200 protein-coding genes, 11 tRNA genes and 3 pseudogenes (2 of these 214 only partly in view) are annotated in these 227,912 nt (G+C 66.7%); 84 read left to right on the top strand and 130 right to left on the bottom strand.

Annotated elements, in window-relative coordinates; genetic code table 11:
- Together ACT2FV_RS26350 and ACT2FV_RS26355 are read right to left on the bottom strand one after the other, a co-directional pair.
- On the bottom strand, positions 1 to 545 hold the 5' end (the start) of the coding sequence (locus ACT2FV_RS26350; RefSeq protein WP_444505113.1) for a 3-hydroxyacyl-CoA dehydrogenase NAD-binding domain-containing protein. The gene continues 1,540 nt to the left of window position 1, outside the view; the window shows 545 of its 2,085 coding nt (coding positions 1-545); the start codon lies at positions 543 to 545; its stop codon lies beyond the left edge, outside the window.
- Positions 546 to 726: 181 nt separating this feature from the next.
- Positions 727 to 2,370: a 3-(methylthio)propionyl-CoA ligase gene (locus ACT2FV_RS26355; RefSeq protein WP_444505114.1), complete on the bottom strand. Its 1,644-nt coding sequence runs from the start codon at positions 2,368 to 2,370 to the stop codon at positions 727 to 729.
- A 153-nt stretch (positions 2,371 to 2,523) separates the two neighbouring features.
- On the opposite strand from ACT2FV_RS26355, the gene ACT2FV_RS26360 reads away from it, so the two are divergent.
- The 5 genes from ACT2FV_RS26360 to ACT2FV_RS26380 all read left to right on the top strand — a co-directional run bounded on the left by ACT2FV_RS26360 (position 2,524) and on the right by ACT2FV_RS26380 (position 6,319).
- The gene (locus ACT2FV_RS26360) at positions 2,524 to 4,092 is read left to right on the top strand and encodes a protein adenylyltransferase SelO (RefSeq protein WP_444505115.1); all 1,569 of its coding nucleotides are present in this window, start codon (positions 2,524 to 2,526) and stop codon (positions 4,090 to 4,092) included.
- Positions 4,093 to 4,121: 29 nt separating this feature from the next.
- On the top strand, positions 4,122 to 4,553 hold the full coding sequence (msrB, locus tag ACT2FV_RS26365; RefSeq protein ID WP_151049559.1) for a peptide-methionine (R)-S-oxide reductase MsrB: 432 nt from the start codon (positions 4,122 to 4,124) through the stop codon (positions 4,551 to 4,553).
- A 124-nt stretch (positions 4,554 to 4,677) separates the two neighbouring features.
- Complete coding sequence (locus ACT2FV_RS26370; protein WP_059604168.1) at positions 4,678 to 5,208, top strand: septation protein A; 531 nt, start codon at positions 4,678 to 4,680, stop codon at positions 5,206 to 5,208.
- Between the two features lies 1 nt (position 5,209).
- Positions 5,210 to 5,518 carry a BolA family protein gene (locus ACT2FV_RS26375; RefSeq protein ID WP_059604165.1) on the top strand — a complete coding sequence of 103 codons (309 nt, stop codon included), beginning with the start codon at positions 5,210 to 5,212 and terminating at the stop codon, positions 5,516 to 5,518.
- Positions 5,519 to 5,536: 18 nt separating this feature from the next.
- Positions 5,537 to 6,319, top strand: coding sequence for a peptidylprolyl isomerase (locus ACT2FV_RS26380; RefSeq protein ID WP_059529712.1), 783 nt, complete (start codon positions 5,537 to 5,539; stop codon positions 6,317 to 6,319).
- A gap of 165 nt (positions 6,320 to 6,484) precedes the next feature.
- Here ACT2FV_RS26380 and ACT2FV_RS26385 read toward each other — a convergent pair whose 3' ends face one another.
- Positions 6,485 to 7,027 (bottom strand): GNAT family N-acetyltransferase, encoded by a 543-nt coding sequence (locus tag ACT2FV_RS26385; RefSeq protein WP_124902372.1) that lies wholly within the window; start codon positions 7,025 to 7,027, stop codon positions 6,485 to 6,487.
- Positions 7,027 to 11,091, bottom strand: coding sequence for a phosphoribosylformylglycinamidine synthase (purL, locus tag ACT2FV_RS26390; protein ID WP_151049561.1), 4,065 nt, complete (start codon positions 11,089 to 11,091; stop codon positions 7,027 to 7,029). The genes ACT2FV_RS26385 and purL overlap by 1 nt, the downstream gene beginning before the upstream one ends.
- Positions 11,092 to 11,421: 330 nt before the next feature.
- Here purL and ACT2FV_RS26395 point away from each other — a divergent pair, with 330 nt between their 5' ends.
- From ACT2FV_RS26395 to pgi, 3 genes are all read left to right on the top strand, one after another.
- A complete protein-coding gene (locus ACT2FV_RS26395; RefSeq protein ID WP_059604153.1) occupies positions 11,422 to 12,723 on the top strand; it encodes an FAD-dependent oxidoreductase in 1,302 nt (433 codons plus the stop codon).
- 51 nt (positions 12,724 to 12,774) lie between these two features.
- On the top strand, positions 12,775 to 14,319 hold the full coding sequence (locus ACT2FV_RS26400) for an NAD(P)H-hydrate dehydratase (protein WP_444505116.1): 1,545 nt from the start codon (positions 12,775 to 12,777) through the stop codon (positions 14,317 to 14,319).
- Positions 14,320 to 14,430: 111 nt separating this feature from the next.
- Positions 14,431 to 16,053 (top strand): glucose-6-phosphate isomerase, encoded by a 1,623-nt coding sequence (gene pgi / locus ACT2FV_RS26405; protein WP_226115982.1) that lies wholly within the window; start codon positions 14,431 to 14,433, stop codon positions 16,051 to 16,053.
- Between the two features lie 75 nt (positions 16,054 to 16,128).
- On the opposite strand, the gene ACT2FV_RS26410 is transcribed toward pgi, so the two are convergent.
- Positions 16,129 to 16,830, bottom strand: a complete 702-nt coding sequence (locus ACT2FV_RS26410; RefSeq protein WP_059449953.1) for an ABC transporter ATP-binding protein — start codon at positions 16,828 to 16,830, stop codon at positions 16,129 to 16,131.
- On the opposite strand from ACT2FV_RS26410, the gene ACT2FV_RS26415 reads away from it, so the two are divergent.
- Positions 16,829 to 17,503, top strand: a complete 675-nt coding sequence (locus ACT2FV_RS26415; RefSeq protein ID WP_444505117.1) for an arylesterase — start codon at positions 16,829 to 16,831, stop codon at positions 17,501 to 17,503. The two genes, ACT2FV_RS26410 and ACT2FV_RS26415, sit on opposite strands and share 2 nt — an antisense overlap.
- Positions 17,504 to 17,615: 112 nt before the next feature.
- On the opposite strand, the gene ACT2FV_RS26420 is transcribed toward ACT2FV_RS26415, so the two are convergent.
- The 7 genes from ACT2FV_RS26420 to tig all read right to left on the bottom strand — a co-directional run bounded on the left by ACT2FV_RS26420 (position 17,616) and on the right by tig (position 26,270).
- Positions 17,616 to 19,550: a SurA N-terminal domain-containing protein gene (locus ACT2FV_RS26420; protein WP_444505118.1), complete on the bottom strand. Its 1,935-nt coding sequence runs from the start codon at positions 19,548 to 19,550 to the stop codon at positions 17,616 to 17,618.
- Between the two features lie 137 nt (positions 19,551 to 19,687).
- Positions 19,688 to 19,764, bottom strand: a tRNA-Asp gene (locus ACT2FV_RS26425).
- A gap of 23 nt (positions 19,765 to 19,787) precedes the next feature.
- Positions 19,788 to 19,863: transfer RNA gene (locus ACT2FV_RS26430), tRNA-Val, on the bottom strand.
- 209 nt (positions 19,864 to 20,072) lie between these two features.
- Entirely contained in the window at positions 20,073 to 22,496 is a 2,424-nt protein-coding gene (gene lon / locus ACT2FV_RS26435; RefSeq protein WP_059604136.1) for an endopeptidase La, read from the bottom strand.
- A 197-nt stretch (positions 22,497 to 22,693) separates the two neighbouring features.
- Positions 22,694 to 23,965: an ATP-dependent Clp protease ATP-binding subunit ClpX gene (gene clpX, locus ACT2FV_RS26440; RefSeq protein ID WP_006754177.1), complete on the bottom strand. Its 1,272-nt coding sequence runs from the start codon at positions 23,963 to 23,965 to the stop codon at positions 22,694 to 22,696.
- Positions 23,966 to 24,129: 164 nt separating this feature from the next.
- The gene (gene clpP, locus ACT2FV_RS26445; RefSeq protein ID WP_006496351.1) at positions 24,130 to 24,783 is read right to left on the bottom strand and encodes an ATP-dependent Clp endopeptidase proteolytic subunit ClpP; all 654 of its coding nucleotides are present in this window, start codon (positions 24,781 to 24,783) and stop codon (positions 24,130 to 24,132) included.
- 140 nt (positions 24,784 to 24,923) lie between these two features.
- On the bottom strand, positions 24,924 to 26,270 hold the full coding sequence (gene tig, locus ACT2FV_RS26450; RefSeq protein WP_124622543.1) for a trigger factor: 1,347 nt from the start codon (positions 26,268 to 26,270) through the stop codon (positions 24,924 to 24,926).
- A gap of 387 nt (positions 26,271 to 26,657) precedes the next feature.
- Between tig and ACT2FV_RS26455 the strand changes: the two genes are divergently transcribed.
- Entirely contained in the window at positions 26,658 to 27,803 is a 1,146-nt protein-coding gene (locus tag ACT2FV_RS26455; protein WP_444505119.1) for a glycerate kinase, read from the top strand.
- A 62-nt stretch (positions 27,804 to 27,865) separates the two neighbouring features.
- Complete coding sequence (locus ACT2FV_RS26460) at positions 27,866 to 28,315, top strand: MarR family winged helix-turn-helix transcriptional regulator (protein WP_124622539.1); 450 nt, start codon at positions 27,866 to 27,868, stop codon at positions 28,313 to 28,315.
- Between the two features lie 256 nt (positions 28,316 to 28,571).
- Here the strand turns inward: ACT2FV_RS26460 and ACT2FV_RS26465 are convergent, their stop codons facing one another.
- Entirely contained in the window at positions 28,572 to 29,570 is a 999-nt protein-coding gene (locus tag ACT2FV_RS26465) for a 2-dehydropantoate 2-reductase (RefSeq protein WP_151048946.1), read from the bottom strand.
- A 101-nt stretch (positions 29,571 to 29,671) separates the two neighbouring features.
- Positions 29,672 to 30,817, bottom strand: a complete 1,146-nt coding sequence (locus tag ACT2FV_RS26470; protein ID WP_151048945.1) for a helix-turn-helix transcriptional regulator — start codon at positions 30,815 to 30,817, stop codon at positions 29,672 to 29,674.
- A 302-nt stretch (positions 30,818 to 31,119) separates the two neighbouring features.
- Between ACT2FV_RS26470 and ACT2FV_RS26475 the strand changes: the two genes are divergently transcribed.
- The 4 genes from ACT2FV_RS26475 (at position 31,120) to ACT2FV_RS26490 (ending at position 34,857) form a co-directional block, all read left to right on the top strand.
- Positions 31,120 to 32,163 (top strand): porin, encoded by a 1,044-nt coding sequence (locus ACT2FV_RS26475; protein ID WP_444505120.1) that lies wholly within the window; start codon positions 31,120 to 31,122, stop codon positions 32,161 to 32,163.
- 22 nt (positions 32,164 to 32,185) lie between these two features.
- The gene (locus ACT2FV_RS26480) at positions 32,186 to 33,403 is read left to right on the top strand and encodes an MFS transporter (protein WP_444505121.1); all 1,218 of its coding nucleotides are present in this window, start codon (positions 32,186 to 32,188) and stop codon (positions 33,401 to 33,403) included.
- A 16-nt stretch (positions 33,404 to 33,419) separates the two neighbouring features.
- A complete protein-coding gene (locus tag ACT2FV_RS26485) occupies positions 33,420 to 34,529 on the top strand; it encodes a class II histone deacetylase (protein WP_444505122.1) in 1,110 nt (369 codons plus the stop codon).
- A 97-nt stretch (positions 34,530 to 34,626) separates the two neighbouring features.
- On the top strand, positions 34,627 to 34,857 hold the full coding sequence (locus tag ACT2FV_RS26490; protein ID WP_124622527.1) for a hypothetical protein: 231 nt from the start codon (positions 34,627 to 34,629) through the stop codon (positions 34,855 to 34,857).
- Between the two features lie 114 nt (positions 34,858 to 34,971).
- Here ACT2FV_RS26490 and ACT2FV_RS26495 read toward each other — a convergent pair whose 3' ends face one another.
- Positions 34,972 to 35,310: a hypothetical protein gene (locus ACT2FV_RS26495; RefSeq protein WP_444505123.1), complete on the bottom strand. Its 339-nt coding sequence runs from the start codon at positions 35,308 to 35,310 to the stop codon at positions 34,972 to 34,974.
- A gap of 137 nt (positions 35,311 to 35,447) precedes the next feature.
- Positions 35,448 to 35,534: transfer RNA gene (locus ACT2FV_RS26500), tRNA-Leu, on the bottom strand.
- A 245-nt stretch (positions 35,535 to 35,779) separates the two neighbouring features.
- On the opposite strand from ACT2FV_RS26500, the gene hpnD reads away from it, so the two are divergent.
- Positions 35,780 to 36,613, top strand: a complete 834-nt coding sequence (gene hpnD, locus ACT2FV_RS26505) for a presqualene diphosphate synthase HpnD (RefSeq protein ID WP_444505124.1) — start codon at positions 35,780 to 35,782, stop codon at positions 36,611 to 36,613.
- 24 nt (positions 36,614 to 36,637) lie between these two features.
- Here the strand turns inward: hpnD and ACT2FV_RS26510 are convergent, their stop codons facing one another.
- The 3 genes from ACT2FV_RS26510 to ACT2FV_RS26520 all read right to left on the bottom strand — a co-directional run bounded on the left by ACT2FV_RS26510 (position 36,638) and on the right by ACT2FV_RS26520 (position 39,812).
- A complete protein-coding gene (locus ACT2FV_RS26510) occupies positions 36,638 to 37,861 on the bottom strand; it encodes a DUF1501 domain-containing protein (RefSeq protein WP_124622521.1) in 1,224 nt (407 codons plus the stop codon).
- 67 nt (positions 37,862 to 37,928) lie between these two features.
- Positions 37,929 to 39,413, bottom strand: a complete 1,485-nt coding sequence (locus ACT2FV_RS26515; protein ID WP_444505125.1) for a DUF1800 domain-containing protein — start codon at positions 39,411 to 39,413, stop codon at positions 37,929 to 37,931.
- A gap of 120 nt (positions 39,414 to 39,533) precedes the next feature.
- Positions 39,534 to 39,812 carry a hypothetical protein gene (locus ACT2FV_RS26520; RefSeq protein ID WP_059599972.1) on the bottom strand — a complete coding sequence of 93 codons (279 nt, stop codon included), beginning with the start codon at positions 39,810 to 39,812 and terminating at the stop codon, positions 39,534 to 39,536.
- Between the two features lie 258 nt (positions 39,813 to 40,070).
- On the opposite strand from ACT2FV_RS26520, the gene ompR reads away from it, so the two are divergent.
- From ompR to ACT2FV_RS26540, 4 genes are all read left to right on the top strand, one after another.
- Complete coding sequence (ompR, locus tag ACT2FV_RS26525) at positions 40,071 to 40,805, top strand: osmolarity response regulator transcription factor OmpR (RefSeq protein ID WP_004192636.1); 735 nt, start codon at positions 40,071 to 40,073, stop codon at positions 40,803 to 40,805.
- 40 nt (positions 40,806 to 40,845) lie between these two features.
- Positions 40,846 to 42,207 (top strand): ATP-binding protein, encoded by a 1,362-nt coding sequence (locus tag ACT2FV_RS26530; protein WP_124622512.1) that lies wholly within the window; start codon positions 40,846 to 40,848, stop codon positions 42,205 to 42,207.
- A 189-nt stretch (positions 42,208 to 42,396) separates the two neighbouring features.
- Complete coding sequence (locus ACT2FV_RS26535; protein WP_059599970.1) at positions 42,397 to 42,945, top strand: peroxiredoxin; 549 nt, start codon at positions 42,397 to 42,399, stop codon at positions 42,943 to 42,945.
- A 76-nt stretch (positions 42,946 to 43,021) separates the two neighbouring features.
- Positions 43,022 to 43,549: a carboxymuconolactone decarboxylase family protein gene (locus tag ACT2FV_RS26540; RefSeq protein ID WP_044843722.1), complete on the top strand. Its 528-nt coding sequence runs from the start codon at positions 43,022 to 43,024 to the stop codon at positions 43,547 to 43,549.
- 143 nt (positions 43,550 to 43,692) lie between these two features.
- On the opposite strand, the gene ispF is transcribed toward ACT2FV_RS26540, so the two are convergent.
- Both ispF and ispD read right to left on the bottom strand, forming a co-directional pair.
- Positions 43,693 to 44,178, bottom strand: a complete 486-nt coding sequence (gene ispF, locus ACT2FV_RS26545) for a 2-C-methyl-D-erythritol 2,4-cyclodiphosphate synthase (RefSeq protein WP_057925367.1) — start codon at positions 44,176 to 44,178, stop codon at positions 43,693 to 43,695.
- Between the two features lie 28 nt (positions 44,179 to 44,206).
- Complete coding sequence (gene ispD / locus ACT2FV_RS26550) at positions 44,207 to 44,917, bottom strand: 2-C-methyl-D-erythritol 4-phosphate cytidylyltransferase (protein WP_444505126.1); 711 nt, start codon at positions 44,915 to 44,917, stop codon at positions 44,207 to 44,209.
- Between the two features lie 108 nt (positions 44,918 to 45,025).
- On the opposite strand from ispD, the gene mfd reads away from it, so the two are divergent.
- From mfd to ACT2FV_RS26570, 4 genes are all read left to right on the top strand, one after another.
- Entirely contained in the window at positions 45,026 to 48,496 is a 3,471-nt protein-coding gene (gene mfd / locus ACT2FV_RS26555; RefSeq protein WP_124902354.1) for a transcription-repair coupling factor, read from the top strand.
- 96 nt (positions 48,497 to 48,592) lie between these two features.
- Positions 48,593 to 49,813 carry an acetylornithine deacetylase gene (gene argE, locus ACT2FV_RS26560; protein ID WP_444505127.1) on the top strand — a complete coding sequence of 407 codons (1,221 nt, stop codon included), beginning with the start codon at positions 48,593 to 48,595 and terminating at the stop codon, positions 49,811 to 49,813.
- 59 nt (positions 49,814 to 49,872) lie between these two features.
- On the top strand, positions 49,873 to 50,892 hold the full coding sequence (locus ACT2FV_RS26565) for a threonine/serine dehydratase (protein WP_124622506.1): 1,020 nt from the start codon (positions 49,873 to 49,875) through the stop codon (positions 50,890 to 50,892).
- A gap of 133 nt (positions 50,893 to 51,025) precedes the next feature.
- A complete protein-coding gene (locus ACT2FV_RS26570) occupies positions 51,026 to 51,496 on the top strand; it encodes a DUF3574 domain-containing protein (RefSeq protein WP_444505128.1) in 471 nt (156 codons plus the stop codon).
- An 88-nt stretch (positions 51,497 to 51,584) separates the two neighbouring features.
- Here ACT2FV_RS26570 and ACT2FV_RS26575 read toward each other — a convergent pair whose 3' ends face one another.
- Complete coding sequence (locus tag ACT2FV_RS26575) at positions 51,585 to 54,104, bottom strand: penicillin-binding protein 1A (protein WP_444505129.1); 2,520 nt, start codon at positions 54,102 to 54,104, stop codon at positions 51,585 to 51,587.
- Between the two features lie 437 nt (positions 54,105 to 54,541).
- Here ACT2FV_RS26575 and ACT2FV_RS26580 point away from each other — a divergent pair, with 437 nt between their 5' ends.
- The 4 genes from ACT2FV_RS26580 to ACT2FV_RS26595 all read left to right on the top strand — a co-directional run bounded on the left by ACT2FV_RS26580 (position 54,542) and on the right by ACT2FV_RS26595 (position 57,920).
- Positions 54,542 to 55,222: a PspA/IM30 family protein gene (locus ACT2FV_RS26580; RefSeq protein WP_044843730.1), complete on the top strand. Its 681-nt coding sequence runs from the start codon at positions 54,542 to 54,544 to the stop codon at positions 55,220 to 55,222.
- A gap of 78 nt (positions 55,223 to 55,300) precedes the next feature.
- On the top strand, positions 55,301 to 56,461 hold the full coding sequence (locus ACT2FV_RS26585) for a tetratricopeptide repeat protein (protein WP_444505130.1): 1,161 nt from the start codon (positions 55,301 to 55,303) through the stop codon (positions 56,459 to 56,461).
- Positions 56,462 to 56,710: 249 nt separating this feature from the next.
- Positions 56,711 to 57,142 (top strand): large conductance mechanosensitive channel protein MscL, encoded by a 432-nt coding sequence (mscL, locus tag ACT2FV_RS26590; RefSeq protein WP_059599962.1) that lies wholly within the window; start codon positions 56,711 to 56,713, stop codon positions 57,140 to 57,142.
- Positions 57,143 to 57,473: 331 nt separating this feature from the next.
- A complete protein-coding gene (locus ACT2FV_RS26595; protein WP_027784713.1) occupies positions 57,474 to 57,920 on the top strand; it encodes a hypothetical protein in 447 nt (148 codons plus the stop codon).
- Between the two features lie 77 nt (positions 57,921 to 57,997).
- Here ACT2FV_RS26595 and ACT2FV_RS26600 read toward each other — a convergent pair whose 3' ends face one another.
- The gene (locus ACT2FV_RS26600; RefSeq protein ID WP_124902350.1) at positions 57,998 to 58,891 is read right to left on the bottom strand and encodes an NAD(P)-dependent oxidoreductase; all 894 of its coding nucleotides are present in this window, start codon (positions 58,889 to 58,891) and stop codon (positions 57,998 to 58,000) included.
- Between the two features lie 134 nt (positions 58,892 to 59,025).
- On the opposite strand from ACT2FV_RS26600, the gene ACT2FV_RS26605 reads away from it, so the two are divergent.
- A complete protein-coding gene (locus ACT2FV_RS26605) occupies positions 59,026 to 59,235 on the top strand; it encodes a dodecin (protein WP_006755984.1) in 210 nt (69 codons plus the stop codon).
- A 221-nt stretch (positions 59,236 to 59,456) separates the two neighbouring features.
- Positions 59,457 to 60,386, top strand: a complete 930-nt coding sequence (locus tag ACT2FV_RS26610; protein WP_059599960.1) for a LysR substrate-binding domain-containing protein — start codon at positions 59,457 to 59,459, stop codon at positions 60,384 to 60,386.
- A 118-nt stretch (positions 60,387 to 60,504) separates the two neighbouring features.
- Here the strand turns inward: ACT2FV_RS26610 and ACT2FV_RS26615 are convergent, their stop codons facing one another.
- On the bottom strand, positions 60,505 to 61,917 hold the full coding sequence (locus tag ACT2FV_RS26615; RefSeq protein ID WP_174908731.1) for an 8-oxoguanine deaminase: 1,413 nt from the start codon (positions 61,915 to 61,917) through the stop codon (positions 60,505 to 60,507).
- A gap of 511 nt (positions 61,918 to 62,428) precedes the next feature.
- On the opposite strand from ACT2FV_RS26615, the gene uraH reads away from it, so the two are divergent.
- On the top strand, positions 62,429 to 62,782 hold the full coding sequence (gene uraH / locus ACT2FV_RS26620) for a hydroxyisourate hydrolase (protein ID WP_011657188.1): 354 nt from the start codon (positions 62,429 to 62,431) through the stop codon (positions 62,780 to 62,782).
- 82 nt (positions 62,783 to 62,864) lie between these two features.
- Positions 62,865 to 64,058 (top strand): urate hydroxylase PuuD, encoded by a 1,194-nt coding sequence (locus tag ACT2FV_RS26625; protein WP_059599958.1) that lies wholly within the window; start codon positions 62,865 to 62,867, stop codon positions 64,056 to 64,058.
- Between the two features lie 97 nt (positions 64,059 to 64,155).
- Here the strand turns inward: ACT2FV_RS26625 and ACT2FV_RS26630 are convergent, their stop codons facing one another.
- From ACT2FV_RS26630 to ACT2FV_RS26690, 13 genes are all read right to left on the bottom strand, one after another.
- Positions 64,156 to 64,566, bottom strand: a complete 411-nt coding sequence (locus ACT2FV_RS26630; protein WP_444505131.1) for an ACT domain-containing protein — start codon at positions 64,564 to 64,566, stop codon at positions 64,156 to 64,158.
- 175 nt (positions 64,567 to 64,741) lie between these two features.
- Positions 64,742 to 65,254, bottom strand: a complete 513-nt coding sequence (locus tag ACT2FV_RS26635; RefSeq protein ID WP_444505132.1) for an ureidoglycolate lyase — start codon at positions 65,252 to 65,254, stop codon at positions 64,742 to 64,744.
- The gene (gene alc, locus ACT2FV_RS26640) at positions 65,251 to 66,264 is read right to left on the bottom strand and encodes an allantoicase (protein WP_444505133.1); all 1,014 of its coding nucleotides are present in this window, start codon (positions 66,262 to 66,264) and stop codon (positions 65,251 to 65,253) included. Before alc ends, ACT2FV_RS26635 begins: the two co-directional genes overlap by 4 nt.
- Positions 66,265 to 66,325: 61 nt before the next feature.
- A complete protein-coding gene (uraD, locus tag ACT2FV_RS26645; RefSeq protein ID WP_059599954.1) occupies positions 66,326 to 66,847 on the bottom strand; it encodes a 2-oxo-4-hydroxy-4-carboxy-5-ureidoimidazoline decarboxylase in 522 nt (173 codons plus the stop codon).
- Complete coding sequence (puuE, locus tag ACT2FV_RS26650) at positions 66,844 to 67,797, bottom strand: allantoinase PuuE (RefSeq protein WP_059599953.1); 954 nt, start codon at positions 67,795 to 67,797, stop codon at positions 66,844 to 66,846. The genes uraD and puuE overlap by 4 nt, the downstream gene beginning before the upstream one ends.
- A 150-nt stretch (positions 67,798 to 67,947) precedes the next feature.
- Positions 67,948 to 68,784, bottom strand: a complete 837-nt coding sequence (locus tag ACT2FV_RS26655; protein ID WP_444505134.1) for an aspartate/glutamate racemase family protein — start codon at positions 68,782 to 68,784, stop codon at positions 67,948 to 67,950.
- A gap of 10 nt (positions 68,785 to 68,794) precedes the next feature.
- Positions 68,795 to 70,279 carry an NCS1 family nucleobase:cation symporter-1 gene (locus tag ACT2FV_RS26660; protein ID WP_059599951.1) on the bottom strand — a complete coding sequence of 495 codons (1,485 nt, stop codon included), beginning with the start codon at positions 70,277 to 70,279 and terminating at the stop codon, positions 68,795 to 68,797.
- 149 nt (positions 70,280 to 70,428) lie between these two features.
- Positions 70,429 to 71,133, bottom strand: a complete 705-nt coding sequence (locus tag ACT2FV_RS26665; RefSeq protein ID WP_444505135.1) for a GntR family transcriptional regulator — start codon at positions 71,131 to 71,133, stop codon at positions 70,429 to 70,431.
- A gap of 307 nt (positions 71,134 to 71,440) precedes the next feature.
- Positions 71,441 to 72,379: a muramoyltetrapeptide carboxypeptidase gene (gene ldcA / locus ACT2FV_RS26670; protein ID WP_444505136.1), complete on the bottom strand. Its 939-nt coding sequence runs from the start codon at positions 72,377 to 72,379 to the stop codon at positions 71,441 to 71,443.
- Positions 72,380 to 72,510: 131 nt separating this feature from the next.
- Complete coding sequence (gene tadA, locus ACT2FV_RS26675; RefSeq protein WP_059599948.1) at positions 72,511 to 73,092, bottom strand: tRNA adenosine(34) deaminase TadA; 582 nt, start codon at positions 73,090 to 73,092, stop codon at positions 72,511 to 72,513.
- Positions 73,089 to 73,490 (bottom strand): DnaJ family domain-containing protein, encoded by a 402-nt coding sequence (locus ACT2FV_RS26680; protein ID WP_044843744.1) that lies wholly within the window; start codon positions 73,488 to 73,490, stop codon positions 73,089 to 73,091. The genes tadA and ACT2FV_RS26680 overlap by 4 nt, the downstream gene beginning before the upstream one ends.
- Before the next feature lie 285 nt (positions 73,491 to 73,775).
- Positions 73,776 to 74,993 (bottom strand): MFS transporter, encoded by a 1,218-nt coding sequence (locus ACT2FV_RS26685; protein ID WP_444505137.1) that lies wholly within the window; start codon positions 74,991 to 74,993, stop codon positions 73,776 to 73,778.
- A gap of 32 nt (positions 74,994 to 75,025) precedes the next feature.
- Entirely contained in the window at positions 75,026 to 75,286 is a 261-nt protein-coding gene (locus tag ACT2FV_RS26690; protein ID WP_444505138.1) for a hypothetical protein, read from the bottom strand.
- A gap of 13 nt (positions 75,287 to 75,299) precedes the next feature.
- On the opposite strand from ACT2FV_RS26690, the gene ACT2FV_RS26695 reads away from it, so the two are divergent.
- The 6 genes and pseudogenes from ACT2FV_RS26695 to ACT2FV_RS26720 all read left to right on the top strand — a co-directional run bounded on the left by ACT2FV_RS26695 (position 75,300) and on the right by ACT2FV_RS26720 (position 79,625).
- A complete protein-coding gene (locus tag ACT2FV_RS26695) occupies positions 75,300 to 76,070 on the top strand; it encodes a GntR family transcriptional regulator (protein ID WP_059599946.1) in 771 nt (256 codons plus the stop codon).
- Entirely contained in the window at positions 76,067 to 77,806 is a 1,740-nt protein-coding gene (locus tag ACT2FV_RS26700; RefSeq protein WP_444505139.1) for a fumarate reductase/succinate dehydrogenase flavoprotein subunit, read from the top strand. Before ACT2FV_RS26695 ends, ACT2FV_RS26700 begins: the two co-directional genes overlap by 4 nt.
- A gap of 17 nt (positions 77,807 to 77,823) precedes the next feature.
- Positions 77,824 to 78,069, top strand: a complete 246-nt coding sequence (locus ACT2FV_RS26705; protein ID WP_006755644.1) for a 4Fe-4S dicluster domain-containing protein — start codon at positions 77,824 to 77,826, stop codon at positions 78,067 to 78,069.
- A 10-nt stretch (positions 78,070 to 78,079) separates the two neighbouring features.
- Positions 78,080 to 78,235 (top strand): annotated as a pseudogene (locus tag ACT2FV_RS26710) (ABC transporter ATP-binding protein); the annotation flags it as partial.
- Between the two features lie 38 nt (positions 78,236 to 78,273).
- Positions 78,274 to 79,269 (top strand): HEAT repeat domain-containing protein, encoded by a 996-nt coding sequence (locus tag ACT2FV_RS26715; protein ID WP_444505140.1) that lies wholly within the window; start codon positions 78,274 to 78,276, stop codon positions 79,267 to 79,269.
- Complete coding sequence (locus tag ACT2FV_RS26720) at positions 79,266 to 79,625, top strand: gamma-butyrobetaine hydroxylase-like domain-containing protein (protein ID WP_151052139.1); 360 nt, start codon at positions 79,266 to 79,268, stop codon at positions 79,623 to 79,625. The genes ACT2FV_RS26715 and ACT2FV_RS26720 overlap by 4 nt, the downstream gene beginning before the upstream one ends.
- Positions 79,626 to 79,817: 192 nt before the next feature.
- On the opposite strand, the gene guaA is transcribed toward ACT2FV_RS26720, so the two are convergent.
- The 5 genes from guaA to ACT2FV_RS26745 form a co-directional block, all read right to left on the bottom strand.
- The gene (gene guaA, locus ACT2FV_RS26725; protein ID WP_059599944.1) at positions 79,818 to 81,437 is read right to left on the bottom strand and encodes a glutamine-hydrolyzing GMP synthase; all 1,620 of its coding nucleotides are present in this window, start codon (positions 81,435 to 81,437) and stop codon (positions 79,818 to 79,820) included.
- 107 nt (positions 81,438 to 81,544) lie between these two features.
- Entirely contained in the window at positions 81,545 to 82,144 is a 600-nt protein-coding gene (locus ACT2FV_RS26730) for a hypothetical protein (RefSeq protein WP_124622475.1), read from the bottom strand.
- 6 nt (positions 82,145 to 82,150) lie between these two features.
- Complete coding sequence (gene guaB / locus ACT2FV_RS26735; protein WP_011885118.1) at positions 82,151 to 83,611, bottom strand: IMP dehydrogenase; 1,461 nt, start codon at positions 83,609 to 83,611, stop codon at positions 82,151 to 82,153.
- A gap of 276 nt (positions 83,612 to 83,887) precedes the next feature.
- Positions 83,888 to 84,715 carry a copper chaperone gene (locus tag ACT2FV_RS26740; protein ID WP_444505141.1) on the bottom strand — a complete coding sequence of 276 codons (828 nt, stop codon included), beginning with the start codon at positions 84,713 to 84,715 and terminating at the stop codon, positions 83,888 to 83,890.
- 30 nt (positions 84,716 to 84,745) lie between these two features.
- Positions 84,746 to 85,510 (bottom strand): DUF899 domain-containing protein, encoded by a 765-nt coding sequence (locus ACT2FV_RS26745; protein WP_444505142.1) that lies wholly within the window; start codon positions 85,508 to 85,510, stop codon positions 84,746 to 84,748.
- Positions 85,511 to 85,623: 113 nt separating this feature from the next.
- Here ACT2FV_RS26745 and ACT2FV_RS26750 point away from each other — a divergent pair, with 113 nt between their 5' ends.
- From ACT2FV_RS26750 to ACT2FV_RS26760, 3 genes are all read left to right on the top strand, one after another.
- Positions 85,624 to 86,844, top strand: a complete 1,221-nt coding sequence (locus ACT2FV_RS26750; RefSeq protein ID WP_174920245.1) for a helix-turn-helix domain-containing protein — start codon at positions 85,624 to 85,626, stop codon at positions 86,842 to 86,844.
- Positions 86,845 to 86,874: 30 nt separating this feature from the next.
- Positions 86,875 to 87,558, top strand: a complete 684-nt coding sequence (locus ACT2FV_RS26755; protein ID WP_151049425.1) for a Vgb family protein — start codon at positions 86,875 to 86,877, stop codon at positions 87,556 to 87,558.
- Between the two features lie 181 nt (positions 87,559 to 87,739).
- Positions 87,740 to 88,723 (top strand): DMT family transporter, encoded by a 984-nt coding sequence (locus ACT2FV_RS26760; protein ID WP_151049423.1) that lies wholly within the window; start codon positions 87,740 to 87,742, stop codon positions 88,721 to 88,723.
- A 64-nt stretch (positions 88,724 to 88,787) separates the two neighbouring features.
- On the opposite strand, the gene ACT2FV_RS26765 is transcribed toward ACT2FV_RS26760, so the two are convergent.
- Complete coding sequence (locus tag ACT2FV_RS26765) at positions 88,788 to 89,111, bottom strand: RnfH family protein (RefSeq protein WP_151049421.1); 324 nt, start codon at positions 89,109 to 89,111, stop codon at positions 88,788 to 88,790.
- A gap of 4 nt (positions 89,112 to 89,115) precedes the next feature.
- Complete coding sequence (locus ACT2FV_RS26770) at positions 89,116 to 89,553, bottom strand: type II toxin-antitoxin system RatA family toxin (RefSeq protein WP_059529356.1); 438 nt, start codon at positions 89,551 to 89,553, stop codon at positions 89,116 to 89,118.
- Between the two features lie 97 nt (positions 89,554 to 89,650).
- Here ACT2FV_RS26770 and smpB point away from each other — a divergent pair, with 97 nt between their 5' ends.
- Positions 89,651 to 90,097 carry an SsrA-binding protein SmpB gene (smpB, locus tag ACT2FV_RS26775; protein WP_059464267.1) on the top strand — a complete coding sequence of 149 codons (447 nt, stop codon included), beginning with the start codon at positions 89,651 to 89,653 and terminating at the stop codon, positions 90,095 to 90,097.
- A gap of 225 nt (positions 90,098 to 90,322) precedes the next feature.
- On the opposite strand, the gene ACT2FV_RS26780 is transcribed toward smpB, so the two are convergent.
- The 3 genes from ACT2FV_RS26780 to ppsA all read right to left on the bottom strand — a co-directional run bounded on the left by ACT2FV_RS26780 (position 90,323) and on the right by ppsA (position 94,332).
- Complete coding sequence (locus ACT2FV_RS26780) at positions 90,323 to 91,258, bottom strand: SPFH domain-containing protein (protein WP_059599936.1); 936 nt, start codon at positions 91,256 to 91,258, stop codon at positions 90,323 to 90,325.
- 33 nt (positions 91,259 to 91,291) lie between these two features.
- Positions 91,292 to 91,726, bottom strand: a complete 435-nt coding sequence (locus ACT2FV_RS26785; protein ID WP_124622465.1) for an NfeD family protein — start codon at positions 91,724 to 91,726, stop codon at positions 91,292 to 91,294.
- Between the two features lie 206 nt (positions 91,727 to 91,932).
- Complete coding sequence (ppsA, locus tag ACT2FV_RS26790; RefSeq protein WP_444505143.1) at positions 91,933 to 94,332, bottom strand: phosphoenolpyruvate synthase; 2,400 nt, start codon at positions 94,330 to 94,332, stop codon at positions 91,933 to 91,935.
- Positions 94,333 to 94,708: 376 nt separating this feature from the next.
- Between ppsA and ppsR the strand changes: the two genes are divergently transcribed.
- Positions 94,709 to 95,524, top strand: coding sequence for a posphoenolpyruvate synthetase regulatory kinase/phosphorylase PpsR (gene ppsR, locus ACT2FV_RS26795; protein WP_059450011.1), 816 nt, complete (start codon positions 94,709 to 94,711; stop codon positions 95,522 to 95,524).
- Positions 95,525 to 95,655: 131 nt separating this feature from the next.
- Positions 95,656 to 96,878 (top strand): IS3 family transposase gene (locus tag ACT2FV_RS26800; RefSeq protein ID WP_108064697.1). Its coding sequence is split into 2 segments (ribosomal slippage): positions 95,656 to 96,021 and positions 96,024 to 96,878, totalling 1,221 coding nucleotides; the frame shifts between segments, so codons are not numbered across the junction.
- 58 nt (positions 96,879 to 96,936) lie between these two features.
- Here the strand turns inward: ACT2FV_RS26800 and ACT2FV_RS26805 are convergent.
- The 16 genes from ACT2FV_RS26805 to rpsB all read right to left on the bottom strand — a co-directional run bounded on the left by ACT2FV_RS26805 (position 96,937) and on the right by rpsB (position 112,564).
- Entirely contained in the window at positions 96,937 to 97,719 is a 783-nt protein-coding gene (locus tag ACT2FV_RS26805; RefSeq protein WP_151049415.1) for a TrmH family RNA methyltransferase, read from the bottom strand.
- Positions 97,716 to 98,360, bottom strand: a complete 645-nt coding sequence (gene rnhB, locus ACT2FV_RS26810; protein ID WP_059599932.1) for a ribonuclease HII — start codon at positions 98,358 to 98,360, stop codon at positions 97,716 to 97,718. Before rnhB ends, ACT2FV_RS26805 begins: the two co-directional genes overlap by 4 nt.
- Positions 98,357 to 99,526 (bottom strand): lipid-A-disaccharide synthase, encoded by a 1,170-nt coding sequence (gene lpxB, locus ACT2FV_RS26815; protein WP_444505144.1) that lies wholly within the window; start codon positions 99,524 to 99,526, stop codon positions 98,357 to 98,359. The genes rnhB and lpxB overlap by 4 nt, the downstream gene beginning before the upstream one ends.
- Before the next feature lie 3 nt (positions 99,527 to 99,529).
- Positions 99,530 to 100,318, bottom strand: a complete 789-nt coding sequence (gene lpxA / locus ACT2FV_RS26820) for an acyl-ACP--UDP-N-acetylglucosamine O-acyltransferase (RefSeq protein ID WP_124622457.1) — start codon at positions 100,316 to 100,318, stop codon at positions 99,530 to 99,532.
- Between the two features lie 58 nt (positions 100,319 to 100,376).
- On the bottom strand, positions 100,377 to 100,844 hold the full coding sequence (gene fabZ / locus ACT2FV_RS26825; protein ID WP_006495559.1) for a 3-hydroxyacyl-ACP dehydratase FabZ: 468 nt from the start codon (positions 100,842 to 100,844) through the stop codon (positions 100,377 to 100,379).
- A gap of 130 nt (positions 100,845 to 100,974) precedes the next feature.
- On the bottom strand, positions 100,975 to 102,054 hold the full coding sequence (gene lpxD, locus ACT2FV_RS26830; RefSeq protein WP_059679984.1) for a UDP-3-O-(3-hydroxymyristoyl)glucosamine N-acyltransferase: 1,080 nt from the start codon (positions 102,052 to 102,054) through the stop codon (positions 100,975 to 100,977).
- 16 nt (positions 102,055 to 102,070) lie between these two features.
- The gene (locus ACT2FV_RS26835; protein ID WP_040144479.1) at positions 102,071 to 102,568 is read right to left on the bottom strand and encodes an OmpH family outer membrane protein; all 498 of its coding nucleotides are present in this window, start codon (positions 102,566 to 102,568) and stop codon (positions 102,071 to 102,073) included.
- Between the two features lie 64 nt (positions 102,569 to 102,632).
- Entirely contained in the window at positions 102,633 to 104,939 is a 2,307-nt protein-coding gene (gene bamA, locus ACT2FV_RS26840) for an outer membrane protein assembly factor BamA (RefSeq protein WP_059599928.1), read from the bottom strand.
- A 64-nt stretch (positions 104,940 to 105,003) separates the two neighbouring features.
- Entirely contained in the window at positions 105,004 to 106,377 is a 1,374-nt protein-coding gene (rseP, locus tag ACT2FV_RS26845; protein WP_444505145.1) for an RIP metalloprotease RseP, read from the bottom strand.
- Positions 106,378 to 106,388: 11 nt separating this feature from the next.
- A complete protein-coding gene (locus ACT2FV_RS26850; RefSeq protein WP_059599926.1) occupies positions 106,389 to 107,585 on the bottom strand; it encodes a 1-deoxy-D-xylulose-5-phosphate reductoisomerase in 1,197 nt (398 codons plus the stop codon).
- Between the two features lie 15 nt (positions 107,586 to 107,600).
- Complete coding sequence (locus ACT2FV_RS26855) at positions 107,601 to 108,422, bottom strand: phosphatidate cytidylyltransferase (RefSeq protein ID WP_444505146.1); 822 nt, start codon at positions 108,420 to 108,422, stop codon at positions 107,601 to 107,603.
- A complete protein-coding gene (gene uppS / locus ACT2FV_RS26860) occupies positions 108,416 to 109,198 on the bottom strand; it encodes a polyprenyl diphosphate synthase (RefSeq protein ID WP_006758563.1) in 783 nt (260 codons plus the stop codon). The genes ACT2FV_RS26855 and uppS overlap by 7 nt, the downstream gene beginning before the upstream one ends.
- 48 nt (positions 109,199 to 109,246) lie before the next feature.
- The gene (gene frr, locus ACT2FV_RS26865) at positions 109,247 to 109,807 is read right to left on the bottom strand and encodes a ribosome recycling factor (protein WP_006752152.1); all 561 of its coding nucleotides are present in this window, start codon (positions 109,805 to 109,807) and stop codon (positions 109,247 to 109,249) included.
- 102 nt (positions 109,808 to 109,909) lie between these two features.
- On the bottom strand, positions 109,910 to 110,623 hold the full coding sequence (gene pyrH, locus ACT2FV_RS26870) for a UMP kinase (protein ID WP_011885142.1): 714 nt from the start codon (positions 110,621 to 110,623) through the stop codon (positions 109,910 to 109,912).
- Between the two features lie 156 nt (positions 110,624 to 110,779).
- A complete protein-coding gene (gene tsf, locus ACT2FV_RS26875) occupies positions 110,780 to 111,661 on the bottom strand; it encodes a translation elongation factor Ts (RefSeq protein WP_034188848.1) in 882 nt (293 codons plus the stop codon).
- A gap of 162 nt (positions 111,662 to 111,823) precedes the next feature.
- Positions 111,824 to 112,564 (bottom strand): 30S ribosomal protein S2, encoded by a 741-nt coding sequence (rpsB, locus tag ACT2FV_RS26880; RefSeq protein WP_006483818.1) that lies wholly within the window; start codon positions 112,562 to 112,564, stop codon positions 111,824 to 111,826.
- 390 nt (positions 112,565 to 112,954) lie between these two features.
- On the opposite strand from rpsB, the gene map reads away from it, so the two are divergent.
- From map to ACT2FV_RS26895, 3 genes are read left to right on the top strand one after another with little or no spacing between them, the layout of a single operon-like run.
- Complete coding sequence (gene map, locus ACT2FV_RS26885; protein ID WP_124622445.1) at positions 112,955 to 113,770, top strand: type I methionyl aminopeptidase; 816 nt, start codon at positions 112,955 to 112,957, stop codon at positions 113,768 to 113,770.
- Between the two features lie 59 nt (positions 113,771 to 113,829).
- The gene (locus ACT2FV_RS26890) at positions 113,830 to 116,406 is read left to right on the top strand and encodes a [protein-PII] uridylyltransferase (protein ID WP_059599923.1); all 2,577 of its coding nucleotides are present in this window, start codon (positions 113,830 to 113,832) and stop codon (positions 116,404 to 116,406) included.
- 16 nt (positions 116,407 to 116,422) lie between these two features.
- Positions 116,423 to 118,438 (top strand): pseudouridine synthase, encoded by a 2,016-nt coding sequence (locus tag ACT2FV_RS26895; protein WP_444505147.1) that lies wholly within the window; start codon positions 116,423 to 116,425, stop codon positions 118,436 to 118,438.
- A gap of 95 nt (positions 118,439 to 118,533) precedes the next feature.
- On the opposite strand, the gene def is transcribed toward ACT2FV_RS26895, so the two are convergent.
- The 5 genes from def to ACT2FV_RS26920 form a co-directional block, all read right to left on the bottom strand.
- A complete protein-coding gene (gene def, locus ACT2FV_RS26900; RefSeq protein ID WP_444505148.1) occupies positions 118,534 to 119,067 on the bottom strand; it encodes a peptide deformylase in 534 nt (177 codons plus the stop codon).
- Positions 119,064 to 121,139 (bottom strand): NAD-dependent DNA ligase LigA, encoded by a 2,076-nt coding sequence (ligA, locus tag ACT2FV_RS26905; RefSeq protein WP_444505149.1) that lies wholly within the window; start codon positions 121,137 to 121,139, stop codon positions 119,064 to 119,066. Before ligA ends, def begins: the two co-directional genes overlap by 4 nt.
- Positions 121,140 to 121,310: 171 nt before the next feature.
- Positions 121,311 to 122,606, bottom strand: a complete 1,296-nt coding sequence (locus tag ACT2FV_RS26910) for a cell division protein ZipA C-terminal FtsZ-binding domain-containing protein (RefSeq protein WP_444505150.1) — start codon at positions 122,604 to 122,606, stop codon at positions 121,311 to 121,313.
- Positions 122,607 to 122,691: 85 nt separating this feature from the next.
- On the bottom strand, positions 122,692 to 126,204 hold the full coding sequence (smc, locus tag ACT2FV_RS26915) for a chromosome segregation protein SMC (protein ID WP_174909812.1): 3,513 nt from the start codon (positions 126,202 to 126,204) through the stop codon (positions 122,692 to 122,694).
- Between the two features lie 139 nt (positions 126,205 to 126,343).
- Positions 126,344 to 127,285 (bottom strand): DMT family transporter, encoded by a 942-nt coding sequence (locus ACT2FV_RS26920; protein ID WP_174909814.1) that lies wholly within the window; start codon positions 127,283 to 127,285, stop codon positions 126,344 to 126,346.
- Positions 127,286 to 127,442: 157 nt separating this feature from the next.
- Between ACT2FV_RS26920 and dapC the strand changes: the two genes are divergently transcribed.
- From dapC to cls, 6 genes are all read left to right on the top strand, one after another.
- A complete protein-coding gene (gene dapC / locus ACT2FV_RS26925) occupies positions 127,443 to 128,675 on the top strand; it encodes a succinyldiaminopimelate transaminase (RefSeq protein WP_124902304.1) in 1,233 nt (410 codons plus the stop codon).
- Positions 128,676 to 128,719: 44 nt separating this feature from the next.
- A complete protein-coding gene (gene dapD / locus ACT2FV_RS26930) occupies positions 128,720 to 129,547 on the top strand; it encodes a 2,3,4,5-tetrahydropyridine-2,6-dicarboxylate N-succinyltransferase (RefSeq protein WP_006478479.1) in 828 nt (275 codons plus the stop codon).
- On the top strand, positions 129,547 to 129,915 hold the full coding sequence (locus tag ACT2FV_RS26935) for an ArsC family reductase (protein WP_044847939.1): 369 nt from the start codon (positions 129,547 to 129,549) through the stop codon (positions 129,913 to 129,915). The genes dapD and ACT2FV_RS26935 overlap by 1 nt, the downstream gene beginning before the upstream one ends.
- Positions 129,916 to 130,003: 88 nt before the next feature.
- Positions 130,004 to 131,143 carry a succinyl-diaminopimelate desuccinylase gene (gene dapE, locus ACT2FV_RS26940; protein ID WP_059529300.1) on the top strand — a complete coding sequence of 380 codons (1,140 nt, stop codon included), beginning with the start codon at positions 130,004 to 130,006 and terminating at the stop codon, positions 131,141 to 131,143.
- Between the two features lie 11 nt (positions 131,144 to 131,154).
- A complete protein-coding gene (prmB, locus tag ACT2FV_RS26945; RefSeq protein WP_444505151.1) occupies positions 131,155 to 132,063 on the top strand; it encodes a 50S ribosomal protein L3 N(5)-glutamine methyltransferase in 909 nt (302 codons plus the stop codon).
- A gap of 113 nt (positions 132,064 to 132,176) precedes the next feature.
- Complete coding sequence (gene cls, locus ACT2FV_RS26950) at positions 132,177 to 133,616, top strand: cardiolipin synthase (RefSeq protein WP_444505152.1); 1,440 nt, start codon at positions 132,177 to 132,179, stop codon at positions 133,614 to 133,616.
- Positions 133,617 to 133,736: 120 nt separating this feature from the next.
- Here cls and ACT2FV_RS26955 read toward each other — a convergent pair whose 3' ends face one another.
- Entirely contained in the window at positions 133,737 to 134,216 is a 480-nt protein-coding gene (locus ACT2FV_RS26955; RefSeq protein WP_124902301.1) for a glutathione peroxidase, read from the bottom strand.
- A gap of 136 nt (positions 134,217 to 134,352) precedes the next feature.
- On the opposite strand from ACT2FV_RS26955, the gene ACT2FV_RS26960 reads away from it, so the two are divergent.
- On the top strand, positions 134,353 to 136,284 hold the full coding sequence (locus tag ACT2FV_RS26960; RefSeq protein WP_444505153.1) for an ATP-binding cassette domain-containing protein: 1,932 nt from the start codon (positions 134,353 to 134,355) through the stop codon (positions 136,282 to 136,284).
- A 191-nt stretch (positions 136,285 to 136,475) separates the two neighbouring features.
- Here the strand turns inward: ACT2FV_RS26960 and ACT2FV_RS26965 are convergent, their stop codons facing one another.
- From ACT2FV_RS26965 to alr, 3 genes are all read right to left on the bottom strand, one after another.
- The gene (locus ACT2FV_RS26965) at positions 136,476 to 136,742 is read right to left on the bottom strand and encodes a DUF2866 domain-containing protein (RefSeq protein WP_059599911.1); all 267 of its coding nucleotides are present in this window, start codon (positions 136,740 to 136,742) and stop codon (positions 136,476 to 136,478) included.
- A 149-nt stretch (positions 136,743 to 136,891) separates the two neighbouring features.
- Complete coding sequence (gene radA, locus ACT2FV_RS26970) at positions 136,892 to 138,268, bottom strand: DNA repair protein RadA (RefSeq protein ID WP_044847946.1); 1,377 nt, start codon at positions 138,266 to 138,268, stop codon at positions 136,892 to 136,894.
- 11 nt (positions 138,269 to 138,279) lie between these two features.
- Complete coding sequence (alr, locus tag ACT2FV_RS26975; protein WP_444505154.1) at positions 138,280 to 139,350, bottom strand: alanine racemase; 1,071 nt, start codon at positions 139,348 to 139,350, stop codon at positions 138,280 to 138,282.
- Between the two features lie 218 nt (positions 139,351 to 139,568).
- On the opposite strand from alr, the gene lplT reads away from it, so the two are divergent.
- Together lplT and thiD are read left to right on the top strand one after the other, a co-directional pair.
- On the top strand, positions 139,569 to 140,876 hold the full coding sequence (gene lplT / locus ACT2FV_RS26980; RefSeq protein ID WP_444505155.1) for a lysophospholipid transporter LplT: 1,308 nt from the start codon (positions 139,569 to 139,571) through the stop codon (positions 140,874 to 140,876).
- Between the two features lie 58 nt (positions 140,877 to 140,934).
- The gene (gene thiD, locus ACT2FV_RS26985; RefSeq protein ID WP_059599908.1) at positions 140,935 to 141,744 is read left to right on the top strand and encodes a bifunctional hydroxymethylpyrimidine kinase/phosphomethylpyrimidine kinase; all 810 of its coding nucleotides are present in this window, start codon (positions 140,935 to 140,937) and stop codon (positions 141,742 to 141,744) included.
- An 18-nt stretch (positions 141,745 to 141,762) separates the two neighbouring features.
- Here the strand turns inward: thiD and ACT2FV_RS26990 are convergent, their stop codons facing one another.
- The 4 genes from ACT2FV_RS26990 to tsaB are packed head-to-tail and all read right to left on the bottom strand — an operon-like array spanning position 141,763 to position 145,016.
- Complete coding sequence (locus ACT2FV_RS26990; protein WP_444505156.1) at positions 141,763 to 142,722, bottom strand: DUF1853 family protein; 960 nt, start codon at positions 142,720 to 142,722, stop codon at positions 141,763 to 141,765.
- On the bottom strand, positions 142,719 to 143,765 hold the full coding sequence (locus ACT2FV_RS26995) for a uracil-DNA glycosylase (RefSeq protein WP_151052350.1): 1,047 nt from the start codon (positions 143,763 to 143,765) through the stop codon (positions 142,719 to 142,721). Before ACT2FV_RS26995 ends, ACT2FV_RS26990 begins: the two co-directional genes overlap by 4 nt.
- Positions 143,752 to 144,252 (bottom strand): ribosomal protein S18-alanine N-acetyltransferase, encoded by a 501-nt coding sequence (gene rimI / locus ACT2FV_RS27000; RefSeq protein WP_151052352.1) that lies wholly within the window; start codon positions 144,250 to 144,252, stop codon positions 143,752 to 143,754. Before rimI ends, ACT2FV_RS26995 begins: the two co-directional genes overlap by 14 nt.
- Positions 144,249 to 145,016, bottom strand: coding sequence for a tRNA (adenosine(37)-N6)-threonylcarbamoyltransferase complex dimerization subunit type 1 TsaB (gene tsaB / locus ACT2FV_RS27005; protein ID WP_444505157.1), 768 nt, complete (start codon positions 145,014 to 145,016; stop codon positions 144,249 to 144,251). Before tsaB ends, rimI begins: the two co-directional genes overlap by 4 nt.
- Before the next feature lie 147 nt (positions 145,017 to 145,163).
- Here tsaB and ACT2FV_RS27010 point away from each other — a divergent pair, with 147 nt between their 5' ends.
- The 3 genes from ACT2FV_RS27010 (at position 145,164) to aceA (ending at position 149,021) form a co-directional block, all read left to right on the top strand.
- Positions 145,164 to 145,433: an acyl-CoA-binding protein gene (locus ACT2FV_RS27010; RefSeq protein ID WP_059529263.1), complete on the top strand. Its 270-nt coding sequence runs from the start codon at positions 145,164 to 145,166 to the stop codon at positions 145,431 to 145,433.
- A gap of 359 nt (positions 145,434 to 145,792) precedes the next feature.
- Positions 145,793 to 147,334, top strand: coding sequence for a DEAD/DEAH box helicase (locus ACT2FV_RS27015; protein ID WP_059599903.1), 1,542 nt, complete (start codon positions 145,793 to 145,795; stop codon positions 147,332 to 147,334).
- 379 nt (positions 147,335 to 147,713) lie between these two features.
- Positions 147,714 to 149,021: an isocitrate lyase gene (aceA, locus tag ACT2FV_RS27020; RefSeq protein ID WP_059599902.1), complete on the top strand. Its 1,308-nt coding sequence runs from the start codon at positions 147,714 to 147,716 to the stop codon at positions 149,019 to 149,021.
- Between the two features lie 222 nt (positions 149,022 to 149,243).
- On the opposite strand, the gene ACT2FV_RS27025 is transcribed toward aceA, so the two are convergent.
- Together ACT2FV_RS27025 and ACT2FV_RS27030 are read right to left on the bottom strand one after the other, a co-directional pair.
- Positions 149,244 to 149,678, bottom strand: a complete 435-nt coding sequence (locus tag ACT2FV_RS27025) for a universal stress protein (protein WP_057929788.1) — start codon at positions 149,676 to 149,678, stop codon at positions 149,244 to 149,246.
- Between the two features lie 159 nt (positions 149,679 to 149,837).
- Positions 149,838 to 150,743: a LysR family transcriptional regulator gene (locus ACT2FV_RS27030; RefSeq protein WP_059599901.1), complete on the bottom strand. Its 906-nt coding sequence runs from the start codon at positions 150,741 to 150,743 to the stop codon at positions 149,838 to 149,840.
- A 153-nt stretch (positions 150,744 to 150,896) separates the two neighbouring features.
- On the opposite strand from ACT2FV_RS27030, the gene ACT2FV_RS27035 reads away from it, so the two are divergent.
- Both ACT2FV_RS27035 and aceB read left to right on the top strand, forming a co-directional pair.
- Positions 150,897 to 151,658 carry a haloacid dehalogenase type II gene (locus tag ACT2FV_RS27035; RefSeq protein WP_059599900.1) on the top strand — a complete coding sequence of 254 codons (762 nt, stop codon included), beginning with the start codon at positions 150,897 to 150,899 and terminating at the stop codon, positions 151,656 to 151,658.
- Positions 151,659 to 151,725: 67 nt separating this feature from the next.
- Positions 151,726 to 153,318 carry a malate synthase A gene (gene aceB / locus ACT2FV_RS27040; RefSeq protein ID WP_124902294.1) on the top strand — a complete coding sequence of 531 codons (1,593 nt, stop codon included), beginning with the start codon at positions 151,726 to 151,728 and terminating at the stop codon, positions 153,316 to 153,318.
- 130 nt (positions 153,319 to 153,448) lie between these two features.
- Here aceB and ACT2FV_RS27045 read toward each other — a convergent pair whose 3' ends face one another.
- Positions 153,449 to 153,862, bottom strand: coding sequence for a gamma-glutamylcyclotransferase family protein (locus ACT2FV_RS27045; RefSeq protein ID WP_151052180.1), 414 nt, complete (start codon positions 153,860 to 153,862; stop codon positions 153,449 to 153,451).
- A 308-nt stretch (positions 153,863 to 154,170) separates the two neighbouring features.
- Here ACT2FV_RS27045 and ACT2FV_RS27050 point away from each other — a divergent pair, with 308 nt between their 5' ends.
- On the top strand, positions 154,171 to 155,049 hold the full coding sequence (locus ACT2FV_RS27050; protein WP_124622398.1) for an AraC family transcriptional regulator: 879 nt from the start codon (positions 154,171 to 154,173) through the stop codon (positions 155,047 to 155,049).
- 39 nt (positions 155,050 to 155,088) lie between these two features.
- Here ACT2FV_RS27050 and ACT2FV_RS27055 read toward each other — a convergent pair whose 3' ends face one another.
- The 9 genes from ACT2FV_RS27055 to gltX all read right to left on the bottom strand — a co-directional run bounded on the left by ACT2FV_RS27055 (position 155,089) and on the right by gltX (position 158,449).
- Complete coding sequence (locus ACT2FV_RS27055; RefSeq protein ID WP_444505454.1) at positions 155,089 to 155,553, bottom strand: GNAT family N-acetyltransferase; 465 nt, start codon at positions 155,551 to 155,553, stop codon at positions 155,089 to 155,091.
- Between the two features lie 316 nt (positions 155,554 to 155,869).
- A tRNA-Asp gene (locus ACT2FV_RS27060) sits at positions 155,870 to 155,946 on the bottom strand.
- Between the two features lie 73 nt (positions 155,947 to 156,019).
- Positions 156,020 to 156,095: transfer RNA gene (locus ACT2FV_RS27065), tRNA-Glu, on the bottom strand.
- A gap of 65 nt (positions 156,096 to 156,160) precedes the next feature.
- Positions 156,161 to 156,237: transfer RNA gene (locus ACT2FV_RS27070), tRNA-Asp, on the bottom strand.
- Positions 156,238 to 156,319: 82 nt separating this feature from the next.
- Positions 156,320 to 156,395, bottom strand: a tRNA-Glu gene (locus tag ACT2FV_RS27075).
- 63 nt (positions 156,396 to 156,458) lie between these two features.
- Positions 156,459 to 156,535, bottom strand: a tRNA-Asp gene (locus ACT2FV_RS27080).
- A gap of 82 nt (positions 156,536 to 156,617) precedes the next feature.
- Positions 156,618 to 156,693: transfer RNA gene (locus ACT2FV_RS27085), tRNA-Glu, on the bottom strand.
- 143 nt (positions 156,694 to 156,836) lie between these two features.
- Positions 156,837 to 156,912: transfer RNA gene (locus ACT2FV_RS27090), tRNA-Ala, on the bottom strand.
- A 127-nt stretch (positions 156,913 to 157,039) separates the two neighbouring features.
- Positions 157,040 to 158,449 (bottom strand): glutamate--tRNA ligase, encoded by a 1,410-nt coding sequence (gltX, locus tag ACT2FV_RS27095; protein WP_151050173.1) that lies wholly within the window; start codon positions 158,447 to 158,449, stop codon positions 157,040 to 157,042.
- A gap of 280 nt (positions 158,450 to 158,729) precedes the next feature.
- Here gltX and ACT2FV_RS27100 point away from each other — a divergent pair, with 280 nt between their 5' ends.
- On the top strand, positions 158,730 to 159,656 hold the full coding sequence (locus ACT2FV_RS27100; RefSeq protein ID WP_124903427.1) for a patatin-like phospholipase family protein: 927 nt from the start codon (positions 158,730 to 158,732) through the stop codon (positions 159,654 to 159,656).
- Between the two features lie 143 nt (positions 159,657 to 159,799).
- Here ACT2FV_RS27100 and ACT2FV_RS27105 read toward each other — a convergent pair whose 3' ends face one another.
- The 6 genes from ACT2FV_RS27105 to ACT2FV_RS27130 form a co-directional block, all read right to left on the bottom strand.
- Positions 159,800 to 160,474, bottom strand: a complete 675-nt coding sequence (locus tag ACT2FV_RS27105; protein WP_444505158.1) for a C40 family peptidase — start codon at positions 160,472 to 160,474, stop codon at positions 159,800 to 159,802.
- A gap of 128 nt (positions 160,475 to 160,602) precedes the next feature.
- A complete protein-coding gene (locus tag ACT2FV_RS27110) occupies positions 160,603 to 162,225 on the bottom strand; it encodes an ABC transporter ATP-binding protein (RefSeq protein WP_444505159.1) in 1,623 nt (540 codons plus the stop codon).
- Positions 162,222 to 163,319, bottom strand: coding sequence for an ABC transporter permease (locus ACT2FV_RS27115; RefSeq protein ID WP_059599480.1), 1,098 nt, complete (start codon positions 163,317 to 163,319; stop codon positions 162,222 to 162,224). Before ACT2FV_RS27115 ends, ACT2FV_RS27110 begins: the two co-directional genes overlap by 4 nt.
- A gap of 75 nt (positions 163,320 to 163,394) precedes the next feature.
- A complete protein-coding gene (locus ACT2FV_RS27120) occupies positions 163,395 to 164,438 on the bottom strand; it encodes a microcin C ABC transporter permease YejB (protein WP_124622392.1) in 1,044 nt (347 codons plus the stop codon).
- 52 nt (positions 164,439 to 164,490) lie between these two features.
- Positions 164,491 to 166,374, bottom strand: coding sequence for an extracellular solute-binding protein (locus ACT2FV_RS27125; RefSeq protein ID WP_151050170.1), 1,884 nt, complete (start codon positions 166,372 to 166,374; stop codon positions 164,491 to 164,493).
- A 181-nt stretch (positions 166,375 to 166,555) separates the two neighbouring features.
- Positions 166,556 to 166,918 (bottom strand): hypothetical protein, encoded by a 363-nt coding sequence (locus tag ACT2FV_RS27130; RefSeq protein ID WP_059599493.1) that lies wholly within the window; start codon positions 166,916 to 166,918, stop codon positions 166,556 to 166,558.
- Between the two features lie 250 nt (positions 166,919 to 167,168).
- Between ACT2FV_RS27130 and ACT2FV_RS27135 the strand changes: the two are divergent.
- Positions 167,169 to 167,297: pseudogene (locus ACT2FV_RS27135) on the top strand (efflux RND transporter permease subunit); the annotation flags it as partial.
- 198 nt (positions 167,298 to 167,495) lie between these two features.
- Positions 167,496 to 168,718, top strand: a protein-coding gene (locus ACT2FV_RS27140; protein ID WP_108064697.1) for an IS3 family transposase whose coding sequence is annotated in 2 segments (ribosomal slippage) — positions 167,496 to 167,861 and positions 167,864 to 168,718 — 1,221 coding nt in all. Because the reading frame shifts where the segments join, the coding sequence is not laid out codon by codon here.
- Between the two features lie 74 nt (positions 168,719 to 168,792).
- Here ACT2FV_RS27140 and cyoD read toward each other — a convergent pair.
- The 8 genes from cyoD to ACT2FV_RS27180 form a co-directional block, all read right to left on the bottom strand.
- Positions 168,793 to 169,125, bottom strand: coding sequence for a cytochrome o ubiquinol oxidase subunit IV (gene cyoD, locus ACT2FV_RS27145; protein ID WP_006759069.1), 333 nt, complete (start codon positions 169,123 to 169,125; stop codon positions 168,793 to 168,795).
- The gene (gene cyoC / locus ACT2FV_RS27150) at positions 169,126 to 169,734 is read right to left on the bottom strand and encodes a cytochrome o ubiquinol oxidase subunit III (protein WP_059599484.1); all 609 of its coding nucleotides are present in this window, start codon (positions 169,732 to 169,734) and stop codon (positions 169,126 to 169,128) included.
- Positions 169,734 to 171,740, bottom strand: coding sequence for a cytochrome o ubiquinol oxidase subunit I (gene cyoB, locus ACT2FV_RS27155; RefSeq protein ID WP_174909849.1), 2,007 nt, complete (start codon positions 171,738 to 171,740; stop codon positions 169,734 to 169,736). The genes cyoC and cyoB overlap by 1 nt, the downstream gene beginning before the upstream one ends.
- Before the next feature lie 3 nt (positions 171,741 to 171,743).
- Positions 171,744 to 172,631 carry a ubiquinol oxidase subunit II gene (gene cyoA, locus ACT2FV_RS27160; RefSeq protein WP_226115747.1) on the bottom strand — a complete coding sequence of 296 codons (888 nt, stop codon included), beginning with the start codon at positions 172,629 to 172,631 and terminating at the stop codon, positions 171,744 to 171,746.
- A 251-nt stretch (positions 172,632 to 172,882) separates the two neighbouring features.
- Entirely contained in the window at positions 172,883 to 174,409 is a 1,527-nt protein-coding gene (locus ACT2FV_RS27165; protein ID WP_124622381.1) for an NADH-quinone oxidoreductase subunit M, read from the bottom strand.
- Between the two features lie 449 nt (positions 174,410 to 174,858).
- Positions 174,859 to 176,232, bottom strand: coding sequence for a hypothetical protein (locus tag ACT2FV_RS27170; RefSeq protein ID WP_444505160.1), 1,374 nt, complete (start codon positions 176,230 to 176,232; stop codon positions 174,859 to 174,861).
- A gap of 185 nt (positions 176,233 to 176,417) precedes the next feature.
- Positions 176,418 to 176,511 (bottom strand) — tRNA-Ser (locus ACT2FV_RS27175).
- Between the two features lie 110 nt (positions 176,512 to 176,621).
- A complete protein-coding gene (locus ACT2FV_RS27180; RefSeq protein ID WP_040144529.1) occupies positions 176,622 to 177,875 on the bottom strand; it encodes an aspartate kinase in 1,254 nt (417 codons plus the stop codon).
- Here ACT2FV_RS27180 and ACT2FV_RS27185 point away from each other — a divergent pair.
- Positions 177,858 to 178,095, top strand: a pseudogene (locus ACT2FV_RS27185) (hypothetical protein); the annotation flags it as partial. The gene ACT2FV_RS27180 and the pseudogene ACT2FV_RS27185 sit on opposite strands and share 18 nt — an antisense overlap.
- Positions 178,096 to 178,217: 122 nt before the next feature.
- Here the strand turns inward: ACT2FV_RS27185 and tilS are convergent.
- The 4 genes from tilS to cysS form a co-directional block, all read right to left on the bottom strand.
- Positions 178,218 to 179,624 (bottom strand): tRNA lysidine(34) synthetase TilS, encoded by a 1,407-nt coding sequence (tilS, locus tag ACT2FV_RS27190; RefSeq protein WP_444505161.1) that lies wholly within the window; start codon positions 179,622 to 179,624, stop codon positions 178,218 to 178,220.
- Between the two features lie 43 nt (positions 179,625 to 179,667).
- Complete coding sequence (locus ACT2FV_RS27195; RefSeq protein ID WP_059607910.1) at positions 179,668 to 180,639, bottom strand: acetyl-CoA carboxylase carboxyltransferase subunit alpha; 972 nt, start codon at positions 180,637 to 180,639, stop codon at positions 179,668 to 179,670.
- A 99-nt stretch (positions 180,640 to 180,738) separates the two neighbouring features.
- A complete protein-coding gene (locus ACT2FV_RS27200; RefSeq protein ID WP_059607911.1) occupies positions 180,739 to 181,608 on the bottom strand; it encodes a DNA-3-methyladenine glycosylase family protein in 870 nt (289 codons plus the stop codon).
- A gap of 43 nt (positions 181,609 to 181,651) precedes the next feature.
- A complete protein-coding gene (cysS, locus tag ACT2FV_RS27205; protein WP_226115719.1) occupies positions 181,652 to 183,049 on the bottom strand; it encodes a cysteine--tRNA ligase in 1,398 nt (465 codons plus the stop codon).
- A gap of 234 nt (positions 183,050 to 183,283) precedes the next feature.
- On the opposite strand from cysS, the gene ACT2FV_RS27210 reads away from it, so the two are divergent.
- From ACT2FV_RS27210 to ACT2FV_RS27225, 4 genes are all read left to right on the top strand, one after another.
- The gene (locus ACT2FV_RS27210) at positions 183,284 to 184,006 is read left to right on the top strand and encodes a tetratricopeptide repeat protein (protein WP_170296462.1); all 723 of its coding nucleotides are present in this window, start codon (positions 183,284 to 183,286) and stop codon (positions 184,004 to 184,006) included.
- Between the two features lie 39 nt (positions 184,007 to 184,045).
- Positions 184,046 to 184,621, top strand: coding sequence for a peptidylprolyl isomerase (locus tag ACT2FV_RS27215; protein ID WP_012364186.1), 576 nt, complete (start codon positions 184,046 to 184,048; stop codon positions 184,619 to 184,621).
- 89 nt (positions 184,622 to 184,710) lie between these two features.
- Positions 184,711 to 185,202 (top strand): peptidylprolyl isomerase, encoded by a 492-nt coding sequence (locus tag ACT2FV_RS27220; RefSeq protein WP_006483987.1) that lies wholly within the window; start codon positions 184,711 to 184,713, stop codon positions 185,200 to 185,202.
- Between the two features lie 27 nt (positions 185,203 to 185,229).
- Positions 185,230 to 186,030: a UDP-2,3-diacylglucosamine diphosphatase gene (locus tag ACT2FV_RS27225; protein ID WP_059607914.1), complete on the top strand. Its 801-nt coding sequence runs from the start codon at positions 185,230 to 185,232 to the stop codon at positions 186,028 to 186,030.
- A gap of 39 nt (positions 186,031 to 186,069) precedes the next feature.
- Here ACT2FV_RS27225 and cysE read toward each other — a convergent pair whose 3' ends face one another.
- The gene (gene cysE, locus ACT2FV_RS27230) at positions 186,070 to 186,843 is read right to left on the bottom strand and encodes a serine O-acetyltransferase (protein ID WP_444505162.1); all 774 of its coding nucleotides are present in this window, start codon (positions 186,841 to 186,843) and stop codon (positions 186,070 to 186,072) included.
- 311 nt (positions 186,844 to 187,154) lie between these two features.
- Entirely contained in the window at positions 187,155 to 187,979 is an 825-nt protein-coding gene (locus tag ACT2FV_RS27235) for an RNA methyltransferase (protein ID WP_444505163.1), read from the bottom strand.
- 279 nt (positions 187,980 to 188,258) lie between these two features.
- On the opposite strand from ACT2FV_RS27235, the gene ACT2FV_RS27240 reads away from it, so the two are divergent.
- The 3 genes from ACT2FV_RS27240 (at position 188,259) to ACT2FV_RS27250 (ending at position 191,938) form a co-directional block, all read left to right on the top strand.
- Positions 188,259 to 189,062, top strand: coding sequence for an inositol monophosphatase family protein (locus ACT2FV_RS27240; RefSeq protein ID WP_059607917.1), 804 nt, complete (start codon positions 188,259 to 188,261; stop codon positions 189,060 to 189,062).
- Positions 189,063 to 189,172: 110 nt separating this feature from the next.
- Positions 189,173 to 190,795 (top strand): NAD(P)/FAD-dependent oxidoreductase, encoded by a 1,623-nt coding sequence (locus tag ACT2FV_RS27245; RefSeq protein ID WP_124622366.1) that lies wholly within the window; start codon positions 189,173 to 189,175, stop codon positions 190,793 to 190,795.
- Positions 190,796 to 191,032: 237 nt separating this feature from the next.
- A complete protein-coding gene (locus tag ACT2FV_RS27250) occupies positions 191,033 to 191,938 on the top strand; it encodes a helix-turn-helix transcriptional regulator (protein WP_151050926.1) in 906 nt (301 codons plus the stop codon).
- Between the two features lie 116 nt (positions 191,939 to 192,054).
- Here the strand turns inward: ACT2FV_RS27250 and ACT2FV_RS27255 are convergent, their stop codons facing one another.
- Positions 192,055 to 192,945: an amino acid ABC transporter substrate-binding protein gene (locus ACT2FV_RS27255; protein ID WP_444505164.1), complete on the bottom strand. Its 891-nt coding sequence runs from the start codon at positions 192,943 to 192,945 to the stop codon at positions 192,055 to 192,057.
- Between the two features lie 602 nt (positions 192,946 to 193,547).
- Positions 193,548 to 194,312 carry an SDR family NAD(P)-dependent oxidoreductase gene (locus ACT2FV_RS27260; protein WP_124622357.1) on the bottom strand — a complete coding sequence of 255 codons (765 nt, stop codon included), beginning with the start codon at positions 194,310 to 194,312 and terminating at the stop codon, positions 193,548 to 193,550.
- Positions 194,313 to 194,453: 141 nt separating this feature from the next.
- On the opposite strand from ACT2FV_RS27260, the gene ACT2FV_RS27265 reads away from it, so the two are divergent.
- The 3 genes from ACT2FV_RS27265 (at position 194,454) to ACT2FV_RS27275 (ending at position 199,517) form a co-directional block, all read left to right on the top strand.
- On the top strand, positions 194,454 to 195,371 hold the full coding sequence (locus ACT2FV_RS27265; protein ID WP_151050930.1) for a LysR family transcriptional regulator: 918 nt from the start codon (positions 194,454 to 194,456) through the stop codon (positions 195,369 to 195,371).
- 236 nt (positions 195,372 to 195,607) lie between these two features.
- Positions 195,608 to 198,265, top strand: a complete 2,658-nt coding sequence (mutS, locus tag ACT2FV_RS27270; protein ID WP_444505165.1) for a DNA mismatch repair protein MutS — start codon at positions 195,608 to 195,610, stop codon at positions 198,263 to 198,265.
- On the top strand, positions 198,246 to 199,517 hold the full coding sequence (locus ACT2FV_RS27275) for a hypothetical protein (protein ID WP_174920032.1): 1,272 nt from the start codon (positions 198,246 to 198,248) through the stop codon (positions 199,515 to 199,517). Before mutS ends, ACT2FV_RS27275 begins: the two co-directional genes overlap by 20 nt.
- On the opposite strand, the gene ACT2FV_RS27280 is transcribed toward ACT2FV_RS27275, so the two are convergent.
- A complete protein-coding gene (locus ACT2FV_RS27280) occupies positions 199,497 to 200,045 on the bottom strand; it encodes an FKBP-type peptidyl-prolyl cis-trans isomerase (protein WP_124903469.1) in 549 nt (182 codons plus the stop codon). The two genes, ACT2FV_RS27275 and ACT2FV_RS27280, sit on opposite strands and share 21 nt — an antisense overlap.
- 32 nt (positions 200,046 to 200,077) lie before the next feature.
- Here ACT2FV_RS27280 and ACT2FV_RS27285 point away from each other — a divergent pair, with 32 nt between their 5' ends.
- Positions 200,078 to 201,298 carry a cupin domain-containing protein gene (locus tag ACT2FV_RS27285; protein ID WP_151051600.1) on the top strand — a complete coding sequence of 407 codons (1,221 nt, stop codon included), beginning with the start codon at positions 200,078 to 200,080 and terminating at the stop codon, positions 201,296 to 201,298.
- Between the two features lie 54 nt (positions 201,299 to 201,352).
- Positions 201,353 to 201,598, top strand: a complete 246-nt coding sequence (locus ACT2FV_RS27290) for a hypothetical protein (RefSeq protein ID WP_011657350.1) — start codon at positions 201,353 to 201,355, stop codon at positions 201,596 to 201,598.
- 319 nt (positions 201,599 to 201,917) lie between these two features.
- Here ACT2FV_RS27290 and ACT2FV_RS27295 read toward each other — a convergent pair whose 3' ends face one another.
- The 10 genes from ACT2FV_RS27295 to ACT2FV_RS27340 all read right to left on the bottom strand — a co-directional run bounded on the left by ACT2FV_RS27295 (position 201,918) and on the right by ACT2FV_RS27340 (position 210,999).
- A complete protein-coding gene (locus ACT2FV_RS27295; protein ID WP_059608383.1) occupies positions 201,918 to 202,694 on the bottom strand; it encodes an MBL fold metallo-hydrolase in 777 nt (258 codons plus the stop codon).
- A gap of 4 nt (positions 202,695 to 202,698) precedes the next feature.
- Positions 202,699 to 203,844, bottom strand: a complete 1,146-nt coding sequence (gene bamC, locus ACT2FV_RS27300) for an outer membrane protein assembly factor BamC (RefSeq protein ID WP_151051602.1) — start codon at positions 203,842 to 203,844, stop codon at positions 202,699 to 202,701.
- A gap of 111 nt (positions 203,845 to 203,955) precedes the next feature.
- Positions 203,956 to 204,858, bottom strand: a complete 903-nt coding sequence (gene dapA, locus ACT2FV_RS27305) for a 4-hydroxy-tetrahydrodipicolinate synthase (protein ID WP_151051603.1) — start codon at positions 204,856 to 204,858, stop codon at positions 203,956 to 203,958.
- A 47-nt stretch (positions 204,859 to 204,905) separates the two neighbouring features.
- Complete coding sequence (locus ACT2FV_RS27310; protein WP_059608386.1) at positions 204,906 to 205,508, bottom strand: class I SAM-dependent methyltransferase; 603 nt, start codon at positions 205,506 to 205,508, stop codon at positions 204,906 to 204,908.
- A gap of 9 nt (positions 205,509 to 205,517) precedes the next feature.
- A complete protein-coding gene (locus tag ACT2FV_RS27315; RefSeq protein WP_059450434.1) occupies positions 205,518 to 206,720 on the bottom strand; it encodes a tryptophan--tRNA ligase in 1,203 nt (400 codons plus the stop codon).
- An 8-nt stretch (positions 206,721 to 206,728) separates the two neighbouring features.
- On the bottom strand, positions 206,729 to 207,391 hold the full coding sequence (locus tag ACT2FV_RS27320) for a site-2 protease family protein (RefSeq protein ID WP_059608387.1): 663 nt from the start codon (positions 207,389 to 207,391) through the stop codon (positions 206,729 to 206,731).
- A gap of 45 nt (positions 207,392 to 207,436) precedes the next feature.
- Entirely contained in the window at positions 207,437 to 208,069 is a 633-nt protein-coding gene (locus ACT2FV_RS27325; protein WP_059535812.1) for an L-threonylcarbamoyladenylate synthase, read from the bottom strand.
- 72 nt (positions 208,070 to 208,141) lie between these two features.
- Positions 208,142 to 208,972 carry a 3',5'-nucleoside bisphosphate phosphatase gene (locus ACT2FV_RS27330; protein WP_059608389.1) on the bottom strand — a complete coding sequence of 277 codons (831 nt, stop codon included), beginning with the start codon at positions 208,970 to 208,972 and terminating at the stop codon, positions 208,142 to 208,144.
- Positions 208,973 to 209,051: 79 nt separating this feature from the next.
- On the bottom strand, positions 209,052 to 209,942 hold the full coding sequence (locus ACT2FV_RS27335; RefSeq protein WP_174920030.1) for an alpha/beta fold hydrolase: 891 nt from the start codon (positions 209,940 to 209,942) through the stop codon (positions 209,052 to 209,054).
- Positions 209,943 to 210,141: 199 nt separating this feature from the next.
- Entirely contained in the window at positions 210,142 to 210,999 is an 858-nt protein-coding gene (locus ACT2FV_RS27340) for a ferritin-like domain-containing protein (RefSeq protein WP_151051048.1), read from the bottom strand.
- Positions 211,000 to 211,129: 130 nt separating this feature from the next.
- Between ACT2FV_RS27340 and ACT2FV_RS27345 the strand changes: the two genes are divergently transcribed.
- The 3 genes from ACT2FV_RS27345 to ACT2FV_RS27355 all read left to right on the top strand — a co-directional run bounded on the left by ACT2FV_RS27345 (position 211,130) and on the right by ACT2FV_RS27355 (position 213,129).
- Entirely contained in the window at positions 211,130 to 211,654 is a 525-nt protein-coding gene (locus tag ACT2FV_RS27345) for a gamma carbonic anhydrase family protein (protein ID WP_059608392.1), read from the top strand.
- A gap of 25 nt (positions 211,655 to 211,679) precedes the next feature.
- Positions 211,680 to 212,630 (top strand): Hsp33 family molecular chaperone HslO, encoded by a 951-nt coding sequence (gene hslO / locus ACT2FV_RS27350; protein ID WP_059535822.1) that lies wholly within the window; start codon positions 211,680 to 211,682, stop codon positions 212,628 to 212,630.
- Positions 212,631 to 212,769: 139 nt separating this feature from the next.
- Positions 212,770 to 213,129, top strand: a complete 360-nt coding sequence (locus tag ACT2FV_RS27355) for a hypothetical protein (RefSeq protein WP_151051050.1) — start codon at positions 212,770 to 212,772, stop codon at positions 213,127 to 213,129.
- 95 nt (positions 213,130 to 213,224) lie between these two features.
- On the opposite strand, the gene ftsB is transcribed toward ACT2FV_RS27355, so the two are convergent.
- The 9 genes from ftsB to ACT2FV_RS27400 all read right to left on the bottom strand — a co-directional run bounded on the left by ftsB (position 213,225) and on the right by ACT2FV_RS27400 (position 224,142).
- A complete protein-coding gene (gene ftsB / locus ACT2FV_RS27360; protein ID WP_059608395.1) occupies positions 213,225 to 213,650 on the bottom strand; it encodes a cell division protein FtsB in 426 nt (141 codons plus the stop codon).
- 82 nt (positions 213,651 to 213,732) lie between these two features.
- On the bottom strand, positions 213,733 to 215,016 hold the full coding sequence (eno, locus tag ACT2FV_RS27365; RefSeq protein WP_011885396.1) for a phosphopyruvate hydratase: 1,284 nt from the start codon (positions 215,014 to 215,016) through the stop codon (positions 213,733 to 213,735).
- A gap of 106 nt (positions 215,017 to 215,122) precedes the next feature.
- Positions 215,123 to 215,977: a 3-deoxy-8-phosphooctulonate synthase gene (gene kdsA, locus ACT2FV_RS27370; RefSeq protein WP_044848177.1), complete on the bottom strand. Its 855-nt coding sequence runs from the start codon at positions 215,975 to 215,977 to the stop codon at positions 215,123 to 215,125.
- Entirely contained in the window at positions 215,974 to 217,632 is a 1,659-nt protein-coding gene (locus ACT2FV_RS27375) for a CTP synthase (RefSeq protein ID WP_059464180.1), read from the bottom strand. The genes kdsA and ACT2FV_RS27375 overlap by 4 nt, the downstream gene beginning before the upstream one ends.
- Before the next feature lie 174 nt (positions 217,633 to 217,806).
- Positions 217,807 to 218,652, bottom strand: coding sequence for an alpha/beta fold hydrolase (locus ACT2FV_RS27380; RefSeq protein ID WP_124622334.1), 846 nt, complete (start codon positions 218,650 to 218,652; stop codon positions 217,807 to 217,809).
- 85 nt (positions 218,653 to 218,737) lie between these two features.
- Positions 218,738 to 221,230, bottom strand: a complete 2,493-nt coding sequence (locus ACT2FV_RS27385) for a DNA internalization-related competence protein ComEC/Rec2 (RefSeq protein ID WP_444505166.1) — start codon at positions 221,228 to 221,230, stop codon at positions 218,738 to 218,740.
- Positions 221,231 to 221,284: 54 nt separating this feature from the next.
- Positions 221,285 to 222,073 carry a TatD family hydrolase gene (locus tag ACT2FV_RS27390; RefSeq protein ID WP_059608398.1) on the bottom strand — a complete coding sequence of 263 codons (789 nt, stop codon included), beginning with the start codon at positions 222,071 to 222,073 and terminating at the stop codon, positions 221,285 to 221,287.
- Positions 222,074 to 222,137: 64 nt separating this feature from the next.
- Entirely contained in the window at positions 222,138 to 222,833 is a 696-nt protein-coding gene (gene lolD / locus ACT2FV_RS27395) for a lipoprotein-releasing ABC transporter ATP-binding protein LolD (protein WP_059608399.1), read from the bottom strand.
- Positions 222,834 to 222,888: 55 nt separating this feature from the next.
- On the bottom strand, positions 222,889 to 224,142 hold the full coding sequence (locus ACT2FV_RS27400) for a lipoprotein-releasing ABC transporter permease subunit (RefSeq protein WP_059608400.1): 1,254 nt from the start codon (positions 224,140 to 224,142) through the stop codon (positions 222,889 to 222,891).
- 152 nt (positions 224,143 to 224,294) lie between these two features.
- On the opposite strand from ACT2FV_RS27400, the gene ACT2FV_RS27405 reads away from it, so the two are divergent.
- The 3 genes from ACT2FV_RS27405 to prfB all read left to right on the top strand — a co-directional run.
- On the top strand, positions 224,295 to 225,371 hold the full coding sequence (locus ACT2FV_RS27405; protein WP_174920027.1) for a regulator: 1,077 nt from the start codon (positions 224,295 to 224,297) through the stop codon (positions 225,369 to 225,371).
- A gap of 10 nt (positions 225,372 to 225,381) precedes the next feature.
- The gene (recJ, locus tag ACT2FV_RS27410; protein WP_059608402.1) at positions 225,382 to 227,079 is read left to right on the top strand and encodes a single-stranded-DNA-specific exonuclease RecJ; all 1,698 of its coding nucleotides are present in this window, start codon (positions 225,382 to 225,384) and stop codon (positions 227,077 to 227,079) included.
- 163 nt (positions 227,080 to 227,242) lie between these two features.
- A protein-coding gene (prfB, locus tag ACT2FV_RS27415) for a peptide chain release factor 2 (protein WP_105787638.1) occupies positions 227,243 to 227,912 on the top strand; the annotation gives its coding sequence in 2 pieces (ribosomal slippage) (positions 227,243 to 227,323 and positions 227,325 to 227,912; 1,104 coding nt in all) (it continues 435 nt past the right edge of the window).

Consider the following 227,912-nt stretch of genomic DNA (forward strand, 5'->3'; position numbering starts at 1 on the left):
GCCGCGTCGAGCAGGTCGCCGTCGGCCATCTCGTCGAACAGCCCGCTCTTCGCAAGCTGCTCCGACGGTACCGGCGCGCCCGACACGATCATGTTCAGCGCGGTTTCGAGCCCCACCGCGCGCGGCAGGCGCTGCGTGCCGCCCGCGCCCGGCAGCAGGCCGAGCTTCACTTCGGGCAGCGCGACCTGCGCGCCGGGCGCCGCGACGCGATAGTGCGCGCCGAGCGCGAGCTCCAGGCCGCCGCCCATCACGACGCTGTGCAGCGCGGCGACGACCGGCTTCGCGCTCGCCTCCACCGCGCGGATCACGGTGTGCAGCGTCGGCTCCTGCAGGGCCTTCGGGGTATTGAATTCGGTGATGTCGGCGCCGCCCGAGAACGCGCGGCCCGCGCCGGTCAGCACGATCGCCGTGACCGACGGATCCTGCGCGGCGCGATCGAGCGCGTCCATGACGCCCTCGCGTGTCGACAGGCCGAGCCCGTTGACGGGCGGATTGTTGAGCGTGATGACGGCCACGCCGTCGCGAGTCGAGTAATCCACTGCCATCTGCCTGCCTCCATGCATCGCGCGCCGGGGTGGCTGCGCTTCATTGTGCGCGGTCGAACGGCCGCATGTCCGGATCGAACGGAGGCAGCATACAACGAAAAAGCACGGTCGTTCAATTTGAATTTTTCCCGATCCGGGGCCGGATCGGGAGACCGCGCGGCGGGCCGTCGCCGGCCGCGGCTTACGGCTCGCCGACCGCCGTCGGCAGCACGTAGTCGCGGAACGCCTCGCGCAGCTTCAGCTTCTGCAGCTTGCCGGTCGCGGTGTGCGGCAGCGATTCGACGAACACGACGTCGTCGGGCACCCACCACTTCGCGACCTTGCCCTCGTAAAACGCGAGCAGCGCGTCACGCGTCAGGATCGCCCCTTCGCGCGGTACCACGACCAGCAGTGGACGCTCGGTCCATTTCGGGTGCGCGCACGCGATGCACGCGGCTTCGACCACGCCCGGGTGCGCGATCGCGACGTTCTCGATGTCGATCGAGCTGATCCACTCGCCGCCGGACTTGATCACGTCCTTGCTGCGGTCGGTGATCTGCAGGAAGCCGTCGGGGTCGATCGTCGCGACGTCGCCGGTCGGAAACCAGCCGCCCGACAGCGGCGACGTATCGCTCCTGAAGTAGCGATCGATCACCCAGGGCCCGCGCACCTGCAGTTCGCCGAACGCGACGCCGTCCCACGGCAATTCATGGCCGTCGTCGCCGACGATCCGCATGTCGACACCGCAGATCACGCGCCCCTGCTTCTCCAGCAACCGGCGCTGCGCGTCGAGCGGCCGCTGCGACTGCGCCCAGTTCAGCGTCGCGAGCGTGCCGAGCGGCGACAGCTCAGTCATCCCCCACGCGTGGATCACGCGCACGCCGTATTCGTCCTCGAACGTGCGCAGCATCGCGGGCGGGCACGCGGAGCCGCCGATCACCGTGCGGTTCAGCGTCGAGAAACGCACGCCGGCCTCGCGCATGTAGTTCAGCAGCCCGAGCCACACGGTCGGCACGCCCGCGGAAAACGTCACGCGTTCGGCCTCCATCAGTTCGTACAGCGACCTGCCGTCGAGATCCTTGCCGGGCAGCACGAGCTTGCCGCCCGTGAGCGGCACCGCATACGGCAGGCCCCACGCGTTCACATGAAACATCGGCACGACGGGCAGCACGGCGTCGAGCGCCGACAGGTTCATCGCGTCGGGCAGCGCTGCGCCGTACGCGTGCAGCACCGTCGAGCGATGCGAATACAGCACGCCCTTCGGGTTGCCGGTCGTGCCCGACGTGTAGCACAGGCCGGACGCCTGCAGCTCGTCGAGACGCGGCCAGTCGTAGCGGCCGTCCTCGGCGTCGACGAGCGTTTCGTAGCACAGGAACGGCGTCGCGCCGGACGGCAGGTGCGCGGCGTCGGTCATCGCGATCCAGCCTTTCACGTGCGGACACTGAGGCGCGATCGCGTCGACCAGCGGCGCGAAATTGATGTCGAAGCAGACGTAGCGGTCTTCCGCGTGATTGACGATGTAGGCGATCTGCTCGGGAAAGAGGCGCGGGTTGATCGTGTGGCACACGGCGCCCATCCCGCCGATCCCGTAGTACGCCTCCAGATGCCGGTAGCCGTTCCAGGCCAGCGTGCCGACGCGGTCGCCCGATTCGACGCCGAGCCGCGCGAGCGCCTGCGCGAGCCGCTTCGCGCGCTGCTCGCAGTCGCGGTACGTGTAGCGATGCAGGTCGCCTTCCACGCGCCTCGACACGATCTCCGTGTCACCCGCGTAACGCGCGGCGTGCGCGATCAGCGACGACACCAGCAACGGCATGTCCATCATCTGGCCCAGCAACGGCTTACCCATCGTCTTGTTCTCCCGGAAGGACGCGAATCGGTGACCAGCCTCGAAGCGGTGCGCCGGCTTGCGGCCCGGACAGGCCTGGCGCAAGGCGCGCGGGCCGCCATGCGGGCGGCGCGGCGCCGACTTACAATATCGGCTTACCCAGAGGCGCTCAACATGTCGTTTTCCCGAAGCGCAGCCGATACGGCTGACACTCTTCCCGACCTCGCCGCGACGCTCGGTGCGCCGGCCGCCGGCGCGTTCGTCACGCTCGGCGATGCGTTTCATACGCGGCTGCCGGCCGCACCGCTGCCCGCGCCGTACGTCGTCGGCTTTTCCGACGAAGTCGCGCACCTGCTCGGCCTGCCGGTGTCGATTGGCCAGCAGCCCGGGTTCGCCGAGCTCTTCGCCGGCAACCCGACGCGCGACTGGCCCGCGAGCGCGATGCCGTATGCGTCGGTGTATTCCGGCCACCAGTTCGGCGTGTGGGCCGGCCAGCTCGGCGACGGCCGCGCGCTGACGATCGGCGAACTCCCCGGCACGAACGGCCAGCGCTACGAACTGCAGATCAAGGGCGGCGGCCGCACGCCGTATTCGCGGATGGGCGACGGCCGCGCGGTGCTGCGCTCGTCGATCCGCGAATTCCTGTGTTCGGAAGCCATGCATCACCTCGGCATCCCGACCACCCGCGCGCTCACGGTGATCGGCTCCGACCAGCCGGTGGTGCGCGAGGAGATCGAGACGTCAGCGGTCGTCACGCGCGTATCGGAGAGCTTCGTGCGCTTCGGCCACTTCGAGCATTTCTTCTCGAACGATCGTCCGGACCTGCTGCGCCAGCTCGCCGATCACGTGATCGATCGCTTCTATCCGGCATGCCGCGACGCCGACGATCCGTACCTCGCGCTGCTCGAAGCCGCGACGCTGCGCACGGCCGACCTCGTCGCGCAGTGGCAAGCGGTCGGCTTCTGCCACGGCGTGATGAACACCGACAACATGTCGATCCTCGGCATGACGATCGACTACGGCCCATTCGGCTTCGTCGACGCGTTCGACGCGAACCACATCTGCAATCACTCCGACACGAGCGGCCGCTACGCGTACCGGATGCAGCCGCGCATCGCGCACTGGAACTGCTACTGCCTCGCGCAGGCGCTGCTGCCGCTGATCGGGCTGCAGCACGGGATCGCCGACGACGATGCGCGCGCCGAGCGCGCGGTCGACGACGCGCAGGCCGTGCTCGCGAAATTTCCCGAACGCTTCGGCCCCGCGCTCGAACGCGCGATGCGCGCGAAGCTCGGCCTCGAACTCGAGCGCGAGAACGACGCCGAGCTCGCGAACAAGCTGCTCGAAACGATGCACGCGAGCCATGCGGACTTCACGCTGACGTTCCGCCGGCTCGCGCAGCTGTCGAAGCACGACGCGAGCCGCGACGCGCCGGTGCGCGACCTGTTCATCGATCGCGACGCATTCGACGCGTGGGCGAACCTCTATCGCGCCCGGCTGTCCGAGGAAACGCGCGACGACGCGGCCCGCGCGGCCGCGATGAATCGCGTGAATCCGAAATACGTGCTGCGCAATCATTTGGCCGAAGTCGCGATCCGGCGCGCGAAGGAAAAGGATTTTTCCGAACTCGAGCGACTCGCGCAGGTGCTGCGCCGGCCATTCGACGAACAACCGGAACACGAAGCGTATGCGGCATTGCCGCCAGACTGGGCCGGGTCGCTCGAAGTGAGCTGCTCGTCGTGACCCGACCGACCGATCAGGAGAACACCCACATGTCACACGATTCCGACGACAAGACCTTCCCGTACCAGAAGGACGACGCCGAATTGCGCCGCCGGCTCACGCCGATGCAGTACGAGGTCACGCAGCATGCGGCGACCGAGCGGGCCTTCACCGGCGAATACACCGACACCGAGGACGCCGGCATCTACAAATGCGTCGTCTGCAGCACGCCGCTGTTCGAATCCGGCGCCAAATTCCATTCGGGCTGCGGCTGGCCCAGCTACTTCAAGCCGCTCAACGGCGAGGTGATCGACGAGAAGATCGACCGCTCGCACGGCATGGTGCGCGTCGAGGTTCGCTGCAACCATTGCGGCGCGCATCTCGGCCACGTGTTCGAGGACGGCCCGCGCGACCAGACCGGTTTGCGGTACTGCATCAATTCGGCTGCGTTAAACTTCGAGTCCCGACCCGAAAACGAATGAGCGGCACCGGACGAATCGGTCGGACAGCCTTCCCGGCTGCCCCGATCCCGGACGGTGGCGCCTGGCGGGTCCCCACAACGGTGAAAGGCCGCGCGATGCGGCCTTTCACGCAGCTGCGAGCGCCATGAAATTCCTGTTCGATCTGTTTCCGATCATCCTGTTTTTCGCCGCCTTCAAGGTCTGGGGCATCTTCACCGCCACCGCCGTCGCGATCGTCGCGACACTGGCCCAGGTCGCGTGGGTAGCCTTCCGGCACCGGAAGGTCGACACGATGCTGTGGGTCAGTCTCGGCGTGATCGTCGTCTTCGGTGGCGCCACCCTCGTCCTGCATGACGAGAAATTCATCCAATGGAAACCGACTGTGCTGTACTGGCTGTTTGCGATCGGGCTGCTCGCCGCACGCTATGCGTTCGGCAACAACCTGATCGAGAAGATGATGGGCAAGCAGCTCACGCTGCCGCACCCCGTGTGGGACAAGCTGAACGTCGCGTGGGCGCTGTTCTTCGCGGTGCTCGGCGTCGCGAACCTGTACGTGGTGCACAACTACACCGAATCGCAGTGGGTGAACTTCAAGCTGTTCGGCACGACGGGCGCGATGGTCGTGTTCATCATCCTGCAGAGCCTGTGGCTCACGAAGTACATGAAGGACGAATGACATGAACGACGCCTTTCTCCAAGCATCGCCCGACGAACGCATCGCGCTGATCGAAGCGCGCCTGACCGCATCGCTCGCGCCGCTGTCGCTCGCGGTGCGCGACGACAGCGCGCAGCATGCGGGCCACGCCGGCGCGGCCGCCGGCGGCCATTACACCGTGACGATCGTGTCGGCCGCCTTCGCGGGCAAGCCGCGCGTCGCGCGGCACCGGCTGGTGTATGATGCGCTCGCTGATGCGATGCAGCGCGGCATTCATGCGCTCGCGATCGTGGCTTATACGCCCGAAGAATTCAACGAATCTTCAATCTAGTCTCAACAGGAATTCCCGATGATCCTGAAATCCCCCCGCCTGTGGGTCGCGGCGGCTGCATTTGCAGCGGCACCGGCATTCGCCCAGAACATCGCCGTCGTCAACGGCACGCCGATTCCGAAGTCGCGCGCCGACGCGATGGTCGCGCAACTCGTCCAGCAAGGCCAGACCGACAGCCCGCAGCTGCAGCAAGCCGTGCGCCAGGAACTCGTGAACCGCGAAATCCTGATGCAGGAAGCGATCCGCGAAGGCATCCCGAACCGTCCGGACGTGAAGGCGCAGGTCGCCGTCGCGCAGCAGACGGTGGTGCTGCGCTCGATGATCGAGAGCTTCCTGAAGAAGAACCAGCCGACCGACGCGGAAGTGAAGGCGCGCTATGACGATCTCGTGAAGGGCGCCGGCGGCAACCGCGAGTATCACCTGCACCACATCCTCGTCGACAGCGAGCAACAGGCGAAGGACCTGATCGCGAAGATCAAGGCCGGCGCGAAGTTCGAGGATCTGGCCAAGCAGTACTCGAAGGACCCGGGCTCGGGCAAGAACGGCGGCGACCTCGACTGGTCCGATCCGAAGGCGTACGTGCCGGAATTCGCGGCCGCCGCGCAGAAGCTCCAGAAAGGCCAGATGACCGACGCGCCGGTGAAGACGCAGTTCGGCTGGCACATCATCCGTGTCGACGACGTACGCGACATCGCCCCGCCGCCGTTCGACCAGGTGAAGGCTCAGATCGCGCAGCAGCTCGTGCAGCAGAAGCTGCAGGCGTTCGAGGAAGGCCTGCGCCAGCAGGCGAAGATCCAGTAACGTCGGCGACGATCGCCCACGCAAAGGCCGCTCCCCGGAGCGGCCTTTTTCTTTTTCACGCATGCTTGTGGTGGGCCGGCCCACGCGGCGGCCGGACAAGGAAAAAGCCGCTTCGAGGCGGCTTTTCAGGACTGCGGAATCGCGGACGGGCAGCGCGGTGAACCGCTATGCCGGATAGAACACATCGTGGTAGCGGACCTCGCCCGACGGCCGCGGCGCGGCTTCGTCGAACGACAGCGCGAGAAAATACTCGGGCGGCGCATCCGGGAACACCAGATCGCCGGACCGCACAAAGTCGAAACGCGCGTAATACGCGGGATCGCCGAGCACGACGCAGCCGCGCGCACCGAGCCGGCGCAACGCGTCGAGCCCCGTGCGCACGAGCCCCGCGCCGATGCTCTGCCGCTGGCATTCGGGCAGCACCGCGAGCGGCGCGAGCCCGTACCACTGCTGGCTGCCGGCCGGCTCGCCGCCGATCGACACCGGCGAAAACGCGACGTGACCGATCACGCGCTCGTCGCGCTCCGCAACGAGCGACACGCTGAGCACACCCTCCGCGCGCAGCGCATCGACGATCTGCCGTTCGAATCGACCCTGCTGCGGCTCGTCCGCGAACGCGGCCACGATCACGCGACCGATCGCATCGACATCGCTCGCGCGTTCGTCGCGCAGCGTGACGATCTCGACCGGTGCGTGCGGATCGAACATCAGCCGATCCAGCGGCGTGCGTTACGGAACACGCGCATCCAGGGGCTCGCTTCGCCCCAGCCTTCCGGATGCCAGCTCATCGTGACCGTGCGGTGCACGCGCTCCATGTGCGGCATCAGCACCGAGAAGCGGCCGTCGGCCGTCGTGACCGACGTGATGCCGGCCGGCGAGCCGTTCGGGTTGAACGGATAACGTTCGGTCGCCTCGCCACGGTGGTCGACGTAGCGCATCGCGACCGCGACGCGATCGATGTCGCCCTGCTGCGAGAAGTCCGCATAGCCTTCGCCGTGCGCGACCGCCACCGGAATCCGCGAGCCTTCCATCCCCGCGAAGAAGATCGACGGCGACTTCTCCACTTCCACGAACGAGAAGCGCGCCTCGAACTGCTCGGACTTGTTGCGCGTGAACTTCGGCCATGCCTCCGCGCCCGGAATCATCGACGCAAGGCTCGACAGCATCTGGCAACCGTTGCAGATGCCGAGCGCGAACGTGTCGGGACGCGCGAAGAAGGCCGAGAACATGTCGGCGAGCTGCGCGTTGAAGCGGATCGTCTTCGCCCAGCCCTCGCCCGCACCCAGCACGTCGCCGTACGAGAAGCCGCCGCATGCCACCGCGCCCGCGAAATCGGCGAGCGTCGCGCGGCCGGCCAGCAGGTCGCTCATGTGCACGTCGTGCGCGTCGAAGCCCGCGCGGTCGAACGCATATGCCGTTTCCAGATGCGAGTTCACGCCCTGCTCGCGCAGGATCGCGACACGCGGGCGCGCGCCCGTCGCGATGAACGGCGCAGCGATGTCGTCGGCCGGATCGAAGCTCAGCACCGGCGAGATGCCCGGATCGGCCGCGTCGAGCAGCGCGTCGTATTCGGCATCCGCGCAGGCGGGGTTGTCGCGCAGGCGCGCGATGCGCCAGCTCACTTCGCTCCATGCTCGATGGAGTTCAGCGCGCGGCGCGTCGAACACCTTCTTCGCGTCGCGGTACACCTCGATCACGTCGCGATCGTTGACCGTGCCGATCACGTGCGAGCAGGCCGACAGGCCGAAGTCGCGCAGCGCGCCGAGCACCGCGTCGCGATCGGCCGCGCGCACCTGCACGACGGCGCCGAGTTCCTCCGAGAACAGCGCGCGCAGCGTGCGATCCTCGCGACGGCCGCTCGTCTGCTTCGCCCAGTCCTTCGCGTCGCCATAGTCGGATTCGTGATTCGGGTCGAGCGTCAGCATATCGACGTTCAGCGACACACCCGCGTGGCCCGCGAACGCCATTTCGCACACCGTCGCCCACAGGCCGCCGTCCGAGCGGTCGTGATACGCGAGCAGCTTGTCTTGTGCATTGAGCGACTGGATCGCGTTGAAGAAGCGCTTGAGGTCTTCCGGATCGTCGACGTCCGGCGTCGTGTCGCCGACCTGCTGCGTGACCTGCGCGAAGATGCTGCCACCCATCCGGTTCTTGCCGCGGCCAAGATCGATCGCGATCAGCACGCTGTCGCCCGCATCGGCGACGCGGCGCAGTTGCGGCGTCAGATGGCGGCGCACATCCTCGACCGGTGCGAACGCGGAGATGATCAGCGACACCGGCGACACCACTTCCTTCGCGACGCCCTGCTCATCCCACTTGGTTTTCATCGACAGCGAATCCTTGCCGACCGGGATGCCGATCCCGAGCGCCGGGCACAGCTCCATGCCGATCGCCTTGACCGTGTCGAACAGCGCGGCATCCTCGCCGGCCGTGCCGCACGCGGCCATCCAGTTCGCCGACAGCTTCAGCTTGTCGAGCGACGCGATCGGCGCGCTCGCGATGTTCGTGATCGCCTCGCCGACGGCCATGCGGCCCGATGCCGGCGCGTCGATCACCGCGAGCGGCGTGCGCTCGGCCATCGTCATCGCCTCGCCCTTGAAGCCCGCGTAGTCGAGCGCGGTCACCGCACAGTCGGCCACCGGCACCTGCCACGGGCCGACCATCTGGTCGCGCACCGACGTGCCGCCGACCGAACGGTCGCCGATCGTGATCAGGAACGACTTGCTGCCGACCGTCGGGTGCTTCAGCACGTCGACGGCGACTTCCGACAGCGCGATGCCCGTCACGTCGACCGGCGCGCGCTCCGTCGTCACACGCGTGACGTCGCGATGCATGCGCGGCGGCTTGCCGAGCAGCACTTCCATCGGCATGTCGACCGGGAATTCCTCGACGCCCGTCGCTTCGTCGTCGACGAGCTTCAGCTGGCGTTCGTCGGTCGCGACGCCGACCACCGCGAACGGGCAGCGCTCGCGTGCGCAGATCGCCTCGAAGCGCGGCAGGTCGGCCGGCGCGATCGCGAGCACGTAGCGCTCCTGCGCCTCGTTCGACCAGATTTCACGCGGCGACAGGCCCGATTCCTCGAGCGCGACCTTGCGCAGTTCGAAGCGCGCGCCCTTGCCCGCGCCGTCGACGATTTCGGGGAATGCGTTCGACAGGCCGCCCGCGCCGACGTCGTGGATGCTCAGGATCGGGTTTTCCGCGCCGAGCTGCCAGCAGCCGTTGATCACTTCCTGCGCGCGCCGCTCGATTTCCGGGTTGCCGCGCTGCACCGAGTCGAAGTCGAGTTCGGCCGTGTTCGCGCCGGTCGCCATCGAGCTCGCGGCGCCGCCGCCCATGCCGATCCGCATGCCCGGGCCGCCGATCTGGATCAGCAGGGAACCTGCCGGCACGTCGTGCTTGTGCGTGTGTTGATCCGCGATGTTGCCGAGGCCGCCCGCGATCATGATCGGCTTGTGATAGCCGCGCACCTGGCCACCGACGTTCTGCTCGTACACGCGGAAGTAGCCGCCGAGGTTCGGACGGCCGAATTCGTTGTTGAACGCGGCGCCGCCGAGCGGGCCGTCGATCATGATCTGCAGCGGCGACGCGATGCGGTCCGGGCGGCCGTACGGGCCGTGCGCATCGTTCGGGTTGCGCTCGCCGACCGGCTGGGCCGCGTCGCGTGCGTTTTCCCACGACTGGCGTGCGTCCGGCAGATCGAGGTTCGACACGGTGAAGCCCGTGAGGCCGGCCTTCGGACGCGCACCGCGGCCCGTCGCGCCTTCGTCGCGGATTTCGCCGCCCGCGCCGGTCGCCGCGCCCGGGAACGGCGAGATCGCCGTCGGGTGATTGTGCGTCTCGACCTTCATCAGCGTGTGGGTGAGCTCGGTATGACGACCGTAGCGTTCGCCCGGCTCGCCGGCCGCGCCCGCGTTGCGCGGGAACCAGCGCTCGGCTTCGGCGCCGACCATGATCGACGAGTTGTCCGAATACGCGACGATCGTGCCTTGCGGGCTCAGCTTCTCGGTGTTGCGGATCATCGCGAACAGCGACATGTCCTGCGCTTCACCGTCGATCGTCCACTGCGCGTTGAAGATCTTGTGGCGGCAATGCTCGCTGTTCGCCTGCGCGAACATCATCAGTTCGACGTCGGTCGGGTTTCGTTCGAGCTTGCGGAACGCGTCGACCAGGTAGTCGATCTCGTCGTCGGCGAGCGCGAGGCCCAGCTCGACGTTCGCGCGCTCGAGCGCGCCACGGCCGACGCCCAGCACGTCGACGATCTCGAGCGGCTTGGCCGGCAGTTCGTCGAACAGGTGCTTCGCGTCGTCGCGCGTGGCGACCACGCTTTCGGTCATCCGGTCATGCAGCGCGGCCGCGACGGCTGCGCGCGCGTCGTCGGACAACGCCTTCTTGCCGCCGAGCAGGCCCGACTTCAGCGTGACCGTGAATTCGACGCCCCGCTCGATGCGGCGCACTTGCGTGAGGCCGCAGTGCTGCGCGATGTCGGTCGCCTTGCTCGCCCACGGCGAAACCGTGCCGAAGCGCGGCAGCACGACGAAGGTCTCGGCCGTGCCCTTCTCGGCCGCCGGCTCGAACGGCGCGCCGTAGTGCATCAGCGCGTCGATGCGTGCGCTGTCGTCGGCCGACAGCGGCTCGGCCGCATTGACGAAGTGCAGGAACTGGCCGCGCACCGCGACGATGTTGGCGTCGATTTGCCTGAGCGTGTCGAGCAGACGGGTTTGACGGAAATCAGAGAGGGCCGAAGCGCCGGGAAAACACGAGAAGTGAGCCATGGGCTGGACTGACGTCGATGAGTCGCGCGAGGTGGCGACGTGGGGCGAAAGGAAGGCCGTAATTATACCCGGAAGTCGGCCATCCCAGACCGGCTGATCGGCACCCGTCACGCACCGCGACGGTGCGCCGGCATCCGCCGCACGCAGCGGCCCGCCAGGCCGGCGCGCGCGGCCGCGGTAGCCGGCAACCACCCGGCGGCGGAATCGGACGAGGTCGCGCGAGCCCGGTTCGCGCGATTTTGGCGCTATCATTCCTGGTTCACCGGGCCGGGAGCCCGTCAGCAAATCCTCACCGGGCGGCATGCACGCCGCCCGTCATCGAAGCAATTCATGGATGTCATTGTCATCGGCGGCGGAATCAGCGGCGTCGCCACCGCCTACCAGCTGCGCGCGGCCGGCCATCGCGTATGCATGGTCGAACGCCACGCGACCGTCGCGCAGGGCGCGACCTACGGCGACGGCGGCACGCTGCTGCCGAGCCCGCTCGACGTCTGGTTCGGCCCGACCTTCATGCGCCAGCGCCAGCCGCGCGACACCGGCATCGTCTACAAGCCGGGCTTCAACGGCGGCGTGCGCCGCTTCGTCAAGCAACTCGCCGCGCTGCGCGAGCCCGACGCATTCGCCGCGCAGTACGCGCGGCTGCGCCCGCTGATCGACGCGTCGCGCGAGTCGCTCGCCGACATCGAGGCGCGCTTCCAGCTCGAATTCGAGCAGAAACCCGGGATCCTGCACGTCGTGCGCGACCCGCGCGACTGGGAAGCGCTGCAACCGGCACTCGACCTGTTGCGTGCGCTCGACCAGCCGTACCGGGTGCTCACGGCCGACGAATGCGCGGCGCTCGAGCCTTCGGTGCCGGCCGAGCCCGGCTTTGCCGGCGGCGTGCTGCTCGAGACCGAACGCACCGGAAACTGTCCGCTGTTCGCAAAACTGGTCAAGCAGACGCTCGACGAGCACGGCGTACAGTTCCGCTTCGGCGCGGACGTCGCCGCGATCCGCGTCGACTCCGGCCGGGCCGCGGTCGAGCTCGCGCCGGCCGGCGGCCGGCACGCGACGAAGGCGCACGAGGTCGACGTGATGTCGGCCGACGCGATCGTGGTCGCCGCGGGCGCCGGCAGCCTGCCGCTGCTGGAGCGGCTCGGCTGGCGGCTGCCGCTGCATCCGGTGCGCGCGCATACGCTGACCGCCCCCGTCGCGTACGAAGAACATGCGCCGCACCTGAGCGTCGTCGATTCGATCAAGCGGATCTCCATCACGCGTACCCACCAGCGGCTGCGCATCGGCGGCGGCGCCGTGCTGCAGAGCCTCGCCGACACCGCGAAGCCGCTCCCCGAGCCGCTGTCCGAGGCCGCGCTCGCGCTGCTCGGCCAGGCCGTCCACGACTGGGTGCCGGGCGCCGCGAAGATTTCCGCCGCCCTGTCGTGGCAGGGCACGCAACTGCTGTCGCCGGACGGCCTGCCAGTCGTCGGTCCGACCCCGCATCCGCGCGTGTTCGTCAATTTTGGGCACGGCCCGGCCGGTTGGGGCCTCGCGTGCGGGTCTGCTAAAGTGGTGACCGACTGTCTGAGCGGCGACACGCAGCAGTGGCCCGCCGACACGCTCGCCGCGCTGAGCGCCACGCGCTTCGCGACCTGACCGCCACGGGCCCGTCCCGGGGCGGCGTCCTCCTGCCGCCATGACCCCGCGATGACGAATCCCCGCCCGCTTCCCGACCCCGCCCCGCTCGCGCTGCTGCGCGTCGCCGACCTGCGCGCGGCCGAGGCCGCCGCGACCGCCGAACTGCCGCCGCACACGCTGATGGGCCGCGCGGGCGCCGCCGCCGCGCGCTGGCTGTCCGAACGGGTGGCCGGCGACGACCGCCCGGTCTGGTTCGCGGTCGGCCCCGGCAACAACGGCGGCGACGCGCTGGTGGCCGCCGCGCAGTTGCAGCAGCTCGGCGTCGCGACGCAGGCCTGGATGCCCGTGCCGGTCAAGCCGGACGATGCGCAATGGGCGCTCGGCCTCGCGCGCGCGGCGGGCGTGCCGCTGTCGGCCGAGCCGCCCGCCTCGCTCGACGACTACGCGTGGGTCGTCGACGGCTTGTTCGGCATCGGCCTCGCTCGCGCACTCGACGGACCGTTCGCTGCCCAGGCCACGCGTATCGCCGCACATGCCCGAAGCGGCGGCCGCGTGCTCGCGCTCGACGTACCGAGCGGGCTCGACAGCGACACGGGCCGGATCGTCGGCGCCGGCGTTGCCGTCACCGCGACGCATACGCTCACCTTCATCGGCGCGAAGCCCGGCCTGTATACCGGCGACGGCCGCGACCTCGCCGGCGAGATCGACATCGCGTCGCTCGACGTCGCACCGCCCGCCGCGCCAGCCGTCGTGCTGAACGCACCGGCACGGTTCGCCGCCGCACTGCCCGCCCGCGCGTTCGCTTCGCACAAGGGCACGTTCGGCAGCCTGGCGGTGCTCGGCGGCGACACCGGCATGTGCGGCGCGCCGATCCTCGCCGCGCGTGCCGCGCTGTTCGCGGGCGCCGGCAAGGTGCATGTGGGCTTTCTCGGCGCCGGCGCACCGCCGTACGACCCGCCGTTTCCCGAACTGATGCTGCATCCCGCGGACAACCTCGACCTCGATGCGATGTCCGCGATCGCTGCAGGCTGCGGCCTCGGCGCGCGCGAAGCCGCGGCCACCCTCGTGCGCGACGTACTCGCGCACGACGCCGCGACGCTGCTCGACGCCGACGCGCTGAACCTCATCGCGACGCACGCCGACCTCGCGGCCGCCGTTGTTGCCCGCGGCACCCGGGGCAACGCGTGCGTGCTGACACCGCATCCGCTCGAGGCAGCGCGGCTGCTCGGCAGCGACACCGCGACGGTGCAGCACGACCGGTTGGCCGCGGCCCAGGCGCTGGCCGCGCGCTACGCGAGCATCGTCGTGCTGAAGGGTTCGGGCACGGTGATTGCGGCGCCCGACGGCCGCCTGACGATCAATCCGACCGGCAATGCAGCGCTCGCCACCGGCGGCACCGGCGACGTGCTCGGCGGCCTGATCGGCGCGTTGCTCGCGCAGCGCGTCGCGCCGTACGAAGCCGCGCTTGCGGGCGTATACCTGCACGGCCTCGCGGCCGACACACTGACCGCGAACGGCACGGGTCCGGCCGGCCTCACCGCGGGCGAACTCGCGCCGATGGTGCGCACGCTGATCAATCGCCTTTTTTACCCGTCGGCGCGCGCCGACATATAACGCCGCTATACTGGGTGCCCCGCCGCACGGCGGGCCCGCTCGTCCGCCGGCATTCCGATCCCGATGCGCCGGCGCGGCATTCCTCCCGATTCACGCTTCACTCGAACCGCCATGACGCTGAATTCGCTCCCCGCCTGGACTGCCCTTCAATCCCACTTCGAACAGATCCGCCACGCGCGGCTGCGCGACTGGTTCGCGCCGGAAAACGACCGCGCGCCGACCCGTGCCGAACGCTTCACGATCCCCGGCGGCGGCCTTGCGGCCGACTTCTCGAAGAACCGCATCAACGACGACACGTTGCGCCTGCTCGTGCAGCTGGCCCGCGAAGCGGGCGTCGAGGCGCGCCGCGACGCGATGTTCGCCGGCGAGATCGTCAACCCGACCGAAGGCCGCGCCGCGCTGCACACGGCATTGCGCGCGACCGACCCGCACGCGCCGTTCCATGCGCAGGTCAGCGCCGAGCGCGCGAAGATGGCGACCTTCGCACGCGCCGTGCGCAGCGGCGCGTGGACCGGCTACACCGGCAAGCGCATCCGCCACGTGATCAACATCGGCATCGGCGGCTCGGATCTCGGACCGAAGATGGTCACGCACGCGCTGCACCATGTCGCGACGCCCGACATTTCGACCCACTTCGTGTCGAACGTCGACGGCGCCGATCTCGCGCGCGTGCTCGAACAGGTCGACCCTGAGGAAACGCTCGCGATCATCGTGTCGAAGACCTTCACGACACTCGAGACGATGACGAACGCACGCTCGCTGCGCGACTGGTTCGTCGCGCGCGGCTGCCCGGAAGACGCGCTCGCGAAGCACTTCGTCGGCGTGTCGGCGAACCCGGCCGAAGTCGTGAAGTTCGGCATCTCCGCCGACAACGTGTTCGAAATGTGGGACTGGGTCGGCGGCCGCTATTCGCTGTGGTCGGCGGTCGGCCTGTCGATCATGATCGCGATCGGGCCCGAGCAGTTCGACGAACTGCTCGCCGGCGCGAACGACATGGACCGCCATTTCCGCGAAGCGCCGCTCGAGCGCAACCTGCCGGTGTTGCTCGGCCTGATCGGCATCTGGTACCGCAACTTCTTCGGCTCGCAGAGCTATCTCGTCGCGCCGTATTCGGAAGCGCTGCACTACCTGCCGTCGTACCTGCAGCAGCTCGAAATGGAAAGCAACGGCAAGTCCGCGCGCCTGGACGGCACGTTCGTCGACTACCCGACGTCGGCCGTCACGTGGGGCGAGCCGGGCACCAACGGCCAGCACGCGTTTTTCCAGATGCTGCACCAGGGCCCGACGATCGTGCCGATCGACTTCATCGCCGTGCTGACGCCCGAGCATCCGCTCGCGAGCCATCACCCGAAGCTGCTCGCGAACTGCTTCGCGCAGAGTGAAGCGCTGATGCTCGGTCGCACGCTCGACGAAGCGCGCGAGGTCGCCGGCCCCGGCAAGGAAGCGCTCGCGCCGCACCTGACGTTCCCCGGCAACCGCCCGACGACGACGCTGCTGGTGGATGCGCTGACGCCGCGCACGCTCGGCGCGCTGATCGCGCTCTACGAGCACAAGGTGCTGGTGCAGGCAACGGTGTGGGACATCAATCCGTTCGACCAGTGGGGCGTCGAGCTCGGCAAGATTCTCGGCAAGGTCGTCGAAGCCGACCTGTCGGCCGAATCGGTCGATCCCGCGAAGCACGATTCGTCGACGACCGCGCTGATCGAGCGCGCGCGTGCGGCACTCAAGCGCTGACGCGACAACGTCGAACGCATGCCGGCCGCACCGGGCGATCCAGCCGGTGCGGCCAACAAGCAATTCGGTCTCGCGCTATGCGGCGTGCGGCGCGACGATGCGGCCGGCGTCGATGGTGACCGTCGTCGCGCAGCGCCGCGCGAGCTCGGCATCGTGCGTCACGAGCACGAGCGTCGCGCCGTGCGTGCGGTTCAGTTCGAACATCAGGTCGATGACGGCGTGGCCCGTGGCTGCATCGAGACTGCCGGTCGGTTCGTCGGCGAACAGGATTGCGGGATGCGTGACGAACGCGCGCGCAAGCGCGACGCGTTGTTGCTCGCCACCGGACAGCAGCTTCGGATAATGCGCGGTGCGCTCGCCGAGACCGACCTGCACGAGCAACGCGCGCGCCCGATCGGCCGCGTCGCGCGCGTTGATGCCGCCCTGCAGTTCGAGCGGAAGCATCACGTTCTCGAGTGCCGTCAGGTGCGGCATCAACTGAAACGACTGGAACACGAACCCGACCGCGCCGTTGCGCAGCGCGGCGCGCTCGTCCTCGTCGAGCTGGTCGAGCGCGCGACCGAGCAGGCGAACCGTCCCGCTCGTCGCGCTGTCCAACCCCGCAAGCAGGCCGAGCAGCGTCGACTTGCCCGACCCAGATGCGCCGACGATCGCGAGGCTGCTGCCGGGCCGCACGGCGAACGTGATGCCGTCGAGGATCGTCAGCTCGCCCGTTGCGTCAGCAACCCGCTTGCACACGTCATGGACTTCGATGATCGGATCGGTAATCTTGAACATGGACACGACATTCCGCTTGAAAAGACGCGCGGCGCTCGCCGCGCTGCTGGGTACCCTGCTCGCAGCAAACGTGCCCGCACTCGCTGCGACGACGGCGGCCCCGACATCGGGCCACCCCGCGCTCGTCGTGCTCGGCGACAGCCTGTCGGCCGAATACGGGTTGCCGCGCGACACCGGCTGGGTTGCGTTGCTGCGGCAACGGCTCGCAACCGAGCGGATCGATTATAGCGTCGCGAACGCAAGCGTCAGCGGCGACACCACGAGCGGTGGCCGTGCGCGACTCCCTGCGGTGCTGCAACGGCTGAAGCCGTCGATCGTCGTCGTCGAGCTCGGCTCGAACGACGCGCTGCGCGGCGTGCCGCTCGCGACGACCGAACAGAACCTGCGCGACATCATCACCGATGCGCGGCAAGCGCGCGCGAAGGTCGTGCTGGTCGGCATGTACGTGCCGCCCAACTACGGGCCCGACTACACGCAGAAATTCCATGCGGTCTACACGCGCCTGTCGAAGGAACTCGGCGTACCGCTCGTGCCGTTCCTGCTGGCCGGCATCGAGAACAAGCCGGAAATGTTCCAGTCGGACCAGATGCATCCCGCGCAACAGGCGCAGGGGATCCTGCTCGACAACGTCTGGCCGGCGCTGAAGCCGCTGCTCGGCAAGCCGCGCGGTTGACCTCGCGGCGCGCCACCGCCGCAAAGCAAAAAGCCCCGTTTCGAACGGGGCTTTTTGTTGCTGCACGCGAAACCGTGAACGGCGCTTCGCTGGGTTGTCGCTTGATCGCGGCTTAGCTGCCGCCGTCCTGCGACTGGCTCTGCGTGGTGCCGTAGAGCTTCACCTTCGAGCGGTCGCGCAGTGCGGCGAGATACGCCTCGCCTTCGCTTTGCGCTTCGACCTGCGCCATCTGCTGCTGCGCGGCCGCGAGTTGCTGCGGATCGACGGCCGTGCCCGGAATCACCGCATTCACGCGATAGATCGCGTAGCCGTCCGCGCCAAGATCGACACCGACGTATGCCGGCAGCGTCTTCGCATCGATCTTGTAGACGGCGCTCAGCGCCGCCGGCGTCAGGCCCTGCGACTGCGAGCGCGACACCTTCTGCCCGGCCGTGAAGCCATCGGCCGACTTCGACTTCTGCAGTTCGGCCAGCTTCGCCGCGCCGTCCTTCTTCGCAAGTTCCGCGGCCTGCTCGGCGATGACCTTCTGACGCACCGCATCCTTGATCGCGTCGAGCGCCGGCACGGCAGCCGGCTTGTAGTCGGTCACGCGCGCCGAGATCAGCGTGTTGTTGCCCACATCGATCGCCTGCGTGTTGTTCTGGTTCTTCACCGAGTCGTTCGCGAACACAGCGGCGAGGAACTTCGGGTTGTTCAGCGGGCTCGTCGCCGGCAGTTGCGGATTCGGCGTCGGCGTGACGGTGGCCGTCTGGATCGTCAGCTTGTACTTGTCGGCGGCCGGCTGCAGCGTCTTCGCCTTTTCATAGACGGTCGACGTGAAACCTTCCGCGTTGTCCGAAAACGCCTTCGCCGCGTATTGCTGCTTCAGGTCGACCGCGATCTGGTCCTTCACGTCCGCGAACGGCTTGACCACCGACGGCTTCACTTCCGTCGCCTTCAGGATGTGAAAACCGAGGTCCGATTGCACGATACCGCTCACGTCGCCCTGCTTGAGCGCGAACGCGGCATCGTCGAACGCCTTGCCGCCCGCCGTCGAGCCGCGCGTGATGAAGCCCAGATCGCCGCCCTTCGCCGCCGACGGCGCGTCCTGCGAGCTCTTCTGCGCGATCTGCGCGAACTGGTCCGGATGCGCCTTCACGTCGGCCAGCAGCTGCTCGGCCTTCGCCTTCGCGGCCGCCTTGTCGGCCGCGCTTGCGTCGCTCGCCGCGGCGATGAAGATATGGCTCACGCGCACCTGCGCTTCCGAGCGGAAGTGCGTCGGGTTGTCGTCATAGAACTTCTTGATGTCGGCATCGGTCGGCTGCGCGCTCGCGGCGGCCGCTGCCGGCGAATAGACGAGATACTGGATCGTCGCGGTTTCCGGCGTCGCGAAGCCTTGCTTGTGCGCGTCGTAGTACGCCGTGAGCTGCGCGTCGGTCGGCTGCACCTTCGCCGCGTAGTCGCTCGTCTTGAGCACGAGCGCCTGCACTTCGCGCTGCTGCGCCGCCAGTTCCGACAGCCGTTGCGCCGGCCCCTTCGGCGTGAATGCGCTCGCCACGATGCTCGCCGGAATCTGCTGCAGCGCGAGGCTGTAACGCACGCGTTCCTGATACTGCTCGGGCGTCATCCCCTGGAACGACAACAGTTGCGCGTAGCGCTGGACGTCGATCGTACCGTCGGGTTTCTTCAGCGACGCGATCATCGGGTCGCTCATCAGTGCGTCGCGCACGGCGTTGTCGGATGCGGTCAGGTGCAGGCGCTGCGTCTCGTCGGCCAGCACGCGTTGCTGGATCAGGCCGTCGAGCACTTGCTTGCGATGTTCGGGCGTGTCGAACGCCTTGATGTCGAACTGCCCGCCGAGCGCCTGGCGCGCCTGGTCGATCTGCTGGCGGAACGCGCCGTCGAATTCGACCCGCGTGATCTTGTGCCCGTTGACCGCCGCGACGTTCGCGCTGTCGTCGAAGAAGCCGCGGAAACCTTGGATCCCGACGAAACCCAGCCCCGGCAACACGATCAGGAGCAGGAGCGCCATCATCAGGCGCTGGTGATTACGGAAGAAATCGAGCATGCGTGACGGGAAAATTGGACAAAACGTCCGATATTACAACATACGCGGTGGCACGGGAAAAAAGCAGGTGCGCAACGAACGGGCGCAACCGACGACGCAAATGAAAAAGCCCGCACGAGGCGGGCTTTTTCATTTTCTGGCGGAGCGGACGGGACTCGAACCCGCGACCCCCGGCGTGACAGGCCGGTATTCTAACCGACTGAACTACCGCTCCTTGGTCTGGCTGAATCAGGAAACTGGTGGGTGCTGAGGGGTTCGAACCCCCGACCTACGCCTTGTAAGGGCGCCGCTCTACCAGCTGAGCTAAGCACCCGTTTCCGATTCGTTCTGGCTGAGATCTGCGTTTCGGCATCAACAACCAGCGAGCCTGCAAGTTTAATTCATCCCAGATCATTTTGCCAAGCCCGTGCGCAAAAAATTTTAACGCCCCCTGCTCAACACACACGATGCCGACACACATAAAAAAACCCGCGGACACGCCGCGGGTTTCGTGAACAACCGTCAGGGACGGCGCTCAGGTTTTCAGTGCTTGACGACTTCCGTCGAGCCGGCATCCGTCGCCGCCTCGCCGACCGGTGCCGCAGCCTTCGCCTCTTCTTCCGGCGGCAGCGGGGTCGGCGTACGCTCGAGCGCGAGTTCGAGCACCTTGTCGATCCAGCGGACCGGCACGATCTCGATCGCGTTCTTCACGTTGTCCGGAATGTCCGCGAGATCCTTCACGTTCTCTTCCGGGATCAGCACGAGCTTGATGCCGCCGCGATGCGCAGCCAGCAGCTTTTCCTTCAGCCCGCCGATCGGCAGCACTTCGCCACGCAGCGTGATCTCGCCCGTCATCGCGACATCGGCACGCACGGGGATCCCCGTCAGCACCGACACCAGCGCGGTCGTCATCGCACCGCCGGCGGACGGACCGTCCTTCGGCGTCGCGCCTTCCGGCACGTGGATGTGGATGTCCTGCTTCTCGAACGCTTCGTCCTTGATGCCCAGACGGCGCGAACGCGAGCGCACGACCGACCGTGCAGCCTCGACCGACTCCTTCATCACGTCGCCGAGCGAACCCGTGCGGATCACGTTGCCCTTGCCCGGCATCACCGCGGCTTCGATCGTCAGCAGGTCGCCGCCAACTTCCGTCCACGCGAGGCCCGTCACCTGACCGACCTGGTTCTCCTTCGCCGCGAGGCCGAAGTCGTACTTGCGCACGCCGAGGAACGTATCGAGGTTCTCGCCATCGACCTTGATCGCGCCCGATGCCTTCTTCAGCAACAGCATCTTCACGACCTTGCGGCAGATCTTCGACACTTCCCGCTCGAGCGAACGCACACCGGCTTCGCGCGTGTAGTAGCGGATGATGTCGCGGATCGCCTGCTCGGCGACTTCGATCTCGCCTTCCTTCAGGCCGTTGTTCTTCTTCTGCTTCGGCAGCAGGTAACGCTGCGCGATGCTGACCTTCTCGTCTTCCGTGTAACCCGACAGACGAATCACTTCCATCCGGTCGAGCAGCGGCGGCGGGATGTTCAGCGAGTTCGACGTCGCGACGAACATCACGTCCGACAGGTCGAAGTCGACTTCGATGTAGTGATCGGCGAACGTGTGGTTCTGTTCCGGATCGAGCACTTCGAGCAGCGCCGACGACGGATCGCCGCGGAAATCCATGCCCATCTTGTCGACTTCGTCGAGCAGGAAGAGCGGATTGCGCACGCCGACTTTCGCCAGGCTCTGCAGGATCTTGCCCGGCATCGAGCCGATGTACGTGCGGCGGTGGCCGCGAATCTCGGCTTCGTCACGCACGCCGCCGAGCGCCATCCGGACGAACTTGCGGTTCGTCGCGCGAGCGATCGACTGGCCGAGCGAGGTCTTGCCGACGCCCGGAGGCCCGACGAGGCACAGGATCGGCGCCTTCACCTTGTCGACGCGCTGCTGCACCGCGAGATACTCGAGGATGCGTTCCTTCACCTTCTCGAGGCCGAAGTGATCCTCGTCGAGCACCTGCTCGGCGTTCGACAGGTCGTTGTTGACCTTGCTCTTCTTGCGCCACGGCAGGCCGATCAGCGTGTCGATGTAGTTGCGCACGACGGTCGCTTCCGCCGACATCGGCGACATCAGCTTCAGCTTCTTGAGCTCGGCATCGGCCTTCTTCTTCGCTTCCTTCGGCATGCGCGCGGCGTTGATGCGCTTCTCGAGTTCCTCGAGGTCCGCACCCTCTTCGCCTTCGCCCAGTTCCTTCTGGATCGCCTTGACCTGTTCGTTCAGGTAGTACTCGCGCTGGCTCTTTTCCATCTGGCGCTTCACGCGCCCGCGGATGCGCTTTTCGACCTGCAGGATGTCGATCTCGGCTTCGAGCTGCGCGAGCAGGTGCTCGAGGCGCTCGATGACCGGGAACATCTCGAGGATGTGCTGCTTCTGGTCGAGCTTCAGCGGCAGACGCTCGGCGATCATGTCCGCGAGGCGGCCTGCTTCATCGATGCCCGACAGCGACGTGAGAATTTCCGGCGGGATCTTCTTGTTCAGCTTCACGTACTGGTCGAACTGCGACACGATCGCGCGACGCAGCGCTTCCGTTTCCGCGCTGTCGGCGTGATCGGGCTCGAGCGGCATGACTTCACAGGAGAACTGCGTCTCCTGCTCTTCGATCGACAACGCCTTCGCACGCTGCAGGCCCTCGACGAGCACCTTCACGGTGCCGTCCGGCAGCTTCAGCATCTGCAGGATGTTGGCGATACAACCGACCTCGTACATGTCCTTTTCGGTCGGTTCGTCCTTGGCCGCGGTCTTCTGGGCGACGAGCATGATGTGCTTGCCGCCTTCCATCGCTGCTTCGAGGGCCTTGATCGATTTCGGCCGGCCCACGAAGAGCGGAATCACCATGTGCGGGAAAACGACGACATCCCGCAGCGGCAGCAGCGGGAGCGTAATGCGTTCCGGCGGGAGAAGTTGGGTGCCTGACATTTCATTTCCCCATGAGTGGAATCAATTGTTCGGTAATTGAGGCCGCCACAACGAATTGCAAGCCTTCAAGTGCGGGAAATATTCGGTAAGAAAGTAACCACCGCGTGTCGAGTCAGAGTTACCCACAAGATAAACGAAAAAAAGCCGCCCACGGTCTCATGAACGGCCTTTTTCGCAGAACATCGTCGGCAAGCCGGTCAGTTCGAACCCGCCACCTTCGGCGTGTCCTCATAGATCAGCAGGGGCTTGCCGTCGCCATCGATGACGTTCTCGTCGATGATGACCTTGCTGACCCCTTTCATCGCCGGCAGTTCATACATCACGTCGAGCAATGCCTGTTCGATGATCGAACGCAAACCGCGCGCGCCCGTCTTGCGGCGGATCGCCTTGCGTGCGACTGCCTGCAGCGCGCCCGGCCGGATTTCCAGCTCGACGCGCTCCATCGCGAACAGCTTGTGATACTGCTTGACGAGCGCATTCTTCGGCTCGACGAGGATCTTCATCAGCGCGGCTTCGTCGAGCTTGCCGAGCGTCGCGACCACCGGCAGACGGCCGATCAGTTCGGGGATCAGACCGAATTTGATCAGGTCTTCCGGTTCCGTTTCGCGCAGCACTTCGCCCGCGTCGCGTTCCTGCTTGCTCTTGACCGTCGCGCCGAAGCCGATGCCGGTTTTCTCGGTGCGATCGGTGATCACCTTCTCGAGCCCGTCGAACGCGCCGCCGCAAATGAACAGGATGTTGGTCGTGTCGACCTGGATGAAATCCTGGTTCGGGTGCTTGCGGCCGCCCTGCGGCGGCACCGACGCCATCGTGCCCTCGACGAGCTTCAGCAGTGCCTGCTGGACGCCCTCGCCCGACACGTCGCGCGTGATCGACGGGTTGTCCGACTTGCGGCTGATCTTGTCGATTTCGTCGATGTAGACGATCCCGCGCTGGGCCTTGTCGACCTCGTAGTTGCAGTTCTGCAACAGCTTCTGGATGATGTTCTCGACGTCCTCGCCGACGTAGCCGGCTTCGGTCAGCGTCGTCGCATCGGCGATCACGAACGGCACGTTCAGCAACCGCGCGAGCGTCTGCGCGAGCAGCGTCTTGCCGGAGCCCGTCGGGCCGATCAGCAGGATGTTGCTCTTCGACAGCTCGACATCGTCCTTCTTGTCGAGGTGCTTCAGGCGCTTGTAGTGGTTGTAGACGGCCACCGCGAGGATCTTCTTCGCGCGCTCCTGGCCGATCACGTACTGATCGAGGATGTCGCGAATTTCCTGCGGGCTCGGCAGATCCGACCGGGACAGGCTGGCCTCGACGCCGGCGGCAGCCGCCTCGTCGCGAATGATCTCGTTGCAGAGGTCGATGCATTCATCGCAGATGAATACCGACGGGCCCGCGATGAGTTTCTTCACCTCATGCTGGCTCTTGCCGCAAAACGAACAATACAACAGCTTCTCGCTGTTCGAACCTTTTTTGTCCGCCATGAATGTAGAGCCTCCGGACAGGTAAATGACATGATACGCCGAATGCTCCGGACGCCGCGCCTAGGGCGCGACCGGAGCCGGCTGGATGCGCTTGCCGCAGATGCTCAGGGCACTCGGGACATTGCGGGGGCACCGACCGAATCGGGGCGGCACCCTACTTAAGCTCACGGGCGCTTCAGCAGCACCTGATCGATCAGCCCGTACGCCTTCGCATCTTCGCTCGACATGAAGTTATCACGGTCGGTGTCGCGGGCGATGCGCTCGACGTCCTGGCCCGTATGCTGCGCGAGCAGGTTATTCAGCCGCTCCTTCAGGTAGAGGATTTCGCGTGCCTGGATCTCGATGTCGGACGCCTGGCCTCGCGCGCCGCCGAGCGGCTGGTGAATCATCACGCGCGAGTTCGGCAGCGCGAAACGCTTGCCCTTCGCGCCCGACGCGAGCAGGAACGCGCCCATGCTGGCCGCGAGGCCCATGCAGAGGGTCGACACATCCGGCTTGATGAACTGCATCGTGTCGTAGATCGCCATGCCGGCCGATACCGAGCCGCCCGGGCTGTTGATGTAGAGGCTGATGTCCTTGTCGGGATTCTCGCTCTCGAGGAACAACAATTGCGCGACCACGAGGTTGGCGGTCTGGTCGTTCACTTCGCCGACCATGAACACCAGGCGCTCCTTCAGGAGACGCGAATAGATATCGTACGAACGCTCGCCGCGGCCGCTCGTTTCGACGACGATCGGCACCAGCCCCAGCGCTTGCGCCTCGAAACCCTGCGGCGCGTTCGACGCAAGCATGTCCAGCAATTCAGCGCGAGTGATCATTCAATAAGCCTTGTTCGAATGGAAAATTGAACGGAGGGAAGCCGCCCGCTCAATCGCCATATTAATGGCAACCGTGCGCTTGACGTAGAAACGGCGTGCGGGCCGTCGCTCCGACAGCCGGCACGCCGCTAGAGCGACACTTACGCTTGCGCCGATGCGCTCGCGAGTGCCTCGAAGCTCACTTCCTTGTCCGTCACCTTTGCCTTGCCCAGCACGAAGTCGACGACGTTGCTTTCAACGACGAACGCTTCCATCTCGGCGAGGCGCTGCTGGTTCGAATAATACCAGCGGACCACTTCCTTCGGGTCTTCGTAGCTCTTCGCGAACTCGTCGACTTCCGCGCGGATCTGCTCCGGCTTCGCTTCGAGGCCGTTCGACTTCACGAGCTCGGCCAGCACGAGGCCCAGCTTCACGCGACGCTCTGCCTGCTCGGCGAACATCTCGGCCGGGATCGGTGCGTCCTTCGCGTTCGGCACGCCGCGCTGCGCCAGATCCTGGCGAGCCATTTCGACGAGGCGTTGCTGGTCCTGCTCGATAAGCGCCTTCGGCACGTCGAGTTCGGAAATCTTCAGCAGCGCGTCCATCACCTGGTTCTTGACGATGGCTTGCGTGCGACGCTTCGCTTCGCGCTCGAGGTTTTCCTTGATTTCGGCGCGCATCTTCGTCAGGTCGCCGTCTTCGATGCCGAGCGACTTCGCGAATTCGCCGTCGATTTCCGGCATGTGCGGCCACTCGATCTTCTTCATCGTGACCGTGAATTGCGCCGTCTTGCCCGCCACGTCCTTGCCGTGGTAGTCGTCCGGGAACTTCAGATCGAACGTACGCTGTTCGCCGACCTTCAGGCCCAGCGCCGCCGTTTCGAATTCCGGCAGCATGCGGCCTTCGCCGAGCACGAACGGGAAGTCTTCGGCCGTGCCGCCCTGGAACGCGACGTCGTCGATCTTGCCGACGAAGTCGACCGTCACGCGGTCGCCGTTCTTCGCTGCGGTGTCCGCACCGCCGTCACCGTGCTCGCCGGCTTCGCCGCGAGCGTGGAAGTGCACGCGCTGCTTGCGCAGGATATCCAGCGTGCGGTCGATTTCGGCGTCGCCGATCGACGTCGTCGAGCGTTCGACTTCAGCCGTCGCCAGATCGCCGATCTTCACTTCCGGGTAAACCTCGAACGTCGCGTCGAACGCGTATGCATCCTCAGCCTGCTCCTGCTTCGGCTCGAAGCTCGGCTGGCCGGCCACGCGCAGGTTTTCCGCACGGCTGATCGTGAAGAATTCCTGGCCGATCTTGTCGCTCAGCACTTCCGCCTCGACCTGGCCCGAGTACTGCTGTGCGACCATCTTGAGCGGCACCTTGCCCGGGCGGAAACCCGGCATGCGAACGTTCTTCGCGAGTTTCTGGATACGGGCGTCGATTTCCTTCTGCACGGTGTCCTTCGGCAGGGAAATCGTCACGCGGCGTTCAAGCTTGCCGAGGTTCTCAACAACGTTAGCCATGGCTTCAATCGTCCTAAAATTATTCGAGCGAATCGGGTTTTCCTTGCCGTGCCTGCCTGCGGCGTGAGGTGCATCGCATGCACACGCCGCGCCGGAGCGCCACGCCATCCCTGCACGCGCCGGATGGCTAGCGCAAGCGGCTCGGAGCACGGCTTTGGCCGGAAGAATCGACTATTCTAGCAAACAATTTTCCTCGTACCGCCAGAACGGCACGACAACGATGCAGACCGGTCGCGCCGTCCGCTTCCGTCGACGGCAATGCGCGCGGATCGCCGCTATGCCGAACGGCGTATCCACCGCCGGGCCGCCATCCTGTAAGCTCCGATTGAGCATGCGCCGCGGTCGCGGCCGCCATTCTTCACATCAAACATGCCTTCCGGAGACACCATGCCGCAACACCCGTCCGCGCCTGTCGTCGTCATCGCGCCCGATTCGTTCAAAGGCTCGCTTTCCGCCGAGCAGGTCGCGGACGCGATCGCCACCGGCATCCGCCGTGCCCGTCCCGACGCGATCGTGCGCTGCTGCCCGATGGCCGACGGCGGCGAAGGCACGCTCGACGCGATGCTGGCGGGCGGCGGCACGCGGCGCGCGCTGCGGGTGGCCGGCGCGTCGCTCGCGGCACGCGACGCGGCCGTCGGCGTGATCGACGCGCACACCGCGATCGTCGAGACGGCCGAGGTCGTCGGGATCACCGACGCGGTCGGCATGAGCGTGCCCGTTGACGCGCGCAGCACGCGCGGCATGGGCGAAGCGATCCGCATGCTGCTCGACGAGGGCGTGCGCCGCTTCTTCGTCGCGCTCGGCGGCAGCAGCACCAACGACGCGGGCGCGGGATTGCTCGCGGGCCTCGGCCTGCAATGCTTCGATGCGGCGGGCCAGCCGGTCGAACCGGTCCCGGCGCGGCTCGCCGATATCGCGCGGATCGACGCGTCGGGGCTCGACCCACGCCTGAAGGAAGCAGAGTTCATCGGCATGTCCGACGTCGACAACCCGCTGACGGGCGCGCACGGCGCGACCGCGGTGTTCGGTCCGCAAAAGGGCGTGACGTCCGAGCAGGTTGCGACCCTCGACACCGCGCTCGGCCATTTCGCCGACCTGCTCGAGACCGCGCTCGACCGGCGCGCCCGCGACCTGCCAGGCGCCGGCGCGGCGGGCGGCCTCGGATTCGCGCTGCACATGCTGGGCGCACGGTTCGAAGCCGGCGCGGAAGTGGTCGCACGGCAAATTGGGCTCGATGCCGCGCTCGCCGGCGCCGACTGGCTGATTACCGGCGAAGGCCGCTCCGACGTGCAGACGCTGCACGGCAAGGCACCGTTCATCGCCTGCCGTCATGCGCGGGCCGCGGGCGTGCCCGCGTCGCTCCTGTCGGGCGCGGTCGACCCGGCCGCGCTGCCGCGCCTGTCCGAGCACTTTTCCGGCTGCTTCTCGCCCGCGCCCGGCCCGATCACGCTCGACGTCGCGATCCGCGACGCGGCGAACCTGCTCGCGAACGAAGCCGAACAGTTGACACGGCTGAAGTACGGCGCACACTGACCGTTGACCCGAGCGCGCGATACAGGAACAATCGGGCCCGCCCTTTTTCTTCAGGATTCGACATGAAAGGCCGCCAAGCCGGGCTCGATCAGTTTCTGACCTATCGCCTCCATGCGCTCACGAAGCGATCCGACCGCGGGATCGCCGAGGTCTACCGGCACAAGCTGGACATCTCGCTTCCCGAGGCGCGGGTGATCGCCGCCGTCGGCGCCTTTGGTCCGTTTTCGATCATGGATCTCGCCCGCCATACCAATCTCGACAAAAGCCAGGCGAGCCGCGCGGCGGAAGCGCTGCTGCGCCAGGGGCTGCTCCAGCGCAGCGCGAGCAAGGAAGACGGCCGGATCGTGCTGATCGCGCTGACCGCCGACGGCCGTGCGCTGCATCGCAAGATCATGCCGATCGTGCGCAAGTGGAATGACGGCTTGCTCGCGTGCCTGTCCGATAGCGAGCGCCAGACGTTCGAGCGACTGCTCGACAAGGTCGTCGCGAACGCGGTCGAACGCGACGACTGAGTCGCAATACGGGGGCAATCGGTACCGCACTCGCGTGGCGAAGGTGCGACATGCACCGGGATCGCCTAAGCGGCCCCGCACGCGCCTCAAGCGGACCCCAGCGCCCGCCGCGTTATTTCAGATGAATCCTGCGGGCCTTCCAGTCGCGCAGGCGCACGGGCGGCGTGCCCGGCTTCCCCTGCCGCGGCTACCGGACGCCTACCCGGCGCCTCGCAGCCTTCTCCGCGTACCGGGCAGGCGCCGCGATCCCCCTCCGCTATAGCCCACTGTTCGCCGCACGCTGACGCAGCAATCCCAGCACCGCGTCGCAATACGGCGTTGGCACGTCGAGCTTGCGTCCCAGTTCCGGAAACACGCCGAGGATCGGTCCGATCTCCAGTGCTCGCCCGGCCTCGAAATCCTGCAGCATCGACGTCTTGAACGCGCCGAGCTTGCGCGTGACGGCAATCCGCTCCGGCCCGCTCATTCTCGTATCGAGACCAAGCTTCGCGCCGATCGCGGCCGCCTCCTCCATCATCCGCAACGCGAGTTCCTGCGTGAACGGATCGTCGAGCAGTTGCGAGGCGGTCGAACCCGTCAGCGCGCTCAACGGGTTCATGTTCATGTTGCCCCACAGTTTTGCCCAGATCTCGGTGCGGATCGCCGGGGTCGACTCGACGTCGAAACCGCCCGCGGCGAGCGCCGCCGCGAATCGCGCGGTCGCCGCATCGAGCCGCGGATCGGGCGAGCCGACGATCAGACGGTTGCCACGGCCGCGGCGCACGATACCCGGCGCGTCGGTGCTGGACGACAGATGCACGACGCAGCCGATCGCCTGCGAGGGCGGCAGCGCTGCCGAGACCGCCCCGGCCGGGTCGACCGCATCGAGCGGCACGCCGTCGAGCGGGCCCGCTAACCCGTGCGTGAACCACCACGGCAACCCGTTCATCGCGGCGACAATCACCGTGCCGGGCCCGACCAGCGGCGCAACGCGCGCGGCCAGCGCCGGCAACGCCTGCGCTTTCAGCGCGATCACCACGTAGTCCTGCACGCCGAGCGCGGACGCGTCGTCGCTCGCGCACACCGGGACCGACGACTCGGTCCCCGCCTCGTCGATCACGCGCACGCCGTGCGTGTTCAGTGCATCGAGCGTCGCGCCGCGCGCGAATGCGCTCACCGTCATGCCGGCCCGCGACAGTGCTGCCGCGAGCAACCCGCCGATCGCGCCGACCCCGACCACCGCAGCGCGCACCGACCCTGAATTCGTGTCGTTCATGATGAAAATCCGTCTACCCGGAGCGGACGAGCATAGCGCCCAATGGTTGCGGATACAACTATTTACGCAAGCATCCGCGCGGCCCTGTTCGCATGAGCGGTTCAGCGCGGTGCGATGACCGCCTCCACAGGCTCATCGTCGGTCGTGCCGCCCGTCGCGCCGAGCACGCCGGCGATCTGGCTCTTGTCGTGCATGCCGAGCTTGCGGTACGCGCAGCGCAGATAGTGACGCACCGTCGTCGGCGAAATCGCCATCTGCTGCGCGACCTCCTTGTGCGAACGGCCGGCGCCGTAATAGCGAATCGCCGCGAGCTCGCGCGGGCTCAGCCTGTCGAGCAGCGAGCGCGGCCGCGCCTCGATCTGGAACAGTCCCGCGATGGGCACGCACTGGATGCGCAGCGCGTCGCCGATGTACGGCTGGCCCGATTGGCGGCGCACATGCGCGACCAGCGGCTCCGGCACGCGCGGGCCCGTCCACGCCGGCCATTCAGTCCGCAGCACGTCGTCGAAGCCGTGATCAGCGTGATGCAGCACGCCGAAGTTGTCGCACAGCGCGCGCGCCGCCGGCGCCACCGCATCGGCACGCTCGCGCGTGAGCTGCGCCGCGCGATTGATCGTCAGCGCGGCCGCCAGATGCGGAATCACTTCCTCGAAGCGACTCGCTTCGTCGTCGCTGAACGGACGATTCAGGCCCTGGCGATAGATCGACATGAACGTCGTCAGCCCGAAGCGGCGATCGAGCGTACACACGCACATCAGTTGCGCCAGCCCGTACTTCACGCACCAGTCGCGAAACCGCGCGTCGAACCCGGGCTCGACGACCGACAGACGCACCGCGCGACCGTGCGCGCCGAGCAGCGTGCGTTGCGCGAGCGGATCGCAATCGCGCACGCGTTTCCAGTCGCTGAAGAACGCGTGCGGAAGACGGTACAGGAAACTGTTGTGCATCACGGGGCCGGTCGGCGTGTGCGTCGCGACGCCGGTCCACGCGGCGTCGAACGGGATGAGCCCCTGCAGCAGCGAAAAGAAGCGGCACTCGAATTCGCCGATGCTCGACTGCGCGGCGACCGCATACAGGTCGAGCAGCATCAGGCCGAGTTCGCGTCGCGCCGCGTCGCCGCGCGTCACGCCGTCGAAATCGGCGCGGCGGGACGGCAGCGGCGGCCATGCGGATTCGTCGAGCACGATCGCGGCCGGCACGTCGCGCAGCGCATCGCGATCCTGTCCGATATCCGTGGTGATCCTCACCTTCCGCTCCCCTGCCCGATCGGGCCGCTGATGCACGCAACGCAGACCGGCCGATTATAGCGACCGGCATTTTTGACGGGCTCCGTCGCCGGAACATGCCGCAACCCCATCCATTTGAACGGTGCGCCGCCCGTTGCTGCTGCGCAGCACGCCGCGTCGCGGTGTCGCGGCACGTCCACCCCGTGCACCGCGGGTTTTCCACACCGTTCATCTGCACGACTGTTCAGCGGTTTTCCCGCTGCCGACACTGCGTCGCGACAACGCCAACAACAAACGATGCAGGAAGGTATGGAGAACCCCACGTGATGACATCCCGCTTCATCCGCACGGCGACCGCCGCGGCGCTCGCCGCGTGCAGCCTTGCCGCGCACGCGCAATCGACCCTCACGCTGTATGGCGCGCTCGACGCCGGCGTGCAGTACCTGACGCATGCCGACGGACGGCACGCGGCCGTGCAGTTGCAGAACTACGGCATCCTGCCGTCGCAGGTCGGGCTGAAGGGCACCGAGGATCTCGGCGGCGGCTGGCGCGCCCTGTTCAAGCTCGAACAGGGCCTCAACATCAACGACGGCACCTCGACCGTGCCGGGCTACGCGTTCTTCCGCGGCGCGTACGTCGGCATCGCGGGGCCCGTCGGCACCGTGACGCTCGGCCGGCAGTTCAGCGTGCTGTTCGACAAGACGCTGTTCTACGACCCGCTGTGGTACGCGTCGTACAGCGGCCAGGGCGTGCTCGTGCCGATGACGGCGAACTTCATCGACCACTCGATCAAGTACCAGTCTCCGACGTTCGCCGGCTTCGATGTCGAGGCCCTCGTCGCCACCGCCGGCGTCGCGGGCAATACGCGCGCAGGACGCGTGCTCGAGCTCGGCGGTCAGTACGCCAGCAACGGGCTGTCGATCAGCGCGGTGCTGCATCAGGCGCACGGCGACGCGTCGGCCGCGGACGACGCCTCCGCGCGCCGCCGCGAACTCGGCACGCTCGCCGCGCGTTACGCGTTCGCGACGCTGCCGCTCACGCTCTACGCGGGCATCGAACGCCTGACTGGCGACCTCGATGCGGCGCGCACGATCGTCTGGGGCGGCGCCCGTTATCTGACGTCGGGTGGAATCGGGCTGAACGCGGGCGTCTATCACACCGATTCGCACACGCCGGCGATCGGCCACCCGACGCTGTTCATCGCGAGCACCACCTACGCGCTGTCGAAACGCACCGTCGCCTACGTGAACCTCGGTTATGCGCGCAACAGCGGCCAGAGTTCGCAGACCGTCTACGAATACGACCCGACACCGCTCGCCGGCGCATCGCAGTTCGGCGCGATGGTCGGCATGTATCACCTGTTCTGATTCCGTCCAGCGAGATCCCGCCATGAAAACCCTTTGCTCCGATGCCGCGCTGCCGTCCGACGGCCGCGCGTCCCCTTTCGCGCGCTCGACGCTCGTCGCACTCGTCGTGTTCGCGGCCATCACGCCGCTGCTGCTGCTCGTCGCGCCGGCCGTCGCCGGTCAGCTCGCGACGCAGCTCGGGCTGTCCGCGTCGCAGATCGGCACCTACTTTTTCGTCGAACTCGGCACGTTCAGCCTCGCGACCCTGCCGTCGTACCTGTGGCTCGGCCGCGTCGATGCGCGCCGCGTCGCTGCGTGCGCGATCGCGCTGTTCGGCGCGGGCAATCTCCTGACCGCGTTGTGGATGCCCGGCTTCGTCGCGCTGCTCGCGCTGCGAGCCGTCACCGCGCTCGGCGGCGGCTCGCTGATGGTGCTTTGCATGACCAGCGCGGCCACGAGCGAGAACAGCGATCGCGTGTACGGGCTGTGGGTCGTCGGCCAGTTGATCGCCGGCGCGATCGGCCTGTTCGTGCTGCCACACGTGTTCGCCGCGTTCGGGCTGCGCGCGCTGTACGTCGCGCTGGCCGCGCTCGCGCTGCTTGCCGCACCGCTGTCGCGCGGCTTTCCGGCGACGCTCGGTGCGCGGACCGCGTCGGGCCGGGCCGCGCGCGGCGCGTCGACGGATGCGTCACGGCGCTTCGTCGTGCTCGCGATCGGTGCGGTACTGAGCTTCTATCTCGCGATCGGCAGCGTGTGGACGTTCGCGAGCCGCGCGGCGGCGGAGGCCGGACTCGACCCGCGGTCGATCGGCAACGTGCTCGCGATCGCGAGCGTGATGGGGATTGCCGGCGCGGCGCTCGCATCGTGCGCGGGCGGCCGGCTTGCGCGGCGCACGATGCTCGCCGCCGGTTACGCGCTGCTCGCGGCGTCGCTCATCGCACTCGCCGCGCTGCCGCATGCGGGCGGCTACAGCGCCGCGATCTTCGCGTTCAAGTTTGCGTGGACATTCGTACTGCCGTTCATTCTCGCGACTGTCGCGCAGATCGATACGTCCGGGCGGCTCGTCGCGACGCTCAATTTTGTGATCGGCGCAGGCCTCGCGGCCGGCCCGCTCCTCGCCGGCCTTCTGCTCGACGCGGGCGGCACGATGCACGTGCTGTTCGCGGCCGCGACGGCCGTCGCGATCGCGTCGTTTGCCGCGCTGCGCCATATCGATCGGCGCGCGCGGACTTCCGTGACTTCCGCTTCCTCCCAACCGTGACAGGTCAAAACCATCCATGAATCGCACTGCCTTCTTCACCGACGAACGCACCTTCTGGCACACCGGCGGCACGCACGCGCTGTTCTTCCCGGTCGGCGGCTGGGTCCAGCCGCCGTCGAGCGCCGGCTACGCGGAATCGCCCGATTCGAAGCGACGCCTCCTGTCGCTCGTGCAGGCTTCGGGCCTGGCCGACCACCTCGACATGCGCGGTGCCGCGCCGGCCACCACCGGCGATCTGTTGCGCATCCATCCGGCAAGCTATCTCGACGCGTTCCGCGCGCTCAGCGATGCGAACGGCGGCGACCTCGGCGATCTCGCGCCGTTCGGCAAGGGTAGCTACGAGATCGCCGCACTGTCGGCGGGTCTCGCGATCGCGGCGGTCGACACCGTCGTCGCCGAGCGTGCGGCCAACGCGTTCTCGCTGTCGCGGCCGCCCGGCCATCACTGCCTGCGCGACCGTCCGATGGGCTTCTGCCTGCTCGCGAACATCCCGATCGCGATCGAGGCCGCACGCGCGAAGCATGGCATCGACCGCGTCGCGGTGATCGACTGGGACGTGCATCACGGCAACGGCACGCAGTCGATCTACTATGACGATCCGGACACGCTGACGATCTCGCTGCATCAGGACCGCTGCTTTCCGCCCGGCTACAGCGGCGGCGACGAGCGCGGCGCAGGCGCGGGCGTCGGCGCGAACCTGAACGTGCCGTTGCTCGCGGGTAGCGGCGACGACGCGTATCGCCATGCGTTCGAGCGGATCGTGCTGCCGGCGCTGGAGCGGTTCCGGCCGGAGCTGATCGTCGTCGCGAGCGGCCTCGATGCGAACGCGGTCGATCCGCTCGCGCGCATGCAATTGCATACAGAAAGTTACCGGTACATGACGCGCTCGGTGAAGGAGGCGGCGCAGCGCCACTGCGGCGGACGGCTCGTGATCGTCCACGAGGGCGGCTATTCGGAGGCGTACGTGCCGTTCTGCGGACTCGCGATCGTCGAGGAGCTGGCCGGCATCCGCACCGATGTCGCCGATCCGATGCTCGATCTCGCGATCGCGCAGCAGCCGGGCGAGCGGTTCGTCATGTTCCAGCGCGAACTGCTCGACGAACTTGCCGTGTCGTTCGGGTTGTAACGCGCGCTCACCAACGATGCGGGGCCGGGCCTTGCGCGATCGGTACGGATAGGGTTTCCTGTGTCTTTACACCTGCCAGGTCCGGCCCCCTCTTCAGATGAATTCGTCTTCGCGCGATCCCGACACCAACGACAAACCGCGCCGCCAGCCGTCGAAGCTCGCACTGAATATCGCCGCCGTGCTGGTCGGCCTCATCACGTTCGCGATCGGCGCGGCGTGGTTGATCTATAGCTGGATCGTCGATCGCGAAGCGCAGTATTTCGCGATTCCGCTGGTGTTCTCGGTGCCGGTGATCGTGGCGGTCGCGGTGCGGAGTTTCTGGGACTAGGCACGCTCGAAACGACAAAGCGCCGCGGTCGGTGGACGCGCGGCGCTTTCTTTCATCAGGTGCAGGCGGGTATCTGCGACGGGCAGCAAGCCTCTCCGTTCGGCCTGGAACCGTTCACAGGCCCGCGTGCGCGCACGGATTCGCGATCGGCCCCTGATAGCCGTGGATGGCGCTCAGCGCGGAACCCACCAGCACCGTGCCGACCGATTTCAGGACGGCTTCCGTCGTCGTCGGCTCACCGCTCGAGATGGGCCGCCCCGAGTAGGCCATGCACTCCGGGGACGGCGCGATCGCCTGCACGGGCCGTGCGCTCCATGCGACGTTGTCGGCAGGCGTGGCAGCAAACGCCGGTATTGCCAGCGTCAGGGGAAGAACGGAAATCAGCATGCGTGCTGCGTTGGGCATCGATGGTCCCCGGTTGGACAACCCACGTGAATGAATGGCGTTGCTCATGATATGCGCAGCCGGTTTTCCGTGCCTGCGAAAGCGTATGCGCTCCATGCGGCGCCGCACCAACAAAAAAGCGCTGCCGGTCAGCCGACCGGCAGCGCTTTCTCGGAACGGCCCTTAGCGGGGCACGTTCGACTTCGTGGTGCGTGAGGCCGGACTCGAACCGGCACACCCTTGCGGGCGTCAGGACCTAAACCTGGTGCGTCTACCAATTTCGCCACTCACGCGAATATCCGCCGCCTCAGCGCATGGCACGCAAGATGCGTTCTCCACGCGCCCGGGACTTGCCGGGGCTTCGTATCGGCACGAAAACCGGCACGCCCGATCAGGCGAGCGCGAGATTCTACCCGATCTGTGCAGCATTGTCTCGCCCTACCGGCGCCCGTCGAAGAGCGGTGCTAGAATGCCGCGCTCGAGTGCCGGCCATGCGCCGGCGCGCGTCCCCGAATCCGCCTCCGCCACGATCCCACCCGTGAACTTCGACGACTACTGTCAGCAAAAGGCCGCCCCCGCGGGCTCCAGCGTCTACTACGCGCTGCGCCAGGCGTCGCTCGCCGCCGAACCGCGCCTGACGGCCCTGTTCGCGCTGCGCCGCGAACTCGAGGAAACCGTCAAGGAAACCAGCGATCCGACCGTCGGACACACGAAGCTCGCATGGTGGCACAAGGAACTCGCGGCGCTCGCCGCCGGCGAACCGTCGCATCCGGTCACGAAGGCGCTCGCGCAACACCACCCGGCGATCGGGGCCGAATCCGATGCGCTGCGCACGCTCGTCAACGGTTACGGGATGGATCTCGAACAGGCGCGCTATCTGGATTTCGCGAACCTGGAGCGCTACATCGCGCAGGTCGGCGGCACCTTCGCGTCGCTGGTCGCCCGCGCAAGCGCCGCGAATCAGGCCGCCCCGCAACCGTGGGCCGCGGATGCCGGCCGCGCGCTGATGCTCGCGCAATTCGTGCAGGAACTCGGCAACGATGCGCGCCACGGCCGCATCTATCTGCCAATCGACGAACTGCAGCGCTACAACGTGACCGCTGCCGACCTGCTGAACCGCCGCTACAGTCCGGCCTTCACCGAGCTGCTGCAGTTTCAGACGGGCCGCGCGCGCGAAGCGCTGGCCGCCGCCGACGCAGCGCTCCCCGCATCCGAACGCCGCGCGCAACGCACGCTGCGCGCGCAGATCGCACTGGCCGGTGCACTGCTCGACGAAATCGAGCGCGACGGCTACCAGGTGCTGCACCAGCGCATCGCGCTGACACCGATCCGCAAGCTGTGGATCGCGTGGCGCGCTGCGCGCCGCCGCTGAACCGCGCCGTCCCCCTCCCAAGCGTCACACCTTCAGCAGCGGCAGCGTATCGAAGCGTTGCTGCAGTACGTGCGTTGCATCGAGCCCCCACCACGGCCCGAGCACGGTCGCATACAACTGGCGGAAATCGACCGCGACCGGCAGGTTGCCGTTGCCGTCGAGATGCCCGAGTGCCGGCGCCGCGCCGTACAGCCCGCCGGCCACGCGGCCGCCCATCACGAAATGCGGCGCGGCGGTACCGTGATCGGTGCCGTTGCTCTGGTTCTCGCGCACGCGCCGTCCGAATTCCGCATACGTCATCACGAGCGTCTGGTTCCAGCGCCCGAGTTCGATCAACGCGCCGCGCATCGCACTCATCCCTTCCGCGAACTGCTTGAGCAGCGCTGCCTGCTGCCCCGGCTGGTTCTGGTGCGTATCGAAACCGTTGAGCGTGAGCCGCAGCACCGCGACGCCATCCTGCGCGCCGGGCCCCGACGCCTCGCATGCGGCGAGCACCTGCATCGCGGTCTTCACCGACGTACCGAACGTGCCGGCCGGAAAAGCCGTCTTGAACTCGCGCATCCCGCCGCGCGGGCGCAGCCGGTCGGCCGCCTTCACGATATCGTTCTCGACGTCGATGATGTGCGCGAGCGCCGGGTTCCGCTCGCGCAGCGACGACGGTTCGGCCAACCTCGCCGCGCGGACGAACTGCGCAGGATTGACGAGCGCGATCGCGCGCGCGCCGTTCGCGAGCGGCCCCATCTCCGCGCTGCCGAGCACGACGCCGTCGGCAGCGAAGCCGGGCGGCACCGGCGCCTGCGCGAACGTGCGCGTGAGCCAGCCTTCGTGCAGGTACTGGTCCGAGCGCGACGCGGTATCCCAGATCTCGATCGAGCGGAAATGCGACAGGTTCGGCTGCGGGTAGCCGACGCCCTGCACGACAGCGACCTGCCCGTCGCGCCACAGCGGCATCAACGGCGCGAGCGACGGGTGCAGCCCCGTATGCGCATCGAGCTGCAGCACGTGGTCGCGCGCGATGCCGATGCTGCGGCGGAACTGGTAGTAGAGCGGATCGGCATACGGCACCACCGTGTTGAGGCCGTCGTTGCCGCCCTTCAGCTCGACGAGGATCAGCACGTTCGCGTAGCCGGCCGCCGGCTGCCGCCCCGCCGCGGCCATCGATGTCGCCGCCTGCGCGGGCGACTGCCACAGTGACACGCCCGCCGCGGCCGCGGCGCCCGTCAGCGTCAGAAAATCACGTCGGTTCATCGTGCATCCTTCCGTTCGCCGCGCGGCGCGGCCATCGCGGCAGCGCGCCGGTTCATCGTCGTTTCGGTCATTTCAGTTGGTAAGCCGGATCCATCAGCAGCGCCTCGAGATACGCGCTGCCGGTCGAGCCCGTATCGATTGCCGCGACCGGCGACAGCGGCAGCACCGCGTGCTGCAGTTGAAGCTCGGTCGACAATCCGGCAATCGCCTGCGGCCGCGCACGATACTGCGCAAGCCAGCGTTCGAGGTCGAATCGCAGGCCGCCGCGCGCGGGCCTCGCCGGCGCGGCGCGCATGTCGGCAACCGGTATCGTTTGCGCACGCGCATTCGGCGACGGTGTCGCCATCGCACGCGCGGGCGCCCGCATGCCGACGGTCTCGGTTGCGCGGAACAACTGCTCGACGAACTGCTTGCGCGCGAGCAGCGTCGTGCTGTTGATCCACATCGCACCACCCGGCCAACCCTTCACGTTCGGCGGATAGAACAGGTTCTGCCCGAGCGTGCGCACGGTGTTCGCGAGCATTTGCGGATCGCCATACGCGACGTCGAACAACCGCATCGATCCGACGACGAACTCGGCCGGCGACTTCACGAGCACGCCGCGATTGCGCGGATCCCAGAATTCGTCGGTCGACCAGAGCGCTGCGAGCGCCGCGCGTATGTCGTAGCCGTTCGCGCGAAATCGTTCGGCGACGACATCGAGCGCGCCGGCATCGGGCGCATCGGACACGAACTCGCGCCACAGCTTGCCGGCGATGAAGCGAGCGGTGTCGGGCCGCTTCAACAGGATGTCGAGAAAGCCGTCGCCGTCGAACGCACCGGTCTCGCCGAGTATCGTCTTGTCGCCGGCGTCGTGCCACTCGGGCCGCGCCGCGAAGCGCAACGTATCGGGATCGACGCTCCAGCCGGTCATCGCGCGCGCGGCTTCGGTCACGTCATGCTGGGTGTAGCGCCCTTCGCCGAGCGTGAACAGCTCCATCACCTCGCGCGCGAAATTCTCGTTTGGGCGTCCCTTGCGGTTGCTCGCGCCGTCGAGATACTGGAGCATCGCCGGATCCTTCGCGACCGCGTGCAACAGCGTACCGAAGTTGCCGAGCGCCTCGCGGCGAAACAGCGCATGCTGCGCGGCCATCGTCTGCGGGTACGGGACCTTGTCCTGCCCGGACGTGAAGTGCCCGTGCCAGAACAGCGTCATGCGCTCGGTGAGCGGCGTCGGCGTCGCGACCATCTCGTTGACCCACGCGGCGCGCAACGCATCGTAGCGGCGATTGCGTTCGCGCTGCTCGTCGCGCCGCATGTCGGGGGTCAGCGCCTGTCGCTGTGCGCGGGTCGGCGGCAGCTCGGCGAGCCAGTCGGGCCAGGTCGTCACGGGGTCGCGTCGCACGTTGCCGAGCGTATCGGCCACGACTTGCGCGCGCGTCATCCCGACGATGCGGGCGACCTCGGCCGGTGCGGGAGAAAAGCCGGTGCGGCTCAGGAAGAACAGCGCATCGTCGGCGTCGAGCGGCGCCTGCATCGCGGGCGATGCCGGGGCGGCAGCGTTCGCTTTCATCGTCGTGGACTCCCGGAACGCACCGGCGGTGCGGATGCCGGTACAACGGCAGCAGGCATCTGAAAGTTGACGGGAAAATTGCTACGGAATCTTTCCGTGCCGTGCAGGATCGCGTGCGTGTCAGCGCTTGTACAGCTCGCGAACGGCGTCCTCGATGTGCTGGCGCAACAGGTGGCGCTCCTCGGGCGTCATGTGCCCGTCGCGGCGGCGCTGTTCGAGATCGGGAGGCACGGCGGAACGGACCGCCGTGTCGGCGGCACGGTCGGGCTGCGGCGCTTTGCCGCGCTGCAGCTTGCGCGACGAGGCGCCCTGCTCGGGGCGCTGCGCATACGCGAAGTTCGACGCATATGGACCGGCAAGTGCGATCGTCAGCATCAGTGCAATCCGGGCAGATCGCATGACCGTCCTCGCTTCTCTGGTCGATTTGTTCCCTTCGTCACGCGGCAACCGGTTACCTCTGGTACTTGAAAAACCCTGCGGAATTCGGGCGTACAAAGATGAAAGATGGAGTGCAGGGGAGTATCTACCGAATTTCGGCTTCGAGTAAAGGAATCTCTATAGCCTGCCTTTACTCCGCGCGACACTACGGGTAAATTTTGTAACGGACTGTAACGCGCGAAAATACGCAACCGTGCGTGATTTCGCATTCGCGATAAGATGCCGCTCATGGAAACGAAAAACCCCTCCAAGATTCTCGTCGTCGACGACGACCCGCGCCTGCGCGATCTGCTGCGCCGCTATCTCGGCGAGCAGGGTTTCAACGTGTACGTCGCGGAAAACGCGACCGCGATGAACAAGCTCTGGGTGCGCGAGCGCTTCGACCTGCTCGTGCTCGACCTGATGCTGCCGGGCGAGGACGGCCTGTCGATCTGCCGCCGCCTGCGCGGCAGCAACGACCGCACGCCGATCATCATGCTCACCGCGAAGGGCGAGGACGTCGACCGCATCGTCGGCCTCGAGATGGGCGCCGACGACTACCTCCCGAAGCCGTTCAATCCGCGCGAACTCGTCGCGCGCATTCACGCGGTGCTGCGCCGCCAGGCGCCGGCCGAACTGCCGGGCGCGCCGTCGGAAACCACCGAGGTGTTCGAGTTCGGCGAGTTCTCGCTGAACCTCGCGACGCGCACGCTGACGAAGTCGGGCCAGGAAATTCCGCTGACGACCGGCGAATTCTCGGTGCTGAAAGTGTTCGCGCGCCATCCGCGCCAGCCGCTGTCGCGCGAAAAGCTGATGGAGCTCGCGCGCGGCCGTGAATACGAAGTGTTCGACCGCAGCCTCGACGTGCAGATCTCGCGCCTGCGCAAGCTGATCGAACCGGATCCGGGCAGCCCGCGCTTCATCCAGACCGTCTGGGGCCTCGGCTACGTGTTCATTCCGGACGGCGCCGCCTGATCTTTTTCCTTTTCGGTTTCGCCCGTCCACGGCCCGTCCCATGCGTATCGACCGGCGCCTCCTGCAGCTCGCGTTCGGCGGGCTGTTCTGGCGCACCTTCCTGCTGATCGCGCTGCTGATCTCGGTCAGTCTCGCCGCGTGGTTCCAGAGCTTTCGCGTCATCGAGCGGGAGCCGCGCGCGCAGCGCGTCGCGCTCCAGCTCGTCGCGATCGTGAAGCTCACGCGCACCGCCCTGCTCTATTCCGATCCCGATTTGCGGCGTGCGCTGCTGCAGGATCTCGAGAGCAACGAGGGCGTGCGCGTGTACCCGCGCGAAAAGACCGACAAGTTCAAGCTGCAGCCCGACGAATCGCTGAACCGCCTGATCGAACACGACATCCGCAGCCGTCTCGGCGACGATACCGTGATCGCGCAGTCGGTCAACGACATCCCGGGCGTGTGGATCAGTTTCAAGATCGACGACGACGACTACTGGGTCGCGCTCGACCGCGACCAGCTCGACAGCGTCACGGGCCTGCAGTGGGCCGGCTGGGGCCTGTTCGCGCTCGCGCTGTCGCTGTTCGGCTCCGCGTTCATCACGAGCCTCGTCAACCGGCCGTTCTCGCGGCTGGCGCTCGCCGCGCGCCAGGTCGGCTCCGGCCAGGCGCCCGATCCGCTGCCCGAGCGCGGGATGGGCGTCGCGGCCGAGACCAACCGCAGCTTCAACCAGATGGTGCGCGATCTCGAACAGCTCGAGGCCGACCGCGCGCTGATGCTCGCGGGCATCTCGCATGACCTGCGCACGCCGCTCGCGCGGCTGCGCCTCGAGACCGAGATGAGCCCGTCCGACCAGGCGACCAAGGACGCGATGGTCGACGACATCGAGCAGATGGACCGTATCATCGCGGCCTTCATCGATTACGCGCGCCCGTCGCAGCGCAAGCCCGAGCCCGTCGACCTGTCGTCGATCGTGCAGGAAGTCGCGGCGCGCGTGTCGGGCGAAGACGGCGTCGAGATCCGCACACGGCTCGCGGCGACCGCCGTGATCGAAGCCGACGAGACCGACATGCGCCGCGTCATCGGCAACCTCGTCGAGAACGCGCGCAAATACGGCCAGAGCCGCGACGACGGCGTGTCGCGCATCACGCTCGAGACGCGCGTGACGCACGCGCGCGTCGAATTGTCGGTGAGCGACGAGGGCCCCGGCATCCCCGAAGACCAGCTGCCGCTCGTGATGCGGCCGTTCTACCGCGTCGACACGGCGCGCACCAAGGCGGACGGCACGGGGCTCGGCATGGCGATCGTGCTGCGCCTCGTCGGCCGCTATCGCGGCGCGCTGCGCCTGCGCAACCGCAGCCCCGAAGCGGGCCTCGAAGTCACCCTCGAATTCCCCGGCGCCGGCAAGACGCGTGCGACGGCGTGACGCGTTCGCGCACGCTTCTTGCGCGTCACACTATCGGCGCGGTTGAAAAAAACTATGGGGATCGTTAGTCAAAATCTATTGAAGCGCTTTGTTAATAGTGCTACAGTCCCGCTCATGCTGTCACACCAACGTTGCAGCACCGAGGTAGCTTGACTCAGTCTTCTTCCCAACTCATACAGGAGTATCCGCATGAAAACCGTGGGCGATAAACTCGAAGCATTCACCGTCGTAGCCGCGAAGCCGGGCTTCAACAATCACGAGGAAAACGGCCAGTCGGCATTCGAGACCATCACCGAAGCGTCGTTCCCGGGCAAGTGGAAGATCATCTACTTCTATCCGAAGGATTTCACGTTCGTGTGCCCGACGGAAATCGTCGAGTTCGCGAAGCTGACGAAGCAGTTCGAAGAGCGCGACGCCGTCCTGCTCGGCGGCAGCTCGGACAACGAGTTCGTGAAGCTCGCATGGCGCCGTGAGCACAAGGACCTGAACAAGCTGAACCACTACTCGTTCGGCGACGTCAAGGGCGAGCTGATCGACCAGCTCGGCGTGCGCGACAAGGAAGCCGGCGTGGCCCTGCGCGCAACGTTCATCGTCGATCCGGACAACACGATCCAGCACGTTTCGGTGAACAACCTGAACGTCGGCCGTAGCCCGGAAGAAGTCCTGCGCATTCTGGACGGCCTGCAAACGGACGAACTGTGCCCGTGCAACCGTGCAGTCGGCGGCGCAACGCTGTAAGCGCATCGATGCACGAAGCCCGCGGAGCACGTCCTGCCTGCGGGCTTTTTTAACGGCCAACCCATAGGAGATATCAATGGAATTCATCGACTCGATTAAGGCACGCATCCCCGACTACGCGAAGGACATTCGCCTGAACCTCGACGGCACGATCTCGCGCTCGTCGCTCGAAGGCACCGATGCAGTCGGCGTCGCGCTGGCGGCGGCGGTCGCGGCGAAGAGCACCGTGCTCGTGAAGACGATCCGCGAAGCCGGCGTGCTGTCGCCCGAAGAGACGAACGCCGTGCTGACGGCGGCCGCGCTGATGGGGATGAACAACACCTGGTATCCGTATGTCGAGATGGCCGACGACGCCGACCTGAAGACGCAGCGTGCCGAGCTGCGGATGGGCGCGTACGCGTCGCACGGCGGCGTCGACAAGCGCAGGTTCGAGATGTACGCGCTCGCCGCATCGATCGTCGGCAAGTGCCACTTCTGCGTGAAGTCGCACTATGCGCTGCTGAAGAACGAGCAAGGGATGACGACGACGCAGCTGCGCGACGTCGGCCGCATCGCGTCGGTGATCAACGCCGCCGCGCAGGTGATCGCCGCCGAAGGCGAATAAGCCGTCGCGCAAGCGGCAACGCGGTGCAATGCAGCGGCCATGCGCGCCGCACCGCGCCGCAAATGAAAAATGCCACGCAAGCGCGTGGCATTTTTCATTCCGGCGGCGCAACCGGCGCGCCGCTTCGGACCGGTTTCAGGCGCTCACGCGCCCTGCTTCACCAGGAGTGCAGCGGCCTGCGCCTCGATGCCCTCGCCACGACCGAGATAGCCGAGCTTCTCGTTGGTCTTCGCCTTGACGTTCACGCGCTCGAGCGGCAGCCCGAGATCGGCCGCGATGTTCGCGCGCATCCCGTCGATGTGCGGCGCGAGCTTCGGCGCCTGCGCGATCACCGTGCTGTCGACATTCTGGATCGTGAAGCCGGCCGCCTTCACGCGGGCGACGCACTCGCGCAACAACACGCGGCTGTCCGCGCCCTTGAACGCCGCGTCGGTGTCCGAGAAATGGCGGCCGATGTCGCCCAGCGCCGCCGCACCGAACAGCGCGTCGGTGATCGCGTGCAGCAGCACGTCCGCGTCCGAATGACCGAGCAGGCCGCGCTCGTAAGGAATCGTCACGCCGCCGATGATGAGGGGGCGCCCAGGGACGAGCTGGTGCACGTCGTAGCCTTGTCCGATTCTGAAATCCATGCGTATTCCGGTTGAGATGAGGTGAAAGTCAGGAAGCGTTCGCGGAGCGCGCGAGGATCGCTTCCGCAAGCGCGAAATCTTCCGGGTACGTGACCTTGAAGTTGCGCAGGCTGCCCTGCACGACGCGCGGCGTATGGCCGGCCCATTCGATCGCGCTGGCCTCGTCGGTCAGGTCGTGCCCTTCGCGCTGCGCGCGCAGGATCGCGTCGCGCAGCATGCCGATGCGGAACATCTGCGGCGTCTGCGCCTGCCACAGCGCGTCGCGCGATTCGGTGCGCGCGATCGCGTCGCCGCCAGCCGGCACGCGCTTGAGCGTATCGGCCACCGGCAGCGCGACGATGCCGCCGACCGGGTCGTCCTTCAGCGTCGCGACCAGCGTGCGGATCAGCTCCGGCGTGATGCCCGGGCGCGCAGCGTCGTGGACCAGCACCCAGTCCTGGTCGCTCGCGCCGAATTCGGCCAACTCGAGCAGCCCGTTGAGCACCGACGCCTGCCGCGAGCCGCCGCCGCAGCGGCGCACCGCGAAACGCAGGCCCGCGAAGCGGCGCGCGTCGAAGTGCGTGTCGTCGGGCGCGAGGACGACGAGCGTCTGCGCGAATTCGCTGCACGCGTCGAACGCGGCAAGCGTGTAATGCAGGAGCGCGCGGCCGGCCAGCGTGCGGTATTGCTTCGGCACGGCCGAACCGGAACGGCTGCCCGTGCCGGCGCAAGGAATCAGGGCGAAAAGTCGGGGAGTCACGAAGGGGAAACGCCGGAAAGATGAAATCGAGAAGCGGATTTTATAATAGGTCTTTCGTCTCGACCGGCGCACCGCGATGCGCCCGTGCCCGCCACCCCTGCCGTCCCTATGCCAGACAACGCTTCCACCCCGTTCGCTTCGCCCGTCGCCCGCGTCAAACCGGGCCAGCGGTTCGCCTTCGACGGCGCGCACGGCTCCGCCGACGCACTCGCCATCGCCCGCTATCTCGCCGACAACCGCGACGCGGTCCCGCTCCTCGCGGTGATCTGCGCGAACGCGGTCGACGCGCAGCGGCTGTCGCAGGAAATCCGCTACTTCTCGCCCGATGCGCGCGTGCGCCTGCTGCCGGACTGGGAAACGCTGCCGTACGACACGTTCTCGCCGCACCAGGATCTCGTCTCCGAGCGCCTCGCGACGCTGCACGACCTCGGCGAGGGTCGCTGCGACATCCTGCTGGTGCCCGCGACCACGGCGCTGTACCGGATGCCGCCCGCGTCGTTCATGGCCGCGTACACGTTCGCGTTCGCGCAGGGCGAGCGGCTCGACGAGGCGAAGCTGAAGGCGCAACTCACGCTGGCCGGCTACGAGCACGTGAGCCAGGTCGTGCGACCCGGCGAATACTGCGTGCGCGGCTCGCTGATCGACCTGTACCCGATGGGCTCGCCGCTGCCGTACCGGATCGACCTGTTCGACGACCAGGTCGACTCGATCCGTGCGTTCGATCCCGATACGCAGCGCAGCCTCTACCCGGTGCGCGACGTGCGCCTCCTGCCCGGCCGCGAGTTTCCGTTCGACGAAGCCGCGCGCACGGCCTTCCGCAGCCGCTGGCGCGAAACCTTCGAAGGCGACCCGAGCCGCGCGCCGATCTACAAGGACATCGGCAACGGCGTGCCGTCGGCCGGCATCGAGTATTACCTGCCCCTCTTCTTCGACGAGACGGCCACGCTGTTCCACTACCTGCCGCCGGATGCGCACCTCGTGTTCACCGGCGACCTCGAAGCGTCGATCCGCCGCTTCACGGCCGATACGAAGCAGCGTCACGCGTTCCTCGCGCACGATCGCGAGCGGCCGATCCTCGAGCCGCAGCGCCTGTTCCTGTCCGACGAGGATTTCTTCGCGTTCGCGAAGCCGTTCGCGCGCGTCGTGCTGCCCGCGCAGCCGGCCGGCGGCTGGGCGACCGGCCTGCCCGAGCTCACCGTCGACCGCCATGCGGACGATCCGCTCGCCGCGCTGCGCACGTACGTCGAATCGTCGGGCAAGCGCGTGCTGCTGACGGTCGAATCGGCCGGCCGCCGCGAAACGATCCTGCAACTGCTCGCCGAGCATCACCTGCGCCCCGCGTCGAACGACCACTTCGCAGGCTGGCTCGAAAGCGACGCGCCCTTCGCGCTCGGCGTCGCGCCGCTCGCGAGCGGCTTCGCGGTGCCGGGCGAAGGCTACGCGATCGTCACCGAAACCGAGTTGTACGGTGCGCTCGGCCGCCGCGCCGGGCGCCGCCGCCAGGAACAGGCGAGCAACGTCGACGCGATGGTGCGCGACCTGTCGGAGCTGAAGGTCGGCGATCCGGTGGTGCATGCGCAGCACGGCATCGGCCGCTACATGGGCCTCGTGTCGATGGATCTCGGCGAAGGCGAGACCGAGTTCCTGCATCTCGAATACGCGGGCGACAGCAAGCTCTACGTGCCGGTCGCGCAACTGCACGTGATCTCGCGTTACAGCGGCGCCGATCCCGACAGCGCGCCACTGCACGCGCTCGGCTCGGGCCAGTGGGAGCGCGCGAAGCGCAAGGCCGCGCAGCAAATTCGCGACACGGCCGCCGAGCTGCTGAACCTGTATGCGCGCCGCGCGGCCCGCGAAGGCCACGCGTTCGCGCTCGACCCGCGCGACTACGTGAAGTTCGCGGAAAGCTTCGGCTTCGAGGAGACGCCCGACCAGGCCGCGGCGATCGCGGCCGTGATCGGCGACATGACGAGCGGCAAGCCGATGGACCGCCTCGTGTGCGGCGACGTCGGCTTCGGCAAGACCGAGGTCGCGCTGCGCGCCGCGTTCATCGCGGTGATGGGCGGCAAGCAGGTCGCGCTGCTGTCGCCGACCACGCTGCTCGCCGAGCAGCACACGCAGACCTTCGTGGACCGCTTCGCGGACTGGCCGGTGCGGATCGTCGAGCTGTCGCGCTTCAAGACCGCGAAGGAAGTGAACACGGCGATCGCGCAGATCAACGAAGGCAGCGTCGACATCGTCATCGGCACGCACAAGCTGCTGTCGTCGGACGTGCAGTTCAAGCGCCTCGGCCTCGTCATCATCGACGAGGAACACCGCTTCGGCGTGCGCCAGAAGGAAGCGCTGAAGGCGCTGCGCGCGGAAGTCGACGTGCTGACGCTCACCGCGACGCCGATCCCGCGCACGCTCGGGATGGCGCTCGAGGGACTGCGCGATTTCTCGGTGATCGCGACCGCGCCGCAGAAGCGGCTCGCGATCAAGACCTTCGTGCGGCGCGAGGAGGAAAGCGTGATCCGCGAGGCGATGCTGCGCGAGCTGAAGCGCGGCGGCCAGGTGTATTTCCTGCACAACGAGGTCGAGACGATCGAGAACCGCAAGGCGATGCTCGAGGAACTCGTGCCCGAGGCGCGCATCGTGATCGCGCACGGCCAGATGCACGAGCGCGAACTCGAACGCGTGATGCGCGATTTCGTCGCGCAGCGCGCGAACGTGCTGCTGTGCACGACCATCATCGAAACCGGCATCGACGTGCCGAGCGCGAACACGATCATCATGCATCGCTCGGACAAGTTCGGCCTCGCGCAGCTGCACCAGTTGCGCGGCCGCGTCGGCCGTTCGCACCACCAGGCGTATGCGTACCTGCTGGTCCACGACCCGCAGTCGCTGACCAAGCAGGCGCAGCGCCGGCTCGAGGCGATCCAGCAAATGGAGGAACTCGGTTCGGGCTTCTATCTCGCGATGCACGACCTCGAGATCCGCGGCACCGGCGAGGTGCTCGGCGACAAGCAGTCGGGCGAGATCCACGAGATCGGCTTCCAGCTTTACACCGACATGCTGAACGACGCGGTGAAGGCGCTGAAGAACGGCAAGGAGCCCGACCTCACCGCCCCGCTCGCCGCGACGACGGAAATCAACCTGCATGCGCCCGCGATCCTGCCGGCCGACTACTGCGCGGACGTGCAGGAGCGGCTATCGCTGTACAAGCGTCTCGCGAACTGCGAGCACGGCGACGCGATCGACGGTATCCAGGAAGAGCTGATCGACCGCTTCGGCAAGCTGCCGCCGCAGGCGCACGCGCTCGTCGAGACGCACCGGCTGCGGATCGCCGCGAAGCCGCTCGGCATCGTCAAGATCGATGCGAGCGAGGCGGCAATCGGGCTGCAGTTCGAGCCGAATCCGCCGATCGACCCGATGCGGATCATCGACATGGTGCAGAAACACCGGCACATCAAGCTCGCGGGCCAGGACAAGCTGCGCATCGAGACGCGCTCGCCCGATCTCGCGATCCGCGTATCGACGATCAAGGAAACGCTGCGCGCACTCGCGCCGCGCGCCGACACGGCGAGCGCGGCACGTTGACCACACGGCCGCGATGCTGCACCGCATCGCGGCCGACGAAGGCGGGCGAACGCGTTTTTGAGTATGATTTTCCCATTCATCAGACGGAGTTTTGCCATGTCCACTCTCGACACGACGGCGCCGTCCGCCGCCGACCAAGGCGACGCTTCGCTCGTCAGCCTGCCCTGGATCAAGCAGTTGGTGTCGATGGACACGACGAGCCGCGTGCCGAACCTCGGCCTGATCGAAACGGTGCGCGACGCGCTTGCCGCGAAGGGCATCGCGTCGACGCTCACGCACGATCCGCGCGAAGGCTGGGCCAACCTGTTCGCGACGGTGCCCGCGCACGACGGCTCGACCGACGGCGGCATCGTGCTGTCGGGGCACACCGACGTCGTGCCGGTCGACGGACAGCAGTGGGATAGCGACCCGTTCGCGCCGGAGCTGCGCGACGGCCGCCTGTACGGCCGCGGCACGTGCGACATGAAGGGCTTCATCGGCACGGCGCTCGCGCTGCTGCCCGAAATGCAGGCGACGAAGCTCGCGAAGCCGATCCATTTCGCGCTGTCCTATGACGAGGAAATCGGCTGCGCGGGCGCACCGCTTCTGATCGCCGATCTGGTCAAGCGCGGCGTGAAGCCGTCCGGCTGCATCGTCGGCGAGCCGACCAGCATGCGGCCGATCATCGCGCACAAGGGCATCAACGCATATCGCTGCTGCGTACGCGGCCACGCGGCACACTCGTCGCTGACGCCGAAGGGCCTGAACGCGATCGAGTACGCGGCGCGCCTCATCTGCCACATCCGCGACATCGCAGAGCGCTTCCGCGCCGAAGGCCCGTTCGACGAGCTGTACGACGTACCGTTCACGACCGCGCAAACGAGCACGATCCAGGGCGGCAACGCGATCAACACGGTGCCGGCCGAATGCCGGTTCGACTTCGAGTTCCGCAACCTGCCGACGCTCGATCCCGAGCAGATCTTCACGCGCATCGAAGCGTATGCGCAGGAAACGCTGCTGCCGCAGATGCGTCGCGAGCATCCGAACGCGGCGATCGAGTTCTCGAAGATCGCCGCCGCACCCGGGCTCGATGCGACCGAACAGGCCGCGATCACGCAGCTCGTGCGCGCGCTGACGGCCGACCAGGACAAGCGCAAGGTCGCATATGGCACCGAGGCCGGCCTGTTCGAACGCGCGGGCATCCCGAGCATCGTCTGCGGGCCCGGCAACATCGAACAGGCGCACAAGCCGAACGAATATGTCGAACTCGCGCAGCTCGCCGCCTGCGAGCAGTTCCTGCGCAAGTTCATCCGCAGCATGTCGGTCGACGCACACTGACTGCCCCCGCCACGCCGGCCTGCGTGTGCGGGCCGGCCCACCCCGCCACCCGCCACGTCATGTCGACTGAACAACAGGGCACTGCCCATACGACGATCGACGGCGAGCCGATTCCGACGCTCGACGAAATCGCCGCGCAGCATTTCGCGTTGTCGCCGTGGGTCGCGCGCACGCCCGTGTTCGAGCGCGCCGACCTGCCTTCCCTCGAGGGCACGCACGTCAACTTCAAGTTCGAGCTGCTGCAGGTGAGTGGCAGCTTCAAGGCGCGTGGCGCGTTCACGCACCTGCTGGCCCTCGACGAAGCGCGCAAGAGCGCCGGCGTCACGTGTGTGTCGGCCGGCAATCATGCGGCAGCCGTCGCGTACGCGGCGATGCGGCTCGGCAGCAGCGCGAAGGTCGTGATGTTCCACACCGCGAGCCCGGCGCGCATCGCGCAGTGCAAGCAGTACCGCGCGGAAGTCGTGCTCGCCGGCAGCGCGTCGCAGGCATTCGACCTCGTGCGGCGGATCGAGGCCGAGGAAGGCCGCTTCTTCATCCATCCGTTCAACGGCTATCACACGATTCTCGGCACCGCGACGCTCGGCTACGAATGGGCAACGCAGACGCCCGATCTCGACGCGGTGATCGTGCCGATCGGCGGCGGCGGGCTCGCGGCCGGCATGGCGACCGCGCTGCGGCTCGCGAATCCGCGCGTGCACGTGTATGGCGTCGAACCGGAAGGCGCCGACGCGATGAGCCGCAGCTTCGCGGCGAATCACACGATCACGATGAGCGCGATGCAGACCATCGCCGACTCGTTGATGGCACCGCACACCGAGGAATACAGCTACCAGCTGTGCAGGCGCCACGTCGACCGGATCGTCACGGTGTCCGACGACGCGCTGCGCGCGGCGATGCTGTTCCTGTTCTCGCACCTGAAGCTGGCGGTCGAACCGGCGTGCGCGGCAGCGCTCGCGGCGCTGCTCGGCCCGCTGCGCGAAACGCTGCAGGGAAAGCGGGTCGGCGTACTGCTGTCGGGCACGAACACCGACCCCGCGACGCTCGGCATGCATCTCGCGCACGCGAAACTGCAGCACTGAAGCCGTGCACGGCACCGAGGGTTATCCCCAGTTTATGTTGACAGCCCTGTTGATAACCCGCCGGACATGCACGCAAGTGATTGAGCGCGCAGCGTTTTACGCGCGCGAGGCATGCCGGACGCGAAATAGGCAGATGCCGTCTTCGAACGCACGTCCCGCGACGTGGCGGCGTCGCGCGCGCCACGCGATCGGCGCCGCCGCCATCGCGCTGCTCGCTGGTTGCGCGGCACCACCCTCGCCCGTCATCGCCACGCCTGCGGCCTGCGTGCAGCCTGACGCGCACCAGATGCTTCAGGCCGACCTGCTGTTCGGGCGCGCAATCGCCGGACGCGGCCCCGTCACCGATGCGGAACGCGCGGCCTTCCTCGCCAACGTCGTCACGCCGCGCTTTCCGGACGGCTTCACGTACTGGGACACCCACGGCCAATGGCGCGACCGCGCCACCGGCCAGATCATCCGCGAAGCAAGTTTCGTGGTCCGCATCGTCGCCGACGATACGGCCGCCACGCATGCGCGGCTTGCCGAGATCCGGCAAGCGTACCGCGAGCGCTTCCGGCAGGAGTCGGTCGGCATCACGCGCGTGCCGGCCTGCGCGTCGTTCTGACTCGTCCGCATCGACCGACGCGCGGCGATGCGCAAAAAAAAACGGGCGCCCGAAGGCGCCCGTCGCATGCGAGACATCCGCGTTTCGCTTACTTGCTCTCGAACATGTCCATGATCTGCTGCTTCTCCTGCTGCGTGACGGGCGGCGGTGCGAGCCCCTCCGAGCCGGCCGAGCCGAGCGCGTCGTTCGCGCTGATCGCGTTCGCGGCCGGGTTGATGTCCACGCTCGCGACGAAGCCGTTGCCAGGCGTGCGATCAGCGTAGTAAAGCTCGCCGTCGATCGACGTCAGCCCGTCCGGCATCGGCATCTGCTGCTCGGGCACGCCGTTCAGCGCGGTGCGCATGTAGTTCACCCAGATCGGCAGCGCGAGCTGCGCGCCGAATTCGCGACTGCCGAGGCTCTTCGGCTGGTCGAAGCCCATCCATGCAACGGCGACGAGCGACTGCTGGTAGCCGGCGAACCAGCCGTCCTTCGCATCGTTCGTCGTACCCGTCTTGCCCTGCAGGTCGCTTCGGCCGAGCGCGTTGGTGCCCGCGCCCGTGCCGGCCGTCGCGACCGTATGCAGCAGGCTGTTCATCACGTATGCGTTGCGGCCCTCGATCGTGCGCGGCGCGGTGCCGCCGGCGATCACCGGCTGCGACTTCTGCAGCGGCTGGCCACGCGCGTCGTCGACTTCGGCGATCAGGTACGGATCGACCTTGTAGCCGCCGTTCGCGAACACCGCATAGCCGGTCGCGAGCTGCAGCGGCGTGACGAGGCCGGCACCCAGCGCCATCGGCAGGTACGGCGGCGTCTTCGCCGGATCGAAGCCGAAGCGCTGCGTCACGTACTCCTGCGCGTACTGCGTGCCGATCGACGCGAGGATCCGGATCGACACGAGGTTCTTCGAACGCTGCAGGGCCGTACGCATCGACATCGGCCCGTCGGGCTGGTCGTCGTCCTTCGGCTCCCACGCGGTGCCGCCCGGCACGCTCGGCGGGAAGTACAACGGTGCGTCGTTGATGATCGTCGCCGGTCCGAGGCCCTTGTCGAGCGACGCCGAATAGATGAACGGCTTGAACGACGAACCCGGCTGGCGCCACGCCTGCGTCACGTGGTTGAACTTGCTCTTGTTGAAGTCGAAGCCGCCGACGAGCGAGCGGATCGCACCGTCCTGCGGCGCGATCGCGACGAGCGCGCCTTCGACCTGCGGCAGTTGCACGATCTGCCAGCCCGCGTTGCCGTCCTTCAGCACGCGCACGATCGAGCCCGGCTTGATCCGCAGCGTCGCGTTCGCGCGCGGGCTCAGCGCGGCCGACACGAAGCGCAGCCCGGCCGGGCCGATCGTCGTCGTCGCGCCGCCGACGAACTGCACCTCGACCGCGTTCGGCGCCGCAGCCAGCACCACCGCCGACTGCAGGTCGCCGTTGTCCGGGTGATCGGCGAGCGCATCGTCGATCGCCTCGTCGCGATCGTCGCCGGCCGCCGGCAGGTTGATCGAGCCTTCCGGCCCGCGATAGCCGTGGCGGCGCTCGTAATCGAGAATGCCGCGACGCACGGCCTGGTACGCCGCTTCCTGATCGGCCGAGTTGATCGTCGTCGTGACGGTCAGCCCGCGCGTATAGGTTTCATCCTTGTACTGCTGATACATCATCTGCCGCACCATCTCGGCGACGTATTCGCCGTGCACCGCGTACTGGTTGCCCGGCGTGCGCACGTGGATCTCTTCCTTCACCGCCTGGTCGTACTGCGGCTGCGTGATGTAGCCGATCTCGAGCATGCGCTTCAGGATGTACTCCTGACGCACCTTCGCGCGCTTCGGATTGACGACCGGGTTATACGCGGACGGCGCCTTCGGCAGCCCCGCGAGCATTGCCGCTTCCGCGAGCGTGATGTCCTTCAGGTCCTTGCCGAAATACACGCGCGCGGCGGCCGCGAAACCGTACGAGCGCTGGCCCAGGTAGATCTGGTTCATGTACAGCTCGAGGATCTGGTCCTTCGTCAGGGCCTTTTCGATCTTGTACGCGAGCAGCATCTCGTAGATCTTGCGCGTATACGTCTTCTCGCTCGACAGGAAGAAGTTGCGCGCGACCTGCATCGTGATCGTGCTCGCGCCCTGGCGCGCGCCGCCGTGCATCAGGTCGGCGACGCCCGCGCGCAGGATGCCGAGGAAGTCCACGCCGCCGTGCTCGTAGAAGCGGTAGTCCTCGATCGCGAGCACAGCCTTCTTCATCACGTCGGGAATGTCCTGGAAGCGCACGAGGCTGCGGCGCTCCTCGCCGAACTCGCCGATCAACACGTGATCGGCGGTGAACACGCGCAGCGGCACCTTCGGCTGGTAGTTGGTCAGCGCATCGAGCGACGGCAGTTGCGGCGCCATCACGACGAGTGCGTAGCCGACGATCAGCGCACCGACGATCGCGAGCGTCGCGAACAGGCCGACGAACCACAGCGCGACGCGCGAGCCGAACGAGCGGCGATCGGCGCCCCGGCCTCCGCTGCGCTGCGCGCGACGGTCGTCGCCGCGGTCGTCGTCATCGGGGTAATAGGCCCCCGACGGCGAACGGCGCAACGTGTAGTGAGGCTCGTTTCGGTCGGAATGAGAAGACGGTCGTTTGATAATTGGCATGTCGGAATGGCGGGCGGCGTGGCGCCCTCGGACGCATGCGGAAAATGCAAGCGGATGAATCAGAGTGGGTGCATCGTGGCAACTGTCACGTCGACAGACCCCGCCGCGCGGCGATCCGTTCCCGCGACGTGACAGCGCATTTTAATGAAATCGACCGATCGGCTTCGCGATTTTTTGTAAAAATTCCCGCACAAGCGTGAATTGCGGAACGTATTGGCGCGATGCTCCGCCTATCATGGACTCGCAACCCGGTGCGTGCCGCGGCGTTTCTTTCAGATGCGAAAGGTTGAAGCCCGCACGCGCATGGCGCTTGAACTCCGGCACTTAAGCCGTATTTAAGGGGCCGGCGGTGTAATATCCGCCAGCTCACGCGGGTCGGAACCGATTCGCGACGGGCATTGCCGCTGACGCGGCACCTTTCAACCACGGAGGATTTCATGTCGCTTTTCGACTCTGTTTCGCGCACGATCAAAGGCCTGCTGAACGATGCGGCCGACTCGGTACAGGATCCGTCGCGCGACGCACGGCAGATCGTGCGGGAGCTCGACGACAGCATCGGCCGTGCCGAGAATTCGCTGATCGAGATCGAGGCACAAGTCGCGACCCAGCGCAGCAAGCGCGATGCGGCCGACGACAAGGTGAAGAAGTACGAGGACGGCGCGAAGCGCGCGCTGCAGGCCGGCGACGAAGCACTCGCACGCGAGGCGCTCGCCGCGCAATCGAACGCGGAAGCCGAGCGCGATGCGCTCGCGGCCGAACTCACGACGCTCGAGCCGTCGGTCGACAAGCTGAAGGGGCAGATCGCGGACATGCGTCAGCGCCGCAACGACCTGAACGCACGCTCGAACATCCTGCAGGCCAAGCAGGAAATCGCGCAGGCGAAGGACGTCGCGGCCAGCGCGCTGGGCGGCATCGGCGGCAAGAACCTGTCCGAGGATTTCCAGAAGCTCGAGGACAAGGTCGCGCTGCAGAACGCACGCTCGGACGCCCGCCTGAATTCGGCCGACACGTCGAGCGGCAAGGCGCTCGACGACAAGCTCGCCGCGCTGAACAAGGGCCCGTCGGTCGAGGACCGCCTCGCCGCGCTGAAGAAGCAGCTCGACACGCCCGCGCAGTAATGGCAACCGCGCCGCGGCCCGCCGGGCCTGCGGCGCGCACCGATCGTCAGGAGACGGGCGCTTGCGCCCGGTTCGACCATGAAGAAATCTCTCGCCGCTCTCGGCCTCTCGCTGATGCTGCTGTCGTCCGCCGCGTTTGCGGTCCCGTCGCTGCAGCAGGTCGAGCAATCGATCGCGCAGCGCAACTGGCAGCAGGCCGACACGCAGCTGTCGCAAGTCATCGACGCGCATCCGAACAACGCGCATGCGCGCTACCTGTACGCACAGGTGCTGGACCGCGAAGGCCGCGCGTCCGACGCGCTCGCGCAACTGCAGCGAGCGAAGTCGCTCGATCCGCAACTGCGCTTCACCGATGCGGCGCGTTTCGCGCAGACCGAATCGCGCATTCGCGCGGACGCCGCGCGCACAAGCGGCAATGCACCGTCGGCCACCCAGGCCGGTTCGTTGCAGTCTTCGCTCGCCCCCGCCGCGCCGGTCGCGAAACACGGCCCGTCGACCGGCATGTGGATCGGCCTCGGGCTGATCGTCGCGATCATCGCGCTGGTGCTGCGCTGGACGTTGCGGCGCGCACGCTCCGCCGATAACAGCCGCGCCGACGACGAACGCCGCACGCAGTTGAAACGCGCGACCGACGTGCTGAACGACATCCGTCCGCTGAAACTCGACGCGAAGCTGTCGACGGCGCCGGGCGCCGCCGCACTCACCGGCGAACTCGAAGGCATCGAGACCGATGCACGCACGCTCGTCGAGGCGCTGTCGAACGGCAAGAACCCGGTGCCGCCGTATCGCATCGACGAACTCGAACAGCGACATGCGAGCGTGAAGGCACGCGTCGAAGGCCGCCCCGATCCGAGCGCGCAACCCGCGGCGCCCGCAAACGGCAGCGGCTCCGTGTATGCGCAGGAAGCCGATCGCATGACCGGCATGCAAGGCCAGCCCTATCAGCAGCAACCGTACCCGCAGCAGCAGCCGCCCGTCGTGGTCCAGCAAGGCGGTGGCTTCGGCGGTGGAATGGGCGGGCTGCTGACAGGCGTGCTGCTCGGCGAGGCGATGTCCGGCGGCCGCGAACGCGTGGTCGAACGCGACGTGATCGTCGACGACCAGCGCCGGCGCCGGGAGAACACCGATCCGGGCTTCGACCTCGGCCGCGGCGACAACTCGAGCTGGAGCGACGGCAACGGCGGAGGCAGCGTCGATCTCGGCAGCAACGACGACGGCTGGACCGACGACAACACCTGAGCAGTCCACACGCGGGCGTTGACGCATCGCGCCGCGCCCGCCCCCCTTACACCGCGCTTCCTTTCATTTCCGCTCGCACCGGCGCCCTCCGTGATTTGTTAATCATTTCAAGATGGGCTACCGGCAATGGGGCACGTTCGCTATCATGCGGCCATCGGCGTGCCTCCGATCCCCTCCGACCCGCCAGACGCTTCGCAGCCCTGCGCGTCGCGGCACGCCTGCCCTCGCCCAACCAGGAGAAAGCCGCTCATGAGCATAATCAAGGAATTCAAGGAGTTCGCCGTCAAAGGCAACGTGATGGATCTCGCCGTCGGCGTGATCATCGGCGGCGCATTCTCGAAGATCGTCGACTCGGTCGTGAAAGACCTCATCATGCCGGTGATCGGCGTGCTGACGGGCGGTCTGGATTTCTCGAACAAGTTCGTTCTGCTCGGCACCATCCCTCCGTCGTTCAAGGGTAATCCCGATTCGTTCAAGGACCTGCAGGCGGCGGGCGTCGCCGCATTCGGCTACGGCTCGTTCATCACCGTGGCGATCAATTTCGTGATCCTCGCATTCATCATTTTCCTGATGGTGAAATTCATCAACAAGCTGCGCAAGCCGGAAGAAACCGCGCCGGCCGCGACGCCGGAAGACACCGTGCTGCTGCGCGAGATCCGCGATTCGCTCAAGCAACGCTGAGCACCGCGCCACGTAGCATCCGCCGGGCCCGCCAAGTGCGGGCCTTTTTCATGGGCACGCGCCGCGCGTGGCCCATCTCACTTTTTTGTGACGCGCGAATGCACGCGCGGGAAAAGCAGGTCTATGATGGAGACTAAACGACAGTACGGGCGCCAAGACGCTGGCTGTGTCGATCATCGTGGCAAGCGGGTCGACGGGAGACATTGATCGTCGTACCGCACGAGTGCAGCATTTTCGTGTGCTATAAAGGATCGACATGCGGCGTACATAGCCGGGAGTGGGTCGCATGAAAGTGCCGCATTTCTTGCAATTGTTTTTGAGGCGAGTGTTTATGTCCTTCCCGAAAAAACGTCGACGTGCGCAACAGGACGGCCAGGAGTCGTTCCTCGCGGTATTGCGCCACTCGAAACCGTTCGCGCAGCTCGACACCAAGATTGCCCGCGCCCGTGCGCAGGACGAACCCGTCCTGTATGCGCATGTGCTGCCCGGCCTCGACGTGCTCCTGTGCAGCGTGCGCGGCGCTCAGCCGCCCTATCCGGCCATCGCCGAACTGCGCAAGCGCTGCATCGAATCGATCGCCAACGCACTCGAACAACCGCTCGACGGCCTCGAGAACGGCGGGTACTGGTACGAGGCGAACGGCTTCGGCTTCCTCGTGTTCGCGAGCCGCGCCCGCGCGCGCATCCTGCCCGAATTTGGTGCAGGCACGAAGGCGAGCCTGCGCGGCGGCCTCGGACGACAGAACGCCGGCGACACGACACCGCGCTCCCTCGGCTGAACCGACACCGACTCGATGGGCCGCCTCCGGGCGGCCCATCGGCCATTCAGGCTTCCCGCTTCACTGTCGCGGCGCGATCATTGCGCCGTCGCGCGCCCGTTGCCGGGCCGGACGATGTCGATGAACGCGGCGAAATCGGCACCGGCAAGCCCCTGCGCGGCGCCCAGCCGGAGCACCTGCTGCACCGTGGCCGATACGGGCATTACCGCGCCCGTGTCGCGCGCGGCGTCGGCGATCGCGTCGACGTCCTTCTGGAACGTGCTCAGCGCGCCGATCGGCGGATGACCGCCTGACGTCATGCGCGGCACGAAGGTCTGCAGCAGCACCGAATCAGCCCACCCGCCCGCCAGTGCGTCGGCCAGACGCGCGGCGTCGATGCCGCTCGCCTGTGCGAGGCCGACCGCTTCCGCGATCGCGGTCACCGTCGCGGTGACGATCGCCTGGTTGCAGAGTTTCGCGGTCTGTCCCGCGCCCGCGTCGCCCATGTGCGTGATGCGCGACGCGTAGGTGTCGATCAGCGGCCGCACCGCGTCAAGGTCGATCGCGCCACCGCCCGCCATCACCGCGAGCGTGCCGGCCTGCGCGCCGGGCACGCCGCCCGATACGGGCGCGTCGATCCAGCCGACGCCGAGCGCGGCCGCGCGCGCCGCGTAGTCGCGCGTCGCGGCAGGCGGAATGCTCGAATGATCGACGATGCGCTTCAGGCGGCGCGCATTCGCATCGCCGGCGAGGAGCCCGTGCTCGCCGAACGCGACGTCGCCGACCGCACGGCCGTCGAGCACGCACACGAACACCGTGTCGACGCGCTCGGCCAGTTCGCGCGGCGTGTCGACCACCAGTGCACCGTCCTTTTCGAGCGCCTCGGCCTTGGCGCGCGTCCGGTTCCATACGCTGACCCGATGGCCCGCCGCCAGCAAATGCCGAATCATCGGCGCGCCCATCAATCCCGGTCCGCAAAATCCGACTTCCACGATGTTCCTCGTCTCCAATTGGGGTTGCACTTGCCGCCCATCATACCTATCACTCAAGAAGCCGGACACGCGCGGTGCCGCCTCGGGCCCGCCGCTTGCGCGGCCGCACACACCGACATCCCAGGGAGCGCATCATGAGCGACCACGTCTACAAGCTGATTGAACTGACCGGTTCGTCGCGGCAATCGTGCGACGACGCCATCCGCAACGCGATCTCGAAAGCCGGCAAGACGCTGCACAACCTGCACTGGTTCCAGGTCACCGAAACGCGCGGCCACATCGAAGGCGACCAGGTGATCCACTGGCAGGTCACGCTGAAAGTCGGCATGCGTATCGACGACTGACGCACGCGCGTCACGCGCGGTGCACTGGCCGCCGGATGCGTGCAATGCGCATCCGCGCGGCGCCGCGCCCACCCGCATCACGCCCCGTTCGGGTCCCTTCGCGAGGCCCGGCCGGCGTGCGTGTGCGGGTATCCATCTCTTGACGCTGGTTTTCGTTCATATTAAAAACCATATACCCACATCACCCCTCGATCAGCCCAGACATATAAACCGGAGAAATCATGAGTCAGCAACGCGAGGCGATCGACACGTACCTCTTGCGCGTCTTGCACACCTTGTTGATGGAGCGCAGTGTCACGCGCGCGGCCGTCAAACTGAACCAGTCGCAACCGGCGATCAGCGCCGCACTGCGGCGCCTGCGCGACATCACAGGCGACCCGCTGCTCGTGCGCGGCAAGTCCGGCATGGTCCCAACCGAGTACGGATTGCGCCTGCTCGAGCCGGTGCAGAACGCACTGCGCGAAATCGAGCGCATCAAGTTCCAGCAGCACAATTTCGACCCGGCCACGTCGATCCGCTGCTACCGGATCGGCTGCCCCGACTACCTGAACGTGCTGTTCGTGCCGACCGTCGTCGAACGCTTCCGCCAGGCGGCGCCGAACGCGACGCTCGAGTTCCACTCGCTCGGCCCCGCATTCGACTACGAGCTCGCGCTGGAAGACGGCAAGCTCGACATCGTCGTCGGCAACTGGCCCGAGCCACCCGAGCAGCTCCACCTGTCGAACCTGTTCGTCGACGAAATCGTCTGCCTGATGAGCAACACGCATCCGTTCGCGAAGCGCGGCGGGCTCACGCTCGACCAGTACCTGAACGCGCCGCATCTCGCGCCGACGCCGTACTCGGTCGGCCAGCGCGGCGCGATCGACGTGCATCTCGCGCGCGAACGGCTCAAGCGTCACGTGGTCGTCACGCTGCCGTACTTCAACCTCGCGCCGTACGTGCTGGTGAAGTCCGACCTGATCTTCACGACGACGCGCCTGTTCGCCGATCACTACGCGAAGTTCCTGCCGCTGTCGGTCGTGCCGGCGCCGCTCGACTTCCCGCCGATGCAGTACTACCAGCTGTGGCACGAACGCTGCCACTACTCCGACGAAGTGCGCTGGCTGCGCAGCCTCGTCGCCGAAGCAACCCGCACGCTGATCGAGACGTAATCGCGCACGACGCGCGCGGCGGCCATGCCGTCGCGGTGCGGCCCCGTGCGATCGTGGCGTGTGGCGGCCATGGCCGCGGCCACGCGCCCGATCGCAGCGCGACCTTCACGTCGATGCGTCAGCGCGACGCCTCCACGAGTGCTTGCGCCAGCGCATTGTGACGCTCGATGACCGGCGGCAGGTCGAGCGTCGCGAGCCGCCCTTCCCGCACCACCACCTTCCCGTTCACCACCGTGTACGCCGTCTGCGACGGCGCGCAGAACACGAGCGCCGCAACCGGATCGTGCAGCGCGCCCGCGAACAGCGGCTGACGCAGGTCGAACGCGGCGAAGTCCGCGGCCATGCCGGGCTTCAGCGCGCCGATGTCGTCACGGTTCAGCACTTTCGCGCCGCCCAGCGTCGCGATCTCGAGCGCCTCGCGCGCGGTCATCGCGTCGGGCCCGAAACCGACCCGCTGCAGCAGCAGCGCCTGCCGCACTTCCGCAACCATCTGCGCGCCGTCGTTCGACGCGGAACCGTCGACGCCGAGCCCGACCGGCACACCCGCGAGACGCATCTTCTTCACGGGCGCGATGCCCGACGCGAGCCGCATGTTCGAACATGGGCAGTGCGCGACGCCGGTGCCGGTGCGCGCGAACAGGCCGATGCCCGCATCGTCGAGCTGCACGCAGTGCGCGTGCCACACGTCGCGGCCGACCCAGCCGAGATCTTCCGCGTATTCGGCAGGCGTCATCCCAAACTTCTCGCGGCTGTACGCGATGTCGTTGACGTTCTCGGCCAGGTGCGTGTGCAGCGATACGCCGTAGTCGCGCGCCAGCACGGCCGCATCGCGCATCAGGCCGCGGCTCACCGAGAACGGCGAGCACGGCGCGACCACCACCCGCAGCATCGCGTAGCGGCCTTCGTCGTGATAGGTCTCGATCAGGCGCTGCGCATCGCGCAGGATGTCGGGCTCGCGCTCGACGACCGAATCGGGCGGCAGCCCGCCATCGCGCTGGCCGACGCTCATCGCGCCGCGGCTCGCATGAAAGCGCATGCCGATTCGCTGCGCGGCGCCGATGCTGTCGTCTAGCCTGCTGCCGTTCGGATAGATGTACAGATGGTCGCTCGACGTCGTGCAGCCCGACTGCAACAGCTCGGCCATCGCGGTCAGCGTCGACACCTCGATCATCTCGGGTGTCAGGTGCGCCCAGATCCGGTACAGGTTCGTCAGCCAGCCGAACAGTTCGGCGTTCTGCGCGGCCGGCACCGCGCGTGTAAGGCTCTGGTACATGTGGTGATGCGTGTTCACGAGCCCCGGGATCACGAGGTGGCCGCGCAGGTCGAGCACTTCGTCCGCGGTATCGGGCAACTCGGCGCTCGGGCCGACCGCGACGATCCGGTTGTCTTCGATATAGAGCCCCGCGTCGCGCAGCTCGCGGCGCGTGTCGTCCATGGTCACGAGCACGTCGGCGTGCTTGACCAGCAGGGTTTTCGGGCGGGATGAGGAAGAGTTCGGCGCGCGTGCGCCGGCGTGCTGCTCGAGGTTCATGCGTTCTCCGCGTCGGTCTGCCCCCAGGGGCGGTTCCTGGGGACGGTCACACAGCCGTTCGAACGCTGAATCGCGGCACGCTCCGGTGCCTGCGTCCGTTCGAACGCCCTGGCCCGGTTACCCGGCGTGCTCGCCGTCTTCGGGGTGCGCGCGGGCCACGGGCCGACGCGCACGGCGGGAGGATCGCCCAAGCGCGCGCCGCACACAATGCGCGATCCGGAATACTGCGCTTCACGGATTCGATATGGTACGCCGCGCAACGCCCGTCCGAGCGCCCGAAACAGCCGCCGGAAGCCGTATCCGGCGTGCCGTCGACAGCCGCTCATGCGCGGCGCATTATCTTTGATATCGCGCCCGTATTTGCGCGGGGAACCTTTTTACAATGCCTGCACGGCGCTCGCTTCAATCTCGCCGACGGGTATGTAGCCACGTGACGTGGAGCCTCGATCCGCCGCACAGTCAATGGATCGAGTCGCCGCCGAACCTCGCATTCACACAAGGACAATTGCGAATGGGAAAGCTCACTACCCACGTACTCGATACGGCACACGGTCGCCCCGGCGCTGCCATCAAGGTGGACCTCTACGCGCTGGACGGCGAATCGCGCCGCGCAATCAAGACCGTTCTGACCAATAGCGACGGCCGCTGCGACGAACCCTTGCTCGAAGGCGCCGCGCTCGCCGCCGGCGAATACGAACTCGTGTTCCATGCCGGCGACTACTTCGCGTCGCTCGGCGTGAAGGTGCCCGAACCCCGCTTCGTCGACCGCGTCGTCCTGCGCTTCGGCATCGCCGACACCGCATCGCACTACCACGTGCCGCTGCTCGTGTCGCCGTGGTCGTACAGCACCTATCGCGGCAGCTGACAGCGCATCGGCGCCCGACGCATCGGCGCCCGACGCATCGGCGCCCGCATCAAAGACAACGATCTGAGTCTGGAGGAGTTTCATGGAAGGCTTCATCACCGACTGGCTGAACCTCGCGCTGCGATGGCTGCACGTCATCGTCGCCATTGCGTGGATCGGCGAGTCCTTCTATTTCGTCGCGCTCGACAACAGCCTGAAACCGCCGACCGACGCGAACCAGCGCAAGCGCGGCGTGTTCGGCGAACTGTGGCACGTCCACGGTGGTGGTTTCTACAACATGCAGAAGTACACGGTCGCCCCGCCGGAAATGCCGGATGACCTGCACTGGTCGAAGTGGCCGTCGTACACGACCTGGCTGTCGGGCTTCTCGCTGTTCTTCGTGCTGTACCTGCTCGCACCGAACACGTACCTGATCGACAAGAGCGTGCTCGACATGGGCCCGGTGGTCGCCGTCGCCTCCGCCCTCGGCTTCCTCGCGGCCGGCTGGATCGTCTACGACTCGCTGTGCCGAATCCTCGGCACCAACGATCGCGTGCTGGGCATCTGCGTCGGCGTCTACGTCGTCGTCGCCGCGTACCTCGCGTGCCACATCTTCTCGGGCCGTGCGGCGTACCTGATCGTCGGCGCGATGCTCGCGACGATCATGTCGGCGAACGTGTTCTTCGTCATCATCCCCGGCCAGCGCAAGATGGTCGACAAGATGCTCAAGGGCGAAGAACCGAACCCGATCTACGGCAAGCGCGGCAAGCAGCGTTCGGTGCACAACACGTATTTCACGCTGCCGGTCGTGTTCGCGATGCTGTCGAACCACTATGCGATGACGTACACGAACAAGTTCAACTGGGTCGTGCTCGTGCTGATCATGCTGGCCGGCGCGCTGATCCGTCAGTTCTTCGTGATGCGTCACCGCGGCAAGCAGCTGTGGTACCTGCCGATCGGCGGCGTCGCGCTGCTGTCGGGCGCACTGGTGTGGACGATGCCGAAGCCGGTCGCGCCGGAAGCGCAAGCGGCCAACGCACCGAAGATCGTGATCAACGACATCATGCCGATCCTGCAGCAGCGCTGCGTCGAGTGCCACTCGGCGAAGCCGACGCTGATGGGCAGCGCGCCCGCCGGCGTGATGTTCGATACGCCGGACGAAGTATCGAAGAACGCGCAACGCATCTACGAACAGGCCGTGCGCCTGAAGGCGATGCCGATCGGCAACGTCACGCACATGACCGACGACGAGCGCGTGAAGCTCGCCGCATGGTTCGAGGGTGGCGCGGTCAAGTAAGCCGCCGTGCGCCGGCCGTCGGTTGCCGGCGCAATCCTCTCCGTTCGCGGGCCCGGAAACGGGCCCGTTTTTTTGCCCGTCCGGAACGTGTGCCCCGCTAGCCCCGCATCGCGTCGCGCTGCAGCGCGACGAGCGCATCAAGCGCGCGCGGGCCGTCGTCGAACGGAACGAAGATGTGATCGTGATACGCAGCAGCCATCACGTTGCAGCTGATGCCTGCCGCGCCGAGGGCGCTCGCGAACGCGGCCGTCAGGCCGACCGCCGCGAGGTCCGAATGCACCGTCAGCGTGATCCACGCGGCGCGGAACAGCACGGGCCAGCCGCGACGTGCAGCCGTTGCCTCGTCGACGACGACCGTCATGCCTTCCGTTTCTCGGAACGTCGCAATCGCTTCGGATAACGATATGTCGGCATCGGCCGGCAGAGCGACGAAGGCGAACGCACCGCGATGCAGTTCCGGCCGCATCGTGCGCAACAGGATCGCGAGGTCGTTTTCAGGTTGGCTCATCGTGGTACGGCCCGGGAACCGGGCGTCGTGCGGTGGCGATGCGGGCACGATAGCACGCGATCGACGTCTTCGACGTAGCGGCGGCGTCATGCCGTGATGCGTGCGCCGAGACCATAAAAAAACCCGCGCAGGTCGCGCGGGTCTCTTCGATGAAACGGTACTGGCGAAACGCTGCTCAGGCCGTCAGCGCATCAAGTGCGTCCTCGGTGAGCCACAGCGATTCCGGCAGGTTCTGCTCGTTCAGGTTCAATCCGTCGCCGCCGCGATCGACGACGATGAAGTCGCTGACGCCGCCGAGCGCGATCAGCGGGTGATGCCACACGCCCTTCGCATAGTTCACCCCCTGCCACCCGCTCGTCACGAACGCGCGGATCTTCGACGGATCGAGATCGCCCGCCGGCGCGACGACGACGAGATACGGCTGGTCGTTCAGCGGCACGAACGCCTGGCTGCCGAGCGGATGGCGCTCGAGCATCTTCACCTCGAACGGCAGCGTGCGGGGCTGGCCGCGGAACAGGTTGACGAGCGTGCGTCCGTCTTCGTCGGTCACGTCGACCTTCGCGAGATCGTGAAAGCGGATCGTCGTGCCGAGGTTGATCGGAATCTGCTTCGCGCCTTCCGTTTCGATCACATCGCCGAACGGCGCGAACGCGTCCTTGGTCAGCGGTTCGATTACGAGTGTCTTCATTTGTCGAGCGTCCCCCACAGACGCAGGCGCGACACACCGCCGTCCGGAATGATGTTCAGGCGCACGTGGGTCACGGGGCCCAGCGATGCGATTTCGTGCTCGAAGTAATGCTGCTTGTCCATCTGCAGCTTCTGATCGCCGAGCAGCACCGGCCAGAACATCGACTGCGTGATCAGCGAGCTGTCGGTGCCGCCCGACACGTACGCGGCCTGGATCGAGCAGCGGTCCGGGTAATTGCCCTTGAAGAAAGCGGTATCGACTTCGATCTTGCGGATCACGCCCGGCTGCGCGAGCGCGATGATCGCCCAGTCGTTGCCCGGTTCGCGGCGGCGGCGGGTTTCCCAGCCATCGCCCATGTTCACGCCGCGGCCCGGCAGCAGCAGGTTCGACGCGACGCCGAAATGCTGGTTGTTCGCGGCTACCACGTAGCCGCCGTTTTCCATCGCCGCGAGGTCGAACCGCTCGGTCGCGCTCGCGCCGGCCCAGTCGAGCTGCGGCTGGCCATACACGCGCAGGCGCGCGATGCCGCCGTCCGGATAGATGTTCACGCGCAGGTGCGTGAACGCCCGTGCGTCGCTCGCTTCGACATAGTGATGGCTGTTGCCCTGCAGCGTCGTCGACGGCACGATCTCGACCCACTCGGTCGCATGCGTCGGCGCGCCATCGGCCACGTATGCCGCCTCGATCGACGCGGCCGGCGGGAAGTTGCCGGTGAAGTGGCTCGTGTCGATGTCGAAGCCCTTGATCACGCCCGGCCGCGCGAGCTTGACGATGCACCAGTCATAGCCCGTCGTGCGCTTGCGGCGCGTCTCCCAGCCGTCCATCCACTTGCCGTGGTCGTCGTACTTGCCGGGGATGAACACCGCCGGCTCGGGGTTCAGCATCCGGTCCTTGGGCGCGAAGAAGTCGTCGCTGGCCTCGAGCGCCTGCGCACCGAGGCGCGGGTCGGCGAGGTTCACGTAGCGCCGCGTGAAGTCGGGGGCGTCGGGATCGAGAAGCGGAACAGCCATGATGTTTCCTTGTTTCAGTGATGCGATCGGCCGCCGCGACGCAGCAGGCCGTCGTGAGGTGTCAGGCGTCGATCAGGTCGTCGAGGCGAAAGCGCGCGATCCGGTAGATCTGGTCGAGGCTCGCGCGCAGTTCCTCGGTGCGCGAATGATTCACGCGCGACTCGAAGTTCGCGATGATGCCGTGCCGGTCGTAGCCGCGCACCGCGAGGATGAACGGAAAGCCAAACTTCTCGCGATACGTGCGGTTCAGCGTCAGCAGCTTGTCGAACTCTTCCTGCGTGCACTGGTCGAGGCCCGCGCCGCTCTGCTCGCGCGTCGACTCGGCCGTCAGCTCGCCGCGCACGGCGGCCTTGCCGGCGAGCTCCGGGTGAGCATTGATCAGCGCGAGCTGGCGCACTTCGCCGCCCGTCTCCACCGCGTTCGACATCGTCTCGTGCAGCGCATCGATGCTCGCGAACGGCCGCTCGCCCGCGGCGACCTCGGCCACCCACGGCGAATGTTCGAAGATCCCCGACAGCGCCGCGACGAATGCGCTCGGCGCCATCGTGTTCAGTTGCTCCAACGTGTAACGCATCGCCTTCATGCTTTCCCTTCGTTTCGATGATTGGGCTGATACGGATGATGTTCACGCCAATGACGCGCGATATCGACACGGCGCGTCACCCATACGCGATCGTGCTTCTCGATGTGATCCAGGAAACGCTGCAGCCCGCGGAAACGCCCCGGCCGGCCGAGCAGACGGCAGTGCATGCCGATCGACAGCATCTTCGGCGCTTCGTCGCCCTCCGCGTACAGCACGTCGAATGCGTCGCGCAGGTAGTCGAAGAAGTGGTCGCCGGTGTTGAAGCCCTGCGGCGTCGCGAAGCGCATGTCGTTCGTGTCGAGCGTGTACGGCACGATCAGTTGCGGCAACTTCCTGCCGCCCGACACGTCGACGTCCATCCAGAACGGCAGGTCGTCGCCGTAGTTATCGGAGTCGTACAGGAAACCGCCGTATTCCGCGACGAGACGATGCGTATTGGGGCTGTCGCGGCCGGTATACCAGCCGAGCGGACGTTCGCCCGTCACGCGCTCGATCGCTTCCATCCCGAGGCGCATGTGCTCGGCTTCGAGTTCCGGCGTCATGCTCTGGTAGTGGATCCAGCGCCAGCCGTGGCACGCGATTTCATGACCCAGCTCGACGAATGCGCGGGCGAGTTCCGGATGACGCTCGATCGCCATGCCCACGCCGAACACCGTCAGCGGCAGCCCGCGCTTCTCGAATTCGCGCAGGATGCGCCACACGCCGGCACGCGAACCGTATTCGTAGATCGATTCCATGCTCATGTGGCGGTCCGGATACGCGGCCGCGCCGACGATTTCGGACAGGAACTGCTCGGAACCCGGATCGCCGTGCAGCACGCAGTTCTCGCCCCCCTCCTCGTAGTTCAGGACGAATTGCACGGCGACGCGGGCACGCCCGGGCCAGTTCGCCTGCACGGGATGGCGGCCGTAGCCGATCAGGTCGCGAGGATAGTTGGGATCGAGTGACATGGGTTCGAAGTGCGGCGAAAGCTTGCTGAAGTAATGGGTTCGCATCGACCCGCGCGGGTGCCGGAGGCCGGCCGCGCGGGCCGATGCGATGACGGCCCAGTGTAGCGAAAACGTTCATACGCGCCCATACAGCGGCGCAGATAGTGCATGTCAGACGGCGTGTATGTGCGGTTGCGGCAAATTCGGGACCGGTTCCGACGCGTCGCTCCCGCTTCGCGCCGTGGCGGCGGCCGGCGCGGGTGCGGGCACGTCCTCCGGCGGGCTGAACCGCGCGAATTCGCCGTCGTAGCGCTTCGGCAGCGGCCGCGCATAGTCGCCGCGCTTCGCGGTCGCGAGGCGCAGCGCGACGAGCGCCTCGGCCCACTTGACGGCCGCCGTGACGCCTTCCACGACCGGCGCGCCGATCTGCTGCTCGATCTCGTGCGCGAATTCGGCCATCCCGGCGCAGCCGAGGACGATCGCGTCGGCGCCGTCCTCGTCGAGCGCGCGCCGGCATTCGTCGACGATGATCCGTCGCGCCGCCGAACCGGGCCGGTCGAGCTCGAGCACCGCGACGTCGGTCGCCCGCACGTTGCGGCAGAACCGCTTCATCCCGTAGCGCTCGGCGAGATGCCACGCCATCCCGCAGGTGCGCGCGAGGGTCGTGACGACCGAGAAGCCCGGCGCGAGCACGCTCGCCGCATGCATTGCCGCCTCGGCGATCCCGATCACCGGCCCGCGCGCGAGTTCGCGCGCCGCATACAAGCCCGGGTCGCCGAAACACGCGATCACGTACGCGTCGCAGCCTTCGCGCTCGCCCTGCGCGATCTCGGCCAGAAGCCCGGGCGTCGCGAGCGCCTCGTCGTAATAGCCTTCGATCGACGGCGGCCCCATGGGCGGGCTCACCGCGACGATCTCGGTGCCTGCCGCCGCGATTTCACGCGCGCAGCGGCCCATCGCGTCGGTCATCCGCTGCGTCGTGTTCGGATTGATCAGCTTGATCTTCATCGTGCGCTCCTCAGGCCTTCGTGCTCACGAGCAGCCGGTAGAACACGAAGCCGAGCCCCGCGCCGATGAACCACGAGAAGTTCGCAGCGGCCTGCCAGCCTGGCACCATCACGCAGATGACGGCGATCACCGCGGCCGGCAGCAGCGCCGCGAGCGCGCGGCGGTTCACGCCGCCCGTGTACCAGTAGGTGCCGCGCTCCGACATCGTGTACAGGTCGTCGCGCACGAGCCGGCCGCGCTTGACAAGGTAAAAGTCGGCGATCAGCACGCCGTACAGCGGGCCGATGAACGCGCCGAGCACGTCGAGCGTGTAGTGGATCACGGCCGGATTGTTGAACAGGTTCCACGGCGTGATGAAGATCGACGCGACGGCCGCGAGCATTCCGCCCGCGCGCCAGCTGATCAGCCGCGGCGCGACGTTCGAGAAGTCGAACGCGGGCGACACGAAGTTCGCGACGATGTTGATGCCGATCGTCGCGATCGTGAAGGTCAGCGCGCCGAGGATCACGGCGGTCGGGTGGTCGATGCGGCCGACCGTCTCGACGGGATCGGTGATGAGTTCGCCGAACACCGGAAGCGTCGCGGCGGTGGTGATCACCGTGACGAGTGAGAACGCGAGGAAGTTGACCGGCAGCCCCCAGAAGTTGCCGCGCTTCACGTCGCCGAACGAGCGGCAGTAGCGCGAGAAGTCGCCGAAATTGAGCATCGGCCCGGAGAAGTACGACACGACGAGCGACACGGCCGTGATCATCACCGGAATCACTTCCGCGCCGTGATACTTCACGCCGCCGAGGTTGATGCCGATGTTGCGCCATCCCGCGCGCCACACCATGTAGCCGGCCAGGATGAACATCACGACGTAGACGGCCGGGCCCGCGAAGTCGATGAACTTCTTGATCGTCTCCATCCCGTTCCAGAACACGAGCGCCTGCAGCACCCACAGCAGCATGAAGCCGGCCCAGCCGACCGCCGACAGCCCGAGGAAGCCGTAGCGATGGACGTCCGCGTACGGCAGCCATTGCGGAAAGAACTTCAGCACGACGATCACGAGCGCGCTGGACGCGAGATAGGTCTGGATGCCATACCACGCGATCGCGATCAGCCCGCGGATCACGGCCGGCACGTTCGCGCCGAGCACGCCGAACGTCGCGCGGCACGCGACCGGATACGGTACGCCGATCTGCTGGCTCGGCCGCGCGATCAGGTTGCACAGCCGGTTCACGATCGTGATGCCGACGATCAACGCGATCAGCACCTGCCAGCTCGTCAACCCGAGCGCGAAGAGGCTGCCCGCGAACACGTAGCCGCCGACGCTGTGCACGTCGGACATCCAGAATGCGAAGATGTTGTAAGCACCCCACGTCTGATTCTTAAGGGGTGCCAAATCTTCGTTGTACAAACGTTGACTGTAACCGTCCGGCAACGTGGGGCCGCCGCCCTCGCCGCCTTCTTCCGCCGGATACGCACTGTCGTGCGCCACACTGAACTGAGCCATGACTTCTCCTTGACGCGGCCGAACAGCCGCTCCACCGTCATCGATATCGCTCCGGATCGTTGCCCGGAGTCGGACTGGCGGCCGGCGGCGCGAACCGCCGGCCTGCATTGCTCTCGTTGTGTGGCGCGCGGCCGGGTTCGCGTCGCCGCTCAGGCGCCGCCGAACACTTCGCGCAAATCGACCTGCCCTTGCGCGGGCCGGTCCAGCATCTTCAGTTCGACATGTTGCAGATGGTGCGCCATCAGCGTCATCGCCCGCTTCGAATCGCCCGCTTCCAGTGCGGTCAGTATCTCGTCATGGTCATCGCACGAGCACGGGCTGCGCCCGTGCGATTCATACAGCGCCGACATCAACGTCGAGCGTGCGACGAGCCCGTCGAGGCACTCGCAGAGCGTCGCATTGCCCGTCAGCGCCGCGAGCGCCGTGTGGAATTCGCCCGACAGGCGGATCCACGCCGCGAAGTCGTGCCGCTCGAACGCCTTGCGTTCCTTGTCGATCAGCGCGGCGACGCCCTTGAGCCGTTTCGCCCCCGGCCCCGTCGCGAGCCGTTCGACGACGGCCAGCTCGATGATCCTGCGCATCTCGAACACCTCGTGCACGTCCTGCAGCGTCGGACTCGCGACGAACGCCCCGCGGTTCGGCTCGAGCTCGACCAGCTTGTCGGCCGCGAGCTGCGAGAGCGCCTGCCGGATCGTTCCGCGCTTCACGCCGAACACGTCGCAGAGCTGTGCCTCCGTCAGCTTCGCGCCGGGCGCGAGCCGATGCTCGAGGATCGCCGTGCGGATCCGCTCGGCGATCGCTTCGGGACCGGCAGCGCCGGACGGATGGGTATCGGGATCGTTCATGTTCTGCATCGTGTGATGGTCCTCATCCTAGGACGGACATAAAAATTGTCAACAATTCTTTTCCAGCGTTTCGCACAATCGGCGTGCACGGACGCGACCCCAATCGGTGCGGGATGCGCTAAATCCATGCACAACAAGCCTTGAGGCCATGACAGAGGCCGTTCTTGTCGTATACCCTTCCCGTGATTTTGTTGACAATACTGGTGCAAGAACCGGCGACGACGCTGTCGAAGTCCGCCGGGATTTTTGACCGTTAGTTGCGCACTTACATAAAGAAAAAGGCGGGAAACCCGCCTTTTCATCGACCACGTCAGCGTCAGCCGAGGTGCGGATAGTCCGACAACGTGAGCCGGAACCCGTGCGCATTCGCGACCAGTTGCGCCTGCGCGCCGAACGGCAGCGTCAGCAGGTCGGGCACGTGGCCGAACTGCAGCCCGGTGACGACCGGAATGCCGACCACCTCGCGCACCTGGTCGATCATCGCCTGCATGTCGTAGCCGTTGTCGTATTCGAACGGCCGCGCGCCGGTGAACTGGCCGAGCACGAGCGCCTGCTGGCGCGCGAGCAGCCCCGACAGATGCAGTTGATAGATCATCCGCTCGATCCGGAACGGCTGTTCGTTGACATCCTCGACGAACAGGATGCCGCCCTCGATGTCGGGCATGTACGGCGTGCCGATGAGCGATGTGAGGATCGCCAGGTTGCCGCCCCACAGCGTGCCCGTCACGTTCACGGTCTGCACCTGCGGCGCCTCGGCGATGATCGTCGTGCTCGGCTGCGTCAGCGTCTGCCAGAAGTGCTGCATCGTGAAGTCGCTCGGCGTTTCCGCGCCGAAGTCGGCCGACAGCATCGGGCCGCCGAAAGACTTGATGCGCGCCTTCGCGTACAGCGCGAGCTGGACCGCGGTGAAGTCGCTGTGGCCGACGAGCGCGATCGGCTGGTCGCGCAGGCGGCGCTCGAGCCCGCGATAGTCGAGCCCGTGCAGGATGCGTGCGGCGCCGTAGCCGCCGCGCACCGCGAGCGCGATGTCCGGCAGCGCGCGTTCCGGATCCGCGAGGCGGTTCAGGTCGCCGGCCCGCTCGCCGTCGGTGCCGCCGAATCGCTGGAAGCGGCGCTGCGTCGCCTCGATGTTCTCGATGCGATGTTGCGAGCCGCTCAGGCGCTCGAGCGCGCGGTTGATCGCATCGGGGTCGTGCGGATAGCCGGACGGCGCCAGCAGGCGGATGGTGTAGGACGCAGCGGGCTGGAGGGACATGGCGAAAGGTATCGAGGTCGTCAAACCTGCTTAGAGGGTCCGAACCGTCTCCGGTTCACGGAACCGTGCTGCCCGACCCGCTCCGGGCGACGCGACGGGCGACGGGCGACGGGCGACGGGTGCGGCAAGGGTTACGGCGCGCCGGATTCGGCGTCGCGTGCGAGCCGTGCTTCACGCAGCGCGCGACGGCGCTCCGCGAAGAACGACTTCAGCGCGGCCCCGCACTCATCGGCGAGCACGCCGCCGGTTACGTCGGTATGGTGGTTGAGTTGCGGATTCGCGAACGCGTCGATCACGCTGCCGCACGCGCCCGTCTTCGGATCGGCGGCGCCGTAGACAACTCGCGCGATGCGTGCGTGCATGATCGCGCCCGCGCACATCAGGCACGGCTCGAGCGTCACGTACAACTCGCAGCCGGGCATCCGGTAATTCTGCAGATGCTGCGCGGCCATGCGCAGCGCGGCCATTTCCGCATGGGCCGACGGATCGTGCCCGCCGATCGGGTGGTTGAAGCCGCGTGCGATCACCTCGTCGCCGCGCACGAGCACCGCGCCGACCGGCACTTCGCCGGCCGCGCGCGCCTCTTCGGCAGCGGCCTGCGCGAGCCGCATGAAATGCAGGTCGCGCGCCGACACGGGTGTGGCTTCCGGAACGGGAGAATCGGGAGCAGCAACCGATCCGGCTGCCGCGTCGTGCAGCGCGTCGGCGCTCACATCGGCCCCGCTTCGGCGGGCGCGTCGTCGAGCCCGCGCTCGCACAGACGTTCCGCGATGCGCCGGCAATAATCGCGCGGCATCACCATCGGGCCGCCGCGCAGCGATTCGAGCGCCATGTCGAGGGCGAGGATCTTCGCCTGCAGCCGGCAGCGCGCGGCACGATCGCTGACCGCCTGCAGTTCGTCCTGCAGATTGCGCAGCGCGCGCAGTTGCTCGACGGCTGGCGGCACGAAGCCCGCATTCTTCAGGATACGGTTGGCCACCCGCACCTCCTCGGGTACGAGCAGGTCGTCATCCAGCGCCTGCGGCGCGCCGGTACCCGGCAAATCGTCGAACTCGCCCCGCGCGGCAGCAGCGGCAATGCGTTGTTCGACCAGTGCGTCAAGCAATCTCATCAGTCAATCGGAACAAATGCGGCAGCCGAATTCTAGCAGGGTGACGTGCGTATGACAGGCCCTTCGAAGGCATGCTCGATATTGTGTTTTTTAAGGGCCGTATCGGCGCGCATGGGCGCCGATCGCCACGACTTGCCGCTGTGCTGCGCCGCAGCAGGCTCCGCGCCGATTTTGCGCCGATTTCGCGCCGTTTGCGTGGGCGATGTCCGGCCCTGTTTTTTTATTTTCGTCCGGGTCGATCGGCGTCCGTCGTCCCGCCGGAATCGCCGTTTCGCGACTGCCGGGTCATGCGGCGACCGCTTGCGACCGCGCCTTCGAAAACGGGCGGAACATCATCGCGACGAGGAACGCGCCGATGCCGATCGCGAACGATCCGAGGTACAGCCAACCGTAGCTGCCCAGCGCATCGACGATCAGGCCGCCCGCGACCGGCCCCGCCGCCATCCCGAGGCTGCCGGCCATCGCGCAGCCGCCGATCACGGTGCCCATCATCCGCAGCGGGAAGTTTTCGCGCGCGAGCACCGCATAGAGCGGCATCGCGCCCGCATAGATGAAACCGAACAGCGTCGCGACCGCGTAGAACCCGTCGAGCGTGCGCACGAAGTAGTAGCCGAGCGCGCCGAGCGCCTGCGCGAGCAGTCCCACCACGAGCATGCGCTTCGCGCCGAGGCGATCGCCCAGCAGCCCGAACGCGATGCGCCCGCCCATGCCGGCGAGCCCCTCGACGCTGTAGATCGACACCGCGACGATCAACGGAATCCCGCACGTCACCGCGTAGCTGACCGTATGGAAGATCGGGCCGGAATGCGTCGCGCAGCAGAAGAAATTGGTCAGCAGCAGCACGATAAACTGCGGCGAGCGCAGCGCGCCGCCGACCGACAGCGGCGCGGATCGGGGCACGCCGGCCGGCGCCGGCTCGGCGTGCGGCCCATCGAGCGCGGGGGCGCGGCGCACGAGCAGCGACGCCGGAATCATCACGGCGGCCGCGAGCGCGGCGATCAACAACATCGACGTGCGCCAGCCGTGGCCCGACACGAGCCATGCCGCGAGCGGCGACATCGTCATCGGCGCCATGCCCATGCCGGCCGACACCAGCGACACCGCGAGACTGCGATGCGTGTCGAACCAGCCCGTCACGCAGGCCATCATCGGCGCGAACACCGCGGCCGTCGCGCTGCCGACGGCCAGCCCGAAAATGAGCTGGAACGCGAGCAGCGACGGCGCGCGGCTCGCAAGCGCCAGGCTCGCCGACAGCAGAATGGCGCCCGTCACGACCACCGCACGCGTGCCGATCCGGTCCGACAGGCTGCCCCAGCCGATGCTCGCGAAGGCCATCGCGATGAAGCCGAGCGTCATCGCGGCGGAAATGCCGGTCATCGACCAGCCGGTGTCGCGTGCGATGGCCCGCAGGAACACGGGCAGCGAAAACATCGCGCCGATCGCGATGCAGCCCATCAGGCCGCCCGCGGCGACGATCACCCAGCGATAGCGGGAATCAGGCATCTGGCACCTCCTTTTTCTCCGTAGGTCAGGCCTCAATGAGGAACCGGGCTACTGACGCCGTCGCGAATCCGGTCGACATCGATACGACGAACGACGCAGCAGGGAATCGACATGCGTGGCACATGCGGGCGCTCATGCCCGATCGTCGACACAGTCGAGCGGTCGACAAGGGGCAGATCCGGACGAACCTCGACCGCGCAGCCGCCCCGCTTTTTCGGAATCGGAATGTCGAAATCAGAAATGGTTGGTTTGGGCGCGCGAACGCGGTCACTACACTCGAATCCTCTTGTCATGACAAGTTGACCGATGACCCGCTCCAATGTCGTGCCGCTGTCGGCGGCCCCGCTCTACGTGCAGATCAAGGACACGCTGCGCACGCGTATCCTCGACGGCACTTATGCGCCACACAGCAGGATGCCGTCCGAGCACGAACTCTGCGCGATGTTCGACGTGAGCCGCATCACGGTGCGCCAGGCGCTCGGCGACCTGCAGAAGGAAGGCCTGCTGTTCAGGCTGCACGGCAAGGGCACGTTCGTGTCGAAGCCGAAGGCGTTCCAGAACGTGACATCGCTGCAGGGCTTCGCCGAGGCGATGTCGTCGATGGGTTACGAAATCGTCAACCAGTTGCGCAGCTTTCGCACCGTGAAGGCCGACCGCCATCTCGCAGCGAAGCTGAACGTGCCGGAAGGCGCGCCGCTCGTCGAGATCCACCGCGTGCGGCTGCTGAACCGCGAGCCCGTGTCGCTCGAGCAGACGTGGGTGCCCGCGGCGCTCGGCAAGCGGCTCGCGGGCGCCGATCTCGCAACCCGCGACATCTTCCTGATTCTCGAGAACGACTGCGGCGTGCCGCTCGGCCACGCCGACGTGTCGATCGACGCGATCCTCGCCGACGATGAAATCGTCGATGCGCTGCGCGTCGAGGAAAGCAGCCCCGTGCTGCGGATAGAGCGCCTGACGCACGACGCATCCGGCGCGCCGATCGACTACGAACACCTGTACTTCCGTGGCGACGCGTTCCAGTACCGGCTGCGCATCGACCGGCAGAAGACGCACCAACCATTAAGGAACCCGCAATGAACACCCATGTACTCGAATACGACATCGTCGTGGTCGGCGGCGGCACGGCCGGTCCGATGGCGGCGATCAAGGCGAAGGAGCGCGACCCGTCGCTGCGCGTGCTGCTGCTGGAGAAGGTCAACGTGAAGCGCAGCGGCGCGATCTCGATGGGGATGGACGGCCTGAACAACGCGGTGATTCCCGGCCACGCGACGCCCGAGCAGTACACACGCGAGATCACGATCGCCAACGACGGGATCGTCGACCAGCAAGCCGTATACGCATACGCGACGCACAGCTTCGCGACGATCGAGCAGCTCGACCGCTGGGGCGTGAAGTTCGAGAAGGACGGCACCGGCGACTACGCGGTGAAGAAGGTCCACCACATGGGTTCGTACGTGCTGCCGATGCCGGAAGGTCACGACATCAAGAAGGTACTGTACCGGCAGCTGAAGCGTGCGCGCATCGCGATCACGAACCGGATCGTCGCGACGCGCGTGCTGACCGACGCGCACGGCCGCGCGAGCGGCGTGCTCGGCTTCGACTGCCGCACGGCCGATTTCCACGTGATCCGCGCAAAGGCCGTGATCCTGTGCTGCGGCGCGGCCGGCCGCCTCGGGCTGCCGGCATCCGGATACCTGATGGGCACGTACGAAAACCCGACCAACGCGGGCGACGGCTACGCGATGGCGTACCACGCCGGCGCGGCGCTCGCGAACCTCGAATGCTTCCAGATCAATCCGCTGATCAAGGACTACAACGGCCCGGCCTGCGCGTACGTGACGGGCCCGCTCGGCGGCTTCACCGCGAACGGCAAGGGCGAACGCTTCATCGAGTGCGACTACTGGAGCGGCCAGATGATGTGGGAGTTCTACCAGGAACTGCAAGGCGGCAACGGCCCGGTGTTCCTGAAGCTCGACCACCTCGCCGAGGAAACGATCCAGACCATCGAGCAGATCCTGCACACGAACGAGCGGCCGAGCCGCGGTCGCTTCCACGCAGGGCGCGGCACCGACTACCGACGCCAGATGGTCGAGATGCACATCTCCGAAATCGGCTTCTGCAGCGGCCATAGCGCGTCAGGCGTATACGTGAACGCCCGCGCGGAAACGACCGTTCCGGGGCTCTACGCGGCCGGCGACATGGCGGCCGTCCCGCACAACTACATGCTCGGCGCATTCACCTACGGCTGGTTCGCCGGGCAGAACGCGGCCGACTACGTGGCCGGCCGCGATCACGCGCCGGTGGACGACGAACAGGTCGCGGCCGAACGCACCCGCGTGCTCGCGCCCCTCACACGCGAGCGTGGCCTCGCGCCGGCACAGGTCGAATACAAGCTGCGCCGCATGGTGAACGATTATCTGCAACCGCCGAAGGTGACGCGCAAGATGGAAATCGGACTGCAACGCTTTGACGACATTATTGAGGATATCGAAGAACTCAAGGCGGTCCATCCGCACGAACTGATGCGCGCGGCCGAAGTGCGCGCGATTCGCGACTGCGCCGAAATGGCCGCGCGTGCGTCGCTGTTCCGTACCGAGAGCCGCTGGGGGCTATACCACCATCGCGTCGATTTTCCGCATCGCAACGACGCTGAATGGTTCTGCCACACATGGTTGCGCAAAGATGCCGACGGCACGATGCGCAGCGAGAAACGGCCGGTCGAGCCCTACGTCGTGCCGCTTGCCGACGACGAACGCAGCGCCTACGCGCACCTGCGCATCCGCGAACCGGCCGCCCTCGCGGCCGCCCTCTGACTCCGAGGAGCCTTACCGTGCCCCATACCCCGCACGACATCTTCCTGCGCAGCAGCGCGCCCGTGACGATCGACGAGGACCGCTGCATCGCCGACAAGGGCTGCACCGTCTGCGTCGACGTGTGCCCGCTCGACCTGCTCGCCATCGACGTGACCAAAGGCAAGGCCTACATGCAGTTCGACGAATGCTGGTACTGCATGCCGTGCGAACGCGACTGCCCGACCGGCGCCGTCAAGGTCGACATCCCGTACCTGCTGCGCTGACCCGACGGGCCGCCGTCGCGTCGAGACCGCACGTGTGCTGATTTTCCGGCCGCGCATCCTGCTGACGGATGAATCGTTCGGCGTGCTCGACGCGCAGACGCGCCGAATGATGCAGACGCTGCTACTCGACATCGGATCGCGGATCCGCGCGACCGCGCTGTTCGTCATGCCTCACACGCTTCGTTAATGATCCTGATTTTTCCCATGACCGATTCCTCCCCTTCTTTCCCGCTGCATGGCGCGCACGCCGCCGACCATGCCGCGCTCGTCGCACGTGTTGCGGCACCCGATGCATCCGTGCGCCGCATCGCGCTGCTCGAACTCGCCGATCTCGAGGATCCCGATCTCGTGCCGATCTTCGTTGCGGCATTGCGAGACGATCCGGCCGCCGCCGTGCGCGGCGAAGCTGCGCGTGTGCTCGCCGCCTGGGAGCAGCCCGTCGTCGTCGACACGCTGTGCCACGCGCTGCTCGATCCGGACGACGACGTGCGCGCGACCGCTGCACACAGCCTGTCCGAACTGAAGGATGTCGCGTCCGGCGCCGTGCTGTGCCGCTGGGCCGAACACGCCGAGCCGTTCGTGCGCGGCGCCGCGCTGCGCGCGCTGCGCGAACTGCGCGACCCAGGCGCGTTCACGCCGGCGCTGCACGCGCTCGACGCGCCGGCGGCGGCCGTGCGCGCCGAGGCCGTCGCCGTGCTCGGCTGGCTCAAGGACGTGCGTGCGTTGTCGCCGCTCGCACGCATCGCCACGACCGACACGCATGCGGACGTGCGGCGCATCGCGGTCGGCGCGGTCGGATTCGCGGCGTCCGACGACACGACCGTCGTCACCGCGTTGCTTGCGGCGCTGCGCGACGCCGAATGGCAGGTACGCGAGGAAGCGGCCGCGACGCTCGGTAAGCTGCGTGTCGCGGTCGCACGCGCGCCGCTCGTCGCCGCGCTCGATGACGATTACTGGCAGGTGCGCTTGCGCGCGGTGCGCGCACTCGGGCAATTGCGCGATGCCGCCGCGGCGCCGGCGGTCGCCGCGCTGCTGTCGCATGCGATCAGCAACCTGCGCAAGGAGGCGGCGCTCGCGCTAGGCGAACTGCGCGATCCTGCGACGCTGCCCGCGCTGCATGATGCATTGGAGGATCGCGATCCCGAAGTACGCAAGGCCGTGCGCATCGCCATCGCGCAGATTGGAGGAGATGCACGATGACGCCGCCGACAGAGATTCGTCTCGATCATGCGACTCGTGCGTTGACGCTGTGTTGGCCGGACGGCAGCACGCAGCCTATCGGCTATGCGCGCTTGCGCGGCGATTGTCCGTGCGCCGCGTGCCGGAAGATCCGGCTTGACGGCAGACAAGTCGACGCGCCGCTCGAGCTGACGCTGGACGGCGTGGAACCGGCCGGGTACGGCATCCGCCTGCTGTTCGGCGATGGTCACGCGCGCGGCATCTATCCGTGGCCATATCTGGCGGAACTTGGCAGAGACGAGACGGATGTGGGCATCGCATCGCGCGATGCGCTGGCACAGCGGCCAGCCATTCACCGCGCACCGCGGGTGCCTTGATCCGCTCGCTGTCCGGCCGTGCGCGCGGCGGTGCACGGGGCGGGCAAGACGGCAAGGAAGACACGCTCCCCCAGCGTCAATCCAGTCACGATCGCCGTTCGCACAAACGACAACGCCCGGCAGGTCATCCCTGCCGGGCGTCCGCATCGTCAGATGCCATGGTCCGCTACCGAGGCACGCCCCGGCGCCGGATCACTCCCACTCGATCGTCGCCGGCGGCTTGCCCGAGATGTCGTACACCACGCGGTTGATCCCGCGCACCTCGTTGATGATCCGGTTCGACGCGCGGCCGAGCAGCGCGTACGGCAGGTGCGCCCAGTGCGCGGTCATGAAGTCAGTGGTCTGCACCGCGCGCAGCGACGTCACGTAATCGTAAGTGCGGCCGTCGCCCATCACGCCGACCGACTTCACCGGCAGGAACACCGCGAACGCCTGGCTCGTCAGGTCGTACCAGGTCTTGCCGACGTCGGCCTCGCCGCACAGGCCCGCTGCCGCGTCCTGCGCGGTGGCGGTCGTGCCGCGCAGTTCCTCGATGAAGATCGCATCCGCGCGACGCAGCAGGTCCGCGTATTCGCGCTTCACTTCGCCGAGAATCCGCACGCCGAGGCCCGGGCCCGGGAACGGATGGCGGTACACCATCTCCGGCGGCAGGCCGAGCGCGACGCCCAGTTCGCGCACTTCGTCCTTGAACAGGTCGCGCAGCGGCTCGAGCAGCTTCAGGCCGAGCGTTTCCGGCAGGCCGCCGACGTTGTGGTGGCTCTTGATCGTCGTCGCCTTCTTCGTCTTCGTGCCGCCCGACTCGACCACGTCCGGATAGATCGTGCCCTGTGCGAGCCACTTCGCCTTCGACAGCTTCTTCGCTTCCGCCTGGAACACTTCAACGAACTCGCGGCCGATGATCTTGCGCTTCGCTTCCGGATCGGTCACGCCGGCCAGATGGCCGAGGAACTGCTCGGACGCGTCGACGTGCACGACCTTCGCATGCAGGCGGCCCTCGAACATGTCGAGCACCATCTTGCCTTCATTCAGGCGCAACAGGCCGTGGTCGACGAACACACAGGTGAGCTGATCACCGATCGCGCGATGGATCAGCGCGGCCGCGACGCTCGAATCCACCCCGCCCGACAGGCCGAGAATTACTTCCTCGTCACCGACCTGCTCGCGAATCTTCGCGACGGCTTCCTCGATGTGGTTCTTCATGATCCAGTCGGGCTTCGCGCCGGCGATCTGCAGCACGAAGCGTTCGATGATCTGGCGGCCCTTCACCGTATGCGTGACTTCCGGGTGGAACTGCACCGCGTAGTAGCCGCGCGCCTCGTCGGCCATGCCGGCGATCGGGCAGCTCGGCGTCGACGCCATCAGCGCGAAGCCCGGCGGCAATTCGGCCACCTTGTCGCCGTGGCTCATCCAGACCTTCAGCATCCCGTGGCCTTCGGCCGTCGTGAAATCCTCGATGCCGTCGAGCAGGCGCGTATGGCCGTGCGCACGCATTTCCGCGTAGCCGAATTCGCGATGGTCGCTCCACTCGACCTTGCCGCCGAGCTGCACGGCCATCGTCTGCATGCCATAGCAGATGCCGAGCACCGGCACACCGAGATCCCACACGGCCTGCGGGGCGCGCAGCTGGTGGTCTTCGTACGTGCTGGCGTGGCTGCCCGACAGGATCACCGCCTTCGGCGCGAACTCGCGGACGAAGTCGTCGGACACGTCGTTCGGGTGGATTTCGCAGTAGACGTGCGCTTCGCGCACGCGGCGCGCGATCAGTTGGGTGACTTGCGAACCGAAGTCGAGAATCAGAATTTTGTCGTGCATGGCTGCGGACAGGATGAAGAGAATAAGAAAAGCAGCGCATGAAGCGCTGCGTCAAATGCATGGACAGCGGCGTCGGGCGGCAGGCAGCACGCGCGACGCATCGCCGGTCAGTCCTGCGACGGCGGACGCGCGTCGAATGCGACGCTGCCTGACGCGCGGTCGGATGCGGCCGATGAAGTAGCCGCAGCCGGTGCCGAAGGCGCCACCGGACGGCTGACGACCGGCTCGACCCGCGGCTGCGGTGTGGTGACCGGTGCCGGTTCGACCGGACGCTTCACGTCCCGGGCCTCGAGCGCCTGCGCCTTCTCGCGCCGCCGCACGGCCGAGGCGAGGCGTACGCCGCCGACGCCGAGCACGATCAGCGCGACACCGGCCATCGCCGACAGCACGCGGCCGGCGGCCGCGAGCGCAGGACCGTTGCCGGTGCCGAACGACCACACCACCGCCAGCACGCCGATCAGCCAGTTCACGTGGCCGACCGCACGCGCGACGGGCGCCGTGAGATCGCCGTTGACCGCCGCATGAAACGCGAGCCACGCGAGGCCGAGCAGCGCGATGCCGAACGCCTGGCCGAGCATCGCCGGCTGGATGTTCGCCAGCTGCAGCGCGTTGAACAGCGCCTGCCAGGGCGTCAGCACGAACAGCACGCCGAACGCCAGCAGCAGCACGGCATCGACGATCAGCACGGCTCGCAGCAGCGGTTTCATCGGCGATCAGTCCACGTGGTAGTTCGGCGCTTCCTTCGTGATCTGCACGTCGTGCACGTGCGACTCGCGCATGCCCGCCGCGGTGATCTGGACGAATTCGGCCTTCTCGTGCAGCTCGTCGATCGTGCGGCAGCCGCAGTAGCCCATGCTCGCGCGCACGCCACCGACCAGCTGGAACAGGATCGCGTTGACCGAACCCTTGTACGCGACGCGGCCTTCGATGCCTTCCGGCACGAGCTTGTCGATGTTCGCCGAGTTGTCCTGGAAGTAGCGGTCTGCCGCGCCGTCCTTCATCGCGCCGACCGAACCCATGCCGCGGTACGACTTGTACTGGCGGCCCTGGTACAGGAACACGTCGCCCGGCGACTCTTCGGTGCCCGCGAACATGCTGCCCATCATCACCGCGTTCGCGCCGGCCGCGAGGGCCTTCGACACGTCGCCCGAGAAGCGCACGCCGCCGTCGGCGATGCACGGCACGCCGGTGCCCTTCAGCGCTTCCGCGACGTTCGCGATCGCGCTGATCTGCGGCACGCCGACGCCCGCGACGATCCGCGTCGTGCAGATCGAGCCCGGGCCGATGCCGACCTTGACCGCGTCCGCGCCGTATTCGACGAGCGCCTTCGCGGCGGCGGCCGTCGCGATGTTGCCGCCGATCACCTCGACGTGCGGGAAGTTCTGCTTGACCCAGCGCACGCGCTCGAGCACGCCCTTGCTGTGGCCATGCGCGGTATCGACGACGATCACGTCGACGCCGGCCTGCACCAGCAGCTCGACGCGCTCTTCGTTGTCCGGGCCGACGCCGACCGCCGCGCCAGCGCGCAGCTTGCCGTGTTCGTCCTTGCACGCATCCGGGTGTTCGGTCTGCTTCGTGATGTCCTTGACGGTCATCAGGCCGCGCAGTTCGAACGCGTCGTTGACGACCAGCACGCGCTCGAGGCGGTGGCTGTGCATCAGCGCCTTCGCTTCGGCGAGCGGCGTGCCTTCCTTGACCGTGACGAGACGCTCGCGCGGCGTCATGATCGACTTGACCGGTTCGTCGAGGCGCGATTCGAAACGCAGGTCGCGGTTCGTGACGATGCCGACGAGCTGCGGGCCTTCCACGACCGGGAAGCCCGAGATGCCATGCTGACGCGACAGCGCGATCACGTCGCGCACCTTCATCTGCGGCGGGACCGTGATCGGGTCGCGCACGACGCCCGATTCGAAACGCTTGACCTTCGCGACCTCGCGAGCCTGCTCGGCCGGCGTCAGGTTCTTGTGGACGATACCCACACCACCCTGCTGCGCCATCGCGATCGCGAGGCGACCTTCGGTGACCGTGTCCATCGCGGCGGACACGAGCGGCATGTTCAGGGAGATGTTGCGGGTCAGCTTGGTCTTCAGGCTGGTGTCGCGCGGGAGAACGTCGGAGAAGGCGGGAACGAGGAGCACATCATCGAAAGTGAGTGCTTTTTGGATCAGACGCATGGCAAATCCTATGGGCGCAAAAGCGAATTATACGCGAAGCGCTGCGAATTTTCACAACACGAACAACGGGTTAGGCGTTTTCAAGCGTTCGGGGGCCGAATCGTTCGGATCGCCGTTCGGTTCGTTTTCGATCGCCTTTCGTTTCACCCCCGCATCGCCCCATTCGCGCAGCCGGCCGGAATCGGGCCGATCGCACGTCGTGGCAACACGATGCCGAGCCTGCCGGCGGGGCCTCGGCCCGCCCCGCTCGGCACATCCAGGCGGCCACGAACGCCACTAGACCAGCCCGGCCGCGGCGCACGCAATCATCGCCCCGCCGGCGCCGATCGCGACGCCGCCGACGATCCGCGCGACGCGTTCGCCGTGCGGCGCCAGCCGCTCGGCGGCGATCACCACGGTCACGACGGCCATCACGCGCAGATCCATCATGCCGGCTGCCAGTGCAACGGCCATCAGGTTCCCGCAGCAGGCGCCGCACCGTAGCGCGGTTCGCACGCCGTACCACCACGCAACCGCGGCCGCGGCTCCCGCCCGCCGCGCACATGCGTCGTCCGGTGCACGCCGGCAACAAGCGAGCCGGCGCGCCTTCCAGCCGGAGAACTGCAGCACGCCCGCGCCGAGCACGACCGCGCCGACCGCGAACGGCATCGCGGCGGCGAGCGCGGGCAGCCGCGCGGCGACCGCCGCCAATGCGGTGCCGCCAGGAAACACCATCGCGCCGAGCGCCATCCACACGGAGAAATACCCGGCGCCCGCGACCACGACAAACCATGCCGCGCGCGCCTCGCCCAACGGGCCGAGGCTCTGCCGGTATCGCCAGAGCACCGGCGCCAGTACCGGCAGCATCATCGTCGTCGTCATCGCGCCCCACATGCCTGCGAACGCAGCGAACGCGCGCCCTGCCCGCCATCCGCACGGCCTGAGCCATGCGGCCGACAGCGTCCAGCCGCCCGCCATCGGCATGCCGCCCATCGCGTCCATCGATGCGTGCTGCGCGAGCATCGCCCAGATCGCGGCGCCGAATACCACGACGAACGCGGCGCCGAATGGCCGCCAGCCGCCGCCCGCAGCGCCGGTCGCAGCCGGTTTCGTCGCGTCGCCCATCGCCCGCTCCCGCCGCTTGCCGGCCCGCACTCAACCGCGCGCGTACTCGTCATGGCGGCGCCACCACACGCCCGTCTCGTTGCGCCCGAGCGGCGCACGGTCGAGCCACTGGTACATCCCCCACAGTCCGTCGAGTCCGCGTGCGTATGTCGAATACGTGTGATAGACGACGCCATCCTCGCGTACGAACGCGCTCATCCCCGGCCGGTCGAGTGTGTACGTGGCGACGTCGGTGCCGCAGGTCGCCGCGAACTGGGCGACGGCCGCCGGCGGCGGGTCCATGTCCATCGCGTGACCGGCCCGCACATAGTTGTATTCGACGTCGCCGGTACGTTGCTGCGTTTCGGTAAACGACACGTTGAAGTCGAAATTGAACTCGCCGCCGTCCGATGACGCCCACGGAAAGTGCCAGCCCATCCGCTGCCGATACGCGAGCAGCTTCGCGAGTGGCGCGCGCGACACCGCCGCGAGCGTGACGTCGTGGTTCGCGAGGTGGACCGCAAAACCATCGAAACCATCGGCGAGCGCCGAGCACGACGGGCAGCCGGCCTTGTAGTCGGGGCCGAACATGAAGTGATAGACGAGCAGTTGCGAACGGCCGCCGAACAGGTCGTCGAGCGTCGCCGGGCCGTCCTCGGTGTCGAACCGGTAGGCCTTGTCGACGCGCACCCACGGCAGTGCCTGGCGCCGCTGCGCGAGTTCGTCGCCCTGCCGCGTCAACGCCTTTTCCGCATCGAGCAGCGCGCGGCGCGCAGTCAGCCATTCGGCGCGCGTTCCAGTGAGATGGTTGGTCATTGCGGGTTCCTCCTTTCGATGGATATCCGGGCACGGCGCATCTGCCGTGTGCGTGGTGCTAGATTAGGGCCGGGCATCGGACCGGAGGGAGTGACAACTGTGTCGGGATTCGAATGGATTCGCTGATCACGGCCGCAGCGCAGGCGCTCGCGGCGGGCGACCCGCTCGGCGCGCTGAACCGCGTCGCACTGCGCGACGACGCGCCGGCGCTCGCGTTGCGCGGAATCGCGATGGCGCAGCTCGGCGATTTCGAGCGTGCGCGGGCGCTCGTGCGCGGCGCGGCGCGCGCATTCGGCGCGAAGGAAGCCGTCGCGCGGGCGCGCTGCGTCGTCGCGGAAGCCGAAATCGCGCTGGCGTCTCGCGACCTCGGCTGGCCGTCGCGCGCCCTCGAGGCCGCCTGCGCGACGCTCGACGCACACGGCGACCGCGCGAACGCCGCGCATGCGCGCTATCTCGGCGTGCGCCGGCTGCTGCTGATCGGGCACATCGACGATGCCGAACGGCAGCTCGCGAACCTCGATCCCGCACCACTGCCGGCCGCATCGCGCGCAGCCCACGAACTGATCGCGGCCGGCATCGCGATGCGCCGCATCCGCCCGCACTTCGCGCGCACGGCGCTAGCCCGTGCCCGAGCGGCCGCACGGGACGCCGGCATCGCCGCGCTGACGGCCGAAGTCGAGACGGCCGCACGCATGCTCGATACACCGGCCGCGCGACTCATTGCGCGCGGTGCGTCGCGGCTCGTGCTGCTCGACGAGGTCGAGGCGCTGCTGGAATCGAACGCGCTGGTCGTCGATGCATGCCGCCACGCGGTACGCGACGCACGCACGACCGTGTCGCTCGCGCGCCGCCCGGTGCTGTTCGTGCTCGCCCGCGCGCTGGGTGAAGCGTGGCCCGGCGACGTATCGAGAAACGCGCTCGTGGCCGCGGCGTTTCGCGCGAGACACGCGGACGAATCGCATCGCGCACGCCTGCGCGTCGAGATCGGCCGCTTGCGCGCGATGCTGCGCCCGCTTGCGAACGTCACCGCGACGCCACGCGGCTTCGCGCTCGAGCCGCTCGGCCCGCGCGAGACCGTTGTGCTGGCGCGTCCGGTCGACGATCACCACGCGGCCGTGCTCGCGCTGCTCGCGGACGGCGAGGCGTGGTCGAGCTCCGCGCTGGCGCTCGCGCTCGGCACGAGCCAGCGCACCGTGCAGCGCGCGCTCGACGCGCTCGCCGAAGCGGACAAGGTACAGGCGCTCGGCCGCGGTCGCGCGCGCCGCTGGATGACGCCGCCGCTGCCCGGATTCGCGACGACCTTGTTACTCCCCGCACCGCTGCCGGGCGACTAGGATGGGCACACCAACGACGAGGTGACAGACATGAAACGCTCCACCGCAGACATCTTCCGCGAATACGGCCCGTTTCCCGGCGTCGACGGCGTGCACGGCGTCACGTTCGACGGCCAGCGCGTGTGGTTCGCGTCCGGCGACAAGCTGAACGCGCTCGACCCGGAACGCGGCACGACCGTGCGCGCACTCGCTGTCGCCGCGCACGCAGGCACCGCGTTCGACGGGCGTTATCTGTTCCAGATCGTCGAGGACCGCATCGAGAAGATCGATCCCGATTCGGGCCGCGTGCTCGCGACGATCCCGGCGCCCGGCGGCGGCGCGGATTCGGGGCTCGCGTGGGCCGAAGGCACGCTGTGGGTCGGCCAGTATCGCGAACGCAAGATTCATCAGGTGGATCCGCAATCCGGCGCCGTGCTACGCACGATCGAATCGAACCGCTTCGTCACGGGCGTGACGTGGGTCGACGGCGAGCTGTGGCACGGCACCTGGGAAGCGGACGAGAGCGCGCTGCGGCAGATCGACCCGCGCACCGGGCAGGTGCTCGAACAGGTCGACATGCCGCCCGGTGTCGGCGTGTCCGGGCTGGAATCCGACGGCCGCGACCTCTTCTACTGCGGCGGCGGCAACAGCGGCAAGCTGCGCGCCGTGCGCCGCCCTGCGCGGGCACGCGCAGAGGGCGACAGTGCGGCGGCATCCGAGCCGGTCGAGCGCTGATCGCCGATCATCGAAGGGCCACCCGGCCCGCCGCGATCCCCGGTCAGCACCGGAACGGATCGCGATGGCTCTCCGAGCCGATCCTGAACCGCGCCCGCTCCCGAGTGCAGGAATGAACAAGACGCTGTCGCGCCGCCATCATTAAGATGCTCGCTCGTCAGTCATTCGTTCGGAGCAGTCGATGCAGCGCGGTGTGGTGTATGGCGTCCTCGCGGGCGCGTTGTGGGGGATGGTCTTTCTCGTGCCGCGGCTGATGACCGACTTCTCGCCGCTGCTGCTCAGCGCGGGCCGCTACGCGATGTACGGCCTCGTGTCGCTGGCGGCGGCACTCCCAGCCGCCCGTTCACTGCTCGTGCGGCTAACCCGCGAGGATCTCGTCGCGCTCGCGAAGCTCGCGCTGATCGGCAACGTCGCGTACTACATGCTGCTGTCCGGCGCCGTGCACCTGATCGGCATCGCGCCCAGCTCGCTGATCGTCGGCGCGCTGCCCGTGACCGTCACGCTCGCCGGCCTCGGCGACCGCGGCGCAATGCCGCTGCGGCGCCTCGTCGCCCCGCTCGCGCTGGTGATCGCCGGCATCGTCTGCATCAACGTCGACCTCTTCACATCGGAAGCCGCGCATGCGACGACGCTCGGCCAGAAGCTCGCCGGCATCGCATGCGCAACCGGCGCACTCGCGAGCTGGACCTGGTACGCGGTCGCGAACACGCGCTACCTGCAGCGCCACCATCATTTCGGCGGCAACGAGTGGTCGGTGCTGTGGGGTGTCGTCACGGGCCTGATCGGCGGCCTCTGCTGGCTCGCGATCCTCGCGCTGCCGGCCGGCACGGTCCAGGCGGCAGTCCCGGCCTCGCGCTGGCAACTGTTCTGGCTGCTGAACCTCGTGCTCGCGATCGGCGCGTCGTGGCTCGGCAATGGATTGTGGAATGCGGCATCGAAGCGGCTGCCGCTCACGCTGTCCGGCCAGCTGATCGTGTTCGAAACCGTATTCGCGATGCTCTACGCATTCGTCTACGACCACCGGATGCCGCGCGTGCTCGAGATCGCGGCGCTCGCGCTGCTGCTGGCGGGCGTCTACGGGTCGGTGCGCCGGCACGGCGACACGCACGCGAGCGGCGACACGCCCGGCCGTGCGCCAGCGAACGCGAACGTCACGGCCCACTGAGCGTGTGCCAGCCTGGTCTGACGAATCGGGACAGAGGGAGATGAGGCGATGCTGGCGCGACGCGTCAGCGCGCGTCCTTGTGCATCCACTTGCGGCCCTCGATGGAACCCTCGCGGCGGGTCTTGTCGACGCGCCGCTGGCGCGCGAGCTTCGGATCGACGATCAACGGGCGGTAGATCTCGACACGGTCATGATCGGCGAGCGGCGCGTCGAGCGGCGCGAGCTTGCCGAACACGCCGGTTTTTGCATGCGCGAGGTTGATTTCCGGGTGCAGCGCGAGCACGCCGCTCGCGTCGATCGCCGCGCGCACGGTCGCGCCTTCGGGCAGCGACACCGCAATCAGCGTCTGGCGATCCGGCAGCGCGTAACAGACTTCGATCGACAGCATCGCGTCACCCCTTCCCGTAGCGCTGGTCGGCGCGCTTGACGAACGAATCGACGAACGTGTTCGCGATATGGCTGAACACCGGCCCGATGATCTTCTCGAGCAGGATGCTCGAGAACTCGTAGTGCAGCGCAAATTCGATCTTGCATGCGTCGGAGCGCAGCGGGATGAAGCGCCACGAACCCGTGAACTTCCGGAACGGGCCGTCCGCGAACTCCATGTCGATGCGTGTCGGGCGCTGCTGCGTGTTGCGCGTCGCGAAATGCTGCTTGATGCCCTTGAAGTTGATGTCGATGCGCGCTTCCATCCCGCTGTCGTCCTGACGGCGAATCTCGACGCCGCCGCACCAGGGCAGGAAATTGGGGTAATCGGCCACGTCGGTGACGAGGTCGAACATCTGTTCCGCCGAGTGACGGATCAATACGGTTTTCTGGACATCTGCCATAAATCGCGCGGCATCGCTCAAGTAAGAACGCAAGCCGGGCGATTACCGCCCCGCTTTGCTAAAATCGTGATTTTAAACGAGTTGGCCCGATCCTTTCATGAGCATCATCGACAACAGGAAAGCGCACTTCGATTATCACATCGAGGAACGCTACGAGGCGGGGCTCGTGCTTGAGGGCTGGGAAGTCAAGGCGCTGCGCGCCGGGCGCGGCCAGATCAAGGAAGGCTACGTCGTGGTCAAGAACGCCGAGATCTTCCTGATCGGCACCCACATCAGCCCGCTGCCCGAAGCCTCGACGCACATCAAGCCCGATCCGGTCCGCACGCGCAAGCTGCTGCTGCACCGTGACGAAATCAAGAAACTGATCGGCAAGGTTGAGCAGCGCGGCTATACGCTCGTGCCGCTGAACTTCCACTACAAGGGCGGTCGCGTGAAATGCGACATCGCGCTCGCGAAAGGCAAGAAACTGCACGACAAGCGCGAAACCGAGAAGAAACGCGACTGGGAGCGCGAAAAGGCGCGCATCATGCGCGCCGGTGCCTGACGCGCAACGTCCCGCATCGCAAACGACACGGCCCGCTCGAAGCGGGCCGTGTGCTTTTGTGAGCCGTGATGCGTATGTGCGCCGATCGAGCAGCCGCTCACGGTCACCGATGCAACCCTGCGCCGCCCATCGTCATGCGAGCAGGATCGCGATTCCATAGCGCGACGATTCGCCGCACGTCGGCCGCACGCAGCCGCCGGACGGCTCACCGGGCCGCGCCTGCGCTCAGGCCTTTCCGCCCGCGGCCGGCGCCGCGTTCTTGACGATCGTCAGCGCCGACGCGATCGCGGTGCCGAGATCCGACAGGTTCGCCGGCACGATCAGCGTGTTGCCCTGTTTCGCGAGGTTCGAGAATGCGCCGACGTACTGCTCGGCAACCTTCAGGTTCACGGCGTCCATCCCGCCCTGCGACTGGATCGCGTTCGCGATCTTCTGGATGGCCTGCGCGTTCGCCTCGGCCACCGCGAGAATCGCGGCCGCCTCGCCCTGCGCCTGGTTGATCGCGGCCTGCCGCTCGCCTTCGGACTTCTGGATCGCCGCCTCGCGTGCGCCCGACGCGAGGTTGATCTGCTCCTGCTTGCGGCCTTCCGATGCGGCGATCAGCGCGCGCTTTTCCCGCTCGGCGGTGATCTGCGCCTGCATCGCGTGGAGGATCTCCTTCGGCGGCGTCAGGTCCTTGATCTCGTAACGCAGCACTTTCACGCCCCAGTTCGCGGCAGCCTGATCGAGCGCCGACACGATGTTGTGGTTGATGAAGTCGCGTTCCTCGAAGGTCTTGTCGAGTTCGAGCTTGCCGACCACCGACCGTAGCGTCGTCTGCGCGAGTTGCGTGATCGCGAGCACGAAGTTGCTCGATCCGTAAGAGGCTTTCATCGGATCGGTCACCTGGAAGTACAGCACGCCGTCGACCTGCAGTTGCGTGTTGTCGCGCGTGATGCAAACCTGGCTCGGCACGTCGAGCGGAATCTCCTTCAGCACGTGCCGGTAGGCGATCCGGTCGACAAACGGCAGCACGATATTGAGACCGGGCGACAGCGTCGCGTGATAGCGCCCGAAGCGTTCGAGCACCCACGCATGCTGCTGCGGCACGATCTTCACCGTCTTCGACACGATCACGATGGCGATGACGAGCAGGACGACCCAGATGATCAGCGAATCCATGAAATATTCCCTCCTTGTTGTATCAGCGGACGATCAGCCCGCGGGTTTCGCTACGACCACGAGACAGTTGCCGCGCACGGCGCGCACCTGATACACGTGCACATCGTCGCGCTCGCCGTGCGCGAGTTCGACGTCCCAGTCGGCGCCGCGATATTGAACGCGCGCGCGGCCGTCATGCCACGCGTCGACCGTGACGGTCGAGCCGATATCGAGATTGACGTCGGGATTCGTCGACGTGTCGCGCTTCTGCTTGCGCCCGAGCCCCGAGCGGCGCAGCACGATCATCGCGATGATCGCGACCGCGCCGGCCACGCCGAACTGCACGTGCGGCGCGAAACCGGCCAGTTGCAGCAATCCGCCCGCGAGAAAGCCGAGCGCAATCATCAGCAGGTAGAACGTGCCCGTGAGCAACTCGGCCACGACCAGCACGCCCACCGCGCCCCACCAGAACAGATGCCCCGACATCATTGTGGTCTCCAGAAAAACGGCCCCGTACGTTCACTATATTCTTCGCCGCGGCAAGCGGACGCAACCGACACGCCCAGGTCGCCCCGTTACGTACCGACAAACAAAAACACCCCGGTGCTTACCGGGGTGTTTATAACACGAACCTTGCATTTTGCCTTCAACACAAGCGCGGCGGTACCGCGCTTGCGCCGAACGGGCATTGACCGTTACTTCCGGTTGGCGAGTGCCTGCCACGTATCGATGATCGTGTCCGGGTTCAGCGAGATCGACACGATGCCTTCGTCGGTCAGCCATTGCGCGAAGTCCGGGTGATCGGACGGGCCCTGGCCGCAGATACCGACGTACTTGCCCATCTTGCGGCAGGTATCGATCGCCCGCTTGAGCAGGAACTTGACGGCCGGGTCGCGTTCGTCGAAGTCGACGGCCAGCAGTTCCATGCCCGAGTCGCGGTCGAGGCCGAGCGTGAGCTGCGTGAGGTCGTTCGAACCGATCGAGAAACCGTCGAAGTGCTCGAGGAACTCTTCGGCGAGGATCGCGTTGGTCGGGACTTCACACATCATCACGAGGCGCAGGCCGTTCTCGCCGCGCTTCAGGCCGAACTTCTCGAGCAGGCCGACGACGCGCGCCGCCTGCTTCACGGTCCGCACGAACGGCACCATGATCTCGACGTTGGTCAGGCCCATCTCGTCGCGCACGCGCTTCAGTGCACGGCACTCCATCTCGAAGGCCTGCGCGAAGTCTTCGGCGATGTAGCGCGACGCGCCGCGGAAGCCCAGCATCGGGTTTTCCTCGTCCGGCTCGTAGCGCGAACCGCCGATCAGCTTCTTGTACTCGTTCGACTTGAAGTCGGACAGACGCACGATCACGGGCTTCGGATAGAACGCCGCGGCGATCGTCGCAACGCCTTCCGTCAGCTTGTCGACGTAGAACTGGCGCGGCGACGCGTGACCGCGCGCGACGCTCTCGACGGCCTTCTTCAGATCCTGGTCGATGTTCGGATACTCGAGGATCGCCTTCGGGTGCACGCCGATGTTGTTGTTGATGATGAACTCGAGACGCGCGAGGCCCACGCCGGCGTTCGGCAACTGCGAGAAGTCGAACGCGAGCTGCGGGTTGCCGACGTTCATCATGATCTTGACCGGAATTTCCGGCAGTTCGCCGCGCTGCACTTCCGTGACTTCCGTCTCGAGCAGCCCGTCATAGATCTTGCCTTCGTCGCCTTCCGCGCACGACACCGTGACGAGCGCGCCGTCCTTCAGCACGTCGGTCGCGTCGCCGCAGCCGACGACTGCCGGCACGCCGAGCTCACGCGCGATGATCGCCGCGTGGCAGGTCCGGCCGCCACGGTTCGTGACGATCGCCGCCGCACGCTTCATCACCGGCTCCCAGTTCGGGTCGGTCATGTCCGCCACCAGCACGTCGCCCGGCTGCACGCGTTCCATTTCCGACGGATCCTGGATCACGCGCACGGGGCCCGCGCCGATCTTCTGGCCGATCGCGCGGCCCGTCGCCAGCACCTGCGACTGGCCTTTCAGCTTGAAGCGCTGCTCGGCCTTGCCGGTCGACTGGCTCTTCACCGTTTCCGGACGCGCCTGCAGGATGAAGATCTTGCCGTCGCGGCCGTCCTTGCCCCACTCGATGTCCATCGGACGCTGGTAGTGCTTTTCGATGATGACCGCGTACTTCGCCAGCTCGATCACGTCTTCGTCGGTGATCGAGTAGCGGTTGCGCTGCTCGTGCGGCACGTCGACCGTCTTCACGCGGCCCGGCTCGCCCGGCTGCGTGAATTCCATCTTGATCAGCTTCGAGCCGATCGAGCGGCGGATGATCGGGTACTTGTCCTGTGCGAGCGTCGTCTTGAATACGTAGAACTCGTCCGGGTTCACGGCACCCTGCACGACGGTTTCGCCCAGGCCGTAGCTCGACGTGATGAACACGGCGTCCTTGAAGCCCGATTCGGTGTCGATCGTGAACATCACGCCGGCCGCGCCGACGTCCGAGCGGACCATGCGCTGCACGCCGGCCGACAGCGCGACTTCGGCGTGCGTGAAGCCCTTGTGCACGCGGTACGAGATCGCGCGGTCGTTGTACAGCGACGCGAACACGTGCTTCATACGATCGAGCACGTCCTCGATGCCGACGACGTTCAGGTACGACTCCTGCTGACCGGCAAAGGAGGCGTCGGGCAAGTCTTCCGCGGTCGCGGACGAACGCACGGCGAACGACAGCTCGCCCGGCGAGCCGTTCTTCAGGATTTCGAACTGTGCGCGGATTTCCTGCTCAAGACGCGCCTGCAGCGGTGCATCGACGATCCACTTGCGGATTTCGGCACCGGCTTCGGCGAGCGCCTTCACGTCGTCGATGTCGAGCGACTCGAGACGCTTGGCGATGCGATCGGTCAGATCGTTGTGCTTGAGGAAATCGCGGAATGCGAGCGCGGTCGTGGCGAAACCGGTGGGTACGCGAACGCCTGCTTCGGAAAGCTGGCTGATCATCTCGCCGAGCGACGCATTCTTGCCGCCCACGATCTCCACATCGGTCATCCGCAACTGCTCGAACGGGATTACATACGCCTGGTCCTTTGCGACGTTTGCTGCGTTAGTCATACAAGCCCCTAAGTGTGAAAAAAATGCTCGATTGCGCAAGTGGGCTCGGACGCGGGCGCTTGCAAAAAGGCGCGGCGCGTCTTGCGCAACCTGTTGGAGAAACAATCGCAGCAGCGGAAAATCTTCCGACCCGATTTGCAAAAATCCCGGCAGAAAGGCGATACATTCAGACAAATCGCCGAACTTGCCGGGAGTTTCAGATCGATCACGGCCAGCCCGAGGTGCCGTTCGCACCCTGCCCCCGCAATTGCTTATCCAACAGGTTGCCGCTATTCTACCGTGCCGGCTGCCGGATGTGGCGCGACCTTCTCACTGCGTCTGGAGGCGAACCTCCAGCTGCCCGCGCAACCGCCCTTCACGTTCGACGCCCAGATTCATGCTGCCTACCGTTTTCATCGTCTCCGACGGCACCGGGATCACTGCCGAAACCTTCGCGCACTCGATCCTCTCCCAGTTCGACCAGAAATTCCGCCTCGTGCGCTTGCCATTCGTCGACTCGCTCGACAAGGCCTTCGCGACCGTCGAGAAGATCAACGAAGCCGCGGTGCACGACGGCCGCCGTGCGATCGTGTTCACGACGCTCGTCGACAGCGAGTCGAACGACATCGTCAAGCGCTCGAACGCGCTCGTGCTGGACATGTTCCAGCGCTTCGTCGAGCCGCTCGAGCAGGAACTGGAGCTGAAGTCGAGCCACGCGATGGGCCGCGGCCACCAGAACGCCGATACCGAGGAATACAAGACGCGGATCGAGGCGATCAACTTCTCGCTCGCGCACGACGATGGCCAGTCGAACCGCAACCTGTCGGAGGCCGACGTGATCCTGGTCGGCGTGTCGCGCAGCGGCAAGACGCCGACGAGCCTGTATCTCGCGATGCAGTACGGCGTGAAGGCAGCCAACTATCCGCTGATTCCGGAAGACTTCGAGCGCGGCAAGCTGCCGTCGGCGCTGTCGCCGCATCGCGACAAGCTGTTCGGGCTGTCGATCGACCCGCAGCGCCTGTCGGAGATTCGCAACGAGCGCCGGCCGGGGAGCAAGTACGCGGCACCCGAGAACTGCCGCTACGAGATCAACGAGGCCGAAGCGATGATGCGCCGCGAAGGGATCAAGTGGCTGTCGTCGACGCACAAGTCGATCGAGGAGATCGCGACGACGATCCTGCAGGAAATCCGCCTCGACCGGCAGTCGTACTGAGCGCCTGCGCGCTTGCGGCCAACTGGCCGCCGCCGGAAACAAAAAGGCCGCGTCGAACGCGGCCTTTTTTTGTGGTGCTGACCCGTCCTGAAATAGGTTGACACTTTTTCGCCGAAACGAAGAGGTGCCAAATGGAGCAAGGGATCAAGCGAACGCAGCGGGACTACAGCCTGGCTTTTAAACTGTCGGTGGTGGCGCAGGTCGAAAAAGGCGAACTGACGTACAAAGAGGCACAGCGACGCTACGGCATCCAGGGGCGCTCGACCGTGCTGGTATGGTTACGTAAGCACGGCTTGCAGGATTGGGCCGATCCATCCGGCCGTGCGCGATCGGGTTCCACCATGTCAAAGCAAGACTCAAAGCCGCTCACACCGGAGCAGCGCATCAAGGAGTTGGAGACGCAGTTGCGACAGGCGCAGGAGAAAGCCGCGCTATTCGAAGCCGTGGTCGACGTGATGCGCAAGGATTACGGGATCACCGTAAAAAAGCCTTCAGGCAGGTCGTCGCGCAAAAGCGGATCGAAAAGCTGAGCGTCGAGCGGGCCTGCCGATACATGGGTATCAGCCGCCAAGCGTATTACAAGCGATGCCGCAGCGAGGAACACCGTTGCTCGCAGAGCGAGACCGTCACTGCGCTGGTGCGAGACGTGCGGCTTCGCCAGCCGAGGCTGGGCACACGCAAGCTCCATCATCTGCTCGGGCCAGCGTTGGTCGAGCGCGGCATCAAGCTGGGGCGAGATCGGCTGTTCGACGTGCTGCGTGCCGCGCGCCTACTGGTCGTACCGCACCGGGCGTATCACAAGACCACCCATAGCCATCACCGCTTCCGGCGTCATCCGAATCTACTGAAACCCGGGCCGGATCAAATCGTGCCGACCGGCCCCGAACAAGTGTGGGTGGCCGACATCACGTATCTGCCGACGGCTGGCCCGTTTGTGTATTTGAGTCTCGTCACGGATGCGTTCTCGCGCAAGATCGTCGGTCATCACGTTCACGACAGCCTGCAAACCGAGCAGGTCAGTCAGGCGCTCAAGAAGGCGTTGCGCAAGCGCCGGAGCCGGCAGCCGTTGATCCATCACTCCGATCGCGGGGTCCAGTACTGTTCGACCTACTATCAGGACATCCATCGGCATCACGGCCTGCGCTGTTCAATGACGGACGGCTACGACTGCTATCAGAATGCGCTGGCTGAGCGGGTCAACGGCATTCTCAAGGGGGAGTTCCTGTTGCAACGTCCTGCGGACCTTGAACAGGCCGCCAAGATGGTCGAACAGTCGGTACACATCTACAACCATGAACGGCCACATGCCGCGCTGAAATACAAAACGCCCGATGCGGTGCATCGGGCGTTCTAGCGCCTGGATACTGTCAACCTATTCCAGGACTTGACATGCGAAATGCCCGCATGCGGCATCACGCAGGCCGCTGCTGCCGCACCTGCTCGAACAGGCACACCGCTGCTGCTGCGGCAACATTCAGCGACTCCATCCCGCCCGGCTGCGGAATCGTCACGCGATGCGTGGCCGCGTCGCGCCAGAATGCCGATACGCCAGCACCCTCGTTGCCGAACACCCATGCAACGGGGCCGGCCAGGTCGCAGTCGTAGACTGCCTGCGCGCCGTGCGAATCGGTCAGCGCGACCGGCACGTCGAGGCGTTCGGCGAGCACGGCAGCGTCAACGTCCTCATGGATCGACAGCAGGAAATGCGCGCCCATGCCGGAACGCAACACCTTCGACGACCACGCATAGGCGGTGCCCGGCGCACAGAATACGTGCCGCACGCCGGCGGCCGCCGCGCTACGCAGGATCGAGCCGACGTTGCCGGCGTCCTGCACGCCGTCGAGCACGACCGACGTCTGCGTGACGCGCTCCGGCAGCGGCTGCGCGGGCCGGTCGACGAGCAACAGGAAACCGACACCGCTGACCACGTTCGACAGTTGCCCGAACAAGGCGTCGGGCAGCGTGACGACCCGCTGCGCGTCGACGCGCGCGATGATCGCCTGCGCTTCGTCGTGCGCGAGCGCGCCTTCGGTCGCGACGCACAGCTCGGGTGTCGCGCCCGTATCGAGATACGCGCTGGCGAGGTGGAAACCCTCGAGCAGCGCCTGGCCGCTGCGGCGCTGATGGGGCGTCGAACCCGCGAGCGCCTTCAGGCGCTTGTACAGCGGGTTGTCGCGGGAAGTAATGCTTTTCATCGAATCAGATCGAGTGCCGCGCGCACGGGCGCGAACGAGCGCCGGTGCGCTTCGCACGGGCCGTGCTCGCGCAGCGCGGCAAGGTGTTTCGCGGTGCCGTAGCCCGCATGCACGTTGAAACCGTACACCGGGAAGCGTTCGTGCAGGTCGACGAGCATGCGGTCGCGCGTGACCTTCGCGAGGATCGACGCGGCCGAGATGCTCGGTACGAGCGCATCGCCGCTGACGATCGCCTCGGCACGCACCGTCAGCGTCGGGCAGCGGTTGCCGTCGATCTGCGCGAGCGTCGGCAGGACCGACAGCCCCTCGACGGCACGCTTCATCGCGAGCATCGTCGCGTGCAGGATGTTCAGCGTATCGATTTCGTCGACGCTTGCCGACGCGACGCAATACGCGCGCGAACGCGCGACGATCAGATCGTACAGCGCATCGCGCTTCTTCGCGGACAGCGCCTTCGAATCGTCGAGCCCGTCGATCGGCTGGGCCGGATCGAGGATCACCGCAGCGGCCACCACCGGCCCCGCGAGCGGGCCGCGGCCCGCTTCGTCGACGCCACAAACGATCTCGTCGGGCCGGCTGAAGTCGAAGCCGCCCTGCACGTCGCTCGACGCGCGGCGGCGTGGTGCACGAGCTGCCGTCATGCGCGCCCCTTGCGTTGTTCGAGCACGCGCACGACCGCTTCGGCCGCCTTCGCGGCCGTGTTCTGCCGCAACGAGAGATGCATTTCGGTAAACACTTCGGTCAGCGTGCGACGGTTCGCGTCGTCGCGCAGCTGCGTGAGCGTCGCATCGGCGAGCGCCTCGGGCGTCGCGAAATGCTGCAGCAGCTCGGGCACGACGAAGCGCCCCGCCAGGATGTTCGGCAAGCCGACGTACGGCAGATAGCCCTGCCGGCGCATGATCTGCCCGGTCAGCCAGGGCACCTTGTACGAGATCACCATCGGCTTCTTGAGCAGCGCGGCTTCCAGCGTGACGGTGCCACTCTTCACGAGGATCGCGTCGGCGGCGGTCATCGCGACCTGCGAGCGGCCGTCGGTGATCGTCAGCGCCAGCTGCGGATGCGCGTCGACGAGCGGCTGCAGCAGTTCGCGCAGCGCGGGCGTCGCAGCCGGCATCACGAACCGCACACCGGGCTCGCGCTGTTGCATCAGCGCCATCGCCGCGAAGAACGTCGGGCCGATCAGCCCGATCTCCGAGCGCCGGCTGCCCGGCAGCACCGCGATCACGGGGCCGTCCACGGGCAGGCCCAGCGCGATGCGCGCGCCGTGCGTGTCGGGCTCGAGCGGAATCTCGTCGGCCAGCGGGTGGCCGACATACGTCGATGCGACGCCCGCCTTGTCGAGGATCGCCGGCTCGAACGGGAACAGGCACAGCATGTGGTCGACGGACTTCGCGATCTTCTTGATCCGCCCGCCGCGCCATGCCCAGATCGACGGGCACACGAAGTGGATCGACGGGATGCCCGCGTCGCGCGCGGCCTGCTCCACGTTGAAGTTGAAATCGGGTGCGTCGACGCCGATGAATGCGTCGGGCCGCTCCGCGAGCAGCTGGCGCTTCAGTTCGCCGCGAATCCGCAGGATTTCGGGAATCTGGCCCAGCGCCTCGACGTAGCCGCGCACCGTCAGCTTGTCCATCTGCCAATGCGAGTCGAAGCCGTGCGCGAGCATCCGCTGCCCGCCGATCCCGTAGTAGTGGGTCGACGCGGGCAGCCGCTCTTGAAGCCCGCCGAGCAGCGACGCCGCGAGCAAATCGCCCGACGGCTCGCCGGCCACCATCGCGAGCCGGAGCTGATTGGTCGGGAGCGACATCGCTTAGCGGATGATGCCGCGTTGGGACGCGTCGATGAACGCGACGAGCGCCGTGACCGCTGCGTCGCCTTCGCCACCCGCGGCCGCCAGCTCGCGCAACTGCACCTTCGCTTCCTCGAGCGACAGGCCGTTCTTGTACAGCAGGCGGTACGCGCTGCGCAGCGCCGAGATCGCGTCGGGCGAGAAACCGCGCCGGCGCAGGCCTTCGACGTTGATGCCGTGCGGCTCGGCCTTGTTGCCGGCCGCGATCACGAACGGCGGCACGTCCTGCACGAGCGCCGAGGCGCCACCCAGCATCGAGTGCGCACCGATGCGCACGAACTGGTGCACGCCCGACATCCCGCCGACGATCGCCCAGTCGCCGATCTCGACGTGACCGGCCATCTGCGCGTTGCTCGACAGGATCACGTTGTTGCCGACTCGGCAGTCATGACCGATGTGCACATAGGCCATGATCCAGTTGTCGTCGCCGAGCGTCGTCACGCCCGCGTCCTGCACGGTTCCGGTGTGGATCGTCGTGAATTCGCGGATCGTGTTGCGGTTGCCGATCACGAGCTTCGTCGGCTCGTCCTTGTACTTCATGTCCTGCGGACGGCCGCCGACCGACGCGTAATGGCCGATGCGGTTGTCCTCGCCGAGCGTCGTGTGACCTTCGATCACGCTGTGCGAGCCGATCGTCGTACGCGCGCCGATCGTGACGTGCGGCCCGACGACCGCGTACGGCCCGATCTCGACGGACTCGTCGATCTGCGCGCCCGGTTCGACGATCGCGGTAGGATGAATCCTGGTCATGCGCCGTTGCCTCTCGATGTGATGTGTCGCGTTACGTTACCCATGCGTGCCGCGTCGCTCAGGGCGCCGCGTCGGCCGTCTTGACCGTGCACATCAATTCGGCTTCCGCCGCCACCTTGCCGTCCACTTCCGCCACCGCCTTGAACTTCCAGATGCCGCGGATGTAGCGTTCGAACGTCACGTTCAGAATCAGCTGATCGCCCGGTTCGACGACACGCTTGAAGCGCGCACCGTCGATGCCGACGAAGTAGTACAGCGTGTTTTCCGGATCCTTCGGCTGCTCTTCCGCGAACGTCAGCAGCGCGGCCGCCTGAGCGAGCGCCTCGAGGATCAGCACACCCGGCATCACCGGCCGCTTCGGGAAGTGCCCCTGAAAGAACGGCTCGTTGATCGACACGTTCTTCAGCGCTTTGATTCCCTTGTGCGGCTCGAGTTCGAGCACGCGATCGACGAGCAGAATCGGGTAGCGATGCGGCAGCAGCGTGAGGATCTTGTGGATGTCGAGATTGATTTTTTCAGTGCTCATGATGGTTCGTCTCACGCAGAAGCTGCGCGGTGGTGATGCAAAAGCTGAAGCGGGCCGCCGCGCGGCCCAGTCTGGCAAACCGGGCCGAATGCGCTGGCCGTGCCCGGTTCGTGGTCTCGCATGGTGTCGGTCAGGCGTCCGTGCCGCCCTGGGCGGCCAGCGCGGTCTCGAGCGCCTTGATGCGGTCGCGCAGCTTGTCGAGGTTGCGCACGAGCGCGGCGCTCTTGTTCCATTCGCCGTGGTCGACGGCCGGGAACGCGCTCGTGTAGATACCTGCCTTCGGCAGCGACTTCGACACGCCCGAATTCGCGGTGATGATGACATAGTCGCCAAGCGTCACATGGCCGGCGATCCCGGCCGCGCCGCCGATCATGCAGTGGCGGCCGATCGTCGTGCTGCCCGCGATGCCCGCCTTGCCGGCGATCACCGTATAGGCGCCGATCCGGCAGTTGTGGGCGATCTGCACCTGGTTGTCGATCTTCACGCATTCCTCGATGACGGTGTCCGCCATCGCGCCGCGGTCGATCGTCGTGTTCGCACCGATCTCGACGTCCGGGCCAACCGACACGCCGCCGACCTGCGGAATCTTGACCCAGCTGCCGGTACGCGCATCGCCGTCGCCGACGAAATCCGGCGCGAAGCCGAACCCGTCGGAACCGATCACGGCACCCGAATGAATGATCGCGCGCGGACCGATCTTGCAGCCGTGGTACACCGAAGCGTTCGGGTAGAGGTGCGAACCGGCGCCGATCGTGGTGCCGCGGCCGACGAACACGTTCGCGTCGAGCTGCACGCCGTCCTCGATCACCGCGCCGGCCTCGACCGTCACGTGCGGACCGATCACCGCGCTCGCGGCCACCTGCGCGGCCGGATCGATCGTCGCGCTCGGATGCACGCCGGCTGCGCGCGGCGGCGTAGCGAGATCGATGAACATCTGCGCGACGCGCGCGAAGTACGCGTACGGATTCGGCGTCACGATGAAATTGCGGCCATCAGCGGCCGCGCCCAGCTTTTCGAGATCCTTCGGCGCGATCAGCACCGCGCCGGCGCGGGTCGTCTCGACCTGCGACAGGTACTTCGGATTCGCGAGAAACGCGAGTTGCTGAGGGCCTGCCTGGTCGAGCGGCGCGAGGCCGCCCACCTTGCACTGGGCGTCGCCGGCGATCTCGCCGCCGAACCGCTTTACGAGTGCCTCAAGCGTCAATGCCATTCGTCGTCTGCTCCGTTCAGTTCGTCGAGCCGGACGCGAGCGCCTTGAGCACCTTGTCGGTGATGTCGATACGCGGGCTGACGTACACGGCTTCCTGCACGATCAGGTCGTAATTCTGCTGCTCGGCGATCTGCTTGATGACCTTGTTCGCACGCTCCAGCACCGCCGCGAGTTCCTCGTTGCGGCGCTGGTTCAGGTCTTCGCGAAACTCGCGCTGCTTGCGTTGGAAGTCGGTATCGAGCTGCGCGAGATCGCGCTGCTTTTGTGCGCGATCGGCCGCCGACAGCGACGCGCCGTTCTTGTCCAGCGAGTCGGACATCGACTTCAGACGCGCCGCGAGGTCCTGCAGATCCTTGTCGCGCTTCGCGAACTCGGCTTCGAGCTTCGTCTGCGCCGCCTTGGCGGGCGCCGACTCGCGCAGGATCCGATCCGAATTGACCGCCGCGATGCGGGCGACGTCCTGAGCATGTGCCGTCGCCGCGCCCAAGGCCAGCGCAACGGTCAGCGCACACATCACTCGTTTCGAAAACTTACCGGTTAGCAAAATTACCCTCTCGTTGCTGTTGTCATGCGTTCGATCAAAACGCCGTCCCGATCTGGAACTGGAATTTCTGGTACTGGTCGCCTTCATGCTTCTGCAGCGGGAAGCCGAGGCTCAGCTTCAGCGGGCCGATCGGCGAGATCCACGCGAGACCCACACCGTAGCCGTAACGCAGGCCGTTCGCGCCGGTACTGGTGCCGCCCGGCGCGTTGCCCCAGACGTTACCGCCGTCGAGGAACGTGAACACGCGCAGCGTGCGGTCGTAGCCGGTGCCCGGCAGCGGGAACGTCAGCTCGATGTTGCCGACCAGCATCTTCGAACCGCCGATCGGGTCGTTCGTCTTCGTATCGCGCGGGCCCAGCGAGCTCGGCTCGTAGCCACGCACGGAGCCGATACCGCCCGCGTAGTAGTTCTTGAAGATCGGGTACGGGTTGCCGATACCGTTACCGTAGCCGCCTTGCAGGTTCAGGCCCAGGATGAAGCCACGCGAGAACGAATAGTAGTACTGCGCCTGCAGGTCGGCCTTGTAGTACTGGATCTTGCCGACCGGCACGCCGTATTCGACGTTCGCCTGCGTGAAGTAGCCGCGGCTCGGGATCAGCGCGCTGTCACGCGCGTCGCGCGACCACGCGACCGTCAGCGGCACCGTGTTCGACACGCGGCCGAACTCGTTCACGTAATCCTGGTAGCTCTGCGGCGTGTTCGAGTCGACGTCGAGACGGTTCTGCTCGAAGCCCGCGCCGAAGTAGACGGTGTCGACTTCCGAGAACGGAATGCCGAACTTCAGGTTGCCGCCCGCGCTGATGATCCGGAAGCTCGAGCTCGTCGAATAGTAGAGCGGCTGGTACGTGCGGTAGTAGACGTCCGTGATCCGCTTGATGCCGTCGACCGTGAAGTACGGGTCGACCTGTGTGACGGTCAGCGTACGGTAGCTCTTCGCGGTATTGACGTTCACCGACAGGCTCGTGCCCGAGCCGAACACGTTGTCCTGCGACACGCCGGCCGACAGCACCACCTTGTCCGTCGACGAGAAGCCCGCGCCCAGCGTGATCGCGCCGGTCGGCTTTTCATCGACCTTCACGTTCACGTCGACCTGGTCGTTCGTGCCTTCGACGGGCACCGTCGTCACGTCGACGTTAGTGAAGTAGCCGAGACGGTTCACGCGATCCTTCGACAGCGCGAGGCGGTTCGAATCGAACCACGAGCTTTCGAGCTGGCGCATTTCGCGGCGCACGACTTCGTCGCGCGTACGCGTGTTGCCGACCACGTTGATGCGGCGCACGTACACGCGGCGGCTCGGATCGACGACGAGGTTCAGGTTCACCTTGTGGTTCGCCTGGTCGATGTCCGGCTGCGCGTTGACGGTCGCAAATGCGTAACCGTATTCGCCGAGCTTGTCGACGATCGACTTCGTCGTTTGCTGCAGCTTTTCGGCCGAGAAACGATCGCCCGGCTTGATCTTGATCAGCTTGTTCAGTTCGGCTTCGCGATCGAGCAGATTGCCCGACAGCTTGATGCCCGACACCGTGTACGGCTCGCCTTCGTGCAGCGTGACCGTCAGGTACATGTCCTTCTTGTCGGGCGAGATCGACACCTGGGTCGACTCGATGTTGAACTCGAGGTAGCCGCGGTTCAGGTAGTACGAGCGCACGGCCTCGAGGTCGCCCGTGAGCTTTTCCTTCGAGTACAGGTCGTTCTTCGTGTACCAGGAGAACCAGTTCGGCGTCGACAGTTGCATCTCGTCGCGCAGCGTGCTGGTGCTGAACGCCTTGTTGCCGATGAAGTTGATCTGGCGGATCTTCGCGCTCGGGCCTTCGGCGACCGCGAACAGGATCGACACGCGGTTCGCGTCGACCGGCGTGATCGTCGTCTTGACCTCGGCCGCGTAGAAGCCGCGCGTCAGGTACTGACGCTTGAGCTCCTGCTCCGCCTTGTCGACGAGCGCCTTGTCGTAGTAGCGGCCGTCGGCCAGACCCACCGCGCGCAGCGCCTTCGTCAGGTTGTCCTTGTCGAATTCCTTCGTGCCGGTGAAGTCGATCGACGCGATGGCCGGACGCTCCTGCACCTGCACGATCACGACGTTGCCCTGGGTGGCGATGCGCACGTCGTTGAAGAAGCCCGTCGCGTACAGCGCGCGGATTGCTTCGGATGCCTTGTCGTCGGTGAAGGTATCGCCCTGCTTGATCGGCAGGTAGGCAAACACCGAACCCGCTTCGACGCGCTGCAACCCCTCGATCTTGATGTCTTGCACCACGAACGGTGCCGCTGCATGCGCCGCGAGGCCGTGCGCGGCTAGCGCGGCCGCTGCAACTGTCTTAGGTACAAAGCGATGAGGTTTGAACAACGTGCATCCCCAATATTTAGCTGCATCAAATCAGGCGGCGGCCGACTGGCCGCCGCCTGACGCTTCAGAAATGGATTAACCGAGCCAGGTCGTTGAACAGCGCGATCGCCGACAACGCGACGATGCAGATCAACCCGGCTCTTTGCAGAATCAGCTGCCAACGCTCCGAGACGGCTTTCCCGGTCGCGGCTTCAACCAGATAATATAACAGATGCCCCCCGTCCAAAACGGGAATCGGCAGCAAGTTCAGCACCCCGAGGCTAATGCTGACAAGGGCGAGGAACGACAGGAAGGCCGACGGACCGAGCCGCGCGCTCTTGCCGGCGTAGTCGGCAATCGTCACCGGGCCGGAGAGATTCTTCAGCGACGCATCGCCCGTGATCATCCGTCCGAACATCTTCAGCGAGTAAATCGCAATGTCCCACGTGCGGTGCGCACCGAGCCGCAGACTCTCGATCGGCCCATAGCGCACGTCGACCGACGGCGTGTGCATCGACAGCGACGCGCCGATGCGGCCGATCTGCTGCCCCGTTTCATCATCGCGCTGCGCCTGCGGCACGATCTGCACGGTTTGCGTCGCGCCGCCACGCTCAACCCGCAGCTCGACCGGCTGGCCCGCATGGTGCTTCACCGCGTCGATGAAGCGCGATGCGCCGCCAATCGGATTGCCGTCGAGCGCCAGCAGCTTGTCGCCGGCCTTCAGGCCCGCCTGCTCGGCCGCGCTGCCGGGCTGCACCGACGCCACCGACAGCGTGCCGCCGCCGGTCTCGAAGCCCAGGCGCATCATGAAATCGTCGTCGAGCTGGCTTTCGGGAACATTGCGCAGGTCGACGCGGAAGTCGAACGTCGCCGAACCGCCGTCGCGCGCGCCGAGCACGACCTCGCGATGATCGAACGCGGCGGACAGCAGCTTCCAGCGCAGGTCCGACCACGAGCGCACCGGCGCGGCCTCGCCGCCGTCGGCGTCGCGGATCGACACGATCGTCTCGCTGCCGTCGAAGCCCGCGCGAGCCGCCACCGTGCCGGCAGCCGGCGGCGCGAGCACCGCGGCCGGCTCGGTCACGCCGGTCGCGAATACAGCGGAAAAGAGGACGATTGCCAACAGGAAGTTCGCGATCGGGCCGGCGGCGACGATCGCGATGCGCTTGAACACCGATTGCCGGTTGAACGCCTGATCGAGTTCCTCGGGCTTGACGCTCGACCCCGGTTCACGCTCGTCGAGCATCTTCACGTAACCGCCCAGCGGCAACGCGGAGAGCGTCCATTCAGTGCCCGTCCTGCGGCTGACCCAGCGCGCGACGGGCTGACCGAAGCCGATCGAGAAACGCAGCACCTTCACGCCGCACCAGCGCGCGACGCGATAATGTCCGTACTCATGCACGACGACCAGCACCCCGATCGCCACGGCAAACGCGATCAGTTCGACCAGCACGTTCATGAGCACCTCATTCAGACAGCGCGCTCCACGCGTGGCGCAGGCGCTTTCGCAATGATCTCGGCGGCGAGGCGGCGTGCCTCGGCATCCGCCGCAAGGACGTCGTCGAGCCCGTTCGGGTTACGGTTCGGCAGCGCGTTGAGCACCGCATCGACCGTCGCCGCGATCGCCATGAAGCCGATCCGGCGCTCGAGAAATGCTTCGACCGCGATTTCGTTCGCCGCGTTCAACGCGGCGCTCGCGATACCGCCCTCCTCAAGCGCCTTCAGCGCGAGCGCGAGGCACGGGAAGCGCGTGTAATCGGGCTTCTCGAACGACAGCTGTGCGATTTGCGCGAGGTCGAGCTGGTCGACACCGGCGTCGACGCGCTCCGGGAACGCGAGCGCGTGCGCGATCGGCGTGCGCATGTCGGGGTTGCCGAGCTGAGCGAGCACCGAGCCGTCGCGGTACGACACGAGCGAATGGATCACGCTCTGCGGGTGAATCAGCACGTCGATCCGGTCACCGGCCAAGCCGAAGATCCAGTGCGCCTCGATCACTTCGAGGCCCTTGTTCATCATCGTCGCGGAATCGACGGAAATCTTGCGGCCCATCACCCAGTTCGGGTGCTTGCACGCTTCGTCCGGCGTCACGTCGACGAGCGTGGCCGGCTCGCGCGTACGGAACGGGCCGCCCGATGCGGTCAGGATGATCTTCGAAATCCCGCCGTGTTCGTTCTCGTCGCGCGGCATGCACTGGAAGATCGCGTTGTGTTCGCTGTCGACCGGCAGCAGGATCGCGCCATGGTCGCGCACGGCGTCCATGAAGATCGCGCCCGACATCACGAGCGATTCCTTGTTCGCGAGCAGGATGCGCTTGCCGGCACGCGCGGCCGCGAGGCTCGGCGCAAGACCTGCAGCGCCGACGATCGCGGCGACGACCGTATCGCAGCCGTCGCTCTTCGACACGTCGACGAGCGCCTGCGGCCCGTACAGCACCGTGGTCTTGCTGCCCGCCGCGCGCAGTTTCGCCTCGACGTGCGCCGCCGTGTTCGCATCGCCGACCACCGCGATTTCGGGCGCGAAGCGCAGGCACTGCTCGACGAGCTTGTCGCCGTTGCGGTGCGCGGTCAGCGCGTAGACCGAGAAACGCTCGGGATGGCGGGCGACCACGTCGAGCGTGCTGTCTCCGATCGAGCCCGTGGAACCGAGCAGTGTCAGACGTTTTTGCATAACAGAAATAGTGGTTTAACCAAGCAGCAGCATTGCGAGCGGCAGCACCGGCAGCAGCGCGTCGACGCGGTCGAGCACGCCGCCGTGACCGGGCAGCAGGCCGCTCGAATCCTTCACGCCCGCCTGACGCTTGAGCAGCGACTCGAACAGGTCGCCGATCACGCTGTAGACGACCAGCAGCGTCAGCGCGGCCCACGCGCCGGGCATCCCGTAACGCGCGGCGAGTGCGGAAAACAGGGTCGGCTCGAACCAGTGAGCGGCCATCGCGATACCCGCGACGACCATCACGGCGAGCCAGCCGCCGATCGCGCCTTCCCAGCTCTTGCCGGGACTGATCGTAACGGCCAGTTTACGCTTTCCGAAGGCCTTGCCCGCGAAGTATGCGCCGATATCGGCCAGCCAGACGACCAGAAGCAGCGACAGCACGAACGAAACGCCCTGCGCACGGGCCGCGACGACCGCGTGCCAGCAGGCCGCGAACACCACGAGCCCTGCCGCGAGCAGGAACGGCCGCCACACGCCGCCGGCGAGCTCCGGCTTACGCTGCAGCGAGAACGGGCCGACCAGCAGCCAGAAGACGCCAGCTGCCATAAAAAGGGGACGGGACGCAGCGGCTTCGACGCCGAGCGGCGCGGTCGCCGCGAGCGCCAGTGCCGCGACGATCGCGTAGACGACCGAACCGGTCGCGCCGAGCTTGAGCAGGCGCGCCCACTCCCACGCGGCGAACACGAGCACGACGCCGATCAGCGCGCCGAACGCGGTGAGCGGCGCGAACAGCGTCACGGGCAGCAACACTGCCAGCATCACGACCGCCGTGATCACACGGGTCTTCAGCATGAAAGGGAATCGGCGTTCTGCGATTGTGGTTCGAGCTGCGCGCTGGTGCGCCCGAAACGGCGCTCGCGCTCGGTATACGATGCGATCGCGTCGGCCAGCGCCGCGCCGTCGAAGTCCGGCCAGTATTTGTCGGTGAAATAGAATTCGGCGTACGCGAGCTGCCACAGCAGGAAATTGCTGACACGCTGCTCGCCGCCGGTGCGGATGAAGAGATCGGGCTCCGGCGCATAGGCCATCGCCAGGTGCGGCGCGAACGCGTCTTCGGTCACGTCGACCTCGCGGCCCTCGCGCACGGCCTGCTCGACGAGCTTCTTCGTCGCCTGCAGGATGTCCCAGCGGCCGCCGTAGTTCGCGGCGATCGTCAGGGTGAGACGGGTGTTGCGCGCCGTCTTGGTTTCGGCGCGGCGGATCAGTTCGCGGATGCGCGGCTCGAATCGCTCGAGATCGCCCACCACCCGCAGGCGGATCCCGTTCGCATGCAGCTTGCCGATCTCACGTTCGAGCGCGGTGATGAACAGCCGCATCAGGAACGACACTTCGTCGTTCGGCCGGCGCCAGTTTTCCGAACTGAACGCGAACAGCGTCAGGTATTCGACGCCGGCGCGCGCGCAGCCTTCGACCACCGCCCGCACGGCATCCACGCCGCGGGTGTGCCCCGCGACGCGCGGCAAGCGGCGTTCGGTCGCCCAACGGCCGTTGCCGTCCATGATGATCGCGATATGACGCGGCACGGCGCCGACGTCAGGCACGCGAACAGTAGAGCTGGTATAGGTCATGGCCGTTGAGACAGTAATGCGGGAAGAAGCGGCGCGCGAGGACGGTCGTCAGACCGTCATGATCTCGGCTTCCTTGCTCTGCACGAGCTTGTCGACTTCGGCAACGTGCTTGTCGGTCAGCTTCTGCACGTCGTCGCTCGCACGGCGCTCGTCGTCTTCCGAGATTTCCTTGTCCTTCACGAGCTTCTTGAGCGCTTCGTTCGCGTCGCGGCGCAGGTTGCGGATTGCGACCTTGGCCGTTTCGCCTTCGCTCTTGACCACCTTGGTCAGCTCGCGGCGGCGCTCTTCCGTCAGCGCGGGCATCGGCACGCGGATCAGATCGCCGGCCGTCGCCGGGTTCAGGCCGAGATCGGCTTCGCGGATGGCCTTCTCGACCTTCGCGACCATGTTCTTTTCCCACGGCTGCACGCCGATCGTGCGTGCGTCGACGAGCGTCAGGTTCGCAACCTGCGAGATCGGCACCATCGAACCGTAGTAGTCGACCTGCACGTGATCGAGCAGACCGGTGTGCGCACGGCCCGTACGGATCTTCGCCAGATCGTTCTTGAACGCTTCGATCGAGCGCTGCATCTTCTGCTCTACGCCCTTCTTGACATCAGCGACACTCATTTCAACCTCCAAACCTTCCAACCTTCAAAGAACGCGGGCCCCGCCCGGCGCGCCACGCACCGCGGCCGACGACCCACGCCGCTTGCCCGCATCCGCGGGAGTTTACACGTGGACGAGCGTACCTTCGTCCTCGCCCAGCACGATACGCTTGAGCGCGCCCGGCTTGTTGATCGAAAACACGCGAATCGGCAGCTTCTGGTCGCGGCACAGCGCGAAGGCCGTCGCGTCCATCACCTGCAGATTGCGGCTGATCGCCTCGTCGAAGCTGATCGTCGTGTAGCGCGTGGCCGACGGATCCTTCTTCGGATCGGCAGAATATACGCCATCGACCTTGGTCGCCTTCAATACGACCTCGGCGCCCACTTCCGAACCGCGCAGCGCGGCGGCCGTGTCCGTCGTGAAGAACGGGTTGCCCGTGCCGGCCGCGAAGATCACGACCTTGCCTTCCTCGAGCTGGCGGATCGCACGGGGCCGGATGTACGGCTCGACGACCTGGTCCATGCGCAGCGCGGACTGCACGCGCGCGACGATGCCGGCGTGGCGCATCGCGTCCTGCAGCGCCAGTGCGTTCATCATCGTGGCCAGCATCCCCATGTAGTCGGCCGTCGCGCGGTCCATGCCGGCCGCACCGCCCGCGACACCACGGAAAATGTTACCGCCGCCGATCACGACCGCGAGCTGCGTGCCGAGACCTACGACTTCGGCGATATCCGCCACCATCCGCTCGATCGTCGCGCGATTGATGCCGAAGGCATCATCGCCCATCAGCGCTTCGCCGGAGAGTTTGAGGAGGACGCGTTTATAGGCATTGGACATAGGGGCTTCCGAGCGACGAGAGGATGACAACCACGAACTGTAGGGGCGAAATACTGATTCGGGCAAGCGCCGACGGTCGGACGGAGGTTCCCGGCCGGCCGGCGACGCCGCCGGCCGCGGCGGAGCGGACGCCCGCCGCGGATACTGCCTGACTGCTTACTGCTGCTTTGCTGCTGCGACTTGTGCGGCCACTTCGGCGGCAAAGTCGTCCTGGCGCTTCTCGATGCCTTCGCCGACGACGAACAGCGCGAACTTCTGCACTGCCGCATTCGCTGCCTTCAGCATCTGCTCGATCGTCTGCTTGTCGTTCTTCACGAACGTCTGGTTCAGCAGCGACACTTCCTTCAGGTACTTCTGGACGCTGCCGTCGACCATCTTCGCGACGATTTCAGCCGGCTTGCCCGATTCGGCAGCCTTCTGCTCGGCGACACGGCGCTCCGTCTCGATCAGTTCCGCCGGCACGTCTGCCGACGACAGCGCGACCGGCTTCATCGCAGCGATGTGCATCGCGACGTCCTTGCCGACCTGCTCTTCCGCACCCGTGTACTCGACGATCACGCCGATACGCGCGCCGTGCAGGTACGTTGCGATCTTGTTCGCGGTTTCGAAACGGACGAAACGGCGGATCGACACGTTTTCGCCGATCTTGCCGATCAGGGCCAGACGGACTGCGTCGACCGTCGAGCCGTCGAGCGGCAGTGCCGACAGCGCTGCCACGTCGGCCGGGTTTTGCGTCGCGACGAGTTCTGCAACCGTCTTCGAGAATGCGAGGAAGTCGTCGTTCTTCGCGACGAAGTCAGTTTCGCAGTTCAGTTCGACCAGCGCGCCCGCGTTGCCGCCGACGAACGATGCGACGACGCCTTCGGCCGTCACGCGCGATGCCGCCTTGCTCGCCTTGTTGCCGAGCTTCACGCGCAGCAGTTCTTCAGCCTTGGCCAGATCGCCGTCGGCTTCCGTCAGCGCCTTCTTGCACTCCATCATCGGTGCGTCGGTCTTTGCGCGCAGTTCTGCCACCATGCTTGCGGTAATTGCCGCCATCATTCGCTCCTTGAGTCTGTATTCACAACGCCGCCCGCTTGGACGCGAACGGCCGAAAATCGTTTCCGGACCCGCGCCGATTCGGCGCGATCAGGTCCGGCGCACAAGCTTAAAAAAAGGGGGCCTGTTGAGAGCCCCCTTTTTGCGCCGGCTCGGGGCCAGTTACGCGTTTTCCTCGACGTACTCGTCGTCGCCACGCGCTGCCTGGACCACTTCGTTGACCGCGTTCGCACGGCCTTCCAGGATCGCGTCGGCCACGCCTTCAGCGTACAGCGCGACTGCCTTGCTCGAGTCGTCGTTACCCGGGATCACGTAATCCACACCTTCCGGCGAGTGGTTCGTATCGACCACGGCGATGACCGGCACGCCCAGCTTGTTCGCTTCCGTCACGGCAATCTTGTGGTAGCCGACGTCGACGACGAAGATTGCGTCCGGAATGCCGCCCATGTCCTTCACGCCACCGATCGACTTCTGCAGCTTGGCGATTTCGCGTTCGAACAGCAGCGCTTCCTTCTTGCTCATCTTCTCGAGCTCGCCTGCCTCGACTGCCGCTTCCATGTCCTTCAGACGCTTGATCGAAACCTTCAGCGTCTTGAAGTTGGTCATCATGCCGCCGAGCCAGCGTGCGTTGACGTACGGCATGCCCGCGCGCTGCGCTTCCTGGGCGATCGTGTCACGCGACTGACGCTTCGTGCCGACGAACAGGATCGTGCCGCGGTTCGCTGCCAGCTGGCGCACGTACTTCTGTGCGTCCGTGAACATCGGCAGCGTCTTTTCGAGGTTGATGATGTGAATCTTGTTGCGGTGACCGAAAATGAACGGAGCCATCTTCGGGTTCCAGAAACGGGTCTGGTGACCGAAGTGGACACCCGCTTCCAGCATTTGGCGCATCGTGACTGCCATGTAAATTCTCCACGAGGGTTAGGTCTTAAGCCGGCTGCCGTACCGCCGCGCGAACGCGCCCCGAAGGACTCCTCGTTCCACGCGGCCGGCACCCTGGTTGCGCCGGCTTGCGATTCGGCACGTGCGAAAATGCCCGTGCCGCAAGTCTTTCATTTCCATGCCGCCCGGTACTGCCCCATGACGGGACATGTTCGGCATTTGGATGTCGACTTAGCCAGAGAGTATAGCACGCCGATTTGTCGGCTCTCAAGTCGCCCGGCACTTTCGCTTGCCGCGCGGCAGCCGGCCGGACAATCCGCGAAAACCCGCATCGGTACCGCCGGCAGGGGCTGCGAGGCCCGCCATAAGGTGCGATAATCCGTCAATTCACCGCATTCCAGGCATACCTCGATGGCTATTACGCTCAAAAACGAACACGATATCGCCGAGATGCGCGTCGCCTGCCGTCTCGCGAGCGAAGTGCTCGACTTCATCACGCCGCACGTCGTCGCGGGCGTCACGACCGCCGAACTCGACCGGCTTTGTCACGAATTCATGCTCAACGAGCAGGGCACGATCCCCGCGCCGCTGAATTATCAGCCGCCCGGCTATCCGCCGTACCCGAAAGCAACCTGCATCTCGGTCAATGACGTGATCTGCCACGGGATTCCGGGCGAGAAGGTGATCAAGAACGGCGACGCGCTGAACATCGACATCACCGTGATCAAGAATGGCTACTTCGGCGACACCAGCCGGATGTTCATCGTCGGCGAGGGCTCGATCCTCGCGAAGCGCCTCGTGCAGACCACCTATGAGTGCATGTGGCTCGGCATCGACCAGGTCAAGCCCGGCGCTCACCTCGGCGACATCGGCCATGCGATCCAGAAGCATGCGGAAGCGCAGGGCTACAGCGTCGTGCGCGAATACTGCGGCCACGGCATCGGCACGGTATTCCACGAGGATCCGCAGGTCGTGCACTATGGCCGTCCGGGCACCGGCATCGAGCTGAAGGCCGGGATGATCTTCACGATCGAGCCGATGATCAACGCCGGCAAGCGCGACATCCGCACGATGCCCGACCAGTGGACGGTCAAGACGCGCGACCGCAGCCTGTCCGCGCAGTGGGAGCACACGGTGCTCGTCACCGAGACGGGCTACGAAGTGCTGACCGTGTCCGCCGGCACGCCGGCGCGCCCGGTGTTCGCGCAACCAGCCGCCGCGGTTTGAGCGCCGCCGCGCCAGCCTGCCCCGCCCGCCCCTGACCTGCTGACCTGAACGGCCTGCCCATGAGCGCTCACGCCGCCCCCTCGCCCGAAGCGCTGTCGCGGCGCGCCGAATTCAAGGCCGCCAAGGCCGACATGCTCGAGCGCTTTCGCAGCGCGACGAACGTCGCGTCGCTGATGCACGCGCTGTCGAAACTCACCGACGATGTGCTCAAGCGCGTGTGGGACGACTGCGGGCTGCCCGCGACGCTCGCACTCGTCGCCGTCGGCGGCTACGGGCGCGGCGAGCTCGCGCCCTACTCCGACGTCGACATCCTCGTGCTGCTGCCCGATACGCACGACCCGGCGCTCGACGCGCGCATCGAGCGCTTCATCGGGATGGCATGGGACCTCGGCCTCGAGATCGGCAGCAGCGTGCGCACGGTCGCCCAATGCATCGAGGAGGCGTCGCAGGACGTCACCGTGCAGACCTCGCTGCTCGAGGCGCGCCGCATCGTCGGCAGCACCGCGCTGTTCGAGCGCTTCACCGTGCGGTATCACGAGGCGCTCGACGCGCGCGCGTTCTTCACCGCGAAGGTGCTCGAGATGCGCCAGCGCCACGCGAAGTTCCAGGACACGCCGTACAGCCTCGAACCGAACGTGAAGGAAAGCCCGGGCGGGCTGCGCGACCTGCAGACGATCCTGTGGATCGCACGCGCGGCCGGCTTCGGCAGCAGCTGGCGCGAGCTCGACACGCGCGGCCTCATCACCGATCGTGAGGCGCGCGAGCTGCGCCGCAACGAAGGATTCCTGAAGACACTGCGCGCGCGGCTGCACGTGATCGCCGGCCGCCGCCAGGACATGCTCGTGTTCGACCTGCAGACGCAGGCGGCCGAGAGCTTCGGCTACCAGCCGACGCAGGCCAAACGCGCAAGCGAGCAGCTGATGCGCCGTTACTACTGGGCCGCGAAAGCGGTCACGCAGCTGGCGACGATCCTGATCCAGAATATCGAGGCGCAGCTGTTTCCCGCGACGAGCGGCATCACGCGCGTGCTGTCGCCCGATCGCTTCGTCGAGAAGCAGGGCATGCTCGAAATCGTCGACGACGGCGTGTTCGAACGCCATCCCGACGCGATCCTCGAAGCGTTCCTGCTGTACGAGGCGACCCGCGGCGTGAAGGGCCTGTCCGCCCGCACGCTGCGCGCGCTGTACAACTCGCGCGAGATCATGAACAACACGTGGCGGCGCGATCCGCAGAACCGCAGCACGTTCATGCAGATCCTGCAGCAGCCCGAAGGCATCACGCATGCGTTCCGGCTGATGAACCAGACGAGCGTGCTCGGCCGCTATCTGCTGAATTTCCGCCGCATCGTCGGCCAGATGCAGCACGACCTGTACCACGTGTACACCGTCGACCAGCACATCCTGATGGTGTTGCGCAACATTCGCCGCTTCGCGGTGGCCGAGCATGCGCACGAGTACCCGTTCTGCAGCCAGCTGATCGGCAATTTCGAGCGCCCGTGGGTGCTGTATGTCGCGGCGCTGTTCCACGACATCGCGAAGGGCCGCGGCGGCGACCACTCGACGCTCGGGATGGCCGACGCGCGGCGTTTCTGCCGCGAGCACGGGATCGCCGGCGACGACGCGGCGCTGATCGTGTGGCTCGTCCAGCATCACCTGACGATGAGCCAGGTCGCGCAGAAGCAGGACACGAGCGACCCCGAGGTCATCAAGCGCTTCGCCGAAGTCGTCGGCAACGAGCGCTACCTCACCGCGCTCTACCTGCTGACTGTCGCCGATATCCGCGGCACGAGCCCGAAGGTGTGGAACACGTGGAAGGGCAAGCTCCTCGAAGACCTCTACCGCATCACGCTGGCGGTGCTCGGCGGCGCGAATCCCGACGCGCATTCGGAACTGAAGTCGCGACAGGAGCAGGCGCTCGCGCTGCTGCGCCTCGAGACCGTGCCCGAGGACGCGCACCGTGCGCTGTGGGATCAGCTCGACATCGGCTTTTTCCTGCGCCACGACGCGGCCGACATCGCATGGCAGACGCGCGTGCTGTACCGGCACGTGAACGCCGAAACCGCGATCGTCCGCGCGCGGCCGTCGCCGATCGGCGATGCGCTGCAAGTGCTCGTGTACGTGAAGGACCGCCCCGACCTGTTCGCGGGCATCTGCGCGTACTTCGACCGCAACGGACTGTCGGTGCTCGATGCGCGCGTCAGCACGACGCGGCACGGCTATGCGCTCGACAACTTCATCGTCACGCAGACCGAACTCGACGTGCGCTATCGCGACATCGCGAATCTCGTCGAACAGCAACTTGCGACGCGCCTTGCCGAAACCGCGTCGCTGCCTGAGCCGTCCAAGGGTCGCCTGTCGCGGCTGTCCCGGACGTTTCCGATCACGCCGCGCGTCGACCTCCGGGCCGACGAACGCGGCCAGTACTACATCCTGTCCGTGTCCGCCAACGACCGGCCGGGCCTTCTCTATTCGATCGCGCGCGTCCTGGCCGAGCATCGGGTCGGCGTCCACGCGGCGCGGATCAATACGCTCGGCGAACGCGTCGAAGACATCTTCCTGCTCGACGGTGCCGGCCTGTCCGACAACCGCTTGCAGATCCAGCTCGAAACCGAATTGCTGCGCGCGATCGCAGTCTGAATGAATCCCAGCGTTTATGCGCACCAAATTGACCGTCAAGAATCCGCGGCCGGCGTCGCCGACCCGCGCACCCGTCCGCTCCGGCAGCCTCGTCGCCCGCAAGGCGGTGCGCCCCGCCGCGCCGCCCGCGGCCGACAAGCCGCCGCGTCCGAAGAAGGCCGCCGCACCGGCCGCCGCCGGCGAACGCGCGTTCAAGCCGCGCGGCGCGGAGGGTGCGGATCGCGCTCCGGCGAAGCGCGCGCCGCGTGACGGCGGCGCCGAGCGCGGCTATCGCAGCGATGCGAAGCCTGGCGGCCGCGCCGAACGCGGCGACGCCCGTCCGCATCGTGGCGCCGACGGCAAGCCCGATGCGCGGCCGCGCCGTGCGGGTGCCGAAGGCGCTGCACATGCGCCCTATCGTGACAAGGCAGCCGGTGATGGCGCGAAGGACAGCTTCGGCGAGCGTCGTGCACCGTCCGATCGTCCTGCCCGTCGCAACGACGACGATGCACGCCCGCGCCGCGCAGGCGCCGAAGGCGCTGCACGTGCGCCCTACCGCGACAAGGCAGCCGGCGCAGGCGAAAAGCGTAGCTTCGGCGAACGCCGTACGTCGTCCGATCGTCCCGCACGCCGCAGCGACGACGAGGCGCGTCCGCGCCGCACAGGCGCCGAAGGCGGCGCACGTGCGCCCTATCGCGACAAGGCAGCCGGTGCAGGCGAAAAGCGCAGCTTCGGCGAACGCCGTACGTCGTCCGACCGCCCGGCGCGTCGCAATGACGACGATGCGCGTCCTCGCCGCGCAGGCGCCGAAGGCGCTGCACGTGCGCCCTACCGCGACAAGGCAGCCGGTGCAGGCGAAAAGCGCAGCTTCGGCGAACGCCGTACGTCGTCCGACCGCCCGGCGCGTCGCAATGACGACGAGGCGCGTCCGCGCCGCGCAGGTGCCGAAGGCGGCGCGCGTGCGCCCTATCGCGACAAGGCGGCCGGCGCAGGCGAAAAGCGCGGCTTCGGCGAGCGCCGCACGTCGTCCGATCGCCCGACGCGTCGCAACGACGACGATGCGCGTCCGCGCCGCGCAGGCGCCGAAGGCGCTGCACGTGCGCCCTACCGCGACAAGGCAGCCGGCGCAGGCGAAAAGCGCGGCTTCGGCGAACGCCGTACGTCGCCCGACCGCCCGACGCGCCCTGCACGCGACGGCGAGCGTAGCAACACCGAGCGCCGCTCGACCGGCGCCGCGCTGAAGACCGCACAACCGGTCAAGCGCCGCGCCGCCGACGTCGACCACGGCGACGAAACGGGCCTGATGCGCCTGTCGAAGCGCATGTCCGAACTCGGCCTGTGCTCGCGCCGCGAAGCGGACGAATGGATCGAAAAGGGCTGGGTGCTCGTCGACGGCGAACGCATCGACACGCTCGGCACCAAGGTCCGCCCGGACCAGAAGATCGAGATCGACGAGCGCGCGAGCGCCGCGCAGGCCGCGCAGGTGACGATCCTGCTGCACAAGCCGGTCGGCTATGTGTCGGGTCAGGCGGAAGACGGCTACGAGCCGGCATCGGTGCTGATCACGCGCGCGAACCAGTGGAGCGGCGACCGCTCGCAACTGCGCTTCTCACCGCAGCACCTGCATGCGCTCGCACCGGCCGGGCGGCTCGACATCGATTCGACGGGCCTGCTCGTGCTGACGCAGAACGGCCGGATCGCGAAGCAGCTGATCGGCGAGCAGTCGGACATCGACAAGGAATACCTGGTGCGCGTGCGCTTCGGCGAGCGGCTGATCGACATCGACCAGCACTTCCCCGCGGAATCGCTCGCGAAGCTGCGTCACGGCCTCGAGCTCGACGGCGTCCCGCTGAAACCCGCGATGGTGAGCTGGCAGAACGGCGAACAGCTGCGTTTCGTGCTGCGCGAAGGCAAGAAGCGCCAGATCCGCCGCATGTGCGAGCTGGTCGGTCTCGAAGTGATCGGCCTGAAACGCGTGCGGATGGGCCGCGTAATGCTCGGCGCGTTGCCGCAAGGGCAATGGCGCTACCTGTCGGCTGACGAGTCGTTCTGACGGCGGGCACGCGTTGCCTGCGACGCCATGAAAAAAGCCCGCGCAAGCGGGCTTTTTCGTTTCGGTACGGCGACGGCGCGCGCGGCCGCAGAAGATCAGTCGTCGTCGGCCGGATCAAGCCCTGGAAACAACACTTCGGTGAAGCCAAAGCGCGTGAAGTCGGTGATCCGCATCGGATACAGCTTGCCGATCAGGTGATCGTATTCGTGCTGGACGACCCGCGCGTGGAAGCCTTCGGCGACACGGTCGAGCTTCGCGCCGAACTGGTCGAAGCCGCTGTAGCGCACCTTCGCATAGCGGCTGACGACGCCGCGCATGCCCGGCACCGACAGGCAGCCCTCCCAGCCCTCCTCCATGTCCGGCGGCACGTACTCGAGCCTCGGGTTGATCAGCACCGTCTCGGGCACGGGCGGTGCGTCCGGATAACGGTTGTTGCTGCCGAAGCCGAAGATGATGATCTGCAGACCGACGCCGATTTGCGGCGCGGCAAGCCCTGCGCCGTTCGCGTGATGCATCGTCTCGAACATGTCAGCGACGATCTCGTGCAGTTCGGGGGTATCGAACCGCTCGACCGGCTTGGCGACTTCGAGCAGGCGCGGATCGCCCATCTTCAGGATCTCGCGAATCATGGCGTGTTGCCCTCCAGGAGTTGGTGCAGTCCGTCTTCGTCCAGCACGGGGATGCCGAGTTCCTCGGCCTTCGCGAGCTTGCTGCCGGCTTCGGCGCCCGCGACCACGTAATCCGTCTTCTTCGACACCGAGCCCGCGACTTTCGCGCCCGCCGCTTCGAGCATCTCCTTCGCGGCGTCGCGCGTGAGCGTCGGCAGCGTGCCCGTCAGCACGACCGTCTTGCCGGCGAGCACGCCCTGCGGCGCCTTCGGCGCGGGCGGGCCTTCGGGCCACGTGACCTTGCCGGGCGCACGCAACTGCTCGATCACCGTGCGGTTGTGCTCTTCCGCAAAGAACTGGTGAATCGACTCGGCCACGATCGGTCCGACGTCGTTCACTTCGAGCAGTTCCTCGATCGACGCGTCCATGATCGGCGTCAGCGACCCGAAATGCTTCGCGAGGTCCTTCGCGGTCGATTCGCCGACATGGCGGATCCCGAGCCCGTAGATGAAGCGCGCGAGCGTCGTATGCTTCGCCTTTTCGAGCGAGTCGAGTAGATTCTGTGCGGACTTCTCGGCGAACCGGTCGAGCTCCGCGAGCGTCGCGAAACCGAGATTGAACAGGTCGGCCGGCGTGCGCACGAGGTTCAGTTCGACGAGCTGATCGATGATCTTCTCGCCCAGCCCGTCGATGTCGAGCGCACGGCGCTGCGCGAAGTGCCACAGCGCCTGCTTGCGCTGCGCCGGACAGAACAGGCCGCCCGTGCAGCGCGCGATCGCCTCATCGGGCAGGCGTTCGATCTTCGAGCCGCACACCGGGCACTCGGTCGGCATCACGAACTCGGTCGCATCGGCTGGCCGTCGGTCGAGCAGCGCACCGACGACTTCGGGGATCACGTCGCCCGCGCGCCGCACGATCACGGTATCGCCGATCCGGATGTCCTTGCGGCGCACTTCGTCCTCGTTGTGCAGCGTCGCGTTCGTTACCGTCGCGCCGCCGACGAACACCGGTTCGAGCCGTGCGACCGGCGTGATCGCGCCCGTGCGGCCGACCTGCACGTCGATCGCGACGAGCTTCGTCAACGCTTCCTGCGCGGGGAACTTGTGCGCGAGCGCGAAGCGCGGCGCGCGCGACACGAAGCCGAGGCGGTCCTGCTCGTCGCGCCGGTTGACCTTGTAGACGACGCCATCGATGTCGTACGGCAGCGACTCGCGCTTCTCGCCGACCTTGCGGAAGAAATCGAGCAGGCCGTCAGCGCCGCGCACGACCGCGCGTTCGCGGTTCACCGGCAGGCCGAGCGTTTCGTACCAGTCGAGCAGCGCGCTGTGCGTGTCCGGCATCGGCATCCCGTCGAGCACGCCGATCCCGTACGAGAAGAACGACAACGGGCGCTGCGCGGTGATCTTCGGATCGAGCTGGCGCAGGCTGCCGGCCGCCGCATTGCGCGGATTCGCGAATTCGCGCTGCTCGGCAGCGCGCTGGCGTTCGTTCAGGCGTGCGAAATCGCGCTTGAACATCAGCACCTCGCCGCGCACGTCGAGCACGGCCGGCACGTGCTTACCCTTCAGCTTCAGCGGGATCGAGCGGATCGTGCGGACGTTCTCCGTCACGTCCTCGCCGGTCGTGCCGTCGCCGCGCGTCGATGCCTGCATGAACACGCCGTGCTCGTAGCGCAACGAGATCGCGAGCCCGTCGAACTTCAGCTCGCATGCGTATTCGACCAGATCCGTCACCGAGCCGGCGAGATCGATCGTCTTGTCGAGCGCATCGGCGACGCGCTTGTCGAACGCGACGATGTCCTCGTCGGCGAAGCCGTTGTTCAACGACAGCATCGGCGCGTCATGGACGACCGGCGTGAAACCGCTCGCCACTTCGCCGCCGACGCGCTGCGTCGGTGAATCGGGCGTCACGAGTTCGGGATGATCGGTTTCGAGCTGCTTCAGCTCGCCAAAGAGCCGGTCGTATTCGGCGTCGGGCAGATCCGGCTGGTCGAGCACGTAATAGGCGTAATTCGCCCGCTCGAGTTGATCGCGCAGCCACGCGGCACGCGCGTCGGGCTGGCTGGCTGGCGGTTCGGCTTGGGTTCGGGCCATGCTGGCGGCAATTCGCTCTGAAAAATCGGATGTTCGATTATCTCAGTTTGACGCCGCGGCGGGGGCACGCGATGCGTGCCGCGCAGGCCCGCTGCAGTCCACGCAGACGGTGTGTGCGGCGCTGCAACGACAACGGGCGACGGCACCGCAAGCCGTCGCCCGTGAAACGCGTTACTGGCTGAAGAGGCGGCGCGTGACCGGCGAACCGGCCGGGATTCCCGCTTCCTCGAGCTTCGCGTACAGCTTCATGAGTTGCTGGTCGATCGCCACCAGCGTCGATTCCGGCAGCGGCCGGCGCGAATCGTCGACGACTCGCGCGCCGATCCGCTCGGACAGCGACTTCGCGTAGTCGCACATCAGCCGGAACGGCAGGATGTCCTCTTCGGCAACCGGCACGTCGAGCACCAGCGTAATCATGTTGCCGCCCTTGTAGGTCAGGTCGTCGCGCAGGAAGTTCGTGTCGCCGAACTGCAGCATGAACACGGGGTTCTGCTTCGCGTCGAGCTTCACGAAGCGCGTGCCGTCACGCGAGAGCAGCAGCCCGTCTTGCGAAGCGACGGCCTGCACGTAGTTCGCCGACCACGGCGCGCCGTCCGACATCACGTTGATCGACAACTGCGCGTCGCACTGCGCGGCAAAGCCGTCGAGCTCGCGCGCCATCGCGACCGTCTCCATCATGTCCGGGAATTCCGGTGCGCCGTCGATCGCGTCGGCGAACTGCTGGACGCCCGTCACGAATTCGGAGAATTCGAGTTCGTTGAGCGCGCCGCTACGGTTCGCGAGCTGCGCGGCCGCGCGCAGCTCTTCATAGCGCACGCCGTTCTGCAGCAGCTCCCACTGGCCGCCTTCCGGCTTGCCTTCGATATGCACGGGCTTGCTGCCCGCGCGGCGCAGCCGCTGCGCGACCGGCAGGATCTTGTCGCCCGGCAGCGGCGCGCCGAGGCGAATCGGCACGATGCAGTCGATCCGGCGGTCGACGATCGCGGGCGGCGCCGACGAAATCGTCGTCGCGGCCGGCAGCACGGGTTCAGCCGGTTCGTTCGACGCATCGGCGGCCGGTGCTTCCTGCGTGGCGGCGACCGCACCTTCGTCGACGGCCTGCTCGGCCGACTCGGTCGACGCCGACGGCGCGTCGACCCCGGTAGCCTCGGCCTGCAGGTCGGCCGGTGTGTCGGCAGGCGCCACGCCGCCGAAGGTCGGCTCGACGCGCGCGGCTTCGCCGGACGCGCTCGCGGCAGCGCCGGCCGGTGCCGGCGCCGCGGATTCGCGGCGCACGGGCTGGCGCACCGGCTCGATGAACGGCAGCTCTTCGTCGCGCTCGGGGCGATTCATCGCCTCGGCCGTCTCTTCCGGCATCGGGCGAGGCATCCTGCGCCGCACCTTCGCGCTCTGCCAGGCGTTGTAGACCACGACGCCGCCCACCACGACGGCGCCCGCGCCGATCAATCCGAGTGTCAACTCGTCCATGCACGCTCCATCAGCAATTCTTGTTCGTCGGACTCGCGAACGGGCGCCCATGCGCCACGCGAACGCGGTCCGGTTTCGTCAAACGTTAATTCTGGGCAAAACCCGCGGCGGTTTCCATGTCCACCGCGACGATCCGCGACACGCCCTGCTCCTGCATCGTCACGCCGATCAGCTGCTGCGCCATCTCCATCGCGATCTTGTTGTGCGAGATGAAGAGGAACTGCGTCTTGTCGGACATCGCGCGCACCAGATTCGCGAAACGCTCGGTGTTCGCGTCGTCGAGCGGCGCGTCGACCTCGTCGAGCAGACAGAACGGCGCCGGGTTCAGCTGGAACATCGCGAACACCAGCGCGGTCGCGGTCAGCGCCTTTTCGCCGCCCGACAGCAGGTGGATGGTCGCGTTCTTCTTGCCCGGCGGCTGCGCCATCACCTGCACGCCCGCATCGAGGATCTCGTCGCCCGTCATGATCAGCTTCGCCTGGCCGCCGCCGAACAGGCGCGGGAACAGGTCGCTGAAGTGACGGTTGACCTCGTCGAAGGTGCCCTGCAGCAGCGTGCGGGTTTCCTGGTCGATCTTGTGGATCGCATCCTCGAGCGTCGTGATCGCGTCGGTCAGGTCGGCCGACTGCGCATCGAGGAACACCTTGCGCTCGCTCGCGGCCTTCAGCTCGTCGAGCGCGGCCATGTTGACCGGACCCAGCGCGTTGATCGCGTTGTTCAGGCGCGTGACCTCGCCCTGCAGATACGACGGCTTCAGGTCCGGCGTCAGCTTCTCGCGCAGCGCTTCCTCGTCGACCTCGGCCGCCGCGAGCTGCTCGGCGAACTGCTCGACGGACAGGCGCGCGGCCTGCTCCTTCAGTTGCAGCTCGGTGATGCGGTCCCGCAGCGGCTGCAGCGAACGCTCGGCGACGAGACGCTGCTCGTCCGAGGCGCGCAGCTTTGCCGTCAGGTCGTCGAGTTCGATCCGCGCGGCCTGCAACGCCTCTTCCTTCACCGCGCGAATTTCGAGCGCGTCCTGCAGGCCCGTGTGCGCGGTCTGCTCGTTGATCGTTTCGAGTTCGGCGCGCGCGTCTTCCAGCGACGCGGCGACGCGCTCGCTCTGCTCGTGCGCGACCTGGATGCTGCGCTTGAGCTCGTCGATCCGCGTGACTGCGTTGCGCGCGGCAAAGCGTGCGTCGTTCGCGCCGCGCTCGAGGTCGCGCGCTTCCTGGCGCGCCTGCGTCAGCGATTCGTCGAGCGCCTCGAATGCGAGCTGGTTGTCCTCGAAGCGCGCCTGCAGTTCGGCGAGTTCGCCGTCGAAACGCTCGAAATTCGCTTCCGATTCCGCGCGCAGCGCGCGCTGCTCGTCGATCTGCGCGCCGATTTCCTCGAGCTCCTCGCGGATCTGCGTGCTGCGCTGCGTGTAGCGCTCATGCGCCTGCGCGAGCTTCAGCACGTCCATCTGCAGTGCGTGCACGCGCTGCGTCGCGCGTTCGGCCTGCGCGCGCACGTCACCGAGCGCCTGCGTGGCCTGCGTATGCGCGGCCTCCGCCCGCACGGCGGCGGTGCGGGCCTCGTCGGCGAGCAGCGCCTGCGCGCGCACCTGGCGCGTCAGGTTCTCGATTTCCTGCTGGCGGGCCAGCATCCCGGCCTGCTCCGAATCGGCCGCGTACAACTGCACGCCGACACGCGTGACGACGTGGCCAGCCTTGACGACGAACGCGCCGCCTGCCGGCAGTTGCGCGCGCGTCGCGAGCGCCTGCGCGACGTCGTCGGCAACGTACACGTTGCCGAGCCAGTCGTTCAGCACCGCACGGATGCCCGCATCATCGATGCGCACGAGCGACAGCACCGGGCGCAGCCCGGCCGCGGCCGCCGGCGGCTCACCTGCCGCGGGCGGCGCGTAGAACGCGAGCTTCGCGGGCGGCGCATCCGTCGCGAACGCCTTCACCCAGTCGAGATTCGACACTTCGAGCGCCGCCAGGCGCTCGCGCAGCACGGCCTCGAGCGCGGCTTCCCAGCCAGCCTCGACGTGCAGCTTCTTCCAGAGACGCGGCAGCGCGCCGAGCTCGTGCTTGTCGAGCCACGGCTGGATCTTGCCTTCGGTCTGTACGTTCTCCTGCAGCTGCTTGAGCGCGGCGAGCCGCGCCTCGAGCTGGTGGATCTGCGCGCTTTCGGCCTGCACGCGCTCCTGCGCGGCACGGCGTTCGCCGTCGAGGCGCGGCAGCGCGTCCTGCGCATCGGTCAGGCGCGCCTGAGCTTCCGCGAGAATCTCTTCCTGCTCGGCGAGCTGCATGCGCAACTCCTCGAGCTGCGCTTCGTCCGGCGCGTCGAGCCCGCCCGCCTCGGACTTCAGGCGCTCGTGGCGCTGCTGAAGCTGCTGGAGCTGCTGGTCGGCATTGCGCTGGTGCGCGGCCTCGAGCTTCAGCGACTGTTCGGTCTGCGCGATCCGCGCGCGCTCGTCGTTGAGCTGCGCCTGCGCATCGCGCCATTTCGCCTCGAGCGCCGGCAGCGCGTCGTGCTTCGCGGCCGCGTTGTCTTCAGCGAGCGCGGCCTTCTCGTCGGCCATCGCCCGTGCCTCTTCGGCTTCCTCGAGTTCGTCCTGCGCCTTCTCGGCCTGCGCGCGCCATTGCTCGCGCTGCGCGTTCAGCGCGGCGATCTGCGCCTGCACGCGGTTGCGCGATTCGACGATGAACTTGATCTCGGCCTCGAGGCGGCTCACTTCGGCGTTCGCCTCGTAGAGCGCACCCTGCGCGCCCTGCATCGCGTCGCTCGCCGAATAATGCGCGACCCGCAACGTCTCGAGCTGCGACTCGACCTCGCGCAGCTTCGCCGTCTGCGCCTCGAGGTCGATCTGCGCCTGCTCGATCGCGCGCTGCTGCTTCTGCTGCTCGCTCGCGGCCTCGTTCTTGCGCAGCAGCCACAACAGGCGCTGCTTCTCCTCGCCGTCGGCGACGAGTTCCTTATATTTGGTCGCGACGACGGCCTGCGCCTCGAGTTTCTCGAGGTTAGCGCCGAGCTCGCGGACGATGTCCTCGACGCGCGTCAGGTTCTCGCGCGTGTCGTGCAGGCGGTTCTCGGTCTCGCGGCGGCGCTCCTTGTACTTCGACACGCCCGCGGCTTCCTCGAGGAACACGCGCAACTCTTCCGGCTTCGCCTCGATGATCCGCGCGATCATGCCCTGGCCGATGATCGCGTACGCGCGTGGGCCGAGGCCCGTGCCGAGGAAGATGTCCTGGATGTCGCGGCGTCGCGCCGGCAGGTTGTTGATGTAGTAGCTCGACGTGCCGTCGCGCGTCAGCACGCGCTTCACGGCGATCTCGCCGTACTGGCCCCACTGCCCGGCTGCGCGGCCGTCGGAGTTGTCGAAGATCAGTTCGACGCTGGCCCGGCTGCCGGGCTTGCGTGCGGTCGAGCCGTTGAAGATCACGTCCTGCATCGACTCGCCGCGCAGCTCGGACGCGCGCGACTCGCCGAGCACCCAGCGCACGGCATCGATGATGTTGGACTTGCCGCACCCGTTCGGGCCTACCACGCCGACAAGCTGGCCCGGAACCTGGAAATGCGTGGGATCGACAAAGGATTTGAAGCCAGCGAGTTTGATCGAGCTCAGACGCACGGCGGTATCGGATGTGAAGAAGGTGTGAAACGGACGGGGCCACGACGCGCGGGGCCGGACGGCCCGTGCGCGCGATGCGCCCCGGAATTCAAAAGCGGGGCCGCGCGCATCCAGCGTTGGGCCCCGCAAACGGCTTCCATCATACCATCGCGCGTGCGCCGTCCCGCCCGTCGCCGGGTTTGCCCGACGCCGGCGCGGCACGATGGACTCGGCTCGACAGCAGCGTCGCCAGCACGATGCACGCACCGCCCGCCCACTCGCGCGCCGTCGGCAGTTCGTTCGCGAACACCCACGCGGACAGCGCGGTGATCACGATCTCGAACAGCATGATGATCGACGCGCGATTCGCCGGGACGCGCGCGAGGCCATATTGCACGAGCAGGTTGTTCGCCGCCATCGTCACGCCGATCGCGGCGACGATCAGCGCGGCGACGCCGAGCTGGCCGCCCGCAGGCGCGGCCGGCAGCCCCTCGAACAGCGATGCGATCGCGCCGAACACCGCTGCGCCGCCGAACAGCGTCGCCGTGCGCATTTCGGCGCGCATGTCCGGCAGCTCGCGGCTCGCCTTGATCACGAGCACGTTGCTCATCGCGAAACTCAGGCCGGCCGCGAGCCCCGCCCATTCGGCCGGATTGGCCGGCAGCGGCATGCCGAGGTTCGGCGACCACAGCATCAGCATGGCGCCGCCGATCGACAGCGCCGCGAGCCCCACGCCGGCCCAGGTCAGCCGCTCGCGCAGCAGGAAATGCGCGTAGATCGCGGTCCAGGCGGGCGTCAGGTAGAACAGCAGCATCACGCGCAGCACTTCGCCGTGGATCGTGCCCCACACGAAGCCGAGGTTCGTCACGCCCGCCGTGATCGCGATGCCTGGCAGCACCCAGTGCCAGCGCAGCGTGGCGATCGTGCGGTGCCGCACGACAACCACGAACAGGAAAGCGACGGCGCTCGTCAGCGCGCTCGCCAGCGTGCCGGTGAGCCCGAGCGACGCGAGGATCCGCAGCGGATACCAGATCAGGCCCCATACCGACGCGCCGATCAGGATGGCCAGCGTCGGCAGGCTGCCGCGTACCGCGTTGTTCATTGTTCGATACCCTTTATTCGACCGGCCCGGCCGCCGTTCCGGCGGGCCGTGACCGCATTGCATCACGCTATAATCGTCGGCTGCGACCCACGCGCCGTAGGCGCCCGCTCGCTGCCGTGCGGCACCCGCGCCGCCCCTTTCGCTCCAACCGGCCGCGATGGCCGCTTCGCCCGTGAACCCTCGACTCGACTCGCTCCAGCCCTATCCCTTCGAAAAGCTGCGCGCCCTGTTCAAGGACGTGACGCCCTCCGCCGGCCTGAAACCGATCAGCTTCGGCATCGGCGAGCCCAAGCACCCGACTCCGGCGCTGATCCGCGACGCCGTGGTTGCTTCACTCGACGGCCTCGCGTCGTATCCGGCCACGGCGGGCTCGGACGCGCTGCGCACGTCGATCGCACACTGGCTGGAACGCCGCTACGGGCTGCCGGCGATCGACCCGGCCACGCAGGTGCTGCCCGTGTCGGGGTCGCGCGAGGCGTTGTTCTCGCTCGCGCAAACGGTGATCGACGCACGCCCGACCACGGACGGCAAGAAGGCGATCGTACTCTGTCCGAATCCGTTCTATCAAATTTACGAAGGCGCGGCGCTGCTGGCCGGTGCCGAACCCTATTTCGCGAACAGCGACCCGGCGCGCAACTTCGCGTGCGACTACGCGGCCGTGCCCGATGAAGTCTGGGCGCGCACTCAGCTGCTGTACGTGTGCTCGCCGGGCAACCCGACGGGTGCCGTGCTGACGCTCGACGACTGGCGCGAGCTGTTCGCGCTGTCCGACCGCCACGGTTTCGTGATTGCGTCCGACGAGTGCTATTCGGAGATCTATTTCGACGAAGCGGCGCCGCCGCTCGGCGGCCTTGAGGCCGCGCACCGCCTCGGCCGCGGCTTCGAGCGGCTCGTGATGCTGTCGAGCCTGTCGAAGCGCTCGAACGTGCCGGGCATGCGCTCGGGCTTCGTCGCCGGCGACGCCGCGCTGCTGAAGAAATTCCTGCTCTACCGCACGTACCACGGCGCCGCGCTGTCGCCGGTCTGGCAGCACGCGAGCATCGCCGCGTGGAACGACGAGGCGCACGTGCGCGAAAACCGCGCGCTGTATTTGCAGAAGTTCAGCACGGTCACGCCGATGCTGGCCGACGTGATCGACGTGAAGCTGCCCGACGCCGCGTTCTACCTGTGGGCCAACGTGTCACGCACCGGGCTGTCGGACACCGAGTTCGCCCGGCGCCTGTACGCCGACTATAATGTGACGGTTCTGCCCGGCTCGTACCTGGCGCGCGATGCGCACGGCACGAATCCGGGCCGCGATTTCATCCGGATCGCGCTCGTCGCGGGCACCCCCGAATGCGTCGAGGGCGCGCAACGCATCGTCGATTTCTGCCGGGCTCTCGCGCGGTAATCGTCCATCCCGATCAATTCCATTCATCTCCTGCGAAAACGAACATGTCGCAACAACTTCAGCAAATCATCGATACCGCCTGGGAAAACCGCGCCGAGCTGTCGCCGAAGGCCGCGCCCGCCGACGTTCGCGAGGCCGTCGCGCACGCGATCGAGCAACTCGACAAGGGTGCGCTGCGCGTCGCCGAGAAAATCGACGGCAACTGGACCGTGCACCAGTGGCTGAAGAAGGCCGTGCTGCTGTCGTTCCGCCTGGAGGACAACGCACCGATGCCGGCCGGCGGCTACTCGCAGTTCTACGACAAGGTGCCGTCGAAGTTCGCGAACTACACGGCCGAAGACTTCGCCGCGGGCGGTTTCCGCGTCGTGCCGCCGGCCATCGCGCGCCGCGGCTCGTTCATCGCGAAGAACGTCGTGCTGATGCCGTCGTACACCAACATCGGCGCGTACGTCGATGAAGGCACGATGGTCGACACGTGGGCCACGGTCGGCTCGTGCGCGCAGATCGGCAAGAACGTGCACCTGTCGGGCGGCGTCGGCATCGGCGGCGTGCTCGAGCCGCTGCAGGCGAACCCCGTCATCATCGAAGACAACTGCTTCATCGGCGCGCGCTCGGAAGTCGTCGAAGGCGTGATCGTCGAGGAGAACTCCGTGATCTCGATGGGCGTGTACCTCGGCCAGAGCACGAAGATCTACGATCGCGAAACGGGTGAAGTCAGCTATGGCCGCATCCCGGCCGGCTCGGTCGTCGTCGCCGGCAACCTGCCGTCGAAGGACGGCTCGCACAGCCTGTACTGCGCGGTGATCGTGAAGAAGGTCGACGCGAAGACTCGCGCCAAGGTCGGCCTGAACGAGCTGCTGCGAGGCGACTGATGGCCAAGCCGCGCACCGTGGTCGTCTACGGCATTCCGAACTGCGACACCGTGAAGAAGGCCCGCGTGTGGCTCGACGATCACGGCGTCGAGTTCGAGTTCCACGACTTCAAGAAGCTCGGCGTCAGCGCACCGCTCGTCGAGGACTGGCTGAAGGACGTGTCGCTCGACGCGCTCGTCAACAAGCGCGGCACGACGTGGCGCGGCCTGGACGATGCGATGAAGGCTGCCGCGGAAACGAAGTCCGGCGCGGTTGCGCTGATGATCCACAAGCCGTCGGTCATCAAGCGCCCCGTGCTCGTCGTCAACGGCCGTGTGAAATCGCTCGGTTTCGTGGCCGATCAGTACGCGGCGCTGTTTGCCGCCTAGGGCCGCCCTCGCTGCGCCCGCGCCGCGCACGACGTCCCCTCGCTGCCGGCCACCGCGCCGGCATTTTTTATCGAAAGTGGTCCGAACCATGTCCGCCACCCTAGCCCTTACCGAACAGCTGATCGCCCGCGCGTCCGTCACGCCCGACGACCAGCATTGCCAGCAGATCATGACCGAGCGCCTCGCCGCGCTCGGCTTCGAATGCGAGACCATCGCGTCGCACGGCGTGACCAACCTGTGGGCCGTCAAGCGCGGCACCGACGGCCGCGACGGCAAGCTGCTCGCGTTCGCGGGTCACACCGACGTCGTGCCGACCGGCCCGCTCGAGCAGTGGACCTCGCCGCCGTTTATTCCCGCACATCGCGACGGCAAGCTGTACGGCCGCGGCGCGGCCGACATGAAGACGTCGCTCGCGGCGTTCGTCGTCGCCTCCGAGGAATTCGTCGCGGCCCACCCCGGCCATCGCGGCGCGATCGCGTTCCTGATCACGAGCGACGAGGAAGGCCCGGCCACCGACGGCACCGTGAAGGTCGTCGAGCTGCTCGAAGCACGCGGCGAACGCCTCGACTACTGCATCGTCGGCGAGCCGACGTCGACCGCCGAACTCGGCGACGTCGTGAAGAACGGCCGACGCGGCTCGATGTCGGGCGAACTGATCGTCAAGGGCGTGCAGGGCCACATCGCATACCCGCACCTCGCGAAGAACCCGATCCACCTGCTCGCGCCGGCGCTCGCCGAGCTCGCCGCCGAACAGTGGGACGAAGGCAATGAATACTTCCCGCCGACCACCTGGCAGGTGTCGAACCTGCATGCAGGCACCGGCGCGACCAACGTGATTCCCGGCCACGCGGACCTGATGTTCAACTTCCGCTTTTCGACGGCGAGCACCGTCGAGGGCCTGCAGGCACGCGTGCATGCGATTCTCGACAAGCACGGCCTCGAGTACACGCTGAAGTGGTCGGTGAGCGGCCTGCCGTTCCTCACGCCGCGCGGCGACCTGTCGAACGCGCTGGAGAACGCGATCCGCGCCGAAACCGGCCTCACGACCGAACTGTCGACGACGGGCGGCACGTCCGACGGGCGCTTCATCGCGCGCATCTGCCCGCAGGTGATCGAGTTCGGCCCGCCGAACGGCAGCATCCACAAGATCGACGAACACATCGACGTGCGCTTCGTCGACCCGCTGAAGAACGTGTACCGCCGCGTGCTCGAACAACTGATTGCCTGATGGAGCCTCGCATGACGACACCTTTTGCAACCGTTCGCGACCTGCTGCGCTATGCGGTCACGCGCTTCTCGAAGGCGAAGCTCGCGTTCGGCCACGGCTCGGACAACGCGTACGACGAAGCCGCCTACCTCGTGCTGCACACGCTCGACCTGCCGCTCGACACGCTCGAACCGTTCCTCGACGCTCGCCTGCTGCCCGACGAAATCGCGGCCGTGCTCGCGGTGATCGAACGACGCGCGACCGATCGCGTGCCGGCCGCGTATCTCACGCATGAAGCGTGGATGCACGGCCACCGCTTTTACGTCGACGAGCGCGTGATCGTGCCGCGCTCGTTCATCGGCGAGCTGCTCGACGACGGGCTGCAGCCGTACGTCGCCGATCCCGAACAGGTCGGCGCGGTGCTCGAGCTGTGCACCGGCTCTGGCTGCCTCGCGATCCTCGCGGCCAGCGCGTTCCCGAATGCCGAGATCGACGCGGTCGACCTGTCCGAGAAGGCACTCGAAGTCGCCGGGATCAACGTGCACGACTACGGCCTCGACGATCGCATCAAGCTGCATCACGGCGACCTCTACGCGCCGCTGCCCGCGTTCCGCGCCGAGCCCGACACGCGCTACGACGTGATCCTGACGAATCCGCCGTACGTGAACGCAACGTCGATGGCAGCCCTGCCGCCCGAATACCGGCACGAGCCGGAGATGGCGCTTGCGGGCGGCGACGATGGCATGGACATCGTGCGGCGCATCATCGCCGAAGCGCACAAGTGGCTGCACGAAGACGGCGTGCTCGTCGTCGAGATCGGCAACGAGCGCGAGCACGTCGAAGCCGCGTTCGGCGGCCTCGAGCTCACGTGGCTGCCCACCAGCGCGGGCGACGACGCCGTGTTCCTGATCCAGGCGTCGGACCTGCCGCGCAAGGCCTGACGGCACGCCACGACCGAACCGTGCGGTACGGCACACCGCTGTCCCGTACGGTTCGGTAAGATGCGCGTAAGCGGCCGTCGCGCCGCACGACTTCAGGAGTCCGTCACGCGCCCATGACCCTCGACTGGCTACACCTCGGCACCCTGATCCTGGCCATCCACGTGCTCGGGATCATCGCGGCGTGTCACGCGATCTTGAACACGCGCACGTCGCAAGGCGCGATCGCGTGGGCCGTGTCGCTCGCCGCGATGCCGTACCTGACGCTCATCCCCTACCTGTTCCTCGGCCGCAGCAAGTTCTCCGGCTACGTCGACGCGCGGCGCCACGAGATGGAAGCACTGCGCACGCACACGCCGCGCACGCCGTGGCACGACGCGGACGCAACCGACGGGCTGGCCGCCGACGCGATCGGCCGGGCTGCCGTGCTCGCGCTCACGCGGCTGGGCGGAATGCCGTTCGTCGGCGGCAATGCGGTGCGCACGCTCGTAAACGGCGATGCAACCTTCTCGGCGATCCTGTCGGCGATCGACGCCGCGCGTGATTATGTGGTCGTGCAGTTCTTCATCGTGCGCGACGACGCGCTCGGCCAGACGTTGCGCGACGCGCTGCTCGCCCGCGCCGCGGCCGGCGTGCGCTGCTACCTGCTGTACGACAGCATCGGCAGCTTCGATCTGCCACACAGCTACGTCGACACGTTGCGCCGCGGCGGCGTCGAGGTCCATCCGTTCGCGACCCACCGCAAGTTCGTCAACCGCTTCCAGCTCAACTTTCGCAACCATCGCAAGATCGTCGTCGTCGACGGCAATCGCGCATTCGTCGGCGGCCTCAACGTCGGCGTCGAATATCTCGGGGCGAACCGGCGCCTGTCGCCGTGGCGCGACACCCATATCGAAATCCGTGGCCCGGTGGTGGCCAGCATTCAGTACGTATTCGCCGAGGACTGGCACTGGGCCACGCAGACGCTGCCGCCGCTCGCAGCGCCGCCGGAGGCGCTGCCCGACGACGCGATGCATTGCCTCGTCGTGCCGATGGGGCCAGCCGACAAACAGGAAACCGGTTCGCTGTTCTTCGTCGAGGCGATCAACACCGCGCGCGAACGGGTCTGGATCACGACGCCATATCTCGTGCCCGACGAAGCGGTGATCGCCGCGCTGAAGCTCGCGGTGATGCGCGGCGTCGACGTGCGCATCCTGATCCCGTGCCGGCGCGACCACTACGTCGTGTTCGAGGCGTCGAGGCTCTATGCGCGCGATCTCGTCGACGCGGGCGTCAAGGTGTTCCGGTACCGACCCGGCTTCCTGCACCAGAAGGTCGTGCTGATCGACAGCGTCGCCGCCGCGATCGGCAGCGCGAATCTCGACAACCGCTCGTTCCGGCTCAACTTCGAAATCATGGTACTGACCGTCGATCGCACGTTCGCCGACGAGGTCGAGGCGATGCTCGACGCCGATTTCGCGCAGGCCTACGAAGTCGATGCGAACGAGTATCGGCACTCGCCCGCGTGGCGGCGCATCGCGATGCATGTCGCGCGCCTGTTCGCGCCGATCCTGTAGCGGCCGCGCGGGCGCCGGACGTGCACCGCCCGGATGACGGCACATGCTTTCACGGCGTTCGGCTCGGCGCCACGGCCACTGCCCGTTCGGTCCGGACAGCCCGGTCGCCCCTTCACTGCGTTACAACAGCTTGTCGATATCCGCCGCGATTTCCTCCGGCTTCGTCGACGGCGCGTAGCGCTTGACGATCCGCCCGTCACGGTCGATCAGGAATTTCGTGAAATTCCACTTGATCGCCTTGAGGCCAAGGATGCCGGGCGCCTCGTCGGTCAGGTAGCGGTACAGCGGATGCGCGTGGTCGCCCTTCACGTCAATCTTCGCGAACATCGGAAACGTGACGCCGTAGTTGCGCTCGCAGAATGCGCCGATCTGCGCGGCATCGCCCGGCTCCTGCTTGCCGAACTGGTTGCACGGGAAGCCGAGCACGAAGAAACCGCGCGCCGCGTACTGGTCGTACAGCTTCTGCAGACCCGCATACTGCGGCGTGAAACCGCACTCGCTTGCGGTATTGACGATCAGCAGCACCTTGCCACGGTACGCATCGAGCGACGCCGGTTCACCGGCGAGCGTCTCTGCGCTGAACGAATACAGGGTGGACATCGGGCACTCCTTTTACGAAACCGGATCGATGTGGAGTCTAGGCCAAATCGCGCCGTTGCGGCACCTGCCGAACGGCCGATATCCGGGGCGACGCGCGCGCAGTCTAGAATAGCGGTTTTGGTCAGTCATTCCTGCCGTGATTCGTTTCAATCAGTTCAGCCTTGCGCGCGGCACCAAGCCGCTGTTCGAATCGGCCTCGTTCGTGCTCAATCCCGGCGAAAAGGCCGGCCTGATCGGTGCGAACGGCGCCGGCAAATCGACGCTGTTCTCGGTCCTGCGCGGCGAGCTGCATTCCGACGGCGGCGATTTCGCGATGCCGCCCTCGTGGCGGATCGCCCATGTTTCGCAGGAAACGCCCGCCGTCGACCGTTCGGCGCTCGACTACACGCTCGATGGCGACACCGCGCTGCGCGAGATCGAAGCGCGCATCGCCGCCGCCTCGGCCGCGCACGACGGCGCGGCCGAGGCCGATGCGCATGCGGCCTTCGCCGACGCCGACGGCTATACCGCACCGGCGCGCGCCGAAGCGCTGCTGCTCGGCCTCGGCTTCACGCTCGCGCAGACGCGCGAGTCGGTCGCCAGCTTCTCCGGCGGCTGGCGCATGCGGCTGAACCTCGCACAGGCGCTGATGTGCCGCTCCGACCTGCTGCTGCTCGACGAACCGACCAACCACCTCGACCTCGACGCGATCGTCTGGCTCGAGGACTGGCTGCATCGCTACGCCGGCACGCTCGTCGTGATTTCGCACGACCGCGAATTCCTCGACTCGATCTGCAACGTCACGCTGCATCTGGAAAATCGCCAGGTGAAGCGCTACGGCGGCAATTACTCGCAGTTCGAGGTGCTGCGTGCGCAGCAACTGGCGTTGCAGCAAAGCGCATATGAAAAGCAGCAGAAGACGATCGAGCACCTGCAGAGCTTCGTCGACCGCTTCAAGGCCAAGGCGACCAAGGCCAAGCAGGCGCAAAGCCGGATGAAGGCGCTCGAGAAGATGGAGCTGATCGCACCCGCGCACATCGCATCGCCGTTCACCTTCGAGTTCCGTACGCCGGATGCCGCGCCGAATCCGATGATGGTGATGGAGGATGTCCGCTGCGGCTACCATGCCGACGACGGCACGGACATCCCGATCGTCGAACGCGTGGCGCTGTCGATCCAGAACGGCCAGCGCATCGGCCTGCTCGGCGCGAACGGCCAGGGCAAGTCGACGCTGATCAAGACGCTGGCCGGCACACTCGCGCCGCTGTCGGGCCACGTGCGCGACGGCAAGGGGCTGACGATCGGCTATTTCGCGCAGCACCAGCTCGAAACGCTGCGCGAGGACGATTCGCCGCTCGCGCATCTCGCACGGCTCGCTCCCGATACGCGAGAGCAGGAACTGCGCGATTTCCTCGGCGGCTTCAATTTCTCGGGCGACATGGCGACGAGCCCGGTCGGCCCGTTCTCGGGCGGCGAGAAAGCGCGGCTCGCGCTCGCGCTGATCATCTGGCAGAAGCCGAACCTGCTGCTGCTCGACGAACCGACCAACCACCTCGACCTCGAAACGCGTCACGCGCTGACGATGGCGCTCGCTCAGTTCGAAGGCACGCTGATCCTCGTCTCGCACGACCGCCACCTGCTGCGCGCGACCACCGACCAGTTCATGCTTGTCGCGAAGCACCGTCTGCAGCCGTTCGACGGCGATCTCGACGATTACCGCGACTGGCTGCTGCAGCATGCGGCCGAGCAGCGCGCGGCCGCAAAGGCCGACAGCGCGGCGGCAGCGGGCTCAGACCCGGGTGTCAACCGCAAGGATCAGAAACGTCTGGCGGCCGAGGAGCGCCAGCGGCTGTCGCAGTTGAAGAAGCCGCTGCAGAACCGCATCACGAAGCTCGAAAAGGAAATGGAAACGCTGCACGCGGAGAAGGCGCGCCTCGACGCGTTCGTCGCGGATCCGGCGAGCTACGAGGCCGCGCGCAAGACACAACTGACCGACGCGATCCGCAAGCTCGGCGAGGTCAATACCCGGCTCGAAACGGTCGAGGCGGACTGGCTCGCCGTGCAGGAAGAGCTCGAGCAGATCGGCTGACCACGGCCCGGGCGCCGCCGGCCGATCGCTTCATCGGCCACGCGCGGCCTCCCCGGGAGCGTCAATGCCCGACGCACCCGCCCGGTTGCGCCGGGCCCGGAAACGACAAGGCCGGGCACCCGGGCCCGGCCTTGTCGTCATTGTCGCGTTCGCCGTTGCTGCGTCGGCCGTCCGTCGGCCCCGCCGCCCGCTCAACGCCGCGGCAACGTATCGCGCGGCATCTGCTCGTCGTCGTCCATCAGATGACGTCGCCCTTCGGTCGGCCGGCGGATCGCCGCGGCAACCTCCGCTTCCGTTACGTCCTCGGACACGACCCGGCGCGCGAGGCGCCCTTCATCGTCGATCCACTCGACGATCCGACATCCACCGCCCCACGGCTGAACGATCGGCTCCGACACGCGGCAGCCCCGCAGGTTGTAACTGCGTCCGCCCGACGTTTCCCCATACTGTTTGAACATAGGTTCCCTTCACATTGCGCGGTTCGACAATCCGGCACAGGATAGGGAAAAGCGATGTCCGGCGGGTTACATCAGCCTACATATTCTTTACAACGAATTACGCGACAGATCGCGGTCGGCCGGCACGCGCGGGTGCCAGCCACGCATGGTCATTCGAGATCGCGCACGCGGTCGATGGCCTGCTCGATCCGCTCGACGGCCATCACGTTCAGCCCTTCGATCGGCTGTTTCGGCGCATTCGCCTTCGGGATCAGCGCCGCGGTGAAACCGAGCTTCGCCGCCTCGCGAAGGCGCTCCTGCCCGCGCGGAGACGGCCGGATCTCGCCCGCCAGCCCCACTTCGCCGAACACGATCAGGCCCTTCGGCAGCGCCTTGTTGCGCATCGACGAATGGATCGCAAGCAGCACCGCGAGGTCGGCGGCCGGTTCGGTGATCTTCACGCCACCCACCGCGTTCAGGAACACGTCCTGATCGAAACACGCAATGCCCGCGTGCCGATGCAGCACCGCGAGCAGCATCGCGAGCCGGTTCTGTTCGAGGCCGACCGCGAGCCGGCGCGGGTTCGGCACGTGGGCCGTATCGACGAGCGCCTGGATTTCGACGAGCAGCGGGCGCGTGCCCTCCTGGGTGACGAGCACGCAGGAACCCGGCACGACCTGCTCGTGCTGCGACAGGAACAGCGCGGACGGGTTCGCGACACCGCGCAGCCCGCGCTCGGTCATCGCGAACACGCCGAGTTCGTTGACTGCGCCGAAGCGGTTCTTGAACGCGCGCACGAGCCGGAACGACGAGTGGGTGTCGCCCTCGAAGTACAGCACCGTATCGACGATGTGCTCGAGCACACGCGGGCCGGCGAGGTTGCCCTCCTTCGTCACGTGCCCGACCATGATGATCGCGGTGCCGGACTGCTTCGCGATGCGCGTGAGCTGCGCCGCGCACTCGCGCACCTGGGCCACCGAACCGGGCGCCGACGTCAGCGCTTCGGAATAGACGGTCTGGATCGAGTCGATGACGGCGACGTCCGGCCGTTCCGCGTCGATCGCGGCCTGGATCTTCTCGAGCTGGATTTCGGCGAGCAGCTTCAGCTCGGCCGCCGGCGCGCCACCGTCGAGCAGCGCGAGCCGTTGCGCGCGCAACGCGATCTGCGCGGCCGATTCCTCGCCGCTGATGTAGAGTGCACGACGCTCGCTGGCGATGTCCGCGAGCGACTGCAGCAATAGCGTCGACTTGCCGATGCCCGGATCGCCGCCGATCAGCACGACGCCGCCCGGCACCAACCCGCCGCCCAGCACGCGGTCGAATTCGCCGATGCCGGTGGAGAAGCGCGGCACGTCGGCTGCCTCGATGTCGACGAGCCGCTGCACGGGCGCCCGCTTCGCGAGCGACTGGAAGCGATGGGCTGCCGGCGACTCGGCGACCGATTCGACGAGCGTGTTCCAGGCCTGGCAAGACGGGCATTGCCCCTGCCACTTCGGGGTTTGTCCACCGCACTCGCTGCAGACGTAGACGGTCTTCTGTTTGGCCACGCGTGCTGCCCTTATTCCGCGCGCACCGGCACGCGGCCGGCGACCGCGCACATCAATTCATAGCCGATGGTCCCGCAATGGCGCGCGACGTCGTCGATCGGCAGCGCGTTGCCCCACAGCTCGACCCGCGCACCGACCCCGGCCTGCGGGCATGGCGTCAGGTCGACGGTAATCATGTCCATCGACACGCGGCCGACGATCCGTGTGCGGATCCCGTCGACGATCACCGGCGTGCCCTCGGGCGCGACGCGCGGATAGCCGTCCGCATAGCCGCAGGCGACGACGCCGATGCGCATCGGCGCCTGCGCGGAGAACGTCGAACCGTAGCCGATCGCCTGCCCCTTCGCGATCGTCTGCACGGCGATCAACTCGGACGCGAGCGTCATCGCAGGCTTCAGGCCCGTGTCGCCAATGTCGGCCGACAGCCCCGACGGCGATGCGCCATACAGGACGATCCCCGGCCGCACCCAGTCGAAGTGCGTATCCGGATGCCACAGCACGGCCGCCGAATTCGCGAGGCTGCGCGCACCGGCGATGTTTTCCGCGCCGCGCTCGAACGTCGCGAGCTGCTCGGCGACGCCACGCTCGTTGTCGGCGTCCGAAAAATGGGTCATCAACGTGATCTGGCCGATGCCGGGGCACGCACGGGCGCGCTCCCACGCGGCGCGGTATTTCTCCGGCGTGTAACCCAGCCGGTTCATCCCGCTGTTCATCTTGAGCTGCACGTTGACGGGCTTCGACAGCCGCGCCGTCTCCAGCATCCGCATCTGCTCGTCGTTGTGGACGGTGGTCGTCAGGCTGTAGCGATCGATCACGTCGATGTCGGTCGAGCGGAAGAACCCTTCGAGCAGCAGGATCGGGCCGGCCCAGCCGAGCTCGCGCAGTTTCACGGCCTCGTCGAGGTCGAGCAGGCCGAAGCCGTCGGTGCCGCGCAGGCCGGGAAACACGCGCGCGAGACCATGGCCGTACGCGTTGGCCTTGACGACCGCCCAGACCTTGGACGGGCCGGCAAATCGGCGGACGACGGAGAGATTGCTCGCGAGAGCGGCGGTATGGATGGTGGCGGAGATCGGGCGCGGCATGGGAAATTTACGTAAAGACGCTTGCGAATCATCAGCTTACCGCGCCTTTTGAGCACCGAAGCCGACAATTTGCGGAACGATCGGGGAATCTTGCTAGTCCGAATTGCCGTATTTTCGTGTTATAAAGCCGTGCGCACAACCCATTTCGAACGGAATAAGCCGATCGCATACCAGGCGGCCTACGCGGCCCTGCCGCAGCGACGAAAGCATCGCATCAGATGAAAAAAGGTTTTTACACCATCATGGCCGCGCAGTTTTTCTCGTCGTTGGCCGACAATGCGCTTCTCATCGCCGCCATCGCCCTGCTGAAAGACCTCCACGCCCCCAACTGGATGACACCGCTGCTCAAGCTGTTCTTCGTGTTGTCCTACGTGGTGCTGGCGGCGTATGTCGGTGCGTTCGCCGACTCGCGCCCGAAGGGCCGTGTGATGTTCATCACCAACTCGATCAAGGTGGTCGGCTGCCTGATCATGCTGTTCGGCGCTCATCCGCTGATCGCGTACGGGATCGTCGGATTCGGCGCCGCGGCCTACTCGCCCGCGAAATACGGCATTCTGACCGAGCTGCTGCCGGCCGACAGGCTCGTCGCCGCGAACGGCTGGATCGAAGGCACGACCGTCAGCTCGATCATCCTCGGCACCGTGCTCGGCGGTGCGCTGATCAGCCCGCACATCGCATCGCACGTGATCGCCCACACGCCAGCCTGGATCGCCACCCCTGCCGAAGCGGCGATGGCGATCATCATGGCGATCTACGTGATCGCCGCGCTGTTCAACCTGCGCATTCCCGATACCGGCGCCCGCTACCCGAAGCAGGAACGCGGCCCGGTCAAGCTCCTCACGGATTTCGCCGACTGCTTCATGGTGCTGTGGCGCGACAAGCTCGGCCAGATCTCGCTGGCGGTCACGACGCTGTTCTGGGGCGCCGGCGCGACGCTGCAGTTCATCGTGCTGAAGTGGGCTGAAGTGTCGCTCGGCATGTCGCTGTCGGAAGGTGCAATCCTGCAGGCCGTGGTCGCGGTCGGCGTCGCGGCCGGCGCAATCGCCGCCGCCGCGCGGATCCCGCTGAAGAAGTCGCTGACCGTGCTGCCCGTCGGCATCATCATGGGCATCGCGGTGATGTTGATGGCGTTCTACACACGCGACCTGTTCCCGCCGCACTGGGCCGTGCACTTCGGCCATCTGCGCCTGCCCGTCTACCTGATCGTCGCGTACATCTTCCTGATCGGAGTCGGTGCGTTGTCCGGCTACTTCGTCGTTCCGATGAACGCGTTGCTGCAACATCGCGGCCACGTGCTGCTGTCGGCCGGCCACTCGATCGCGGTGCAGAACTTCAACGAGAACCTGTCCGTGCTCGTGATGCTGTGCCTGTATGCGGTGCTCGTGTGGCTCGACGTGCCGGTCGGCGTCGTGATCGTGCTGTTCGGCACGTTCGTGTGCCTGACGATGTGGCTCGTGATGCGCCGCCACCAGGCGAACCAGCGCCAGTTCGACTCGGTCGCACTGATCGGCGAATCGCGGCACTGACGCTACACTTCCCGTTTCCGTCCGCCGGCGCCGGTCTTCGAACCGGCGCGTTGCCCCGATGACGCACCCGATACCCAACATTCTGACGATCGCCGGCTCCGATTCGGGCGGCGGCGCAGGCATCCAGGCCGACCTGAAGACCTTTTCCGCGCTCGGCGCGTATGGCGCGAGCGTGATCACGGCGCTGACCGCCCAGAACACGCGCGGCGTGACCGGCGTGCACACGCCGGACGCAGCGTTCGTGACCGCGCAGCTCGACGCGGTGTTCGGCGACATCCGCATCGATGCGGTCAAGATCGGGATGCTCGCGAACGCGGCGATCGTGCACGCGGTCGCCGACGCGCTGCGCCGTTACGCACCGCGCTTCGTCGTCCTCGACACGGTGATGATCTCGAAGAGCTCGCACGCGCTGCTCGCGCCCGATGCCGTCGACGCGTTGCGCGATGTGCTGCTGCCGCTCGCGACGGTCGTGACGCCGAACCTGCCCGAGGCGGCCGCGCTGCTGAACGATGTGCCCGCAACCACCGAAAACGACATGGTCCGGCAAGGCCGGGCCTTGCTGCAGACGGGCGCGCGCGCCGTGCTGATGAAAGGCGGCCACCTGCCTGACGCGGCCGCGAGCCCTGACTGGCTCGTCGAAGCGACACGCACCGTGCGGCTCGAGGGCGCACGCGTGCCGGTCAGCAACACGCACGGCACCGGCTGCACGCTGTCGTCGGCGATCGCCGCGCTGCTGCCGCAGCAGCCCGATCTCGAGAGCGCGGTGCGCGAAGCGAAGGTCTATCTGACCGGCGCGATTGCCGCGAGCGGCCAGCTCGACGTCGGCCACGGCGTCGGCCCCGTCCATCACTTCCATCGCTGGTGGTAAGCGCCGGCTGACGCAGCGTCAGTGGTCCTGCGCGGCGAACGCCCGCGCACGCGCCGGCCAGTCGTCCGGGACGATGAAGCCGCGCGCCGTCTCCCGCCATACCCCGTCGCCGTCCTGTCGATGCACGCCGATCAGCGCAGGCGCCTGGCGCGCCGTCAATACGGACGGCCGCTCGAGCGAGTGCGCCAGCGGTTGGGGCGCGGCGTCGGGCGGCAACCGCCGCGGCGCGAGCCACGCCAGCCGCGGCAGCACGTTCCACGCCGCGCCGTCGGGTTGCGCGGCGGCCCAGGCCGGCCACTGCGCATGCGTGAGCCAGAACCCACGCGGATGATCGGCCGCGATTTCCGCGGCCACCGGCGGCAGCGGCACGCCGTGCGGATAGAACAGCCAGCCCTTGATGAACATCTGCGCATCGGACGGCGCGCCGTAGCCGAGCAGTGCGAACCCGTGGCGACCGCTCAGCCGCAACTGATGCTCGAGCAACCGGCTGCGCTTGCGGTCGAGGCGATCGACGAGATTCGGCCCGACGAAATCCGCGAGCGATGCGTCGCCGTCTACCGGCGCGCATAGATAGCACTTCACCGCGAGTTCCCAGTGCAGGCGCTGCCCGCCCGGCGCATCGACGAGAAAATCGACTTCGCCGAGCGTCTTGCCGTTGCTGCGCAGCGGCAGATTGGCGGCGACGAGCCGCAGCGACGGCCCGTGCGTGAGGAAATACTCGAGCAGGCATTCGGCATAGCGACCGAGCCGCACGGGCCGTAGCGCGTCGAGTGCGCGGTGCAGCGGGTCCGGCGCGGCATCGAGCGCGACGAGCCACGCTTCGACGGCCACCCGCTCGACCGCGTCCGACCACGGATGTGCGAGCGGCGCGCCGGGCGCCGCGGTAAGCAGGCTCGGGCTCGCGAGGAGCCAGCCCAGATCGCGGACCGCGGCATCGTGCAGCGTATCGACGAACGCGAACGCCGCACCGCGCGTCATTGTCCGGCCGGTCCGTTCGCGTCGGCACCCTCCGCCTGCCGGAACGTATCGCGCGCCAGGCACAGGTCGGCCCACGCCTTTGACTTGTCCTGCAGGCTGCGCAGCAGGTACGCAGGGTGATAGGTAACGATCACCGGCACGCCTTCATACGTGTGCACGCGGCCGCGCAGCGAGGCAATGCTCGCGTCCGTCTTCAGCAGCGTCTGCGCGGCGAAGCGGCCGAGCGCGACGATCAGCTTCGGCTTCACGAGCGCGACCTGGCGCTGCAGGTACGGCTCGCAGCGCGCGACCTCGTCCGGTTCCGGATTGCGGTTGCCCGGCGGGCGGCACTTGATCACGTTCGCGATGTAGACGTTATCGCCGCGCTTGAGCGCGAGCGACTGCAGCATGTTGTCGAGCAGCTTGCCTGCCTGGCCGACGAACGGCTCGCCCTGCTTGTCCTCGTTTTCGCCGGGCGCCTCGCCGATCAGCATCCAGTCCGCTTCTCGATCGCCCACACCGAATACGGTATTGGTGCGCTTCTCGCACAGGCGGCAGCTCGTGCAACCGGCGACGCGTGCGGCCAGCGCATCCCAGTCGAGCATCGCCACCGGGGGTGCGGCGGGACGTGCTTCGTCCGGCGGCAGCGGATCGCCGCGGGGCGCCGCGTCGAACCAGGCGAAATCGTCTTCGGTGACGGGCGGCATGTCGTCCGCGGCAGCGGCCGGTGCGGGCTTGGTGGACGCGCGGTCGTCATCGCTCGCGACACGTGCCGCCGAACCGGCTTCGCCCGCCGGTGCCGCATCGCGTGCGGTTGCGCCGACCGGCGGCGTATCGTCACGTGCGAGTGCACGCGTCGCAGGCGGCTGCGTGTCGCGAGACTGCTCCGCGACCGGCCGGGGCGTTGCCGCGACGGTTGCGGTCGCAACGGCGGAGACGTCGTCCGCCGCGCCGGACGCGGCCGTCGGCGTTGCGCCCGCTTCATCGCTTTGCGCACGCTGCCCGCGCCGCACCCACATTTGCGCGAGCCCCATTTCCTCGAGCGCTGCTTCAGCCCACGCCATGCGCGTCCCCTTCGTCCTTGTTCAGCGTCAGACGCATCACGATCGCGTCCTCCCGGCTGCGATGCCGCGCCGGATAGTAGTTCTTGCGCCGGCCGATCGTCACGAAGCCGAAACGCTCGTACAGATGGATCGCGCGCAGATTGGACGGCCGCACCTCGAGCAGCACGCCGTCGAGCCGTTCGGTGCGCGAGATACGCACGGCTTCGCGCAGCAGCGCGAGGCCCGCGCCCGACTGCTGGGCCGCCGGGGCGACGCACAGGTTCAGCAGGTGCATCTCGTCGATGACCGGCATCAGCACGCAATAGCCGACGAGCGCGCCCGTCACGTGCCGCAGGCACACGCCGAAATAGCCGTTGCGCAACGAATCCTCGAAATTGCCGCGGCTCCACGGGAATTCGTACGCGACCTGCTCGATCGCGACGACTTCGTCGAGATCGGTATCCGTCATCGGCGACAGATAGCGGTCGCTCAACAATACGCCCGTCATCCTTTCTCTCCGCCCGTCTGCGGGGCGCGGGCCGCGATGCGCTCGGCGGTGGTCTGCGCGACCTTGTCGCGCACGTACTCCGGTGCCGCCTGGTCGGCCGGCACCGTACGGCCGGCGCGGAACGCCCGCAGCGCGGCATGCGCGACCGCCAGCGCATGGGGCAACGCTTCCCCGTCGACCACGGTCGCGGCGGCCGCGGCCGGCAACTGCGTGCCGAATGCGGCCGCCGCATTGCCAGCGAGCGTGAACGGCGCGTCGGGCACGCCGACGGCGCCCGGCGCATCGAGCGACGCAGGATGCACCGTGCGCCAGTCGCCCGCCTGGTCGTCCCACGCGAAGTCGGCCCAGTATGCTTCGTCCATTCGCGCATCGAGCGCGGCCAGCACGCGCGTCGTGCCGGGCGCGCGCAGCCGCGCATGCTCGGCGCACGCGAGCAGCGTGCTGACCGGCACGACCGGCAGCCCGCACCCGAACGCGAGACCCTGGGTAATGCCGGTCGCGGTACGCAGCCCGGTAAACGAGCCGGGGCCCGCGCCGAATGCGATCGCGTCGCAATCGGCGAGCGTGAGGCCCGATTCGGCGAAGAGCGCCTGGATGGCCGGCAGCACGCGCGTGCTCGACACGGCGCCCGTCAGCTCGTGGCGGACCCAAGTTTGCGGGGTGGAAACGGCGTCATCGGCCGGAGCCGAGCGCAGCAGCGCGACCGAGCAGTATTCGGTCGACGTATCGATGGCGAGGAGCACTGTTTGCGTCATGGCCGACATTGTAATGCGGCGCCCCGTTCCCACGGGCGATCGGGCCCGATCTGTGCGCGCGTTCGGCGCCGGCGGCGGTTTGGAAGGATCGCTCGACCCCGCGCGGCGGTCCGCTTGTTAAGATCGCCCGACCTGAAACCCTTACGGAGACACCCGATGAGCGAACTCACCGCCCAATTCGACCAGGCCCAGATCGACGTCAAGCAACTGACGGAACGGCCGGGCAACCTGACCCTGCTGCGCCTGTATGCGCTCTTCAAGCAGGCAACTGACGGCGACGCACACGGCGACAAGCCGGGCTTCACCGACATCGTCGGCAAGTACAAGTATGACGCGTGGGAAGCGCTGAAAGGCACGACCCAGGATGCGGCGAAGCAGCAGTACATTGAACTCGTCGAATCGCTGAAGAACGGCACGGCTTCCTGACCGAACCACGCCCGTCGCAATAAGCAATCAAATCAGTGGCGCAGCGCAGCAAAAGTCTTTATAATGCGGCCTGCGTCATCCCCGCGCTCGGCTCGCATGCCGTTCCGGCCCGACGCCTCGTAGCGTTAAGCTCCAATCCGGTTTAGAACCTGTCCCCTCCTGCTTCGACCCTCGCGGTCGTCACTTATCAGGCTGGCGGCCCCGCTCCAGAAGCGCGCCGCACCCAAAACAGCTTCTAATGCCTCATCCGCCGACTGTTCGGCGGATTGCACCCGTTTCCCGATTTGCTCGCTGAATCCGACGACTTGGGTATGCGCGATTGGCGCCGACGTTTCACCCACTGTGTTTCAAGGATTGTTATGACTTCGAGCATCAACTCCAGCCCGCTCAACGCGATCGCCGACCAGGCGCTCGGTCTCGACGACGCCGCCGTACCGGCCGCGGTCGAACCGGCGTCGGACGAGCCGAGCTTCGCGTCGCTCGGGTTGTCGCCGGAGATCGTCTCCGCGCTGCAGGCCGCCGGCTATGTGAAGCCGACGCCGGTCCAGCAGCGCGCGATTCCGGCCGGCATCGCCGGCCGCGACCTGCTGGTGTCGAGCCCGACCGGTTCGGGCAAGACGGCCGCATTCATGCTGCCCGCGATCGAACGCTTCGCGCAGCTCCAGAAGACGCTGGCGCAGCAACCGCGCGCGCCGCGCGAACCGAACCAGGGCGACCGCCGTGCGCGCCGCCCGCAACCCGTCGCGCGGCCGGGCCTGCTCGTGCTGACGCCGACCCGTGAACTCGCGATGCAGGTCACCACGGCCGCATCGACCTACGGCAAGCACCTGAAGCGCCTGCGCACGGTCAGCATCCTCGGCGGCGTCGCCTACGGCCAGCAGCTGATGCTGCTCGCGAAGAACCCCGAAATCCTGGTCGCCACGCCGGGCCGCCTGCTCGACCACCTCGAGCGCGGCCGTATCGACCTGTCCGAGCTGAAGATGCTCGTGCTCGACGAAGCCGATCGCATGCTCGACATGGGCTTCATCGACGATATCGAGACGATCGTCGCCGCGACGCCCGCGTCGCGCCAGACGATGCTGTTCTCGGCCACGCTCGACGGCAAGATCGGTTCGCTGACGAGCCGCCTGCTGAAGGATCCGGAGCGCATCGAGATCCAGCAGCGCCTCGAGTCGCGCGCGAACATCGCGCAGACCGTGCACTACGTCGACGACCGCGACCACAAGGATCGCCTGCTCGATCACCTGCTGCGCGACGACGCGCTCGACCAGGCGATCATCTTCACGGCAACCAAGATCGACGCCGACCAGCTCGCCGGCCGTCTCGCCGACGCTGGCTTCGAATCGGCCGCGCTGCACGGCGACCTGCCGCAGGGCGCGCGTAACCGCACGATCCGAGCGCTGCGCGAGCGCCGCGTGCGCGTGCTGGTCGCGACCGACGTCGCGGCCCGCGGCATCGACATCCCGGGCATCACGCACGTGTTCAACTACGACCTGCCGAAGTTCGCGGAAGACTACGTGCACCGTATCGGCCGTACGGGCCGTGCCGGCCGTTCGGGCACCGCGGTGAGCCTCGTGCACCACGCCGAACAGGGCGCGCTCAAGCGCATCGAGCGCTTCGTGCGCTCGCCGCTGCCGGTCAACGTGATCGAAGGATTCGAGCCGCGCAAGGCACCCCTGCGCAACGATCGCGGCACTGGCGGCCGCGGCCGTCCGGGCGGCGGTAACGGCGGTCGTCGTTTCGGCGGCAAGCCGGGCGGCGGTCATGGCGGCAACGGCCGCAGCTACGGCGGCGGCAATGGCGGCGGCTGGAGCGGCAAGCCCGGCGGCAGCCGTGACGGCGGCCCGCGTCGCGACGGCCAGCGTAGCAGCGGCCCGCGTCGCAGCAATTCGGCGTCGTAAGAACGCCCGGGCGGCCCTGCGCCGCCCCGCCCATCCGGCAGACCGGCGCACCCGCGCCGGTTTTTTTTCGTCCGACGCCAAATTTCACGATACAAAAAATTTTTTTGCGTCGTAAAAAATCATGCTGCGCAGCACAACCTTACAATTGCGAGATGGGAAAAATCGTTTCTCATTGCGGAATAAAACTCGCAAACCATTGATTAAAAACAATTAAAAAGTTTAGCGCTTCTTGAGCCAACCCCTGTTTCGCTCTGATCGGTTTGCCTACACTCTTATACAAGACTTCCCGGAACGGCGCGCACCCTGCCCCCGTTTCGAGAACAGCACCAGTACCTTCCGATTCGACGATCTGGCAACACACCGCATCAAGGAGCTCATCATGTCGCGACAGCAACAGACACAGGAACTGCAAACGCAATGGGAAACCGATCCGCGCTGGAAGGGCATCAAGCGCAGCTACACGGCTGAGGACGTGGTTCGCCTGCGCGGCTCGATCGCCGTCGAGCACACGCTGGCCAAGCGCGGCGCGGAAAAGCTGTGGAGCCTCATCAACGAAGAGCCGTTCGTCAACGCGCTCGGTGCGCTGACCGGCAATCAGGCGATGCAGCAGGTGAAGGCCGGCCTGAAGGCAATCTACCTGTCCGGCTGGCAGGTGGCCGGCGACGCGAACGTCGCGGGCGAAATGTACCCGGATCAGTCGCTGTACCCGGCGAACTCGGTGCCGCTCGTCGTCAAGCGCATCAACAACACGCTGACGCGTGCCGACCAGATCCAGTGGTCCGAAGGCAAGAACCCGGGCGACGAAGGCTACGTGGACTTCTTCGCGCCGATCGTTGCCGATGCGGAGGCCGGCTTCGGCGGCGTGCTGAACGCGTTCGAACTGATGAAGGCGATGATCGAGGCAGGCGCATCGGGCGTCCACTTCGAGGACCAGCTCGCGTCGGTGAAGAAGTGCGGCCACATGGGCGGCAAGGTGCTCGTGCCGACGCGCGAAGCGGTCGCGAAGCTCACGGCGGCGCGTCTCGCGGCGGACGTGATGGGCACGCCGACCGTGCTGGTCGCGCGGACCGACGCGGAAGCGGCGGACCTGATCACGTCCGACATCGACGACAACGACAAGCCGTTCCTGACGGGCGAGCGCACGGTCGAAGGCTTCTTCCGCACGAAGCCGGGCATCGGGCAGGCGATCTCGCGCGGCCTCGCGTATGCGCCGTACGCCGACCTCGTGTGGTGCGAAACGGGCAAGCCGGATCTCGAGTACGCGAAGAAATTCGCGGAAGCGATCCACAAGCAGTTCCCGGGCAAGATGCTGTCGTACAACTGTTCGCCGTCGTTCAACTGGAAGAAGAACCTCGACGACGCGACGATCGCGAAGTTCCAGAAGGAGCTCGGCGCGATGGGCTACAAGTTCCAGTTCATCACGCTGGCCGGCTTCCATGCGCTGAACTACTCGATGTTCAACCTCGCGCACGGCTATGCCCGCACGCAGATGAGCGCGTTCGTCGAACTGCAGCAGGCCGAGTTCGCGGCGGCGGACAAGGGCTTCACGGCCGTCAAGCACCAGCGCGAAGTCGGCACCGGCTACTTCGACGCGGTCACGCAGACGGTCGAGCGCGAAGCCTCGACGACCGCACTGCACGGCTCGACCGAAGACGAACAGTTCTTCGACGGCAAGAAGGTCGCATAACGCGCGAAAGAAAGCGTCACGCCGTTGCCCGCCCGTCACGCGACGGCGCGGCATCGGCTGCACGGGACAACAATCAGGGAGGAGACGGCAGGCGCGCGGTGACCCGTGCGACCCGCCGCGCGGCCTGCGGCCGCCAGCAACGACGCGCGCCGGCTTCGTCCGGCGCGCCTTTTTTCGGCGGCGCTGCCGTGCCGCCGCCCGCGGCCATACACGGCGCCGCATCTACCGATAGACGATCACTGGAATTTTCGTATGGGTCAGCACGCGCTGCGTTTCGCTGCCGATCAGCAGACTGCCGAGCCCACGGCGTCCGTGCGACGCCATGAAGATCACGTCGCAGCCGCCGCGTTCGGCCGCCTCGATGATGCCGAGGTACGGCGAGGGGTGCACGCTGGTCCAGCTGTCGCAGACGACGCCAGCTGCTTTCGCGGCCGCCTGCACGTCGTCCAGGTGTGCGCGCGCCTCGCGCTCGCTGCGTGCCCGGAAATCGGCGGGCGGCTCGATGATCACTTCGGAAAACGGCGAGTACGGATACTGCGGCAGACACGCATAGGCCGTGACCTGCGCGCCGACCGCACGCGCCAGATCGATCGCGCCGTCGATCGCCTTCTGCGACAGCTCGGAACCGTCGGTTGGAACGAGGATGTGCCGGAACATCGCGCCCTCCTGCGTCAGACGCACCGCGCGCGCCGCGAACCCATGCGGGCCGGCCCGGGCGCGTCGCGCATGCCAGTTTCGATTGTAGTGCGCGAAACCGGGCGACCGGCGCCGGCAGCGGGTTCGCCCTCATATCGGAAACGCGCGGACGGGCGCGCCCTACTCGCCCCAATACCCGGGCCGTTCGTAAGTATGTTTCAGGTAATCGAGAAACAGGCGCACGCGCAGCGGCAGGTGGCGGCGCTGCGGAAACACCGCGTGGATGCCGATCGGCGGCGCCGCGAACGCGTCGAGCACGCTGACGAGGCGGCCGGCCGCGATGTCGTCGCCGACCTCCCACCACGATCGCCATGCCAGGCCGTGGCCGGCAAGACACCACTCGTGCAGCACCGCGCCGTCCGAGCATTCCATCGTGCCGTTCACGCGGATCGACACGACCTTGTCGTCCTCCTGGAACACCCAGCCGCGTTGCTGGTTGGCGTTCGCGGCCAGCGCGAGGCAGTTGTGGCGCGCGAGTTCCGCGAGCGTGGCCGGCGTGCCGCGTCGCGCGAGATACGCGGGGGACGCGACGCACACGCGCCGGTTCTCGCCGAGCTTCAGCGACACCAGCGACGAATCGGGCAACTCGCCGAGCCGAACCGCGCAATCGAACCCTTCGTTGACGAGATCGACCATCCGGTCGGAGAGGTCGAGCGTGACCGACACGTCCGGATGCGCGCCACTGAATTCGGGCACGAGCGGCGCGACGTGGCGGCGGCCGAAACCGGCCGGCGCGGAAATGCGCAGGTGGCCGCTCGCCTTCACGCCGCCAGCGGATACGCTCGCCTCCGCGTTCTGCATGTCGTTGATGATCCGCTGGCAATCCTCGAGGAAGGCCGACCCCTCGAAGGTCAGTGTGAGCTTGCGGGTCGTGCGCACCAGCAGCTTGACGCCGAGCCGCTCCTCGAGCGCGTCGAGGCGGCGGCCGATGATCGCCGGTGCGACGCCTTCCGCATGCGCCGCCGCCGACAGGCTGCCCTTCGCCGCGACCGCGGCGAACGTTTCGATCTGTTTGAACCGGTCCATGACTCGCCAGAGCGGCGCTCCCGCCCTTCAAATAGCTTGAGCGGTCAAGATTATGTATATGAAAGTAAAAGATCAAGTGATGATTAGCGTCTTTTTTAGCATCTGCCATCACGAATAGAATCGACCCGACCTCTGAAACTGGAGCGCAAGGCTATGTCGGCCACAACGACACTCTCCTCTCCCGACGCAATCCTCTTCGACGCATTCGGTACGTTGTTCGACGTGCATGCGGTCGTGGCCGCGGCAGAGCAGATGTTTCCCGGTCACGGGGAGCGGTTGTCGCAGCTGTGGCGACGCAAGCAAATCGAATATTCGCAGTTGCGCACGCTCGCCGATCCGTCCGGCGCCCGCTATCGCCCGTTCCGCGACATCACGCTCGACGCGCTGCGGTTCGCCGCGCGCGTGCTCGGCCTCGCGCTGAACAGCGCGGCCGAGAAGCGGCTGATGGACGAATACGCGTGCCTGTCCACCTATCCCGACACGGTGCCCGCGCTGCGCAAGCTGCGCGCGCTCGAACCGCGCCCGCCGCTCGCGATCCTGTCGAACGGCAACCCGGAGATGCTCGACATCGCGATCAAGAGCGCCGGCATGACCGGCCTGTTCGATCGCGTGCTGTCGGCCGACGCGGTGCGCGCGTACAAGCCGAGCCCGGTCGCGTATGCGCTTGGCACCGCCGCGTTCGGCGCGAATCCGCGCGACATCGTCTTCGTGTCGTCGAACGCCTGGGACGTCGCGGGGGCCGGCTGGTTCGGCTACACGACGTTCTGGCTCAACCGCACGGGCGCGCCCGCCGAGGAACTCGGCGTACCGCCCGACGGCACCGGCAGCGGCATGGCCGACCTGCTCGCATTCCTCGCCACCCCGGCTCCGTCCGGCAGACCCGCGAACCGCGCGCGCCCCGGCCCGGGCGCATGACGTTCGCGGCGCTGCCGCCTTCCCCCTTCACCGAAACCGCAACTGACCGACCAAGGAGATGAGACTCATGAGCACCCCGATCACGCTGCCGCAAGGCATGGCGATCACCGGCGAAATCAAGCCGGGTTACGAAGCGATCCTGACGCCTGAGGCGCTCGCACTCGTCGCGGCGCTGCACCGCGCGTTCGAGCCGCGCCGCCAGGCACTGCTGCAGGCCCGCGTCGAGCGCACCAAGCGCCTCGATGCCGGCGAACGCCCCGATTTCCTGGCCGATACGAAGGCGATCCGCGAAGGCGACTGGAAGGTCGCGCCGCTGCCGGCCGACCTGCAATGCCGCCGTGTCGAGATCACCGGCCCCGTCGAGCGCAAGATGATCATCAACGCGCTGAACTCCGGCGCCGATTCGTACATGACGGACTTCGAGGATTCGAACGCGCCGAGCTGGACGAACCAGATCGACGGCCAGATCAACCTGAAGGACGCCGTGCGCCGCACGATTTCGCTCGAGCAGAACGGCAAGTCGTACCGGCTGAACGACAAGGTCGCGACGCTGATCGTGCGCCCGCGCGGCTGGCACCTCGACGAGAAGCACGTGACGGTCGACGGCCAGCGCGTGTCCGGCGGCATCTTCGATTTCGCGCTGTTCCTGTTCCACAACGCAAAGGAACTGATCGCGCGCGGCTCGGGCCCGTACTTCTACCTGCCGAAGATGGAAAGCCATCTCGAGGCGCGCCTGTGGAACGACATCTTCGTCGCCGCACAGGAGGCAGTCGGCGTGCCGCGCGGCACGATCCGCGCGACGGTGCTGATCGAAACGATCCTCGCGGCATTCGAGATGGACGAGATCCTGTACGAACTGCGCGAACACAGCTCGGGCCTGAACGCCGGCCGCTGGGACTACATCTTCTCGGCGATCAAGAAGTTCAAGAACGACCGCGACTTCTGCCTGGCCGACCGCTCGAAGATCACGATGACGGTGCCGTTCATGCGTGCTTACGCGCTGCTGCTGCTGAAGACCTGTCACAAGCGCAACGCGCCGGCGATCGGCGGGATGAGCGCGCTGATTCCGATCAAGAACGATCCGGAAGCGAACGACAAGGCGATGGGCGGCGTGCGCTCGGACAAGCAGCGCGACGCGACCGACGGCTACGACGGGGGCTGGGTCGCGCACCCGGGCCTCGTGCCGATCGCGATGGAAGAATTCGTCAAGGTGCTCGGCGACCGGCCGAACCAGATCGCGAAGCAGCGTGACGACGTCCAGATCGAAGGCAGGAACCTGCTCGACTTCCAGCCTGAAGCACCGATCACCGAAGCCGGCCTGCGCAACAACATCAACGTCGGCATCCATTATCTCGGCGCCTGGCTCGACGGCAACGGCTGCGTGCCGATCCACAATCTGATGGAAGACGCGGCGACCGCCGAGATCTCCCGCTCGCAGGTATGGCAGTGGATCCGCTCGCCGAAGGGCGTGCTCGACGACGGCCGCAAGGTCACGGCCGAGCTCGTACGCGAATTCGCGAAGGCCGAGCTTGAGAACGTGAAGCGTTCGGTCGGCGGCAACACGCAGCCTTACGAGCGTGCCGCGGCGATCTTCGAGCAGATGTCGACGTCGGAAGGCTTCACCGAATTCCTGACGCTGCCGCTGTACGAGGAAATCTGACGACGCGGACCGGGTCGACCTGCTCGCCCCGACCTGCCCGCCGCCGGTCGCGCGCGACGCGGCGGCATGAAAAAAGCGCCCTGCGGGGCGCTTTTTATTTTTGCCGTGCAGCCGTTCGCCGCGCGGACGCTCAGGCGGCTTCCCGCTCGCGCCGGTGCTGAACCCAGTCGCCCGACGCAATGCGCGGTCGGTCGGCTGCCGCATGCGCGGCGACCGGATAGTAGACGCACGCATACGCACGGCCGCCGAGCTCGACGATCACCGGCTCCTGCCGGAACAGCGTGTCGACGCCCGGATAGACGCGCTCGATCTCGTCGAGCACGGGCACCAGTTGTTCGTCGATCTCGTAGACGTCGCCCCATACGAGCGACTGGCCGGCCGGCCCGGCGACCATGCCCGGATACGGGCCGAAATCGTACAGTTCGCCCGGCAGCGCGGCCGCACCGAGCAGCGTCGGCGCGGCGATCCCGTGCCGCGCGGCCGCATGGCCGATGTCATTGGCCTCTCCCGCTCTCAACGTGCCGTAGACGAATACGTAGCGCATTGTGGTTCTCCTCTTCGATTCAGATGTTGCGGTGCCGGGCCGTCGCGGCCGCGCTGCGGGCGCCGGCGTCGCCGGGGCGCCGCTCGCGCGAGGACGCGCCCGCATCGATAGACCGCGCCGGCGGCCCGATGGTTCTTTTCGGCACGACGCGGCGCGCTGGCCCGGCACCCGGATCGCGTCGGCCGGAACGCGTGCGGCCCCATACAAAGTTCATTTGAACGGTGCATTATCGGCCGAAAAACCGCCGCATGCGCCTGCGCGGCGCCTTCTAAAATAACGGCATCGCCGCCGAGCCGACCGAATCGTCCATGAATCCGCCTGCCCAAGCCGACGCATCGAATCCCTACGACGTCATCGACATCCCGCCCGAGTTCGCGCCGACCCGCGTCCACCCGATGCGCGTACGGGCGCGGCAGGTGGATGCCGGCCGCCGGATCCCGCTGCACACGCACGCGTGGGCGCAACTTGCGTATGCGTCGCGCGGCGTGCTGCGCGTCGCGACGACCGGGACGACCTGGATGGTGCCGCCTTCCCGAGCGATCTGGGTGCCGCCGCACGTCACGCACGAGGTCGTGATCGTCGAGGAAGCGTACTTGCGCACGCTGTATATCGACGAGTCGGTCGTGCCGGACGGGCTCGACGCATGCCGGGTCGTCGAAGTGACCGGCCTGCTGCGCGAACTGATCGTCGCACTCGACGCGCGCGACCTGAGCAGCGAACGCGAACGGCTGCTGTGCGGGCTCGTGCTCGACGAACTGAGCCGCGCCGAACCGCTGCCGCTCGCGGTGCCGATGCCCGACGAGAAGCGGCTGCGCCTGCTGTGCGAGTCGGTGCTCGCGCAACCCGCGCACGCGGAATCGCTCGAACACTGGGCGGGTGAGGTCGGCGCAAGCACACGCACGATTTCGCGGCTGTTCAAGCAGGAACTGGGCGTGAGTTTTTCGCAGTGGCGGCAGCAGGCGCTGCTCGCGCGCGCGATTCCACTGTTGAACCAGGGGCGTCCTCTGTCACATATCGCGCGTGAGCTCGGCTACCAGAGCCAGAGCGCGTTTTCGGCGATGTTCCGGCGCGCGTTCGGCGAAAGCCCGCGCGCATTCATGCTGCGCGGCTATGAGCATCGCGGCTCGGAAGACGGCATCGCCACCGACGACATCCCCGACGACGACGCGATCGGCACTGCACGCTGACCGTCGCCAGGTTGCCTCCGGCCTTGTGCCGTTGCGCATTCAGACTGCGCGCACCATATGACGGATCGATCCGATCTGCGCCAGCCTGGGCCCGGTGACGCGGTACCCCATGCGCTGGTAGAGTTTCGCGGCCGGATTGTCGACGAACACGCGCAACTGCAGTTCGTGCAGCCCGCGGGCGCGCGCCCAACGATGCGACATGTCGAGCATGTAGGTGCCTGCACCCTGCCCGCGATGGCCGGCTGCGATCTGCACGTCGCGGATGTGCAGCGAATCGCCCTCCTCGGTCACGCGCAGCACGCCGATGCGTTGACCGTCGGCTTCCAGGATGAAGTTTTCGGATTCGCGCCAGCTCGCATAGAACAGATCGCTGCGCCAGACGAGGCCATGGCGCTTGTAATAGCCGCCCATGTTGCCGTGCGTGAGCGCCTCGGCAAAGGGAAAATCGCCAGGCTCCGCTGGCCGGAGCTGATACAGCAATCGCAGGTCGGTCGGATCGAGCATCGCGCGGGGGTCAAGTACGCATCCCGCCACGATAGCGCAGTCGCGGGCGGATGCAATCGCGAATTTCTCGTAGCGACGCGCGGATCGGCGATGCAAATGAAAAAGCCCGCGCGAGGCGGGCTTTTTCATTTTCTGGCAGAGCGGACGGGACTCGCCTACATCCCGCAGGCCGCGGCTGCGCGTGCACGCGCAGCCCTTCGAGTCCCGCCGGAAGCCGCGCAGGCGGCTTCCTCCACTCCGCAATCACGCGCCCGCAAGCGGGCACGAACGGAAACGCAAATGAAAAAGCCCGCACGAGGCGGGCTTTTTCATTTTCTGGCGGAGCGGACGGGACTCGAACCCGCGACCCCCGGCGTGACAGGCCGGTATTCTAACCGACTGAACTACCGCTCCAGTCTTGCTTCTTGCCTGGCAGGCGTCGGTTACTTCCTGCCGGCGCATCGTTTGTTCGAACGACGCCGAAATCTGGCGTCCCCTAGGGGATTCGAACCCCTGTACTCACCGTGAAAGGGTGATGTCCTAGGCCTCTAGACGAAGGGGACAACGTACTGCTTACATCTTTAATGCAAAAGCCCGTTCAAAACGTTCATTTGAACGGGCCTTGTTCTGGCGGAGCGGACGGGGCTCGAACCCGCGACCCCCGGCGTGACAGGCCGGTATTCTAACCAACTGAACTACCGCTCCAGCTTTCTTTACTCTCACCCGCAGGACCTCGTTCACGCCCTGCGAGCGTTGCGACACTTCTACTACGAAACGCCGCTGAATCTGGCGTCCCCTAGGGGATTCGAACCCCTGTACTCACCGTGAAAGGGTGATGTCCTAGGCCTCTAGACGAAGGGGACAACGTACTGCTTACACCTTTAATACAAAAGCCCGCTCAAAAACGTCTTGAACGGGCTTCGTTCTGGCGGAGCGGACGGGACTCGAACCCGCGACCCCCGGCGTGACAGGCCGGTATTCTAACCGACTGAACTACCGCTCCAACTTTCTGCACCGTTACCTGCAGGACGTCGGTTACGTTCTGCAAGCCTCGCGACACTTCTACTACGAAACGCCGCAGAATCTGGCGTCCCCTAGGGGATTCGAACCCCTGTACTCACCGTGAAAGGGTGATGTCCTAGGCCTCTAGACGAAGGGGACATAATCTTTTCAGATCTGTCTGACTTTCGCTATTCACTCATCATCAACAGCGAAGGCCGAAATTCTAACTGCTTTAAATCATTTTGTGAAGCATTTATTACTACCACCACTGCTGCTTCGCAAATCAATCCATTCTGCTCTGATGGTGGAGGTAAGCGGGATCGAACCGCTGACCTCTTGCATGCCATGCAAGCGCTCTCCCAGCTGAGCTATACCCCCTTGCAGAACAGAAATGAGATTATATGGACCGAATTTGAACTTGTAAATACCCTTTTTGCGATCCGAGCGAATTTTTTTGCGAAGCCGCCGCGATGTCATGCACGGGCGGCTTCGCCCCGCCCCAACCTCAGGCCAGCGCGCCCTCGATGCGCGACACCACGATGTCGCGACCGAACAGTACGAGCACCGCGTCGATCGACGGCGTATGCGTCGTGCCCGCCACCAGCAGGCGCACCGGCATCGCGAGCTGCGGCATCTTCAGCTTGTGCGCGCCGAGCGTCGCCTTCAACGCGGCGGACACCGCCTCCTTCGTCCACTCGGCTGCCTTCAGCGCAGCGACGAGATCGGCCAGCGCCGGGCGCACCGCATCGGTCACGTGCTGCGCAAGCGCGTCGGCGTCCGGAGCCGGCACGCGGTAGAACATCGCGGCGCCTTCGGCGATCTCCTTGACCGTCGTCGCGCGATCCTTCATCAGGCCGACTACCGCGTCGAGCGCCGGGCCCGTCGCAATCGCCGCGTCGTCGATGCCGAGCGCCGCGAGGAACGGTTTCGCCAGCGCGGCGAGGCGCGCGTTGTCCGCTTCCTTGATGTAATGGGCGTTCAGCCAGCTCAGCTTGCTGTGATCGTATTGCGCGGGCGACTTGCCGAGATGCTCGAGGTCGAACCATTCGACGAACTGCTCGCGCGAGAAGATTTCGGCGTCGCCGTGCGACCAGCCGAGACGCGCGAGGTAGTTGACGACCGCCTCCGGCAGGAAGCCCGCGTCGCGATACGCCATCACGCTCATCGCGCCATGCCGCTTGCTCATCTTCTCGCCCTGCTCGTTCAGCACGGTCGGCAGGTGCGCATAGACGGGCGGCTCGCCGCCGAGCGCGCGCAGGATGTTGATCTGGCGCGGCGTGTTGTTCACATGGTCGTCGCCGCGGATTACGTGCGTGATGTTCATGTCCATGTCGTCCACGACCACGCAGAAGTTGTAGATCGGCGTGCCGTCCGGACGCGCGATCACGAGGTCGTCGAGCTCCTCGTTCGAGATCTCGACACGCCCCTTCACCGCGTCGTCCCACACGACCGTGCCGGTCAGCGGGTTGCGGAACCGCAGCACGGGCTTCACACCAGCCGGCGGCTCGGGCAGGACCTTGCCCGGCTCCGGACGCCACGTGCCGTCGTAGCGCGGCTTGAGGCCAGCCTCGCGCTGGCGTTCGCGCAGCGCGTCGAGTTCCTCGGCCGACATGTAGCACGGGTACGCGAGCCCCTGCTCGAGCATCTGCGCGAGCACCGCGCGATAGCGGTCCATCCGCTGCATCTGGTAGATCGGGCCTTCGTCGAAATCCAGGCCGAGCCACTGCATCCCCTCGAGGATCGCGTCGACGGCTTCCTGCGACGAACGCTCGACGTCGGTATCCTCGATACGCAGCACGAACGTGCCTTTCATCTTGCGCGCGAACGCCCACGGATAGAGCGCGGAGCGGATGTTGCCGAGGTGGATGAAGCCGGTGGGACTCGGCGCGAAGCGGGTACGGACAGGACGGGTCATAAACGGTAACTCGAACGCCTGGGGCGCATGAATGATTCGACGCGGGATCGACGGCGACAGCCCGGACAGCAATGGGGCCGGCCGCGCCCGGAACGGGAAAGAAGCCGGAATTATACTCGCGCCGGTCTTCGCGCCAAGCGCGCCGCTTGCTTTATGATGTGCGCGCCGCGGCCGCCAGCCGGCGCCGCGCCGGCCGCCCGGTTTCTGCCGCACGGCCGCTCGGAACCTATCGCCGCCGCGGGCCGCCCGGCCCGCCGCCAAGCCGCCGGAGAACCACACGATGTCGTCCCCTCGCCTGTCGCGCCGTCATTTCACGATCGCATGCGCATCCGCCAGCCTCGCCGCTTGCACGTCGTTCGGCGACAAGTCCCGCCCCGACAACGCCGCGAATCCCACGCAGTCGCGCGAGAAGCCCGTGAAGATCGGCATCGCGCTCGGCGGCGGCGCCGCCCGCGGCTTCTCGCACATCGGCGTGCTGAAGGCGCTGGAGGCGCGCGGCATCCCGGTCGAGATCGTCGCCGGCACGAGCGCGGGCTCGGTGGTCGGGGCACTGTACGCGTCGGGGATGAGCGGGCTGCAGATCAACAAGATCGCGCTCGACATGGATCAGGCGGCGATCAGCGACTGGGCGCTGCCGTTCCGCTCGCGCGGGCTGCTGCAGGGCATCGCGCTGCAGAACTTCCTGAACAAGACGCTCAACAACCGGCCGATCGAAAAGATGGCGAAGCCGCTCGGCGTCGTCGCGACCGACCTGCAGAACGGCCAGCCGATTCTGTTCCAGCAGGGCAATACGGGGCTTGCGGTGCGCGCGTCGTGCAGCGTGCCGTCGGTGTTCGAGCCCGTGAAGATCGGCAACCGCGAATACGTCGACGGCGGTCTCGTGAGCCCGGTGCCCGCGTCGTTCGCGCGCAAGATGGGCGCGAACTTCGTGATCGCGGTCGACATCTCGTCGCGACCGGACGGCGCGGCGACCAGCAACCCGATCGAGATGCTGCTGCAGACCTTCACGATCATGGGTCAGACGATCAAGACCTACGAGCTCGACAAATACGCGGACGTCGTGATTCGCCCGAACCTCGCGGCGATGGGTGGCAGCGACTTCAACCAGCGCAACGCGGCCATCCTCGCGGGCGAAGAAGCGGTCGCGCGCATCATGCCCGAGTTGCAGCGCAAGCTTGCGGCAGCCCGCGGGGCAGCAGCGGCATAAGCGGACGCATCGCGGGGCACGACGTGTAACGAGCCGCCACCGGCGCCGACGCCCCCAACCCGCCGCTTCCGCGCCCCCAAAGCAAAAAACCCTGCCGCCTTTCGGTGACAGGGTTTTTTCATCCGGCCGATCGCCGGCGTGCGTCAGTTGCTGCCGTTCGCCGCGTCGTCGCCGATCGTCGCGCGCACGCGTTGGCGCAGGTCGTCGGCCTTCATCGGGAACGCCGATTCGATCCGGCGCGCACCGGTGAAACGCTTTTCCCAGTAGCCGCTGTCGAGATCGTCGACGCGAACCGTGCTGCCCGTCGACGGCGAATGCACGAACTTGTTGTCGCCGATGTAGATGCCGACGTGCGAGAACGTCCGGCGCATCGTGTTGAAGAACACGAGGTCGCCCGGCTTCAGGTTGCTCATGCTGACCTTCTCGCCGACGCGGCTCATCTCTTCCGCGCGACGCGGCAGCGACATGCCGAGCGTGTCCCGGAACACGTAGCGCACGAAGCCACTGCAATCGAGGCCGGAATCCGGCGAGTTACCGCCCCAGCGGTAGCGCACGCCGATCATGTTCAGCGCGCCGACGACCACGTCGCCTGCCTTGCCGGCCATGCCGGCGAGGAACGACTTCGCGCCGCCGCTCGACGGCTGCGCGCTGGTCTGCTGGAGGGACGAATTCGACCCGATTTGAGTCGAATTCGTGACATTCTGATTAAAACTGCTGACTTCGTCGGCGAACGCGACGGGAGCTGCTGCGAACAGGGCGCCGATGAACAGCCCGGCGAGGGTGCGCGCGCATGCCTGGGTCAGGGATCGATGCTGCATTGGTCGATGGAATGTGCTTAAAAATCAGCTGATTGGCGGAAAATTTCGGTCGATACTAGCCAGCGCGTAATCGTTTGTCAAAACAAATTAAAAAATACAATCGAGATAGTCAGACCATTGGACGCCTATCACGCTTTCCAGACCGCTTTCAACAGCTTTTGTGTGTAAGGATGTGACGGTTTCGTGAAGATATCGGCCACGTCCCCGGACTCGACGATCGCCCCGCCCTGCATCACCGCGACCCGATGCGCCATCGCGCCGATCACCTCCAGATCGTGGCTGATGAATACATAGCCGAGGTTGTATTTCTGTTGCAAATTCGCGAGCAGTTTCAGCACCTGCTGCTGGATCGACACGTCGAGCGCGGAAGTCGGTTCGTCGAGGATCAGGATGCGCGGCTCCAGCACGAGCGCGCGCGCGATTGCGATCCGCTGGCGCTGCCCGCCCGAGAATTCGTGCGGATAGCGATGCAGCACCGTGCGGTCGAGGCCGACTTCGCGCAGCACGGCCAGCGACTTCGCGCGGCGCGCGTCCGGCGTCAGCTCCGGGCGATGCAGTTCGAGCCCCTCGCCTACGATCCGCTCGATCGTGTGACGCGGCGACAGCGAGCTGAATGGATCCTGAAAGACGACCTGCATGTTCGAGCGCAGCGCGGTCTGTTCGCGGCCACGGTAGGTCGACAGCGCGCGCCCCTGGAATTCGATCTCGCCGTGCACCGTCCGTTGCAGCCCGAGCAGCGCCATCGCGAGCGTCGACTTCCCTGAACCGGACTCGCCGACGATCCCGAGCGTCTCGCCCTGCCGCACCGACACGGACACGTCCGCGACCGCCGTCACGGGCATCGTGCCGAACCAGCCCGCGAAGCCCGGCCGCTTGCGCGCGAACTGCACGCTGACGTGGCGCGCTTCGAGCACGACGGGCGCGATCGGCAGCACCGGCGCGACCGTGCGCTGCGGCCGGCTATTCAGCAGCCGCCGGGTATACGGATGCTCCGGCTCCACGAAGATCCGCTCGACCGGCCCGCTTTCGACCAGCTTGCCGCGCTCCATCACCGCGACCCGCTCGGCGAAGTGCCGCACGAGGTTAAGGTCGTGCGTGATCAGCAGGATCGCCATCCCGCGTTTTTCCGCCTCCTCGCGCTGCAACTCGAGCAGCAGATCGACGATCTGCGCGCGGATCGTCACGTCGAGCGCCGTGGTCGGCTCGTCCGCGAGCAAGAGCCGCGGCCGGCACGCGAGCGCCATCGCGATCATCGCGCGCTGCCGCTGGCCACCCGACAGCTGATGCGGGTAACTGTCGACGCGCTTCTCCGGCTCCGCGATGCCGGTGCGCGCGAGCAGCGCGATTGCGCGCTTGCGCGCCTCCCCCGCCGTCACGCCGTCGTGCAGCACGATCGTCTCGCCGATTTGCGCGCCGATCGTGTACAGCGGGTTGAGCGCCGTCATCGGCTCCTGGAAGATCATCGCGATGGCCGAGCCGCGCAGCCCGCGCATCTCGCGCTCGCTCTTGCCGGCGAGGTCGTGCCCGGCGAAGCGGATCGTGCCGCTCACGTCGGCGTCGCGCAGCAGCCGCAGGATCGACAGCGCGGTCACGCTCTTGCCCGACCCCGACTCGCCGACGAGCGCGACGCGCTCGCCGCGGCCGATCGCGAGCGTCACGTCGTCGACGGCCACCGTGTCGCCGAAGCGCACGTGCAGGTGCTCGAGCGACAGCAGCGGTTCGCCCGCGTTCGATACGACCGTGTCGCTCATCGCTGGCCTCCTGCCGCGCGCACCGAGTCGGCGATCCGCGTGTCGAGCGCGTTGCGCAGCGCGTCGCCCATGAAGGTCAGCAACAGCAGCGTCGCGACCAGCACGCCGAACGTCGACAGCGAGATCCACCACGCGTCGAGATTGCCCTTGCCCTGCGCGAGCAGCTCGCCGAGGCTCGGCGTCGGTGGCGGCACGCCAAGCCCGAGGAAGTCGAGGCTCGTGAGCGCGAGGATCGCACCGCTCATCCGGAACGGCAGGAACGTGATCACGGGCGTCATGCTGTTCGGCAGCACGTGGCGCCAGATGATCTGCCAGTTCGTGAGCCCCATCGCGCGGGCCGCCCGCACGTAGTCCTGCGTGCGGTTGCGCAGGAACTCGGCACGCACGTAATCGGCCAGGCCGATCCAGCCGAACAGCGACAGCAGCACGATCAGCAGCAGGAAGCTCGGCTCGAAGATCGATGCGAAGATGATCAGCAGGTACAGCTCGGGCAGCGAACTCCAGATCTCGATCAGCCGTTGCCCCACGATATCGATGCGCCCGCCGAAGAAGCCCTGCACTGCGCCCGCGGCGATCCCGAGCAGCGTGCCGATCGCGGTCAGGATCAGCCCGAACTCGACCGACACGCGGAACCCGTACACGAGCCGCGCGAGCAGGTCGCGCCCCTGCGCGTCGGTGCCGAGCCAGTTCGCGCGCGACGGCGGCGCCGGGTTCGGCACGGTCGAAAAGTAATTCAGCGTGTCGTAGTAATAGCGGTTCGGCGGATAGACGACGAAGTTGCCCGGCGCCTCGAGCCGCTTGCGGACATACGGATCGAGATAGTCGGCCGGCGTCGGGAAGTCGCCGCCGAAGGTCGTCTCCGGATACGCATGGAACATCGGGAAATAGGTCTGGCCGTCGTAGCGCACGACGAGCGGCTTGTCGTTCGACCATAGCGGTGCCGCGAGGCTCGCGGCGAACGCGACCGCAAAGATGACGAAGCTCCAGTAGCCGAGGCGCTGCTGGCGAAAGCGCTGCCAGACGCGGCGCGCGGGCGAAGGTGACACGCGCGCGCGCGCCGCGTCGATGCGGGACGACACGACGGCCCGGTTCATCGCGCACCTCGCCCGGCGAGCGCGGGCAGGCGGACAGGCGCGCCGGCTGGCGGCGTGCTGGCGGACGGTTTCATGTCAGCGCTCCAGATTGTCGAATTGAATGCGCGGGTCGACCCACACGTAGCAGAGGTCGGAGATCAGCTTGGTCGCGAGCCCGATCAGCGTGAACAGGTACAGCGTGCCGAGCACGACCGGATAGTCGCGCCGCACGACCGACTCGTACGACAGCAGCCCGAGGCCGTCGAGCGAGAACAGCGTCTCGATCAGCAGGCTGCCCGTGAAGAATGCGCCGATGAACGCGGCTGGAAACCCGACGATCAGCGGCAGCATCGCGTTGCGAAACACGTGCTTCCAGAGCACGGTGCGCTCGGCGAGCCCTTTCGCGCGCGCGGTCAGCACGTACTGCTTGCGGATTTCGTCGAGGAACGCGTTCTTCGTGAGCATCGTGATGACCGCGAAACTGCCGACGACCGATGCGGTGATCGGCAGCGCGATGTGCCACAGATAGTCGAGCACCTTGCCGGCGAGCGACAGCTGGGAAAAGTTGTCCGATGTCAGCCCGCGCAGCGGGAACAACTGCCAGAACGACCCGCCACCGAACAGCACGAGCAGCAGCACGCCGAGCACGAAGCCCGGAATCGCATAGCCGACCAGCACGATGAGGCTCGTCGCGACATCGAACGGCGAACCGTTGCGCACGGCCTTCGCGATGCCGAGCGGCACGGAGATCAGATAGGTGACGAAGAACGTCCACAACCCGATGCTGATCGACACCGGCAGCTTCTGCACGATCAGCGACCACACGCTCTGGTGGCGGAAGTAGCTATCGCCGAGATCGAAGCGCGCGAAGCGCTTCAGCATCAGCCAGTAACGCTCGAGCGGCGGCTTGTCGAAGCCGTACAGCGCCTTGAGCTGTGCGAGCTGCTGCGCGTCGACGCCGGTATGCGCACGCATCCCGAACGGCGCCGCGCCCTGTTCCGTCGCGCCCTTGCGCAGTTCCTGCACGGCCTGTTCGACCGGGCCGCCCGGCACGAACTGGATCACCGCGAACGTGAGCGTGAGCACGCCGACGAGCGTCGGGATCATCAGCAGCAGGCGTTTGAGGATGTAGCTCCACATAGGGCGTCGACTCGCGATCGATAGGCTGGGTTGAACGAAGGGCCGGCAGGCTTCAGTGATCGGGCTTGGCCCACCAGGTCGACACGACCCAGCCCTCGGCCGAATAGTACAGCGGCAGCGTCTGTGGATAGCCGAGCGTGCGCTTGTAGGCGATCCGGTGCGTGGTGCTGTACCACTGCGGAACCGCGTAATAGCCATGCATCAGCACGCGATCGAGCGCATGCGTCGCGTCGAGCAGGTCGTCGCGCGTCTGCGCGGCGCCGAGCGCATGCAGCAGCGTGTCGACGGCCGGCGACTTCAGGCCGATGATATTGTCGGAGCCCGGCTCGTCGGCGAACTTGCTGGCGTAGCGCGAGAACTGCTCCGCGCCCGGCACCTGCACGCCCGGCAGGCGAACCGTCGTCATGTCGTAGTCGAACGCGTCGAGCCGCTTCTGCAGCAGCGCGTAATCGGCCGTGCGAAAGCGCGCGTCGATGCCGAGCTTCGCGAGATTGCGCTGGTAGGCGGTCACGACGCCTTCCATCGCCGCGCCCGAATCGTCGAGAATCTCGAACGTGAACGGCTCGCCCTGCGCGTTGCGCAACGCGCCGTCGCGGTAGGTCCAGCCGGCCTGCGCGAGCAGCGAGCGCGCCTTCAGCAGATTCGCGCGCAGCGAGCCCGGCGGGTTTGTGTTCGGCTGCGTGACCATCGGCCCGAACACGGCCGGGTCGAGCCGCGCGCGCAACGGCTCCAGCAGTTTCAGCTCGCCCGGGCCCGGCGTACCGGTCGCCTGCAGGTCGGTATCGGCGAAATAGCTGTCGAGGCGCGTGTACGCGCTATAGAACAGCTGGCGGTTCAGCCATTCGAAGTCGAACGCGAGATCGAGCGCCTGGCGCACGCGCACGTCGCGAAACTGCGGGCGGCGCAGGTTCATGAAGAAGCCCTGCATGCCCGCGCCGTTGTGCTGGCGGAATTCGCGCTTGACGAGCTCGCCGCTGTCGAAGCGCTTGCCGACGTCGCGTCGCGTCCAGTTGCGCGCGATGTATTCGACCAGCACGTCGTACTCGCCGGCCTTGAACGCCTCGAGCCGCGCGACGCCGTCGCCGTACAGCTTGTAGACGATCCGCTCGAAGTTGTCGGTGCCGATCCGCACCGGCAGATCGGCGCCCCAGTACGCGGGATTGCGCCGGTACGTAATGGTGCGGCCGTTGTCGTAGCGCTCGATCAGGTACGGGCCGCTGCCGATCGGCTGTTCGAACGCGAGCTGGTCGAACGGAATCCGCGAACCGTCCGCGCGCAGCCCCCACTTGCGCGAGAACACCGGCACGCCGCCGGCGATCAGCGGCAGCTCGCGGTTCGCGCTGCGGAATTCGAAGCGCACGGTCGCGGGGTCAACCACCACGGCCTTCGCGATTTCGGCGAAATATGCGCCGAACTGCGGTGCGGCCAGCTTGCTCTTGAGCGTGTCGAACGAGAACCGGACGTCCTCGGCCGTTACCGGATCGCCGTTCGAGAAGCGCGCGCGGGGATTCAGGTGGAACGTGACCGAGCGGCGGTCCGGCGCGATCGCGATGTCGTCGGCGAGCAGCCCGTAGGCGGATGACGGTTCGTCCATGCTGCCGGTCGCAAGGCTCTCGAACAACATGTCGATGCCCGGCGCAGGGTTGCCGCGCATCGTGAACGGATTGAACTTGTCGAACGATGTCAGCCGGTTCGGGTTCGCGAGCACGAGCGTGCCGCCCTTGGGCGCGTCCGGGTTCACGTAGTCGAAATGCTTGAAACCCGGCGGATATTTCGGCTCGCCGTACTGCGCGATCGCATGGGCCGCGTGCGCGGCCGTCGCGGCGAGTACCGCCTGTATTGCCCATGCTGCCGCCGTGCGGCCGGCGGCACGTACTGCACGCGCGGCGCCGAAGCGGGTGCGCGCGGCGGCGGCCCGGGGCGAACCCTTCGTCATAGAGGCCCTGTCGGTCGATTGAGGGATGGAACGTGGGTCGATTCTACCCATTCAATTCGACGTCGAGCCAGCGTGCGGCTTTTCGCGCGTGGCGCCAACGCATCGCGACCGCCGCGCGCGGCACGCGCAGGCAAAAGAAAACCGCCTCGCGGGCGGTCTTCATCTCATGCGCGCATGTCGATCAACGCCAGCCGTTGTGGCGGCCGTTATCCCAATGACCGTGACCGCGATCGCCGCCCCAGCCGCGGCCATGATGGCGATACCACTCGTCGCGGCCCCAGTAGCGGCGGCCGTCCCAGTAACGATCGCCGTGCCAGCCGATCACGATCGCCGGTGCCGGCGCGTAGACGGGCGCCGGTGCATACACGGGCGCCGGCTGGTAGACGACCGGCGGAGGCGGCGGCGCATACACGGGCGCGGGCGCGACGTAGACCGGAGCCGGCACGCCGACGTTGATCCCGACATTGACTCCCGCCATTGCTGCGCCCGACACGAGCAAGGCCGTCATACCGGTCAAGAGCGAGGCAATACGCAAAGTCTTCATGGATTCCTCTTCGAGTTGTTTCATGTGTGATTCGACTATAGCGACAAGCGCCGTCCCGGCATATTTCAAGTTTGTAAGAACTGATGCGCAGCGTCGCAACGGGAAGCGCCCGCTAACGTCTTGTAACAATTGGCGCCCGGCCGTCGCGCCCGCCTGCCCGGCCCGCCTTGCCGTGCCGGCCGAGGGCCCGTTCCGCCCTTCCTGGAACATCTTTCATCCTGGCCCGCGCCCGGCGTCAAGCGGCGCAGCTTTGACGCTCGGCGGACCCGCGCTCGCGGTCGGCATTCTCGTCGACGATGCGACCGTCACTATCGAGAACGTAAACTGGCACCTCGAACAGGCCAAGGGCGTCCGCGGCGCGATCCTCGACGGCGCAAAGCATCGGCTCGCCGCGGAGTACCGCACGGACTGCTCGCCTTCGCTGACGGCTGACGCGGGCACGAGCACGCACTGACGACCGGTGCGCATTGCACGGCCGAAATGAGAAAAAGGCGGCACTCGCGTGCCGCCTTTTTTTGCATGAATGACCCGTCCTGAAATAGGTTGACACTTTTTCGCCGAAACGAAGAGGTGCCAAATGGAGCAAGGGATCAAGCGAACGCAGCGGGACTACAGCCTGGCTTTTAAACTGTCGGTGGTGGCGCAGGTCGAAAAAGGCGAACTGACGTACAAAGAGGCACAGCGACGCTACGGCATCCAGGGGCGCTCGACCGTGCTGGTATGGTTACGTAAGCACGGCTTGCAGGATTGGGCCGATCCATCCGGCCGTGCGCGATCGGGTTCCACCATGTCAAAGCAAGACTCAAAGCCGCTCACACCGGAGCAGCGCATCAAGGAGTTGGAGACGCAGTTGCGACAGGCGCAGGAGAAAGCCGCGCTATTCGAAGCCGTGGTCGACGTGATGCGCAAGGATTACGGGATCACCGTAAAAAAGCCTTCAGGCAGGTCGTCGCGCAAAAGCGGATCGAAAAGCTGAGCGTCGAGCGGGCCTGCCGATACATGGGTATCAGCCGCCAAGCGTATTACAAGCGATGCCGCAGCGAGGAACACCGTTGCTCGCAGAGCGAGACCGTCACTGCGCTGGTGCGAGACGTGCGGCTTCGCCAGCCGAGGCTGGGCACACGCAAGCTCCATCATCTGCTCGGGCCAGCGTTGGTCGAGCGCGGCATCAAGCTGGGGCGAGATCGGCTGTTCGACGTGCTGCGTGCCGCGCGCCTACTGGTCGTACCGCACCGGGCGTATCACAAGACCACCCATAGCCATCACCGCTTCCGGCGTCATCCGAATCTACTGAAACCCGGGCCGGATCAAATCGTGCCGACCGGCCCCGAACAAGTGTGGGTGGCCGACATCACGTATCTGCCGACGGCTGGCCCGTTTGTGTATTTGAGTCTCGTCACGGATGCGTTCTCGCGCAAGATCGTCGGTCATCACGTTCACGACAGCCTGCAAACCGAGCAGGTCAGTCAGGCGCTCAAGAAGGCGTTGCGCAAGCGCCGGAGCCGGCAGCCGTTGATCCATCACTCCGATCGCGGGGTCCAGTACTGTTCGACCTACTATCAGGACATCCATCGGCATCACGGCCTGCGCTGTTCAATGACGGACGGCTACGACTGCTATCAGAATGCGCTGGCTGAGCGGGTCAACGGCATTCTCAAGGGGGAGTTCCTGTTGCAACGTCCTGCGGACCTTGAACAGGCCGCCAAGATGGTCGAACAGTCGGTACACATCTACAACCATGAACGGCCACATGCCGCGCTGAAATACAAAACGCCCGATGCGGTGCATCGGGCGTTCTAGCGCCTGGATACTGTCAACCTATTCCAGGACTTGACAGAAGCGCATGGAGATCGTCCGCTGCGCCGCGATGCCGTTCAGCGTGACATCATGTTCATGCTGACGTTGTGCATCACCCACAGCGTGCCGACGATCAGGATCGCCGCCGTCAGCACGGTGTAGCTGAACGCCATCACGTTCCAGCGCTGGCCGGACGAACCGTTCATGTGCAGGAAGTACACGAGGTGCACGACGATCTGCACGAATGCGAGCGCGGCCAGCGCAATCAGCGACGCGTGCGGCGACAGCACGCCGCCCATCACGAGGCCGAACGACGCGGCAGTGAGCAGAACCGACAGGATGAAGCCGGCGACATAGCCGCCGACACTGCCGTGCCCTTCTTCGAGTTGAGACGAATGCGAATGAGCCATTTAGATCACGCTCGCGAGATAGACAAAGGAAAACACGCAGATCCACACGATGTCGAGGAAGTGCCAGAAGAGGCTCAGGCACGTCAGGCGCCGCAGGTCGCGATCGGTCAGGTCGCCGCCGCGCAGTACGATCTGCCCGGCGAGCACGATCATCCACAGCAGGCCGGCCGTCACGTGCAGCCCGTGCGTGCCGACCAGCGTGAAGAACGCCGACAGGAACGCGCTGCGCTGCGGGCCCGCGCCGTCCGCGATCAGGTGCGAGAACTCACGTAGTTCCATCGCGAGGAACGCCGCGCCGAGCACGAACGTCACCGCGAGCCACGCGAGCAGCGCGCCGCGCCGCTGCTTGTACGCGGCCAGCATCGCGAAACCGTAGGTGATGCTCGACAGCAGCAGCGCGGCGGTTTCGACCGCGACGCCCGGAATGTCGAACAGGTCCTTCGCGGTCGGACCGCCCGCATACTGGTTGCCGAGCACCGCGAACGTCGCGAACAGCGCCGCGAAGATCACGCAGTCGGTCATCAGGTACAGCCAGAAGCCGAACACCGAGTGCGACGGCGGATGGTCGTCGTGCTCGAGCAGGGTTGCGCTCAAGGTTTTCTGCAACATCAGTTGGCCTCCAGTTCCACGTCGTCGACATGCGTGGCCACGCGTGCCGCAGGTTGCTTCTCTTCGATCCTGCGCACCTTCGATGCCGGGATGTAGTAACCATCGTTGTCACGCGAGCTGTAGATCACGAGCGTCGCGACGATGCCGACCAGGCCGCCGATGGCCATCCACCAGATGTGCCACACGAGCGCGAAGCCCAGCACCAGGCTGAAGATCGCGACCACGAGGCCCGCACACGTGTTCGACGGCATGTGGATGTCGCGGATCGTTGCCGGGTTCGGCCGGCCGTCGCCGCGTGCCTTCATGTCGGCATACGCGTCGAGCGTGCGCACTTGCGGGATCACCGCGAAGTTGTATTCGGCTGGCGGCGACGAGGTCGCCCATTCCAGCGTGCGGCCGCCCCACGGATCGCCCGTGGTGTCGCGGTAAGCCGGCAGGTTGCGGTTGCGGATGCTGACGACCAGTTGCAGCAGCTGGCATGCGATGCCGATCGCGATCAGCACGGCGCCGAACGCGGCGACCAGCAGCCACGGATGCCACGCCGGGTTGTCGTAGTGGTTCAGACGGCGCGTCATGCCCATGAAGCCGAGCACGTAGAGCGGCACGAACGCGACGTAGAAGCCGACCTGCCAGAACCAGAACGCAGCCTTGCCGAGCTTCTCGTTCAGCTTGAAGCCGAACGCCTTCGGGAACCAGTAGTTGAAGCCAGCGAGGTACCCGAACAGCACGCCGCCGATGATCACGTTGTGGAAGTGCGCGATCAGGAACAGGCTGTTGTGCAGCACGAAGTCCGCGCCCGGAATCGCCATCATCACGCCGGTCATGCCGCCGAGCGTGAACGTGACCATGAAGCCGATCGTCCACAGCACGGGCGTCGTGAATTCGATCCGGCCGCGGTACATCGTAAACAGCCAGTTGAACACCTTCACGCCGGTCGGGATCGCGATGATCATCGTCATGATGCCGAAGAACGCATTCACGTTCGCACCCGAGCCCATCGTGAAGAAGTGATGCAGCCACACGAGGAACGACAGCACCATGATCGCGCAGGTCGCGTACACCATCGTCTTGTAGCCGAACAGCGGCTTCTTCGAGAACGTCGCGATGACTTCCGAGAAGATGCCGAAAGCCGGCAGGATCAGGATGTACACCTCCGGATGGCCCCACGCCCAGATCAGGTTCAGGTACAGCATCGCGTTGCCGCCGGCTTCGTTCGTGAAGAAGTGCATGCCGAGGTAACGGTCGAGACCGAGCAACGCGAGCGTCGCGGTCAGGATCGGGAACGACGCCATGATCAGCACGTTCGTGCAGAGGACCGTCCACGTGAACACCGGCATCTTCATCAGCGTCATGCCGGGCGCGCGCATCTTGATGATCGTCACGAAGAAGTTCACGCCGGTCAGCAGCGTGCCGACACCCGAGATCTGCAGCGCCCACAGGTAGTAGTCGACCCCTACCCCCGGACTGAACTGCAGCTCCGACAGCGGCGGATACGCGAGCCAGCCCGTCTGCGCGAACTCGCCGATCACGAGCGACACGTTGATCAGGATCGCGCTGACCGCGGTCATCCAGAAGGACAGCGAGTTGATGAACGGAAACGCGACGTCGCGCGCGCCGATCTGCAGCGGCACGATCAGGTTCATCAGGCCGACCATGAACACCATCGCCATGAAGAAGATCATGATCACGCCGTGTGCCGTGAAGATCTGGTCATAGTGGTGCGGCGGTAGGTAGCCGGGCGCGTTGTAAGCGAGCGCGAGCTGCATGCGCATCATGATCGCGTCGGCGAAGCCGCGCAGCAGCATGATCAGCGCGACGATGATGTACATCACGCCGAGTTTCTTGTGGTCGACCGTCGTCAGCCACTCCGTCCACAGCCACTTCCAGCGGCCGGTGATCGTCAGCGCGGCGAGAATGCCCAGCACGACCAGCCCCATGAAGGCGCCGGCCACCATGATGATGGGCTGATCGAACGGGATCGCCGATAGTGTGAGTTTGCCGAACATGCGTTACCCCTTCGTGCCGCAGGCGGCGTCCTTCAGGTCGAGGACGTGGCCATCGTTGTATTTCGCGATGATGTTGTGGAAGAGCCGCGGATCGACCGACGAGAAGTAGCGCACAGGCGCCTTCTCGCTTGGCTGCGCGACGGTGCCGTACACGGTCGCGTCGAGCCGGTCGGGCGAAGCCTTCACCTTCTGCACCCAGGCGTCGAACTGCTCGCGCGGCTCGGCGAGCGTGCGGAACTTCATGTCGGAGAAACCGCGGCCGCTGAAGTTGGCGGACGTGCCCGCGTAGTCGCCGGCTTCGTCGGCGATCAGATGCAGACGCGTCTGCATGCCGGCCATCGCGTACACCTGGCCACCGAGCTGTGGAATGAAGAACGAGTTCATCACCGAATCCGACGTGATGCGGAAATTCACCGGTGTGCCGACCGGAATCGCGAGCTGGTTCACCGACGCGATGCCGAGTTCCGGATAGATGAACAGCCACTTCCAGTCGAGCGCGACGACCTCGACGTCGATCGGCTTCACCGACGACTCGAGCGGCTTGTACGGATCGAGTTCATGCGTGGTTTTCCACGTGAGCACGCCGAGAAACAGGATGATCAGCGTCGGCACCGTCCAGATCACGACCTCGATCGCGGTCGAGTGCGACCAGTTCGGCGCGTAGGCGGCGTTGCGGTTCGATGCGCGGTAACGCCACGCGAACCACAACGTGAGCAGGATCACCGGCACGACGACGATCAGCATCGCCCATGTCGACGTCGCGATCAGCGACTTTTCCGCGGCGCCGACGCTTCCTTTCGGATTTAGTACATCTAAATTACAGCCTGACAGGCTCAGCGCCGCGCCGATCGATATCAGCGCCGTCCAGCCTCTTGAAGCTTTTCTTTTCATCACACAGCCCGAGGGTCATTGAATCCGTTGCGTATGCCCGATGCGCATTCGATCCACGAAAGTGGCCGAATCATACGTCGCGCGGGTGCGACGAAAAACCGGTGGATGCGGCAAATCATCATTGCAAAATCTGCCGTGAGACAGATTGTCGCGGGGCAATTTCACGCAGCCGGAAGGCGAACGCGAGCCGGCCGGACGCCGCCCGCGCCAGCCCCGATGGATGTGCGCATAACGACCGCGTCGTTACGCGATCAGCCGTGCGTCGCTGCCATGTACGCCTGCGCAGGCGCGCCACCGTCCCCGGCCGGCAGCTTCGAATGGCTGGCGTCGTCGATCAGCCGCGCAACGGTCGGATCGATCGCGTCGGTGAACGGCTTCGGATCGACGCCGACCATCAGCACGATCAGCGCGAGCGACGCGAACATCACGATCTCGCGGCGGCTGAGGTCGGCGAGCTTCGCGATGCGCGCGCTCGCGATCTTGCCGAACACGACGCGCTTGACCATCCACAGCGTGTACGACGCGCTGAGGATCAGCGTGAGCGCCGCGATCGCGCCGATCCAGAAGTTGACGCGAATCGCGCCCATGATGACCATGAACTCGCCGACGAAGCCCGACGTGCCCGGCAGGCCGACGTTGGCCATCGCGAACAGCAGCGCGAACGTCGCGAAGCGCGGCATGACACCCGCCACGCCGCCATACGCGGCGATCTCGCGCTGGTTCGTGCGATCGACCAGCACGCTCACGCACAGCAGCATCGCGCCCGCGACGAAGCCGTACGACACGAGCTGCACGATCGCACCCTCGACGCCGATCTGGTTGAACAGAAACAGCCCGAGCGTGACGATCCCCATGTGCGCGACCGTCGAATATGCGAGAAGCTTGCCGAGATCAGTCTGCGCGAGCGCGATCAGGCTCGCGTAGACGATCGCGAACAGCGACAGCGCGATCACGGCCGGCGCGAAGAAGTGGCTCGCGTCCGGCGTGATCGGCAGCGCGAAGCGCAGGAAGCCATAGCCGCCGAGCTTGAGCATCGCGAGCATCAGCGCCGCGCCCGTCGGGCCGTCCGTGTAGACGTCGCGCAGCCACGTATGCACCGGCCACATCGGCACCTTGACCGCGAACGCGGCGAAGAATCCGAGGAACACCAGCAACTGCGGTGCGAAGCCGAGCTGCAGCGTGCGCCATGCGTTCATGTCGAACGTATGCGACTTCGCGTACAGGTACAGCATCGCCATCAACAGCAGCAGCGAACCCGCGAACGAGATGAAGAAGAACTTCACGGCCGCGTAGACGCGGTGCTCCCTGCCCCACGTACCGATCAGCAGGTACAGCGGAATCAGCGTCGCCTCGAAGAAGATGAAGAACAGCAGCCCGTCCTGCGCGACGAACACGCCGACCATCAGCCCCGACAGGATCAGGAACGACGCGTAGTACTGCGCGACGCGCACCGTCACCGACTCCCACGACGCGATCACGACGACGAGCGTCGTGAAGGCGGTCAGCACGACGAGCCACAGCGATGCGCCATCGATCCCGACGCGCCAGCCGGCGTTGAAGGCCGCCAGCCAGTTGCGGGTTTCGGCGAACTGCATCGCGGCCGACTGCGAATCGAAACCGGCGACAAGCGGCACGACGGCGGCCAGCCCCGCCAACGCGCCGACGAGCGCGATCAGTCTCGTGCGCTGCAGATGACGGTCGGAACCCGCACGCAGCAGGCACGCGCCGAACAGGATCGGAACCCAGATCGCCAGGCTCAGAAAGGGGAAATCAAGCATGTCAACAGGCCTTGAGAAGGTCGCGCACTGCATTGGGAACAGGCGCGACGAAGGGAACGAAATCAAATCGACAGATAGATTTCGTGGATCGCCATTGTTGGCAAAATGTAAAGCGGAATCAGCGCAAAGGTTGACGCCGCTCAAGCGCAATCGGGTTAACCAGCATAAGGCGATTGATTATTTTTTGCATCGCAGCAAAGCTTCGTTTCACGATGCCCAGATACGCCGCTGATTTTTATGAGTAATTTTTTGTAATGCGACGCAGCGAAGATCGTGTGAATCGGTGCGATGCCGCATTTTTGACTGAAGACCGATTCTTCGGGGTGCAGGCGGTGAATCCGGGGAAGGATGAATGAGACCGATTCAATCCTTACATCGATACTTTCATTTTCACTTCAATGACGGCCGATCGGCGCGATCCGGAACACCGGAAGTCGCGGCGCATTCCGTTAGCGCTGATGGCTCAGCCTGTCCCACACGCGCATCGTCACCGCTCGATAGTGGTTGTGTTGCGCGGGGAAATGGACGAAACGGCTGTCGCGCGTCGCATAGACCGGCGACGACGCGAGCGACATCGCGTCGACGATGTAGCGCGCGTCGATCATGCCCGCCTCCAACAGTTCGACATAGATCGCCTGCTGATCGCCGCCGCTCGCATAGACCGACGACCGATCGCCGATATTCTCGATGCGCGCGCATATGCGCTCGACCAGTTCGCGCATCGGCGCGACGTTGCGCACGCCGATCATGCACGAGTTGATCGCCCAGGCCGTGTGATCGGTGCCGATCACGAAATCGCGGCCGTCGATCACGCTGTCGACCGTCTGCCGCTGGTCGATCGCGAGGATGTCGGCGTCGACCCAGAACACGAACGCGTGATCCGGCAGATGTTCGCGAATCAGGTGCAGCTTCGCCCAGTTCGCATCGACCCCGGCCGGCAGGAACGCGGGCGGTTCGCGATACGCGTGGTACGCATAGCCGTGTCGCGCGCAATAGCGAACGAAGTTCTCTTCGTGGAGATCGCCGTAACCGGCGATGTGCGACGTGTGCAGACTCACGAACGCGATGTCTGCATGCGGGTTCAGGTGCCGCGCCGGCTCGCGCGTTCTTTGATGCGCGGCGCGCCAGTCATCCATCGCGCGCGGCTGCTCGCCCCGCTGAACGCGCGCCGCATCGTCGACGAGCGCGAGCACGTAGCGAAAGTCGTAGTCGGGCGTCGGCGCCCATACGCCATCGATCTGCTGCCATTCCGGCGCGTGGTGCGCCACGAGCGGATGCGCGCCGACGACGCCGTCGATCGCAAGCCCGTCGCCCCACACTGTCTGGGCCGACGCGAAATAGCCTGTCGCGAGCGGCTGATCGAACGGCAGCGGCGGGAAGTGCTCGGCAAGCAGCGTTGCCTCGCACGCATGCTGCCGCTCGGGCAGGCGCATCGCCCACTTGCCGAGCTCGACCACCAGCTTGCGCAAGCGCTCGCGCACGTCGGGCACGTTGCGAAAGATCATGCCGCTTGCGGCGGGCAACGGCGACTTCGACGTCTGCGTCGTGACGATCGCGTCATAACCGTCCGCGACATCCGGCAACGCATGCTGGCCGAACACGACCGAGAACGGATCGAGCACAAGCAGCAACGCACCCTGCTCCATCGCGACGAGCTGCGCGATGATCGCGTGGTACTTGTGGAGCACCTGCTGACGCTCGCCGTATACGTGCGTGCCGTCGACGATCGCGTGCCGGTAGCCGCGGCCTCGCGCGTAACGTCCGTGATTGTCGACAAGCCCGTCGACGGGTCGATGCGAAAGGATGGTCAGTACGGAATGCATGCGTGCCGGAACTCCGGATTGAGCCGCGCGAGGCGATACGCCTATTTAGCGCATGAGCGCCGCTCAAGTCGAGCATTGATTGGCTATCCGGACGACAGCGAGGCGACGAGCGGCGAGCCCGTCAGCGCAGCGGAAAAGAAAAAGCCCCGCAAGTCCGAGAACTTGCGGGGCTTTGTCACCGCTTTTGGCGGAGACGGAGGGATTCGAACCCTCGATCCAGGTTTTGGCCCAGATGCTCCCTTAGCAGGGGAGTGCCTTCGACCTCTCGGCCACGTCTCCCAAACCTTCGCTCGCACCAGGGAGGCAGTGCGACGAGAACAAGATCATATAGGGTTTGGAGCCGTTGGTCAATTTCTATGATGCATTTTCTTCAATGCATCACAAAAAATTCACGCGGCCTGATCAAGTTCGAATGCCTTGTGCAGCGCGCGAACAGCCAGCTCCATGTATTTCTCGTCGATCAGCACCGAAATCTTGATTTCGGACGTCGAGATCATCTGGATGTTGATGCCCTCTTCCGACAGCGTGCGGAACATCTTGCTCGCGACGCCCACGTGCGAACGCATGCCGACGCCGACGACCGACACTTTCGACACCTTCGGGTCGCCCTGCACGCGCTCGGCGCTCACATGGCCCTGCACCTGGTTGGTGAGGATGTCCATTGCCTTCTGGTAGTCGCCGCGGCCGACCGTGAACGTGAAGTCCGTCTTGCCTTCGACGCTCTGGTTCTGGATGATCATGTCGACGTCGACGTTCGCATCGGCAACCGGGCCGAGGATCTGATACGCGATGCCTGGCTTGTCGGGCACGCCCATCACCGCAATGCGTGCTTCGTCGCGCTGGAACGCGATGCCGGAAATGACTGCCTTTTCCATGGTCTCGTCTTCTTCAAAAGTAATCAGGGTGCCCGAGCGCATTTCTTCGTCGAGCGCAATCAGCGGATCGGTCAGGCTCGACAGCACGCGCGTCTTCACCTGGTATTTGCCGGCGAATTCGACCGAGCGGATCTGCAGGACCTTCGAGCCGAGGCTGGCCATTTCCAGCATTTCCTCGAACGTCACGCGATCAAGGCGTCGCGCCTCTTCGACCACGCGCGGGTCGGTCGTGTAGACGCCGTCGACGTCCGTATAGATCAGGCACTCTTCGGCATCCAGCGCGGCCGCGACCGCCACCGCCGACGTGTCCGAGCCGCCTCGGCCCAGCGTCGTGATGTGGCCATCCGGATCGACGCCCTGGAAGCCCGTGATGATCACGACCTTGCCGGCGTTCAGATCGGCCTTCACGCGCTCGTCGTCGATCGAGTGGATACGCGCCTTCGTGAACGCGCTGTCGGTCTTGATCGGCACTTGCCAGCCGGCATAGCTCACGGCCTCGACGCCGATTTCCTGCAGGGCGATCGACAGCAGGCCGACGCTGACCTGCTCGCCGGTCGACGCAATCATGTCGAGCTCACGCGGGCTCGGCTGGCTCGAAATCTCTTTCGCGAGCCCGAGCAGACGGTTGGTTTCGCCGGACATCGCGGACGGCACGACCACCATCTGGTGCCCGGCCTGATGCCATTTTGCGACGCGTTTCGCGACGTTCTTGATGCGCTCGACCGAGCCCATCGAAGTGCCGCCGTATTTGTGTACGATGAGTGCCATTGTCGTTCTGAACAGAAGGAGAAGCCGCACGGGCGCGCTGGGCAGGCCGCGTTGCCGTTCGGTCACGCGGCTTGTGGCTGTGGACGGACGACGAGGGGGACGGCTGGGACGCAACACGCAAGCGTGACGGATTTTGCCCGGAAGGCCGATCAGGCCGCGCAAACCGGGTACGTCACGCGGAAAACCTGCACAAATCGCTCAAAAATCGAGCCGAGCAAACGACCGAGCGTACCCGATAGAGGCCCGCTTGACAAGCCGCCCGCCGGTTTGGCAAGCGTTCCGGCGCTGTTTACCAAATGGTGAAAACCGGCGCGCGATCGCGCGGCCGGAAGTGTGCGGGCGCTACGCGATCAGCAGGTCGGGACGCCACTCGATCCGGCGCCACTCACCGTCGCCGGACAGCCCGTCGCCATGATTCACGCCGAGCCGCGGCACGTAGACGAGCCTGTCGCCTGCGAACAGCAGCGGCACGTCACGCTGCCAGGCCGGCACGCCGCGCTCCTGGAACAGGTTCTTCAGCGTGCGGCCCGGGCCGCCGGGCGACGTACGCAGCCGCTCGCCGCCCGCGCGGGCGCGCGCGGTGAGCGCGGCGCTTCGCAGCAGCGCCTCCGGCACCGCGCCGTCGCTGCCGGCTTCGGCCGGCGCGAATACGAACGTGCCGCGCCATGCCGGTACGTGCCAGACTTCCTGGCCGTCCCACGCAAGCGAGGATTCGGGGTGCGGCGTTCCGGCACCGTCGTCGGCCGGCTCGGCGCTGTCGCCCGCCTCCCAGTACACGGTGTCGCGATAGAGTCGCAAACACTGCCCCGCGTGATCGATCCGCAACGCATGCGAGTCGTGCGCGGCGCGCAGTTGCCGCATCATGTTCGCGAGCCGTCCTGCCGATGCGCCGGGCAAGCCTAGCCGGCGCATCCAGAAACGCAGCAGGTTCGCGCCGCGCGCGTCGTCAAACGCGACCAGCGCATCGCGCGACAGCGCGTGGCCCTCGTCGCGCGCGGCGCCGGCGAAATCCAGTTCGGCGAGATCGTCGAGCAGCCGTTGCGCGGCGGCCGCATGCTGGGCCGCACGGCCCAGCGCATCGCGAAAACCCGGGAAATGCACGGCGAGCGACGGCAGCACGTCAAGGCGCAGCGCATTGCGCGCATAACGCGTATCGCTGTTCGATTCGTCGTCGATCCACGTCAGCTCGCGCTGCGCCGCGTAGCGCTCCAGTTGCGCGCGCAACAATCGCAGCAGCGGTCGCACGCGTTCGACGCTCGTACCGTCAGGGCGATAACGCGGCGCCATCGCGGCCAGGCCTGCAATCCCCGCGCCGCGCAGCAACTGCAGCAGCACGGTCTCCGCCTGGTCGTCCGCATGCTGCGCGACCCACAGCGCGGCCACGCCATGACGTTCGCACATCGCGTCGAGCGCCGCGTAGCGGCGCTCGCGCGCGGTCGCCTCGACACCGAGGCCGCTGTCGCGCGGCACGTCGACACGCTCCGATTCGAACGCGACGCCGAGTCGCTCGGCCGTCTCCTGCGTATGCGCGACCCATGCGTCGGCGTTCGCACTCAGGCCGTGATGCACGTGCAACGCGACGCAGCGCGATGCGCCCGCCACGCGCACGGCCGCGTCGAGCAGCACGGTCGAGTCGAGGCCGCCGCTGTACGCGATCGCGATGCGCGCATTGGCCGGCAGATCGGCAAGCGCAACGCCGACCGCGTCGAGAACGACGCGGTCGGCGGAGAATTCGGTCGAGGGGATCACGAGACGGACGCGCGCCGGACGGCGCGCGATGGGAACACGCCGGTCATGCGCCGGGCGTGGTTTCCTTGAACTTGCCGTAGGCCATCAGGCGCTCGAAGCGGCGCTCGCGCAGCGCATCGATGCTCATGCCCTGGAACTGGCGCAGCGAATCGGCGAGCGCACGGCGCAGCAGCGCGGCCATGCCCTTCGGATCGCGATGCGCGCCGCCGAGCGGCTCGTTGATGATCTTGTCGATCAGGCCGAGCGCCTTCAGGCGATGCGCGGTCAGGCCCAGCGCTTCCGCAGCCTCGGGCGCCTTCGCGGCGCTCTTCCACAGGATCGATGCGCAGCCTTCCGGCGAGATCACCGAGTAGGTCGAGAACTGCAGCATCATCACGGTGTCGGCCACGGCGATCGCGAGCGCGCCGCCCGAACCGCCCTCGCCGATCACGGTCGTGATGATCGGCGTCTTCAGTTCGGCCATCACGTACAGGTTGCGACCGATCGCCTCCGACTGGCCGCGCTCTTCCGCGCCGATGCCCGGATACGCGCCCGGCGTGTCGACGAACGTGAAGATCGGCAGCCCGAACTTCTCGGCAAGACGCATCAGGCGTTCGGCCTTGCGATAGCCTTCCGGACGGGGCATCCCGAAGTTGCGCGCGGCGCGTTCCTTCGTGTCGCGGCCCTTCTGATGGCCGATCACCATGCACGGATGGCCGCCGAAGCGCGCGAGACCGCCGACGATCGAAATATCGTCTGCGAATGCGCGGTCGCCATGCAGTTCGTGAAAATCGGTAAACAGTTCCGCAACGTAATCGAGCGTGTACGGACGCTGCGGATGCCGCGCGATCTGCGAGACCTGCCACGGGGACAGATTCGCGTAGAGGTCCTTCGTCAGTTGCTGGCTCTTCTTCGACAGCCGCTCGATTTCTTCCGAAATATCGACAGCCGAGTCGTCCTGCACGAATCGCAGCTCTTCGATCTTGGCCTCGAGTTCGGCGATCGGCTGTTCGAAATCCAGAAACGTGGTCTTCATGTGTTCGAATCCTTGGGTCTTGCAGCAGCGCGTATTCTACCCGCGCGGGCGACGCGCAAGACCGGCTCTCAACTATTGATGTTTAAAACCCGATAGCCGTCAATCGGCGCCGGCGTCCGGCGTGTCGAGACTGCGCCACATGTACCAGGTCGCGACGGTACGCCACGGCTCCCAGTTGGCGGCCACTTCACGCGCCTCGCTGCGCGTGACGGGCTCCCCGCTGAAATAATTGACGCTGATCGCGCGGATCAGGCCCGGATCGTCGAGCGGCAGCACGTCCGGCCGCGACAGGTTGAAGATCAGGAACATCTCGGCCGTCCAGCGACTGATGCCGCGGATCTGCGTGAGTTCGGCGATCACGTCCTCGTCGTCCATCGACGTCCATTTGTCGACGTGCAGCGCGCCGGACACGAAGTGTTGCGCGAGATCGAGAATATATTCCGTCTTGCGCTTCGACAATCCGCACGCGATCAGCTTGTCCGCGCCGAGCCGGATGACCGGCTGCGGCGCGAGTTTCGGACACGCATCCTCGATGCGCGCCCACAGTGCCTGTGCGGACGGCACCGAGATCTGTTGGCCGACGACCGAACGCGCGAGCGTGACGAACGGGTCGCCGCGCTTCACGAGGTGTGCGGGGCCGAACTTCGGGATCAGCTTCTTCAGGATGCGGTCGCGCTTGACGAGATCGGCGCACGCCTTGTCCCAGTATGCGGGACGCACGGCACCGTCGGCGCCGTCGACTGCCGCATCGGCTGCACGCACCTTGCGGGCCGCGTCAGCGGCCGCCATCGCGACCTCCGGCTGCGCCGCATCCGCGCCCTTCCCGCGCGCTGGCCTCGCATGACCGTTGAGCGCGCCGTTCGGCACGGCGCGCGTCGCGTCCGCCTTGGCCGCTGGCGCGCGCTTGGCCGCCGGACGCGCGGCGAGCGGAGTCGCGCGCCTGACCGGCGCTTTTCTGGCCGTTGCCATCTTGCCTCCTACCTGACGGATCGGTCAGTGGAACGCACCGCGCTCATACGCGACGCCATTCGGTCGATCCGCCCGGTTTGTCTTCAAGTGCGATGCCGGCGTCGAGCAGTTCCGCCCGAATCCGGTCCGCTTCGGCATAGTCCTTCGCTTGCTTCGCCGCGACGCGCGCGGCGATCTTCGCTTCGATTTCGTCGGCTGCGACCCCGCCTGCCTGTGCGGCACCAGTGCCCTGCTGCAGGAACGCGCGCGGTTCGCGGCCAAGCAGGCCCAGCAGGCCCGCCAGCTGTTTCAGTTGCCGCGCGAGCGACGCATCGCGCGTGCGGTTGACTTCGCCCGCCAGCTCGAACAGCGTCGCCACCGCGACCGGCGTGTTGATGTCGTCGTTCATCGCGGCCGCGAAACGCTGCGCATGCGGCTCGTTCCAGTCGAGCGCGAGCGCGTCCGGCTCGACATCCTTCAGCGCCGTATACAGGCGCGTGAGCGACGCGCGCGCATCGTCGAGATGCACGTCGCTGTAGTTGAGCGGCGACCGGTAGTGCGTGCGCACGATGAAGAAGCGCATGACCTCGGCGTCGTAGCGCTCGAGCACTTCGCGGATCGTGAAGAAGTTGCCGAGCGACTTCGACATCTTCTCGTTGTCGACCTGCACGAAGCCGTTGTGCATCCAGTAGTTGACGAACGTCTCGCCGGTCGCGCCTTCGCTCTGCGCGATCTCGTTCTCGTGGTGCGGGAATTGCAGATCCTGCCCGCCGCCGTGGATGTCGAAATGGTTGCCGAGCAGCGAGCAACCCATCGCCGAGCACTCGATGTGCCAGCCCGGGCGGCCCGTCCCGTACTTCGACGCCCACGACGCACCCTCCGGCTCGTCGTCCTTCGCGCGCTTCCACAGCACGAAATCGAGCGGATCCTGCTTCGCGTCGTTCGCGGCGACGCGTTCGCCCGCGCGGAGGTCGTCGAGCGACTTGCCCGACAGCTTCCCGTAGTTAGCGAACTTGCGCACCGAGTAATTGACATCGCCGTCGGTCGCCTGGTACGCGTAGCCGTTCGCCTCGAGCGCCTCGATCATGCCGAGCATCTGCGGGATGAACTGCGTCGCGCGCGGCTCGACGTCGGGCCGCTGGATGCCGAGCGCAGCTTCATCCTCGTGCATCGCGTTGATGAACCGGTCGGTCAGCGACTTGATCGTCTCGCCGTTCTCGACCGCGCGGCGGATGATCTTGTCCTCGATGTCGGTGATGTTGCGCACGTACGTGACCCGATAGCCGATCGCACGCAGCCAGCGCTGGACGAGGTCGAACACGACCAGCATGCGCGCGTGGCCCACGTGACAATAGTCGTAGACGGTGATCCCGCATACGTACATCCGCACTTCGCCGGGCTGGCGCGGCACGAAAACTTGCTTGTCACGCGCGAGCGTGTTGTAGATGCGCAGTGATTCCATAGAGATGAACCGTGAGCCGAAGGAAACCGCCCTGGCGAAGCTCGCCCAGCATGCGAAACGGACGGACCATCTGCCGCGGCACCAGGCCGCGCGTCCTCGATATCACATGGGGCGGTCAGGCTGCAAGCACAGCGGTGACGGCCACGAGAGGCTAAGAAAGACTGTCTGCCGCTCGCCGGAACGCGCAGACGTTTTGTTAGAATGGCTCGGAGTATAACATTCCGATTTACGCCTATGAAACCTCATCGCGGCCGCGCGCCGAGCGCTGCGACCCTCGTCGCGACCACCGTCATGAGCGTCGCACTGACGCTTTTCGCGGCTCCCGCGGCGCATGCGCAGAAGGCCCCTGCGGTCGCCGACGGCACCCCCGAAATCGACGCGTCGATCGCCGGCAAGCAGTGGAAACAGGCGCTCGCGCAGCTCGACGCGCGCATCGCGTCGAACCCGCACGACGTGCAGGCGCAGTTCAAGCGCGGCACCGTGCTCGCCCGCCTGAACCGCGACGACGACGCGATCCAGCAGTTCGTCGCGATCACGCAGGCCTACCCCGAACTGCCCGAACCGTACAACAACCTCGCCGCGCTCTACGCGAAGCACGGCCGCTACGACGAAGCGCGCAGCGCACTCGTCACCGCGACGCAATCGAACCCGAGCTACTCGCTCGCGTACGAGAACCTCGGCGACCTTTATCTGCGCCTCGCGGCCGAATCGTACAAGCGCGCGCAATCGCTCGGCCGCACGAGCGGCGCGACTGCGCAACGCCTCGCCGACCTGCAGAAGATCGTGTCGCCGCCGAAGGCGGCAGCGAACGCGCGCGCCGTCACGCCCGCCACGCGCGCGTACACCGATCGCGCCGCCGCGAACGTGAGCACCACTACGCTGCCGATGTCGCCGACGTTCCAGTTCAATGGTCCGTCCGGTGCGCTGACAGCGCCGTACGTCGCGCCGTCGCAGTAAGCGGCGCAACCTTCCTTCCCTCCCAATCTGAGGATCGCAATGAAACGTCTGTTGCTGGCGCTTGGCGGCGCCGCCCTTCTCGCGACCGCGCCCGCGTTCGCGCAATCGGCCACCGCGCACCCCGTCGTGCAGCTGAAGACCTCGCAGGGCGACATCCGCGTCGAGCTCTATCCGGAGAAGGCGCCGAAGACGGTCGCCAACTTCCTCGATTACGTGAAGGCCGGCCAGTACAACGGCACGATCTTCCATCGCGTGATCAAGGGCTTCATGATCCAGGGCGGCGGCTACAAGACCAACTTCGAGGAGAAGCCGACCCGCGCACCGATCCCGCTGGAAAGCCGCAATGGTCTGAAGAACCTGACGGGCACGATCGCGATGGCGCGTACCAGCGATCCGAATTCGGCCACCGCGCAGTTCTTCATCAACACGGTCGACAACAGCGGCCTCGACTACCCGAACCCGGACGGCAACGGCTATGCGGTGTTCGGCAAGGTCGTGTCGGGCCTCGACGTCGTGAAGAAGATCGAAGGCGTGGCGACGACCTCGCGCGGCCCGATGCAGGACGTGCCGGCCCAGCCGGTCCTGATCGAGTCGGCCAGCATCGTCTCGAAATAAGCACCTGCCGGCACGTCCGGCGCCACACGCGGCCGCGTCGCACGACCGGCCGCGTGCCATTTAAACCGCCTTACCGAAGGGAATTCATCATGGTTGAACTGCACACGAACCACGGCGTGATCAAGCTCGAGCTGGACGCCGCCAAGGCACCGAAGACGGTCGAGAACTTCCTCAACTACGTGAAGAAGGGTCACTATGACGGCACGGTGTTCCACCGCGTGATCAACGGCTTCATGATTCAAGGCGGCGGCTTCGAGCCCGGCCTGAAGCAGAAGCCGACCGACGCGCCGATCGACAACGAAGCGAACAACGGCCTGAAGAACGACAACTACACGATCGCGATGGCGCGCACGAACGATCCGCACTCGGCGACCGCCCAGTTCTTCATCAACGTGAACGACAACGACTTCCTGAACCACTCGTCGCCGACGCCGCAGGGCTGGGGTTACGCGGTGTTCGGCAAGGTCGTCGAAGGCCAGGACGTGGTCGACAAGATCAAGGGCGTCAAGACGGGCAACGCGGGCTTCCACCAGGACGTCCCGACCGACGACGTCGTGATCGAAAAGGCCGTGGTGGTCTGACGCATAGTCCGTTACGGAGGCACTTCGATGTTGCAGGAGAGTCCGCCGCGAAGCGTCTCCGCGGGCGTGCCGGGCGAGCGCGAATACGCGCAAGCCGCACGCCCGTTCCTGTTTCTCTCCGATCTGCACTTGAGCGAGGCGATTCCGAAGACGGTCGCCGCGTTCGAGCATTTCGTGAAATACACGGCCGACAGCGCCGACTCGGTGTTCATCCTCGGCGACCTGTTCGAATACTGGATCGGCGACGACGTGCTCGACCACGATCCGTTCGCGGCGCGCATGGCCGCGCTGATGCATACGTTCTCGGAGCGCGGAATCGCGCTCTACGTGATGCACGGCAATCGCGATTTCCTGCTCGGCCGGCGCTTCATGAAGGCGGCCGGCGCGATGCTGCTGCCGGACCCGGCGCTGATCACATCGTTCGGCCAGCGCATCGTGCTCGCGCACGGGGACGCGCAATGCACGGCCGATCGCGGCTACCAGATATTTCGGCGGTTTGCCCGCAATGGCATCGCGCAAGCACTGTTTCTCGCGTGGCCGTTCCGCTGGCGTTGCGCGCTCGCGCAACGGATGCGCTCGAACAGCGAAGCGGGACGGATGCGCCCCGCTTCGCCGCGCTACGACGTCACGCGTGAAGGCATCGCCGCGTTGTTCCGGAAGAGCCGCGCGAGCGTAATCATTCACGGCCACACGCATCGCCCCGCAAGCCACGCCGAACCGGGCGGGATTCGCTGGGTACTGCCGGACTGGGATCTCGACCACGGCAAGCCGCGCGGCGGCTATCTGCGCGTCGACGCCGAAGGCATCCACGCGATGCCGCTCGACTGACTCGATCGGCACGGCCGGCCGCCGCCGGCATGCACTGCGTTACGACTGGCGCTCGAGCGCCTTGCCTTCCAGCACCGCCGACAGCCTGCGCAGATCGAGACGCGCTGCGTCCGCGCCCTGCAGCGTTTCCAGATGCGCGCCGAGTTGCTCGAGCGCCGCGACGATCTCGTCCACGCGCCGGCTTTCCTTTGCCGCGTGGTCGATCAGGCCGTGAATCGCGAGTGACATCGGGTCGTCCGCGTTCGGCGTGATCCCATACGCGCAGAATGCGGCGCGCTCGGGCTGCGGCTTCGATTGCGCCGGCATCACGATGCGCGCCGGATTGCCGACCGCGGTGCCACCTGCCGGCACCGGCTTCACGACGACCGCGTTCGAACCGATCTTCGCGCCCGCGCCGACCGTGAAACCGCCGAGCACCTTCGCGCCCGCGCCGACGATCACGCCGGCCTCGAGCGTCGGATGGCGCTTCGCGCCGCGCGTGAGCGAGGTGCCGCCGAGCGTCACGCCCTGATAGATCGTACAGTCGTCACCGACGATCGCGGTTTCGCCGATCACGACACCCATCCCGTGATCGATGAACACGCGCCGGCCGATCGTCGCGCCCGGATGAATCTCGATACCCGTCAGGAAGCGCCCGGCCTGCGACACGAAGCGTGCGAGCCAGTAGCGTTTCGCGCGCCAGCATGCATGCGCGAAGCGATGCAGCACGAGCGCCTGCAGCCCCGGGTAACAGGTCAGCACTTCCCAGGCACTGCGAGCGGCGGGATCCCGCTCGCGAATCGTCGCAACGTCTTCGCGCAGTCTAGTGAACATGATCTGGTCTGGGCTGGGAAAAGGCCGGCGTGCCCCGCCGGCAATGGCCGGCCGTTATCGCACCGGGTAATTTGCTTATGACGTCCGCCGATTGTAGGGCCACTCGCGCGCGGCCGCACGGCGTCGCGCGTTCACCCCGCCGGCGGCACGGGTATTCGTGCGGAATGCCCGTCGCAGCCTGTCGACGAGGCCATCCGGTGGATCGGCGAGAACCAGGTCACCGACATCGAGCGGCCGATGCAATGCGGCGTTCGCGGCGGGAACGCAGCCGCCCGGCGCGCGAGCGCCTGGCAGCCGGCGTGCCGACCCGCTTACGCGTCGCCGTCGGGCGTGCCGGATTTCAGCAGGATGTGCTTCGCGATGCCGCGCAGGATGTTGACTTCCTCGCGCTCGAGACCGGTACGTGCGAACAGGCGCCGCAACCGCGGCATCAGCTTCTTCGGATTGCGCGGATCGAGAAAATCGAGCGCGATCAGCGCGTTCTCGAGGTGCGCGTACATCCGCTCGATCTCATCGCTCTGCGCGAGCGTGCCGGCTTCCGCCGGCGCCTGGTGCGACGGCTCGCTCCCCTGCTCCAGGAGCGCGACGCGCAGTTCATACGCGAGCACCTGCACGGCCTGCGCGAGGTTCAGCGAGCTGTAAGCCGGATTCGCCGGGATGTGCGCGAGCGCGCTGCACTGTTCGACGTGCTCGTTCGCGAGACCCGTGCGCTCGTTGCCGAACACGAACGCGACGTCGCCGGTGCCGACCTGCGCGCACGCCTGTTCGGCGGCCGCGCGCGGCGCAAGGCGCGGCGGCCCGTATTCGCGCGTGCGGGCAGTCAGCGCGATCGACCAGTGGACGCCGGACAGTGCGTCGCCGAGCGTGGGCACGACATGCGCGGACGCGAGGACGTCATCCGCGCCGCTCGCCATCGCGATCGCTTCGGGGTCGCTCTGCACATGCGGCACGCGCGGAGCAACCAGTACGAGCCTGGAGAAACCCATCGTCTTCAGCGCGCGGGCGGCCGCCCCGACATTGCCGGGATGGCTCGGCTCGACGAGCACGAAACGGGTGGACGTGAAGCCGCCGGACGGCGGCAGGGGCGAGGCCGTGCCCGATTCGGACGGCGCGGCGGGATTCTGCGGGGTTTCCACTACATACGACTCGGTTCATCAGAATGGCAGTATGGTATCGCCATCGCCCCGGCAAACCCACTCGTCCGGACGGCCAGTGGGGTTTCCCCGCATTCCGGCCACCTGAAACTCTCGAAATTCGGGTAAAATCATGTGTTTACGTGTCGCATCCCGTGCGACGCGGGTCGTACCCTGCTCTTTGTCAATTCGCGTCTCATCTCGCCCGGCCCGTTTGCGCCGTTCCGGGCGGTGTGTTCCACTTCGTGGCGGCCCGTGCCGCCGGCTACAGGATCCAGGCTCATGCATCCCATGCTCAACATCGCTGTCAAGGCTGCGCGCCGCGCCGGACAGATCATCAACCGTGCCTCCCTCGACCTCGACCTGATCGAGATCCGCAAGAAGCAACAGAATGACTTCGTCACCGAAGTGGACAAGGCCGCCGAAGAGGCGATCATCGAGACGCTGAAGACCGCCTACCCCGACCACGCGATCCTCGCGGAGGAATCGGGCGAATCCGAGAACGAATCCGAATTCAAGTGGATCATCGATCCGCTCGACGGCACGACCAACTTCATCCACGGCTTCCCGTACTACTGCGTGTCGATCGCGCTCGAGCACAAGGGCGTCGTCACGCAGGCCGTCATCTACGATCCGAACAAGAACGATCTGTTCACGGCCACCCGCGGCCGCGGCGCGTACCTGAACGACCGCCGCATCCGCGTCGGCCGTCGCGACCGCCTGGCGGACGCGCTGGTCGGGACCGGCTTCCCGTTCCGCGAAAAGGACGGCCTCGACGCATATGCGCGCCTGTTCACCGAAATGACGCAGGCGTGCACGGGGCTGCGCCGTCCGGGCGCGGCCGCGCTCGACCTCGCGAACGTCGCGGCCGGCCGTCTCGATGCGTTCTTCGAGCAGGGCATCAACGTGTGGGACATGGCGGCGGGCAGCCTGCTGATCACCGAAGCCGGCGGCCTCGTCGGCAACTACACGGGCGACGCCGACTTCCTGCATCGTCATGAGATCGTCGCGGCGAACCCGAAGATCTACGCGCAGATGATCCCGATCCTGAACCGCTACAGCCGCGTGCATCCGGCAGCGGAGTAAATCCGGGCCGCGCCCGCGCGGCGCGGCTGACGCAGCACCGCTGCCGCCGGCACGCCGCCCCGCCCGTCTCAACACCGCCACGACTTCGTGGCGACCGTATCCGAATACTCATGTTACGGCTAAGCGAACTTAAACTCCCGCTCGACCACCCCGAGAGCGCCCTCGAGGCCGCGATCCGTGCGCGCCTCGCGGAGCTTGGCGTGCCGGCAGACGGGCTCCTCCGTTACACGGTGTTCCGCCGTGCGCACGATGCGCGCAAGCGCGCCGACATCAAGCTCACGTATATCGTCGACGTCGAAGTCAAGGATGAAGCGGCCGTGCTTCCGCGACTCGCCGGCACGCCGCATTGCGGCGTGACGCCCGACATGGCGTACCACTTCGTCACGAAGGCGCCCGAGCACGCCAACTTCCTGCGCCCCGTCGTCATCGGCATGGGGCCGTGCGGCCTGTTTGCCGGCCTGATCCTCGCGCAGATGGGTTTCCGCCCCATCATCCTCGAGCGCGGCAAGGCCGTGCGCGAGCGCACCAAGGACACCTTCGGCCTGTGGCGCAAGAGCATCCTCAATCCCGAGTCCAACGTGCAGTTTGGCGAAGGCGGGGCCGGGACGTTTTCCGACGGCAAGCTTTACAGCCAGATCAAGGATCCCCACCACTACGGCCGCAAGGTGCTCGACGAATTCGTCAAGGCCGGTGCGCCGGAAGACATCCTGTACCTGAGCCGGCCGCACATCGGCACGTTCCGCCTCGTCAGCATGGTGGAAAAGATGCGCGCGACCATCCACGAACTGGGTGGTGAAGTGCGCTTCGAAACCCGGGTCGAGGACATCGAAATCGACCAGGGCAAGGTGCGCTCGCTGACGCTGTCGAACGGCGAAACGCTCCGGTGCGATCACGTGGTGCTGGCCGTGGGCCACAGCGCGCGAGACACGTTCCAGATGCTGCACGAGCGCGGCGTGTACGTCGAAGCGAAGCCGTTCTCGCTGGGTTTCCGGATCGAACATCCGCAGGGGCTGATCGATCGCAGCCGCTTCGGCAAGTTCGCGGGTCACAAGCAACTCGGCGCGGCCGACTACAAGGTCGTCCATCACTGCAGCAACGGACGCGCGGTCTACAGCTTCTGCATGTGCCCCGGCGGCACGGTGGTCGCGGCGACGTCCGAGCCGGGCCGCGTGGTCACCAACGGCATGAGCCAGTATTCCCGCGCCGAGCGCAACGCGAATGCGGGCATCGTCGTCGGCATCACGCCGGAAGACTATCCGGGCGGACCGCTTGCGGGCATCGCGTTCCAGCGCAAATGGGAAGAACGCGCGTTCGAGCTCGGTGGCGGCGATTACAGCGCGCCGGGCCAGCTGGTCGGCGATTTCATCGCGGGCCGGCCGTCGACGTCGCTCGGCTCCGTGGTGCCGTCGTACAAACCGGGCGTGCGCCCGACCGATCTCAGCACCGCACTGCCCGACTACGTGATCGAGGCCATTCGTGAAGCGCTGCCGCAAATCGACAAGAAGATCGCCGGCTTCGCGATGCACGACGCGGTGCTCACCGGCGTGGAGACGCGCACGTCGTCCCCGATCCGGATCCGGCGCAAGGACGATTACCAGAGCGTGAACGTCGAAGGCCTGTATCCGGCCGGCGAAGGCGCAGGGTATGCGGGCGGCATCTATTCCGCAGCGATCGACGGTATCGAAGTCGCGCAGGCGGTGGCGCTCGATCTGATGTCGTCGCACACGTCCTGATATTGCAGGCCGGACTCGGCGCACGTATGCCCATGCGCCGAGTCAAGCCTGCATTTTCAATGCTTGCCCGGGGCGAGCTCCAATCGCCACATCGGGCCGACGGTCTCCGACCGTGATCTCCGGCCTTTGCGATGCGCCGCGGCCATTCAGAGGCCGGTATGCCGAACACGACTGACGCCGGGCCTGATTTCGCTTTGGTACACTTGGCGCCCAGGTTCTCTACGTTTCCACGCATCCATGGCCGCTGCACAGTCAGACAACGCGTCATCTGATTTCATGCCGGCTGACCTCAGGCAAAGCGTGATTACGCAGACGTTGCCGCATTCCCAGGTCGGCATCAGCCGACTGAAGACATCTCGTAGAAACATTGGCCGAACTGCGCCATATGAACTTGAAGACGCCGATCTCATCGTGTTGCAATTGCGTGCGTTCGGCGAACAGGAATTGTGGCTTGACGGACGCGTTGCCCGCTTTGTCCCCTATGACGCAGGGACCGTCACGATTCATGACCTCGATCGCAGATGGGTTTCCGACCTGAAGGGGGCGTTCGACTGCATCCATTTTCACCTCCCTCGCCGAACGCTGGAGGAGACGGTCGATGAAATCGGAGGCAGGCAGCGACCACAGCTTTACTTGCCGCCGCATTTGAGTGCGACGGATCCGATCATCCATCGGCTGGGCCACGCTCTGCTCCCCGCTTTAGCGCAGCCCGAGCATGCATCTCAGCTTTTTATCGACCATGTCGCGCTCGCCTTCCAGGCGCATGTCGCGCGCCTGTATGGCGGCGTCAGCGAGCGCCGGGAGAAGTCGACCTGCAAACTCACTGCGTGGCAGGAGCGAATGGCGAAAGGACTTCTTCTCGAACACCTAACCGGGAACATATCGATTGCCGATGTGGCGAAAGCATGCGGCCTGTCTCGCGGCCATTTCGTCAAAGCCTTTCATCAGACCACCGGGTTACCGCCCCATCGCTGGCTGATCAATCAGCGCATCGAGCAAGCAATGATGTACATGCGCACGTCGTCCATGCCCCTGCAAATGATCTCGGATGCATGCGGCTTCGCCGACCAGAGCCACTTCACGAGAACATTTACGCGCGTCACCGGCGTTACACCGCGTCGTTGGCGCACGGACAACGTTTGAGGGCCGCATGAGCGACGCCTCGCTTTCGCAAGCGGGCATCTCTTTCTTGTCCGGCATGATCCGACAAGTCTTGGCGCACAAAGCTACGCCAAGACCTGCGCCACGCCGATCGATCGTCACTGCGCAGGTCGATCGCTGCGCGTGACCAGATTTCCCTTCAGTGCCGCGCTCATCGGCATGTCAAGATTCGCACCATGTGGCGGAATAGGTGATTCAAACCATTTCGCGTACAGGCGAGTGAATTCGCCACTCTTCATGAGCCGAGTGAGCGTGCCATCGACGAGTCGCTTGAACGCCGGATCGTCTTTGCGCACCATGCATGCGTATGGCTCCACCTGCAACGCGTCTCCCGCCACGGCCCACGTACCCGGGTCGTCCGCGTTGGCCCTGAGCCCATAAAGCAGAACGTCATCGAGCGCGAGCGCTGCCGCTTTGTCGTCCGCGACGATCTTTAGTGCGTCGGCGTAGTCCTTTGTCAGCACGACTTCGGCATCGATGTGCTGCGCTTCGAGTTGGCGTCGCAGCGTTTTTTCGTTCGTACTCCCGCCGACTGTCACGACGGCCTTATGCGCGAGGTCGGCATAGTCGCCAATGCGCGACGCCCGTTTTGCCATCAGCCGCGTGCCGGCATAAAAGTAATTGATCGAAAACGCGACGTCCTTGCCACGCGCCGAGGTGTTTGTCGTCGACCCGCACTCCAGATCGTAGGTGCCATTGACGAGCAGCGGAATTCGATTTTGACCGGTGACCGGCACGTAAGCGACCTTCAGATCCGGTCTGCGAAGTACCTTGCGAACGTCGTCGACGATTGATTCCGTTACGTCCATCGAAAAGCCGACGGCTTTATGCGGTGTCAGCAGGTAGCTGAACGGCACGGCGGCTTCCCTGTACGAAACAACGATTTGATTGGACCGAGAGATTTTGTCCAACGTCTGCGCATTGGCGGTCATCGACGCGGCACACCCCGCGAATAATGCGGCAAGCATGGCAAAGGATGGGGATCTCATGATGCCTCTTTCACGACGTCTTCCCTGCAGAAGCTCGATTTGCCGAGCCGGCTCCGTCAGTAGCGGACCGCACGTCGTATCCCTTGCCGCGCGTCCATCAATTCCGACGTGAATTCACTTTAAGCGGAGTCGATCGCCCCCGATTGACTCAGGTCAACGGCGCAGCGGCCTCGGAACAAGTGCCGGGACAGAGTTTCAGCACGACGCCGCAACCCGTATCGAGATTCGGTTGGTCGACAGGCCTTGGCTGATCGATAAGCGTCATGCCGGCAAGACAAGCACCGGCGCTATCCCTTGGGGCCATCCGACCGGCCAAGCCGCACGAGCCGGAATTGTTGCCGGACACGGAGTCGTATCGCGCGATCTGCTGGCCTATCGGCCAACTTCGACCGTATTCGTCAAAGCCACTGGCAAACTTGGGCAACTCAAGCAATAACTTGATGCCGGATCTATGACCACGCTGTCGCCCGAGGCCTTTGAAGGCCACACGCCAATGATGCAGCAGTATCTGCGCCTTACCTGATAAGGCTCGGCGCACGAACCTACGCTGGCTCTTTCGAGGATCGACCGTTACCCACCGGTCACAGACATCCAGCAGGCGCTTAGATCTGCTGCTGCCCGCCATCGACGAACAGCTCGATGCCGTTCACGAAGCTCGCGTCGTCCGACGCAAGGAACAACGCAGCGCTTGCGATCTCTCCGGGCTCGCCGAGGCGCCCCATCGGGATCTGGGCAGCCAGGTAATCGGCAAGACCCTGGCGTTGGACTGCATCGTCACCGGCGAGGTCGAGCAAGCCGGGCGTGCGCGTCGCACCCGGGCTGATTGTATTAACCCGGACGCGGCGATCCTTCAGATCGAGAATCCAGCTGCGTACGAAGGCGCGCACCGCGGCTTTCGAAGCCGAATACACGCTGAATGCAGCCGTGCCCGCGCTGCCTGCCGTTGAACCGGTAAGAATCACCGACGCCCCCTCGGCGAGCAGCGGCAACGCTTTTTGCACCGTGAAGAGCACGCCCTTCACATTGCGATCGAAGGTGTCGTCGTAGTGTTCTTCGGTGATGCTGCCAAGCGGCAGCATCGAACCGCCGCCGGCGTTGGCGAACAGCACGTCGAGATGCCCCTGTTCTTCCTTGATCTGCGCATACAGCGCGTCGAGCTCACCCAGCTTTGTGGAATCGACTCGTACCCCCGTCGCGTTGCCGCCCGCTTCGCGGATGCCCTTCACTGCGGCATCTAGTTCAGCCTGACGGCGGCCGGTGAGGTAGACGTGCGCGCCTTCTGCCGCGAAACGCTGTGCGGTGGCGAGGCCGATGCCGCTGGTTGCGCCGGTAACGAGTGCAATCTTGTTGTCGAGCTTGCGTGCCATGGTGCTTCTCCGTTCGTTCGGTAAGTGGATGACTGCGTTCGGTGTTTCGTGCTGCGATGTGAGGAGAATATCGACGTCCAAGGCTTATCGAAATAGAATTGATTGCAATCAAACGTTGCAAAAATGAAAAGATGAGGGGAAATGGCGAAGCTGCCTGATTTCGAAGGACTTGCTATGTTCGCGAAGGTCGCGGAGGAAGGATCGTTCGCGGCCGCGGCGCGCGCGATGGGCGTGTCGGTGGCGACGGTCTCGCGGGGCGTCGCCCGTCTCGAAGACCGGTTGGGCGCGCGGCTCTTCAACCGCACGTCGCGCCAACTCTCGCTCACCGAGTTCGGCCGGACGATCTGCGATAAGGCCGGAGAGATCTACCGTCAGGCCGAAGAAGCAGAAAGCGCCGCGCGCGAAATGTCGGTGCAGCCGCGCGGACTGGTGCGCCTGGCTGTACCGATGTCGTTCGGGCTGCGCTGGGTCGCGCCGCTGCTGCCCGCGTTTTTTCGCGCGTATCCGGAGGTGTCGATCGACCTGCATCTTTCGGATGCGTCAGTCGATCTGGTTGCCGATGGGTTTGACGCCGCACTGCGCATTGCCGCGCTGCCTGATTCGTCGCTGGTGGCACGACGCCTGTGCCCGGTCACACAATTCGTGGTGGCGTCGCCCGCGTACCTGAAGCGCGAAGGGCGGCCCGCGCATCCGCGCGAGCTGGCGGACCGGCCATGCCTTTCATACGCGTATCGCGCGCGCAGCGATTTGTGGCGCTTCACGAACGCTGCAGGCGAGGAGGAGCCGGTCAAGCCGACCGGCCCGTTGCGCGTGACGAATTCCGATGCGCTGCTGCCCACGCTGCTCGACGGCCTCGCAATTGCCGAGTTGCCCGAATTCGTCGCCAGCGAATATCTGACCGATGGCCGCCTTGAGGCGATCCTCACCGACTGGTCGCTGACGAAGGGCGGTCTTTACTTCGTCACGCCATCGGCGCGTGCACGTCCGGCGAAGGTGGCGGTGCTGTCCGACTATTTTGCGGAGCATCTCTCGGAGCCGTCATGGCGATGGCCGAAGTAACGCAGTGGCGAGGATGAGCCCACACTCTGGATGGCCGAGCATCATTGCATTGCCGCAATGATGGATCTCAAGCAAATCCATTTCGCAAATATCGCGCACACCGTATCGTCCTTCCCACTCACTGGACGACACCGTGTCAAAGGTTATCGGCGACAACTGGCCGAATGGCGAACTTCGAGGTGTCCGGTTCGGGCCGCTGGTAAACTTGGGCAACCAAAGCAACTTTTCCCGATCACATGAGCACGCCACCCACGGCCGCACCTGCAACCGTCACGCCAATGATGCAGCAGTACCTGCGCATCAAGGCCGATCACCCCGACACGCTCGTCTTCTACCGGATGGGCGACTTCTACGAACTGTTCTTCGAGGATGCGGCGAAAGCGGCGCGTCTGCTCGATCTAACCCTCACGCAGCGCGGCGCATCGGCCGGCACGCCGATCAAGATGGCCGGCGTCCCGCATCACGCGGTCGAACAGTATCTGGCGAAGCTCGTGAAGATGGGCGAATCGGTCGCGATCTGCGAGCAGATCGGCGACCCTGCGACGTCGAAGGGGCCAGTCGAGCGCAAGGTCGTGCGCGTCGTCACGCCCGGCACGCTGACCGACGCGGCGCTGCTGTCCGACAAGAACGACGTCTACCTGCTCGCGATGTGCGCGGGCCACAACAAGCGTGGCGTGGCGGTCAACATCGGCCTCGCGTGGCTGAACCTCGCAAGCGGCGCGCTACGGCTCGCCGAAATCGAACCCGAGCAGCTCGGCGCCGCGCTCGAACGCATCCGGCCGGCCGAGATCCTCACGGCGGACGGCACGACCGACGCCGTGCCCGCCGGCGCCGGTGCGATCAAGCGCGTGCCGGCATGGCATTTCGATATCGCGTCGGGCACGCAGCGCCTGTGCGACCAGCTCGACGTCGCGGGCCTCGACGGCTTCGGCGCGCATTCGCTGACGAGCGCATGCGGAGCTGCCGGCGCACTGCTGCTGTACGCGGCCGCCACGCAGGGTCAGCAGCTGCGTCACGTGCGCAGCCTGAAGGTCGAGAACGAAACCGAATACATCGGGCTCGATCCGGCAACGCGCCGCAACCTCGAACTGACCGAAACGCTGCGCGGCACCGAATCGCCAACGCTGTACTCGCTGCTCGACACATGCTGCACGACGATGGGCAGCCGCCTGCTGCGTCACTGGCTGCATCACCCGACGCGCGCGTCCGTCGCCGCACAGTCACGCCAGCAAGCGATCGGCGCACTGCTCGAAGCGCCCGTGAACGCGAGCCTCGACGCCCTGCGAACCGCACTGCGCCAGATTGCGGACGTCGAACGGATCACCGGGCGTCTCGCGCTGATGTCCGCGCGCCCGCGCGATCTGTCGAGCCTGCGCGACACGTTCGCCGCGCTGCCCGCGCTGCGCGAACGCATCGGCGCGATCGTCGCGAACGCGGATGCGCTCACGCGCATCGACGCGGCGCTCGAGCCGCCCGCCGAATGTCTCGACCTGCTGACGAGCGCGATCGCCCCAGAGCCTGCCGCAATGGTGCGCGACGGCGGCGTGATCGCGCGCGGCTACGATGCGGAGCTCGACGAGCTGCGCGACATCTCCGAGAACTGCGGGCAGTTCCTGATCGATCTCGAGGCGCGTGAGCGTACCCGCACGGGCATCGCGAACCTGCGCGTCGAATACAACAAGGTGCACGGCTTCTACATCGAGGTCACGCGCGGCCAGACCGACAAGGTGCCCGACGACTATCGCCGCCGCCAGACGCTGAAGAATGCCGAGCGCTACATCACGCCCGAACTGAAGACTTTCGAGGACAAGGCGCTGTCCGCGCAGGAACGCGCGCTGGCCCGCGAGCGCGCGCTGTACGACGGCGTACTGCAGGCTCTGCTGCCGTTCATTGCCGAGTGTCAGCGCGTCGCGTCGGCGCTCGCGGAGCTCGACGTGCTCGCCGCGTTCGCCGAGCGCGCCCGCACGCTCGACTGGGTCGCACCCGCCTTCACCGACGAAATCGGCATCGAAATCGAACAGGGGCGTCACCCCGTCGTCGAAGCGCAGGTCGAGCAGTTCATCGCGAACGACTGCCGGTTCGGCGCCGAGCGCAAACTGCTGCTGATCACCGGCCCGAACATGGGCGGTAAGTCGACCTTCATGCGGCAGACGGCGCTGATCGCGCTGATGGCATACGTCGGCAGCTACGTGCCGGCGAAGTCGGCCTGCTTCGGCCCGATCGACCGGATATTCACGCGAATCGGCGCGGCCGACGACCTCGCCGGCGGCCGCTCGACCTTCATGGTCGAGATGACCGAAGCGGCTGCGATCCTGAACGACGCGACACCGCAGAGCCTCGTGCTGATGGACGAAATCGGCCGCGGCACGTCGACGTTCGACGGCCTCGCGCTCGCATGGGCCATCGCGCGTCATCTGCTGGCGCAAAACGGCTGCTACACGCTGTTCGCGACGCATTACTTCGAGTTGACGCAACTGCCCGCCGAATTCCCCCAAGCGGCCAACGTCCACCTGTCGGCCGTGGAGCACGGTCACGGCATCGTGTTCCTGCACGCGGTCAACGAAGGCCCGGCGAACCAGAGCTACGGGCTGCAGGTTGCACAACTCGCGGGCGTGCCGGCACCGGTGATCCGCGCCGCGCGCAAGCATCTCGCGTATCTCGAACAACAGTCGGCCACGCAGCATACGCCGCAGCTCGACCTGTTCAGCGCGCCGCCCGCCGTGACCGACGAACTCGAATGCGCGGATGCGCCTCCACCGTCCAACATCCCGCATCCGGCACTCGAAAGGCTGCGCGACATCGATCCCGACGACCTCAAGCCGCGCGACGCGCTCGACCTGCTGTACGAACTGCGCACGCTCGTCCGCTCGCACGATGCCGACGGGCACGCATAAGCGCACCCCGTCGGGTTGGCCGGCCCGCGCCACGGCGGCGCTGGCCGCGGCGGTGCTCGCGCTGGCGCAGGCCGGCGCGCTGGCCGCGCCGCCCAAACGTGCCGCCGCCCCCTACTCGTTCGCGGTCGTGTCGGGCGTCATCGATACGCCGGCCGACGAGCCAGCCGCGCAACGGCTGTTCGAATCGATCGCGCGCGAGCGCAATCTGGCCTTCGTCGTCTATGCGGGCAACATCAAGGGCGCGAAGGAAGCGTGCCGCGACTCGCTGTATACGCAGCGCGGCGCGATCCTCGACGCATCTCGCGTGCCACTCGTGTTCCTTCCCGGCCACGACGACTGGGTAACGTGCAACACGGCGGCCGGCGGCAACTACGACCCGGTCGAACGTCTGGACTTCCTGCGTCAGACGCTGCTGGCCGACGCGGCGCTGCCCGACCCCGGCGCGCTGCAGATCACGCGCGAAAGTGAGGTCGCCCGGTTCCGGCCCTATCGCGAAAACGCGCGCTGGCTGCATGACGATGTCGTCTACGTCGCGCTGAACGCACCGGCACCGAACAACCACTATCTGACGGCCGGCGGGCGGAACGGCGAATTCGAGGACCGCATCATCGCGAACGGCTTCTGGATCGACCACGCGGCCGAATATGCGAAGCGGCACGAAGCGCGCGCGATCGTGGTGATTTTCGAAGGCGATCCGCAGTTCGATCGCTATGAGCGTGCCGAACGCTTTGCGTGGTTGCGTTTCAACCGGCCGCGCGTCCGCGACGGTTTTCGTGAACTGAAACGAACACTGGTGAAGGCGGCGGCGGTATTCCGCGGCCCGATCCTGGTGGTGCACGCGAGCAGCGAGCCGCTTGCGAACGGCTTCCTGATCGATCGCCCGCTGCATGCGGACGACGGCGTGCTGGTGGGAAATGTGACGCGTGTCGCGATCGGACCGCGTCATCCGGCGAATCAGTGGGTGAAGGTCAACGTGTCACCGGCACGGCAGACGATCTTCAACGTGAGCGTGCAGGACGTCCCGAAGAATCTGCCGACCCCGCCCGCGCTGCCGGTCGTGCCGCGCGATAACGTCCCGCTGCCGCAGATGCCGGAGATCCCGGCCTTGCCGGCATTGCCCGACTCGTCGTCGGTCGCGCCGCCGCTTCAAGGCGACGGCACGACACCGGACGGCGCTTCGTGGCCCGCGCCGCGCCCTGCTTCAGGGCCGGCGCCCGGCCTGCCTGCCAGCTCAGTGCAGGGTACGCCCTGACGGTGCGTCGCCTTCCTCGTCCTCGTCTTCGTCCTCGTCGACGATTTCGAGGCCTTCCGCGCCATGCGCGTGCTCATGCTCGATCTCGTCTTCGGTCGCTTCGCGAACGTCCTTGACCGTCAGTGCGAATCGCAGCGCCATGCCCGCAAGCGGGTGGTTGCCGTCGAGCACGACCTTGTCCTCGGCGATGTCCGTGACCGTGTAGATCAGCGAATCCACTTCCTCGTCGCCGTCTTCCGGCGTGCCTTCGAACTGCATGCCCACTTCGATCGGCTCGGGAAAACGATCGCGCGGCTCGATCTTCACGAGTTCGGGATCGTAGTCGCCGAACGCGTCCTGCGGCTCGAGCTGAACCTGCGCCTGGTAACCGGGCTCCTGGCCGTCGAGCTGTTCCTCGATCTTGGGGAACGTGCCATCATAGCCGCCGTGCAGATAAACCATCGGCTCGTCGCTTTCCTCGATCAGATTGCCTTGCGCATCCGACAGCTTGTAAGCGACCGACACGACGGTGTTTTTTGCGATTTTCATCCAATTCTCCCAAATACAAGTCTCATTATACGATGCGCAACCGGTCTCAAGCCGAACCGCGGGATGCCGCTGCCGCCCCGCTCGGCGCGCCGCCTTCCGATCTTCCCACACCGCTGCTCGGCGGCCTCTCGCCGGCGCAATTCATGCGCCGCTACTGGCAGAAGAAGCCGCTGCTGATCCGCCAGGCGGTCCCCGGCGTGAAGCCGCCGGTGACGCGCGACGCACTGTTCGAGCTGGCAGCCGACTATGACGCCGAATCGCGACTGATCACCCATTTTCGTAACAAGTGGCAACTGGCCCACGGTCCCTTCGAGCCGGGCGCGCTGCCTGCCGTTTCGCGAAAGTCCTGGTCCTTGCTCGTGCAGGGGCTCGACCTGCACGTGGACGCGGCACGCGCGCTGCTCGACCGCTTCCGCTTCATCCCGGACGCACGCCTCGACGACCTGATGATTTCGTACGCGACCGACGGAGGCGGCGTCGGCCCGCACTTCGACTCGTACGACGTATTCCTGCTACAGGTCGAGGGCCGGCGCCGTTGGCGCATCGGTGCGCAGAAGGACCTGTCGCTGCAGCCGGACGTCCCGTTGAAGATCCTCGAGCATTTTGAGCCGAGCGACGAGTGGGTGCTGGAGCCGGGCGACATGCTGTACCTGCCGCCGCACATCGCGCACGACGGCGTGGCCGAAGGCGAATGCATGACCTGCTCGATCGGCTTTCGGGCGCCGTCCGCCGGGGAGCTGGGCGCGCAATTCCTGTATTACCTCGCGGAGCGCGGCGGCCTGCGCGACGAGCGTGGCGACGCGCTTTACCGCGACCCGAAGCAGCCGGCGGTCGACACCCCGGCGCAACTGCCGCCGGCGATGGTCGAGCGCGTCGCCGAGATCGTCGATGCGATCCGCTGGCGCAAGCGTGACGTCGCCGAATTCCTCGGTTGCTACCTGAGCGAACCCAAATCGAACGTCGTATTCGAGCCGCCGGCGCGCCCGCTGTCCGAGGCCGCGTTCGTCGCGCAGGCGTCGCGCCGGGGCGTGTATCTCGACAGACGGGCCGCATTGATGTATAACGCGCGCTCGTACTTCATTAATGGCGAGGAAGAACCGCTCGAGCACGCCGGCGAATGGCTGCCCGAACTGGCCAATCTGCGCCACATGGAGGCGAAACGGTTTGTAACACTATCCCGGGTTCCCTCAATGACAGCCTTGCTGCACGAGTGGTATTGTGCGGGCTGGATACGGGTCGGAAACCGGATTTAGTGAGCCGCCCCGTATGCCCGTGCAGATCAAATTCTGTATGGGAAAGACAACGTATTGACCCCGCATTTGTCGACGGTCGATAGGAAAGTGCATATAATTTCCGCCCAAGCCGTAGGGAAGATTCACGCTCTAGAAGTGCGTCTCCACCAGCGGCCCAGGTCGGTGTTGGAGCACATTACCGGTATTGTTTCGCGCTGTTGCTTACCTTTAACCATAAAAGGACGTGATCATGAAGAAATCCCTCCTCGTAGCTTCCCTGTTGGCTGCTGTTGCACTGGCTGCTTGCAACAAGAGCGCTGATCAAGCTGCTTCGTCGGCTGCTAGCGACGCATCGGCTGCTGCTTCGTCGGCTGCTTCGGCAGTTGCTGGTGCTGCGAGCGACGCAGCTGCTGCTGCTTCGTCGGCTACGGCTGCTGCGAGCGACGCAGCTGCTGCTGTGGCGTCGGCTGCTTCGGCAGCGACGGCTGCTCCGGCTTCGGGCGCAAGCCAGTAAGCCTCAGCATCAGCTGAAAAAAAACCGGCCCTTCGGGCCGGTTTTTTTACGTCTGTCGGTTGCGCGCATCGTATCCGGCGGCAGGACCGGCCAAGAGCCGTCCCGGACGTCCGATCCTTCGCCTGCTCAGCCGAGCGTCAGCCAGTCGAAGCCCGCGTCCTGCGTGGCCACGACCACTTCCTCCCCGTCCGTTCCCAGCACGCCGGCCAATGCCTGGCGGGCCAGCTCGGGCCGGTTGTTCTGCTGGCTCAGGTGCGCCGCGACGAGGTGCTGGAGGCGGCTGCGTTCGAGCGATGCGAGGATGCCCGCGGCGGCGGCGTTGCTCAGGTGGCCGTGATTGCCACCGATCCGCGCCTTCAGCGACTGCGGATAGCGGCTCCCGGCGAGCATCTCGGTATCGTGGTTGGATTCGAGCACCAGCGCGTCACAACCGCTCAGAACGGCCGTGATATGCGGCGTGGCCATCCCGACGTCGGTCAGCACGCCGAGCCGGCGGCAACCGTCCATGAAGACGAACTGGAGCGGTTCCCGCGCGTCATGGGGCACCGTATATGGCATCACGGCCAGATCGCGAATCGCGGCTGTCTCGTCGCCCCACAACACGTGGAGATCGACATCGGCTTCGTCCGCGCCCACCGCGCGTGCCGTGCCCCAGCTCATGTAGAGCGGCAGCGACCCGCGCCGCGCGAGCGTCAGCGCGCTACCGACGTGGTCACTGTGTTCGTGGGTGATGAGGATCGCATCGAGATCGTCGATGCCGAGATTCAGGCGGCCGAGGCGGCGCTCGACCTCCTTCGCTGAAAAACCGCAGTCGAGCAGCACGCGGGTGGTCGTCGTGCCGCTCGCGACCTCGACGACCAGCGCGTTGCCTTCGCTGCCGCTACCGAGGCTGGCGAAGCGCACGCGATCAGTTCAACTGGGCGTGCAGCAGCGAAATGATCCGCTGCGCGTCCGACGAGTTGTCGACCTTGCCGGTCGCGTCGACCACCGCGACCTGCGTGCCGCCACTGCCCTGCGCGCGCACATTGACCAGGTATTCCTTGCCCGGCTTGGCCGCCGACGGGCCGCCGTAGAACAGCTTGCCGAACAGCCCGTCGCGCTTGAGCTCTTCCATCGTGTTCGCGTAACGGACCGTGTACAGGCCCTTCTCGCGGTCGCGATTGTCGACCGCGAAGTTGGTGCGGTCGAGCGCGAGACCGACGCGCAGCCACGCACGGTCGAACGATTCCGCCAGTTGCAGCGTCGCGGCACCGCTGCTCGTATCGCTCACCTGCGCCGGCGCCGTCGCGGGACGCGCATCGGTCAGCAGTTGCTTCGCCTGCGCGTCGCTCAGGCCGAACTTCTGCATCAGCTTCGTCAGGAACACAGCCTCGAGCACCGGATTGCGCGGACGCTCTTCCCAGCGCGACGACGTGCCGCCCTGCGGGCCGACCATCATTTCCTCCATCGCGCTGTGCGTGATCGAGATGTCGGTGTTGCCGTCCGGCGTGCGGTTCACGAGCGTGCGGAAACGGTCGCGCGTGCCCGACGAGTACGCGAAGTCGATGACCTTGCCGATCGTGCGGCGGAACCAGTCATCGGGAATGTTCGCGCGGTTCTCGGCCCAGTCGGTGGCCATGATGCCGGTCGACGGCGCGTCGGTCTTCAGCGAAAACCCATTCTCCTGCCAGAATTCCTTCAGGATCGGCCACAGCTGCTCGGGCGTGCGCCCGTCCACGACGAGCCAGCGGCGGTCGCCGTCGCGCTCGATATGCATGCCGAGCGGATCCTGCGCGCTCGGGACACCGTCGGTCGCGTTGCCGGCGGCCGTCGTCGCCCGCGGCGGCAGCGTGCCGAGACCAGCGTTGCTCGGCGGCGCGACGAACTGCTGGGTCGTCGGCACCGGCTTCAGGTCGCTCGGCACCGCGAGCGGCGGCGCCGAACCCGTGTTCTTGTAGTTGACCCGGTCTGGAGCCAGATAATCGTTCAGCGTATCGCAGCCGGCGAGCGCGCCCAGCGCCAGCGCCACCACCGAAACCTGGATGGCGCGAGAGGAAAAGGCGAAACGTTTCATGAAATCCTTCGTCTTGCTAGAACGCTCGTCAGGAGCGGCGCCGGACGGAGCCGGCCGGTGCGGGTTGATGAGGGGTCGAGCCGGCGGCCGCAGGACGCGGCCGCCTGAGCATCAGAGGACGCCGGCCTCGACGAGGGCCGAACGCACGACGTCGTGACAGCGCTCGTCGAGCGGCGTGAGCGGCAGGCGGATGCCGCCCTGCATCTTGCCCATCGCCTGCAGCGCCCACTTCACCGGAATCGGGTTCGCCTCGACAAACAGGTTCTTGTGCAGCGACAGCAGCTTCATGTGCAGCTCGCGCGCCGTTGCGACGTCGCCGGCCAGCGCCGCGCGGCACAGGTCGCTCATCGCGCGCGGCGCGACGTTCGCCGTCACCGAGATGTTGCCGTGGCCGCCGAGCAGCATCAGCGCGATCGCGGTCGGATCGTCGCCGCTGTAGATCGCGAAATGCTTCGGCGCGGCCTTGATCAGGTGCGCGGCGCGATCGATGTTGCCGGTCGCGTCCTTCAAACCGATGACGCCCGGCACCTGCGCGAGGCGCAGCGTCGTCTCGTGCGCCATGTCCGCGACCGTACGGCCGGGCACGTTGTACAGAATCACCGGCAGGTCGACCGCCTCGGCGATCGCCTTGAAGTGCCGGTACATCCCTTCCTGCGTCGGCTTGTTGTAGTACGGCACGACCTGCAGCGTCGCGTCGGCGCCGACGGCCTTCGCATGCTTCGTCAGTTCGATCGCTTCGGCGGTCGAGTTGCCGCCCGCGCCCGCGATGATCGGGATGCGCTTCGCCGCATGCTCGACCGCCGTGCGGATCATCAGGATGTGCTCTTCGACGTTGAGCGTTGCCGACTCGCCGCTCGTGCCGACCACGACGAGTGCGTCGGTGCCTTCCGCGATGTGCCAGTCGATCAGTTTGCGAAACGCCGGCAGGTCAAGACTGCCGTCTTCGAGCATCGGGGTGACGATCGCGGGGATGCTGCCGCGGATTTGAATGCCGTCTTGGGTGCCGTTAGCCATGAAACGCGATTGATTGTTGTACCGGTAAACGTTGAGATTGTAGCGGATTAGCCGGGCAGTTCGTAACGTGGAATTCCCGCCCCCGCTGTCGGGGTCGCGCCCTCGCGTACCGCGCAGATGCGCTGCACGAACGCCTCGCGCGGCGCGGCGACGAATCCGTCCTCGTACGCAACCACCCGCAGGCGGCCACGCACCGCGTCCAGCAACTCGCCCGGGGCGAGCAGGAACGCAGGATTGGACGGCTTGCCGACCGTTTCGTTTCCTTGCGCGAAGGTTTCGTAGATCAGCACGCCGCCCGGCGCCACCGCATCGAGCAGTCGGGGCCAGAGCGGGCGATGCAGATAATGGGTGACGATCACCGCCGCGAACGACGCACCGGCCGGCAGCGGCCAGGGCGCGCCCTCGAGATCGGCGTCGCGCACATCGACACCAGGAATCGCGCGCAAAGCGGCCAGCGCGGCCGCATCGCGGTCGAGCGCGACGACTGGATGCCCGTGCGACGCAAACCAGCGTGCATGGCGACCACCGCCCGCGGCGACGTCGAGCACCGTGCCGCTCGCCGGGACGAGCCGCGACCAGCGGGCGACCCAGCGCGACGGTTCGGTCTGGGCCACGTGGCCGCCCGCGGCGGCAATGACAGGTTCGCGCATGCCGTCAGGTCAGGTGTACGACAGGCCCATCGCCTCGCGCACGTCGCGCATCGTCTCGACCGCGTGCTTGCGCGCCTTGTCGCAGCCGTCCGCGACGATCGCGCGCAGCAGCGACGGATCGTCCATGTACTTCTGTGCGCGCTCGAGCATCGGCTGCTGTTCGCGCAGGATCCCTTCGACGACCGGCTGCTTGCAGTCGAGGCAGCCGATGCCCGCCGAGCGGCAGCCGCTCTGCACCCACTGGTGCGTCGTTTCGTCCGTATAGACCTGATGCAGCTGCCACACCGGGCACTTGTCCGGATCGCCCGGATCGGTGCGGCGCACGCGTGCCGGATCGGTCGGCATCGTGCGGACCTTCTTCGTGATCGTCTCGGCGTCCTCGCGCAGGCCGATCGTATTGCCGTACGACTTCGACATCTTCTGGCCGTCGAGGCCCGGCATCCGGGACGCTTCGGTCAAAAGCGCCTGCGGCTCGACCAGGATGATCTTGCGCGCGCCTTCGAGATAGCCGAACAGGCGCTCGCGGTCGCTCATCGACAGGCTCTGCGATTCCTGCAGCATCGCGCGCGCCTGTTCGAGCGCCTCGTCGTCGCCTTCCTGCTGGTACGCGTTGCGCAGCTCGTGATAAAGCTTCGCGCGCTTGCCGCCGAGCTTCTTCGCGGCTTCGAGCGCCTTCTCCTCGAAGCCCGGCTCGCGGCCGTACAAGTAGTTGAAGCGGCGCGCGATCTCGCGCGTCATCTCGACGTGCGGCACCTGGTCCTCGCCGACCGGCACGAGCGAGCCGCGGTACAGCAGGATGTCGGCCGCCATCAGCACCGGGTAGCCGAGGAAGCCGTAGGTCGACAGGTCCTTGTCCTTCAGCTTCTCCATCTGCTCCTTGTAGGTCGGCACGCGTTCGAGCCAGCCGAGCGGCGTGCTCATGCCGAGCAGCAACGCGAGTTCCGCATGTTCGGGCACCTTGCTCTGGATGAACAGCGTCGCCTGCGCCGGATCGATACCGGACGCGAGCCAGTCGATCAGCACGTCCCACACGTTCTTCTCGATGACCTCGGGTGTTTCGTAGTGCGTCGTCAGCGCATGCCAGTCAACCACGCAGAAGAAGCACGGGTACTCGGACTGCAGCTTCACCCAGTTTTTCAGCACGCCGTGGTAGTGGCCGAGGTGCAGCGACCCGGTGGGTCGCATGCCGGAGAAAATACGATCTGGGAACATGATTGTCGTTAGAAAAGCGAGGCGAAGGGAGACAGGATGGCGCTCAGCACGCCGGCCGCGGCATTCACGAGCGGCCGCAGCCAGAAGTTCGTCAGCACGCCCGTCGAGACCAGCACGAGGACGATGATGAAACCGTACGGCTCGATTCGCGACAGCGCGATCGATTGCTTCGGCGGCAGCAGCGCCGCCAGGATGCGGCCGCCGTCGAGCGGCGGCAGCGGAAACAGGTTCAGCACGCCGAGCACCAGGTTCGCGCTGACGCCTGCGTAGGCCATCCGCGTGAAGAACGGCTCGTCGATGCCGGCAGCGGGCAGTACGATGGTCAGCACGCCCCAGATCAGTGCCTGCACGAAGTTGCAGGCCGGGCCAGCCAGCGACACCCATAGGCTGCCCCAGCGCGGATCGCGCAGGTTGCCGAACGATACCGGCACCGGTTTCGCATAGCCAAACAGGAACGCGCCGCCCGTCAGGAAATACATCGCGAGCGGGATCGCGATCGTGCCGAGCGGATCGATGTGGCGCATCGGGTTGAACGACACGCGCCCCATCATGTAGGCGGTGTTGTCGCCGAGCAGGCGCGCGGCATAGCCGTGCGCAGCCTCGTGCAACGTGATCGCGAAGATCACGGGCAGCGCGTAGACGGCGATGGTCTGTATCAGGGAAGCGTCCATATCGCGTTATTGTAACAAGCGCACTCGCGCAAAAATGAATGGCGCTTACGCGGCCGAAAGCCCGAACGGTTCGAGCGCACCGCGCCCGGCACGCACGAGCTGCGGCTCGTCGCCCGTCAGGTCGATCACCGTCGACGGTTCGCGCGGACACGCACCACCGTCGATCACGAGATCGACCTGCTTCTCGAGCCGCGCGCGGATATCGTCGGGATCGTTCAGCGGCTCGTCGTCCGGCGGCAGGATCAGCGTCGTGCCAAGCAGCGGCTGGCCGAGCGATTCGAGCAGCGCGAGCGTAATCGCGTGATCGGGCACGCGCAGCCCGATCGTCTTGCGCGACGGGTGCGACAGACGACGCGGCACTTCCTTCGTCGCCTGCAGGATGAACACGTACGGGCCCGGCGTCACCGACTTGATCTGCCGGTACTGACGATTGTCCACCATCGCGAAGTTGGCCAGTTCCGACAGGTCGCGCACGAGCAGCGACAGGTGCTGCTTCTCGTCGAGGCCGCGGATGCGGCGCACGCGCTCGACTGCATCCTTGTCATCGAGGTGGCACGCGAGCGCGTAGCTCGAATCGGTCGGCATCGCGATCACGCCGCCCTTGCTGACGATGTCCGCGGCCTGCTTGATCAGGCGCGGCTGCGGATTATCCGGATGAATCCTGAAGAACTGGGACATGGGGACACGTAAAGAGGGAGAAGTCGGATGCGCGCCTCGGCGGCAGCGCCAGCGGCAAGCGGCCGCGGTACGTCAGAGCCAGCGCTCCCAGAGCGGTTTCAGGTCGGGCGGCAAAGGCGGCAGGCTGCCGAGCTCGATGCGACCCTCGCCCGGCGCATGGAAATCCGAGCCGCGCGACACCTCGAAGCCGAAGCGGCGCGCGACGTCTGCGTATTCGCGGTACTGGTCGGGGGTGTGGCTGCCCGTAATGACCTCGATCGCGCGGCCGCCGAGATCGATGAATTCACCGAAAAACGCATCGAATTCGACCGGCGTATAGCGGTAGCGGCCCGGGTGCGCGACCACGGCCTCGCCGCCCGCCGCGCGAATCCATGCAACGGCGTCGGACAACGTCGCCCAGCGGTGCGGGACGAACCCGGGCTTGCCGTCGCCGAGCAGGCGGTCGAACACATCGGAGGTCGATTCGGCATGGCCGTTCTCGACCAGGAAGCGCGCGAAGTGGGTGCGCGAGATCAGGTCGGGATTCGATACGTACTTCAGCGCGCCTTCGTACGCGCCGGGAATGCCGAGCGTCTCGAGCTGCGCGGCAATCGCCCGCGCACGCGCGGCGCGGCCGTGGCGCGTGCGGTAGAGGCCGTCGACGAGCGTCGGGTTCGACGGATCGATGTTCAGCCCGACGATGTGCACGGTGCGCGACGCCCACGTGACCGAAATCTCGACGCCGCTCAGGTAGCGCATCCCCAGCGCCTCCGCCTCGCTGCGTGCCGCCGCCTGGCCGCCGATCTCGTCGTGGTCGGTCAGCGCCCACAGGGTCACGCCGCCGGCATGGGCGCGGCGCGCGACGTCGGCAGGCGACAGCAACCCGTCGGAAACATTCGAATGGCAGTGGAGATCAGCGTTCATTGTCGATATGGCAGGTGAAGCTTCATTCTACTGCAATGCGGCAATTGCGCCGCCCGCCTGCCCCGCCGCCGCCACACGCCTACGCGCAGAACGCCTCGATCAGCGCCGCGATCTGCTCCGGCTGGTCGTGATGAACCATGTGGCCGGCATCCTCGACGAGCTTTTCGCGCCAGTCGGGGAACGCGCCGAAGCGCGCCTTGAACTCCGGCAGCGGGATGTCGCCGGCGAGATACGCGAGCGTCGGCGAATTGACGGCCTCGACGTGCAGCACCTTCGCGCGCACCTGCTTCCAGACGGCCATCACCTCGTCGAGCCGGTACAGCTGCGGGCCCGCCATCTTGTGCGCGGGGTCCGCCAGCAGGTGGTAGAGGCCGTCATCGCCACGCTTCGACCAGTGCGCGGCGAGGAACGCGGCGCGGTGCGGATCGAGCCGCGGATTGGTCTTGATCAGCCGGGCCGCCACGTCGTCGAGCGACGCATACGGGCGCAACACCGGCGGCTCGCGCAGCTCGTCGAGCCAGCCGCGCAGCCGGCGCGGCGCCTGCTCGGCCCGCGCGGGGGCGAGCCCGAACCCTTCGAGGTCGACCACGCGCCGCACGCGCTCCGGGCGCGCGCCCGCGTACAGGCACACGACGTTGGCCCCCATGCTGTGCCCGACCAGATTGACTTCGCCGGTGGGTGCATAGTGATCGACGAGCGCATCGAGGTCGCCCAGGTACTCGTGGAACCAGTAATGACCGCCGCCCTGCCTCGCGACCGGCCAGTCGGACAGGCCGAAGCCGCGTGCATCCGGCGCGATCACCTGCCAGTCGCCCGCGAGCGCGTCGACGACGAACTGGAACGATGCCGCGACGTCCATCCAGCCATGCAGCATGAACAGCGTCGGCGCATCGGGCCGGCCCCAGCGCCGCACATGCAGCTTGACGCCGCGCACCGTGACGAAATCGGAAACAGAACTCGAGGCACTCATTGCAGCCGCCAAAAAAGAATGATCGTTCGATTATAGCGATGACGCCTCCATTCCGGCGCCTGGCAGTCGAGGCAGCTCTCTAGCGACGGCGCGCGGAATCGGCCTGTCGGACGCCGCGGACATGCCGCCGGACGCTGAGCGAGGCTGACGCAGCGACAGCCTTCGCCCGCCCGCCGGGAGCCGGCGGCGCCCGGACGTGCTAGCCCGCCGCGTTGCCGTCCGCCGCGTCCTGCGCGGCGAGCTCGTCCAGCTCCGCCTGCTCGAATCCCGCGGTGCGGCGCGCGTCGAAATTGAACGGGCCGCGCAGCCGCGGCGCATGGTACTGCTCGGCGAGCTCGCGGTAGGCCGGCACCGGATCGCGGCCGGCCTCGTCGCACAGGTACCGGAACCAGCGATTCCCGATCGCGACGTGGCCGATCTCGTCGCGCAGGATCACGTCGAGGATCGCCGCGGACGCATCGTCGCCCGCCTGCACGAGCCGCGCCCGGATCGGCGGCGACGCGTCGAGTCCGCGCGCCTCGAGCGTGCGCGGCACGAGCGCCATCCGCGCCAGCGGATCGGCCTTGGTCCGCTCGCACATCTCCCACAGCCCGTTGTGCGCGGGAAAATCCCCGTACGCATGCCCGAACTCGGCGAGCCGCCCGGACAACAGCGTGAAGTGATGAGCCTCCTCGGCCGCGACCTTCAGCCAGTCCGCATAGAATGCGTCGGGCATCCCGGCGAAGCGCCACACGGCGTCGAGCGCGAGGTTGATCGCGTTGAATTCGATATGCGCGAGGGCGTGCAGCAGCACCGCGCGCCCCGCGGGCGAGCGCATGCTGCGGCGCTCGAGCTCGCGCGGCTCGACGAGCGGCGGGCGCGCCGGACGGCCGGGCAGGTCGGTCGGTTCGTCCAGATCGAGCGTCGGTGCGATCGTGGCCTGCCCGGCCAGCAGCGCGTCATGCAGCGCGCGGACCCGAGCGGCCTTCGCGGCCGGCTCGGACATCCGCAGGGCGTCCAGCGCGGCGCGGCGCACGCAGTGTGGCGCAGCCATGAAAGAAGAAGGCTCCATGTTCATCAAACCGGGCACCGCCAGTGCGCATGCACGCGACGGTTTACAATGTACGTTTGTGCCGTCACGCAATGCGCCCGGCACGCCAGACGCGCCATTCTACCGGCGCCCATCATCGAAGAGACCAGGAGACTCCGTGACGATCTACAAACTGGGCGAGACGGCCCCGACGATCCACGAAAGCGTATTCGTCGCCGATACGGCGGCCATCATCGGCAAGGTCGTGCTCGAGGAAAACGCGAGCGTATGGTTCGGTGCGACGATTCGCGGCGACAACGAGACGATCTCGGTCGGTGCCGGCAGCAACGTCCAGGAAGGCGCGGTCCTGCATACGGACCCCGGATTTCCTCTGACGATTGCCGAAAACGTGACGATCGGGCACCAGGCGATGCTGCACGGATGCACGATCGGGGAAGGTTCGCTGATCGGGATTCAGGCGGTGGTCTTGAATGGAGCGGTCATCGGCCGCAACTGTCTGGTTGGTGCCGGCGCGGTCGTGACAGAAGGCAAGACGTTCCCGGACAACTCGCTGATTCTCGGCGCCCCGGCGAAAGTCGTGCGCGAGCTGTCGGCAGACGACATCGCGCGGCTGCGCGCAAATGCGAAGACGTACGTCGAACGACGCGCGCATTTCAAGGAGCAACTCGTGCGGATCGGCTGATTCGCGCGGATTTCAAGGAAGAAGAGTGAGCGACCAGTTACAGAAATTCATGTTCAATTCGGCACCCGTGCGCGGCGAGATCGTGTCGCTGCGCAACACGTGGCAAGAGGTGCTTTCCCGCCGTGACTACCCTGCCCCGGTGCGCACGGTGCTCGGCGAGATGATGGCTGCGTGTGCGCTGCTGTCCGCGAACCTGAAATTTCACGGCACCCTGATCATGCAGATCTTCGGCGACGGGCCGGTCCAGATGCTGGTCGTCCAGTGCGGCTCGGACCTGTCGATGCGCGCCACGGCCAAGTTCGCCGGCGACGTCGCGCAGACGATCGGCGACGACACGCACTTCGCGTCGCTTGTCAACGCGAGCGGCCACGGCCGATGCGTGATCACGCTCGACCCGGCCGAGAAGCTGCCGGGCCAGCAGCCGTACCAGGGCATCGTGCCGCTGAACGGCGTCGACGGTCCGCTCGAATCGGTGTCGCAAGTGCTCGAGCATTACATGCATCACTCGGAGCAGCTCGACACGCGGCTGTGGCTCGCGGCCGATCGCGACCGCGCGGTCGGCATGCTGCTGCAGAAGCTGCCGGGCGACGGCGGCATCGTGCCGCGCAACGCCGAGACCGACGCCGACACGTGGGAGCGCGTCTGCACGCTCGGCGGCACGCTGTCCGCGAAGGAATTGCTCGAGGTCGAACCGGAAGTCGTGTTCCGTCGGCTCTTCTGGCAGGAAAACGTGCAGCACTTCGACCCGGCCGGTACGCGCTTCCAGTGCTCGTGCTCGCGCGAGAAGGTCGGCGCGATGCTGCGCATGCTCGGGCGCGACGAAGTCGACAGCGTGATCGTCGAGCGCGGTCACGTCGAGATCCACTGCGAGTTCTGTAACCAGCGCTACGAGTTCGATCCCGTCGACGTCGCGCAGCTGTTCGCCGCGCCGGAACTCGCGACCGGCATCACGCCCGCGACCGATCAGCGTCACTGAGTGAGCGGCGCGCCCGTGCCGGCCATGCGCGGCGCGGGTGCATAATGACGCACGAGCGTCGCACGCACGGCCCAGGCGCCGGAGGTCCCGCCTTCGGCACAAACCGCTTTCCGCTGTCGGCGCGCTGCTGGAGAATCACATGAATCGCCCGTTCCGCACCCTCGTCCTGACCAGTGTCGCAGCCGGCACACTGGCCCTCGCCGGCTGCGCGGTGCAGCCGCCTTCGTCGACGATCCTGAGCCGTCTGCCCGAACCGGGCGCATCGGCCGGCCAGCCGCCCGCACTGTCGAGTGCGGAGCGCAAACGCTACGACGAGATCGACCGGCAAGTGCTGCGCGAGCAGAACGACGCGATGGCGGCGGAGGCCGCCGCGCGCGCGTGGGCGTATTACTCGCCGCCCCCCGTGACCGTCTACGGCGGCTATTACGGCGGCGGTTGGGGAAACCGGTGGGGCACCGGCATCGGATATGGCTACGGTTACCCGGGCTGGTGGTGGTGATGCGTGATCCGCGTCGACCGATTCGATTGACGACTGGCAGGAAATAAAAAAGCGCGGCATTTCCCGCGCTTTTTCAATGGTTCGGACTCCCGCGCTCAGTGATGCGCGGCCTTGCCCTTCTCGCCGCCATGATGCCGCGACGGCTTCGCGATCGACTGCGGGTTCGGCACGACACGCACGGGCGCGGCGGAAACGGTACCGCGCGTCGACATGCTCGAAGGCGTGTTGTTCAGCGGCGCCGCCGGCGCATTCGGCGACACGAACTGCACGAATACTTCGCCGTCCTTCACCATGCCCATCTCGTAGCGCGCGCGCTCCTCGATGGCAGCGGTACCGCCCTGCAGATCCTGCACTTCGCCCGCGATCCGCTCATTGCGCAGCTTCTCGTCCGCGTTCTTCTGCAGTTGATCGCCGAGCTGCTGGCGCAATTCATGCACCCGCAACCAGCCGCCGTGTCCCCACCATAGGGGGTACTGAATGAGCGCCAGCAAGGCAATCAGGACGACAGTGACAAGCCGCATGTAGAAGACGCAGATATAAGAAGCGCCGCTCCGCGCGACATGCACAGAGCGGCGTCGAGATGACGAACCCGATAGTAGCGCGTTAGCGCAGGTTATAGAAAGCCGATTTGCCCGGGTAGCTCGCGATATCGCCGAGGTCTTCCTCGATGCGCAGCAGCTGGTTGTACTTCGAGATGCGGTCGCTGCGCGACAGCGAACCCGTCTTGATCTGACCGGCGTTCAAGCCGACCGCGATGTCCGCGATCGTCGAATCTTCCGTTTCGCCCGAGCGGTGCGAGATCACGGCCGTGTAGCCCGCGCGCTTCGCCATTTCGATTGCCGCGAACGTTTCGGTCAGCGTACCGATCTGGTTGATCTTGATGAGGATCGAGTTCGCGATACCCTTCTCGATGCCTTCCTTCAGGATGCGCGTGTTCGTGACGAACAGGTCGTCACCGACGAGCTGCACCTTCTTGCCGAGGCGCTCGGTCAACAGCTTCCAGCCGTCCCAGTCGCCTTCGTGCATGCCGTCCTCGATCGACACGATCGGGAACTTGTCGGCGAGCGTCGCGAGGTAGTCGGTGAATTCGGCCGACGACAGTTGCAGGCCTTCGCCCGCGAGCTGGTACTTGCCATCGTGGTAGAACTCGGATGCCGCGCAGTCGAGCGCGAGCAGCACGTCTTCGCCCGCACGGTAGCCTGCCTTCTCGATCGCCTGCAGGATCGTCGACAGGCACTCGTCGTTGCTGCCGAAGTTCGGCGCGAAGCCGCCTTCGTCGCCGACTGCCGTGCTCATGCCGCGGTCGCTCAGGATCTTCTTCAGTGCGTGGAACACTTCCGCGCCGCAACGCAGAGCTTCACGGAACGTCGGCTGGCTCACCGGGACGATCATGAATTCCTGGATGTCGAGGCTGTTGTTCGCGTGCGCGCCGCCGTTGACGATGTTCATCATCGGGACGGGCAGCTGCATCGCGCCCGAGCCGCCGAAGTAGCGGTACAGCGGCAGGCCGGCTTCTTCAGCGGCTGCCTTCGCGACGGCCATCGACACGGCCAGCATCGCGTTCGCGCCGAGGCGCGACTTGTTGTCGGTGCCGTCCAGCTCGAGCAGCGTCTTGTCGAGGAACGCCTGTTCCGACGCGTCGAGGCCCATGATGGCTTCAGAGATTTCGGTGTTGATATGCTCGACTGCCTTCAGCACGCCCTTGCCGTTGTAGCGGCCGGCTTCGCCGTCGCGCAGTTCGATCGCTTCACGCGAGCCGGTGGACGCGCCCGACGGCACCGCCGCGCGGCCCATCGTGCCCGATTCGAGCAGCACGTCGCATTCGACGGTGGGGTTGCCGCGCGAATCCAGAATCTCGCGGCCGATGATATCTACGATTGCACTCATGGGTTTCCTCTGAGAATGACGATGGATTCTTCAAACTGCGACGGCGCGCGCGCCTGAACCGCTTTCGCTACTGACGCGCGAAGCCGTCGCAAGGTTCATTCGATCTTTAATTGAAATCGTTTTCCAGGAACGGATTGCGCTTCACCGCCTGATCGAGCGTGACGAGCGTCTCCAGCAGCGCACCCATCCGGTTCAGCGGCACCGCGTTCGGGCCGTCCGACTTCGCCTCGGCCGGATTCGGGTGCGTTTCCATGAAGAGGCCCGCGACGCCTGTCGCGACCGCCGCACGCGCGAGCACCGGCACGAATTCGCGCTGGCCGCCCGAGCTCGTGCCCTGCCCGCCCGGCAGCTGCACCGAGTGGGTCGCGTCGAACACGACCGGCGCGTTCGTCTCGCGCATGATCGCGAGCGAACGCATGTCGGACACAAGGTTGTTGTAGCCGAACGAGACGCCACGCTCGCACGCCATGAAGCGGTCTTCGGACAGACCGGCTTCACGCGCCGCGTCGCGCGCCTTGTCGATCACGTTCTTCATGTCGTGCGGCGCGAGGAACTGACCCTTCTTGATGTTGACGGGCTTGCCCGAGCGCGCGCACGCGTGGATGAAGTCGGTCTGGCGGCACAGGAACGCGGGCGTTTGCAGCACGTCGACGACCGACGCGACCTGCTCGATCTCTTCGATCGAATGCACGTCCGTCAGCACCGGCAGGCCGAGCTGACGCTTCACCTCGCCGAGGATTCGCAGCCCTTCGTCCATTCCGAGACCGCGAAACGACTTGCCCGAGCTGCGATTCGCCTTGTCGTAGGACGACTTGTAGATGAACGGAACGTTCAGCTTCTCGCAGATCTCCTTCAGGCGGCCCGCCGTGTCGATCGTCATTTGCTCCGATTCGACGACGCAGGTACCCGCGATCAGGAAGAAAGGCTGGTCGAGACCGACCTCGAAATCGCACAGCTTCATGCTTGCACTCCACGCGCTTGCTTGTTGGCGAGCGCGGCTTCGACGAACGACTTGAACAGGGGATGACCGTCACGCGGCGTGGACGTGAATTCCGGGTGGAACTGGACGCCGACGAACCACGGGTGCATCGAACGCGGCAGCTCCATCATTTCCGGCAGATCCTCGCTCGGGGTACGGGCGCTGATGATAAGGCCGCCGGCTTCGAGCTGGGGCACGAAGCGGTTATTGACTTCATAACGGTGGCGGTGACGCTCGTTCACGTCCTTGCCATAGATCTCTTCGGCCATCGTGCCGGGCTTGATCGGGCAACGTTGCGAGCCAAGGCGCATCGTGCCGCCGAGATCGGATTCCTCGGTGCGCGTCTCGACCTTGCCTTCGCGGTCGTACCACTCGGTAATCAGCGCGACCACGCGTTCCGGCGTATCCGGATCGAATTCCGTGCTGTTCGCCTGCTTCAGGCCGACGACGTCGCGTGCGAATTCGATCACCGCAAGCTGCATGCCGAGGCAGATGCCGAGGTACGGCACCTTCGACTCGCGCGCGTAGCGGATCGCCGCGATCTTGCCTTCCGTGCCACGACGGCCGAAACCGCCCGGCACCAGCACGGCGTCGAGATGCTTCAGGCTATCGACACCGTTCGTCTCGATCTCTTCCGAGTCGATGTACTCGATGTTGACCTTGGTCGACGTGTGCAGCGATGCGTGGCGCAGCGCCTCGATCAGCGACTTGTACGACTCGGTCAGGTCGACATACTTGCCGACCATGCCGATCGTGACTTCGTGCTTCGGGTTTTCCAGCTTCTCGACGAGCGCCGACCACATGCTCAGGTCGGCGTCCTTCGGCGACAGCTTCAGCTCTTCGCAGATGATCCGGTCGAGGCCCTGGTCGTGCAGCATCTGCGGAATCTTGTAGATGCTGTCGGCGTCCCACACCGAGATCACGGCGTCTTCCGGCACGTTCGAGAACATCGAGATCTTCTTCGATTCGTCGTCGGGGATGCGGCGATCCGCACGGCACAGCAGCACGTGCGGCAGGATGCCGATCTCGCGCAGCTTCTGCACGCTGTGCTGGGTCGGCTTCGTCTTCAGCTCGCCGGCCGTCGCGACGTACGGCACGAGCGTCAGGTGCACGAAGCACGCGCTGTTGCGGCCGAGGCGCAGGCTCATCTGGCGCGCGGCCTCGAGGAACGGCAGCGACTCGATGTCGCCGACCGTGCCGCCGATCTCGACGATCGCGACGTCCGGCTCGCCGCAGGTGGCAGATGCCGCCCCGCGCTCGATGAACGCCTGGATTTCGTTCGTGATGTGCGGAATCACCTGCACGGTCTTGCCGAGATAGTCGCCGCGGCGTTCCTTGCGGATCACCGATTCGTAGATCTGGCCGGTCGTGAAGTTGTTGGCCTTGCGCATCTTCGTGCTGATGAAGCGCTCATAGTGGCCGAGGTCGAGGTCGGTCTCCGCTCCGTCTTCCGTCACGAACACTTCGCCGTGCTGGAACGGGCTCATCGTGCCGGGGTCGACGTTGATGTAGGGATCGAGTTTGAGGAGGGTGACTTTCAGACCGCGCGATTCGAGGATCGCGGCGAGGGAGGCGGCGGCAATACCCTTGCCGAGGGAAGAAACTACGCCGCCGGTGACGAAAACATATTTGGTCATCGCTGAATGCTCGCGGGAAAAACGGATTATACCGTAAAGCCCGCCCTTCTCTCAGCAATTGACGCGATGATCCTGCCCTTTCGCGCTGTGCCGCGCCAACCGTGCGCGCCGGGGCGAACCGGCCGGCCGGTCGGTGCAACCGCGCACGCCGGCGCGGTGCACCGGACCGATGCGTCAGGCGCTTTTCGCGAGCGCCGCACTGTCGCGCGGCACGCCACCCTCCGCCATCTTCAGCGAACTCAGCATCCGCTGCAATGCGCGGGCCGTCTCGATCGGCCGCTCCATCGGGAACAGGTGGCTGCCCTCGAGCCATTCGATGCGCCCGCGCGCCGCACGACGCGTCGCATCGAGCCCGACCTGCCGCACTTCGCGCGAGCGCGTGCCGGCGAGAAAGCCTAGCGGCACCGGCGCGCCGTGCGCGAGCCGCGGGCCGAGCGTATGCGGCAGCGTCCGGTAGATCAGGTATTCGACCTGCCGGTCGAACGCGAGCACGCGTTCGCCGTCGGCGCCCGCCTGCGGAATGCCGTAGTCGATGTAGTCGGACAGCATCCGCTCGTCCCAGCGCGCGAACGCGGGTTTCTCGTGAAAATGCCGCCAGGCTTCGTCGCGGCTCACCCAGCGCGTACGCCGATTGCGCGTCGCGGCCGCCGGCGACAGCCGCTCGTCGAGCCCCGCCCACTGGCTCGCGCGCAATGCGCCGGCGCGCCATCCCGCGATGATCGGCGAATCGATCATCACCACGCCGCGCACCCAGTGCGGCTTCTTCAGCGCAGCCATCAGCGACAGGTAGCCGCCGAGCGAATGGCCGACGAGCCAGACCGGGCGCTCGTAGCGGCTGCCAATGTCGTCGAGCAGTTGCTCGACGAGATGCGGCCAGTCGCGCGTTACCGGGTAACGGCGGTCGTGACCGATGCGCTCGATGTAGCGCAGCTCGTAGTCGTCTGCCAGCTCGGCGAAGATCGTCCGGTACGTCGATGCCGGAAAACCGTTCGCATGCGAGAAATGGAGGATGTCCTTCAAACGCCGATGTCTCCTTTGCCGGCGGGAGTCAGTGCTTCAGCACTTCCTCCGGCCTCCTCATTCTTGACCCGCGCCATCGCGCCGCTCACCGGTCCATCCAGTACCGCCGCTGCGCATCGCGATGACGCTCAAACGCGAAACCGCCGCCCGTCGGGGCGACGTCGAACCTCACGGCCCCGTCGCGATCGGTGCGCGGCAGCGGAATCCCGCGCATTTCGTAGCGCGCAAGGACCGTCCGGTGCGGATGTCCGAATCGATTGCGATAGCCTACAGGAAATACCGCGACGCGCGGCCCGACCGAATCGAGGAAAGGCTCGACCGACGACGTGCGGCTGCCGTGGTGCGGCACAACGAGGATCTGCGCGGCCAGCGCGTCGCGCGCATCGTCCACCAGCCGGCGCTCGGCGCGTGCCTCGATGTCGCCCGTCAGCAGCGCCGACGTGTCGCCCGCGTCGATGCGCAGCACGCATGATTGTGCGTTCGAGGAACCAGCGCCGGCACCACCCGGCGGCCACAACATCGTGAATACGACGCCGTCCCAGGTCCACCGCTGCCCGGCCGCGCACGGCAGCCGATCGGCCACGCCGGCCGCCCGCGCGTCACGCCACAGCCGGTGCTGCGGCGCAATGCCGGCGAGCAGCTGGCGGACCTCGGCGGCCGCATAGACGGCCGCCGCGCCGCCCGCGTGATCGGCGTCCGCATGACTCAGGACGAGCGAATCGACGGTACGGATTCGGCGGGCACGCAATGCCGGCGCGACGATCCGCGCACCGGCATGGGTCGACTCCGCCCCCGGCCCCGCATCGAACAGCAAGGTCCTGCGCGCGGTCTCCACCAGCACCGACGCGCCCTGCCCGACATCGAGCACGGTCAGCCGGAAGCCGCCAGGCGGCGGCGCATCGGGTGCCGGCGCGACCAGCGGCAGCCATGTCATCGGCGCCGCCCAGCGCAGCGGCCAGCCGCGCGGCATCAAGACCCATGCGACACCCACGCACGCAAGCGCCAGAACCGACCAGTCGGGCATGCGCAGCCAGAACACGCCAGCCGGCCAGTCGGCGAGGTGCCGGAGCAGCGCCATCATCGGTTCGAGCGCCGCATGCGCGAGCCGGAACGCATACGCGTCCAGCGGCGCGGGCAACCCGATCCCGGCGAGCACGATCGGCGTCACGACGGCGCTGACCCACGGGATCGCAAACGCATTGCCGAACGGGCCGGATACCGAGATCTGAGCGAACCACGCGGCCGTCAGCGGCGCAAGACCGATCGTCACCGCGTACTGCACGCGCGTCGCCTGTGCGACACGGTGCCCGGCACGCTTGCACCAAGCGCGCAGCCTGCGGCGGCGGTCGAGCGGGGCAGTACCGTCCGTCCCACGGTCGTCACCGCCGTCGAATTCGCGCACCGCGCCCCAGCCCGCCACGGACATCAGGATTACGGCGACCGCGCCAAAAGACAGCCAGAACCCGGCCGACACCACCGCCCACGGATCGACAAGCAGCACGCCGCCGAGCGCCGCGCACAACACGGCGGACGTCGGCACGCTGCGTCCGGCAAGACAGGCAGCCGCACCGGCCGCGATCATCCACCACGCGCGCTGCGCCGGCACGTTGAAGCCGGCAAGCGCCGCATAGCCGGCGGCGGCCGTCAGCGCCGCCATCGAAGCCGCATAGGGCGCCGGCATCACGAGCGCCGCGGCATGTCCACGCCAGCGCAGACGTCGCCAGACCCACGATACGATCCCGCCCGCGATCGCGCCGACGAGTCCGACGTGCAGGCCCGAAATCGCGACCAGATGACTCGTGCCCGTATTGCGCAGCACGCGCCACGCGTCGTCGCCGATGCCGGATTGATCGCCGACCGCGAGCGCGGTCACGATGCCGCGATGGCGCGCGTCGCTGCCGAGCGCGTCACCGATACCGTTGCGCAGCGCGTCGCGCAGCCGATCGATCGACGCGCGCCACCCCGATGCACGTGCGTCGAGCAGTTCCGCCCGCTCGGTCGCGACCACATAGCCGATCGCGCGAATGCCCGCGGCGAGCCACGCCGCCTCGCTGTCGCGCACGCCGGGATTCGCCTCGGCATGCGGGCGTTTCAGGCGCACGACGAGGCGCCAGCGCTGCGCGGCGCGCAAATCGGGCATCGCGTTGCGTGCGGCGGGCGCGCCGTAGGTGCGCCACGACAACCGGATCAGCGAAGGGAAACGGGCCAGCCCCGCATCGTTCGATTCGACGGCCAACAGCAGTCGCGCGCCGGTGTCGTCGATCACCGGCAACCCGCTGATCACGCCCGTGACGACGATGTCGCGCCCTTCCCGCTCGACAGGCAGGCCGTCACGCAGCCGCCATTCCGCGCGTGCGGCCGCATAGCCGAATCCGATCGCACAGGCGGCGCAGGCGCACAGCATCCACCGGAGCGCGACGATCCAGCGGGTTCGACGGCGCCGTGCACACCATGCGAGCAGCGCACCGCAACCGGCCAGCACGACCGCGCCGCCTACCCAGCCGCCCATGCCCGGCAACGCCGCCTGCCGCTGCAGCACGACGACGCCGAGCGCAAACGCGATCCACCACACGCGCATCGCACCTCCTCGTCAACCTGGCGCCGCCGTCGATGCGGCACTATCCAGCGACGATTATGCGGACGAAAGTGCGAGGCGCGGCAGCGCGGCGAGCGCGTTAGCCGTTGTGGATAGGGATAGCGCGTGCGCGTCGATCCCGCGCAGTTCGGCGAGCACGCCGCCGATGCGCGGCACCTGGTCGGGCGCGTTGCGGGACTTGTACGCCCACTCGGGTGCGATGTCGGGCGCATCCGTCTCGACGACGATCGCGTCGAGCGGCAACTGTGCGGCGAGCCGCCGGATCTGCAACGCCCGTCCGAACGTCACGTTGCCGCCGAAACCGAGATGCAGCCCCTGTGCGAGATACGCGTCGGCCTGCTGGAAACTGCCGTTGAACGCATGTGCGATGCCGCGCCGCACGCCGAAGCGGCGCAGCCCGGCGAGCACGCGGTCCTGCGACTTGCGCACGTGGCACAGCACCGGCAGGTCGAATTCGCGCGCGAGCTTGAGCTGCCCCTGATAGAAGAATTGCTGGCGGTCCTCGTCGAGCCCCGGCACGAAGTAGTCGAGACCGATCTCGCCGATCGCGACGAAGCGCGGATCATCGAGGCTCGCCTCGATCTCCATGCGCAGGCGGTCGAGATCCTCGTCGCGCGCGTGCGGCGTATACATCGGATGGATGCCGAGCGCATAGACCGCACCCGGCGTGCGCTGGGCCAGTTCGCGCACGGTCGTGAAATTGTCGCGCCCGACGCTTGGGATCACGATGCGCGACACGCCGGCCGCGCGCGCCGCATGCACGACGACGTCGCGGTCGGTGTCGAACTCGGCAGCATCGAGATGGCAATGCGTATCGATCCACATGGCGGCTTTCCTGCGCCCTCGCCGCCGTACCGGGACTCGCCCGGCGGCACGGCGGGGCGTTCGTTCACACCGGCAGCGCCGGCTCCTCGTGCAGCACGCCGTCGCGCAGGCGCATGATGCGGTCGCAGCGCGCCGCGAGCTCGGGATCGTGCGTGACGATCACGAAGCTCGTTTCGAGCGTCTCGGACAGTTCGAGCATCAGGTTGAACACCGTGTCGGCGGTCGTGCCGTCGAGGTTGCCGGTCGGCTCGTCGGCGAGTACGCAAGCGGGCTTCGTCACCAGCGCGCGCGCGATCGCCACGCGTTGCCGCTCGCCGCCCGACAGCTCGCCCGGCCGGTGCTTCGCACGCGGGCCGAGACCGACGCGTTCGAGCATCGCCTGTGCCTGCGCGCGCGCGTCCTCGGTCGTCATCCGGCGGATGCGCAGCGGCATCGCGACGTTGTCGAGCGCGGTGAATTCCGGCAGCAGGTGATGGAACTGGTAGACGAAGCCGAGCGCGCGATTGCGCAGCTCGTTGCGTTCGCGCTCGGCGAGTTGCGTAAACGGCTTGCCGAGCAGCGACACTTCGCCCGCGCTCGGTTCGTCGAGGCCGCCCAGCACGTGCAGCAGCGTGCTCTTGCCGGAGCCCGACGCGCCGACGATCGCGAGCTTCTCGCCGCGCCGCACCGTCAATTCGGCGTTGTTGAGCACCTGCACGTTGAAGCCGCCCTGCACGAACGCCTTTGTGATCCCGCGCGCCTGAAGCACGTATTCCTGCATACCTGCCGAATCCTGTCTGATGGGTTGTCGTGAATCCGCCAATGCGGTCGCGCGATCATTCATAGCGCAGCGCCTCCGCCGGCTTCACCTTTGCGCCGCGCCAGCTCGGATAGAGCGTGGCGACCGCCGACAGCACGAACGCGATCAGGCCGATCTTGATGACGTCGCCCGCGACGAGCTCCGACGGCAGCTCGCTGATGAAGTACACCGACGGCGGCAGGAACTGCACGCCGAACAGATGCTCGATCATCGGGATCAGCCACGGAATGCTCCACGCGATCAGGCAGCCGAGCGCGACGCCCGACGCGGTGCCGACGAAGCCGATCGTCACGCCCTGCACGACGAAGATCTTCATGATCGAGCCGGGCTGCGCGCCGAGCGTGCGCAGGATCGCGATGTCGGCCTGCTTGTTGGTCACCGTCATCACGAGCGACGACACGAGGTTGAATGCGGCCACCGCGATGATCAACGTGAGGATGATGAACATCATCCGCTTCTCGATCTGGACGGCCGAGAACCATGTCTTGTTCTGCTGGGTCCAGTCGCGAATGTACAGGCTGCCCGACAGCGTATGCGACAGCTCGACCGCGACCTGCGGCGCCTTCTGCATGTCGGTGAGCCGCAGCCGCACGCCGGTCGGCGCGGACATCCGGAACAGTGCCTCCGCGTCGCGGATGTTGATCATCGCGAGCGTGCTGTCGTATTCGTAGTGGCCCGACTCGAACACGCCGACCACCGTGAACTGCTTGAGTCGCGGCATCATCCCGGCCGGCGTGATCGTCCCTTCGGGCGCGACGAGCGTGACCTTGTCGCCGACCGTCACGCCGAGGTTGCCGGCGAGCGCGTCGCCGAGCACGATGCCGAACTGGCCGGGCACGAGCGCGGCGAGCTGGCCTGCCTTCATGTCCTTGCCGATGTCCGACACCTGCGGTTCGAGCGACGGCTCGACGCCGCGCAGCATCACGCCGCTCACCGCGTCCTGGCGCGTGAGCAGCGCCTGCGCGTCGACGTACGGCGCCGCGCCGACCACCGAAGTATTGCGCCGCGCTTCCTGCGCGGTCAGTTGCCAGTCGGGCATCGAGCCGGTCGGCGAGAACACCTCGACGTGCGCGAGCACCGACAGCATGCGGTCGCGCACTTCCTTCTGGAAGCCGTTCATCACGGACAGCACGACGATCAGCGCCGCGACGCCAAGCGCGATCCCGAGCATCGACACCAGTGCGATGAAGGAAATGAAGCCGTTGCCGGTCGTGCGTTTGCCGGCGCGCGTGTAGCGCCAGCCGATCTGCCATTCGTACGGAAGTTTCAAGCGAATCCTTTCTGCTGGTTACGGCGGGGATGGCGGCCCGTGGCCGGAGCGCCGTCCGGCGGCGGCCGGCCGCCCGGGCACGGCCGAAAAAACGGTCGCCGGACGCAATCGGGCCGTCCGCCGGCCCGATCACGCGCGCAGTTTGCCATACAATGCGCACCATCATGCACGACCGACGCCTCCATTTTCTCGTTCCGTTCGCGCTGCCGTCGGCGGCCGATGCGGCCTCGTCCCTGCACACGCTGGACAGCCCCGCGCTCGAAAAGTTGCTCGCCCGCGCCAACCTCGTCGAGCGCGTGGCAGGCGAGGACTTCCAGCGCACGCTGCCGCACGAGCGCTGGCTGGCCCGCCAGTTCGGCGCGACCCAGGGCAACGCCGCCGACGAGGCGCCGCTCGCACCCTACATGCTGCTGGCGGACGGCGGCGACCCGGGTACCCAGGCCTGGGCGTGCGTCGAGCCCGTCCATGTCGAAATCGCGCACGATCACCTCGTGCTCGTCGACCCGGCGAGCCTCGCGCTCGACGACGGCGACGCAGCCGCCTTGCTGGCAGTCGCGCGCCCGCTGATCGAGGAGCTCGGCGTGCGACTGGAGGCGCCGCAGCCAGCGCGCTGGTACCTGTCCAGCGAGCAGTTCGCCCGCCTCGCCGGCGCAGCGCCGCTGCGCGCGAGCGGCCGCAACATCGAGATCTGGCTGCCGCACGAAGCGCACACCGGCGAACGCTCGCGGATGTGGATGAAGCTGCAGAACGAAGTGCAGATGGCATGGTTCCAGCATCCGGTGAACGAAGCGCGCGAAGCGCGCGGGTTGCCCGCCGTCAATTCGATCTGGTTCCATGCGCAAGGCACGCTGAAGCCGGTCGGCAAGCCGTTCGCGCGCGTGCTGTCCGCGTCGCCCGCGGCGCTCGGCCTCGCGCGCGCGGCGCAAACCGAAGCCGGCGCCGTGCCGGCCGCATTCGACGCACTGCCCGCCGCCGCCGGCGCGTCGCTCGTCGAGCTGCCCACGCTGTCCGCCCCGTACATCGAGCAGGACTGGCCACGCTGGCACGATGCGCTCGCCGCGCTCGAGCGCGACTGGTTCGCGCCGTCCCTCGCCGCGCTGCAGAACGGCGAGCTGGCCGGCGTCGATTTCACGCTGTGCGGCGACACCAGCTCCGTGACGCTGCACGCGACGCGCGGCGACCTGCGCAAGTTCTGGCGCCGCCGCGCGCTGGCATCCCTGTTCGAATAACCCGACCTGTATGACCCGGATCGTTACCCGCCCCGTCGCGCCCGCCGACGCCGAAGCGCTCGCGCGCCACGGCCTGCATCCCGTCCTCGCGCGCCTGTATGCGTCGCGCGGCGTGCAGTCCCCGACCGACATCGAGACGGCCCTCGCGCGCCTCGTCCCGCCCACCGAACTGAAAGGCTGCGCGGACGCCGCGGCGCTGCTCGCCGACGCGATCGCCGACAAGCGGCGCCTGCTGGTCGTCGCCGACTACGACTGTGACGGCGCAACCGCCTGCGCAGTCGCGGTGCGCGGCCTGCGGATGTTCGGCGCGCAGATCGACTACCTGGTGCCGAACCGCTTCGAATACGGCTACGGGCTCACGCCCGAAATCGTCGAACTGGCGGCCGCGCGCAAGCCCGACCTGCTGATCACCGTCGACAACGGGATCGCGAGCGTCGCGGGTGTCGAAGCCGCGAACGCGCGCGGCATCGATGTGCTCGTCACCGACCACCATCTGCCCGGCGACGCGCTGCCCGCCGCGCGCGCGATCGTCAACCCGAACCAGCCCGGCTGCGCGTTCCCGAGCAAGCACATCGCCGGCGTCGGCGTGATGTTCTACGTGCTGCTCGCGCTGCGCGCCGAGCTGCGCCGCCGCGGCGCGTTCGCGAGCAAGGAGGCCGAACCCCGCCTCGACGGACTGCTCGACCTCGTCGCGCTCGGCACCGTCGCCGACGTGGTGCGGCTCGACGGCAACAACCGCGTGCTCGTCGCGCAGGGGCTGCAGCGCATCCGCAACGGCCGCATGCAGCCGGGCATCGCCGCGCTGTTCCGCGCGGCCGGCCGCGAGGCGCGCACCGCATCGGGCTTCGACCTCGGCTTCGGCCTCGGCCCGCGCCTGAACGCCGCCGGGCGGCTCTCGGACATGTCGCTCGGCATCGAGTGCCTGATCACCGACGACATCGGCCGCGCATGGGACCTCGCGCAACAGCTCGACACGATGAACCGCGAGCGCCGCGAGATCGAGGCCGGCATGCAGCAGCAGGCGCTCGCCGATCTCGCCGACGTCGATCCGGCCGACGCATGCACGATCACGCTGTTCAACCCCGAATGGCACCAGGGCGTGATCGGCATCGTCGCCGGGCGGCTCAAGGAGAAGTTCCATCGCCCGTCGTTCACGTTCGCGCATGCGGACGAAGCCGGCACGCGGGTCAAAGGTTCGGGCCGCTCGATTCCCGGCTTCCACCTGCGCGATGCACTCGACCTGGTGTCGAAGCGCGAACCCGACCTGATCGTCGCGTTCGGCGGCCACGCGATGGCGGCCGGCCTCACGCTCGACACCGGCAACGTGCCGCGCTTCGCGGCCGCGTTCGAGGCCGTCGCGCGCGAGTGGTTGTCCGACGACGCGCTGGCGCGCGTGATCGAGACCGACGGCGAACTCGAGGAAGCGTATTTCACGCCGCAGTTCGTCGGGCTGCTCGACGAAGCCGTCTGGGGCCAGGGTTTTCCGGCCCCGCTTTTCTCCGGGGAATTCGACGTCGTGTCGCAGTCGCTCGTGAAGGAAAAGCACCTGAAGCTGCAGTTGGCGCGCGGCCGCCAGCGCTTCAACGCGATCTGGTTCAATCACACCGAGCCGCTGCCGGCGAGCGCGCTGATCGCGTACCGCCTCGTGGCCGACACCTGGAACGGCGTGACGCGCGTCCAGCTGATCGTCGAACATGCGGCCGGCTGAACGCCGCCCGCCCGGCCAACCGGCCCGCGGCACTCGCGGGCCGCATGCGCGCCGCGCCGAACGCGCGGCTGCGGCGCACATGCAAGCACGTTCCGCGTCACCGGGAAACCCCGCCGATCGGCTATAATTCCGCTTTTTTACGAAGCAAGAATAGCGAACGATCATGGAAGCGGAACGTCTCAACGCGATCGAAAGCTCCCTGCTCGACCTGCGCACGCGCGCGGGCGAGCTTCGGGGGTATCTTTGACTACGACGCCAAATCTGCGCGTCTGACCGAAGTCAACAAGGAACTCGAAGACCCGAACGTCTGGAACGATTCGAAGAACGCCCAGGCACTCGGCCGCGAGAAGAAGCTGCTCGAAGGCGTCGTCACGACGCTGACGGCACTCGATAGCGACCTGCGCGATGCGCTCGACCTGTTCGAGCTGGCACGCGAGGAAGGCGACGAAGACACCCTCATCGCATCCGAAGACGACGCGAAGAAGCTCGAAGCGCGCGTCGGCGACATCGAATTCCGCCGGATGTTCTCGAACCCGGCCGACCCGAACAACTGCTTCATCGACATCCAGGCCGGCGCCGGCGGCACCGAGGCGTGCGACTGGGCTTCGATGCTGCTGCGCCAGTACCTGCGCTACTGCGAGCGCAAGGGCTTCAAGGCCGAAGTGCTCGAAGAATCCGACGGCGACGTCGCCGGCATCAAGAACGCGACGGTCAAGGTCACGGGCGAATACGCATACGGCTTCCTGCGCACCGAAACGGGCATTCACCGCCTCGTGCGCAAGTCGCCGTTCGACTCGTCGGGCGGCCGCCACACGTCGTTCTCGTCGGTGTTC

Origin of the sequence: Burkholderia sp. PR2 (assembly GCF_052372875.1) — a bacterium.
Classification (GTDB): Bacteria; Pseudomonadota; Gammaproteobacteria; order Burkholderiales; family Burkholderiaceae; genus Burkholderia; species Burkholderia diffusa.

Excerpts from the sequence above, each read along its gene's own strand:
- ACT2FV_RS26570 (WP_444505128.1), top strand. The coding sequence starts at position 51,026 with ATGCCGTCTTCGAACGCACGTCCCGCGACGTGGCGGCGTCGCGCGCGC.
- ACT2FV_RS27245 (WP_124622366.1), top strand. The coding sequence starts at position 189,173 with ATGTTACGGCTAAGCGAACTTAAACTCCCGCTCGACCACCCCGAGAGC.
- ACT2FV_RS26530 (WP_124622512.1), top strand. The coding sequence starts at position 40,846 with ATGCGTATCGACCGGCGCCTCCTGCAGCTCGCGTTCGGCGGGCTGTTC.
- ACT2FV_RS26995 (WP_151052350.1), bottom strand. The coding sequence starts at position 143,765 with ATGGCGTGGGCTGAAGCAGCGCTCGAGGAAATGGGGCTCGCGCAAATG.
- ACT2FV_RS26850 (WP_059599926.1), bottom strand. The coding sequence starts at position 107,585 with ATGCAAAAACGTCTGACACTGCTCGGTTCCACGGGCTCGATCGGAGAC.
- ACT2FV_RS26370 (WP_059604168.1), top strand. The coding sequence starts at position 4,678 with ATGAAATTCCTGTTCGATCTGTTTCCGATCATCCTGTTTTTCGCCGCC.
- ACT2FV_RS26460 (WP_124622539.1), top strand. The coding sequence starts at position 27,866 with ATGAAAGGCCGCCAAGCCGGGCTCGATCAGTTTCTGACCTATCGCCTC.
- guaB (WP_011885118.1), bottom strand. The coding sequence starts at position 83,611 with ATGCGTCTGATCCAAAAAGCACTCACTTTCGATGATGTGCTCCTCGTT.
- ACT2FV_RS27035 (WP_059599900.1), top strand. The coding sequence starts at position 150,897 with ATGTCGGCCACAACGACACTCTCCTCTCCCGACGCAATCCTCTTCGAC.
- ACT2FV_RS26385 (WP_124902372.1), bottom strand. The coding sequence starts at position 7,027 with ATGTTCGATCCGCACGCACCGGTCGAGATCGTCACGCTGCGCGACGAA.
- ACT2FV_RS26540 (WP_044843722.1), top strand. The coding sequence starts at position 43,022 with ATGGAATTCATCGACTCGATTAAGGCACGCATCCCCGACTACGCGAAG.
- ACT2FV_RS26580 (WP_044843730.1), top strand. The coding sequence starts at position 54,542 with ATGTCGCTTTTCGACTCTGTTTCGCGCACGATCAAAGGCCTGCTGAAC.
- ACT2FV_RS26785 (WP_124622465.1), bottom strand. The coding sequence starts at position 91,726 with ATGATGTCGGGGCATCTGTTCTGGTGGGGCGCGGTGGGCGTGCTGGTC.
- ldcA (WP_444505136.1), bottom strand. The coding sequence starts at position 72,379 with ATGTCCCTCCAGCCCGCTGCGTCCTACACCATCCGCCTGCTGGCGCCG.
- cyoA (WP_226115747.1), bottom strand. The coding sequence starts at position 172,631 with ATGAAAAGAAAAGCTTCAAGAGGCTGGACGGCGCTGATATCGATCGGC.
- ACT2FV_RS26695 (WP_059599946.1), top strand. The coding sequence starts at position 75,300 with ATGACCCGCTCCAATGTCGTGCCGCTGTCGGCGGCCCCGCTCTACGTG.
- smpB (WP_059464267.1), top strand. The coding sequence starts at position 89,651 with ATGAGCATCATCGACAACAGGAAAGCGCACTTCGATTATCACATCGAG.
- ACT2FV_RS26510 (WP_124622521.1), bottom strand. The coding sequence starts at position 37,861 with ATGAACCGACGTGATTTTCTGACGCTGACGGGCGCCGCGGCCGCGGCG.
- ACT2FV_RS26680 (WP_044843744.1), bottom strand. The coding sequence starts at position 73,490 with ATGAGATTGCTTGACGCACTGGTCGAACAACGCATTGCCGCTGCTGCC.
- ACT2FV_RS27250 (WP_151050926.1), top strand. The coding sequence starts at position 191,033 with ATGGCCGCTGCACAGTCAGACAACGCGTCATCTGATTTCATGCCGGCT.
- bamC (WP_151051602.1), bottom strand. The coding sequence starts at position 203,844 with ATGAAACGTTTCGCCTTTTCCTCTCGCGCCATCCAGGTTTCGGTGGTG.
- ACT2FV_RS26355 (WP_444505114.1), bottom strand. The coding sequence starts at position 2,370 with ATGGGTAAGCCGTTGCTGGGCCAGATGATGGACATGCCGTTGCTGGTG.
- rnhB (WP_059599932.1), bottom strand. The coding sequence starts at position 98,360 with ATGACGGCAGCTCGTGCACCACGCCGCCGCGCGTCGAGCGACGTGCAG.
- ppsR (WP_059450011.1), top strand. The coding sequence starts at position 94,709 with ATGCTGCCTACCGTTTTCATCGTCTCCGACGGCACCGGGATCACTGCC.
- ACT2FV_RS27130 (WP_059599493.1), bottom strand. The coding sequence starts at position 166,918 with ATGAAGACTTTGCGTATTGCCTCGCTCTTGACCGGTATGACGGCCTTG.
- alr (WP_444505154.1), bottom strand. The coding sequence starts at position 139,350 with ATGCCGCGCCCGATCTCCGCCACCATCCATACCGCCGCTCTCGCGAGC.
- ACT2FV_RS27390 (WP_059608398.1), bottom strand. The coding sequence starts at position 222,073 with ATGTGGATCGATACGCATTGCCATCTCGATGCTGCCGAGTTCGACACC.
- ACT2FV_RS26965 (WP_059599911.1), bottom strand. The coding sequence starts at position 136,742 with ATGTTCAAACAGTATGGGGAAACGTCGGGCGGACGCAGTTACAACCTG.
- tsf (WP_034188848.1), bottom strand. The coding sequence starts at position 111,661 with ATGGCGGCAATTACCGCAAGCATGGTGGCAGAACTGCGCGCAAAGACC.
- guaA (WP_059599944.1), bottom strand. The coding sequence starts at position 81,437 with ATGCACGACAAAATTCTGATTCTCGACTTCGGTTCGCAAGTCACCCAA.
- lplT (WP_444505155.1), top strand. The coding sequence starts at position 139,569 with ATGAAAAAAGGTTTTTACACCATCATGGCCGCGCAGTTTTTCTCGTCG.
- ACT2FV_RS26610 (WP_059599960.1), top strand. The coding sequence starts at position 59,457 with ATGAGTCAGCAACGCGAGGCGATCGACACGTACCTCTTGCGCGTCTTG.
- argE (WP_444505127.1), top strand. The coding sequence starts at position 48,593 with ATGTCCACTCTCGACACGACGGCGCCGTCCGCCGCCGACCAAGGCGAC.
- ACT2FV_RS27110 (WP_444505159.1), bottom strand. The coding sequence starts at position 162,225 with ATGAGCGACACGGTCGTATCGAACGCGGGCGAACCGCTGCTGTCGCTC.
- ACT2FV_RS27215 (WP_012364186.1), top strand. The coding sequence starts at position 184,046 with ATGAAACGTCTGTTGCTGGCGCTTGGCGGCGCCGCCCTTCTCGCGACC.
- mutS (WP_444505165.1), top strand. The coding sequence starts at position 195,608 with ATGAGCACGCCACCCACGGCCGCACCTGCAACCGTCACGCCAATGATG.
- ftsB (WP_059608395.1), bottom strand. The coding sequence starts at position 213,650 with ATGCGGCTTGTCACTGTCGTCCTGATTGCCTTGCTGGCGCTCATTCAG.
- mfd (WP_124902354.1), top strand. The coding sequence starts at position 45,026 with ATGCCAGACAACGCTTCCACCCCGTTCGCTTCGCCCGTCGCCCGCGTC.
- ACT2FV_RS27115 (WP_059599480.1), bottom strand. The coding sequence starts at position 163,319 with ATGAACCGGGCCGTCGTGTCGTCCCGCATCGACGCGGCGCGCGCGCGC.
- ACT2FV_RS27025 (WP_057929788.1), bottom strand. The coding sequence starts at position 149,678 with ATGTTCCGGCACATCCTCGTTCCAACCGACGGTTCCGAGCTGTCGCAG.
- ACT2FV_RS26655 (WP_444505134.1), bottom strand. The coding sequence starts at position 68,784 with ATGAAGATCAAGCTGATCAATCCGAACACGACGCAGCGGATGACCGAC.
- ACT2FV_RS27240 (WP_059607917.1), top strand. The coding sequence starts at position 188,259 with ATGCATCCCATGCTCAACATCGCTGTCAAGGCTGCGCGCCGCGCCGGA.
- ACT2FV_RS26465 (WP_151048946.1), bottom strand. The coding sequence starts at position 29,570 with ATGAACGACACGAATTCAGGGTCGGTGCGCGCTGCGGTGGTCGGGGTC.
- ACT2FV_RS26730 (WP_124622475.1), bottom strand. The coding sequence starts at position 82,144 with ATGAAACCGCTGCTGCGAGCCGTGCTGATCGTCGATGCCGTGCTGCTG.
- uppS (WP_006758563.1), bottom strand. The coding sequence starts at position 109,198 with ATGACCTATACCAGCTCTACTGTTCGCGTGCCTGACGTCGGCGCCGTG.
- prmB (WP_444505151.1), top strand. The coding sequence starts at position 131,155 with ATGACGACACCTTTTGCAACCGTTCGCGACCTGCTGCGCTATGCGGTC.
- ACT2FV_RS27330 (WP_059608389.1), bottom strand. The coding sequence starts at position 208,972 with ATGAACGCTGATCTCCACTGCCATTCGAATGTTTCCGACGGGTTGCTG.
- uraD (WP_059599954.1), bottom strand. The coding sequence starts at position 66,847 with ATGAAGGCGATGCGTTACACGTTGGAGCAACTGAACACGATGGCGCCG.
- ACT2FV_RS26805 (WP_151049415.1), bottom strand. The coding sequence starts at position 97,719 with ATGAAAAGCATTACTTCCCGCGACAACCCGCTGTACAAGCGCCTGAAG.
- ACT2FV_RS27100 (WP_124903427.1), top strand. The coding sequence starts at position 158,730 with ATGTCGTCCCCTCGCCTGTCGCGCCGTCATTTCACGATCGCATGCGCA.
- eno (WP_011885396.1), bottom strand. The coding sequence starts at position 215,016 with ATGAGTGCAATCGTAGATATCATCGGCCGCGAGATTCTGGATTCGCGC.
- cyoC (WP_059599484.1), bottom strand. The coding sequence starts at position 169,734 with ATGTTGCAGAAAACCTTGAGCGCAACCCTGCTCGAGCACGACGACCAT.
- ACT2FV_RS26635 (WP_444505132.1), bottom strand. The coding sequence starts at position 65,254 with ATGAAGACACTCGTAATCGAACCGCTGACCAAGGACGCGTTCGCGCCG.
- cls (WP_444505152.1), top strand. The coding sequence starts at position 132,177 with ATGACCCTCGACTGGCTACACCTCGGCACCCTGATCCTGGCCATCCAC.
- frr (WP_006752152.1), bottom strand. The coding sequence starts at position 109,807 with ATGAGTGTCGCTGATGTCAAGAAGGGCGTAGAGCAGAAGATGCAGCGC.
- ACT2FV_RS26910 (WP_444505150.1), bottom strand. The coding sequence starts at position 122,606 with ATGGACGAGTTGACACTCGGATTGATCGGCGCGGGCGCCGTCGTGGTG.
- ACT2FV_RS27285 (WP_151051600.1), top strand. The coding sequence starts at position 200,078 with ATGCGCAACCGGTCTCAAGCCGAACCGCGGGATGCCGCTGCCGCCCCG.
- ACT2FV_RS26955 (WP_124902301.1), bottom strand. The coding sequence starts at position 134,216 with ATGTCCACCCTGTATTCGTTCAGCGCAGAGACGCTCGCCGGTGAACCG.
- ACT2FV_RS26535 (WP_059599970.1), top strand. The coding sequence starts at position 42,397 with ATGAAAACCGTGGGCGATAAACTCGAAGCATTCACCGTCGTAGCCGCG.
- ACT2FV_RS26565 (WP_124622506.1), top strand. The coding sequence starts at position 49,873 with ATGTCGACTGAACAACAGGGCACTGCCCATACGACGATCGACGGCGAG.
- puuE (WP_059599953.1), bottom strand. The coding sequence starts at position 67,797 with ATGTCACTCGATCCCAACTATCCTCGCGACCTGATCGGCTACGGCCGC.
- ACT2FV_RS27405 (WP_174920027.1), top strand. The coding sequence starts at position 224,295 with ATGCGCACCATCATGCACGACCGACGCCTCCATTTTCTCGTTCCGTTC.
- ACT2FV_RS27320 (WP_059608387.1), bottom strand. The coding sequence starts at position 207,391 with ATGGACGCTTCCCTGATACAGACCATCGCCGTCTACGCGCTGCCCGTG.
- ACT2FV_RS26855 (WP_444505146.1), bottom strand. The coding sequence starts at position 108,422 with ATGCTGAAGACCCGTGTGATCACGGCGGTCGTGATGCTGGCAGTGTTG.
- ACT2FV_RS27125 (WP_151050170.1), bottom strand. The coding sequence starts at position 166,374 with ATGACGAAGGGTTCGCCCCGGGCCGCCGCCGCGCGCACCCGCTTCGGC.
- alc (WP_444505133.1), bottom strand. The coding sequence starts at position 66,264 with ATGGCTGTTCCGCTTCTCGATCCCGACGCCCCCGACTTCACGCGGCGC.
- dapA (WP_151051603.1), bottom strand. The coding sequence starts at position 204,858 with ATGGCTAACGGCACCCAAGACGGCATTCAAATCCGCGGCAGCATCCCC.
- ACT2FV_RS26360 (WP_444505115.1), top strand. The coding sequence starts at position 2,524 with ATGTCGTTTTCCCGAAGCGCAGCCGATACGGCTGACACTCTTCCCGAC.
- ispF (WP_057925367.1), bottom strand. The coding sequence starts at position 44,178 with ATGGATTTCAGAATCGGACAAGGCTACGACGTGCACCAGCTCGTCCCT.
- ACT2FV_RS26990 (WP_444505156.1), bottom strand. The coding sequence starts at position 142,722 with ATGACGCGCGGTGCGGCGTTCGCGTTCGTCGATACGCTGCACGATGCC.
- ACT2FV_RS27355 (WP_151051050.1), top strand. The coding sequence starts at position 212,770 with ATGAATCGCCCGTTCCGCACCCTCGTCCTGACCAGTGTCGCAGCCGGC.
- clpX (WP_006754177.1), bottom strand. The coding sequence starts at position 23,965 with ATGGCGGACAAAAAAGGTTCGAACAGCGAGAAGCTGTTGTATTGTTCG.
- ACT2FV_RS26660 (WP_059599951.1), bottom strand. The coding sequence starts at position 70,279 with ATGGCTCAGTTCAGTGTGGCGCACGACAGTGCGTATCCGGCGGAAGAA.
- ACT2FV_RS27280 (WP_124903469.1), bottom strand. The coding sequence starts at position 200,045 with ATGAAAATCGCAAAAAACACCGTCGTGTCGGTCGCTTACAAGCTGTCG.
- uraH (WP_011657188.1), top strand. The coding sequence starts at position 62,429 with ATGGGAAAGCTCACTACCCACGTACTCGATACGGCACACGGTCGCCCC.
- msrB (WP_151049559.1), top strand. The coding sequence starts at position 4,122 with ATGTCACACGATTCCGACGACAAGACCTTCCCGTACCAGAAGGACGAC.
- purL (WP_151049561.1), bottom strand. The coding sequence starts at position 11,091 with ATGGCTCACTTCTCGTGTTTTCCCGGCGCTTCGGCCCTCTCTGATTTC.
- ACT2FV_RS27055 (WP_444505454.1), bottom strand. The coding sequence starts at position 155,553 with ATGCTCGATCCGACCGACCTGCGATTGCTGTATCAGCTCCGGCCAGCG.
- tig (WP_124622543.1), bottom strand. The coding sequence starts at position 26,270 with ATGGCTAACGTTGTTGAGAACCTCGGCAAGCTTGAACGCCGCGTGACG.
- ACT2FV_RS26760 (WP_151049423.1), top strand. The coding sequence starts at position 87,740 with ATGCAGCGCGGTGTGGTGTATGGCGTCCTCGCGGGCGCGTTGTGGGGG.
- ACT2FV_RS27385 (WP_444505166.1), bottom strand. The coding sequence starts at position 221,230 with ATGCGCGTGTGGTGGATCGCGTTTGCGCTCGGCGTCGTCGTGCTGCAG.
- ACT2FV_RS26420 (WP_444505118.1), bottom strand. The coding sequence starts at position 19,550 with ATGCTCGATTTCTTCCGTAATCACCAGCGCCTGATGATGGCGCTCCTG.
- ACT2FV_RS26455 (WP_444505119.1), top strand. The coding sequence starts at position 26,658 with ATGCCGCAACACCCGTCCGCGCCTGTCGTCGTCATCGCGCCCGATTCG.
- ACT2FV_RS26495 (WP_444505123.1), bottom strand. The coding sequence starts at position 35,310 with ATGAGCAACGCCATTCATTCACGTGGGTTGTCCAACCGGGGACCATCG.
- ACT2FV_RS26755 (WP_151049425.1), top strand. The coding sequence starts at position 86,875 with ATGAAACGCTCCACCGCAGACATCTTCCGCGAATACGGCCCGTTTCCC.
- ACT2FV_RS26585 (WP_444505130.1), top strand. The coding sequence starts at position 55,301 with ATGAAGAAATCTCTCGCCGCTCTCGGCCTCTCGCTGATGCTGCTGTCG.
- ACT2FV_RS26415 (WP_444505117.1), top strand. The coding sequence starts at position 16,829 with ATGGACACGACATTCCGCTTGAAAAGACGCGCGGCGCTCGCCGCGCTG.
- ACT2FV_RS27195 (WP_059607910.1), bottom strand. The coding sequence starts at position 180,639 with ATGAAGACCACGTTTCTGGATTTCGAACAGCCGATCGCCGAACTCGAG.
- ACT2FV_RS26750 (WP_174920245.1), top strand. The coding sequence starts at position 85,624 with ATGGATTCGCTGATCACGGCCGCAGCGCAGGCGCTCGCGGCGGGCGAC.
- ACT2FV_RS27220 (WP_006483987.1), top strand. The coding sequence starts at position 184,711 with ATGGTTGAACTGCACACGAACCACGGCGTGATCAAGCTCGAGCTGGAC.
- ACT2FV_RS27255 (WP_444505164.1), bottom strand. The coding sequence starts at position 192,945 with ATGAGATCCCCATCCTTTGCCATGCTTGCCGCATTATTCGCGGGGTGT.
- lolD (WP_059608399.1), bottom strand. The coding sequence starts at position 222,833 with ATGCAGGAATACGTGCTTCAGGCGCGCGGGATCACAAAGGCGTTCGTG.
- ACT2FV_RS26400 (WP_444505116.1), top strand. The coding sequence starts at position 12,775 with ATGACGAATCCCCGCCCGCTTCCCGACCCCGCCCCGCTCGCGCTGCTG.
- ACT2FV_RS27265 (WP_151050930.1), top strand. The coding sequence starts at position 194,454 with ATGGCGAAGCTGCCTGATTTCGAAGGACTTGCTATGTTCGCGAAGGTC.
- cysE (WP_444505162.1), bottom strand. The coding sequence starts at position 186,843 with ATGTTCACTAGACTGCGCGAAGACGTTGCGACGATTCGCGAGCGGGAT.
- tsaB (WP_444505157.1), bottom strand. The coding sequence starts at position 145,016 with ATGTCGGCCATGACGCAAACAGTGCTCCTCGCCATCGATACGTCGACC.
- lpxA (WP_124622457.1), bottom strand. The coding sequence starts at position 100,318 with ATGACCAGGATTCATCCTACCGCGATCGTCGAACCGGGCGCGCAGATC.
- ACT2FV_RS27010 (WP_059529263.1), top strand. The coding sequence starts at position 145,164 with ATGAGCGAACTCACCGCCCAATTCGACCAGGCCCAGATCGACGTCAAG.
- ACT2FV_RS26920 (WP_174909814.1), bottom strand. The coding sequence starts at position 127,285 with ATGAACAACGCGGTACGCGGCAGCCTGCCGACGCTGGCCATCCTGATC.
- ACT2FV_RS26575 (WP_444505129.1), bottom strand. The coding sequence starts at position 54,104 with ATGCCAATTATCAAACGACCGTCTTCTCATTCCGACCGAAACGAGCCT.
- ACT2FV_RS26625 (WP_059599958.1), top strand. The coding sequence starts at position 62,865 with ATGGAAGGCTTCATCACCGACTGGCTGAACCTCGCGCTGCGATGGCTG.
- ACT2FV_RS27275 (WP_174920032.1), top strand. The coding sequence starts at position 198,246 with ATGCCGACGGGCACGCATAAGCGCACCCCGTCGGGTTGGCCGGCCCGC.
- def (WP_444505148.1), bottom strand. The coding sequence starts at position 119,067 with ATGATTCGCGAGATCCTGAAGATGGGCGATCCGCGCCTGCTCGAAGTC.
- ACT2FV_RS26685 (WP_444505137.1), bottom strand. The coding sequence starts at position 74,993 with ATGCCTGATTCCCGCTATCGCTGGGTGATCGTCGCCGCGGGCGGCCTG.
- thiD (WP_059599908.1), top strand. The coding sequence starts at position 140,935 with ATGACGCACCCGATACCCAACATTCTGACGATCGCCGGCTCCGATTCG.
- pgi (WP_226115982.1), top strand. The coding sequence starts at position 14,431 with ATGACGCTGAATTCGCTCCCCGCCTGGACTGCCCTTCAATCCCACTTC.
- ACT2FV_RS26770 (WP_059529356.1), bottom strand. The coding sequence starts at position 89,553 with ATGGCAGATGTCCAGAAAACCGTATTGATCCGTCACTCGGCGGAACAG.
- ACT2FV_RS26380 (WP_059529712.1), top strand. The coding sequence starts at position 5,537 with ATGATCCTGAAATCCCCCCGCCTGTGGGTCGCGGCGGCTGCATTTGCA.
- ACT2FV_RS27050 (WP_124622398.1), top strand. The coding sequence starts at position 154,171 with ATGAATCCGCCTGCCCAAGCCGACGCATCGAATCCCTACGACGTCATC.
- ACT2FV_RS26890 (WP_059599923.1), top strand. The coding sequence starts at position 113,830 with ATGAGCGCTCACGCCGCCCCCTCGCCCGAAGCGCTGTCGCGGCGCGCC.
- rseP (WP_444505145.1), bottom strand. The coding sequence starts at position 106,377 with ATGAACGTGCTGGTCGAACTGATCGCGTTTGCCGTGGCGATCGGGGTG.
- ACT2FV_RS27045 (WP_151052180.1), bottom strand. The coding sequence starts at position 153,862 with ATGCGCTACGTATTCGTCTACGGCACGTTGAGAGCGGGAGAGGCCAAT.
- ACT2FV_RS27315 (WP_059450434.1), bottom strand. The coding sequence starts at position 206,720 with ATGTTCCCAGATCGTATTTTCTCCGGCATGCGACCCACCGGGTCGCTG.
- ACT2FV_RS26485 (WP_444505122.1), top strand. The coding sequence starts at position 33,420 with ATGAATCGCACTGCCTTCTTCACCGACGAACGCACCTTCTGGCACACC.
- rpsB (WP_006483818.1), bottom strand. The coding sequence starts at position 112,564 with ATGGCAGTCACGATGCGCCAAATGCTGGAAGCGGGTGTCCACTTCGGT.
- ACT2FV_RS26895 (WP_444505147.1), top strand. The coding sequence starts at position 116,423 with ATGCGCACCAAATTGACCGTCAAGAATCCGCGGCCGGCGTCGCCGACC.
- ompR (WP_004192636.1), top strand. The coding sequence starts at position 40,071 with ATGCCGCTCATGGAAACGAAAAACCCCTCCAAGATTCTCGTCGTCGAC.
- rimI (WP_151052352.1), bottom strand. The coding sequence starts at position 144,252 with ATGACGGGCGTATTGTTGAGCGACCGCTATCTGTCGCCGATGACGGAT.
- ACT2FV_RS26595 (WP_027784713.1), top strand. The coding sequence starts at position 57,474 with ATGTCCTTCCCGAAAAAACGTCGACGTGCGCAACAGGACGGCCAGGAG.
- ACT2FV_RS27325 (WP_059535812.1), bottom strand. The coding sequence starts at position 208,069 with ATGTCCCAGTTCTTCAGGATTCATCCGGATAATCCGCAGCCGCGCCTG.
- ACT2FV_RS26690 (WP_444505138.1), bottom strand. The coding sequence starts at position 75,286 with ATGACAAGAGGATTCGAGTGTAGTGACCGCGTTCGCGCGCCCAAACCA.
- ACT2FV_RS27015 (WP_059599903.1), top strand. The coding sequence starts at position 145,793 with ATGACTTCGAGCATCAACTCCAGCCCGCTCAACGCGATCGCCGACCAG.
- ACT2FV_RS27170 (WP_444505160.1), bottom strand. The coding sequence starts at position 176,232 with ATGCATTCCGTACTGACCATCCTTTCGCATCGACCCGTCGACGGGCTT.
- ACT2FV_RS27030 (WP_059599901.1), bottom strand. The coding sequence starts at position 150,743 with ATGGACCGGTTCAAACAGATCGAAACGTTCGCCGCGGTCGCGGCGAAG.
- ACT2FV_RS26480 (WP_444505121.1), top strand. The coding sequence starts at position 32,186 with ATGAAAACCCTTTGCTCCGATGCCGCGCTGCCGTCCGACGGCCGCGCG.
- ACT2FV_RS27375 (WP_059464180.1), bottom strand. The coding sequence starts at position 217,632 with ATGACCAAATATGTTTTCGTCACCGGCGGCGTAGTTTCTTCCCTCGGC.
- ligA (WP_444505149.1), bottom strand. The coding sequence starts at position 121,139 with ATGGCCCGAACCCAAGCCGAACCGCCAGCCAGCCAGCCCGACGCGCGT.
- lpxB (WP_444505144.1), bottom strand. The coding sequence starts at position 99,526 with ATGTCGCTCCCGACCAATCAGCTCCGGCTCGCGATGGTGGCCGGCGAG.
- ACT2FV_RS27340 (WP_151051048.1), bottom strand. The coding sequence starts at position 210,999 with ATGAACATGGAGCCTTCTTCTTTCATGGCTGCGCCACACTGCGTGCGC.
- ACT2FV_RS27335 (WP_174920030.1), bottom strand. The coding sequence starts at position 209,942 with ATGAGTGCCTCGAGTTCTGTTTCCGATTTCGTCACGGTGCGCGGCGTC.
- aceA (WP_059599902.1), top strand. The coding sequence starts at position 147,714 with ATGTCGCGACAGCAACAGACACAGGAACTGCAAACGCAATGGGAAACC.
- ACT2FV_RS27260 (WP_124622357.1), bottom strand. The coding sequence starts at position 194,312 with ATGGCACGCAAGCTCGACAACAAGATTGCACTCGTTACCGGCGCAACC.
- clpP (WP_006496351.1), bottom strand. The coding sequence starts at position 24,783 with ATGATCACTCGCGCTGAATTGCTGGACATGCTTGCGTCGAACGCGCCG.
- ACT2FV_RS27225 (WP_059607914.1), top strand. The coding sequence starts at position 185,230 with ATGTTGCAGGAGAGTCCGCCGCGAAGCGTCTCCGCGGGCGTGCCGGGC.
- ACT2FV_RS26630 (WP_444505131.1), bottom strand. The coding sequence starts at position 64,566 with ATGAGCCAACCTGAAAACGACCTCGCGATCCTGTTGCGCACGATGCGG.
- ACT2FV_RS26715 (WP_444505140.1), top strand. The coding sequence starts at position 78,274 with ATGACCGATTCCTCCCCTTCTTTCCCGCTGCATGGCGCGCACGCCGCC.
- pyrH (WP_011885142.1), bottom strand. The coding sequence starts at position 110,623 with ATGTCCAATGCCTATAAACGCGTCCTCCTCAAACTCTCCGGCGAAGCG.
- dapD (WP_006478479.1), top strand. The coding sequence starts at position 128,720 with ATGTCGCAACAACTTCAGCAAATCATCGATACCGCCTGGGAAAACCGC.
- ACT2FV_RS26745 (WP_444505142.1), bottom strand. The coding sequence starts at position 85,510 with ATGACCAACCATCTCACTGGAACGCGCGCCGAATGGCTGACTGCGCGC.
- ACT2FV_RS26835 (WP_040144479.1), bottom strand. The coding sequence starts at position 102,568 with ATGTGTGCGCTGACCGTTGCGCTGGCCTTGGGCGCGGCGACGGCACAT.
- aceB (WP_124902294.1), top strand. The coding sequence starts at position 151,726 with ATGAGCACCCCGATCACGCTGCCGCAAGGCATGGCGATCACCGGCGAA.
- ACT2FV_RS27105 (WP_444505158.1), bottom strand. The coding sequence starts at position 160,474 with ATGCAGCATCGATCCCTGACCCAGGCATGCGCGCGCACCCTCGCCGGG.
- kdsA (WP_044848177.1), bottom strand. The coding sequence starts at position 215,977 with ATGAAGCTGTGCGATTTCGAGGTCGGTCTCGACCAGCCTTTCTTCCTG.
- ACT2FV_RS26740 (WP_444505141.1), bottom strand. The coding sequence starts at position 84,715 with ATGGGCGACGCGACGAAACCGGCTGCGACCGGCGCTGCGGGCGGCGGC.
- ACT2FV_RS26615 (WP_174908731.1), bottom strand. The coding sequence starts at position 61,917 with ATGAACCTCGAGCAGCACGCCGGCGCACGCGCGCCGAACTCTTCCTCA.
- ACT2FV_RS26665 (WP_444505135.1), bottom strand. The coding sequence starts at position 71,133 with ATGCAGAACATGAACGATCCCGATACCCATCCGTCCGGCGCTGCCGGT.
- cysS (WP_226115719.1), bottom strand. The coding sequence starts at position 183,049 with ATGGAATCACTGCGCATCTACAACACGCTCGCGCGTGACAAGCAAGTT.
- mscL (WP_059599962.1), top strand. The coding sequence starts at position 56,711 with ATGAGCATAATCAAGGAATTCAAGGAGTTCGCCGTCAAAGGCAACGTG.
- cyoB (WP_174909849.1), bottom strand. The coding sequence starts at position 171,740 with ATGTTCGGCAAACTCACACTATCGGCGATCCCGTTCGATCAGCCCATC.
- ACT2FV_RS26515 (WP_444505125.1), bottom strand. The coding sequence starts at position 39,413 with ATGAAAGCGAACGCTGCCGCCCCGGCATCGCCCGCGATGCAGGCGCCG.
- ACT2FV_RS26410 (WP_059449953.1), bottom strand. The coding sequence starts at position 16,830 with ATGTTCAAGATTACCGATCCGATCATCGAAGTCCATGACGTGTGCAAG.
- recJ (WP_059608402.1), top strand. The coding sequence starts at position 225,382 with ATGACCCGGATCGTTACCCGCCCCGTCGCGCCCGCCGACGCCGAAGCG.
- map (WP_124622445.1), top strand. The coding sequence starts at position 112,955 with ATGGCTATTACGCTCAAAAACGAACACGATATCGCCGAGATGCGCGTC.
- ACT2FV_RS26605 (WP_006755984.1), top strand. The coding sequence starts at position 59,026 with ATGAGCGACCACGTCTACAAGCTGATTGAACTGACCGGTTCGTCGCGG.
- ACT2FV_RS27310 (WP_059608386.1), bottom strand. The coding sequence starts at position 205,508 with ATGCGCGAACCTGTCATTGCCGCCGCGGGCGGCCACGTGGCCCAGACC.
- ppsA (WP_444505143.1), bottom strand. The coding sequence starts at position 94,332 with ATGACTAACGCAGCAAACGTCGCAAAGGACCAGGCGTATGTAATCCCG.
- ACT2FV_RS26720 (WP_151052139.1), top strand. The coding sequence starts at position 79,266 with ATGACGCCGCCGACAGAGATTCGTCTCGATCATGCGACTCGTGCGTTG.
- ACT2FV_RS27180 (WP_040144529.1), bottom strand. The coding sequence starts at position 177,875 with ATGGCACTCATCGTACACAAATACGGCGGCACTTCGATGGGCTCGGTC.
- ACT2FV_RS27210 (WP_170296462.1), top strand. The coding sequence starts at position 183,284 with ATGAAACCTCATCGCGGCCGCGCGCCGAGCGCTGCGACCCTCGTCGCG.
- lpxD (WP_059679984.1), bottom strand. The coding sequence starts at position 102,054 with ATGGCATTGACGCTTGAGGCACTCGTAAAGCGGTTCGGCGGCGAGATC.
- dapE (WP_059529300.1), top strand. The coding sequence starts at position 130,004 with ATGTCCGCCACCCTAGCCCTTACCGAACAGCTGATCGCCCGCGCGTCC.
- ACT2FV_RS26935 (WP_044847939.1), top strand. The coding sequence starts at position 129,547 with ATGGCCAAGCCGCGCACCGTGGTCGTCTACGGCATTCCGAACTGCGAC.
- cyoD (WP_006759069.1), bottom strand. The coding sequence starts at position 169,125 with ATGGCTCATTCGCATTCGTCTCAACTCGAAGAAGGGCACGGCAGTGTC.
- ACT2FV_RS26375 (WP_059604165.1), top strand. The coding sequence starts at position 5,210 with ATGAACGACGCCTTTCTCCAAGCATCGCCCGACGAACGCATCGCGCTG.
- gltX (WP_151050173.1), bottom strand. The coding sequence starts at position 158,449 with ATGACCCGTCCTGTCCGTACCCGCTTCGCGCCGAGTCCCACCGGCTTC.
- fabZ (WP_006495559.1), bottom strand. The coding sequence starts at position 100,844 with ATGAGCACTGAAAAAATCAATCTCGACATCCACAAGATCCTCACGCTG.
- ACT2FV_RS27200 (WP_059607911.1), bottom strand. The coding sequence starts at position 181,608 with ATGGCAACGGCCAGAAAAGCGCCGGTCAGGCGCGCGACTCCGCTCGCC.
- ACT2FV_RS26700 (WP_444505139.1), top strand. The coding sequence starts at position 76,067 with ATGAACACCCATGTACTCGAATACGACATCGTCGTGGTCGGCGGCGGC.
- lon (WP_059604136.1), bottom strand. The coding sequence starts at position 22,496 with ATGTCAGGCACCCAACTTCTCCCGCCGGAACGCATTACGCTCCCGCTG.
- ACT2FV_RS26490 (WP_124622527.1), top strand. The coding sequence starts at position 34,627 with ATGAATTCGTCTTCGCGCGATCCCGACACCAACGACAAACCGCGCCGC.
- ACT2FV_RS26765 (WP_151049421.1), bottom strand. The coding sequence starts at position 89,111 with ATGCTGTCGATCGAAGTCTGTTACGCGCTGCCGGATCGCCAGACGCTG.
- ACT2FV_RS27165 (WP_124622381.1), bottom strand. The coding sequence starts at position 174,409 with ATGCTTGATTTCCCCTTTCTGAGCCTGGCGATCTGGGTTCCGATCCTG.
- ACT2FV_RS27120 (WP_124622392.1), bottom strand. The coding sequence starts at position 164,438 with ATGTGGAGCTACATCCTCAAACGCCTGCTGCTGATGATCCCGACGCTC.
- dapC (WP_124902304.1), top strand. The coding sequence starts at position 127,443 with ATGGCCGCTTCGCCCGTGAACCCTCGACTCGACTCGCTCCAGCCCTAT.
- ACT2FV_RS26520 (WP_059599972.1), bottom strand. The coding sequence starts at position 39,812 with ATGCGATCTGCCCGGATTGCACTGATGCTGACGATCGCACTTGCCGGT.
- ACT2FV_RS26780 (WP_059599936.1), bottom strand. The coding sequence starts at position 91,258 with ATGGATTCGCTGATCATCTGGGTCGTCCTGCTCGTCATCGCCATCGTG.
- ACT2FV_RS26395 (WP_059604153.1), top strand. The coding sequence starts at position 11,422 with ATGGATGTCATTGTCATCGGCGGCGGAATCAGCGGCGTCGCCACCGCC.